Source organism: Thauera mechernichensis (assembly GCF_029588855.1).
Lineage (GTDB): Bacteria > Pseudomonadota > Gammaproteobacteria > Burkholderiales > Rhodocyclaceae > Thauera > Thauera mechernichensis.
Genome location: NZ_JARQZE010000003.1, coordinates 289,045 through 469,831 on the forward strand (window position 1 = coordinate 289,045; position 180,787 = coordinate 469,831).

Here is a 180,787-nt window from a genome sequence, read left to right on the forward strand (position 1 = left end):
CTTCGGCTACGAATACGAGTTCGACCGCCTCGCCATCGACCTCATCAACGGTTCGCCGGTATTGCGCGAGTGGGTGGACGACCCCGCCGCACGCCCACAGGACCTCGACGCCCTTGCCTGCGCCGACGAGGCGGCCTGGCTCGAGACGCGCGCGCCCTTCATGCTCTACCCGGGCTAGGCAGCGGGGGCGACCAGCGCACGTGCCTCGCCTAGCGCCGCGGCAAGGTCGTGACGCAACAGGGCCGCGGGCAGGTTTGGCGCGTGCAGGCGCAACAGCTGGGCATGAATCGCCGGCGGCACGACGACGAGCACGGCGATCGACTGCGCCTTCAGGCGATCGACCATCTCCTCGAGTGCGAACTGCGCCGACAGGTCCATGAAGGGCACCCGGCTGCAATCGAACACCGCGACCCGGGTGCCGATCACCTGGTCCACACGGTCGAGCAGCTGGCTGGTGGAGCCGAAGAAGAACGGACCGCCGACCTCGATCACGCGCACGCCGCTTTCCATGTCGGCGGCACGATCTCCCTCGCCCTCGCCGGCCTCGCGCGGCACCGGCCAGATGCGCAGGCTCGCCTGTGCGACCAGCTGGTGGATGATGAGCCCCATCGACAGCATGACACCGGCGGCCACGGCGACAATCAGATCCACCAGCACAGTCAGCAGGAATACCGCCGCCATCACCGCGACGTCGGCGCGCGGCGCACTGCGCAGCAGCTTGAGCAAGCGGTAGTCGAGGATGTCCACCCCGACCTTGATCAGGATCCCGGCCAGTACCGCGAGCGGGATCTCGCTCGCGAGCGGACCGGCCCCGAGCAGCAGGGCGAGCAGGAACAGCGCGTGCACGACCCCCGACAGCCGTCCCCGCCCGCCCGACTTGATGTTCACCACGGTACGCATGGTCGCGCCCGCTCCGGGCAGGCCGCCGGCAAACGCGCACAGCATGTTGCCGACGCCCTGGCCGATGAGCTCGCGGTTGGAGTGGTGGCGGGTGCGTGTCACCGAATCGGCGACCAGCGAGGTCAGCAGGCTGTCGATGGAACCGAGCATGCCGAGCGTGATGCCAAGCACCAGGATGGTCGTCCACGTCTCCAGGCTGAAGCTGGGCAGCGCAAGCTCGGGCAGACCGACCGGGATCTCGCCGATCACCGCGACGTCGAAGCCGGCGAGGGCGGACAGCGCGGTCATCGCCAGCAGCGCCACCAGCGGCGCTGGCACGATGCGGCTGATCGACATCGGTGTCCGGAACACGATGACGAGGGTCATGAGGCCGAGCAGCAGCGCCTCCCCGTTGAAAGCGCCGAGCACGCCGGGCAGGCCGAGGATCGCCCCCAGTGGCGAGGACGACGGCAGCGCGCCGAGCAAGGGCGCCAGCTGGAGCGCGATGATGATGACGCCGATGCCGCTCATGAAACCGGACACCACCGGGTAGGGAATGAAGCGCACGAGCGCCCCGGCACGCACCAGGCCGAGGCCGATCTGCACGATCCCACCCACCAGCACGGCCGCCATCGCCATGCCGAGATCGCCACCTACAGCGACGAGTGCCGACGCGAACACCACGGTCATCGGCCCCGTCGGCCCGGAGATCTGCATCCGCGTGCCACCGAGCAGGGCCGCGACGAGACCGAGCACGATCGCGCCGTAAAGGCCGGCCGCGGCACCCGCGCCGGAGGCGACACCGAACGCCAGCGCGAGCGGCAGCGCGACCACGCCAGCCGTCAGCCCCCCGAAGAAATCCCCCCTCAGCCGCGCCAACGCGGAAGCCCCCTGCTCCATCGATTCACCCATGCCCGATCGACAGCCTGGCGGGTGCGGCCGATTGCTCGGTTGCTGTCTCCCCCCGCCTCGTTCTTTTCGCCACGATGTGGCAAAAGAAGCGCCGATGCAAGCCTGCAGGGGCGTCTTGTCGTAGCATTGCGGAGGACACCGCCCCAACGCGAACGCCACCCCGCCCACTACACCAAGACGCGCGGCCACGCCCGGACCGACGCGACCGGAGAATCGCCACGATGATCAAGCACGGACTCCAGATTTTTGCCTGCAGCGCCAGCCGCGACCTCGCCTGCGACATCAGCCAGCGCCTGGGCATGCGGCTCGGGCAACTGGACATCTCGCGCTTCTCCAACGACAACCTGCGGGTGCAGATCCAGGACAACGTGCGCGAGCGCGACGTGTTCGTGTTCCAGTCCTTCACCGAACCGGTGAGCGAACACATCATGGAGTTGCTGATCACACTCGACGCGCTGCGCAGCGCCTCGGCCCAGCGCATCACCGCCGTGATCCCCTACTACTCGTACGCACGCTCGGACAAGAAGGACGCGCCACGCATCTCGATCACCGGCCGTCTCATTGCCGACCTGCTGCACACTGCCGGCGCCGATCGCGTGCTCACCATGGACCTGCATGCCGACCAGGTGCACGGCTTTTTCAGCGTGCCGGTTGACCACCTGACCGCGGTGACGCTCATCGTCGAGCACTTCCGCAACCGCTATGACCTGTCCAACATGGTCGCGGTCGCCACCGACGCGGGCGGCGCCAAGCGGGCCGGGCGTTTTTCGGAGAAGCTGGGCATCCCGATGGCGATCATCGACAAGCGTCGGGTATCGGACACCACGGTCAAGCAGGGCTATGTGGTGGGCGAGGTCGCCGGCCGCGACGTGGTGATCTTCGAGGACGAGATCGCCACCGGCGGCACACTGGTGTCCTCGGTCGACACGCTCAAGGCGGCAGGCGCGAAGAGCGTGCATGCGGCAGCCACCCACGGCGTGCTGTGTGGCCCAGCCATCGAACGCTTGCGCAACGCCGCGCTCGACAGCATCGTCGTCACCAACACCGTCAACCTGCCGGCGGAAAAACGCCTCGACAAGCTCACCGTGCTCAATGTTGCACCGCTCTTTGCTGCCGCCATCGAGCGCATCCACAGCGGCCAGAGCGTAGGGGCCCTGTTCGAGTGAGCGTACGCGCCCGACCGCTTACTTGTCGGGCCGCAGCGACACCATCCAGTAGGTCACGCCCAGCGCCAGCACGATGACGCCGATGGCGAACAGGTACATCGGCTCGAGCGTACTGAGGTCGAGCACGATAACCTTGCGCGCGATCGCCATCAGCGCGGTCGCGATCACCAGCTTGACGTGGATGACATCGTCGCGCAGGTAGAGCGTGATGTTGACGAAGATCTCGATCGCGATCAGGACGGCGAGAAAGGCCGCAAAGACGACGAAGATGTCGTTTAGATCGAGCAGCAGGAATGGCGGCGAGGACAGCTTCTCGTAGAGCACGAGCACGACGTCGGCTACCGTCCACAGGATCACTGCGACCATCAGCACCGCGAGCACGCGGATCGCCTGGCGGATGACCCAATGCAGGCGGTCGATCAGGGGGTCGTCGACGCGCTCGCCGAGGTGGTTGTCGTGCTCGGAGGCGCGCATGTTCCTGTTGTCCGACATGATGATCTCTCCATGCCTGCCGCCCGCGCCCGGCCTGCCCCCTGTTGGACCTGCAGGCCGGACGTGCGGTGCTCAGTTGAGTTTTCCAGGGGATGCCTTCATTCCCCACTTCTCCAGTGCGCGCCCGAGAACCTCGACCTCGGCGAGCGTCTCGACGCCATCGGCGCTGACGATGTCCTGCATCGCGCGCAGCAAGGCTTGCTGCAGGGCCGGTTCGGAGATGTCTTCCAGAACCAGATCGAGAACCTCGTCGGCCAGCCTGAGCCGCATGCCATCCATGTAGTGCGCACCCAGCATGAGGTCGTCGCAATACTCGCGCAGGATGCGTTCGAATTCGAGCTGACCGATCCCCAGGCGGCGGGCGAGGTCCGTCCGCATTGCGGCATCAATCTCATCACGATCCAGGCCGCCGTCGGCCAGTACGGTCAGGGCGAGGATGCGGGCGGCGGCGGGCGTGCTGTCGGCTTCGTAGTGGCGCATGGCGATGTCTCCTGTGGTGTCGGAAGCACTGCAACCGCCTGACATTCCCGGTCGGAATGCACTGCGTGCTGCAGGTGAGCCAGACCTTAACGGAGAACAGTTCTCATAAAAAGTCGATTATCATTAGGCCAGAAATCGATTTTTTAGATGGAACCTCATGGCGAACGCAAATATCGATCTCAACTTCAAGCACCTGCGCTACTTCTGGATGGTGGCCCGTGTGGGCTCGATCGCAGGTGCGGCGCGGATGCTGAACCTGGCACCGCATTCAATCAGCGCCCAACTCGCGACCTTCGAGGCTACGCTCGGCGTGACCCTGTTCCGGCGTGCCGGTCGCCGGCTCGAACTCACCGAAGCGGGCGAGCGCATCCTCGGCCACGCCGAGGAAATCTTCGCGCTGGGCGAGCAGGTGGTGGAGATCGTGCGCGACGACGGGCTGCGCCGCGACTTGCCGTTCCGGATCGGCATCCCGGACAGCATGCCCAAGTCGGTGGCCCACCGCCTGATCGAGCCGGCGCTGCGCGTCGACCGGCCGGGGCGGCTGGTGTGCCGCGAGGCGCCACTGACCGAGCTGCTGGGCGAGCTCGCGCTGCGCCGGCTCGACCTGATCATCGCCGACCGCGCCATGCCCGCCGAGGTCGGCGTGCGCGGCCACAGCACCCTGCTCGCCGAAAGCGGGCTCACGGTATTCGCGGCGCCAGAGTTGGTGCCCACCCTGCAGGGGACCTTCCCCGCGATGCTGGACGGCGCCCCCTTCCTGCTACCGGGTCAGGACGTCGCCCACCGCGCGGCCATGCTGCGCTGGTTCGAGGAGCGCCAGTTGCAGCCCGACGTGATCGCCGAGTTCGACGACAGCGCGCTGCTGAAAGCCTTCGGCCAGGGTGGTGCCGGGCTGTTCGCAGCACCAACCATGATCGAACCCTACGTGCGCGCACAGTATGGTGTGATGCGCCTCGGTGAGATGGCGGAGGTACGCACGCGGGTGTACGCGATCACCACCGAACGCAGGCTGTCGCACCGGGCCATGAAAGCCATTCTCGACAACGCATCGCCCAACGACGATGCGGCAGGCTGCGCAGGTCAGCCCTGAGCCTGGCCTGCCTGCTGGGCTGCAATCTCCGCGCGCACTTGCTCCATATCGAGGCCGCGCACGCCCTGAATGACCTGTTCGAGCGCGCTCGCCGGCAAGGCACCGGACTCGCGGAACACCATGACACCCTCGCGGATCACGGCGATGGTGGGGATGGAGCGGATCTGGAATGCGGCGGCAAGATCCTGCTGCGCCTCGGTGTCGATCTTGCCAAAGACGATATCCTGATTGGCCTCAGCCGCAGCCTCATATACGGGTGCAAAGTTGCGGCAGGGGCCGCACCAAGCTGCCCAGAAGTCGAGGAACACGATTGCGTTCTGTTCGACCGTATCGTTGAAGTTGTCGGCGGTGATCTCGAGCGTGGGCATGACAGCCATTCCAGGAAAGTCAAACCCGCATGATACACGCGAGCCCGTCCGCTCCCTCGCTCACCCACCGCGACGGATCTTCGCAGGAGCGGCGCCAGCCACGCGCCACGGGTCGATCGGTTCGTTTGCCCCGGATGCACTGCCGGGCACGCAAGCAGCATGACGTTCCGCGCGACAGCGCCCATAATGGGGACAAGAAACACTGAATCCGCATATTCATCCGGCAATCCGCATGTCCCGCCCCGCCACGCTCCGCGACGTCATCTTCAAACGCCTGCTGCTGCTCGTCACGGGCGGCCTGCTGGCGGTCATGGCTGCCGTGGTCGGGTTCATCGTGCTGCCACTGCACGAGCGCCTGACTGCCAGCGAGTTCACCCGCGTCGCCGACCTGGTCGAAAACACGCTGCGCGAGACGGTCGAATTGCCCAGCCAGATCCTGCCCTCGGCAGCCGAGTGGCTTGCAGGACAGAAAGCACCCTTCGATGACACGCAGGCCGCCGAGCGCTACTTCAAGCCTCTGCTGAGCCATGTCCGCAACATCAGCTCGATCGTGATCGGCAACGAGGAGGGCCGCGGCTGGATGCTGCTGCGCCTGCCTGACGGTCGGTGGCGCAGTCGCAGCACCGACCTTCCAGGCACGGGCAGCGAACACCTCATCGTCGAGGAGGACGTTGCCGGCAATCGTAGCGAGCACTGGCAGACGCTCGACTACGACGCCCGCTCGCGGCCTTGGTACGAGGGCGCCGTCCGCCCAGGCACCGTGCGCTACTGGACGCCCCCATACACCTTCTACACCACCGGCCAGCCGGGTATCACGGTTTCCCAGGCCGTCAGCTTGAGCGATGGCAGCCAGGGGGCGATCGGTCTCGACATCCTGCTCGCCGAGCTGTCGACACGCACGCGAGAGGCACGCATCGGTGCAAGCGGCAGCACGCTCGTGCTCACCGAGGGAGAACTGGTGCTGGCGCTGCCACGCCGCCCCGACCATATCGCCGAGAGCGACTGGCTGGGCACACTGATGCTCCCCGCCAGTGCGCTAGGCCAACCCAGCATCAACGACGCGCTGTCGCTGTGGCGCCAGGCTGGCCGTACACGCTTCTCGGCGAGCCGCTTCAACTCGGAAGGGGAGGACTGGATCGCGGCAATGACGCCGTACGAGGTGGGCGAGCAGCGCCTGTGGGTACTCACTCTCGCCCCCGCCCGCGAGTTCGAGCCGGCATGGTCGCTCATCGGGCTCACCATCGCCGCGACACTCGGCATTCTGATCGGCGTCGCCGCCGTCATCGCGCAGCGGCAGGCACGCACTATCGCTGCACCGCTCGAGATGCTCGCAGTGCAGGGCAAGCGCATCGGAGCGCTCGATTTTTCCCGGCCGCCTCCACTGCGTACGCGCATCGCCGAGCTCGCCCAACTGAGCACCACGCTCGACGAGATGCGAACCCTGCTCGGCCGCAACCAGACGGCGCTGGCCACCCAGGCCGGTCAGCTGCAACTGCAGGTGGAGGAGTTGCAGACGGCCGAGCATCGCATCCACGCCCTCGCCTACTTCGACCCCCTCACCCAGCTACCCAACCGGCGACTGCTGATGGACCGTCTCGCCCATGTCCTCGAGGCCGGCAGGCGCCGCACCAGCCACTGCGCGCTACTGCTGCTCGATCTCGACAACTTCAAGGTGCTCAACGACACCCTCGGCCACGACCATGGCGACGAACTGTTGCGCGAGGTCGCCCGGCGGCTCTCGCAGGCGGTTCGCAGCGGCGACACCGTCGCCCGCCTGGGCGGCGATGAGTTCGTCGTGATCCTCGAGGACTTGAGCGAAGACCACGACGAAGCCCGGCAGCAGGTGGGCGAGATCGGGCGCAAGATCCTGCAGGTGATCGAGCACTCGTACCAGGTACACAAGTTCAACGCCGATATCTCCGCCAGCATCGGCGCCGTGCTGTTCGGCCAGGAAGCAGGGACTGCCGAAACCGCGCTCAAGCATGCGGACATGGCGATGTACCAGAGCAAGGCGCTGGGCCGCAACTGCCTGAGCTTCTTCGGCCCCGAGCTTGCGGTGAAGCTGAGCGCGCGCGCCGGCCTCGAAGCCGATCTGCGCCACGCCCTGGAAGCGGGCCAGATCCATCTCCACTACCAGGCCGTGGTCGATGTCGGCGGCAGGCTGGTCGGCGCAGAGGCGCTGATGCGCTGGAGTCACCCCGAGCGTGGGCAGGTACCACCGGCAGAGTTCATCCCCGTGGCCGAGGAAAGCGGATTGATCATTGCACTCGGAACATGGGCGATCGAGTCCGCCTGCGATCAACTGCTGGCGTGGTCGGCGACCTATCCGCAGCACGCGCTCCAGATCGCCATCAACGTCAGCGCGCGCCAGTTTCACCATGCCGATTTCGTCGCGACGGTGACGGACATACTCGGCGCCCGCAACATTCCAGGCGCCTGGATCAAGTTCGAGCTCACCGAGAGCATGCTGCTCGAGGACACCGAAACGGTGGTCGAGCGCATGCAGCAGTTGCGGGCGCTCGGCATCGGCTTTGCCCTCGACGACTTCGGCACCGGCTACTCGTCGCTGAGCTACCTGAAACGGCTGCCACTGACCGCACTCAAGATCGACCGCTCCTTCGTCCGCGATGTGTTGACGGACCCCAACGACGCGGCGATCGCGCGCACCATCATCGCCCTCGCCCATACCATGGAGTTGCGCGTGATCGCCGAGGGGGTCGAACTGCAGGCGCAGTTCGACATGCTGGCGGCCGCAGGCTGCGATCGCTTCCAGGGCTACCTGATCGGCCGCCCCGAACCCAGCACAGTCTTCGGCACCCGCCTGGAGCCCCACCCGCCTGCCGCCTGACACGGCGTCGGGCCTCTCCATCAGCGCATCAAAGCAAGGGCGCCAGCCAGCGCGCCGCCTCCTCCACATCCATGCCGGTGCGGCGCGCCCAGTCTTCGAGCTGGTCGCGGCCGATCTTCGGGATGGCGAAGTAGTGGCTCTCGGGGTGGGCGAAGTAGAAGCCGCTCACCGCCGCTGCCGGCGTCATCGCATAGCTTTCGGTGAGATCCATGCCGATACGCGCGCGCGCGCCGAGCAGTTCGAACAGCGGGCCCTTCACGGTATGGTCGGGGCAGGCCGGATAGCCGGGCGCCGGGCGGATGCCGCGGTACTGTTCGGCGATCAGCGCCTCGTTGTCGAGCGTCTCATCGGCCGCGTAGCCCCAGCATTCCCGGCGCACGCGCTCATGCAGCCATTCGGCGCAAGCCTCGGCCAGGCGGTCGGCCAGGCTCTTGAGCATGATGGCGTGGTAGTCGTCGTGCGCCGCCTCGAACTCGGCGAGCTTGGCCTCGATGCCCAGGCCAGCAGTCACCGCGAAGGCGCCGATCCAGTCCGGCACGCCCGACTCCTTGGGTGCGACGAAGTCCGTCAGGCACCAGTGCGGTTTGCCCGCCGGGCGCTCGTGCTGCTGACGCAGGCCGTGCCACACCATGGCAAGGTGCTTGCGGTCCTCGCCGGTGTAGATCTCAATGTCGTCACCGACCGCGTTGGCCGGGAACAGGCCGAACACCGCCTTGGCCTGCAGCCAGTTCTCGGCGACGATCTTGTCCAGCATGGCCTTGCCATCCGCGAACACGTTGCGCGCGGTCTCGCCCACCACCTCGTCATCGAGAATGGCGGGGAAGCGGCCGGCGAGGTCCCAGGTCTGGAAGAAAGGGCCCCAGTCGATATAGCTCGCCAGCTCGCCGAGTTCGACGTCGATCGCCTGCACGCCGAGCATGTTGGGACGCGGCGGCTGGTAGGGCGTGAATCCGGCCTGGTGGGCAGTGCTGCACGCGGCCACGCGCTCGGCCGTCCAATCGGTACGGAAAGCGTTGGCACGCGCTGCCTCGAGGCCGACCAGCTGCATGCCCTTCTTGCCGGCGTGCAGGACGCGGATCTTCTCGTAGTCGGCAGCGACCTCGGCCTTGAAGGCCTCGCTCTGGCCCTCGGACAGCAGTGCGGTGACCACGCCCACTGCGCGCGAGGCGTCGGGCACGTACACCACCGGCTGGTCGTAGTGCGGCGCGATCTTGATCGCGGTGTGGTTGCGGCTGGTGGTGGCACCGCCGATCAGCAGCGGCACCTCGAAACCCTGGCGCTTCATCTCGGCGGCAACGTGGGCCATCTCCTCCAGCGAGGGGGTGATGAGGCCTGACAGGCCGATGGCCTGCGCGCCGTGTTCCTTGGCCGCCTCGAGGATCTTCGCTGCCGGCACCATCACGCCGAGGTCGATCACCTCGTAGCCGTTGCAGCCGAGCACCACGCCGACGATGTTCTTGCCGATGTCGTGCACGTCGCCCTTCACCGTGGCCATGATGATGCGGCCCTTGCTGCTGGCGCCGGTGCGCAGCTTCTCGGCCTCGATGTAGGGAATGAGGTGGGCGACGGCCTGCTTCATCACCCGCGCCGACTTCACCACCTGGGGCAGGAACATCTTGCCTGCGCCGAAGAGGTCGCCGACCACGCTCATGCCCGCCATCAGCGGGCCTTCGATGACCGCCAGCGGCGGCTTGCCTTCGGCCTCGAGCTTGGCGCGCACCTCTTCGGTGTCGGCGACGACGAACTCGGTGATACCCTTGACCAGTGCGTGGCTCAAGCGCTCTTCCACCGACCACGCGCGCCAGGCGAGGTCCTGGGTGGACTCCTTGGCCTGGCCCTTCACCGTCTGCGCCAGCTCGACCAGGGCCTCGCCCGCCCCCGCACGGCGGTTCATCACCACGTCCTCGACCTTGTCGCGCAGCACCGGGTCGAGCTCGTCATACACGCCGAGCTGGCCGGCGTTGACGATACCCATCGACAGCCCGGCCTTGATCGCGTGGTAGAGGAACACGGTGTGGATCGCCTCGCGCACCGGGTCGTTGCCGCGGAAGCTGAAGGACACGTTCGACACCCCGCCCGAGGTCTTGGCGTAAGGCAGGTTGTCCTTGATCCACGCCACGGCGTTGATGAAGTCGACCGCGTAGTTGTCGTGCTCCTCGATGCCGGTGGCGATGGCGAATATGTTGGGATCGAAGATGATGTCTTCGGCCGGGAAGCCGGCGCCGCCTTCGGCAACGGGCTTGACCAGCAGCTTGTAGGCACGCTCGCAGATCTCCGTCTTGCGGCGGAAGGTGTCGGCCTGGCCCTGCTCGTCGAAGGCCATCACGATCACCGCGGCGCCATAGCGGCGCGCGAGCCGCGCCTGGCGCAGGAACTCGGCCTCGCCCTCCTTCATCGAGATCGAGTTGACCACGCCCTTGCCCTGTATGCACTTGAGGCCGGTCTCGATGACCGACCACTTCGACGAATCGAGCATGATCGGCACGCGCGAGATGTCGGGCTCGGTAGCGATGAGCTTGCAGAAGCGCTCCATGGCGGCGACCGAATCGAGCATCGCCTCGTCCATGTTGATGTCGATGACCTGGGCGCCGTTCTCGACCTGCTGGCGCGCCACCGCGAGCGCGTCGTCGAAGCGGCCTTCGAGGATCATGCGCGCGAAGGCCTTGGAGCCGGTAACGTTGGTGCGCTCGCCGACGTTGACGAACAGGGCGTCGCCGCCGACGTTGAAGGGCTCGAGGCCCGACAGGCGCAGCTTCTTCTCGATGGTGGGCACGACGCGCGGCGCGAGGCCTGAAACGGTTTCGGCAATCGCCGCGATGTGCGCCGGCGTGGTGCCGCAGCAGCCGCCGACGATGTTCACCAGGCCACTCTGCGCCCACTCGCGAATCTGGCTGGCGAGGTGCTCGGGCGTCTCGTCGTAGCCGGTGGGCGACAGCGGGTTGGGCAGGCCGGCGTTGGGGTGGGCGGACACGTGGGTGTCGCAGGCGTTGGACAGTTCCTCGACGTACTGGCGCAGCTGGTCGGCGCCGAGCGCGCAGTTGAGGCCGAAGCTGATCGGCTGCGCGTGGCTGAGCGAATTCCAGAACGCCTCCGCGGTCTGGCCCGACAGCGTGCGGCCGGAGGCATCGGTGATGGTCCCGGAGATCATCACCGGCCAGCGCTTGCCGAGATCGTCGAAGAGCTTCTCGATCGCGAACACCGCGGCCTTGGCGTTGAGCGTGTCGAACACCGTCTCGATCAGCAGGATGTCGGCGCCGCCTTCGAGCAGGGCCTTGGCCGAGTCGTAGTAGTCGTCGACAAGCGCATCGAAGCTGATGTTGCGGAAGCCGGGATCGTTCACGTCCGGCGAGATCGACAGCGTGCGCGAGGTCGGCCCGAGCACGCCGGCACAGTAGCGCGGCTTGGCGGGGTTGTTCGCGGTGTATTCGTCGCACAGCTCGCGCACCAGGCGCGCACCCTCGACGTTGAGTTCGTAGGCCAGCGCCTCCAGCCCGTATTCGGCCTGCGACACGCGGGTGGCGTTGAAGGTGTTGGTCTCGATGATGTCCGCGCCGGCCTCGAGATAGGCGCGGTGGATGCCTGCGATCACGTCCGGGCGCGTGAGCACCAGCAGGTCGTTGTTGCCCTTGAGGTCCTTCGGGTGGTCGAGGAAGCGATCGCCGCGGTAGTCCGCCTCGCCCAGCTTTTCCTGCTGGATCATGGTGCCCATCGCGCCATCCAGGATCAGGATGCGGTCGGCGAGAAGCTGGCGGAGTTCGGTACTGCGATCGGCTTGCATGGGTCGGTCCTCGGTCGTTCGACGGTCGCCGGGCAACGCCACGCACAAAAGCGAACGGCGCCACAAACCGGCTGAAGGTTTGTGAGCGCCGTTGATCGGTTGCCGAGCCTGGCCCGCACAGGTTCGGTGGGTCGCAGCGCTCCTCGGCAAGGCTGCGATTCTAGCCGCAGTGCCGCGGCACTGCCAAGGAGGCAAGCGCGACCGGGTGGTCGCCGCTGCCGACATGCTGGCGCGAAAGCGGTGGGGTGCTCACCGTGGGAGCGGCACCCGCCGCGAGCTCTTCGGAGAATTCCCGGGACCCTGTCGCGCGGGAATCGGCAGGAACCAGCACGCTCACACGCCGCCGCCCCTACCAGTACCAGGGATGCGCAAATGGATGGCGGTAGAACGGGCGCGGATACCCCCAGCCCATGCCCCACCCCCAGGGGTGGCCGTAGTAGCCTGCCCAGCCACCGAAGAGCACACCGTCGCGCGGGTACACATAGGTCTGGCTGGTGCGCACGACCTTGTCGTCGATGAAGTGCACGTTGAACAGGGTCGCGATGCCCGGACCGTCATTGCGGACGTTCCAGTCCCACACCTCTTCACCGGAGTTGCGGAAACGCTGCTCGGAGCGATGCGTGCCGAGCAGGCGCGAGACCTGCTCCTTGTCCATGCCGCGCTCGACGCGTGCCAGGTTCTCGGGCGCGAGCGCATCCCACTGGCGCAGCACGACACCGCCCGCGTCCACCTCGACCATCAGGCAGGACCAGCCATTGGGCTGAGTCGCATACTCCAGTGTGGTTGTGCCGTCCTCGTTGGACCAGCGCCGCGTCGGCTCCCCGCGCTCGGCCAGCGCTTCGGCCTCGGTCGTGTATGGGCGCGGTGGTGCGAATGCGGCGCAACCGGCCAGCTGCATCACAAGCACGGCCAGTATCGTCCAGGCCAGGGCGCGCGCCACCGGCCAGGGCCACGCCGAGATGGGGCTGCCACCGATGCCGGTTGCCCCGCCATTGCTGTTTGCCATCCTTGCCTCCCTGCTTCGTCAGCGGCCGCGGTAGCGCGTGTATCGCCCCGTGCCCGTCACCCGTCCGTCGGTGTTGAAGGAGACGGTGAAGAAGACCGCATCGCCACCGCTGGCCTCGCCATGGTCAATCTTCCATTCCCACACCGTCTCCTGCTTGAGCGCGAAGAACTGACTGGAGGCCGCCTTGCCGAGCAGGCGGCGAACCTGATCCGCGTTCATGCCGCGTTCGACCCTGGCAAAGGTGCCTTCGTTCAGCACCTGATCGATGCTGCGCAGGATCTGGTCCGGGCCGATGGTGATCATGAAACACTCGATTCCCTCGGGCTGACGGCTGTATTCCCAGGTCAGCGAGCCGTCCTCGTTGCGCCACTCCATGTGCGGTGGACCGAAGCGCTCGCGCACCTCCACCGCGGTCGACACGCCGGGCTTGAGCTCCTTGACGTTGATGTAGTCGCAGGCGGTGATGCCGATGGCGGACAACAGGCCGCAGATCCAGGCGAGCAGGCGTTTCATGGTGGCTCCGGTTGGCAAGGCAGCGGAACCGCCATGTTACCGCGCACTCGCCCCCCAGATCCGCCCCCTCGGACGATGCATGCAGGCGGGAAGCGCACTTGCCTGCGGATCTTCACAACGCACTCTCGATCGGCATTTTGCACCGCACTGCGTGCACGTGCGACCCGAAGCGTAGCGCTGACCTGCGGGCCGCCGTGAGACGTGCCCAGCAATGGTGCGGCGAACCCTGTCCATGCGCCACGAAGGGGCTCAAGAGCTCCAGGCACGACATTCCCAATCGTAATATCAACGCCATATCAAAGACTTATTGCATTGCACAAGATTCGGCACAATTCCTGCAAAGGACGTCACGCGGCCCAGTCCTGGCCTGTATCCGTAGTTTCCCTAGCCATCTTGCGGAAGCCCGACTGCACGCGAAATACTTTGAAACACCCCCCGGAATCAACACGCCCAAGGCGGCCGGGAGTGTCCTTGCTCAGTCGGTACCCCATCCCTTCAGGAGGTGTTTGATGAAGCCTGTAAGAACTGCAGCTCTTTCCATCCTCGCCGCAACGACGCTCGGCCTGTCCTCTCATGCCAGCGCCGGCACCACGCTCGACGCAGTCATGAAGAAAGGCTACGTCCAGTGCGGTGTCAGCGACGGTCTTCCCGGTTTTTCCTTCACCGACGCGCAGGGCAACTACAAGGGCATCGACGTGGACGTCTGCCGTGCCGTCGCCGCAGCCGTGTTCGGCGATGCCAGCAAGGTGCGCTTCACCCCGCTGACTGCCAAGGAACGCTTCACGGCCCTGCAGTCCGGCGAGGTCGACGTACTGTCGCGCAACACCACCTGGACCAGCTCGCGGGATTCCGGGATGGGCCTGCATTTCGCCGGTGTCACCTACTACGACGGCCAGGGTTTTCTGGTGAACAAGAAACTCGGCGTCAAGAGTGCCAAGGAACTCGACGGCGCTGCGGTGTGCATCCAGGCCGGCACCACGACCGAGCTCAACCTCGCCGACTACTTCCGCAGCAGCGGCATGAAATACACCCCGATCACCTACGACAAGTCCGACGAGACCATCGTCGCGCTCGAGGCCGGCCGCTGCGACGTGCTGACCTCCGACCAGTCCCAGCTCTACGCCCAGCGCATCAAGCTCGCCAACCCGGAAGACTACGTGGTGCTGCCCGAGGTGATCTCCAAGGAGCCGCTCGGGCCGCTGGTCCGCCAGGGTGACGACGAGTGGTTCAACATCGTGCGCTGGACGCTGTTCGCCCTGCTCAACGCCGAAGAGGCAGGCATCTCCTCTGCCAACGTCGAAAAGGAAGCCGCCAGCTCGACCAACCCCGACGTCCGTCGCCTGCTCGGCGCCGACGGTGACTACGGCAAGGACCTGAAGGTCTCGAAGGACTGGGTGGTCAACATGGTCAAGCAGGTCGGCAACTACGGCGAGATGTTCGAGCGCAACGTCGGCATGGGCAGCGAGCTCAAGATCGCACGCGGCCAGAACGCGCTGTGGAACGCCGGCGGCCTCCAGTACGCACCGCCGGTACGCTGAACGCCTCAGCTGATGCCTCATGACCCGGACGCCGCGGCAGCGGCGCCCGGGCCTCGACTGCAGCCCAACCTTCACCAACCGAGCGTCGCATGCATACTCCGGCAAGCAGCCCGCCGCCGCGGGCCTCCATGCTCAACGACCCCAAGGTCCGGGGCCTGGTGTTCCAGGTCCTCGCGATTGCAACGGTGATCGCGATCGGCTGGTACCTGTTCGACAATACCCAGACCAACCTGGCCCAGCGCGGCATCACCTCGGGCTTCGACTTCCTCGATCGCTCGGCCGGCTTCGGCATCCTGCAGGCCCTCATCCCCTACACCGAGAGCGACACCTACGGCCGCGTCTTCCTCGTCGGCCTGCTCAACACCCTGCTCGTCGCCGTGCTCGGCATCGTACTGGCCACGATGATCGGTTTCATCGTCGGCATCGCGCGTCTGTCACCCAACTGGCTGATCAGCCGGCTGGCTGCCATCTACATCGAGATCTTCCGCAACATCCCGCCATTGCTGCAGATCTTCTTCTGGTATTTCGCGGTGTTGCGAGCCATGCCACCGCCACGCGACAGCCATGCGGTCGGCGACGCGATCTTCCTCAACATCCGTGGGCTCTATCTGCCTTCGCCGAGCGCAGCCGATGGGTTCTGGGCCTTCGTCACCGCGCTGGCGCTTGCCATCCTCGCCTGCGTCGTGCTGGCACGCTGGGCCAAGGCCAGGCGGGAAGCAACGGGCCAGGCCTTCCCGCTGCCCGCGGCCTGCATCGCGCTGCTGGTCGTCGTGCCCGCGGCCGCCATCGGCCTTGCCGGAACACCGCTGCATTGGAGCGTGCCAGCGCTGACCGGCTTCAACTTCCGTGGCGGCTGGGTGGTGATCCCCGAGCTCGTGGCGCTCAGTGTGGCACTTTCGATCTACACCGCCGCCTTCATCGCCGAAATCGTGCGCTCCGGCATCCAGGCCGTCAGTCACGGCCAGACCGAGGCCGCGCGCTCGCTGGGACTGCGTCCGGGGCCGACGCTGCGCCTCGTCATCCTGCCGCAGGCGATGCGGGTGATCATCCCGCCGCTCACCAGCCAGTACCTCAACCTGGTCAAGAACTCGTCTCTGGCCGCTGCGATCGGCTACCCCGACCTCGTCTCGGTGTTCGCCGGCACCGCGCTCAACCAGACCGGACAGGCAATCGAGACCATCGCCATCACGATGTCCGTCTATCTCGCAATCAGCCTTGCGATCTCGATCCTGATGAACATCTACAACAAGCGCATCGCGCTGGTCGAACGCTGAGGGAGCGACACGCCGATGAGCACCACACACCACTTCAAGCCCAGCCTGCCACCGCCAGCGATGTCGGTCGGCGCCATCGGCTGGTTGCGTGCCAACCTGTTCTCCAGCCCCTTCAACACCCTGCTCACGCTCGTGTCGGCCTGGCTGCTGTGGCTGATGGTGCCGCCAGTGCTGAACTGGGCCTTGTTCGACGCGACCTGGAGCGGTTCCAGCCGCAGCGACTGCAGCGCCGGCGGCGCGTGCTGGGTGTTCATCCAGAGTCGCTTCAGCCAGTTCATGTATGGCTTCTACCCGGCGGAGCTGCGCTGGCGGGTCGACCTCACGGTGATCCTCGCCATCGTCGGTGCCGCCCCACTGTTCTTCCGCGCGATGCCGAAGAAGTGGGTGTACGGAGTGGGCTACCTGCTCGTCTACCCCTGGCTGGCGTTCTGGCTGCTCTACGGCGGGCCCGGGCTCGACGTCGTCGAGACCAGCCAGTGGGGCGGGCTGATGCTGACCCTGGTGATCGCGGTGGTCGGCATCGCCGGGGCAATGCCGATCGGAATCCTGCTCGCGCTCGGCCGGCGCTCGGAGATGCCGGCAATCCGGGTGATCTGTGTCACCTTCATCGAGTTCTGGCGCGGCGTGCCGCTCATCACCGTGCTGTTCATGTCCTCGGTGATGCTGCCCTTGTTCCTGCCCGAGCAGGTCAGCATCGACAAGCTGCTGCGCGCACTCATCGCGGTAACGCTGTTCGAGGCCGCCTACATCGCCGAAGTGGTGCGCGGCGGCCTGCAGGCCATCCCGAAGGGCCAGTACGAGGCCGGCCGGGCGCTCGGCCTCGGCTACTGGCGGCTGATGGGGCTGGTGATCCTGCCGCAGGCGCTGAAGCTGGTGATTCCGGGCATCGTCAACACCTTCATCGCGCTCTTCAAGGACACCAGCCTGGTCATCATCATCGGCCTGTTCGACCTCTTCAACAGCATCCATCAGGCCACGGTCGACCCCGCCTGGCTGGGCTTCTCCACCGAGGGCTACGTCTTCGCCGCTGCGGTGTACTGGATCTTCTGCTTCGGCATGTCGCGCTATTCGATGCATCTTGAACGACGCCTGCATACCGGACACAAACGATAGGACCGCCCCGTCATGACCGAAAAGACGAACACGCGCACCCCCGGCGAGGACATCATGATCCGCATGGAGGGCGTGAACAAGTGGTACGGCGAATTCCACGTCCTCAAGGACATCGACCTCGCCGTCAGGCAGGGCGAGCGCATCGTGCTGTGCGGGCCGTCCGGCTCGGGCAAGTCGACCACCATCCGCTGCATCAACCGCCTGGAGGAACATCAGAAGGGCCGCATCGTCGTCGACGGCGTCGAGCTGACCTCGGACCTCAAGCACATCGAGGCCATCCGCCGTGAGGTGGGCATGGTGTTCCAGCACTTCAACCTGTTCCCGCACCTCACCGTGCTGCAGAACTGCACACTGGCGCCGATGTGGGTGCGCAACATGCCCAAGCGCGAAGCCGAAGAGGTGGCGATGCACTACCTCGAGCGCGTTCGCATCCCCGAGCAGGCCGGCAAGTACCCCGGCCAGCTCTCCGGCGGCCAGCAGCAGCGGGTCGCGATCGCGCGCGCGCTGTGCATGAAGCCCAAGATCATGCTGTTCGACGAACCCACCTCCGCGCTCGACCCGGAGATGGTGAAGGAGGTGCTCGACACCATGATCCAGCTCGCCGACAGCGGCATGACCATGCTGTGCGTGACGCATGAGATGGGCTTCGCGCGCACCGTGGCCGACCGCGTCATCTTCATGGACCGCGGCGAGATCATCGAACAGGCGCCGCCCGAGACTTTCTTCTCCAACCCGCAGAACGAGCGCACCAAAACCTTCCTCGGCCAGATCCTCAATCACTGAGCCGGACCAGCGATCGATCGACACCGACAGCCCAACAAGAAGGCCGGCCCGGGTTACCCCGGCCGGCCTTCGCACATCCTTCGACGGATGCTGGCTTACTTCATGTCGGCGATCGCCTCGTAGGTGCTGCCGCTGACCTTGAAGAAGGCGTAGTTGCCCGGCACGTCGCCGGCGGCATCGAATTCGTGGTCGCCGGCGGCGCCCTTGTAGTCGATGTCCTTGCCTTCGGCGATCAGCTGCTTGGCCTTGGCCCACTCGCCGGCCATGATCGGCTCGCCCGGCGCCGACGCCACGGCGCGCAGCGACTCGGCGAGCTTGGCCTTGTCGCCACCGGCCTTCTCGATCGCGAGCGCAACCAGGAAGGCGGCGTCGTACGAGGTGGTGGTGAAGATCGCGTCGGGGTTGCCACCGGCGGCCGAGAACGCGGCGCGGAAGGCATCGAGCGAGGCCGAGGCCTCGCCCACCGGCGCCGAGGCGAAGAAGCCGCCCAGGTTCTGCTCGCCGAGCGAACGGATGACGGCCTCGGACTTCATGCCGTCGGCACCGATGAAGGTCTTGAAGAAGTTGTTCTCCAGGGCCTGGCGCAGGATGGTGAGGCCGGTGCCATCGCCGTAGTCGAAGATGACCAGGGTGTCGGCACCGCCGCGGGCGAGCTGGGCGAGGTCGGAGCGGTAGGAAGCCTTGCCGTCCTCATGCCCGGAGTAGCCGGCGATGGTGCCGCCATTGGCTTCGTACTCGGCCTTGAAGGACTCGGCCAGGCCCTTGCCGTAGTCGTTGTTGAGGTAGGCCACCGCCACCTTGTCGATGCCGCGCGCCTTGAGGGTGCGCGCGAGTGCGCGGCCCTGGTAGTCGTCGGACGGCACGGTGCGATAGACGAGGTCCTTGTCGTTGATCTTGGTGATCTCGGGCGAGGTCCCCGAAGGCGTCACCATCAGCACGCCTGCCGGCACCGTGACCGAGTTGGCCGCGGCCAGCACCGCGCCCGAGCAGTGCGGACCGACGGTGGCGATGACGCGGTCGATGTTGACCGCCTTGGTGGCGGCGTCGGTGGCGTTCTGCGGGTTGCAGGCGCTGTCGCCGACCACGACATCGAGCTTGCCGCCGTTGAGGATGCCGCCCTGTTCGTTGACCTGGGCGATGGCCAGGCGCGAGGCGTCGAGCATGGACGGCGCCATTGCCGCGATCGGGCCCGAGATGCCGCCGAGCAGGCCGATCTTGACGTTCTGCGCGTGCGCGGGGCTTGCCAGCACGGCCGCACCGAGCAGCGAGCCGACGAGGGTTGCGAGCGTCTTCTTGTTCACTAGGGTCACCTCCAGAATGTGCCGGGGGCACGGGTTGTCTGAATGGGGCGCAGCGCGGCCCCGGTCAGGGAAGGGGTCACAGCAAAGCGGTCAGGCACCAGGGCCGGGCGGGCTTCATCGTCGGGACGATGCAGCGCCAGCCTGGCGCTCGGGCAGGATGCCCTCCGGCCGGAAACGCAGCACCAGCTGCAGCGTCAGGCCGATGATGAACACGCGTGCGTACTTGGCCTGGATCGCTACCTCGGTGGGCAGACGGTCGGTGAGCAGTTCGGACACCGACCAGATGATCCAGATCGCCGCCGCGCCAAGGATGGCGCCGCGGTTGTTCCCGGAGCCGCCGAGGATGAGCATGATCCAGATCAGGAAGGTGGCAATCATCGGGTCGATCGCCTCGGGCGTGATCGAGCGATTGAAATGCACGAACAACGCGCCCGCCAGGCCCATCAGCGCCGAACCGAAGACGAAGGCCTGCAGGCGGCGGTCCGCCACCCGCTTGCCCATGGCAGCGGCGGCGTTCTCGTTGTCGCGGATGGCCCGCATCATGCGGCCCCAGGGCGCATTAACCTGGCGCTCGACGAGCATGTAGGCAAGCAGCACCAGCACCACAACGATCGCCAGGAAGGCCAGCTGCGACTGCATGTAGGGCAGCTCGCCGAAGGGCCGCGGGATTCCGGTGATGCCGCGCACGCCGCCGGTGAGCCAACCTTCGGTACGGATCACCAGGCGGATGATCTCGGCGATGCCGATGGTGGCAATCGCCAGATAGTCGGAGCGGAAGCGCAGGCAGATCTTGCCGATCGGCCAGGCGATGGCGGCGGCGACAAGCATCGCTGCCACCCAGCCCAGCACCATCGGCAGCTCGAAGCCGCCCAGGCGGTGCGCTGCCGGCAGGCTGGTGAGGATGGCCGAAGTGTAGGCACCGATGGCGAAGAAACCGGCGATGCCGGCATTGAACAGACCGGTGAAGCCCCACTGGATGTTGAGCCCGAGCGCGAGCAGGGCGTAGATGCCGATGAGGATGGCCATGAAGACCGCGTAGTTGGCGAGACCGAGCAGATCCATCAGAGCACCTTGCCGTTGAGCAGGCCGCGCGGGCGGACGAGCAGGATGAGCAACAGCAGCGCAAAGGCGGTTGCCGCCTTGTACTGCGCCGGCAGGATGAAGATCGACAGCTCCTCGGCGATGCCCACCACCAGGCCTCCGAGCACCGCGCCCTCGACCCGCCCCACCCCGCCGACGATGGCGGCGGCGAACATCGGCAGCAGCAGCTGCCAGCCCATCATCGAGTGCAGTTCGGTGTTGATGCCGAGCATGAAGCCCGAGGCCGCGCACAGCGCGCCAACGATGGCCCAGGTCAGCATCGTCACCTTGCGGTTGTCCACCCCGGACAGACGGGCCAGATCGGGGTTGTCGGACATCGCTCGCATCGCCTTGCCCCACTTGGAGTGACGCAGGAAGAGCGCGAGGCCGACCACGATCAGCACCACCGAGGCCAGGGTGTAGAGCTCACGCGGACGCAGCAGGATGCCGAAGTAGGAATCCGGTCGTACGATGCCGGTGGCGTAGGTCTTGGGATCCACGCCCCACACCACCTGCACCACCGAGCGCAGCATCAGCGCCACGCCCAGCGAGGCCATCACGGTAACGATCTTGGGCCGCGCCTTGAGGTAGTCGTAGAAGGCCTTGTCCACGCCGATGGCCACGACCGCGGTCGCCGCCATCGCCACCGGCAGCGCCGTCCATGGGTCCATGCCACCGGCGACGAGGGCGAGCGCGATGAAGGCGCCCAGCGTGGCCATGTCGCCATGGGCGAAGTGGGCGAAGCGCAGGATGCCGAACACCAGCGTGATGCCGATGGCGCCGACCGCGTAGATGGAGCCGAGGACGATGCCCGGCACCAGGTAGAAGTTGAGGAAATCGAGCAGGGGCATGATTCGTCCTGTCAGCCGCCGAGGAACATCTCGGCCACTTCACGATCGGCGAGCAGGGCCTGGCCCGTGCCCTCGTGGCGGTTGGCGCCGGTTGCCAGCACGTAGCCGCGGTCGCAGAAGGCCAGCGCCTGCTTGGCGTGCTGCTCGACCAGCAGGATGGACACGCCGGCGTCGCGTACGTCGCGGGTGATCTGGAAGATCTGCTCCATGTATTTGGGCGAAAGGCCGGCAGTGGGCTCGTCGAGCAGCAGCAGCTTGGGGTCGAGCATCAGCGCGCGGCCCATCGCCACCATCTGGCGCTGGCCGCCGGAGAGATCCCCCGCCAGGTTCCTGCGTTTGGCCTTGAGGTCGGGGAAGAGGCCATAGACGCGGTCGTAGGCGGCCGAGAGGTCGCCGCCGCGCAGGAAGGCACCCATTTCGAAGTTCTCGTGCACCGTCATCTCGCGGAACACGTTGTCCACCTGCGGCACGTAGCACACCCCGCGCTGCACGATGCGGTTGGGCGCCCAGCCGGTGATGTCCTCGCCGTCGAACACGATCGCCCCGCCACGCACGTTGAGCAGCCCGAAGACGGCCTTCATGGCGGTAGATTTACCGGCCCCGTTGGGGCCGACGATGACGACGATCTCGCGCTCGGCCACCGTGATCGACACGCCCTGCAGGATGTCGGCGTCGCCATAGCCGCCACGCACGTCCTTCATGTCGAGCAAGGGCATCACAGGTCCTCCTTGTGGAGTTCCTGCTCGCGCAGCTGCTCGACCTTGGGGTCGTGCTCGAACTCATTGCGCTCGATGGCCGAGGGCGTCTCGCCGAGATAGGCCTCGAGCACGCGGGCGTCCGAGCGCACGGTATGGAAGTCGCCCTGGATCAGCACCTTGCCTTCGGCCATGCACACCACCGGCTGGCACAGCTTCTCGATCATCTCCATGTCGTGCTCGATGAGGATGAAGGTGTAACCCCAGTCGCGGTTGAGGATGAGGATCTTCTCCTCGAGCTTGCGCAGCAGGGTGCGATTGACGCCCGCAGCAGGCTCGTCGAGCAGCACCAATTTGGCGTCGGTCATCATCGTGCGCCCCAGCTCGAGCAGCTTCTTCTGGCCGCCGGACAGGTTGCCCGCACGCTCGTCGGCGACGTGGCTGAGTTCGAGGAAGGCGAGCGTCTCGTCTGCCTTGCGGCGCACGGCCTCCTCGACGCGCTGCACCTTGCCCCAGGACAGCCAGTTGGCGAACAGATCCTCCCCCGGTTGCGCGGGCGGCACCATCATCAGGTTCTCGCGCGCAGTGAGACGGCCGAACTCGTGCGGGATCTGGAAGGTGCGCACCAGGCCCTTGTGGAAGAGCGCGTCGGTCGACAGCGGAGTGACATCCTCGCCCAGGAAGCGGATCGTGCCGGCCGTGGGCTGCAAGGCGCCGGCGATGAGGTTGAACAGGGTCGTCTTGCCAGCGCCGTTGGGGCCGATGAGCCCAAGGATCTCGCCCTCGTTCACCCTCATCGTACAGCCGTCGACGGCACGAAAGCCGCCGAAGGCTTTGACCAACCCATCCACTTCAAGCATAAGCATTCCTTGCTTGCGCGTAGCTCGCCCCGATGGGGCGGCGAAGGGCCGCTGCGACTGCTCACGCTGGTCACGACGGCAAAGTCTTTTTACCATCCGGTTACGATTCACGACTCTACAACAAGCCCCAGGGGGCGAGAAGTCAGGGCCAACCGCAAGAGAATGCCGCTGCCAGACCCGTGCATCCGCACGCCCCACGCCCCTGAACGCTGGCCACCTCGATGCCGCTTCCATTCTTGCCGACCGCCATGCGTACCACCACCACGGGCAAGCCCGGCGCATGCCGCCCCCTTGCGACCTGCCCGCGCCCGCCGCGGAGTCGCGGCGCATGAGCCTGCTGCACGCGTGCAAGGTCAGCAAGCGCTACGGCGGCCTGCAAGCGCTGGACGACATCTCGTTCGAAGTCGAACAGGGTGAGATCTTCGGGCTGATCGGCCCCAACGGCGCCGGCAAGACCACCCTGTTCAACCTGCTCACCGGCAGTGAACGTGCCGACAATGGCCACTTCACGCTTGGCGGCGAGCGCCTGCCTGCAGGCCCGCCGCATGCCGTTGCACGCTGCGGCATCGCCCGCAGCTTCCAGAACACCCGCCTGTTCCGCGAGCTGAGCGTGCTCGAGAACGCCATGGTCGCCGCCGACGCCCGAGCGCGGACCGGGTTATGGGCCACCCTGGCGGGGACGCGCGCGGCGCGTGCCGAGGAGGCGGCCTGCCGCGCCAGCGCCCTGCGCTGGCTCGACTATGTGGGCATCGCGCACCTTGCCGACGCCGCTGCCGGCACGCTGTCCTATGGCGACCAACGCCGGCTGGAGATCGCCCGTGCGCTCGCCGGCCAGCCACGCCTGCTCGCGCTCGATGAACCCGCGGCGGGCATGAACGCCACCGAGACGGGCGTACTGAAACGCCTGCTCGAGCGCATCAGGGCCGACGGCGTCACCATCGTCCTGATCGAGCATGACATGAGCCTGGTCATGGCAGCGTGCGACCGCATTGCCGTACTCGACTTCGGTCGGCTGATCGCGCAAGGCACACCCGCAGCGGTGCGGCACGACCCCGTCGTGATTGCCGCCTACCTGGGAGGCAGTCATGCAAGGTGACCGCACGCTGCTGCAGGTCGACGCGCTGACCGTCGCCTACGGCGGCATCGAGGCGGTGAAAGGGGTCTCATTCACCATCTGCGAAGGCGATCGCCACTGCCTGATCGGCGCCAATGGCGCGGGCAAGAGTTCCACCCTGGCCGCCATTGCCGGGGCCACGCCGCTGGCTGCAGGGAGGCTGCGCTTTGCGGGCGAAGACATAGACAAGCTGGAAGCCCACGCGCGCGTGCGCCGCGGCATCGCCCTGGTGCCCGAGGGGAGAGGGCTGTTCGCGCGCCTGACGGTGGCCGAGAACCTGCGCCTGGGCGCCTATGCGCGTAACGATCGCCACGGCATCGAGGCCGACCTCGACAAGGTCTTCACCATGCTGCCGCGGATTCACGAGCGCCTGCACCAGACCGCCGGCACACTCTCCGGCGGCGAGCAGCAGATGCTCGCCATCGCCCGTGCACTCATGTCGCGCCCGCGCCTGCTGCTGCTCGACGAGCCTTCAATGGGGCTGGCGCCACGCATCGTCGACACCGTGTTCGAGGCGCTGGACTCGGTGTCGACAGCCGGACTGGGGATCCTGCTCGTCGAGCAGAATGCCCGCCTCGCGCTCGAATTCGCCGCGCAGGGGCACGTGATGGAGAACGGCCGCATCGTCCTCAGCGGGCGCAGCCCGTCCCTGCTCGAGGACACGCGCGTACGTCGCGCCTATCTCGGCGGCGACTAGTGCAGGACGTGGATGCGCCGCGACCCGTATCCGTTGTTCAGAATATAATCCTTCACCCACGGAGCCGGAGCCCTGCACATGCAACACATCACGCCGAAGGAAGCCCATGCGCTGCTGCAGTCCAGGCCGGACGCACTGCTCATCGACGTCCGCAGCGAGATCGAATACCTCTTCGTCGGCCATCCGGTGGGCGCCATCCATGTGTCGTGGAACGACGGCCCAGACTGGGAGGTGAATCCGAACTTCGTGGGCGAGGTCAAGAAACTCGCCGGCAACGGCGGCCACCGCCCGATCCTGCTCATCTGCCGCTCCGGCAATCGCTCAGAAGTCGCGGGCGAGGCGCTCGAACAGGCGGGCTTCACCACCGTCTACAACGTCAGCCATGGCTTCGAAGGCGAACTCGACGCCAACCACCACCGCAACTCGGTCAATGGCTGGCGCTTCGACGGCCTGCCCTGGGCGCAGTGCTGAGCGCACGGCCCGCACTCACAGCGTCGCCTGGCGCCTCCGCCACATCCACAGCAGCCAGCACGACACACCGAGCCCCACGAACAGCGCCATGCCTGTGGCAAGACTGAGCGTACTCGTCCACAGCAATGGCGCCACCACGCCCGCCAGCAGCGCATTGATGCCGATCTGCATGAAGCTCTGGCAGCTCGACGCCATGCCGCGACGCGCCGGAAACAGATCCAGGGCGAGGATGTTCAGTGTCGGCGTGGCAATCGACATGCCGCAGCAATAGAGGCCGACCGCAAGCACGATCCAACGCTCCGCCCCAGGCAAGCCCGCGGACACGAGCAGGTTTGCCAGCACGGCCACGAACATGAGGGCAAACCCCGCCCCAACGGTGCGCCCCGGCCGCCAGACCCCGGCCATGCGCTCCGAGAGCAGCGAGCCGAGCATCATCCCGCCCACTGCGGGGCCGAACAGCCAGATGAACCCCGTCGTACCCAGGCCAAGGTGCTCGAGGATGAACACGGGCGCGGACATGACGTAGAGGAAAAAGCCGCAGAAATTGAGTGCGGCAGTCAAGCCGAGCAGCACGAAGGCCGGGCTGCCGAAGACCGCCCGGTAGCCGCGCAACAGTTGCGCCGGGTGCAGCGACTGGCGCTCCGCCACCGGCAAGGTCTCGGGCAGCAGGCGCCAGGTCGCCAGCGTGAGCGCGATACCGAACACGGCCAGGAAGATGAAGATCGAGCGCCAGCCGGCGAGCGCAAGGAGGGCAGCGCCCACCAAAGGCGCGATCGCCGGCGCAAGGGCGAAGATGAGCATCACCCTCGCCATCAGACGTTGCGCCTGTGCCCCCTCATGAACATCGCGCACCACGGCACGGCCCACGACAACGCCAGCGCCGCCGCATACGCCCTGCAGGACGCGCCCCAGCCACAGCCACTCGATGCTGGGCGCGACGGCACACAGTATCGAGGCCAGGGCGAACACCGCGGTCAGCACGAGCAGCACATGCCGGCGCCCATAGCGGTCGGCCAGCGCACCGTGCCACAGCACCATGCCCGCCAGCCCCAGCATGTAGGCGCTCAGGGTCTGCTGAACCTGGATCGCTGTCGCCTCGAGATCGGCGCCGATCCGCGGAAAGGCAGGCAGGTAGGTGTCGATCGAAAATGGGCCGATCGCGGACAATGCCGCGAGCAGCCAGGGCAACCAGAGTGCGTTGGCAGGCATGGAAGGAGTCAGCCGGATGCGGGAAGGAGGCACACAGCCCGTGTGAGGCGGTGCGCGTACGGCATCCAGGTCGGTTCGGGAACAAGGACACCAGCTTAACCCAGTGCGGGGGCGGGCGCCCGCAATCAGCGCCCATCGACGCTGCGCCGGTACTGGATGGCCTCGGCCACCTGCGCGGATCCGGGCTGAGCCAGGCCAGCCAGGTCGGCGAGCGTGCGCGCGACGCGCAGGATGCGGTGATAGGCACGTGCGGACAGGTTGAGGCGGCTCATTGCCTGCTTGAGCAGGCCCGCCCCGGCGGCGTCCGGTGTGCACCAGCGCTCCACCTGCCCCGGCTCGAGGCGGGCATTGACCGTGCCCTGGCGTTCGAACTGACGCGAGCGCGCCGTCGCCACGCGTGCGCGCACCGCGGCCGAATCCTCCCCCGGGCTGGCGCTGGCAAGCTCATCGTGCGCGATCGCCGGCACTTCAACGCTGAGGTCGATGCGGTCGAGCAGCGGGCCGGAGATGCGCGCGCGATAGCGCGCCACCTGCTCAGGCGTACACACGCAGGCGCGATGCGGATGGCCGGCATAGCCGCAGGGGCACGGATTCATCGCGGCCACCAGCTGAAAGCGGGCCGGAAACTCAGCGCGCTTGCGCGCACGCGACACCGTCACCGTGCCGCTCTCGAGCGGCTCGCGCAAAGCCTCGAGCACACGGCGATCGAACTCCGGCAGCTCGTCGAGGAAGAGCACGCCGTTGTTTGCCAGCGAGATCTCGCCTGGCCGCGGCATCGCCCCGCCGCCAACGAGCGCGGCAGCCGATGCGGTGTGGTGGGGCGCCCTGAAGGGCCGCTGGCGCCAGCGCGCGGGATCGAAGCTCCCTTCGAGCGAGAACAGCGCGGCGCTCTCGACCGCCTCCGCCTCGGTCATCACCGGCAACAGCCCCGGCAGACGCTGAGCGAGCATCGACTTGCCCGTGCCGGGCGGGCCGAAAAGCAGGATCGAGTGCGCACCTGCTGCTGCCACCTCAAGCGCGCGACGCGCCTGCAACTGACCACGCACGTCGGCGAGGTCGGGCATGCCGTCGCGTAACGCTGTCTCGGGAGGCCGTGATGCCGCACGCTGCAGCACGGTATGGCCATTGAGGTGAGCGCACACCTCAAGCAGGCTGGCGGCCCCCAGCACGAAGGCATCCTGGGCAAGCACGGCCTCGGCAGCATTGTCGGCCGGCAGCACCAGCTTACGGCGCGCACGTGCTGCGGCCAGCGCCACCGCCAGCACGCCACGCACGCCGCGCAGGCCGCCGGTCAGCGACAGCTCGCCACAGAACTCGATGCCGTCAAGGCTCCCATCAGCCACCTGACCGGACGCGGCCAGGATGCCAACGGCAATGGCGAGATCGAAGCGCCCGCCCTCCTTTGGCAGGTCGGCAGGCGCGAGATTGACGGTGATCCGGCGTTGTGGGAACTCGAACTGCGAGGTCTGGATCGCGGCGCGCACACGATCACGCGCCTCGCGCACCTCGGTATCGGGCAGACCGACGAGGTTGAATGCCGGCAGGCCGTTGGCCAGGTGCACCTCGACCATGACCTCGTGGGCTTCGAGGCCGTCGAGCGCTCGACTACGCACCAGCGCAAGGGACATGCGGTTCTCCGGACTGGACGGAGCGCCAGTCTAGCGGAGAAGCAAAAAATGACAAAAAACTATTCCGGACAGATCGATCCGGAGTGTGGTCAAACGCTGCGGTCAGCCTCTGCGGCAAGCAGACGCTCGAGCTCTGCCACCCGCTGTTCAAGTTCGGCGAGCTTCTGGCGGCTGTGGGCGAGCATCTCGCGCTGCACCTCGAACTCCTCCCGCGTCACCAGTTCCAGCTTGCCGAACGCGCTGCCGATGAGCGCCTTGGCGTTCTTCTCGATGTCGCGAACCGGGCTGTTGGCGGCGAGCTCGGAGAGCTTGGCGCCGATTTCGTCAAGGATGCGGGGAGTGCTCATGGTGGCCTGCCTGAAACGTGAGGAATGGCGCGAAGTCTAGCACGCCGCCCGCGATGCACCAGAAGCTGGCAGTCACGACCCGGCTCGACGCACCAAGTCGGTGCATGCCGAGCCATTCTCGTGCATGAATCCGTGCGGCAGCGCAGCAAAACAACGGCTGCGCCCCCCCAATCATCCTGATAACTTCATATTTAACAATCACTTCAGTTTGCTGGCACACGCCGTGCTTTGGGATCAGCGTCAAAACCCGAAACCCGCTCAGGAGTTCATCATGCGCAAGTCCCTTCTCACCACCGCCCTTCTTGCCGCACTGCCCTTCGCAGGCGTCGCCCATGCCGGCGACGGCCCCATCAGCGCCAACCTGACCATCACCACGGACTACGTCTTCCGCGGCATCACCCAGTCGCAGGGCAAGCCTGCACTGCAGGGCGGCTTCGACTACGCGCACGAGAGCGGGCTCTACATCGGCACCTGGGGCTCGAACGTCGGTTGGGTCGACGACATCGCCAAGACCAACAACAGCCTCGAGCTCGACCTCTACGTCGGCTATGCGGGCGAAGCAGGCCCCTTGTCTTACGACGTCGGCGTGATCCAGTACTACTACCCGGGCGACAAGATCGCCGGCACGCCGTCGCCGGACTCGACCGAGGTCTACCTGTCGCTGGGCTGGCAGTTCCTCGAGCTGAAGTACTCGCACGCCGTCTCCAAGCACCTGTTCGGGTGGACGGGCACGAATGGCGAGAAGACCCGCAACAGCAACTATCTGGAGCTCAACGCCGAGTACGAGGTCGCCCCGACCTGGACCTTGTCGGCGCACGTCGGCCACCAGCGCATCCGCAAGAACAGCGATGCGACCTATACCGACTGGGGCCTGGGCATCAGCAAGGACGTCGGCTTCGGCACCGTTGCATTCAGCTATTCGGACTCCGACGCCAATGGCAGCTGCGCACTTGGTCAGCCCTACTGCTTCGGCAGCAATGGCAAGAACGCGGCCGGCGACCGCTACGTGCTGTCCTTCACGAAGGAATTCTGATCCCTCGCGGCCCGGACACCCGCTTCCGGGCCGTTTGCGAGAACCATGACAGAGGCAAGCCCCATGAAACTCATCGCTGCCATCATCAAGCCGTTCAAGCTCGACGAAGTGCGCGAAGCACTCTCGGCCATCGGCGTGCAAGGCATCACGGTCACCGAGGTCAAGGGCTTCGGCCGCCAGAAGGGCCACACCGAGCTCTACCGTGGCGCCGAGTACGTCGTCGACTTCCTGCCCAAGGTCAAGGTCGAGGTCGCGGTTACCGACGACATCCTCGACCAGGTGCTGGAAGCCATCGAGAAGTCCGCCGCCACCGGCAAGATCGGCGACGGCAAGATCTTCGTCTTCGATCTCGAACAGGCCATTCGCATCCGCACCGGCGAGTCCGGCACAGATGCGCTCTAAGGGAGAACATGCAATGAAGCGAATCCTGACCCCCCTGCTGGTGGCCACGACCGCCAGCCTTGCCGGCCCCGCGGTGGCCAGCGAATCAGAGGTACTCAAGCACGTCTTCGAGCTGCAGTACGCCATGGACACCTTCTACTTCCTGGTGTGCGGCGCCCTCGTGATGTGGATGGCAGCGGGTTTTTCGATGCTCGAGGCCGGCCTGGTGCGCTCGAAGAACACCGTCGAGATCCTCACCAAGAACGTCGCCCTGTTCGCCATCTCCTGCATCATGTACCTGATCTGCGGCTACGCGATCATGTATGGCGGCGGCATCTTCCTGTCAGGTATCGACGGTGGCGACAAGCTCGTCGATGAAGCCTTCCAGGCCTTCGCAGAACGCGAGGACGGCTTCGGCGGCGACTCGATCTACTCCGGCGCTTCCGACTTCTTCTTCCAGGTCGTGTTCGTCGCCACCGCGATGTCGATCGTCTCCGGCGCCGTTGCCGAACGCATGAAGCTGTGGGCCTTCCTGGCCTTCGCGATCGTCATGACCGGCTTCATCTACCCGATGGAAGGCTCCTGGACCTGGGGCGAGAATGACGTCCTCGGCCTGTACAACCTGGGCGACCTCGGCTTCTCGGACTTCGCCGGCTCGGGCATCGTGCATATGGCCGGTGCGGCTGCCGCGCTCGCCGGTGTGATGCTGCTCGGCGCCCGCAAGGGCAAGTACGGCCCCAACGGCGAGGTACGCGCCATCCCCGGCGCCAACCTGCCGCTGGCCACGCTCGGCACCTTCATCCTGTGGATGGGCTGGTTCGGCTTCAACGGCGGTTCGGTGCTGAAGCTGGGCGACATCGCCAACGCCAACTCGGTGGCCATGGTGTTCCTCAACACCAACACTGCCGCAGCCGGTGGTGCGGTAGCCGCACTGATCGTCTCCAAGCTGATGTTCGGCAAGGGTGACTTGACCATGCTGCTCAACGGCGCGCTCGCCGGCCTGGTGGTGATCACCGCCGAGCCTTCGACCCCGACCCCGCTGGTGGCAACCCTGTTCGGCGCCGCAGGCGGCGTGCTGGTGGTGCTGTCGATCACCTTCCTCGACAAGCTCAAGATCGACGACCCCGTCGGTGCCATCTCGGTGCACGGCAGCTGCGGCCTGCTCGGTCTGCTGCTGGTGCCGGTCACCAACGGCGATGTCAGCTTCATCGGCCAGATCGTCGGTGCCCTGACCATCTTCGTGTGGGTCTTCGTGTGCAGCCTGATCGTGTGGAGCGTGCTCAAGGCGGTGATGGGTATTCGCGTCACGGCCGAGGAAGAGTACGAAGGCACCGACCTCACCGAGTGCGGTCAGGAAGCCTACCCCGAGTTCGTGACGAAGTAAGCATCAGCCAGCAAGCCTCACCCGGCAGGCGTCGCCTGCCGGCTCGCAAACCGCAGGGCGGGGCGCTACGGCGCCCCGCCCGCGCACCGGAGAAGACCATGAAGTTCATCACCGCGATCATCAAGCCCTTCAAGCTCGACGAAGTCCGCGAAGCACTGTCGGCCATCGGCGTGCAGGGCATCACCGTCACCGAGGTCAAGGGTTTCGGCCGCCAGAAGGGCCATACCGAGCTCTACCGTGGCGCCGAGTACGTCGTCGACTTCCTGCCCAAGGTGAAGGTCGAGGCAGCAGTCGACGACAACGTGCTCGACCAGGCTCTGGAAGCCATCGAGAAGTCCGCTGCCACCGGCAAGATCGGCGACGGCAAGATCTTTGTCTTCGATCTCGAGCAGGTCATCCGCATCCGCACCGGCGAGACCGGTACCGATGCCCTGTAAGCGAGCACACCCAAAATGAAAACAATCCATACGCTGCTGTCTGCAAGCCTTCTTGTCGGCCTGCCCGCCGTCTCCGGCGGCGCCCTCGCCCAGGAGGCGGCCGAAGCCGCCGTCGAGGTGCACAAGGGCGATGTCGCCTGGATCATGACCGCGACGCTTCTCGTGCTGATGATGGCCCTGCCCGGCCTGGCGCTGTTCTATGGCGGCCTGGTGCGCGCAAAGAACATGCTGTCGGTGCTGATGCAGGTGATGACCGTGTTCTCGCTCAACGCACTGCTGTTCGCCGTCTATGGCTACAGCCTGGCCTTCACCGAGGGCACCCCCTTCATCGGCTCGCTCGACAAGGCCTTCCTGTCCGGCGTCACCATCGACTCGCTCGCCGACACCTTCACCGACAACGTGAAGCTGCCCGAATTCGCTTTCATCGCCTTCCAGGCCACCTTTGCCGGCATCACCGGCGCACTCGTCGTCGGCGCCTTCGCCGAGCGCATGAAGTTCTCGGCGGTGCTGATCTTCTCGGTGATCTGGTTCACCTTCTGCTACCTGCCGATCTGCCACATGGTGTGGGGTCCGGGCGGCTACCTCCTGGAGGACGGTGCGCTCGACTTTGCCGGCGGCACGGTGGTGCACATCAACGCCGGTATCGCTGGCCTGGTGGGCGCCTACATGGTCGGCAAGCGCATCGGCTTCGGTCGCGAATCGATGGCACCGCACAGCCTGACGCTGACGATGGTCGGCGCTTCGCTGCTGTGGGTGGGCTGGTTCGGCTTCAATGCCGGCTCCAACCTCGAGGCCACCTCGGGCGCGGCGCTCGCCTTCATCAACACCTTGTTCGCCACCGCCGCCGCGGTGCTGGCCTGGTCGCTGGCCGAGGCCCTGCTCAAGGGCAAGCCCTCGATGCTGGGCGCGGCCTCGGGCGCGGTCGCCGGCCTGGTCGCCATCACCCCGGCCTGCGGCTCGGTGGGTCCGATGGGCGCGATCGTGATCGGCACGCTGTCCGGCTTCATCTGCCTGTGGGGCGTCAATGGCCTCAAGCACATGCTGGGTGCCGATGACGCCCTCGACGTGTTTGGCGTGCATGGCGTGGGCGGCATCGTCGGCGCGATTCTCACCGGCGTGTTCGCTGCGCCCGCCCTGGGCGGCACCGGCGGCGAGGACTTCGCCATGGGCGCCCAGGTGTGGATCCAGACCTGGAGCGTGATCGTCACCATCGTGTGGTCGGCAGTGGTCGCCTTCATCGCCTACAAGATCGCGGACATCCTGGTCGGCCTGCGCGTGCCCGAAGAAGAGGAGCGCGAGGGCCTGGACATCACGGCGCACGGGGAGTCCGCTTATCGCAGTTGAGCCGCAAGGCCAAGCACTTCACCTGCGGGACCGCTCTCCTCCGGTCCTGTTTCGAGCGGCGCCCTGCGGGGCGCCGCTTTTTTCCTCCCCCTGCACTCGCCGAGTTGCCGGCTGCGACACCCGGCATGCGCAAGGTACACCTTGATGCGGGCAGATCCCGGCGTGGTGCAGACGCCAGCCGGCACCATGCTCGAGCACGATGCACCAAATCAGTGCAGCCAGTATTGATCTTGACCGATGTTAGCCACGAAACGCCCCGCAAACACAGGTCATTGGGAGCTGGCACGATCCTCGCTTTATGTTGACCATGCAGGAGCGGCGCCTAAGCACGGACGTCGCACAGCACAATCTGGAATGGATGACTAGGGTTCCGGCCCGCGCGAGCGGGTGGCTGGTCCGAGAGTCATCGACCTCTGGCGAGGTTACACGGCGGGATAAAAGCCCGGGAGAACGCACCGTCACCGGTGATGTGCCGCTCCCGCCCGACCCGATAACCGCACGGAGGTTCTCATGACCCAGTTCCGCACCCTTGCAGCAGCCGCAGCGGCTGCGCTTACGCTGTCCCTCGCCGTGGCCACGCCCGCCCAGGCCGCGCCCAAATCCAGCTTCAAGGTGTGCTGGACGATCTACGCTGGCTGGATGCCCTGGGAATACGCGGCCTCGAGCGGCATCATGGCCAAGTGGGCGGACAAGTACGGCATCAAGATCGACGTCGTGCAGGTCAACGACTACATCGAGTCGATCAACCAGTACACCGCGGGCGGCTTCGACGCTTGCGCCATGACCAACATGGATGCGCTGACGATCCCGGCCGCAGGCGGCGTCGACTCCACCGCGCTGATCGTCGGCGACTTCTCCAACGGCAACGATGGCATCGTGCTCAAGGGCGAGGGCAAGACACTGGCCGATCTGAAGGGCCTGCCGGTCAACCTGGTCGAGCTCTCGGTCTCTCACTACCTGCTCGCCCGCGGGCTCGAGTCCGTCGGGCTGAGCGAGCGCGACATCAAGGTGGTCAACACCTCCGATGCCGACCTGGTAGCCGCCTTCGCCACCTCGGGGGTACAGGCGGTGGCGACCTGGAACCCGTTGCTCGCCGAGGTCACCGCCATGCCCAAGGTCAGCAAGGTGTTCGACTCCAGCCAGATCCCCGGCGAGATCATCGATCTGATGGTGGTCAATACCCGCACCCTGGGCGACAACCCGGCTCTTGGCAAGGCATTGGCCGGCGCCTGGTACGAGGTCATGTCGGTCATGAGTGCCGACACCCCCGCCGGGGAGGCGGCGCGCACCCATATGGCCGCAGCGGCGGGCACCGACCTCGCCGGCTATGAAGCCCAACTCGCCGCCACACGCATGTTCTACTCCGCCGCCGAGGCGCTGGCCTTCACCGAAAGCGCGGCGCTGCCGGCAACCATGACCAAGGTCGCCGAGTTCAGCTTCAAGCACGGCCTGCTCGGCGAGGGCGCACGCAGCGCCGACGCAGTGGGCATGAGCTTCCCCGGCGGCACCACCGGCAACGCCGCCAACGTGAAGCTGCGCTTCGACCCGACCTACATGCGGATGGCCGCCGACGGCAAGCTCGACTAACGCTTCCGCCCCGGCACGCTTGCCCCGCGCGCCTGCAGCCCCGGCTGCATGGCGCAGGCGGCGGCCGCCCCCTAGCCTTGGAGCCACGGAGCCCCCGATGCGCCTGATCAACCGAAAACCCGGCCCCAGCTGGCGGATCAGCCTGGCGATGCTGCCCTTCGCCCTGCTGCTGGTCGCCTACCTCGCCGGCTCGGCCGCACGCCTGGCCGAGAACCCGCAGGACAAGCTGCTGCCCAGCGTGGTGCAGATGGCCGACGCCGTCGAGCGCATGGCCTTCAAGGAGGATCCGCGCAGCGGCCGCTACCTGCTGTGGGACGACACGGCCGCGAGCCTGAAGCGGCTCGCCATGGGGCTGGCCATTGCTGCGGCACTCGGCCTCAGCCTGGGCATCCTCGCCGGCAGCCTGCCGCTGTTCGGCGCCGCGCTGTCGCCGCTGCTCACCGTGGTGTCTATGATTCCACCGCTGGCCATCCTGCCGGTGCTGTTCATCGTGTTCGGCCTGGATGAGCTATCCAAGGTAATGCTGATCGTGCTCGGCATCACCCCGGTGATCGCCCGCGACCTCGAACAGCGTGCGCGAGAGATCCCCGCCGAACTGCTGATCAAGGCCCAGACCCTGGGCGCCAACACCTGGACGCTGATCCTGCGCGTGGTGCTACCGCAGTTGCTGCCGCGCCTGCTGATCGCGCTGCAGCTGGCGCTCGGTTCTGCCTGGCTGTTCCTGATCGCCGCCGAGGCGATCGCCTCCACCGACGGCCTCGGCTACCGCATCTTCCTCGTCCGCCGCTACCTGGCCATGGACGTGATCCTGCCCTACGTGGCATGGATCACGCTGCTCGCCTGGCTGATGGATCTCGGCCTCAAGCGTCTGACCCGTGTCGCCTTCCCCTGGTACGAAGGAGGTCGAGCATGAGCTTCATCCAGGTGCGCAATGTCTGGCAGCAGTATGGCGACCAGACGGTGCTCGAAAATCTGCGCCTGGACATCGGCCAGGGCGAGTTCTGCGCCCTGGTCGGTGCCTCCGGCTGCGGCAAGTCCACCTTCCTGCGCATGCTGCTCGGCCAGGAGCGCCCGCACAGGGGCCAGATCCTGCTCGACGGCAAGCCCCTGGTGGCCGAACCCGACCCCAGCCGCGGCATCGTCTTCCAGCGCTACTCGGTCCTGCCGCACCTGAGCGTGCTCGACAACGTCGCCCTCGGGCTGGAGTTGCCGCGCGCCCCCTTGCTTGGTCGCCTGTTCGGCCGCGCCAAGGCCGAGGCGCGCACGCAGGCCGCGCAGCTGCTGCGCCGCGTCGGCCTCGACCACGCGCTCGACAAGTACCCCAGCCAGCTGTCCGGCGGCATGCAGCAGCGCCTGGCCATTGCCCAGGCGCTGATCATGAAGCCGCGCATGCTGCTGCTGGACGAGCCCTTCGGGGCGCTCGACCCCGGCATCCGCAAGGACATGCACGCGCTGCTGCTAGAGCTCTGGCAGGAGACGGGGCTCACCGTGCTGATGGTCACCCATGACCTGTCCGAGGGCTTCACCCTCGGCACCCGCCTGCTGGTGTTCGACAAGGTGCGCAACGACCCGCAGGCACCCGGCGCCTACGGCGCCCGCATCACCTACGACCTCCCCCTCAACCTCGACCGCCGCGCCACCCGCGAGGCCGTCGCCGCGCTGCCCGCCCATGTGACTGGCGCGCTCAAGACCGCATGACGAGTTCCCCATGACCAACACGCTCACGCCCCACGCCACCCCGCTGCCCTACCCTGCGCTGCACGAGGAAGTGCTGCCCGGTGGCGGCCACCGCTCCTTCATCCTGCGCCGCGGCCGGCTGCTGCGCCTCACCGATATCGAGGGCGGCGCCAACGTCAGCATGCTGCTGTTCAACGCTTTCGAGAAAACCGAACGCCTGAACCTGCCCGACTCGCTCAAGTGCCAGCACACCGCCAGGCTCACCCGTGGCCATTGCCTGTATTCGGACATGGGCCGCGTGCTGGCGGCCATCACTGCCGACACCACGGGCTGGAGCGACAGCCTGGGCGGCGTGTTGAATGCCGACGAAGTGCGCGCGAAGTACGGCGACGGCCCCTACCAGAGGCTGCGCAACGCCTGCCACCGCAACGGCACCGACAACCTGCTGGTGGAGCTGGGCAAGTGGGGCATGGGGCTGGAGGACCTGCTGATGGTGCTCAACCTGTTCTCCCGCGTCAGCGTGGATGCGGCGGGCGGCATGCACTTCGTGCCCGGCAACAGCAAGCCCGGCGACCATATCGAGCTGTATGCCCCGATGGACACGCTGGTGGTGATGACCGCCCTGCAGCATCCGATGGATCCGTCGCCAGACTACGCGCCCAAGCCGGTGCGCCTGAGCTGGATGCAGGCCGACCCATCCATCGCCGAACACTGCCGGACCTCGCGCCCGGAGAACGTGCGCGGCTTCATCAACACCGAAAACCTCTACCTGTGAGGGCCGCCACCATGAGCACACTCACCGCCAGCGCACTCGCGCCCGAAACCGCCGTCGCCCGTCACGTGATCCCTGCCGGCGAGCCCTGGGTGGGCGAAGTCAAGGCCGGCCAGATCGTCCGTCTGCTCGATCTGGAGGGCAACCAGGCCGTCGACACCTTGTTCTACAGCGCAGCCAACCCGCGCGAGCGCTACGACCCCCAGCGCACCCTGCGCCGCCAGGCCAGCATCTACCTGAGTACCGGCACAGTGCTGTACTCCAACCTGGGCAACCCGCTGCTGACCATCGTCGCCGACACCTGCGGTCGCCACGACACCCTGGGTGGCGCCTGCGCGCAGGAGAGCAACACCGTGCGCTACGCGCTCGACAAGCTGCACATGCACGCCTGCCGCGACAACTTCCTGTGCGGTTGCCTGCATGACGGTCGTCTGGACAAGGGCGACATCGGTGCCAACATCAACTTCTTCATGAACGTGCCGGTCACGCCGGAAGGCGGGCTGAGCTTCGAAGACGGCATCTCCGCCGCGGGCAAGTATGTGGAACTGCGCGCCGAAATGGACGTGATCGTGCTGATTTCCAACTGCCCGCAGTTGAACAACCCGTGCAACGGCTACAACCCTACCCCGGCCGAAGTCCTGATCTGGGACGCCGCCGCGCGCTGACACCCCTGGCTGCCTGCAGCCCCACGGGGGACGACCCCCGCGGCACCGATCCGGGCGGGACGACCCGCCGCAGCTCGACTCCATCGGGTGAATCCATGTTCGACAAAGTCCTGATCGCCAACCGCGGCGCGATTGCCTGCCGCATCCTGCGCACCCTCAAGGCCCTGGGCACGACCGGGGTGGCGGTGTATTCCGAAGCCGACGCCGCCAGCCGCCATCTGATCGAAGCCGACGAGGCCCACAGCCTGGGTGAAGGCGCGGCGGCGCAGACCTATCTTGCGGTGGACAAGCTCCTCGCCATCGCCCTTGAGCGCGGCGTCGGCGCCATCCACCCCGGCTACGGCTTTCTGTCAGAGAACGCCGCCTTCGCCGAACGCTGCGAGGCCGCCGGCATCGCCTTCATCGGCCCCACCCCCGAACAACTGCGGGTGTTCGGCCTCAAGCACACCGCACGCGCGCTGGCCAAGACCCATGGCGTGCCCATGCTCGAAGGCACCGGGCTGCTCGCCTCGGTGGACGAGGCCCTCGCCGCCGCCACCACCGTCGGCTACCCGGTCATGCTCAAGAGCACCGCGGGCGGCGGTGGCATCGGCATGCGCGTGTGCTGGGACGCCGCTGAACTCGCGCAGCAGTTCGACGCGGTGCGCCGCCTGGGCGAGAACAACTTCTCCGACGCCGGAGTTTTCATCGAGAAATACATCGAACGCGCCCGCCACCTGGAGGTGCAGGTGTTCGGCGACGGCGCGGGCGAAGTGATCGCGCTCGGCGTTCGCGACTGCTCGGTGCAACGCCGCAACCAGAAGGTGCTGGAAGAAACACCGGCGCCGAACCTGCCTGCAGGCACGGCCGAGGCGCTGTGCGAAGCCGCGGTGCGACTGGCACGCGCGGTGAACTATCGCTCAGCCGGCACGGTGGAATTCGTGTACGACAGCGCGGCCGGCGCCTTCTACTTCCTCGAGGTGAACACCCGCCTGCAGGTGGAACATGGCGTCACCGAGCAAGTCTGGGGTGTGGACCTGGTGGCGTGGATGGTGCAACTCGCCGCCGGCGAACTGCCGCCGCTGGCCGAGCTTGCGGCCGGCCTGCGGCCGCGCGGCCACGCCATCCAGGCGCGACTGTACGCCGAAGACCCGGGTCGCGACTTTCAGCCCTGCCCCGGCCTGCTGACGGCGGTGGACTTTCCGCCCGCCGACGGCCAGGCGCTGCGCATCGACACCTGGGTGGAGGCCGGCTGCGAGATCCCGCCGTACTTCGATCCCATGATCGCCAAGCTGATCACCCACGCCGACGACCGCAAGGCGGCCATCGCTGGCCTGGATGAGGCACTCGCCTCCAGCCGCCTGTATGGTGTCGAGACAAACCGCGACTACCTGCGCCAGATCCTCGCCGATGCGCCTTTCGCCAGCGGCCAGCCGTGGACGCGCTGCCTGGAGGGCCTGCGCTACCGCAGCCACAGCATCGAGTTCATCACTGCCGGCACCCAGACCACCGTGCAGGACTGGCCGGGGCGGCTGGGCTACTGGGCCGTGGGTGTGCCTCCCTCCGGTCCGATGGACGACCGCGCCCTGCGCCTGGGTAACCGCCTGCTTGGCAATCCGGAAGGCGCCGCGGCGCTCGAAATCACCATGAGTGGGCCGGTGCTGCGCTTCAACTGCGATGCCGTGGTGGCAGTCACCGGCGCAGACATTCCGCTCGCCCTCGATGACCAGCCGCAACCGATGAACACGGCCATCTTCATTCCGGCCGGCAGCCGCCTGGTCTTCGGCACCATCGCCGGCAGCGGCACCCGCAGCTACCTGTGCGTGCGCGGTGGCCTCGACGTGCCGGCTTATCTGGGTAGCCAAAGCACCTTCACCCTCGGCCAGTTCGGCGGCCATGGCGGCCGCGCGCTGCGCGGCGGTGACGTACTGCACCTGTTCCCGCTGAGCGAGTCCGCCGCCGGCAGCAGCCTGCCCGCCACGCTGACCCCGGCCCTGCCGGCCGTACGCGAGCTACGCGTGATCTACGGTCCGCACGGCGCGCCCGAGTACTTCAGCCCGGCCTACATCGAGCGCTTCTTCGCCACCGACTGGGAGGTGCATTTCAACTCCAGCCGCACCGGCGTGCGCCTGATCGGCCCCAAGCCGGAATGGGCACGCGACAGCGGCGGCGAGGCCGGGCTGCACCCGTCCAACATCCACGACAACCCCTACGCGGTCGGCGCGGTGGACTTCACCGGCGACATGCCGGTCATCCTCGGCCCCGACGGCCCCAGCCTGGGCGGCTTCGTCTGCCCGGTGACGGTGATCGAGGCCGACCTGTGGCAGCTCGGCCAGCTGAAGGCCGGCGACAAGCTGCGCTTCGTGCCGGTGGCACTCGCTACTGCTCGTGAGCTCGCGGGTGCCCGGCAGGCCGAGGCGCACACCCTCGCCCAGCCCTACCCGGCATATAGCGCGCCCATCACGCCCGCTTCGCCCATCGTGCTCGAACTCGGCGAAGCCGACACCCGGCTGGTGGCGCGCCTTTCCGGCGACACCCACCTGCTGCTGGAGATCGGCCCGGCCGAACTCGACCTCGTGCTGCGCTTCCGCGCCCACGCGCTGATGCAGGCGATCGAGGCCCTTGGCCTGGACGGCCTGGTCGATCTCACCCCCGGCATCCGCTCACTGCAACTGCACTACCGGCCGGAGACCCTGCCGCTGGCCGAACTGCTCGAGCGCATCGCAGCGCTATGGGCGGGCGTTTGCGCCCAGGACGACCTGGAAGTGCCCTCGCGCATCGTGCATCTGCCGCTGTCCTGGGATGACCCCGCCTGCCGCCTGGCGATCGAGAAATACATGACCACGGTGCGCAAGGACGCCCCCTGGTGCCCGAGCAATCTGGAGTTCATCCGCCGCATCAACGACCTGCCCGATCTCGACGCGGTGCAGCGCACGGTGTTCGAGGCGAGCTACCTGGTGATGGGCCTGGGCGACGTCTACCTGGGTGCGCCGGTGGCCACGCCGCTCGACCCGCGTCACCGCCTGGTCACCACCAAGTACAACCCGGCGCGCACCTGGACCGCCGAGAACTCGGTCGGCATCGGTGGCGCCTATCTATGCATCTACGGCATGGAAGGGCCGGGCGGCTATCAGTTCGTCGGCCGCACGCTGCAGATGTGGAACCGCTACCGCGCCGTGGCCGCCTTCGACGGCAAGCCCTGGCTGTTGCGCTTCTTCGACCAGATCCGCTTCCACCCGGTGTCGGCCGAGGCGCTGCTGCGCATCCGCCACGACTTCCCGCTCGGCCGCCACGCGATCGAGATCGAGCCGAGCACGCTGCGCCTTTCAGACTACCAGGCCTTCCTCGCCCGCGAAGCCGACGGCATCGCCGCCTTCCGCGCCCAGCAGCGCGCCGCCTTCGACGCCGAGCGCGAACGCTGGATCGCCAGCGGCCAGGCCCATTTCGAGGCTGAGGACGTCGCCCCCGACCTGGGCGAGGATGCGGCACTCGGCCACGGCGAGCACGGCATCGAGAGCCACATCGCCGGCAACCTGTGGCAGGTCCGGGTAGAGGCCGGCCAGCGCGTCAGCGCAGGCGACACGCTGGTCGTGCTCGAGTCGATGAAGATGGAGATCCCCCTCACCGCGCCACGCGACGGCATCGTCAAAGAGGTCCGTGTGCAGCCCGGCTCGCCGGTACGCGCCGGCCAACGCGTCCTGATCCTGGAGGAAGCATGAACACCCCGCAGCTCGACCAAGCCCTCGGCGATCCCTTCGGCCATTCCCTCAGCCACCCCTTCGACCTGCGTCTCGACGCCCTGCTTGCCGCCTATCGCGACGGCCGCATAGAGCCGCGCGGCCTGATCGGCGCGCTGCGCACCCGCGCGCTCGCGCTCAACGCGGAGTACCGGCTGTTCATCCACGTGCTCGACGAAGCCGAACTCGAGCCCTATCTCGCCGCGCTCGAGCATCAGTCGCCAGCCGACTTGCCCCTGTTCGGCATCCCCTTCGCCATCAAGGACAACATCGACCTTGCCGGCATCCCGACCACCGCCGCCTGCCCGGCGTTCGCCTACACGCCGGCACGCTCGGCGACCGTGATCGAGCGCCTCGTCACGCTCGGCGCCATCCCCATCGGCAAGGCCAACCTCGACCAGTTCGCCACCGGGCTCAACGGCACCCGCTCACCCTATGGTGCCTGCCGCAATGCGCTGCTGCCCGACTACCCCGCGGGTGGCTCGAGTGCCGGTTCGGCGCTGGCCGTTGCCCTTGGCGTCGCGAGTTTTGCGCTCGGCACCGACACCGCGGGCTCCGGCCGGGTGCCGGCCGCCTTCAACAACCTGGTCGGCACCAAGCCCTCGCGCGGCCTGCTGTCGACCGCCGGCGTCGTGCCGGCCTGCCGCACACTGGACTGCGTCACCTTCTTCACCGCCACCGCCAGCGAGGCGTCCCGCCTGCTGGGTCTGTGCGCTGGCCTTGATGCGCTCGACCCCTACAGCCGCCACAACCCGTCCTGGAACCACGTCACCGCCTTCGGCACGCCGCTGCCCTTCCGCTTCGGCGTGCCGCGCCCCGCGGACCTCGAGTTCTTCGGCTGCACGGAGGGGCCGGCGCTGTTCGCCAGCGCCATCGAGCGGCTGCGCGCAATCGGCGGCGAGGCCGTGGAGATCGACTTCACGCCCTTCCTCGAGGCTGCCCGCCTGCTCTACGAGGGCCCCTGGGTGGCCGAGCGCTACAGTGTGGTCGGCCCTCTCATGGAGCGCACGCCGGACGCGGTGCTACCGGTGATCCGGGCTGTGCTCGCCAAGGCACCAGGCGCGACCGCAGTCCAGACCTTCGAGGCCCAGTACCGCCTGCAGGCCTACAAGGCACGCTGTGACGCACTGCTCGCCGAGCTCGACTGCGTGCTCACACCCACCATCGGTCGCCCGGTGACACTGGCCGAACTCGCAGCCGAACCGGTGCTGCGCAACAGCGACCTCGGCCATTACACGAACTTCATGAACCTGCTCGACTACGCGGCCGTGGCCGTGCCCAGCGCAGTGATGAAGAGCGCGCTGCCCTGGGGCGTTACCCTGTTCGGCCGCGCCTTCACCGACCAATACCTGCTCTCGCTCGCCGACGCTTTCCAGCGCATCCAGGCCGAGCTGCCGCTCACCGGGGGGCACGCGTTCGACACCCCCCGCCCCGTCGGCCGCGCCCAGCACGACCGGCTCGCCATCGTCGTGTGCGGCGCCCACCTGCAAGGCCTGGCGCTGAACCACCAGCTCACCACACGCGGGGCACGGCTGCTCGAACGCACTGTCAGCAGTCCGCACTACCGGCTCTACGCGCTGGCCGGCGGCCCACCGCTGCGCCCCGGGATGGTCAGGGTGGCCGAAGACGGGTGCGCCATCGAGGTGGAGGTGTGGGAACTGCCCGCTGCCGAGTTCGGCAGCTTCCTGGCCGGCATCCCGAGCCCGCTCGGGCTCGGGAAGGTCGAACTGGCGGACGGCCGCTGGGAGATCGGCTTCATCTGCGAGCCCTCAGGCATCGCCGGTGCGACCGAGATCAGCCACTTCGGTGGCTGGCGGGGTTACCTGGCAAGCCGGTAAGGAGAGATGCAGCGAGCCGTCTCGGCCTCGGAGACGGCCGGCGTCGCTCCGCCCCCCAACGGGCTGCGCAACTCAGCCCGATGCTGTGCAATGCACCGCCAGCCATAGCGCATCCGCACTGGTTGACGCCACCCTGTGCCGGCAGTGCGCAGGCAAGGCAAGCCAGTCGCCTGCGGTGAGTGCGATCGTGTCGCCGCCGTCGAACTCGAGCACAGCCTCGCCAGCGAGCAGCGCTACCCACTCGTCCCAGGCCTGGTCGTACCACTCGCCGGAGGCGCTTGCATGGCCGTGGGAGACAATGCGCTCGATCCGGCAGGCCGGGTTGGCGAACAGGGTCTGGAAGATCTCGCCGCCGGCGGGCGGCGGCAGCGCGGCAGCGAGCTTGCCGCGCTGGATGGTGGCAACAGGCGCACTCATCGCACCGCTCACGACACGATGTAGGCCGCCGAGCCGGTGGCGAGCAGCTTGCCATCGGCGGCGAGAAAGCCCATCCGCGTCGAGGCGACGCGCGACCCCAGGCGCAGCACCTCGGCCTCCATGCGGAAGGACTCACCGATACCGGGGCGCAGGTAATCGACCCGCAGGTCGATGGTTCCAAGACGGGAGAAACGGTGCAGGCGCTGCAGAACCGGCTCGTCCAGATGACGGGCGCCGATCGCCCCCATCACCGCCAGGCCGCCCATGGCGTCGAGGCAGGCCGATATGACCCCGCCGTGGATGCGGTTGTGCAGATAGTGTCCCACCAGTTCCGGGCGCATCTCGATGCGCCCGGTGGCACGTACGCCATCGATGTCCTCGATGCGCAGGCCCATCAGCGCATTGAATGCGATATTGCGCTCGAAAATCTCGCGCACACCGGCGATGAACCCGGGCTCGAACTGAACCGGGCTTTCGTTTGTACTCGTGCTCTTCGACATCTGTAAGCCATCTCTCCTCGAGTGCTGCGGGCCGGAGGGCGGATGCCCCCCGGTTACCCGGCATCAGGCCAGTGCGGCATCCGTATCCATCAGCGCCGCGCTGCCCGCACGCGCAGCACGCATCAGCATCGCCGTCTCCGGGAACAGGCGGGCGAAGTAGAAGCGTGCGGTCTGCAGCTTGGCAGTGTAGAACGGGTCGGTGCTGCCGGCGGCGAGCTTCTTGAGCGCGACCGCGGCCATCAGCGCGAAGAAGTAGCCGAACACCAGGTGCCCAGCCACGCGCAGGTAAGGCACCGCGGCGGCTCCCGCCTCATCCGGGTCCTGCAAGGCCTTGGCGCCGATCTCGGTGGTGAACTTGATCATCTGCTCGGCAAGTTGCGCGAGCGGGCTGATGAACTCCGACATCTTTTCATTGCCCCCCTCTTCGCGCAGCAGCGCGCCCACCATGCGGCCGAACTTCTGCAGTGTGGCGCCGTTGTTGCCAAGCACCTTGCGTCCGAGCAGGTCCAGGCTCTGCACGGTGTTGGTACCCTCGTAGATCATGTTGATGCGGGCATCGCGCACGAACTGCTCCATGCCCCACTCCTTGATGTAGCCGTGGCCACCGAAGACCTGCATGCACTCGTTGGTGGCGGCAAAGCCGTTGTCGGTGACGAAGGCCTTGGCGATAGGGGTCAGCAGCGCAAGCAGCTCGGCGCTGTCCTGGCGCACTTGTTCGTCAGGGTGGTGCAGTTCCTTGTCCGACAGCACCGCGCAGAAGCACAGCAGCGCGCGCGCACCTTCGGCATAGGCCTTGGCGGTAAGCAGCATGCGGCGTACATCGGGATGCACGATGATCGGGTCTGCCGGCTTGTCGGTGGCCTTGGGGCCGGTGAGGCTGCGCATCTGGATGCGCTCCCTGGCGTAGGCAAGCGCGTTCTGGAAGGCAACCTCGGTCAGCCCCAGGCTCTGGTTGCCTACGCCCAGGCGGGCGGCGTTCATCATCACGAACATGGCCTGCAAGCCCTTGTTGGGCTCGCCCACCAGCGTTCCGATCGCGTTCTCGAGCACCATCTGGCAGGTGGCATTGCCGTGGATGCCCATCTTGTGCTCGAGGCCGCCGCAGAAGATGCCGTTGCGCGCGCCGAGGGAGCTGTCGCCGTTGATCAGGTACTTGGGCACGATGAAGAGCGAGATGCCCTTGCTGCCTACCGGCGCGTCGGGCAGGCGGGCCAGCACCAGATGGACGATGTTGGCGGCGAGATCGTGCTCGCCCGCGCTGATGAAGATCTTCTCGCCGCTGATGCGGTAGGTGCCGTCACCCTGCGGCTCCGCCTTGGTGCGCAACAGCCCGAGATCGGTACCGCAATGTGGCTCGGTCAGGCACATGGTGCCGGTCCATTCGCCGCTGGTCAGCTTCGGCAGGTACAGCGCCTTCTGGGCGGGCGAGCCATGCGCGTGCAAGGCCTCGTAGGCGCCGTGCGACAGGCCGGGATACATCGTCCAGGCCTGGTTGGCGCTATTGAGCATCTCGTACAGGCACTGGTTGAGGACCAGGGGCAGGCCCTGGCCGCCGTGCTCGGGATCGCAGGCCAGCGAAGGCCAGCCGCCGGCGACGTACTGCGCGTAGGCCTCCTTGAAACCGGCGGGTGCGCGCACCTCGTGCGTGGCACGATCGAGCTTGCAACCTTCGCTGTCGCCTCCGACGTTGAGCGGAAAGGTCACCTCGGCGGCGAACTTCCCCGCCTCCTCGAGCACGGCGTTGAAGGTGTCGACATCGAGCTCGGCGTGCGGCGGGCAGGCCTGGAGCTGGCCGACGGCGTCGATGACCTCGTGCAGCACGAACTGCATGTCGCGCAAGGGCGGGGCGTACTGGGGCATTGCGTATCTCCTCCGGGTGGTGTCGGGCGACCGGCCTGCACGAGGGCAGACTCAATCAAACGTTCGTTTTATTTTATACGGACATAAGCCCGAGTCAAACGATCGTTTGAACTCTGCCGCCTCTGCGGCCTGCCTCTGCACTCTCCGCCCCCGGAAACGATCGAGGCGACCCGCAGGTCGCCTCGATCATGCCGCTTTGCCACTGCAGTCCAGGCTGCAGTGCGGGGTTCAAGCACGCGGGACCGGCACTCCGGGGCTGACACACAGCGTGTGGTTGAGGGCGATGATCGCGTTCTTGTAGTCACTGCGCTCGATGATGAACTGCATGTTCACCTGGCGCAGCGTCTGCGACACGCAGTTCACGTTCACCTGTGCATCGGCCAGGGCCTGGGCGGCGCGCGCGAGCACGCCCGGAATGCTGATGTTCGAACCGATCGCGCACACGATCGCGCTCGGCTTGACGGTGACCACCTCGTAGCGCGCCTCGAGTTCGGCGACCAGCGCCGGCGTCACCGAGCTTTCCCACAGCACATGGGCAATGGAGTTGGCATTGGTGGCCTTGAGGATGTAGGAGATGCCGTGCCGGCAGAAGATCTCCATGATGCCCAGGTCAAAGCCGACCGTGCCCACCATGCTCGGATCGTGAATCTCGACCAGGGTGACCTTGTCGCTGCCGGTCACCATCTCGACGCGGGCGCGCTCGCCGACGTAGTCCTTGGTGATCAGCGTACCGGGATGCTCGGGCTCGAAGGTGTTCTTGAGGCGGATGGGAATACCGGCAAGTTCCATCGGCTTGGCCGCCTTGGGGTGGATCGCCTCCATGCCGACATCGGCGAGCTGATCGGCGACGTCGTAGTTGGTGGCGCCCACGACCACCGCGTTCTCCAGGCCGACAATGTTGGGGTCGGCAGAGGACAGGTGGAACTCCTTGTGGATGACGGCTTCTGCCGGGCGCACCTCGACCGCGATCTTGCTGAAGGTGACCTCGGAGTAGCCGCGGTCGAACTCGCGCATGATGCCTTCCGTGCCCTTGGTGTAGCCAGTGGCGACAATCACGTTGCCGGCGATGTCCAGGCCCTTGAAGCTGTTGTGGATGCGCTCGTCGATGGTCCACGCCTCGTCGTCATGGAAGCCGGCGAGGTCGAGCAGGATGGCCTTGATCCCCTTGGCCTTGAGCATCTCGACGCTGTTGAAGGCGCTGTGCGACTCGCCGATGGAGGCCAGCACCTCGCGCGCAGCCAGCAGGACGTCCTCGCGACGGATGTAGCCGCTGGCGAGCACATGGTGCATCGCGTCGAGGTACTTCTTGACCTCGCCGATGCGCTCATCGACGAAGGCATCGGCCACGTCGAGCGGCAGGCCCAGCTCGGCAAAGCCGGCGTTGAGCTGCTTGAGGCTGACGGCCAGGCCGTCGAGCGCGGCATGGTAGTCAGCGCCGTCGGCAAAGAGGGCGTAGATGCCGGGCTGGCCGGTCTTCTTGTGCTCCAGAAGCTGGTTGGTCACACCCGAGTAAGCCGACACCACGAAGATGCGGCCATAGATCCGGGCGCTGTCGTAGAGCATGATGTGGCGCAGCACGTCGCCGAATGCGGACATCGAGGTGCCGCCGATCTTCTCCACCGAGATCATCTGATTGCCAGGGCTTTGCATGAGGTGAGTTCCAGTTCTGGTTGCGGGCCGATCCAAACCCGTTATCGTATTGTTTCAGCGCAATAAAGGACAGGCCCCGCGCGGGGCTCGGTGCGAACAGCGCGCAGGTTTCAACGGAACACGATGGTCTTGTTGCCGTGCACCAGCACCCGGTCCTCGAGGTGGTAGCGCAGGCCGCGGGCGAGCACGGTCTTCTCGATGTCCTTGCCGTAGCGCACCATGTCCTCGACCGCATCGGAGTGGTCGATGCGGATCACGTCCTGTTCGATGATCGGCCCCTGGTCGAGGTCGGCAGTGACGTAGTGGCAGGTGGCACCGATCAGCTTGACGCCCTTGGCGTAAGCCTGGTGATAGGGCTTGGCACCGACGAAGCTGGGCAGGAAACTGTGGTGGATGTTGATGATGCGTCCCGGATAGGCTGCACACAGCTCAGGCGACAGGATCTGCATGTAGCGCGCCAGCACCATGGTGTCGCCACGCACCTCTTCGAAGATGCGCCGCACCTCGGCGTAGGCGTTCGACTTGTTGTCGGCCGTCACCGGCACATGATGGAAGGGAATGCCGTGCCACTCGACGAAGCCGCGGAAGGTGTCGTGATTGGAGACCACGCACGCAATCTCGATGTCGAGCTCCTTCGATTGCCAGCGCGCGAGCAGGTCGTACAGGCAGTGCTCCTGCTTGCTCACCAGCACCACGACCCGCTTCTTGACCGCCGAATCGGAGATCTTCCATTCCATCTCGAGTTCTTCGGCAAGCGGGCGGAAGCGCTCTCGGAATTCGGCAAGATGGAAGGGCAGGGAGTCGGCCTTGATCTCGATGCGCATGAAGTAGCGCCCAACCTCACCCGCCTCCAGCGGCGGCTCCGCATGCAGCGAGGTCTCGAGGATCCAGCCCTGGTGCTCGGCAATGAAGCCGGAAACCCGGGCGACGATACCGACACGGTCGGGGCAGGAGGCGGAGAGGGTGTAGAAGCGTTCGCGGTGCATATCGGGCAACACGCTCAGCCAGCGCGGGCAAATGCGCGGTCGATCTCGGTGCGCAGTGCAGCGTAATCGCGCACCACCGGGTACTGCGGGAACTCGCGCACCACGTTCTCGGGCGGATGGAACAGGATGCCGCCATGGGCTTCGCCAAGCATCGCGGTATCGTTGTACGAGTCGCCTGCAGCGACGACCTTGAAGTTGAGCTCCTTGAAGCGCTTGACCGCCTCGCGCTTCTGGTCCGGCATGCGCAGGTGGTAGTTCACCAGGATGCCCTCGGCGTTGGCCTCCAGGCTGTGGCAGAACAGCGTGGGCAGGCCGAGCTGCTTCATCAGCGGCTTGGCAAACTCGTAGAAGGTGTCGGACAGGATCACCACCTGATAGGCGTCACGCAGGTCGTCGAGAAAGGCACGCGCCCCCTCCATCGGCCCCATGCTGGCGATGACCTCCTGGATATCGGGCAGGCCGAGCTTCTTCTGCGCCAGGATGTCCAGGCGATACTTCATCAAGGTGTCGTAGTTGGGCTCATCGCGAGTCGTACGGCGCAACTCGGGGATGCCGGTACGTTCGGCGAATTCGATCCAGATTTCGGGGACGAGCACACCTTCGAGGTCGAGACAGACGATACGCACCACGCACTCCAGCTAACAGGTTCGGGAAATCCGGGATTCTAGCAGTGTGTGGCCACGGGGACGTCGGCCGGTCACGAATCGCAAGCCGACCGCAAGGTATCCGTGCAATACTCCTCGACAGGGGCCCTGCGGACCAGTGCCATAACGCATGCCCGTATTGGATAATCTGGGGCACAAGAACTCGCGCGGACGCGATGACGTGATCAAGCCTATCCCCATCTCCAGCCTGAAGCCGGGCGTGTACATCCACGACCTCAAGTGCAGCTGGCTGGAGCACAATTTCCTGCGCAACAGTTTTCTCGTCGGCGACGAGGAGACGGTACGCCGCGTGCGCGAGACCGGCGTCCAGGAAATCCTCATCGACATCAAGCGCGGCATTGACCCCGAAGCGGTCGTCGCGGTCGAACCACCGGCTGTCGAAGCGGCCCCTGCAAGGCCTGAAGCACCGCAACCAGAGGCCGCCCCTGCCGTCGTCGTCGCCGCACGCAAGTCCGGCAGCGAGTTCGAACGCGCACGCGCGCTCAAGGGCGAAGCCAACCTCATCGTGCGCGACATGATGACCGACATCCGCCTCGGCAAGCAGATCGAGCTCGAGAAGATCGAGCCGCTGGTCGAGCGCATCGTCGACTCCATCTTCTGCGAGCCCGACGCCCTCGCGCCTCTGGCCCGCCTCAAGGAACACGACGCCTACACCTTCCAGCACTCGGTTTCGGTGTGTGCGCTGATGGTCGCATTCGCCCGCACCCTCGGACTCGATCGCCCGACGATCCGGGAGATCGCGATCGGCGCCCTGCTGCACGACGTGGGCAAGGCCAAGGTGCCCGACGAGATCCTCAACAAACCGGCAAAGCTCACCGACGCCGAATTCGACAAGATGAAGAGCCACGTCGTGCAGAGCAAGATCATCCTGCAGGCCTCGCCCGGCATCAGCCAGATCGCCCTCGACGTCGCTGCCCAGCACCACGAGCGCTTCGACGGCAGCGGCTACCCGAACAAGCTGCGCGGCGACGAGATCAGCCTCTACGGCCAGATGGGTTCGATCGTGGATGTGTACGACGCCATCACCTCGAACCGCGTCTATCACAAGGGCATGGCGCCCACCGAGGCGCTGCGCAAGCTGCTGAGCTGGACCGACGGCCACTTCAAGCCCGACATGGTCAAGGCCTTCATCCGCTCGGTCGGCATCTATCCCACCGGCGCCCTGGTGCGGCTGGAGAGCCGCCGCCTGGCGGTGGTTCAGTCGCAGAACGACGACAAGCCGATGCAGCCTGTGGTCAAGGTGATCTTTCACACCGCCGGACACTACCTCAAGCCGCAGAACATCGACCTGCGCCGTTCGCAGGACCGCATTGTCAGCCACGAGGACTTCGAAAGCTGGCAGATCGACCCGGTACGCTGGTTGCCGCAATGATCGGCGCCGCGCCTCAATCGGCCGGGATCGCCTCCAGGGCCTCGTTGAGCTCCAGCCAGCGCAGCTCGGCCTCCTCGATGCGCTCGGCAAGCTCCGCCTGACGCTTGTTGAGGGCCGGCACCTCGCCTGCCTGCGGGCCGGTGTAGAGCGCCGGATCGGCAAGCTTCGCATCGATCTCCGCCTTTTCCTTGTTCCAGGCGGTCAGGCGCTTGTCGATCTGCTCCACTTCCTTTACCAGCGGGCGGCGCGCCGCCAGCCGCGCCTGGCGGTCGGCCGCAGCCTGCGCGCGGTCGGCCTTGCGCGCCGCTTTGTCGGCGGCCTGGTCGGGACAAGCCGCTGCGGCGGCAACCTCGGCGCGACGGCTTGCGAGCCAGTCGCGGTAGTCGTCGAGGTCGCCGTCGAAGGGCTGGATGCATCCGCCATCGACCAGCAGGAAGCGGTCGCAGGTGGCGCGCAGCAGCGCACGGTCGTGCGAGACCAGCACCATCGCCCCCTCATAATCCTGCAGCGCCATGGTCAGCGCGTGGCGCATCTCGAGGTCGAGATGGTTGGTGGGCTCGTCGAGCAGCAGCAGGTTGGGGCGCTGCCAGATCAGCAGCGCGAGCGCGAGTCTTGATTTCTCGCCGCCCGAAAACGGGCCGCAAGGCGTGGTCGCCGGGGTGGAGGTCCCGCCCACACCATCGCCGCGGAAGTCGAAACCGCCGAGGTAGTCGCGCAACTCCTGCTCGCGCGTCTGCGGATCGAGGCGGACCATGTGCTGCAGCGCCGACTCGTCCGGGCGCAGCGTTTCCAGTTGATGCTGGGCGAAGTAGCCGGTAGCGAGGCCTTTGCCCTCCAGGCGGCGGCCACCGGCCAGTTGCAGTTCATGCGCCAGCAGCTTGATCAGGGTCGACTTGCCCGCACCGTTGCGCCCCAGCAGACCGACGCGCTCGCCCGGGCGCAGGGTCAGCGTGATGCGCTCAAGCACGGTCTTGTCGCCGTAGCCCACCGCACCGTCCTCGATCTGCAGCAGCGGATCGGGCGCCGGCGGCGCGTCACGGAAGGCAAAGCTGAAGGGCGTGTCCACATGCGCCGCGGCGATGCGCTCCATGCGCTCCAGCGCCTTGATCCGGCTCTGCGCCTGGCGCGCCTTGGTGGCCTTGGCGCGGAAACGGCGGATGTAGTCCTCCATATGCGCGATGTCGCGCTGCTGCTTCTCGAACATCGCCTGCTGCTGGATCAGGCGCTCGCCGCGCTGGCGCTCGAAGTCGGAGTAGCCGCCGGTGTAGAGCGCGAGCTTCTGCTGTTCGATGTGGGCGATATGGGTGACGCAGGCGTCGAGGAACTCGCGATCGTGAGAAATGAGCAGCAAGGTACCGCGGTAATCGCGCAACCACGCCTCCAGCCAGATCACGGCATCGAGGTCGAGGTGGTTGGTGGGCTCGTCGAGCAGCAGCAGGTCGGAGCGGCACATCAGCGCCTGCGCCAGGTTAAGACGCATGCGCCAGCCGCCGGAGAAGTCCGCGACCGGACGCTCGATATCGGACTGCAGGAAACCCAGGCCATCGAGCAGCGCCGCCGCGCGCGCGCGCGCCGAATAGCCCCCGATCTCGTGCAAGCGCGCATGCAGCTCACCGATATGCGACCCGTCGTGGGCCGCCTCGGCCGCGGCCAACTCGGCCTCGATCCGCCGCAATTCGGCGTCGCCATCGAGCACGTAGTCGATTGCCGGCTGTGCAAGACCGGGCGTTTCCTGCGCGACGTGGGCGATCACCCAGCCCGGCGGCATGTCGAGGTCGCCCTGGTCGGGGTGGAGCTGGTCGCGCAGCATGGCGAACAGGCTGGATTTACCGCTGCCATTGGCGCCGGTGAGGCCGACCTTCCAGCCGGGGTGGATCTGCAGCGTAGCGGCCTCGATGAGGACCTTGGCGCCGCGAGCGAGGCGCAGATTGCGAAGACTGATCACGAACGGATACACGGCTTCGGGGCCGCGGGCAGTTGCAAAGGCGCTATTCTACGCGCCAGCCGAATCCTCTCAGGAACACCGTGCGCATGACTCACCTCACCCTGCCCGCTCGCTGCACGCTCAAGCCCGAGCTCCGCTCCACCCTCCGCCGAGCCCTGTTCGCCGCTCTGCTCGGCACCACCACCCTGTCCGCCCTCGCCCAGACGCCGGCCGACGATGCCCGGCGCACCGCCGACCGCGCCCGCATCGGCGCCCTGGAGGCAGAAGGCAAGGCCCTGCGCGCAGAGGCCGAAGCCCGCTTCGCCACCGCCGAGGCGGCCTGCTACGAGCGTTTTCTGGTCAATCGCTGCATCGACCAGGCGCGCAAGGAGCGCATCGAGACCATCCAGCGCGCCCGCGCCGTAGAAGCCGAGGCACGCCGCCTGACCCTGGCCGAACGCCAGCGCACGGCAGAAGCGCTGCTTACCGAAGGCGCGCGGCCGACTGCCGTCGGCAGCATGCAATCGCCCGAAGCGCCGACAGCGCTGCCGCAACTGCCGGCGCTCCAGCCCACCCCACCCAGCCCGGATGCCCGCATCGCCCCGTCGCCGGAGAGCGAACGCATTCGCGCCGAGCGCGAGACGCGCAGCGAGGAGGCTGCGGCCGACGCGGTCCGCCGACGCGCTGCCGCCGATGCCGAACGCGATGCAGCGCGCCAGCGCGCTACCGAGGAGGCCTCCCGCCGCGCGCAGCAAGCCGAACGCGACCGCGACCGCTACGAGGAACGCCAGCGGCGTTACGAGGAAGAACAGGCGCAGAAGAAGTAGCAAGTACCTCAGGCCGCTCCGGCGCACGCCCATGCCAGCGCGTCCTCGAGGCGGTCGTTGCCCCAGAACAGCTCCTCGCCGACGCGAAAGCTCGGCGCACCAAACAAGCCCAGTTCGGCCGCGCGCTCGGTCTGGCAACGCAGCGCCAGCTTGTTGGCATCGGCCTGGGCTCGCGCCATGACTTCATCGGCTGGCAGGCCGAGCGCGCGCAGGATGTCCTCGATCACGGCCGCTTCGCCGATCTCGCGGTCCTCGGCGAAATTGGCCGTCATCACTGCGCGTGCGAAAGGCGCGACCCAGCCGGCCTCGACCCCGACCAGCGCGACCCGCGCCGCCAGCAGGCCATTGCGCGGGAAACGGCTGGGGCGATGGAAGGGCAAGCCCTCCTTCATCGCCAGCCGTTCGAGGTCGCGCCACATGTAGCGCCCCTTGGGGGGGTAGATATTGAAGGGCGAGTCGTTCCAGCCCAGGGCGAGAAACACCGGCCCGAGCAGGAAGGGCTTCCATGCCACCTCCACGCCAGCGGCCTCGGCCACACGCTCGATGCGCATCACAGACAAGTAGGAATAGGTGCTGGCGAACTCGAACCAGAACTCGACGGCGGGGCGGGGCATGGCGCTGACTCCGTTGATTGGCTCCGCCACTATAGAACATCAACGTGGCCGGTTCGCCACCCAGATGCCCGCCCCCACGAGGAAAAGCGCACCGAACACGGCAGGTGTCATCGCCTCGCCCAGCAGCAGCCCGCCCGCGAGCACGCCCATCACCGGCGTCAGGAAGGAAAAGGACGACAGCCGCGTTGCCGGATACTGGCGCACCAGCCAGAACCAGCCCAGGTAGGACATCCCGGCAACGATGAAGGTCTGGAAGAACAGGCTCGCCCACACCAGCGGCGTCGGCGCGAATACGCCGGGCTCGCCGAGCGCGACCGAAAGCAGCGGCAGCACCAGCGCCGACACCGCAAGCTGGTACAGCAGGGTCTTTTCAGCCGACACCCGCGCCAATGCGCTGGCCTTGACGGTCAACGTGGTCGCGGCCCAGAACACCGCCGCCAGCATGATCATCAGGTCACCGATCCAGGCGCGGTCGGTGGGCATGAACAGATGTTCGCCGAACAGCACCAGGATACCGCCGAACGCCAGCGCCATGCCCACCCACTGCGCCCGGCGCATGTGTTCCTGCGGCAGCAGCCAGACCGCGCCGAGGGCGACGAAGAAGGGTGCTGTGTAGAGGAAGATGACCCCGCGCGAGGCCGTTGTGTACTCCAGCCCGAGGAAAATCAACGCAAACTCGGCGGCGAACAGCAGTCCGGCGAGCACACCCGGCACCAGCGTGCCGTCCCGCTCCCCCAGTCGCACCCCGCGCAGGTGGGCCCACAACAGCACGACCACCGTCGCCCCGATCGAGCGCAGTCCGGCCTGCCATACCGGTGAGATGCCCGTGCTGGCGAGCTTGATCGCCACCTGCTGCACACCCCAGATGGTGCAGAACAGCACCATCATGCCAATGGCGAGACGGTCGAGTTCGGTCTTTTGCATGCGTAGTCGCCAGGATGAGAACCCGCGATTATCGACCGGGCGATCTCGAAAGGCGAGCGCGGCGCCAGCCGCGAGCTTTTCGAGGGCGCGCGCCGCGCTCGGCTCAACCCGCGGCGGCCTGCGGCGCTGCGCATGCCAGGCGCTCGAACTGCGCCGCAAGCCCTTCGAGCTCACGCTGCAGCCGCTGGCGCTGAGCCGGCGTGGCCGTATTGAACACCTCGGCAAGCAAGACGAGGCTGCGATCCCGGTTGTGCGCCTGTCGCGCGCGATAACCTGGCGTGGGCTCGTCCTGCACGGGCGCCATGAAGGCGGCGACCCGTGGAGCGAACGCTGCCCCATCTGCCCGTACGCGGAGCGCGTCGAGCACGTCCGCCTGCCAGCGCGCACGCTCGTCCAGCCAGGCCTCGGTCGTCGGCTCGAGGGCATCGCTCCAGACGCCGATCAGCACGCGCTGCTCGGTGGTCAGGCGCCCGAACCAGCGCTGCAAGCGCTTCTCCATGCGTGCGATGCGAGCCTCGCGCTGGGCGGAGTCGTCACCGCCGAGGAACGCCTTGCGCGCCTCGCGCTGACGACGCTCGAAGGCCTGCTGCAACTCATCGACCTGCTCGTCGGACAGCGCCGGCAGCAGCACGCGGGCATCGTCCTCGAGCGCGGCAAGGATCTCCCGCCACCACCCCTCGCCACGCTCGAGATAGGGCAACAGGTCGCTGCTGCCAATACGGTCTGCAGCCAGCGTGGTTTGCGCCTCGCGCAGCGTGGCGGCGTACTCAGCGAGATGGGTGCGGCAATGCCAGTCGAGACGCGCCGACAGTTGGCGGTCGAGCAGGTTGCGCTGGCCGGCATCAAGCATCACATAGTCGCGCAGGTACCAGGGCACCAGCCAGTCGAGCTGGGAATACGCCATGCGAACGCTGCAGCCGCCCAGCACGAAGGCGGCGAACAGTCCGGCAAGCAGGATGCGCGCAAGTGACAGCATGTGCGCTCAGACGCAAGGGCGCCGTCAAAGTTCACGGCCGGCAACTCGCGCTGGATGCCACGCGCCCACTCAGGGGCAGGGACAGGGCCAGCCCGCGCCCTTGCCCCTGCGTGGGCGTACTCGATCCTCGGCTACTTCACGTCCTCGCGCCGCAGCTCGGCATGATGACCGACGACCTCCTCGGCGAGCGGATCGTCGGCGAGTGCAGGCGCTTCGGCCTGCGCGTCCGGCTTTGCTTCCGCCGTCGTGTCCGTCTCCGCCGACTCGGCAGGTACATCGACCGCCACCATCGGGACGCCGTCGTCAGCGCGCTCGCCCGCGGGCGACGCCGCCGCAGCGGGCTGCACGCTCGGGTCCGGAGTTACAAGCTCGTCAGCACCGTCGGTGACCGGCACCGGCTCGGCAGCGGCATCTTCGGCAACGGCTGCACCCGGGGCGGAGCCCTCGTCAGGCGCTGCGGATGCCGCCTCGCCTGTCTGCACACTGGCCGCTGCCACACCTGCAGCACCGGCCGCCGCGGCCAGGCCGGTAGCAGCCAGCAGCTTGTCGCTGCCACCGTCACGGTCATTGCCCACCAGCAATGCGTCCACGCGCTGCTGGAACAGCTCGCGCGCCGAACCCGAGGACAGCTTCTCGTAGCCCGAGGACAGGTGCTCGAACAATTCCTTGTAGGAGCCCGCCATCGACACGAACAGGGTCGCCGTCTTGTCGAAATGGGTGGCGACCTCCTGGCGGTAGGCCTCGATCTCGCCCTTCTGACGCGCGACCTCGGACTCGAGCTCCTCGATACGCGCCTTGCCGGCGCCGAACTGGCGGCCGACGAAGAAGCCGACGACGCCCGTGATCACCACGGCAAAGATGGCGACCAGCCATGCGGTTTGTGCAGTCATTTTTCTTCCCTCCCCTCTTCTTGGTTCAATCGATGAGCTTTGGCGCCACCGAACCGACGAACTGCAAGCGGGCGCGCAATGCCCGCGTTACCTCGACGCTGCCGTCCTCGGTGATGCGCAGCACGTGTTCGATACCAAAACGGCGCGTATGTTCTCGCCATTGGTCGCCAGCGAGATAGGCAGGCTTGCTCGGCCCGTCGGAGAGCGTGCCGGCATTGGGCTGCGCCGTGATCAGGATGGTGAGCGACTGCGTGCCACGCGCAGGCTGGCCAGTGCGCGGGTCGAGCAGATGAGCATAACGCTCGCCGTCGAGTTCGAAGAAGCGCTGGTAGTCGCCCGAGGTGCCCACCGCCTCGCCGTCGTAGAGCGGCAAGGTCGCGATCGGCGCCGGTTCGCGCGGATGCTGGATGCCGACGCGCCACGGCTGGTCACCCTTGCGCCCGAGTGCCATCACGTTGCCGCCGATGTTGATGAGCGCATTGGCCACGCCCTTTTCGCGCAGGATGGCCGCCGCGCGGTCGAGCGCATAGCCCTTGGCATAGCCGCCGAGGTCGATCTGCACCGCCGGATTGCGGCTCTCGACGCGATTGCCTTCGATCACCAGGTCGGCCATGCGCGGCCGCGCCGCAAGCAGGGCCTGCAGCTTGTCCGGATCGGGACGCGTAGGCACGAAGGTGTCGGTATGGAAGCCCCACAGCGCGACCAGCGCGCCAAGCGCGGGATCGAACAACTCGTCACCCACGGCAGCGATGTGCTGCGCGTCCTTGAGCAGCGCGGCCAGTTCGTCCGACACCTCCGCCGCCTCGCCGCGCGCAATGGCTGCGTTGAGCGCCGTGAGCTCCGACGGCTCCCAGGCGTGGTAGGCACGATGCAGGCGGTCGAACTCGCGCAGCACCGCCGCCGCCGCCGCGTCGGCCTCGGCCTGGTCCTTGCCATACACCGCGACATCGACCCGCGTGCCGAACACGAAAGCCTCGTGGCGGAACACCTCCGATCGCGAACAAGCGGCCAGCGACAGCAGCACCAGCAGCGCGCATGCAAGAGGGAAATAGGGGACAGACCCCAATTTCCTCAAAATTGGGGTCTGTCCCCTATTTCCCGAGATCAGGAAGCGCACGCCTGCTCCAGCTTGTCGATGACCAGTCCGGCAACGTCGAAGCCCTGCTGGGCGGCAATCTCGACCATGCAGGTCGGGCTGGTGACGTTGATCTCGGTGAGGTGGCCGCCGATGACATCCAGGCCGACGATGAGCAGGCCGCGCTGCCACAGGATCGGTGCCAGGTACTCGGCAATCTCACGCTCGCGCGCGGTGAGCGCCATCGCCACTCCGCGTCCGCCCGCGGCAAGATTGCCGCGCGTCTCCCCTGCCTGCGGGATGCGCGCCAGCGCAAAGGGCACAACCTCGCCGCCGATGATCAGCACGCGCTTGTCACCATCGGCGATCTGCGCCAGGTAGCGCTGCGCCATGATGGTGCGCGCACCGTTCCCGGTCAGCGTCTCGATGATGACGTTGCGGTTGGGGTCGTCCTTGCGCACGCGGAAGATCTGGCTTCCCCCCATGCCATCGAGCGGTTTCAGGATGACATCGCCGAGCTCGTCGATGAAGGCGTTGATGTCCGCTGCATCGCGCGCGACCAGCGAAGTCGCCATGAACTGGGTGAACTCGGTGATCGCCAGCTTCTCGGAATGGTCACGGATCGCGCGCGGGTTGTTGAAGACGCGCACACCAGCCTGCATCGCATCCTCCAGCAACCAGGTGGCGGTGACGTACTCGAAGTCGAAGGGCGGGTCCTGACGCATCATCACCGCATCGAAGGCGGCCAGCGGCAGTGCCCTGGCCGGCCCGGCGCGGTACCAGGCGGCATCGTCCTCGAAGACTTCGAGCGGCACGCAGCCGGTGCCGAGCACCACGCCGTCGCGCCAGGCCAGTCCGGCGCGCTGCACGGACCACACCTCGTGCCCACGGCTGGCCGCTGCGCGCATCATCGCAACGCTGGAATCCTTGTAGGCCTTGAGACCCTCGAGCGGGTCGAGGATGAAGAGGAGCTTGAGCTTGCGGGTCATGACTTGATCACAGGTTCCATTCACTGCCCATCGACGGGCTGCAGATGCGGCAAGCGCCGCGATCGATTGCGCGACAGTCGGTTCGCCCCCTGTAGGAGCGGCACAAGCCGCGAGGTTCTGAAGGCGACGCGGCCAGCCAGAGCCAGGCCAAAAAGCTCGCGGCTGGCGCCGCTCCTACAGGGCCAGCGAGCATCACACGGCCAGCACTTCCTCCTCCACCGGCGCGGTCTCCTCGATCTCCACCGAGGCAGCCAGCAGCGCCAGGCGGGCGACCACGCCGTAGGCATAAAAACGATTCGGCGGAGCGTCAGGTCCCTGGGCAGCGTCGGGCAGGGTGCAGCAGGTCTCGAACGCCAACGGCTTGAAGTGCATCCCAGGGGCGTTGAGGTTCTCGTCGCGGCCGCGCTCCGTATGCACCCTGTAGAAGCCGCCCACCACGTAGTGGTCCATCATGTAGACCACCGGCTCGGCGACCCCGTCCTCCACCGTCTCGAAGGTGTGCACGCCCTCCTGGATGATCACCTCGTGCACCTGCAGCCCCTCCTTGACCACCGCCATCTTGTTGCGCTGGCGGCGGTTGAGGCCAACGACTTCGGACGCATCCTTCACCGTCATCACGCCCATGCCGTAGGTGCCGGCATCGGCCTTGACGACCACGAAGGGCTGGTCGGTCACGCCATATTCCTTGTACTTGGCGCGGATGCGGGTGAGCAGCGAATCGACCTGGGCCGCCAGGCACTCCTCGCCGGTACGCTCCTGGAAGTTGATCTGCCCGCACACGCCGAACTCGGGGTTGATGCGCCAGGGGTCGATGCCGATCTCTTCCGCGAAGGCGCGCGCTACACGGTCATAGGCGGCTGCATGCCTGGACTTGCGGCGCGAGTGCCAGCCTGCGTGCAGCGGCGGGATCAGCCACTGCTCGTCGAGCCCCTTGAGCACGTCGGGGACACCGGCCGACAGGTCATTGTTGAGCAGCACCGCGCACGGTTCGAAGTTATCCAGGCCAACGCGGCCGCCACGGCGACGCAGCGGCTCCAGCGTCAGGGTGGCGCCATTGGTCAGCTCGAGCACGGTCGGCTCTGCGATCTCGGGCAGCAGACTGCCAATGCGCACATCGAGCCCTGTCAGGCGCAGGATGGACACCAGCTTGGCGACATTCTGCAGGTAGAACTGGTTGCGGGTGTGGTTCTCGGGGATCAGCAGCAGCTTGCCTGCATCCGGGCAGATACGCTCGATCGCGGCCTGCGCCGCCTGCACGCACAAGGGCATGAAGGCATCGTTGAGGTTGTTGAAGCCACCCGGAAACAGGTTGAGGTCGACCGGCGCGAGCTTGAAGCCGGAGTTGCGCAGGTCGGTGGAGCCGTAGAACGGGGGCATGTGATCCTGCCACTGGGTACGGAACCACTTCTCGATGTCGCAGGCATTGTCGAGGAACTGGCGCTCGAGCTCGAGCAGAGGGCCGGTGAGTGCGGTGGTGAGGTGCGGGACCATGGTGTCTCTCGGGAGGGCCGGCTGCCGGGTGGCAGGGGCGAAAGCTTTGGCCGGAATGTTACACCAAGCCCCCCGCACACCGCCTGCGCGCAGCCCAGCCCGGCGCGCGAAAATCCCGCCGCATCGGCCTCGCTCAGGACGAAGGGCGTACCGGCAGGTTGCGCTCGTCCTTCACCACCTCCATCACCACGTAGGTATGCGTCTGCTTGACGCACGGCAGCCCCGAGATCTGGTCGCCCATCACCCGGCGGTATTCGTTGATGTCGCGGGTGCGCACCTTGAGCAGGTAGTCGAAATCGCCCGCGATCATGTGGCAGGACTCGATCTCCGGAATGCGCCGGACCGCGTCGTTGAAGCGGCGCAGATCCAGCTCGGCGGTGCTGGTCAACAGGACCTGGACAACGACTATATGGCCAGCACCCACCGCATCGGGGTCGAGGTCGGCGTGGTAGCCGCGGATCACCCCCGCCTTCTCCAGCCTGCGCACGCGCTCGGCACAAGGCGTCTTCGTCAGCCCCACGCGGCGTGACAGCTCGACGATCGACAGGCGCGCATCGGCCTGCAGTTCGACGAGGATCTTCTGATCGATACGATCCATTGCAGTGCAGCAGACTATTCGCCTGCATCGGCTGGTTGAAACGGGAATTATGACTTTATAAACGCAAATTTTGGAGCCATTAACTTTTGTTTTTGGCAAAAAATTCGCTCCAGCTCAACGGGCTCCCGAACGCCCCTCCCCACCCCATACGGACGCCTTCCCAGGAGTATCCGGCCGTGACCTCGCTGCCCTCGTCGCCCCCCCAGCTGGCTCCCGAATCGTGCGCTGCCGCGGCCCTGCCCGCGACCCGGCGCAGTGCGCTGCGCGAACGGATCGATGCCGCCTGGCGCCAGCCGGAACCGATCTGCGTGCCTGCCCTGATCGCCGCCGCACGTCTCCCCGACGCGCTGCGCGAGCCGGTGCATACGCTCGCCCACGACCTCGTCACCGGCCTGCGCGCCACGCGTACGCGCTCGTCCGGCGTCGACGCCCTGATGAAGGAGTTCTCGCTCTCCAGCCAGGAAGGCGTGGCACTGATGTGCCTGGCCGAAGCCCTGCTGCGCGTGCCCGACAAGGCCACCGCCGACCGCCTGATCCGCGACAAGCTCGCCGACGGCGACTGGCGCGCGCACATTGGCAACAGCCCCTCGCTGTTCGTCAATGCCGCGACCTGGGGCCTGCTGATCACAGGCCGGCTGGTATCGACCAGCAGCGAGCAAGGTCTGTCCGCAGCGCTCACCCGCCTGGTGGCGCGCGGCGGCGAGCCACTGATCCGCAAGGGCATGGACCTGGCGATGCGCATGCTGGGCGAACAGTTCGTCACCGGCCGCGACATCGACGAGGCCTTGAAGCGCGGCCGCGAACACGAGAAACAGGGCTACCGCTACTCCTTCGACATGCTGGGCGAGGCCGCCATGACGGCCGCCGACGCCGAGCGCTACTTCAAGGACTACGAGCGCGCCATCCATGCCATCGGCCGGGCCTCCAAGGGCCGAGGCGTGGTCGACGGCAACGGCATCTCGGTCAAGCTCTCCGCCCTGCATCCGCGCTACACCTGGTCGCAACGCGAACGCGTGCTGGGCGAACTGCTGCCCCGGCTGAAGGCGCTGTGCCTGCTCGCCAAAGGCTACGACATCGGCCTCAACATCGACGCCGAGGAGGCCGACCGCCTGGACATCTCGCTCGACCTGCTCGAAGCGCTTGCTACCGACGACGCACTCGCCGGCTGGAGCGGGCTGGGCTTCGTCGTGCAGGCCTACCAGAAGCGCGCGCCCTTCGTGCTCGACTTCGTGATCGACCTCGCACGGCGCAGCGGCCAGCGCATGATGGTGCGCCTGGTCAAGGGCGCTTACTGGGACGCCGAGATCAAGCGCGCGCAGATCGACGGCCTGGCCGGCTACCCGGTCTATACGCGCAAGGTCTACACCGACGTCGCCTACCTCGCCTGCGCGCAGAAGCTGCTCGCCGCGCGCGACGCGATCTACCCTCAGTTCGCCACCCACAATGCCCACTCGCTGGCGGCCATCTTCCACCTCGCCGCCGCCGACGGCCGTGCCTGGCAACCCGGCGACTACGAGTTCCAGTGCCTGCACGGCATGGGCGAACCGCTCTACGACCAGCTCGTCGGCCAGCCCGGCCGTCACCGCATGGTGCGCATCTACGCCCCGGTGGGCAGCCACGAGACCCTGCTCGCCTACCTCGTGCGTCGCCTGCTCGAGAACGGTGCCAACACCAGCTTCGTCAATCGCATCGTCGATGAGCGCGTGGCAGTCGAGGAGCTGATCGCCGACCCGGTCGAGCAGGCCGCAGCGCTCGCCGGTGCGCCGCACCCGCGCATCCCGCTGCCTTGTGATCTGTTCGGTGCGCTGCGCACCAACTCCGCGGGCATCGACCTCGCCAGCGAGCCGGTGCGCGCGCGCATCGCCGCTGCAATCGAGGCCTCGCGCAGCATGCCCTTCGCAGCCGGCCCGATCGTTGCCGGCAGCGTTGCCGTGCCTGCCCAGGTGCAGCCGGTCACCAACCCGGCCAATCGCAGCGAAACAGTCGGCGGTGTCGCCGAGGCCACCGCCGCGGACATCGAGCGCGCCCTGGCCGCCGCCAGCGCCGCCGCGCCCGACTGGGCGGCCCAGCCGGCGGCCATGCGCTGCACACGACTTCAGACTGCCGCTGAACTGTTCGAGCGCGATGCCGACACCCTGATCGCACTGGCAGTGCGCGAGGCTGGCAAGTCCTGGGCCAACGCCGTGGCCGAACTGCGCGAGGCGGTCGATTTCCTGCGCTACTACGCCCAGCAGGCCCGCGGCTTCGACGCTGCAAGCCACGTCCCGCTCGGGCCGGTGCTGTGCATCAGCCCGTGGAATTTCCCGCTTGCCATCTTCACCGGCCAGGTGTCGGCCGCGCTCGCCGCCGGCAACCCGGTGCTCGCCAAGCCCGCCGAACAGACACCGCTGATCGCCGCCTACGCGGTGCGCCTGCTGCACGAGGCCGGCGTACCGGCCGCGGCGCTGCAGCTGCTGCCCGGGCGCGGCGAGACCGTCGGCGCCGCGCTGGTGGCGGACGCACGCGTGTGCGGCGTGATGTTCACCGGCTCTACCGAGGTGGCAGCACTCATCAACCGCAAGCTCGCCGAACGCGGCGGCAACGTGCCGCTGATCGCCGAGACCGGCGGCCAGAACGCCCTGATCGTGGACTCCACCGCCCTGCCCGAGCAGGTGGTCGCCGACGTGCTCGCCTCCGCCTTCGACTCCGCCGGCCAGCGCTGCTCGGCACTGCGCGTGCTGTGCCTGCAGGACGACATCGCCGACGGCGTGCTGCACATGCTGCGCGGGGCGCTCGACGAACTGCGCCTGGGCGACCCGGCCGACGTCCGGGTCGACATCGGTCCGGTGATCGATGCCGAGGCGCGCTCAGGGCTGGAAGCCCATGTCGCGACGATGCAGGGCCGCGGCGCACGCGTCACCCGCCTGCCGCTGCCCGCGGACTGCGCACGCGGCAACTTCGTCGCGCCGACGATCATCGAGATCGGCGCGCTGTCCGAACTCGGCCGCGAGCAGTTCGGCCCCATCCTGCACGTACTGCGTTACCGTGCAGCCGGGCTGGATGGGCTGATCGACGCCATCAACGCCAGCGGCTACGGCCTGACCATGGGCGTGCACACCCGCATCGACGAGACCGTCGAGCGCATCGCCTCAAACGCCCACGTCGGCAACCTCTATGTGAACCGCAACATCATCGGCGCCGTCGTGGGCGTACAACCCTTTGGTGGCGAAGGCCTGTCGGGCACCGGACCGAAGGCTGGCGGGCCGCTCTACCTGCACCGCCTGCTGGCGCGCACGCCGGGTCCGGCGCTGCTCGACGGCGCACTCGCGGTCAGCGAAGGCAAGGAGACGCGCGCTGCCGACACCGCGCTCGACGGCTTCCTCGCCTGGCTGGACGGCGCTGGTCGTGGCCTCGTGGAGGGTGACGAATTCACCGTACTGCGCGACCGCGCAGACGCCTGCCGCGCCCGCCGCATCAGCGGCCTGCGTCTGGCGCTGCCCGGCCCCACCGGCGAGGACGACAGCCTGCGCTTTACCGCGCGCGGCCTGATCGCCGGCGTCGCGCACACCGCTGCCGCCGTACTGCACCAGGTCATGGCCGCACTCGCCAGCGGCAACCGGCTGCTGCTCGCTGACACCCCGGCCGCCCGCAGCACCGTGGCTGCGCTGCCGTCGGACCTTGGCCCCGCCGTGGCGGTGAACGCCAACTGGATCGAACAACCGATCGGCGCCCTGCTGTTCGATGGCGACGACCGCGGCGCCAATGAGCTGCAGCAGCGCCTGGCGGCACTTGAGGGCCCGATCCTGCAACTGCTGCGCCCCACGCCCGATTACGACCTCGGCCGCCTGGTGCATGAGCGCACACTGTCGATCAACACCGCCGCAGCAGGCGGCAACGCCAGCCTGATGGCCATGGGTGCCTAGCGCCAGGCTCCAGAACACGGTACGGATGAGCCCCGATCCAGACCGGCATCACGCAGCTAGGGGCATCACGGATGGCAAGACTGAAAAATTCGCTTACCTTTGCCGGGCGCACACGCCACCGTACGGTGGCAACCCGCATCAACGGCCTGCAACGCTGGGCCAAGCAGCAATCGCAAACGACACACAGCCACGAAGGAGACGTTTCATGAAAAAAACCCTGCTCGCCACCGCCGCCCTCGCCCTTGGCGGCTTCTCCAACGCGGCCCTGGCCGACCTGTCGGTCGCCATCGCCGGCCCGATGACCGGCCAGTACGCCTCGGCCGGCGACCAGATCCGCAAGGGTGCGGAGATGGCCATCGCCGACATCAACGCCCGCGGCGGCGTGCTCGGCGAGAAGCTGAAGCTGGAAGTCGGCGACGACGCCTGCGATCCCAAGCAGGCGGTGTCGGTGGCCAACACCATGGTCAACCGCAAGATCGTCTTCATGCACGGCCACTGGTGCTCGAGCTCGACCATCCCGGCCTCCGAGGTCTACAACGAGGCCGACATCCCGATGGCCACGGTGTCGACCAACCCGCAAGTGACCGAGCGCGGCCTGGACAACATCTTCCGCATCATGGGCCGTGACGACCAGCAGGGCATGGTGGCGGGCAGCTACATCGCCGACAAGTTCGCCGGCAAGAAGGTCGCCGTGGTCGACGACAAGAGCGCCTACGGCAAGGGCCTGGCCGACGAGATGGCCAAGGCGATGGAAGGCAAGGGCCTCAAGCCCACGCTGCGCGAGGCGATCACTGCCGGCGAGAAGGACTACTCGGGCCTGGTCACCAAGCTCAAGCAGGCCGGCGTCGAGGTGATGGCCTACGGCGGCTACCACACCGAGGTTGCGCTCATCCTGCGCCAGGCCCAGGCCGCCGGCCTCGACCTGACCGTGATGGGCGGCGACACCATGACCAACTCCGAGCTCGTCACCGCTGCCGGTCCGGCTGCGGACAAGGTGCTGTTCACCTTCTCGCCCGACCCGCGCAAGAACGCCGACGCTGCCCCGGTGGTGGAGAAGTTCCGCGCCGCCAAGGTCGAGCCCGAAGGCTATGTGCTCTACGCCTACGCTGCCTTCCAGCTCTTCGAGCAGGCCGCTACGGCAGCCAAGAGCACCAAGTACGCCGACCTCGAGAAGGCGATGCGTGGCGGCAGCTTCAACACCGTGATCGGCGAGCTGTCCTTCGACGCCAAGGGCGACCAGAAGGCGCCGGGCTTCGTGGTCTATCGCTGGCAGGGCGGCCAGTACGACTACGCGCAGTAATCGCGCCCTGCAGCGCAACACCCGGCCGGCGCGCGCCTGACACTGCGCGCCGGCCGCGCAAACAAGAATCCCCCCGCGCACGGCGACGGTCCACCACCGTCGGCCGTCGTGCGCCGCCACCGCAGGAGACATCGTGGCCTACGCACTCCAGCAACTGATCAACGGGCTCACGCTCGGCGCCATGTACGGCCTGATCGCCATCGGCTACACGATGGTGTACGGCATCATCGGCATGATCAACTTCGCCCATGGCGACATCTTCATGGTGAGCGCGTTCATCGCGGTCACCGCCTTCACCATCCTTGCCGCCGCCGACGTGACCTCGATCCCGCTCGCACTGACCTTCGTGCTGATCGTGTCGATCTTCTTCACCTCGGCCTACGGCTGGGCGGTGGAACGCACCGCCTACCGCCCGCTGCGCGGCTCGACCCGGCTGGCGCCGCTGATCTCGGCGATCGGCATGTCGATCTTCCTGCAGAACAGCGTGCAGCTCACCCAGGGCGCACGCGTCAAACCCATCCCGCCGGTGCTCGAGGGCGGCGTGGTGCTGTGGGACGCCCCTGGCTTCACCGTACAGATCGGCTGGAGCCAGATGCTGATCATCGTCACCACCGTGGTGCTGATGATCGCCTTCACCTGGATGATCACGCAGACCCCCTTCGGCCGCCAGCAACGCGCCTGCGAGCAGGACCGCACCATGGCCTCGCTGCTCGGCGTCAATGTGGACCGCACCATCTCGCTCACCTTCATGCTCGGCGCGGCGCTGGCTGCGGTCGCCGGGGTAATGGTCACGGTGTATTACGGCGTGGTGGATTTCTTCATCGGCTTTCTCGCCGGCATCAAGGCTTTTACCGCTGCGGTGCTGGGCGGCATCGGCTCGCTGCCGGGCGCGATGCTGGGCGGCTTGCTGATCGGTCTCATCGAGTCCTTCTGGGCGGCCTACCTGTGGGCGGAATACAAGGACGTCGCCACCTTCAGCATCCTGTGCCTGGTGCTGATGCTGCGCCCCTCCGGCCTGCTCGGCCGGCCTGAAGTGGAGAAAGTGTGATGAGCGCCATCGTCTTCGCCCGTCACGCGATGACCCCCACCGAGCGTCTGCGCGACGCCGGCTGGGTGGCCTTCGTCGGCCTCATCCTCGGCGTGCCGCTGATCGGCCTCACCACCGTCGACGTGGGCGGCCGGCTGGGGGTCGAGACCCGCTTCGGCCTGCTCGTCGCCGCCGTCGCCGCCGTGTTCGCCGGCCGCCTGCTGCTGCGCTGGTCGATCGACAACATGCGCAACCGCAAGCTCGCCCGCGACCGCGTCAGCACCGCCACCGCTGCCGACCGCGCCCACGGCGCGCAGCGCGTGGTCAACGTGCTGGGCTGGATCGCGCTCGGCGCCTCGATCGCACTGCCGATCGTGTATTCCGACAACCGCTACGTGGTCGACATCGCCACCACGGTGCTGATCTACGTGATGCTGGGCTGGGGGCTGAACGTGGTGGTGGGCCTGGCCGGCCTGCTCGACCTCGGCTATGTCGCCTTCTACGCCGTCGGCGCCTACTCCTACGCGCTGCTGTCCACCCAGTACGGCTGGGGTTTCTGGGAGGCACTGCCGGTGTCGGGTGCGCTGGCAGCGAGCTTCGGCATCCTGCTCGGCTACCCCATCCTGCGCCTGCGCGGCGACTACCTTGCCATCGTCACCCTCGGCTTCGGCGAGATCATCCGCGTCATCCTGGTGAACTGGACCGAGTTCTCCGGCGGCCCCAACGGCATCAGCTCGATCCCGCGGCCGAGCTTCTTCGGCCTCGAGTTCACCCGCAGCGCACCCGAGGGCGGGCACAGCTTCGCCAGCTTCTTCGGGCTGGAGTTCTCGGCCATGCACCGGCTGATCTTCCTCTACTACCTGATCCTGGTGCTCGCCCTGCTCACCCACGCCTTCGTGTCGCGGCTGCGCAAGCTGCCCGTGGGGCGGGCCTGGGAGGCCCTGCGCGAAGACGAGATCGCGTGCAAGGCGATGGGCATGAACACCACCAATATCAAGCTCTCGGCCTTCGCCATCGGCGCCATGCTGGGCGGCTTCGCCGGGGTGTTCTTTGCCGCGCGCCAGGGCTTCATCTCGCCCGAGAGCTTCACCTTCACCGAATCGGCGATCATCCTCGCCATCGTCGTGCTCGGCGGCATGGGCTCGCAGATGGGCGTGGTGCTGGCCGCCACGCTGCTGGTGCTGATCCCCGAGTTCGGGCGCAATTTTGCCGAGTACCGCATGCTGCTGTTCGGCGCCGCAATGGTATTGATCATGGTCTGGAAGCCAGGCGGCCTGCTCTCGCACCGCGAACCGACGGTACGCCTGAAGCCGCTGCAGCGTTCGAAGCCGGCCGCCGCCGGCACGGAGGTGGCGCAATGAACACGCCCGCCACCCTGCTCTCGGTGCGCAACCTGACCATGCGCTTCGGCGGCCTGACCGCGATCGACGACCTTTCGCTGGAGGTGCCGGCCGGCAAGATCACCGGCATCATCGGCCCCAACGGCGCCGGCAAGACCACGCTGTTCAACTGCCTCACCGGCTTCTACAAGCCCACGACCGGCACCCTGCGCCTGGCACATCCAACGCGCGGCGAAATGCTGCTGGAGAAGCTGCCCAGCCACCGCGTCGCGCGCGACGCCCAGGTGGTGCGAACCTTCCAGAACATCCGCCTGTTCCCGAAGATGACGGTGCTGGAGAACCTCATCGTCGCCCAGCACAACGTGCTGCAGCGCGCCTCGATGTTCTCGATCGCCGGCCTGTTCAAGCTGCCGGGCTACCGTGCGGCCGAGCGCAAGGCGGTGGAGCGCGCAGCGATGTGGCTCGAGCGCCTCAAGCTCACCCACCTCGCCGACGACGCCGCGGGCGACCTGCCCTACGGCATCCAGCGCCGCATCGAGATCGCGCGCGCGCTGTGCGTCGACCCGGTGCTGCTGTGCCTGGACGAGCCCGCGGCCGGCCTCAACCCGCGCGAGTCGGCGGAACTGAACGAGCTGCTGCTCTACCTGTGCGGCGAGCTGGGTATCGCCATCCTGCTCATCGAGCACGACATGAGCGTGGTGATGAACGTGTCCGACCACATCGGCGTGATCAGCTACGGGCGCAAGATCGCCGAAGGCACGCCCGAATCGGTGCGCAACGACCCCGAGGTGATCAAGGCCTACCTGGGCGAAGACGAGGAAGAAGAAGCGATGGGAGGGGCCGCAGCATGATGCTCACGATGGAGGGTGTACACGCCCATTACGGCCACATCCACGCACTGCGCGGCATCGACGTCGAGGTGCAGGTCGGCGAGATCGTCACCCTGATCGGCGCCAACGGCGCCGGCAAATCGACGCTGATGATGAGCCTGTTCGGCAACCCCAAGGCCAGCGCCGGGCGCATCGTGTTCGACGGCGAGGACATCACCCGCGTCCATACCCACGAGATCGCCCGCCGCGGCATCGCCCTCGTACCCGAGGGCCGGCGCATCTTCCCGCGCATGACGGTGATCGAGAACCTGCAGATGGGCACGGCCCACGCCGACCCCGCCAACTACGACGCCGACATCGCGCGCGTGTTCGCAATGTTCCCCATCCTCGACGAGCGCAAGTCGCAGCGCGCCGGCACGCTGTCGGGCGGCGAGCAGCAGATGCTCGCCATCGGCCGCGCGCTGATGAGCCGGCCCAAGCTGCTGCTGCTCGACGAGCCCTCGCTCGGGCTGGCGCCGATCTACATCCGCAAGGTGTTCCAGATCATCCGCGAGCTCAACCGCGACCACGGCATGACCATCCTGCTCGTCGAACAGAATGCCAACCAGGCCCTGCGTGTAGCCGATCGCGGCTACGTGCTGCAGCACGGCGAGATCACGCTCGCTGGTACGGGGGCTGAACTGCTGGCGAGTCCGGAGGTGCGCGCGGCGTATCTGGAGGGCGGGCACGCCTGATCGGCGATCATCGATACCGGCCCAGCGCTCGACCAGCGCAAGGCCGGGCACTCCGCCCCTCAGGCGCAACACCCCCAACGACGCCCCAAGCTCGATGTCCCAAACAACCCAACCCGCTCGCTGGCTCCCCTTCGTCGTCCTCGGCATTGGCCTCACCGCGATCTCCTTCGGCGCCATCTTCGCCCGCCTGGCGCAGGCCGAAGGGGTGAGCTCGCTCACCGTGGCGACCTGGCGACTCGGGCTCGCCGCATTGATCATCACGCCGGTCGCGCTCATGCAGTCGCGCCGCGAACTGGCGCGGCTCACCCGCCGGCAGATCGGCATGGCGCTGGCGGCGGGCTTTTTCCTCGCCCTGCATTTCGCCACCTGGATCAGCTCGCTGGAATACACCTCGGTCGCATCCAGCACCGCGCTCGTCACCACCAACCCGCTGTGGATCGGCCTGGCCTCTTTCCTGATCTTCCGCGAGACGCCTACGCGCATGATGATCGGCGGCATCGCGCTGTCCTTTGCCGGCAGCCTGTTCATCTTCTGGAGCGACAGCCAGAACGCGGGGGCCGGCAGCGACCCCATGTTCGGCAACCTGCTGGCGCTGGTCGGCAGCTGGTGCTTCTCCGCCTACCTGCTGATCGGCCGCCGGCTGCGCGCCGGGCTCGGGCTGCCGGCCTACATCTGGCTCGCCTACGGCGCCGCAGCGCTGTTCCTGTTTGCGGCCAGCGGCGCAGGCGGGGTCGAGCTGTTCGCGCTCTCGGGTACCGCCTGGCTGGTGCTGCTGGCGATGGCGCTCGGCCCGCAACTGCTCGGCCACACCGCCTACAACTGGTCGCTGCGCTACGTGTCCGCCACTTTCGTCGCCGTGGTCACGCTCGGCGAACCGGTCGGCAGCGCACTGATGGCCTTCATCATCTTCGGCGAGGGCTTCGCGCCACTGCAATTCGTCGGCTTCAGCCTGCTGCTGGTGGGGATCTATCTGGCGGCCAAGGGCGAAAAGGGCTGAGTCTCGCGCCGCACGGGCGCAGGCAGCGGGGCTAGAGGATCAGGTCCGCTGCCTTGGCCGGGATGCCGAAGTGGTACCCCTGCGCGACCTCCGCCCCGGCAGTGCGCAACCACGCTGCCTGAGCCTCGGTCTCGACGCCCTCGGCAACCAGCTCGAGGCCAAGCTCCTTGGCAAGTGCAATCACCGCCTTGAGAACCGACGCGGCCTTGAGGTTCTCGCCCAACCTGGAGACGAAGGAGCGATCGACCTTGATCGCATCGAAGGGCAGCATCGCGATATAGCTGAAGCTGGAATAGCCGGTGCCGAAATCGTCCAGCGTCAACTTGAACCCTGCAGCCTTGACCTGCTGCAGCAGCCCGCGCGCGGCGTCGATGTCGCCGACGAAAACGCTCTCGGTGATCTCGATCTCGATCAGCCGCCTGTCGACGCCGGCCCGATCACACGCATGGGCCAGGCGCTCCACCAGGCCCGGATACCTGAGCTGAACGGGCGACACGTTGATGGCGACCGGCGGCACCGTGCAGCCCCCACGCTGCCAGTGCGCAACCTGGTCGAGCACCATGTCGATGATCCAATCGCCCAGCGCCACGATCTGGTGCGACTCTTCGGCGATCTCGATGAACAGCGCTGGTGGCACCAACGTCCCCGCCGAGGGCGACCAGCGCACCAGCGCCTCGTAGCCGATCAAGGCGCCCGACTCCAGTGCGATCTTGGGCTGGTAGACCATGAACAGGCCCTGCTTCACTGCCAGCGCGCTGCGCAGGCTGCTCTCGATCTCGGCCTTGCGGCGCGTGATGCGATTGAGTTCGGCGGTGAAGAACTGGTAACGGTTGCGTCCGCTGTCCTTGGCCTGGTACATGGCCATGTCGGCATTCTTGACCAGTTCGGACTCGTCACGGGCATCGTCCGGAAAGATCGAGATCCCCATCGACAGCGTCGGAGAAAAGTCCCGCCCCTCATGCTCGAAGCTCAGGCTCACCGTATCTAGGATGCGGCGTGCAACGCACGACAGGCTGTCGACATCAACCACGTCATCGACGATGACGAGAAACTCATCGCCACCCTGCCGGCACAGCGTGTCGCCATCCCTGATCGACGCGTGGATGCGCTGCGCGACCTCCTTGAGCATGCGGTCGCCCGCTTCATGGCCGAAGGAGTCGTTGATGACCTTGAAGCGATCGACGTCCAGGTAGAGCACTGCCACCCGCGATCCGTTGCGCTCGGCGCGTGCCACCGCCTGGCGCAGGCGGTCGGCAAACAAGCTGCGGTTGGCGAGGCCGGTGAGGCTGTCGTGGTAGGCGAGGAACTCGATCTGGCTCTGCTGGGCACGCTCCACCGAAACGTCCAAGGCAAGGCCTACGTAATGGGAGGTTTCGCCATGGCCATTCGCGAGGCGCTTGATCATCAGGCTCTTCGGGTAGCGCTCCCCGCTCTTGCGCCGGTCCCAGATCTCGCCTTGCCAGAAGCCGGTGCGGTCGATGCTCTGCCACATCGCCTCGTAGAAGTCGGGGCCATGCATCCCCGAAGACAGGATCCGCGGCGACTGCCCCATGACCTCGTGGGCAAGATAGCCGCTCATCTGCTCGAATGCTTCGTTCACGAACACGATCGTTCGCTGTGCGTCGGTGATCATGATCGACACCGGGGCGAGCTGCATCACGCGCTTGGCAAGATGCAACTCCTGGTTCGCGCACCAGTGCTCATGCGCCGCAAGCACACGCGCCACCTGCTCGCCCACACCAGCCGCAAACGCCTCCTCATCAACCGTCCACACCCGCGGCAAGTGAAGTTGCTCATGGCATACCACACCCAGCAGGCGGTCACCCTGGCGGATCGGCGTATCGAGCAGGGATACGATGTCGCGCGCGGCAAGATGCGCCCGCGACAGCTCCCGCGTCGCCGGGTGCACGGCCGCATCGTTCACGCTCAACACGCGACTGCCTCTCAAGGCCGCGAAGTACGCCGGGAAATCGACGTCGGCGAGCACAGGGCAAGCACACTCGCAAGCCTTCTCGCCGTCCGTGCCGCCGTGCGCCACGCAACGCAGCTGGCCCGCCGCATCGAGCAGCCAGATCGAAGCCTTCGCGTCGAGCACCCGCGCCGACTGGCCGGCAATCTCTTCCAGCGCCTGTTGCAGGCGGCCACTGCCCGGGAGGACGCTGCGTGCCAGTTGCAGCAGGACGCGATCGAAATCCTGGCGCCTGGCACGCCGCGCATCGTCGAACGAACGATGCCTGCCGACCAGGTTGAAGATGCGCGCGAGAAGCTCTTCCCGGACCAGCGGCGCGGCAACGTAGTCATCCACCCCGCAGCGGAACAAGGCAGCGCGATCGGCCAGATCCTCCCCGCCGACGACGGCAAGGATGGCTGGTGCATTGCCGCCGCCGGCCGCGTGGAAACCTTCGATCAGCGCGCGTCCGCCCTCGAGTCCTGATCCATCCAGGCACAGCAGCACCAGATCGCAGCGCTCGAGGCTGAATGTGCCGTGGCGCGCGGACACAGCGCCCTGTCTGGCCCGCCCCACCGCCGTCGCCGGCAGCAGGCCAGCCAAGGCTTCATCGTCATGATCAACGACGTACAGCTCACCGCAGAATTCATCCAGCATGTCCACGAGCTGCGCCCGCACGCCCCCCTGCGGCGCCACCAGCAGCAGCTTCATCACCGACCCACCGAGCCCCGGCTGCATGCGCTCGTACTCAAGGCAGGCTGAAACGGCGCACCGACCGCATCAGCTCAACGGCCATGTCCTGCATCTCTCGGGCCGCGTCGGCATTGCCACTCATGGTGAGGCTCACCTCCTCGGCCATGCCCGCGATACGCTCGACATTGGCCGCGATCTCGTTGGCGGCCGTACCCTGCTCCCGCGTCGCAAGCGCCACATCGCGCGCCTTGGCGAGGGAGTCCTCGGCCTGCCCGCGGATGGTCTGCAGGATGCCGGCACCTTCCCGTACCTTGACGAGGCTCGCCTGCACCTGCGGCACCGTCTCGTGCATCGTGACGACCACGGTCTCGGTTTCCTGCTGCACCGCTTCGACCGTCCGGCTGATGCGGGTGGTGGCCTCGGCGGTCCGCTCCGCAAGCTTTCGCACCTCATCGGCCACCACTGCAAAGCCACGCCCCTGCTCGCCTGCGCGGGCGGCCTCGATCGCCGCGTTGAGCGCGAGCAGGTTGGTCTGCTCGGCAATTTCCTTGATCACGACGGCGACACTGCCGATCTCGCCGGAGCGTACCTTGAGGCCCTCGACCTTCTGGGCCGACGAGGCAATCAGGCGCTCGACCTTTTCCACCTCGGCCGACGCATGCATCACCGCCGCAGTCCCTTCACCCGCACGCTCGGCCGTTCCAACCGCGTGCCGCTCGGTGGTCGCCGCAATCCCGGACACGGCGCCAATGCTCGCCGTCACCTGCTGCAGTGCGGCCGCAGTCGTGCTCGTGGCCTGCGCCTGATCCCCGCTCGCCGCTGCGACCTGGCCAGCCGCGCTGGCAATCTGTTGCGCACGGCCATCGAGCGCTTGGGCCATGCGCGTCATGTCCCTGAGCATGCCCACGAGCTTGTCGCGCATCTCATCGACGGCATGCAGCATGCTGCCGGCCCGCATGCCGGGCCGAGCAACCGCCGCGCTCAGGTCGCCACGCGCGATCTGCTGCACGACGGACACCGCCGCCGCGGGCTCACCGCCCAGCTGGCCAAAGATGCTGCGGCTGATGAGGCCAAAAATGGCAACGATGGCAAGCACGATGGGCAATCCAATCAGCCCGATCTTCACCGCCTGGTCCTGGAACGCCTGTGCGACGTCGTCCTGGTACACACCTGCGCCGATGACCCATTGCCACGGCGCAAACAGACGCGCATAGGACACCTTGCCAACCGGGGCGGTAGCGCCCGGCTTGTTCCACACGTAGTCGACGAAGCCGCCTTGCGCACTGCCCGAGGCCACATCCACCATCTCCACCACGAAGGCGCGGCCTCCCGGGTCGCGCAGTTCGCGCCCTGATGTCCCCTCGATGTCGGGCCTGGCCGGGTTGAGCTTGAACTCGTACCGGGTATCGACCACGAAAACGTAGTTGTCGCCGTCGAAACGCAAGGCACGCAGCGAGGCCAGCGCCTGGCGCTTGGCATCGTCCTCGCCGAGGGCGCCTGCCGCCTGGAGCGAGTGAAAATAGCTCAGGGTTGCCATCGCACTGTCCGTCACCGCGCGGACACGTTCGCGGCGGTCTTCTTCCATGCTGGTACGGAGGTCGAAGAGGGCGACCAGGCCGATGGAAACAAAGCCCGCCACCACGGCCAGCAAGGCCAGGACGAGGCGTGTTCTCAGGGTCATCGTGGCAAAGCTCATGGGCTGGGTCCCTTGCGGCGGCTGCGGCGTGCATTCGAAATGGCATGACGCGCGTAGCAACCGATGTTACGGAATTGCGCATTCCGTTCCATTCACAGCAACGATGACCCCGCTACCAAGAAATGCGTACATCGCCCTCAGGGCGCAACCAGGCCCTCACGGATCGCATAGCGCGTGAGGTCGGCCGACGTGCGCAGGCCGAGCTTGTCCTTCAGGTGGCGCCGATGGACCTCCACCGTCGACACGGTGATCCCCATCTCGGCTGCCATCTCCGCCGCACGCTTGCCATTGGCCAGCAGCACCAGCACCTCGCGCTCGCGCTGGCTCAACAGGCTGACCGGCGGGCAGCTGTCCGCACGCGGCAGAAAACGGTTCAGCATGCGCGCGGTTGCCTCCGCGCACAGGAAGTGCTTGCCTTCGGCGACCGCGCGCACGCCGTTGATCAGCTCCTGGGTGCTGGCCGTCTTGACCACATAGCCAGAGGCGCCGGCCTTGAGCATCTCCTCGACGAAGGTTCGATCGGCATAGCCCGAGAGTGCCAGCACGCGCGCGCCTGCATGCTCGCGTCGCAAGCGCTGCATGACCTCGATGCCATTCTCGTCGGGCAGGCCGACATCGAGGATGAGTACATCCGGGCGCACGCGCCCGATCTCGGCGAAGATCTCGGCCGCACTGCCGACGCAGGACACCACCACGATGTCGGGCTCGTCCGACAGGATGCCGGCGAGGGCCTCGATGAAGATCCGATGGTCGTCGCCGAGCATGACCCTGATGCTCATCGTCGCCTCCCCGAGCCACGACTGCTGCCAAGCGGCACCTGCAGCCGCACTGAGGTCCCTCGCCCGGGTGCCGAGTCGATGACGACCGTTCCATGGAGATAACCGATGCGCTCCTGCAGGCTGGCCAGCCCGAAGCGCTCGCGCTGGTCGAGCGCGGCGGCAAGGTCCTCGATCCCCCGCCCTTCGTCACGCACCGTGATGAGCAAGAAATGCGCCGTATGCTCGACCCTGACCTGCGCCCAGAAAGTACCCGCATGCTTGAGCACGTTGAGCAGCAGCTCGCGCACCGCGCGGAACAGGATCAGGCTCTGCGCCTCGCCCAGGGCGATGGCCTCGCCCCCGTCCGTATCCGTGCCCACAGGCTCGACGTCCACCTCGACATCGAGCCCGAACTCGCGCCCCATCTCGTCGGCCAGCCAGTGCAGAGCCGACACCAGGCCCAGCGTACGCAGCACCGGCGGACTGAGCTGTGCCGTCATCGAGCGCACCCGCCGGCTCGCATCACGGATCAGCCCCCCTACCTGCACCAGGGCAGCAACGAGCGCGTCATCGCCGACCGAGCGCTGCACCTGGTCCAGCCGCATCTGGGCGATATGCAGCAACTGGCCGAGATCATCGTGCAGGTCGCGCGCGATCGCCTTGCGCTCGCTCTCCTCGGCCAGGGTGATCTGCACCGCAAGCTCCTGCAACTGCCGGGTACGCTCGGCCACCCTGCGTTCGAGATTGGCATTGGCCTCCTGCAGCGCCAGCTCGGCCACTTTCTGCGCCGTGATGTCGCGGCCGACGCACTGGATCTCGCGCAAGACCCCCAGTTCGTCGAAGAAACCACGGTTTATGAACTGCACCCAGCGCAACTCGCCGTTACCGCAGACGACGCGGTTCTCCTCGATCACCACATCATTGCTCGGCGACAAGGTGCGCAAGGAGGCTTCGACCCGCGCAACGTCGTCGGGATGTGCCACCGGCTGCCAGCGCTGGCCGAGCAGCTCCTCGCGCGCGCGCCCCGACAGCGCGCAGTACGCATCGTTGACGAACAGGAAGCGGCCGTCTGCCCCCAGGCGCGAGATCGCCTCGGTCTGCCCACCCAGGATGCTCCTCAGACGCCGCTCGCTCTCGCGCAGCGCCTGCTCGGTCTCCTTGAGGGCCGAGACCTCGCACAGGATCACGACGATGCCCGCGACGACACCCTTGCGCAGGTCCGGAACATAGTTGACCACCCAGTAGCGCCGACCACCGCCGGGCGACTCGATGACCTGCTCGTCGGACTGCGCCTCACCCCGATAGGCGCGTTCGACCAAGGGCAGGATCCTCGCGTACAGCGCCGCGGGGGCGAGATCCACGATCCGACGGCCGCGCAGGTCGGCCGCTCCGAGCCCAAGCCAGGCCAGGTAGGCGCGGTTCGCATACACATTGCGCTGCTCCGCATCCCAATAGCTGATCATGGCCGGCAGACACTCGAAGAGCGTCGCCAGGCTCACATCGAGGCCAGGGTCGCCGCCCCCACCTTCACGCCCCTCCCGGAGCGCAGGCTTGCGGCCTTCATCCGCATCGACAGCCAGCATCATCATGTATCTTTCATTCTCGGATGTCGGGCAGGCCACCTGCCCACCGCTGCTTAGGCACCAAGGGCAGGCGACAGCCCAGGGAGTATACCCATTTCCATATCAGCACCAGGGTTTCCGGGCGCGGCGCATTCGAACGTCGGCGGAAGACGAGATGACCTGGCACCCCTTGGGCGTCGACACACTTGCGCTCATGGCTGCGTGTTAATCTCATTTGTGCATTGCAACATCCCTTCCGGATGGCGCACCTTGGCGGACTGCACCCATCCCACCAGACGAGGAGGACCCAGCCATGTTCCAGCTGCCGTGGTCAGGAAAGCGCCACGACGCACGTACCCCCGCACGTACCCCAACGCTCAACCTCGCGCTGCAGGGCGGTGGCGCCCATGGCGCCTACACCTGGGGCGTGCTCGACCGCCTGCTCGAGCACGGCATCGGCATCGAGGGCGTGAGTGGTACCAGCGCGGGCGCGATGAATGCGGTCGCCCTCGCCCAGGGCTGGACCGAAGGCGGTGCACAGGGCGCACGCGCCAGCCTGGCGGCTTTCTGGTCAGCGGTCGGCGACAGCGTGCCCTTCCACCTCGAACTGCTGCACAGCCTCAATCCGGCGAGCGACGGCAGCCTGCCCGCGCCGATGAGCCTGATGCTCGGCTTCACGCGCATGTTCTCGCCCTACCAGCTCAACCCCTTCGAGCTCAATCCCCTGCGCGACGTGGTGCGCGCCCAGTTCGACTTCGAACGCCTGCGCCGCGACTGCCCGCTCAAGCTGTTCATCGCTGCCACCGCGGTGCGCACCGGCAAGGTCAGGCTGTTCCACACCGGCGAGCTCAGCGAGGCCGCGCTGCTCGCCTCCGCCTGCCTGCCGACCCTGCACCACGCGGTGGAAATCGACGGCGAGCAATACTGGGACGGCGGCTTCACCGCCAACCCTGCGATCTATCCGCTGCTCTACGAATGCCACTCGTCCGACATCCTGCTCGTGCTGCTCAACCCGCTGCGTCGCGAAGCCGCGCCGCGCAGCGCCGACGACATCGCTGCGCGCAGCATGGAGCTGGGCTTCTCCACCACCTTCCTGCGCGAGATGCGCATGGTCGCCCATGCCCGCCGCTTCATCGCCGACGGCGGGCCCGCGTGGCTGCGCGGCCGCTTCGAGCGCAAGCTCATGGACGAGCGCTTCCACCTCATCGATGCGGTCGAGCTGGGTGACGCCGGCAAGGCCAGCAAGCTCAACGCGGCCAGTGGCTTCCTCATGCAACTGCGCGACCTTGGCCGCGCCCGCGCCGAGGCCTGGCTGCAGGCACACGGCGCGGACATCGGCCGGCGCGAAACCGCTGCAGTCGACGCGCTGTTCCTGTGATGGCGCGCGCACTCAGCCCACTGGCAGAAAGGCCGCAAAGCTGCCCGGCAGCGGCGCGTTCTCCAGGCTGCGCTGGGTGAACAGGAAACGGCCATCGCAGACGAAGCCGAGATCGGCCCAGTCGACCGCATTGAGCGCGTCGCGGAAGGCCTCGATATCCACATCCGGCCGGCGCGGGAAGATCGCCATCACCGCGCCGTCGTAGTCGGTGCAGGGGTGGGTGAAGAAGGGTTTCGCCACCCGCGTCTTGCCATTCACATACACGCGCGGCTGCGCGCTGCGGTGGTGCATGCGTCCCCACATCCACCAGTTCGACTCGTCGAAGCGGGTGACCTTGCGCTGCAGCAGGCGTGCCTTGTGCGGCAGGAGCACGGTCGGCGGCGCTTCGCCCGGCTCACTCCAGATCATGCGCCGGGTGAGGCCCGTGCTCACCGTGGATGAGCACACGAAATCGCGGTTGCCATGCGCCGGGTCGGCATACAGTTCGTCCGCGCCCGATACCGCACCGACCTTGACGAAGGCGATGTCCGCCAGGCGCAGCGGGTAGTCGCCACGCGCGAACATCAGGTGGCCGGCGCATTCGATGAAGTGGCGCGTTTCCCAGGCCGGCGCGGCAAGCGCCGCGTCGACGTCGTCGCCGACGCCGATCTCGCAATAACGCGTTTCCCGGTTGGTGCAGCCCTTCTCGAAACGCCAGATCAGGCAGTTCGGCACCGCATCGGCGAACACGCGCGCATCACCCAGCTCGATCGCGTCGGTGATGCTGCCGGCCTCGAACAGCAGGCGGTTGAGCTTGACCGCCGAAGTCGCCTTGAGGAAATCCCGCGGCGTGATGAAGATCAGCTCGCCGCCCGGCTCGAGGTGGCGCAGACACTTGTCGATGAAGAACAGATAGAGGTTGGCGCGCCGATCCAGGCACTGGCCATGGCGGCCGCGTGCGATCAGCGCCTGGGTGGCGGCCGGAATGTCCTGGCAACGCACGTAAGGCGGGTTGCCGATGATGGCATCGAAGCGCTCGCGCTCGGGATAGGCGAAGAAGTCGATCGCTTGAGCGCCCGGCGGACAGTGGTCGGGGTCGATCTCCAGGCCGACCGCATCCGGCAGATGACGCAGGAAGGCGCCATCGCCGCAGGAGGGCTCCAGCACCCGGCCGCGCCGGCGGCGCAACGCCAGCATGGCGCGCACCACGGCGTTGGGGGTGAACACCTGGCCAAGCGCAGCCACGTCGCGCAGGCCGAGCACAAGCTGGTCATTCATCTCGGGGCGCTCCAGGCTCGGCGGACACAAGGCCCGGCTTGCGTACGGCAAGCAGTATGGTGTCGTAGGTGGCCGGCAGCAGGCCGTCGGCGAGTCGATGACGCTCGTAGCGTGCGCTCACCGCCAACCAGGCCTGGCGCCCCAGCGGCGTGCGGCGGCGGCCGCCGTCGATGGTCGCCGCACCGATGGCCTTGATGTCGCGCAGCAGGCCGCGCAGGTCGGCGGCACGCGCATGCAGGGCGCAACGCTCGCGCCGTTCGACCTCGAGCCCCGCCGCGCGGGCCGCCTCCACCCATTGCGCATCGGTATGGAAATCGATGGTATGGCGCGCATCGTCGACGCTGGCGAAGGCGTCGCGCAACTCCCACAGCGTGTCGGGGCCCAGGGTTGCAACCAGGCCGATACCACCGGGTGCCAGCACCCGGCCCAGTTCCTCGAACACGCGCCCTGGGCGGCACCATTGCACCGCCAGGCTGGACCAAAGGAGGTCGATGCTGGCAGCGGCAAGCGGCAAGTGCTCGAGGTCCGCGCACACCGGCTCGAAGCCGCCATCGCGTCCTGCGCGCATGTGCGCCCGCCCCAGCATGGCCGGGGCCAGGTCGAGCCCGACGATGCGCCCGCCCGGGCGCAGCCGCCGCAGGCTCTCCACGCCGAAGCCGGTACCGCAGCCGGCATCGAGCACCCAGCCGTCCGCGTCGCCCCCGCCCGGCACGAGCCCCTCGCCAAAGGCGGCAAGCCGGGCGCAGATCTCGCGCTGGATCATCGCGGCCTGGTCATAGCTGTGCGCGGCGCGCTCGAAGGCTGCGCGGATGTCGCGCCGTCGATGCGCATGGGCGTGATCGACGCCCTTCATCGTCGCCGTCATGCGTCCCCCCTTGCGCCGACGAAGGCCAGGATGTGGCCTGCGCAGTCCGCCGCACGCGACACCGGCAGCGCATGGCCGCTGCCCTCCAGCACCTGCAGGCGCGCCTGCGGCAGGGCTTGCGCCAGCCTGTAGGCCGCGGCCACGGGCATCAGCGCGTCCTGGTCGCCGTGCAGCAGCAGCACCGGCTGACGGATCCCGCCCAGCAGCGGACGCAGGTCGGCCGCGGCCAGGATCGCCAGGCCGTCTTCGAATGGGCTCGGCGCGGCGGATCTGCCGGCGCCAGGGCGCAGCACGCCGTCGGCCGCCTGGCCAGCGCAGCGGCCCTCCTGCGCGCTCGGACTGAGGCACTGCGCCAGCGCCTGCTGTACCACCCGGCGTCGTGGCTCGCCCATGCATTGCAAGGCCAGGAAGCGCGCCAGTGTTGCCGCAGGGGCCGAGGCGTAGTCGCGCTGAAAGGCGTCGACCACTTCGGCCTGCAGCCCGGGCCAACCCGTGTCGTCTGCCACGAAGCGCGCCGTGCCGGCAAGCAGGACGAGGCGCGACACCTTGTGCGGATGGCGGCAGGCGATGTCGAGCGCGAGCATCGCCCCGAGCGACCAGCCCACCAGCACCGAAGCGTCGGCAAGGCCTGCGGCGAGGGCATCCGCCCAATCCTCCAGCCTGGCGGCTCGGACCGGAGGCGCCCCTTCATGTCCCGGCAGTGCCAGGGTGCGCACCACCTGCCCATGCAGACTGGCTTCGAGCGCAGCGTACACCCGTGGCGACATCGCCCAGCCATGCACCAGGGCGATTTCCGCAGCAACACCCGCGCATGCGGACGCAGCGGCGCGGGCCGGCGCGGACACGACAGGGGTCTCGATGGGGGCTGCAGTCATGGTTTGGGCGCAAACGCTGCGCACGGACGACAAACGAACGGGCGTGCATTGTAAAGGCTCGAGCCGCTACCACGGCGGGAACAAACGCGGCGCGCTCCCCTGTAGGAGGGGCGCCAGCCGCGAGCCTTTTGTCGCCCCCCGCACCACATCGCCCTCAACCCCTCGCGGCTCGCGCCGCTCCCACGGCGGGAGCAAACGCAGCGCGCCCTCCTGTTGGAGCTTCATGGCTTGCCGAGTCGGTGTCCCGGCGTTACCTTGGTCATCTGCCTGGCAAGCACGAGGAGTCCCGCGATGCCCACGCCTCACCTGGCCGACCCGCACGATGCCGCGCAACTGCTGGCCTTGGTCGACGCACTGGTCCGCGAGCTGCATCCCGGCGCAATGCGCAGGGCGACGCTCGACTGCGCGCTCGACCGCGACCTCGGGCTCGACAGTCTCAGCCGGGTCGAGCTGCTGGCCCGCATCGAGCGCCACTACGGCGTACGCCTGCCAACCACGGTGCTCGACAGCGCCGAAACGCCGCGCGACCTGCTTGCCGCCCTCGCCGATGCGCCCGCAGGCTCGCCGCTGTCCCAGGCCACCCGGCGCGCAGCCGGGGACGCGCCAGCCTCCACCTCAACCGTCACGGATCCAGTCAGCGAACCTTCGGCCGGAATGCCCTCAGGCGCGGCCACCCTGCTCGAGGTGCTCGACTGGCATCTCGCCCGCCACCCGGAGCGCTGCCACGTACGCTTCCTGGCCGGCGACGACGAGGTCGAGACCCTGAGCCATGCCGAACTCGCCAACGGCGCGCGCAAGGTCGCCGCCGCGCTGCGCGGCCTGGGCGTGCAACCGGGCGACTGTGTCGCGCTGATGCTGCCGACGGGGCTGGACTTCTTCCGCAGCTTCTTCGGCATCCTGTTCGCCGGCGCGGTGCCGGTGCCGATGTACCCGCCCGCACGACCGGCGCAGATCGAGGAGCACCTGCGCCGCCAGGCCGGCATCCTGCGCAACTGCGCGGCCCCTGTGCTGATCACCTTCGACCGTGTGCGCCCCCTGGCCAGCGCCCTCGCCGGGCTGGCGCCCGAGCTTGTGCATGTCACCACGCCCGCAGCGCTGGCGGCGTCCCCTGCCGCCAGCGCGCCCGCCATGGCCTCGGCGCCGCGCCATCCGGCGCGCGCACGCGAACTCGCGCTCATCCAGTACACCTCGGGTTCCACCGGCGACCCCAAGGGCGTGGCGCTCAGCCACGCCAACCTGCTCGCCAACATCCGCGCCTGGGGGCTGGCCGCCAAGGTCGAGGCGCGCGACGTGTGCGTGAGCTGGCTGCCGCTGTACCACGACATGGGCCTGATCGGCACCTGGCTCGGCAGTCTCTACCATGGCTGCACGCTGGTGCTGATGTCGCCACTCGACTTCCTCGCCCGCCCCGAGCGCTGGCTGTGGGCGATCCACCACTACCGCGGGACGGTCACCGCCGCACCCAACTTCGCCTATGAACTGTGCGTCAAGCGCCTCGCCGGCACCGACCTGGCGGGCCTCGACCTGTCGAGCTGGCGGCTGGCGGCCAACGGCGCCGAGCCGGTCAACCCCGACACGCTCGAACGCTTCGCCCACGCCTTTGCCCCCTATGGTCTGAGCGCCGGCAGCCTGACACCGGTGTATGGCCTGGCCGAGTGCTCGGTCGGCCTGTGCGTACCGCCCCCCGGCCGCGGCGTACGTATCGACCGCGTCGAGCGCACGCTGCTGACCCGCGAGGGGCATGCGCTTGCAGCTGACGGCGCGGCAGGAACGGGTACAAACGATGACGATGGCGAGGTGTTGCGCCTGGTGTCCTGCGGCCCTCCGCTGCCCGGCCACGAACTGCGCATCGTGGACGCAGATGGCCGCCCGCTGCCCGAACGCCATGTCGGCGAACTGGAGTTCCGCGGCCCCTCAGCCACCGCCGGCTATTACCGCAACCCGGCGGCGAGCGCCGCCCTGTTCCACGACGGCTGGCTGGTGACTGGCGACCATGCCTACCTCGCCGACGGCGAGCTCTACATCACTGGCCGGGCGAAGGAGCTCATCATCCGCGCCGGCCGCAACCTCTACCCCTACGACCTCGAGCAGGCAATCGGCGACCTGCCGGGCGTACGCAAGGGCTGCGTGGCCGTGTTCGGCGTATCGGACCCGACCAGCGGCGAAGAGCGCCTGGTGGTGGTAGCCGAAACCCGGCTCGAGGACCAAGCCGAACGCCAGGCGCTCGAGGCCGGCATCGTCGCCGCGGCGATGACCCAACTCGACCTCGCCCCCGACGCCATCGTGCTCGCGCCCCCGCATGCGGTCCTCAAGACCTCCAGTGGCAAGATCCGCCGCGCCGCGGTGCGCGAGGCCTGGCTGGCCGGGCGCCTGGGTGAGCCGGTGCGTGCGGCGTGGCTGCAGGTGCTGCGCCTGCACGCCGCCAGCCTGGCCGGCCGCATCGGCAAGCGGGCACGCGCGCTGCCAGGCGTTCTCTACGCCGTCTGGGCCTGGGCCTGGTTCGCGCCGCTGGCCACCCTCGCAGCCATCGGCATCATCGGCCTGCCCGGGCTCGGTCAGCGCTGGGCGCTCGCCCACCGCCTCGCCCGCCTCTACCGCTGGCTATGCGCCTGCCCGCTGCGGATCGAAGGCCTGGACAAGCTGCCCGCGGGCAACTGCATCCTGGTCGCCAACCACGCCAGCTACATCGACGGCTTCGTACTCGCCGCCACGCTGCCGCATCCGGTGCGCTTCATCGCCAAGACCGAGTTGCGCGCCCAGCCGCTGCTGCGCACCCTGCTCGAGCGCATGGGCACCGTATTCGTCGACCGCTTCGACACCCGGCAGAGCCTGGAAGATGCACGCACGCTCGCCACACATGCCGAAGCCGGCGTGCCGCTGCTGTTCTTTGCCGAAGGCACCTTCGGGCCCGAGGAGGGGTTGCGCGCCTTCCGCCTCGGCGCCTTCCAGGTCGCTGCACGCCAGGGCCTGCCAGTGGTGCCGGTCGCACTCGCGGGCACGCGCGCCGTACTGCGCAGCGGCGGTTGGCAGCCGCAGCGCGGGCGGCTGGGCGTGCGCATCTGCGCGCCACTGCAACCGGCAGGCGAGGACTGGCACGACCTGCTCGCGCTGCGCGATGCGGTGCGCGCGCGCATTCTTGCGCACTGCGGCGAGCACGACGCACTGCAGGACTGAACCGCTACACCCGACCGTCAGGCCAGCGGGCGCACGCGCCCCTGGGCCTCCTCGGCGCTGCCGTATATGTGCGGTACGACCTCGTGCTTCTCCAGTGCCTGGCCAAGCTTCATGCGCATGAAGCTGTTCGCCGTGTAGCGCGTCACCGCGCGGTAGTGGCGCTTGACCAGGCGCTTGACCATCTCGATGTAGTCGTCGACCAGCTCGGGCACGATCGAAAAGCGGTCGTAGTTGACGATCGCATCGACGCGATGGCCCACGCTGGCGAGCGCAGCATCGACCGCCTGCTCGATGCGTGCGATATCGGCCTCCGTGCGCACCGCGAGGCCCTCGAAGTTGACGAAGAACAGCCCCTCCTGGGCATCGTAGGACAGGCGCTGCTCGAGCGGGAGCTCGAGCAGGTCGCGGCGCAGCCCCATCGGCTCGTCACGGAAGATGCGCGCATCCATCAGCCGCGGCGCCTGATGCATCACCGGAACGAAATCCATCTGGGCGAGGATGTCGGTCTCGAGATCGACACCGGGTGCGATCTCGATCAACTCAAGCCCCTCCGCGCACAGGCGGAACACACAGCGCTCGGTGACGTAGAGCACCTCCTGCTGCCAACGCACCGCCTGCACCCCACTGAAGGTGCGATGCTCGACCGCATCGACGAACTTGCGCGCGGCGCCCTCCTGCTGGATGCGCAAGCGCCCCTTGTCGACCACCGCCTTCAACTCGCCGGCGGTGAAGGTACCGACGAAGACCACCTTCTTGGCGTTCTGCGAGATGTTGATGAAGCCGCCCGCCCCAGCCAGGCGCGGCCCGAAGCGCGAAACGTTGAGGTTGCCCTCGCGATCGGCCTGGGCCAGGCCGAGAAAGGCGATGTCCAGGCCGCCACCGTGGTAGAAATCGAACTGGCTGGGCTGGTCGATGATGGCCTGGGTGTTCACGGCAGCGCCGAAGGACAGCCCGCCGGCCGGAATGCCGCCGATCACACCGGGCTCTGCAGTGAGGGTGAGGAGGTCGATGATCTTCTCCTCTGCGGCCACGTTGGCCACCCCCTCGGGCATGCCGATGCCCAGGTTCACCACGGCGTCAGGCCGCATCTCCATCGCCGCGCGACGAGCAATGACCTTGCGCTCGCTCATGCCCATCGCCGCAATCGCCGACATCGGCACACGGATCTCGCCGGAGAAGGCGGGGTTGTACTGCTCGCTGTAGGTCTGCATGTGGTGCTCGGGCCGCTCGGCGAGCACCACGCAGTCCACCAGCACCCCAGGCACCTGCACATGGCGCGGGTTGAGCGACCCGCGCTCGGCGATGCGCTCGACCTGGGCGATGACGATGCCGCCCGAATTGCGCGCCGCCATCGCGATCGCACGCGCTTCCAGGGTCAGCGCCTCCTTCTCCATCGTCAGGTTGCCGTCGGGGTCGGCGGTGGTGCCGCGGATGATGCCGACGTGGATCGGGAAGGCCTTGTAGAACAGGTATTCCTCGCCGTCGATCTCCATCAGCCGCACGAGCTCGGCCGTGGTGCGCGCATTGAGCCTGCCGCCACCGAAGCGCGGATCGACGAAGGTACCCAGGCCGACACGGGTGAGCGTGCCCGGCTTGCCCGCAGCGATGTCCCGGAACAGATGCGAGATCACCCCCTGCGGCAGGTTCCAGGCCTCGATGCGGTTGCCCACTGCAAGCGCCTGCAGCTTGGGCACCAGCCCCCAATGGCCGCCGATCACGCGCGCCACCAGGCCATCATGACCGAGGTGGTTGAGTCCGCGCTCCTTGCCATCGCCCTGGCCGGCAGCGTAGACCAGAGTCAGGTCACGCGGCGCGACAGCGTCCCCCGCAGCGCTGTCGAGGAAGCGGCGCTCGAGCGCAATCGCGATGCTCTCAGGGAAGCCAATGCCGACGAAGCCCCCGGTGGCCACGGTGTCGCCGCTGCGGATCAGGCGTACCGCATCGCGCGCCGACACCACCTTGCCGGTATCGGACGCACGCAAAGAGGCGGCCATGGGGTGGCGGGCGCTGGTCATCTTTCCTTCTCCTCGGCAAGCACGATGGCGTGGGCATGAAACGGACATCGAGCATGCCGTGTCGCGGCCGCAACCGCAACGCGGCGGCGCAGCATCGTCGCCCCAGGCCAGGCCGGGGCCCGCCTCTGCGCGCAGCTCAGCGCCACATGTCGCGCATCTTCGCCGCGAGGTCGACCGCCGCCTGGCGCGAGGCGGGCGAGCCCTGCAACTGCGGCGGAGGGGGCGGCCAGCTCAGCTGCTCGAAGTGCCCGAGCAGGCGGTTGGGAATGAAACGGCTGCGCCCGGCATACACATGGCGATCGCCCATGCCCGCCTGCTGGGTGACGTAGAAACGCTGCGGCACGATCAGGTCCAGGCTGTCCCGGGCACGCGTCATCGCCACGTAGAGCAGGCGGCGCTCCTCCTCGATCTCGGCGCTGTTGCGGGTGGCAACATCGGACGGGATACAGCCGTCGACCACGTTGAGCACGCTCACCGCGTTCCACTCCTGGCCCTTGGCCGAATGCATGGTCGACAGGATCAGGTAGTCCTCGTCGAGCAGCGGCATGCCGGCTTCGCCGCTGGTGGCGCTGGGCGGGTCGAGCGTGAGCTCGGTGAGGAAACGCTGTCGGCTCGGGCTGGTGGCGGCGATGCGGGCGAGCTGCTGGATGTCGAGCACGCGCACCGCGAAGTCGTCGTACAGGCGTGGCATCTGCGCCTCGTACCAGCGGCAGGCGAGCTCGAAATCCACCGGCCACTGCGGACCGGCGGCAAGGCTCGCGGCTTGCGCCGCGCCTACAACACCCCCCTCGGGTCGCCCCCGTAGGAGCGGCGCAAGCCGCGAGGGGTCGAAGGCGGTGTGGTCTGGCGGCGTTGCCGAAAGGCTCGCGGCTCGCGCCGCTCCCACAGCGGCGGCGGCAGATTCGGAGGGCGGCATTCTGCCTGCGAGGCAATCGATCAGCGCGGCAAATTCCAGCCAGCCGGCGCGCGCGGCCTCCGGCACGGGCTGCTCGGCAAGCAGCGCGCAGCCCTCGGGAGCGGCACACACATTGTCGAGCACGCGGCCGGCGGTCTTGGGCCCGACACCGGCAAGCAGCTGGATGGCGCGAAAACCCGAAACGCGGTCGCGCGGATTCTCGGCCCAGCGCAGCACGGCAAGCACGTCCTTGATGTGGGCGGCCTCGAGGAACTTGAGCCCACCGAACTTCACGAAGGGCACGTTGCGCCGGGTGAGCTCCATTTCCAGCCGCGCGCTGTGCGCCGAAGCGCGGAACAGCACCGCCTGCTGCTTGAGCTTGAGCCCCTCCTCGCGCCGCGCCAGCACGCCATCGACGACGAAGGTCGCCTGGTCGGCGTCGTCCTTGACTGCCACGATGCGTGGGCGCTGGGCGGACTCGCGCTCCGACCACAGGTTCTTGGTGAAGCGCTCGGCGGCGAGCGCGATCACCGCGTTGGCCGCCTCCAGGATTGGCCTGGTGGAACGGTAGTTCTGCTCCAGCGTCACCACGTGCGCCGGCGGATCGAAGGCGGCCGGAAAGTCGAGGATGTTGCGCACCGTCGCGCCACGGAAGGCGTAGATGGACTGCGCGTCGTCACCGACCACGGTCAGGCCACGCCCATCGGGCTTCATCGCCATCAGAATCGCCGCCTGCAGGTGGTTGGTGTCCTGGTACTCGTCGACCAGCACATGGTCGAACAGGCCGCCGATCTCGGCCCCGAGCGCCGGCTCGGCCACCATCTGCGCCCAGTACAGCAGCAGATCGTCGTAATCGAGCACCTGTTGCGCCTGCTTGGCCTCGACGTAGGCCCGGAACAGGCGTTTGAGCTCGTCCTCCCACTCCGCACACCATGGGAAGCTCGCCTGCAGCACCTCGGCCAGCGGCGCGCGGGTATTGACCACCGCCGAGTAGATCGCCAGGCAGGTGCCCTTCTGCGGAAAGCGCTGCCGGGTGGTCGACAGCCCCGCCTCGTGGCGCACCAGGTTCATCAGGTCCGCCGAGTCCTCGCGGTCGTGGATGGTGAAGCCGGGGTCGAGCCCGATGCGGCCGGCGTAGTCGCGCAGCAGGCGTGCGCCAATGGCGTGGAAGGTGCCGGACCAGCGCAGCTCGGCCTGTGCCAGGCCGGGCCGGCCGGCACAGGCCTGGGCCAGGATGCGCCGCACCCGCCGCCCCATCTCGTCCGCGGCGCGGCGCGAAAAGGTGAGCAACAGGATGCGTGCGGGATCGGCACCGTTCTCGATCAGGTGCGCCACACGGTGGGCCAGGGTATTGGTCTTGCCCGAACCGGCGCCAGCAATCACCAGCAGCGGAGCGGCCGGCCCGCTGGCACCGGCATGGCAGACCGCCTCGCGCTGCGCCGGGTTGAGCGCGTCCAGCGGCGAAGACGTGGCGGAAACGGGTGATTCGGGAGACGGGGGGGCGTACATGGCTGTAATTGTATTCAGTCCATCCCGCATGCGATAGCCGCTGTGCAGCCTCCCGCTTCAGGCCGGCAGCGCCAGCACCACCCTGTCCCGCCCCCCCTGCTTGGCGGCGTACATGGCCTGATCCGCTTCGCGGACAAGGGCTTCGAGATCGGGCTGAGTCGTGCGCTCGGCCACGCCGATGCTCGCGCTCAAGCTCAGCGCGCCGCCATCGAGCGTCAGATCCAGGCCGCGGATGTCGTGCAGCAGGCGCTCGGCCAGCACCCTCGCCTGGGCCGCCGTGGTCTCGGGCAGAAGCACCACGAACTCCTCCCCGCCCCAACGCGCGGCGACGTCGGCCGCCCGGCAGTTGCGTTCGATCACGCCGGCCACGGCCTTGAGCGCAGCATCACCCGCCGCATGACCGCGCACGTCATTGATCAACTTGAAGTGATCGAGGTCGAGCACCACCGCCGACAGTGGTCGTTGGCGGCGGACTGCCGTACTCCATGCGCTCTCGCCCAGCACTGCGAAGGCGCGGCGGTTGCGCAGTCCGGTGAGCGGATCGAGGCTCGAAAGCTGCTCTGCCTGCAGGCGCTCGCGGCGGATGCGACGCACCCGGTAGGCGAGTGCAAGCGACAGGATCGCACCATCGATGGCGATGCCCACCTCCGCGGCATGAAAGGTCCAGTTCGAGTACGGCAGCCCGTTCCACACCGCAAGCGAGGTGGTCGCCGCCCCTGCCATCGCCGCCAGCGCGCCCGCCAGGAAGTAGCCTGCGGCAATGCGATCGCCATCGAGGCGCGAGAAACCCAGCCACACCATGGCCACCGAGAACAGCAGCACGAAGACGAAGGCAACGATGGCCGCTGCCGCCTGCTGGTCGAGCACCACACAGGTGCCGATCGCCACCATGCCCGCCACGCCGAAGCCATGGGCCAGCCGATGCGCACGGGGCGCGGCCACGGCCAGGCCCAGGGAGCTGGACGCGAAACGCAGTCCGAGATAGCCCAGCACCACCATCAGCACCAGGATGATGTAGCGCTGCACGCCGTACATCCCCGGCCACAGCCAGTTGTAGCCGTGCCCTGCGTAGCCCATGCTCAGTAGCACGAAACAGCCGAGGTAGAGCACGTAGTCACGATGCGCGCGGTCGCGCAGGCCGGCGTACAGCATGGCGTTGTAGGCGATCAGCGCGAGCAGGAAGCCGTACAGCAGCCCATAGGTGAAGTCGTGCACCCGCATCGCGAACTGGTAGCACTCGTCGTCGAACACCCGCAGCGGCAACACGAGCGGGTCGGGCGTCTCGGCACGGACCAGCAATTCGGTGACGCCCGGTTCGAAGACGTGCTCGAAGACAAAACCCAGGTTGCCTTTGGCCGCGCGCAATCCCGGCCCACCGTCGCCTGCCTGCATGCGGCCGACCACCTGGCCGTCGCGAACCACGAACAAGTCGATGCGGTCGATCCACGAAGTACCTACAAGCACGCGGCGCGCTTGCGCCTCGGTATAGCGGCTATCTATCCGCAGGTGCAGCCAGACCGCCGGCGAGCCGATGCCGAACTTGGGCACGTCCTCGCCCACCGGGCTGAAACGCCCGGCGCGCTGGAGGGCGAGCGCGCGCTCGGCTTCCAGCGTGCCACCGAGCTCGATCATCATTGAGCTGGCGCGCCCGAGGTAAGCCGAGCCTGGCTCGTCAAGGACGATGCCAGCCGCCGTAGCCTCCACTTCCGCGCGTACCGGCGCGGCACCGCACAGCAACAACAGCGCCGCCAGCACGATCAGCGCCAGCTCGCGGACACGGAGCGCCATCATGCGCCACGCTCCGACCGCCGGCCGTGTGCGAACACAGCCGGCGCATGGGCGCTGCGCTGCAACAGGATCGACAGACGTCGGCAAGGCATCAGTGTGGGCTCGCATGGCGTATGGGGGCGCCGATACGCTCATTCTAGGACGGGCGCACACGAATCCGCACCTCTGTCGCAGCGCATCACGCCTGTACCCAAAGCAACTGGCACAAGCGGCACCCGCACTCTATGCTGGAACCGGGGAACAAAGCGGCCTGACCGCGCTCCTGCGGCAGCGCGCCCCGCCTTTCCGGAGGATAGGCTCATGGCACGGCGCGCACTCTGCATCGGCATCAACGACTATCCCGGCACCGACAGCGACCTCTCCGGCTGCGTCAACGACGCCCATGACTGGGGTGCCATGCTGCAGGCGCGCGGCTTCACCGTGAGCACCCTGCTCGACGCTCAGGCCACTCGCGCTGCAATGCACGGTGCCATCGAGACCCTCGTCGCCGCGGCCCGCAGTGGAGACACCGTGGTCCTGACCTATTCCGGCCACGGCACCTGGGTGGAGGACGAAGACGGCGACGAACCCGATGGCCGCGATGAAGGCCTCTGCCCCTACGACATCGGCACCGCCGGCCCGCTGCTCGACGACGACCTGCGCGCGCTCTTCGACCGCCGCGCTGCCGGCGTACGCCTCGTCCTGATCGCCGACAGCTGCCATTCTGGCTCGGTGCACCGTGGCGACGACAGCGCGCTCGACGCCGGCGGCCCGCGCCCGCGCTTCATGCCTCCCGAAGTATGGATGAAGGCTGCCGACCTGCCGCAAGCACCACGCGCTTCAGCGCTCACCCTCATCGGCGGCATGCGCCGCGCCGGCGGCGACCTGCTGCTGGCCGGTTGCCGCGACGAAGAGTTCAGTTGGGACACCAGCTTCGGCGGCCGCCCCAACGGCGCCTTCACCTTCTACGCGCTCAAGACCCTGCGCGAACAGAAACCGGGCAACTATGAGCAGTGGCATGCCGCCATCCGCAAGTACCTGCCGTCGACGCGACTGCCGCAGGAACCTCAGATCGCCGGCACGCGCACGGTTCGGAAGATGCCGATCTTCACCTGAACGACGCGCCGCGCTGCCGCTCAGCGGTGCGCGGCACCCGGCGCTCCGGGTGCCGCGGCGGGGCGCTCGAAGAACCCGTGATCGAGAAAGTGGAGCGTCTGGCGCAGGCATGCGGACGACCACAGCATCTGCATGTGGGTGACGGGCAGAACGATGTGATCGCGCGCCCCCGGCCAGCGCGTCTCGGCCACTGTCACCATGCCGTCGTAGGGCTGCGCCATGCCCGGCACCAGGCGACCAAGCCCGATCGGGCGATCGCCGGCGATGACGCCGACCTCGCGATCGGGCTCGATGCAAGGCAGCGACTGCTCCAGCCAGGCAGGCAGTGCTCGCCCGAGCGCGTGACGAAGCAGCGGTACCCGGAGGATCACCCGCGCCGACGCGGAACCGCAGAGCGGCGAGCCCAGCACCACCACCCTCCCAAGTGCAGCGGGACGGTGGCGGGCGAGCATGTGCAGCACGACGCAGCCGCCCAGGCTATGCCCCACCACATGCAGCGGGCGCTCGCCCGCGCTCGCGATCGCAGCCGCGAGGCCGTCGGCGACCTCATCCAGCGCGGCGCGCAGAGAGGGGTAGGAGTAGCTGCGACTCGACCACCCCAGGGATGCCACTCGCCGCCGCTGCAACCCGAACACCCAGCCATGCATCCACAAGCCATGGACGAAGAGGATTCCCGGAAGGCCGGGCCGCACGAGGCTCACCGCGCGCCAGAGTAGCCGAGCAATACCGGCAGGTAGACGACCAGCGCAAACACCACCAGCAGCGCGCCCAGGTAGGGCAGCACCGCGCGGCTGATACGCTCGAGCGGCTGCTCGGTCACCGACGAGGCCACGTACAGGTTGATCGCTACCGGCGGGGTCACCATGCCGATCGCCAGGCCGACGACGATGATCAGGCCGAAATGCACCAGATCGATGCCCAGCAGGGTCACCAGCGGCAGGAACACCGGAGTGAGGATGATCAGCGCCGCGGCGGTCTCGATGAACACCCCGGTAAGCAGGATGAGCAGCATGATCAACAGCAGCACGACATACACGTTGTCGGAGATCGACAGCACCCACTGCGCGATCGTCCCCGGGATCTGCCAGTTGGCCATCGCCCAGCTCAGGATGGCGGAGGTGGAGATCACGAACATGATGACCCCGGTAGTGATCACCGAGCGCAGCATGATGCGATAGACGTCGCGAAAGCCGAGGTCTCGATACACGAACAGTGACACCAGCAGCGCGTAGTTGACCGCCACCACCGCAGCCTCGCTCGGCGTGAATGCCCCCGAGAAGATCCCGCCGAGGATGATCACCGGCGTCAGCAGGCCCCAGATCGCCCCCTTGAAGGTGCGCCAGATGGTCGCCGCCGAGAACGGCGCACCCTTGGGGTAGTTGCGCCGGTAAGCCTGGTGAACCGCAATCGCCATCAGGCCCACGCCCATCGCCACGCCGGGCAGGAAGCCGCTGATGAACAGCGCCGATACCGACTGCGCGGCGATGACCGCGTAGATGATCATCGGCACCGAAGGCGGGATGACCACGCCGATGGTGCCGCTGGCGGCGATCAGGGCCGCCGCGGACGAGGCGTCGTAGCCCTTGCGCCTGAGCTCCGGCACCATGCTCGAGGCCACCGCCGCCGTGGTCGCCGCACCCGAGCCGGAAATGGCGGCGAAGAACATGCCCGCGAGCACCGACACCACCGACAGCCCGCCCTTGAGGAAGCCGAGCACGGCGTCGGCGAGCGCCACCAGCTTCTCGCTCACCTTGCCCTGCGCCATCAGGTCACCGGCCAGGATGAAGAAGGGAACGGCGATCAGCGCGAAGGAATCGATGCCGGCGAACATGCGCTGCGCCGCCAGCATCAGGGGAATATCGTCGACGAACAGCGCCACGGCCGTGCTGGCGCCGATCGTCACCGCCACCGGGACACCTGCGAGCAGGAACAGGAAGAACAGGCCGAACAGCACCAGCGTCATGGCGCCTCACCTGCGCGCGTGCCCGCCTCGATGGCCTCGGCCTCGCGACGGGCCGACGCGGAAAAGAGCTCGGCCAGGTCGAGCAGCGAGTAGTACAGCATCAGCAGCGCGCACACTGGGATGATCGAGAACACATAGCGGATCGGGATGCGCAGCGAGGCCGACACCTGGAAGCTCTGCATCTGCATGAAGCGCAGCCCGTAGAAGATGATCAGCGCGAAGAAGCCGATCGCCACCACGATGGCCAGCGCCTTCACTGCCAGGCGCAGCGGCCCCGGTAGCGCATTGACCACGAAGTCGACGGCGATGTGGCGCCCGCGCTGCCAGGCCATCGCCGCGCCGAGAAAACTGGTCCACACGAGCAGGTAGCGCGCCAACTCCTCGGACCAGCTCACCGCATTGAAGAACACGCGCGAGACGATCTGCAGCGTGATCACCGCGATCATCCCGGCGAGCGCCACGAAGGCGGCTCGCTGGACGATCGCGTCGATCAGCTTTTCGGTGCGTTTGAGATGGCCGAACACGGCTTACTGCAGGGCAGCCCGGATACGCGGCAGGTAGTCGCCGAAGCGTGACTCGTACTTCGCGTACACCGACTCGATCGCTTTCTGGAAGGCACCGACGTCGGGCGACTCATCGATCTGCATGCCCGCGGCGCGCAGCTCGGCCAGTTGCGCAGCCTGCATCTCGGCGTTCATGCGGCGGCCATGCTCGGCCGCTTCCTGGGCGGCACTCTTGACCAGCGCCTGGGCCGGCTCGGGCAGGCGCTTGAAGCGGTCGAGGCCCATCACGAAGATGGCCGGCGCGTAGGTATGGCGCGTCAGCGACATGTGCTTCTGCGTCTCGGAGAGCTTGAACGAGTGGATGACATTGACGGGGTTCTCCTGGCCGTCGATCGTGCCCTGCTGCATCGCCGTCAGCGCCTCGGTCCAAGCCATCGGCACGGCGTTGGCACCCAGCGCACGGAAGGTGTCGATGTACACCGGGTTCTCCATCACGCGGATCTTCATGCCCTGCACGTCGGCCGGGCCATGCACCGCACGGCGGCTGTTGGTGAGATTGCGGAAGCCACGCTCGGCATATGCCAGGCCCTTGAGGTTGACGCGCTCGAGCCGGCCAAGCAGCTCCTGGCCGATCTCGCCATCGAGCACCTTGTAGGCGGCCTCGGGCGTCGGGAACAGGAAGGGCAGTTCGAACACCGCCATCTGTTCGACGAAGTTGGCGACCGGGCCGTTGGTGATCACGCCCATGTCGACCGTGCCCATCTGCATGCCTTCGAGCAGGGTGCGCTCATCGCCCAGCACGGCATTCGGGAACAGCTCGACGCTGAGCTTGCCGCCGCTGCGCTCCTCGACGATTTCCTTGAAGCGCACGGCCGACAGATGGAAGCTGTCACGCTCGTTCACCACGTGCGCGAGCTTGATGGTGGCCGGCTTCATGCCGGCAAAGGCCTCGGGCGATGCCGCGGCCTGGGGGGCGCCGAACAGGACGCCAGCCGACAACCCGAATGCCGCAAGGCTTCCGAAAATCTTGTTCTTCATGCAATTGTTCTCCTTCTAGTGTTTCGGGGTTGCTTCCCGCTCAGCGCGTGGCGGCCGACCAAAATACCACGAAGCCTCCGGAGCGCAGCAGCCGTGCGCCGCGCCAGACGCGCATCAGCCGCCCTTCACCTGGCGCGCCGTCAGCCCGGGATTATCGCCGCTGTAGGCCGCCTTGATCGCATCCCAGGCCTCCTCTGCGGTCTCGGCGTAATGGAACAGGCCGACGTCCTCGGGGCTGATCACACCGTGCTCGATCAGGACGTCGAAATCGAGCAGGCGCTGCCAGAAGTCGCGGCCGATGAGGATGATCGGGCGGCGGCGGATCTTGCGCGTCTGCGTCAGCGTCAGCACCTCGAAGAGCTCGTCCAGCGTGCCGAAACCGCCGGGAAAGCTCACCAGCGCCACCGCGCGCATCAGGAAGTGCATCTTGCGGATGGCGAAGTAGTGGAACTGGAAGCACAGCTCGGGCGAGATGTAGGGGTTGGGCGCCTCCTCGAAGGGCAGGAAGATGCTCATCCCCATGCTGCGCCCGCCGGCCTCGAAGGCGCCACGATTACCCGCCTCCATGATCCCCGGCCCGCCGCCGGTAGCGACGATCACCGGCTCGCCGAGCGCGTCAGGCTCGCGCGTGACCAGCTCCCCGAAACGGCGCGCCTCCTCGTACCAGCGCGCATTCTTCACCATCTGCCGAGCGCGCCCGATCGCGGCCTCGTCGCCGCCCGCCAGTGCTTCCTCCAGCAGCTTCGCCGCCACGTCCGGCGCCTTGAAGCGCGCGCTGCCGAACACCACGACGCTCGATTCCACGCCCTGCTCCTGCTGGATCAGCTCGGCCTTGAGCAGTTCGAGCTGAAGGCGCACCGGGCGCAGCTCGTCGCGCAGCAGGAACTCGGTGTCGGTGAAGGCCATGCGGAAGGCGCTGCCGGGGCCGTCTTAGCGGCCATGCGGCTGGACGGCACGCGCCTCGTCCTCGGCGGACGGAAAGTTGCGGGCACGGATGGGCGACTTGTCGGTCATGTGGCGATCCTGGTGTGGAGGGACCGCCATCTTCGCACCGGGCAAGGGGCGCGCGCCATCGAGCCGGGCAATTCACCCGAGCGCAGCGCCGCAACCCGGGCGGCGGCAGAGCCCATCGAGCAGGCCACCTCGGTCCCGACGCGCTCCCGCAGTCCCTATCCCGGGGAAACCCGCGATAATGACGGCCATTTCGTTTTTGCGCGCCGCTGCAGGGCTCCCCCATGGAAATCAAGGTCAACTTTCTCGACAAGCTCCGCCTGGAGGCCAGGTTCGACGACTTCACGGTCATCGCCGACCAGCCGATCCGCTACAAGGGCGACGGCTCGGCGCCCGGCCCCTTCGACTACTTCCTGGCGTCGTCAGCCTTGTGTGCGGCCTACTTCGTGAAGCTGTACTGCGAGACGCGCAACATCCCCACCGACAACATCCGCCTGTCGCAGAACAACATCGTCGATCCGGAAAACCGCTACAAGCAGATCTTCAAGATCCTCGTCGAACTGCCCGAGGACATCTCCGCCGCCGACCGCCAGGGCATCCTGCGCTCGATCGAGCGCTGCACCGTCAAGCGGGTGGTGCAGACCGGTCCGGAGTTCGTGATCGAGGAGGTGGCGAACCTGGACGCCGATGCCCAGGCCCTGCTGACGCTGAAGCCGGATGCGGACGCCCACACCTACATCCTCGGCAAGGACCTGCCGCTCGAGCAGACCATCGCCAACATGTCGAAGGTGCTGGCGGACCTGGGCATCAGGATCGAGATCGCGTCGTGGCGCAATCTGGTGCCCAACGTGTGGTCGCTGCACATCCGCGATGCGCACTCGCCAATGTGCTTCACCAATGGCAAGGGCGCGACCAAGGAAAGCGCGCTCGCCTCGGCGCTGGGCGAATACATCGAGCGGCTCAATTTCAACCACTTCTACAACGATCAGTTCTGGGGCGAAGACATCGCCAATGCAGCCTTCGTGCATTACCCGAACGAGCGCTGGTTCAAGCCCGGCCGCAGGGACGCGCTGCCGGCCGGCCTGCTCGATGACTATTGCCGGGCGATCTACGACCCCGAAGGCGAACTGCGCGCCTCGCACCTTTACGACACCAACTCGGGCAACATCGAGCGCGGCATCTGCGCCCTGCCCTATGTCCGCCAGTCCGACGGCGAGGTGGTGTATTTCCCCACCAACCTCACCGACAACCTCTTCCTCAGCAATGGCATGAGTGCCGGCAACACGCTCGCCGAGGCGCAGGTGCAGTGCCTGTCGGAGATCTTCGAGCGCGCAGTGAAGCGCGAGATCATCGAGCGCGAGATCGCGCTGCCCGACGTGCCGGCGGAAGTATTGGCCAAGTACCCTGGGATCATGGCCGGCATCGAGGAACTGGAGCGGCAGGGCTTTCCGGTGCTGGTGAAGGATGCGTCGCTGGGCGGGGTCTATCCGGTAATGTGCGTGACCCTGATGAACCCGCGCACGAGTGGCGTGTTCGCCTCGTTCGGCGCCCACCCGAGCCTGGAGGTGGCGCTCGAGCGCTGTCTGACCGAACTGCTGCAGGGGCGCAGCTTCGAAGGCCTCAACGACCTGCCCCCGCCCACCTTCGAAACCGCTGCAGTCACCGAGCCGCACAACTTCGTCGAGCACTTCATCGACTCCAGTGGCGTGGTGTCGTGGCGCTTCTTCAGCGCCAGGGCCGAGCACGACTTCGTGGAGTGGGACTTCTCGGGCCATGGGGAGAATTCCAACGCCGACGAGGCCGCGACCCTGTTCGGTATCCTCGCGGACCTGGGCAAGGAGGCGTACATGGCGGTGCACGACCAGCTCGGCGCCATCGCCTGCCGCATCCTGGTGCCGGGCTATTCCGAGGTCTATCCGGTGGAAGACCTGGTCTGGGACAACACCAACAAGGCCCTGCGCTTCCGCGCCGACATCCTGAACCTGCACCGCCTCGACGACGACGCACTCGAAGCCTTGCTCGAACGCCTGGAAGAGAGCGAACTCGACGACTACACCGACATCATCACGCTGATCGGCATCGAGTTCGACGAGAACACGGTGTGGGGGCAGCTGACGATTGTGGAGCTGAAACTGCTGATCCACCTCGCCCTGCAGCAGTTCGACGAGGCGAAGGAGTGCGTCGAGGCCTTGCTGCAGTACAACGAGAACACGGTCGACCGCGTGCTGTTCTACCGCGCCCTCGACGTGGTGCTGGAGGTGGTGCTGGACGACGAACTGGAACTCGACGACTACGTGGCCAATTTCCGCCGCATGTTCGGCGACGCACGCATGGATGCGGTGCTGGGCTCGGTGGATGGTAGCGTGCGCTTCCACGGCCTGACGCCGACGAGCATGAAGCTCGAAGGGCTCGACCGCCACCAGCGCCTGATCGACAGCTACCGCAAGCTGCACGCGGCGCGCGCCGCGGTGGCGGGCGCGTGAAGCCCCTCCGGCGCCTGCTGATCGCGCTCGTCATGCTGGCGAGCGCGGGCGTGGCACAGGCGGAAAGGTTCACCATTGCCGCGGCATCCGACCTGCGCTTTGCGCTCGACGACATCATCGCACTCTATCGCCAGGCCCATCCTGCGCATCAGGTCGAAGTGATCTACGGCTCGTCGGGCAAGATGAGCACGCAGATCATCAACGGCGCGCCCTTCGACATCTTCTTCTCTGCCGACATCGCCTTCCCCCAGCGCCTGCACGCGCAGGGCTTCACGGCGACCGAACCAGCGGTCTATGCGCTCGGTCGCATCGTGCTGTGGAGCAACACCGTGGACGCCTCGGCGCTGACCCTGGCCGACCTGCCCACCCACCCCCGCATCCGCCGCATCGCCATCGCCCAGCCCGCCCATGCACCCTACGGGCAGCGTGCCCAGGAAGCGCTGCAGGCAGCCGGCGTGTGGGAGGCGGTGCAGGGCAAGCTGGTGTTCGGCGAGAACATCGCGCACACCGCACAGATGGTGGAGTCGGGCGCAGCCGAGGTGGGCATCATCGCCTTATCTTTGGCAAGATTTCCCGCGTTGGCCGAGCACCGCCACCACCTGATCGACGATGCCCTGCATGCACCGCTCACCCAGGGCTATGTGGTGACCACCCGCGGCGCGCCCAAGCCGGCGGTGATGGACTTCGCCGCCTTCATGGAGACCGACGCTGCACACGCCATCATGGAACGCTACGGCTTCGTGATGCCCGGACGCTGAACCTTTTCCTCCCGCCCCATGCTCGGACTCGGCCCCCAGGACTGGCAGGCAATCGAAGTCACCTTCAAGCTCTGCCTGTACACCACCCTCATCCTGCTCGTCATCGCCACGCCGCTCGCCTGGTGGCTGGCGGCCGGGCGCTCCAACCTGCGCACCGCGGTACAGGCGGTGGTTGCGCTGCCGCTGGTGCTGCCGCCGACCGTACTCGGCTTCTACCTGCTGGTCGCGCTCGGCCCGCGCGGTTTCGTGGGCAGCACGCTGGAGGACCTCGGCCTGACGCACCTGGCTTTCTCCTTCGAGGGCATCCTGCTGGCCTCGGTGCTGTACTCGATGCCCTTCGCCGTGCAACCCCTGCACGAGGCCTTCAGCCAGTTGGGCCGCCGACCCGTGGAGGTGGCCAGCGCGCTGGGCGCGAACGCGGTGGATCGCTTCCTGACCGTGGTGTTGCCACTGACCCGCGGCGGTTTCGTGGTCGCCTTCACCCTCACCTTCGCCCACACGCTGGGCGAATTCGGCGTGATCCTGATGCTGGGCGGCAGCATCCCGGGCGAGACCAAGGTGCTGTCGGTGCTGATCTACGACCACGCCGAAGCACTCAACTACGACGCCGCGCACCGCCTGTCGCTCGGCTTGCTGGTGTTCTCCTTCCTGACCCTGTTCGTGGTGTATGCCATCAACCGCAGGTTCCGCGTCGCCAGGGTGGGCTGAGATGAGCACCACCTCACCTACCCCCGCCGCTGCCCCTGCCAACGCCCCTGCCGAAACCCCCTGCACGCAGCCGGCGTCGGCCATGCTGTCCGTGCGCGCGCTGCTGCAGCGCAGCGGATTCACCCTCGATGTCGACGCCGCATTGCCGCTCGCCGGCGTCACCGCACTGTTCGGGCGCTCGGGCTGTGGCAAGACCAGCCTGTTGCGCGTCATCGCCGGCCTCGATCGCGCCGCAGGCGCCGAGGTGCGCTTTGGCGATGCGGTCTGGCAGTACGGGCGCCACTTCGTGCCGCTGCACCGCCGCCGCATCGGGCTGGTGTTCCAGGAGCACAGCCTGCTCCCCCACCTGGGCGTGCGCGACAACCTGCTCTACGGCTATCGGCGCACCCCGCCCGCCGAACGCCGCCTGCACCTGCAGGAGGTGGTGGACATGCTGGGCATCGGCGAACTGCTCGCGCGCAGCATCGACACACTCTCGGGCGGGCAGCGCCAGCGCGTGTCGCTGGGGCGCGCGTTGCTCACCAGCCCGCGCCTGATGCTGCTCGACGAACCGCTGTCGGCGCTGGACACCGCGACCAAGCGCGAGATCATGCCCTTCCTGTCGCGGCTGGCGGCAGAAGCTGGCGTGCCGATCGTGATGGTCAGCCATGCCCCCGACGAGGTCGAGCGCCTCGCCGACCGCGTGGTGTTCATGCACGCCGGCCGCATCGAGCGCATCGAAACCCTGCGCCAGGCCCTCGCACGCGCCGACTCGCCACTGTTCGCCGACGCGGGCGCGGTATCGGTGCTCGAAGGCCTGCCCGGCGCAGCCGGCCCCCACGGCCTGCGCGCCTTCGGCCCCGAGGGCGCGCGCCTGTGGTTGTCGGCGAGCGGCACGCTGGCAGGCGAGGAGCAGGCGGGAGGGCGTTCGACCAGCCAGCCGCCGACGGACGAGACACACGCGCCGCCGCGCAGATTGCAGCGCCTGCGCATCCTGGCGCGCGACGTCAGCCTGGCCCTCGACGACCCCACCCGCATCAGTATCCAGAACCACCTGCGCGTCACCATCGAGCGCATCGACACCCATGCACCGGGTCGGGCACTGGTCTCATGCCGCATGGCCGATGGCCAGCTGCTGCTTGCCGAAGTCACACCGTGGTCGGTCGCGCAGCTCGGCCTCGCGCCGGGGCAGCAGGTCTATGCGCTGATCAAGTCGGTGGCGCTGCTGGGCTGAATCGCCTTCAGCGCCCCTCCAGCCGCGCGCGCAGCCCCGAGCTGCGCTGCGTCGGCCGCGCACAGGCGTCGATGAACACCGCGCCCGGCCCGGCCAGCGTGACCCGGCGCGCGGCGCGGGTGACGCCGGTGTACAGCAGCTCGCGGCTGAGCACGCGGGCCGACTGCGCGGGCAGCACCATCAGCACCTCGTCGAACTCCGAGCCCTGGCTCTTGTGCACCGTAAGCGCGAAGGCGAGCGCGTGCTCGGGCAGGCGCAAGGGCGCGACGCGGCGGTAGCTGCCATCGGCCTGGGGGAAATGCACTGCGAGCTCGCCGCTGTCGTCCGCCAGGCACAGGCCGACATCGCCGTTGTAGAGCCCGAGCAGGTAGTCGTTGCGCAGCACGATCACCGGGCGGCCGGCATACCAGGGCGAGGCGGCACCGGCCTCGGGCGGCAGGCCGAGCGCTGCGCGCAGGCGGCGTTCGAGGTGCGCATTGAGCGCTGTCAGGCCGCGCCCGCCCGCATGCACGGCGACCAGCACGCGGAAGCGGTCGAAGGCGGCAAACACGGCTTCGGGTGCGCCGCCCTTCACGCCCAACGCCCCGACAGCGGCAAAAAAGGCGGCATAGCCGGCCTCGATCGCGGCCACGGTCTGCGCGGCCGGGCGCACCTCTTCATCCTCGATCCAGCGCGCGTCGGCGTCGGCGGCGGCACGCAGCCATTCGAGCGCCCCCTCGCCACGGCCGGCACGGATGTCGGCAGCGAGGCGGCCGATGCCCGAGTCGGCGCGAAAGCGATGGCTCTCGGTGAGCCACACCACACAATCCTGCAGCGGCGCAGCCGGCGCCGGCGCCTCTTCGGCCAGCGTCAAGCCAAGCGCTGCGCAACGCGCGCGCAGGCCGGCCCCGAACACCTGCTGTGCCGACAGGTCGGCAAACACCGCGCCCGCCTCCACCGCGGCGAGCTGGTCCTTGTCGCCGAGCAGCACCAGGCGCGCCCCCACGGGCAGGGCGTCTACCAGGCGGGCGGCTAGGGCGAGGTCGAGCATCGAGGCCTCGTCCACCACCAGCACGTCGAGTGCGAGCGGGTTGCCAGCGTGGTGGCGGAAGCGGCCAGGCTCGGGGGTGACACCGAGCAGGCGGTGAACCGTGTAGGCCTGGCCCGGCAGCAAGGCGCGCAGGTGGGGCGGCAGCGCATCCGCGCGCCGGCGCAAGGCCTCGAGCATGCGCGCCGCGGCCTTGCCGGTGGGCGCAGCAAGCGCGATGCGCAGCGCCGGGTCGGTGTCGAGCAGGCAGGCCAGCAGGGCGGCGACGGTGGTGGTCTTGCCGGTGCCGGGGCCGCCGCTCACGACGGTGAGCCGGCTGCCAAGGGCAAGCGCCACGGCCAGCTTCTGCTGGTCGGGGCGGCCGTCGGCGCGCGGCGGGAAGAGGCTGTCGAGCAGCGTACGGTCCACCACCACCGCCGCCGATGGCGCAGCGGCACGGGCGCGCAGTGCGGCAGCGAGCGCGCGCTCCTGGTCGAAGTGGCGGCGCAGGTAGAGGCGGCCATCGGCGTCGAGCACCAGCGGGTGCGCCGACGCCCCCGTGCGCGCTGCCTGCGCCTCGGCCACCACACCGCTGTCGAGCAGTGCCGCACGCAGGCCGGGCAGGTCGTCCGCTGCGGCCGGCGGGGCCGGTGAGGCGCCAAGCGCCGCCAGCGGCACGCAGACGTGGCCGGCGGCCGTGGCGCGCGCCCACGCCAGCGCGGCGCGCTGCAGCGGCGCCCGGCTCGCCGCTGGCGCGCCGAGGCTGGCGGCCCAGTCGAGCAGGTGGCGGGCGAAGCCGTCGGCGAGGTCGAGCTCGGCCGGCGGCAGGCTGTCGAAGCGGAGCGCAGTGGATGCCGTCGTTGTCATGCCTCGATAACCTCGGATGGGGTGGGCGCCGCGGCGACGAGGCGGTCGAGGGCGAGGATGTCGGCCTCGACCGCACGGTGGTGGAATACGCCGCAGGGCTGGCCGTCGAGCTGCCAGTGCGGACGCACGCCGCGTACGAACAGATAGAGCACGCCGCCGAAATGGCGCGCATAGTCGTAGCCAGGCAGGCTGCGCTGCAGGTGGCGGTGCAACGCCAGGGTGTAGAGCAGGTGCTGCAGGTGGTAGCCATGGGCCTGCATCGCGGCCTCCAGGCGTGCGGGCGCGTAGTCCTGCGGCGTGTCGCCGAGATGGTTGGACTTCCAGTCGAGCACCCAGTAGCGGCCGTCGTGTTCGAACACGAGGTCGATGTAGCCCTTGAGGTAGCCGGCGAGGTCCTTGAAGTCCAGCCGTGGCACACGGTAGCCGCGCGCGGCCAGCCAGGCGTTCAGCTGTGCCGCGCCGAGCACAGGCGCAGGCAGGTGGAAGCCGAGCTCGACGCGGCGGCGGGCGGCAGTGACCCCATCCAGGCGCAGCGCAGCGCCGGCGCCCGCCGTCGCCCCCAGCAGCGGCGTGGCAAGCACGTCGTCGAGCATGCGCCGCAGGCGCTGCGGCTGGCGCACGGCCTCGAGCGCACGCTCGCGCTCGCCCAGGGTGGCGGGCGGGCGCTGCGGGTGCGCCTGCAGCGCGGCGGCGATGGCCGCCTCCCAGCCGCTCGGGTCGCAGAAATCGATGGCCTCGAACACCGCGTGCAGGCAGTCGCCTGCCACCGGGCCACGCGGGAAGCGCAGGATGTCGTCGGCGGGGATGGGCTGGCCGGGCGCCACCTCGCTCCCCGCCGCCACCTCCGGTGCGGACGCAGGCAGCGCGCGGGCATCGTGGTCGCGCGCCGCCTGCTCATGTACCGCACCCGAGATCAGCGCGCTGAAGCTGCCGATGCGCCAGCCCGCGCCCACCTGCGGCGGACGCTGGGCGCGCGGACGCTGGGTGGCGCCGGACTGCATGGCGAGCGCCCCGGCCTCGCCGCTGGGCAGATCGTCCAGGCGCATCACCGCCCTGCCTTCGTGTTTCGCCGCGGCCACCAGCGCGCGCCACTGCGCGTCGATGTCGGCCGGGCTCCGCTTGTGGGCGTCCCACTGCGCCGGGCTCATGCCGACGCCAGCCACCATCCAGTTGAGCAGACTGCGCCCGCCCTCGCCGTGACTGATGCGGCCAAAACTCGAGGTCGCATAGCTGCCCACCACCAGGTAGCAGCGCTGCACGGCACGGGTGAGCGCGACGTAGATCAGGCGCAGGTCCTCGGCCTGGCGCTCGCGGCGCAGGCGGGTGGCGATCTCCTTGGCATCGGCGGGGTCGGCGCGGTAGTCGAGCACCAGTTCGCCGTCGTCGTCATGCCAGGCGCGCATCGGCCCTTCGCTGCCGTTGCGGCTGTAGCCGTCGAACAGGAAGGGACAGAACACGATGCCGTACTCCAGGCCCTTGGCGCGATGCACGGTGACGATCTGTACCAGGTTGCGGTCCGACTCCAGGCGCAGCTGGGCGGCCTCGCCGCCGCGCGCATCGGCACGGCGGCTGGCGAGACTGCGCAGCAGCACCTCCGGCGAGGCCTGGCCCGCGGATTGCTGCAGCAGCTCGGCCAGGTGCATCAGGTTGGTGAGGCGGCGCTCGCCGTCGGCGCGCGCGAGCAGGCGGGCGGCGACACCGGCATCGCTCATCCACTGCCGCAGCATGACGCCGAAGCCACGCGCCAGCCACAGTTCGCGCCAGCGCGCAAACGCCTCCAGGCGAGCGAGCAGCGCCGCCTCGTCGGCCGCCAGGCGGGCGAGCGCGGCCGCGTCATGCCCCATCGCCGAGGTGGCGAGCGCGGCGAGCACGCGGCGTTCGCGCCCGGGCTCGGCGATCGCCAGCAGCACGCGCTCGAGTTCCTCCGCGTCCTCGGTGTGGAACACGCTGGCCTGCGACAGCTCGACGCTGCCCACGCCCGCCGCCGCCAGCGCCTGGCGCATGCGCGCGCCCTGGCTGTGGCTGCGCACCAGCACGGCGATGTCGGCTGGCGCGAGCGGGCGCTCGCCGATACGGATGCGCCCGGCCGCGCCAGCCGCGATCAGGCGTGCGATCTCGGCCGCGCTCGCACGTGCAGCACGGCGCAAGGCCTCGGCTCGCGCCAGGCGCACGCCGCCGCTCGCATCCAGAGCGCCGTCCCCGCCGGCCTGCCCATCGCCCCGATCGCCCCCATCGCTCTGTTCGCCCCCATCGCTCTGTTCACCCTCTTCACCCCCGGCCGTCGCCAGCGTCTCGTCGCGCGGGATCCGCCACAGCCGCAGCGGTGGTCCGGGGTCGCCCGGCGCTGCGCCGCCCTCCCCGGCCTCGGTGTCGTCGACCAGCGGCGTGCGCGGCCGGCTGCCGGCGCCGACCTGCACGTAATCCAGCCCGGTCATCATGAACACTGCCGGGTTGGCGCCGAACAGGTGGTTGCAGGCCTCGATCAGTGCGGGCGCCGAGCGCTGGTTGTGGGCCAGGGTGTAGCGCGCATCGGCACGCTCGCGCGCCATCAGGTAGGTAAACAGGTCGGCGCTGCGGAAGCTGTAGATCGCCTGCTTGGGGTCGCCGACCAGGAACAGCGTGCCGTGACGACCCTCGGCGCGGTAGATGCGGTCGAAGATACCGAACTGCAGCGGGTCGGTGTCCTGGAATTCGTCGATCAGCGCCACCGGATAACGCGCATGCAGCGCCGCCGCAAGCCAGGGCTGGGCGCCACCGTGCAAGGCCTGGTGGGCATTCCACAGGATGTCGTCGAAGGCAATCTGGCGCTCGTCGCGCTTGCGCCGGCGCAGCGCTTCCGCCCCCGACTCGATGCAGCGCCGCAGCAGGCCCGCGCGCAAGCCGTCGAGCAGGGCTTCGGCCTCTGCACGGGCGGCGAGCAGCTCGGCGGCGGCATCGAAGAAGGGGTGGGCAGGCGGCGCCAGGCCACGCTTGAGGGCATCCTTCTTGCTTCGCGCGAGCAATGTGTCGGCGGCAAGCAGGGCGAGCTTGTGGTCCTTGGGCAGCGGCGCGGAGACGTCGTGCGCGCCCAGCCAGTGCGCCCACTCGGCGCCCGCGCGCGCCACCGCATCGGCCTTGTAGCTGGTGGCGTTGAGGTGCTCGAGGCTGGCCAGCACGTGCTCGACCGCGGCCTCGCGCTCGCCGGCAAGCGCACGCGCCGCGGCCCAGGCCGCGTCCAGGCGCGCCTGCGCGGCATCGACGGCAGCGGCACAACGGGCATCCTCAGCCGCGTGCGCGGCCTCGTCCCACAGCACGCGCGCGAGCGGGCGCGCCATGTGGCGGCCGAGGACGTCCGCCCACGCCTCGGGGCTGTCCCGGCGCGCCAGCAGGTGGGCGGCGAGCGCCGCGGGCAGCGCACCGCCGGCGAACTCGCGCCGCCAGAAGTCGCGCACCACCTCCAGGCGCAGCGCGTCGTCGTCCTCGACCAGCTCCAGCGCGTAGGGCGTATCGGCGAGCGCACGCTGGCAGAAGCCGTGGATGGTGAAGATCGACGCCTCGTCGAAGACCTGCAGCGCATGGCGCAGGCGCAGGCGCATCAGTGCGGTGTCGACGCCGCGCGCCTGCACCGTCTCGATCAGGCGCGGCACGAAGGGGTCGCCGCCTGGGGCGGCGCCGTCGAGCACGCGCAGGGTCTCGGCGAGGCGGTCGCGGATGCGCCCCGACAACTCGGCAGTGGCGGCCTTGGTGAAGGTGACCACCAGCAGCGACTCCACCCCCAGCCCGCGTTCGAGCAGCAGGCGCAGGTAGAGACCGCAGATGTTCCAGGTCTTGCCTGTACCAGCCGAGGCCTCGACCAGGCGGACACCGTCGAGCGGGCAATGGAAGACGTCGAGTTCGGGAGCGGCGGACATGGCGGCGATGGTAACGGAGGGCGGCACGGCGGGGTACCGTAGGAGCGACGCAAGTCGCGAGTTTCTCGGGCAGTACCCCATCGCCACCGCCTTCAACCCCTCGCGGCTCGCGCCGCTCCCACGCGGGTGATCAACCGCGGCGGCGCACTGTAGGAGCGACGCAAGTCGCGAGTTTCTCGGGCAGTACCCCATCGCCATCGCCTTCAACCCCTCGCGGCTCGCGCCGCTCCCACGCAGGTGATCAACCGCGACGGGGTGCTGTAGGAGCGACGCAAGTCGCGAGCTTCTCGGGCAGTACCCCATCGCCACCGCCTTCAACCCCTCGCGGCTCGCGCCGCTCCCACGCGGGTGATCAACCACGGCGGCGCACCGTAGGAGCGACGCAAGTCGCGAGCCTCTCAGGCAATACCCCATCGCCATCGCCTTCAACCCCTCGCGGCTCGCGCCGCTCCCACGCAGGTGATCAACCGCAGCGGGGTGCTGTAGGAGCGACGCAAGTCGCGAGCTTCTCGGGCGATACCCCATCGCCATCGCCTTCAACCCCTCGCGGCTCGCGCCGCTCCCACGCAGGTGATCAACCGCGGCGGGGTACTGTAGGAGCGACGCAAGTCGCGAGCTTCTCGGGCAGTACCCCATCGCCATCGCCTTCAACCCCTCGCGGCTCGCGCCGCTCCCACGCAGGTGATCAACCGCGGCGGGGGGCTGTAGGAGCGACGCAAGTCGCGAGCCTCTCGGGCAGTACCCCATCGCCACCGCCTTCAACCCCTCGCGGCTCGCGCCGCTCCCACGCGGGTGATCAACCGCGGCGGCGCACTGTAGGAGCGACGCAAGTCGCGAGCCTCTCGGGCAATACCCCATCGCCATCGCCTTCAACCCCTCGCGGCTCGCGCCGCTCCCACGCGGGTGATCAACCGCGGCGGCGGGCTGTAGGCAAGCGTGCTCGGACTTGAATAAGCAATGCGTTTTTTCTTGGTTCAGCTCGCCAGGGCGGACAGATAGATTTCGTCCATCACCGACACCCGAACAAGGAGCCAGACCATGAAGTTCAGCCCGATCCGACGCAGCCTGCTCGCCCTCGCACTTGCCACCGGCCTTTCCAGTGGCCTCGTTGGCGGCGCCCAGGCGCAGACCACCTTGCTCAACGTGTCCTACGATCCGACACGCGAGCTCTACCAGGAATTCAACCCCGAGTTCGCCAGGCACTGGCAGGCCCAGACCGGCGAGACGGTGACGGTGCGCCAGTCGCACGGCGGCTCGGGCAAGCAGGCGCGCTCGGTGATCGACGGCCTCGACGCCGACGTGGTCACGCTGGCGCTGGCCTACGACATCGACGCCATCGTCGAACATGCGGGCAAGCTCGCGCCCGACTGGCAGAAGCGCCTGCCGCACAATGCCTCGCCCTACACCTCGACCATCGTCTTCCTGGTGCGCAAGGGCAACCCGAAAGGCATCCAGGACTGGGACGACCTGATCAAGCCGGGCGTCGAGGTCATCACCCCGAACCCGAAGACCTCGGGCGGCGCGCGCTGGAACTACCTGGCGGCCTGGGGCTATGCACTGCAGAAATACGGCAGCGAGGACAAGGCGCGCGAGTACGTGACCGAGCTGCTCAAGCACGTGCCGGTGCTCGACCCCGCGGCGCGCGGCGCCACCAACAGCTTCGTCCAGCGCGGCCTGGGCGACGTGCTGCTGGCCTGGGAGAACGAGGCCTTCCTGTCGATCAACGAGCTGGGGCCGGACAAGTTCGAGATCGTCGTGCCCTCGGTGTCGATCCTGGCCGAGCCGCCGGTCGCCGTGGTCGACGCCATCGTCGACAAACGCGGCACGCGCAAGGTCGCCGAGGCCTACCTCGAATACCTGTACTCGCCGGTGGGCCAGAAGCTCGCCGCCAAGCACTACTACCGTCCGGTCAAGCCCGAGCTCGCCGACCCCGAGCACGTCGCCCGCTTCCCCAAGGTGAACTTCATCACCATCGAGGACCTGGGCGGCTGGCAGGCGGCGCAGAAGAAACACTTCTCGGACGGCGGCACCTTCGACCAGATCTACGCCAGGTAAGGCGGGACGGCCCGGACAAGCGCCCGGCGCGCAACATCGGCAATCGTCGCCACACTGGGTATCATGCGTTCGGCTTCGATCACAATGGTACGAACATGAGTGACATCCAGACCCTGCGCCGGGTACTCCGGGAATCCAGGACCATCGCCGTGGTGGGACTGTCGGCCGACTGGTTCCGGCCGTCCTACTTCGCCGCCAAGTACATGCAGGAACGCGGCTACCGGATCATCCCGGTCAACCCGAAGTACGCCGAGATCCTCGGCGAGAAGTGCTATCCCGACCTGGCCTCGATCCCCGAGCCGGTAGACATGGTGGATGTGTTCCGCAAGTCCGCCGACGCGCTGCCGATTGCCGAGCAGGCGATCGCCATCGGCGCGAAGTCGCTGTGGCTGCAGATCGGCGTCATCAACGAGGAAGCGAAGCAGAAGGCCGAGGCCGCAGGCCTCACCGTGGTGATGGACCGCTGCGTGAAGATCGAATACGCCCGCCTGTTCGGCGGTCTGGGCTGGTTCGGCGTCAACACCAAGGTCATCTCCTCGCGCCGCCCGCACTGAATTCACCCTCCAGGACCCCGACCATGGCAGACCGCAACTTCGGCTTCGATACCCTGTGCCTGCACGCCGGCCAGATCCCCGACGCGGCCACGGGTAGCCGCGCCGTGCCCATCTACCAGACCACCTCCTACGTCTTCGACAGCCCCGAAGAGGCGGCCAGCCTGTTCAACCTGCAGACCTTTGGCAACGTGTACTCGCGCATCTCCAACCCCACGGTGGCGGTGTTCGAAGAGCGCATGGCCGCGCTCGAAGGCGGCCGCGCTGCGGTAGCCACCGGCAGCGGCATGGCGGCGCAGATGATCGCGCTGCTCAACATCTGCGAGGCCGGCGACGAGATCGTCGCTGCGCGCACGCTGTACGGCGGCACCCACACCCAGCTCGACGTCAATTTCCGCAAGCTGGGCATCGACACGGTGTTCGTCGACCCCGACACGCCGGAGAACTTCGCCCGCGCCATCACGCCGAAGACCAAGGCGATCTATGCCGAGACCCTGGGCAACCCCTCGCTCAACGTGCTCGACCTGGAGGCCGTGGCGCAGATCGCCAACGCCGCCGGTCTGCCGCTGTTCATCGACAACACCTTCGCCAGCCCCTACCTGTGCCGCCCCTTCGAGTGGGGTGCGGCCATCAGCGTGCATTCGGCGACCAAGTTCATCGGTGGCCACGGCACGACGATGGGCGGGGTGATCGTCGAGTCGGGCAGGTTCCCCTGGGACAACGGCCGCTTCCCGAGCATGACCGAGCCCTCGCCGGGCTACCACGGCGTGCGCTTCTTCGAGACCTTCGGCGATTTCGGCTTCACCATGAAATGCCGCATGGAGGGCATGCGCACCTTCGGCCCGGTGCTGTCGCCGTTCAACGCCTTCCAGCTCCTGCAAGGCCTGGAGACCCTGCCCCTGCGCATGGACCGCCACTGCAGCAACGCGCTCGCCGTGACCCGCCACCTTGAGTCGCACCCCAAGGTGGCCTGGGTCAATTACCCCGGGCTGGAGAGCAGCCGCTACCACGCCCTGGCACAGAAGTACCTGCCCCGCGGTGCCGGTGCGGTGCTCAGCTTCGGCATCAAGGGGGGTGCGGCCGCCGGGCAGAAGTTCATCGACTCGGTGGAGTTCCTGTCCCATCTGGCCAACATCGGCGACGCCAAGACCCTGGTCATCCACCCCGCCTCCACCACGCACCGCCAGCTCTCCGAAGAGCAGCAGGTGGCCGCCGGCGTGCCACCCGACCTGATCCGCCTGTCGGTCGGCCTGGAGACGCTGGACGACATCCTGTGGGACATCGACCAGGCACTGTCCAAGACCTGAGGAAGCCTGCGCCCCCGGGCCTCTTCAGCTCCGACGCCGCCTCCGGAACACATCGGCCAGCAGCAAGCCCACGCCCAGGATCACGCCCGCCGTCAGCCCCGCCCAACTGCTCACCGGTACCGGATTGCGCACCACGATGTAGAGCAGCGCCGCGGGCAGGGCGATGGCGAAGGCGATGTTGCCGCCGTCGCGGGTGCGCACCAGCATCGCGCACACGGCATAGAGAAAGCGCACCAGCACGACCAGCAGCAGCGCCAGCAGGAAATTTCCGGTGAAGTCCGACATGCGATCCTCGTCTTGATTGCGCCGCCATTGTAGGGATCCGTTAGCAGGAAATCGCATAAGCAACGCTGTTTTTATTGTTTTTCGGCAATACCCCGGACGCCTAAACTCGATCGCATCCCCGAGTACAGGCTTCCATCATGAGCACCGCTGCCCCCTCCCTGCCTTTCCAGCCCGCAAGATCTGCCGCCCCGCCCTTCCGCGTGCTGCCGGGCTTCAAGCTGACGCTGGGCTACACGCTCGGCTACCTGTCTCTGCTCGTGCTGATCCCGCTCGCCGCGGTGTTCCTGAAGACAGCCGAGCTGACGTTCGCCGAATTCTGGGAGGTCGTCACCTCGCCGCGGGTGGTGGCGTCCTACAAGCTGTCCTTCGGCATGTCGCTCGCGGCCGCGGCGATCAATGCGGTGTTCGGCCTGTTGCTGGCATGGGCGCTGGTGCGCTACTCCTTCCCCGGCAAGAAGCTGATCGACGCTCTGGTTGACCTGCCCTTCGCGCTGCCCACCGCGGTGGCCGGCATCTCGCTGACCGCGCTGTACGCCAAGAACGGCTGGTTCGGCCAGTTCCTCGAGCCGCTCGGCATCCAGGTCGCCTTCAAGCCGCTGGGTGTGCTGGTGGCGCTGGTCTTCATCGGCCTGCCCTTCGTGGTGCGCACGGTGCAGCCGATCCTCGAAGACCTGGACACCGAACTGGAGGAGGCCGCGGCCAGCCTGGGCGCGCAACGCTGGCAGACTTTCCGCCACGTGATCATGCCGATCCTGTTCCCGGCGCTGCTGACCGGCTTCGCGCTCGCCTTCGCGCGTGCCGTCGGCGAGTACGGCTCGGTGATCTTCATCGCCGGCAACATCCCGATGGTGTCCGAGATCACGCCGCTGATGATCATCACCAAGCTCGAGCAGTACGACTACACCGGCGCCACGGCGATCGCCACCGTGATGCTGATCCTGTCCTTCATCCTGCTGCTCGCCATCAACGGCCTGCAGGCATGGACCGCCAAACGCACCGGGAGGGACCGCTGAAATGGCTGGCGCAAGCACACTTCGCATCGGCGCGGACGTCCACGCCGGCCAGACCCGCTTCGAGGCGCGCGCGGCAACGCGCGAAACCCCGCTGGTGAAATGGCTCGTCCTGGGCACGGCGCTGAGCTTTTTCGCGATCTTCCTGCTGATGCCGCTGATCGCGGTCTTCGTCGAGGCCTTGCGCAAGGGCTGGGAGACCTATGTCAGCGCGCTGGTCGACCCCGACGCGCTGTCGGCCCTGCGCCTGACGCTGCTGGCCGCCGCGATCGCCGTGCCGCTGAACCTGGTGTTCGGCGTGTGTGCGGCGTGGGCGATCGCCAAGTTCGAGTTCCGCGGCAAGCACTTCCTGATCACCCTGATCGATCTGCCGTTCTCGGTGTCGCCGGTGATCGCCGGCCTGATCTACGTGCTGGTGTTCGGCGCTCAGGGCTGGTTCGGCCCATGGCTGTCCGACCATGACATCAAGATCATCTTCGCCGTGCCGGGGATCGTGCTCGCCACCGTGTTCGTGACCTTCCCCTTCATCGCCCGCGAGCTCATCCCGCTGATGCAGGCGCAGGGCAAGGAGGAAGAGGAGGCGGCGATCGTGCTCGGCGCAAGCGGCCTGCAAGCCTTCTGGCATGTGACCCTGCCCAACATCAAGTGGGGACTGCTGTACGGCGTGATCCTGACCAACGCCCGCGCGATGGGCGAGTTCGGCGCGGTGTCGGTGGTGTCAGGCCACATTCGCGGCCTCACCAACACGCTGCCGCTGCATGTCGAGATCCTCTACAACGAATACCAGTTCGCGGCCGCCTTCGCGGTGGCCTCGCTGCTGGCCCTGCTGGCCCTGGTGACCCTCGCCCTCAAGACCTGGGTCGAGCACCGCGCCGCCGCAGCCCACCGCCTTTCACAGGACGACGCATCATGAGCATCCAGGTACACAACATCGACAAGCGCTTCGGCAGCTTCGTCGCCCTCGACGACATCTCGCTCGACTTCCCCACCGGCCAGCTCGTCGCCCTGCTCGGTCCCTCGGGCTGCGGCAAGACCACGCTGCTGCGCATCATCGCCGGACTCGAATCGGCCGACGCCGGCCAGGTGCTGCTCGACGGCGACGACGCCTCCGGCACCCACGTGCGTGACCGCCAGGTCGGCTTCGTGTTCCAGCATTACGCGCTGTTCCGTCACATGACGGTGTTCGACAACGTTGCCTTCGGCATGCGCATGAAGCCGCGCGGCCAGCGCCCGTCCGAAAAGCAGATCCGGGCTAAGGTGCACGATCTGCTCAACCTGGTGCAGCTCGACTGGCTGGCCGACCGCTTCCCGTCGCAGCTCTCCGGTGGCCAGCGCCAGCGCATCGCGCTCGCCCGTGCGCTGGCGGTCGAGCCGCGCGTGCTGCTGCTCGACGAGCCCTTCGGCGCGCTCGACGCCAAGGTGCGCAAGGAGCTGCGGCGCTGGCTGCGCAAGCTGCACGACGAGCTGCACATCACCTCGGTCTTCGTCACCCACGACCAGGAAGAAGCGCTGGAGGTGGCCGACCGCGTGGTGCTGATGAACCAGGGCCGGGTCGAGCAGGTCGGCACACCGGAGGAGGTCTACCGCCACCCGGCGACGCCCTTCGTGTATGGCTTCCTCGGGTCGGTGAACTTCTTCCACGGCCGGGTCGAAGGCGAGGGCCTGCGCGTGGGCGACGAGCATCTGCAGCACGGCGTCGGCACGCTCGACCAGGGCGCCGAGGTGGTGGCCTTTGCCCGCCCGCACGAACTCGAGATCGTCGTTGACGGCGGCGCAGGCCAGGGTATCGCCGCCCGCATCAGCCGCGTGCTCGCCTTCGGCGTGACCGCCCGCATCGAGCTCGACGGCATCAACGGCGCCACCGGGCAACACTTCGAGGTCGAGCTCACGCGCGAGCGGGTTGCCGCGCTCGGCCTGCAGGAAGGCCAGCACGTGCGCCTGCTACCATCGCGCCTCAGCGTCTTCGAACAACAGCACACCGCCGCCGCGGGAGCCGCACGATGAACTTCCAGCAGTTGCGCATCATCCGCGAGACGGTGAGGCGCGGGTTCAACCTGACCGAGGTGGCAAACGCCCTGTTCACCTCGCAGTCGGGCGTCTCCAAGCACATCAAGGACCTCGAGGACGAGCTCGGCGTCGAGCTGTTCACGCGCAAGGGCAAGCGCCTGCTCGGCCTCACTGCGCCGGGCAAGGAGCTGGTGGTGATGGTCGAGCGCATGCTGCTCGATGCCGCCAACATCAAGCGCCTGGCCGAGCAGTACAGCAACGCCGACCAGGGCCAGCTCACCGTCGCCACCACCCACACCCAGGCGCGCTACGCGCTGCCCACGGTCGTGGCGGCCTTCACGCGAGCCTTCCCCAAGGTGCACCTGAAGCTGCACCAGGGCAGCCCGGGCGAGATCGTGCAGATGCTGCTCGACGGCGAGGCCGACATCGGTGTCGCCACCGAGGCGCTGGCCGACGTGCCCGAACTGGCCTCATTCCCCTATTACAGCTGGCAGCACGCCGTGGTGGTGCCCGCCGGCCACCCACTCGAGGCAGTCCAGCCGCTGACGCTCGAAGCCATCGCCGAGCATCCGGTCATCACCTACCACGAAGGCTTCACCGGGCGCACCCGCATCGACAAGACCTTCGCCGCCGCGGGCCTGAAGCCGGCGGTGGTGATGTCCGCGCTCGACGCCGACGTCATCAAGACCTACGTCGAGCTCGGCCTCGGCGTCGGCATCCTGGCCTCGATGGCCTTCAGCCCCGAGCGCGACCCGGGGCTGCGCATGCTCGACAGCGACGCCCTGTTCGCCGGCAACGTCACCCGCATTGCGGTACGGCGCGGTCACTACCTGCGCGGCTTCGCCTACCGCTTCATCGAGCTGTGTGCGCCGGAACTGAGCGAGGCGGTGGTGTCGCATGCGGTCGGGGAGGTGAGCAAGTAGCACTGGCGTCCATCCCGGCCGTCATCAAGCGGTAACACGACCGGCGCACACTCCACGGGTCGAGGACCGACCTCGACGGCATCAGGCGTCCGGGTGGCCGGCAACCGCCGTACCCGCCTCCCTGCCCGGCCTCCTGCGCCCATAGCCAAGCCTCGAGGAAGCGCCATGCAGGTACTCTTTGTGGGCAAGGGCAAGGACTGTCGCGCCTTGCTCGCCGAAGCCATCTTCAACCACGTGTCCCGCGCCGGCTGCACGGCAGGCCGCGCAAGCTGCGACGCCCCCGGGCCGCCGGCACGCGAGGCGCTCGAACTCCTGCGCGGCCAGGGCATCGCTGCCGGCGACTCGCCTCCCGACGCTCTTCCGCTGTCGTCCCTCCCGCACGCCGCGACCGGTGACGCCCCGATGCTGGTGGTCAGCGTCTGCGAGTCGCGCTGCGAGGGGCCATGCCCCTACTGCGACTCGAGCGCGCTACGCGCCCACTGGCCGGTGCACGACCCGCTGCAGCGTCATTTGCTGCCACATGACCCGACGTCGGAACTGCTCGACGTCTATCACATCCTGCGTGCCCGCATCGAACGCTCCATGCCGCTGCTCGAAGGCAGCCGCGCCGGCGACCCCGAACGGCTTCAGCGCGAACTCGACCGCATCGGGCACTTCCTGCCCTGAAGCCCGCCGCCCACTGACGGGCCGATGCCGCGGCCACTCAGCGCGCGAGGCTGGCATCCGGCTGCTCTTGAGCACTGCGGTGGAGCACTTCCAGGCGCGCAATCAGCGCCTCCGGCACGCTCTCGACGACCGCCACCTCCCCGGCATGGACGACACCCTGATTGCCATCGAGGGTGAGCAGTTCGCCTTCCGCAAGAGCCCGCCCACCGATGCGCACGACCCGCTCCGCTGCGTCGATCTGCAGCGCCTCGCAGCCGACCAGGCAAACCTTGCCGAGCTGGCGCGCGACCACCGCAGCGTGCGAAGTGCGCGCACCACGGTGGGTCAGCAGCCCCTCGGCGAGGTCCAGCGCCGCGATGTCGCGCGTCTCGGCATCTTGCCGTACCAGGATCACGCGCGCACCTGCGGCACAGCGGGCGCGGGCACGCCTTTCGTCGAGGACGATCTCGCCGCTGGCGATCCCGCTCGACGCGCTTGAGGCTTGTGCGAGCGGCTCGGGCCCGCCGCCATCGATCGCTGCCAGCCGCCGCTGCACGAGCGCCCGGGCATCCAGCCCATAGGTGCGCTCGCGCGCGGTTGCGGCGTCGATCACCCCCTCGTCGAGGAGGTCGAGCGCGATGCGCGCGGCAGCCAGCGCAGTGCGCTTGCCGGCACGCGCCTGGAGCAGGAAGAGTCGCCCGTCCTGCACCGTGAATTCGAAGTCCTGCATGTCGCCGAAGGCCTGCTCGAGCCGACCGCAGATGCCCACCAGATCCTCCCAGATCGAGGGCGCGACGCTCGCAAGCTCGCCGTGACCGAGCGCACTGCGGCGGCCGCTGACGACGTCCTCACCCTGCGCGTTGAAGAGGAAGTCGACCCAGGGCTGCGGCTCACCGCTGCTCGGGTCGCGCGTGAAGCCGACGCCTGCCCCGGACAGGCCGCCGGCATTGCCGAACACCATGCGCTGCACCGTCACTGCGGTGCCCATGCCATGGTCCAGACCGTGCAGGTCACGGTAGGTGCGCGCCTTGTCGCTGCGCCAGGAGGCGAACACGGCTGCAATCGCCTGCCTGAGCTGTGCGTGCGCATCCTGCGGAAAGGCCTCGCCCGCCTCTCTGCGATAGGTTTCGAGATGGCGGCCGGCAAGCGCGCGCAGCGCGGCGAAATCGAGCAGGCGCTCGTCAAGGTCGCCGCGCACAGCGTCAAGGTCGGCCTCGAAGTGCGCGGAATCGATGCCGGCAACGACCTCGCCATAGCCTGCGATAAGGCGCCGGTAGGCATCCCAGGCCAGGCGCGGATGACCCGTCACACGCACGAAGCCGGACAGGGTCGACTCGGTCAGACCGATGTTGAGCAGGGTTTCCATCATGCCAGGCATCGATGCCGGCGCCCCCGAGCGCACCGACAACAGCAACGGATGGCGAGCATCGCCCAGGCGTAGCCCACAGTGCTTTTCCAGCGTCTCCAGGGCAGGGCGCCAATGCCATTCACCGAGCGCAGCCGGGTCGGCGCACCAGCCGGTGCCGATCACGAAGGCCGGCGGCACCGGCATGCCGAGCGCCGCCATGCGCGCCAGGTTCCAGGCCTTGGCACCGAGGACCTCGGGCCCGCTGTGCTTCGGAAGGGGCTCATCGTCCTGGATGAGCAGCACGACACGGGCGTGCAGGTGCTCGGTCCCAGCGCTCATTCGCCCACCCGCACGCGGCTGAAGGCAAGCCGGCGCACGCCGTAGCCGGTGGCGAGCAGCCAGTCCGTCGCGGCCTCGAGCGCCTGCGCAAAATCGGTACTCAGGTTGAGGGTGGCGGCATCGCTCACGTGCTCGGCGAGGGCACGCCGCACGTCCCTGAGCAGCACGTCGCACTGACGCTCGGCATTGAGCACGCGCCAGAGCGCGGCGACGAACTCTTCATGGTCCTCGGCGCTGCTGCGCTCGCCCAGGGTGCGGGCAATCTCGAGCGCCCGCACATGGTCCTGTGCAGCGGTGAGTACCGCATCGGCAAGCAGTTGCATGGACTGGTGCACTTCGCCACGCCAGCCGCGGTGGTGATCGGAGGCGATCAGGGACAGCAGGAAGGCGGCCTCCTCAAGGGCATCGGCGACGTCGTCAGCCGTCTCCACCACCTCGGCGAAGGCCTGCCAGCGCGGCCGCGCCTCGGCACGCGCACGTGCATCCATGACGAGCTGGTCCGCAGCGCGCTCCCAGTCCTTGGCGCGTTCGGCAAACACGCGTGCAGCGTTACGGTCGCGCTCGTAGCCGTGGGCGAGGCCGTCGCGCAGGCCTTCGGCCATCGCATGGCAGTAGGCCGCATGCTCGGCGAGCAGGTCGAATTCGTCATGGCGGTGCAGGTAGCGCGCGAGCAGCAAGCGGGCATCGTCGGCCACGAGGGCGAGCGGCTGGTGCTGTTGCGCGGCCGCCGACGCCAACGCCATCACGTCGAGCACGAAGCCGCGCGCACGCTCGGTGCCCATGACCACATCGAGACGGTCGCCGATGCGGAAGTAGTCGGGACCGAGGGCCTGCATCGCCCCGAAGATGAGCCGCTCGCCGCCGGCCTCGAGCCAGGCCATGTGGCCGACCCGGCGGCGCGCCGACTCGGCCAGGATGGCTACCGCATCGCCCTTGCCAACGAACTGCTCGAGGCGCTTGCGCGCACGGTTCCAGTCGATCAGGAAGACGATGCGTGCGCCGATGCCTTCCAGCGTCGTCCACAGGCTCATCTCGTCGCTGCAGCTGAAGCGTGCGGTGCCGACATAGTAGGCAGCGCCGGCGTTCAACCCCGCGCGAGTGCGCGCCTGGGCCTCGCCCCAGCTCGCGCCCACCTCGCACAGCAGCGACTGGAAGAACGCGAAACGGCGGCTATGGAGGTCGGAATAGGTCAGGCTGACCTCCAGCCCCTCGACCTGTATCACCAGCACATGTGCATCGTTGGTACCGATGTCGTTCTGCAGCAGCAGGCGGTCGTCATCGCGCGTGGCGGCGGTGTCGAGACCGGGATGCTGCAGCTTGAGCGCGCGCGTCTGGTTGAGACCGCGCATGAACGCGGCGATCCGCGGCCGATCTTCGGCCTCGATCTGCCAGACGTGGGCGCCATCGATGTTCTCGCTCGACAGTTCGGCCGCCAGGCGGTTGATCGCCTTGTGCAGATCCATCACCAGAAGGTGCAGGCTGTCGTCCTTGCCACGCTTGCCGCTGGTCAGCGCCTGCAGGTCCGCCGCCGACAAGGTGTCGGGCGCAAGCTGCGCCAGCCATCCGCACCAGTGCTCGACCCGCTGCACGAGCGCCTCGTCCGCATCGACCGGGCGCGCCATGACTTGCAGATCCTCGACGAGGCAATCGCGCAGCCTGGACAGTTCGGGCAGATGCAGCAGCTTGCCTTCGCGAAACGCGTTCGCGGGCAACTCGGCAAGCCAGCCCGCCTTGAGCCCGGCAGCGGCGAACTCCCGCGACAGATCGAGCGCCGGAACACCCTCGCCGGACGCGCGCTGCTGGGCCGCCTGCAGCAGGCTCAGGTAGAGCTTGAGCCGGTCGTTCGCCGCCAGCGCAGCCCGCACCCGAGCCGGCCTGAGCAGCTCCGTCTGCCCAAGACTGGCGACTGCTTCGAGTTTCTCCATGGCACACCCCCGATATCTACCGGAATTCTCGGCGGTGAATGTGACAGGCAGGTAACAGGCAACCGACTGCGCGCAGTGAAGTACGCGATCGCGCCGGCCAACGAAAATTCACGAAACTGAAATAACCATGTCAAGGTCGTGGCGCACACTTGCAGCCAAACTTCGCAGGAAGCGATTGACATGGCGACGCCGAGGCCCGTTACCCGCGCGACTCCCCCTGGGAGGCGTCGCAGCGATCGTCCACCGGCGGCGCACAGGACCGTCCCGGACGGCAAGGCCCTGTACCGCCGCTTGCTTGTGTTCAACGACGGCATCGTCGCCCAGGCCGACCCCTTTGGCCTCAGCGCACCTATCCTGCACGCCCAGCTCGCTTGGCTGATGCACCCGCAGGAACTGGCAGAACACCTGAGCGCACTCACGACCGACCTCTGGCACCTGCAACTGCACAGCTTCCGGCGCGCCTGCGGGCTGCCGAGCCCGGACCCCATCAGGCCGCATGCCGACGACCCCCGCTTTACCGATCCGGTGTGGACCGAAGCGCCGACCTGGGACCTGGTCAAGGAGTGGTACCTCGCCCTCACCCACCACATGCAGGACATGCTGTACGTAACACCGGGCTTGTCGGGCAAGGAGCGGCGACGCGCAGCGTTCTGGTGGCGCAAGTGGCTCAACGCCGTCGCGCCCACGAACTACCCGTTGACCAACCCGATCGCCCTGCGCCGCTTGGCCGAGACGCGCGGCGAAAGTCTGTGGCAAGGCCTCCAGAACATGCTGGAGGACCTCGGTGCCGGCACTGTGCGCATGACCGACCCCGACCACTTCAAGGTCGGCGGAAACCTTGCAACCACGCCCGGCGCAGTGGTTTTCCGCAACCACCTGCTCGAGGTCATCCACTACGCGCCCACCCGGCCCCAGGTCCATGCCGAGCCGGTAGTGATCGTCACACCCTGGATCAACAAGTTCTACGTGCTCGACCTCACTCCGAAGAAGAGCATGGTGCGCTTCCTGCTGGACCAAGGCCTGGACGTCTTCATCACGAGCTGGAAGAACCCCGACGAGTCGATGCGCGGCACCCGCTTCGACGACTACATCTGCGACGGCGTGGACGCGATCGTGCGCGTTGCACGCGACTTCACCGCCGCCGAGCGGGTGCATGCCGCAGGCTACTGCATCGGCGGCACCGCGCTGGCGATCTACATGGCGTGGGCGGCGAGGCACTACGCCGAGGACGCCATACCGGTGCGCGACTGGACGCTGTTCACCACCCTGGTCGACTTCCACAAGCCGGGCGACATCGAGGTCTTCATCGATGAAGGCAGCATCGCCCACCTGTCGGCGCAGATGGCGCGCAAGGGCTACCTCGACGGCCGCGACATGGCCGCCTCATTCCGCCTGCTGCGTTCGAACAGCCTCGTGTGGCACTACGTGGTGCATGGCTGGCTCTACGGCGAATCGCCCGCCCCCTTCGACGTCCTGTTCTGGAACATGGACACCACGCGCATGCCTCAGGCCATGCACAGCTGGTATCTGCGCGAGCTCTACCTGCACAACCGCCTGATCGAGCCCGGCGCCCTCAACGTGGCCGGCGAAACGATCGACCTGCACGCGATCCGCCAGCCACTCTACGCAGTCGCCGCCGAGGACGACCACATCGCCCCCTGGCAGCAGACCTTCCGCACCGTCCACCACATTGCGGCGGAGAAGCGCTTCGTACTGTCGAGCTCGGGCCACATCCTGGGAATCGTCAACCCTCCCGCACGCCCTCCCAAGCGCCGCTACTGGGCCGACACGGCGCACCGCGCCGACAAGCCGCTGCAGTGGCGCGACCGCACCGAGGCGCAGGCCGGAAGCTGGTGGGAGGACTGGATGCAGTGGCTCAAGCCGCGCGCCGGCGAGCTCGTAGACGCACGGCCCGCCAGCGACGAGCGCTACCCCAGCCTTGGCGACGCCCCAGGTTCCTACGTATTGGAGGCATGAGGACGCACCGTCTCAGCGCATGCAGGGCATGCGTCCCGCCACCGCACTATTTTTTGATGTCACCAGGAGAAGCCATCATGAACGTCCCTACCATGCCTTGCCCGCAAGACACCGGCAACGCGCTGCTTGCCGCTCACAGCCCCGCCGGGAGCACCCCTGCCAACTTCTCCGAATCCCGCGCTGGCGCATCGGCACAGCACAGGAACGGCGTTGCCGCCCTGGTTGACGACCAGGATGCGCTGGCCGCCTGGCAAAGAAACCTCGCCGTGCTGCGTTCGAAAGCCGGCAACTGATCTGTAACCCGGCCCTGACGCGAGGAAGGGCCGCACCAAGCGCTTCCGCGGGCAGCACGTCTCTGCTTCTTGGCTGCGGAATCACCATTACGCGCCACCCACAGCGAACTCATCACGCGCGTATGCGTCTCTGTCTGCGCCCCCACCCACCAAGCGCACGCAGACATGACCACCCTCCGCCTCATCCTCGGCGACCAGCTCAACGCCGCCCACTCCTGGTTCCGCAGCCCGCGTCCAGACGTGCTGTACGTGATGATGGAGGTGCGCAGCGAGACCGACTACGTGCGCCACCACGCGCAGAAGGTGCTGGCGATCTTCGCCGCGATGCGCGCCTTCGCGGCCGCACTGCAGGCCGCCGGGCACCGCGTGCGCTACCTGAAGATCGGCGACACCGACAACCGCCAGTCCTTCGCTGCCAACCTCGCCTTGGTAGCAGGCGAATGCGGAGCAACCCGCTTCGAGCGCATGGAGGCCGACGAATGGCGAGTGGAAAGGCTGCTGGACGAGTCCGCACAGGCGCTTGCCCTGCCGCATGAGGTGTTCAGCAGCGAGCACTTCCTCGCCGAGCGCGCCGAACTCGCCCGGCGCTTCGCCGTCAAGGTGCCGCGCATGGAGTTCTTCTACCGCGACATGCGTCGCCGCCACCGCACCCTGCTCGACGCCGAGGACGGCCCTGTGGGCGGAGTATGGAACTTCGACGCGCAGAACCGCGAGAAATGGCCCGGCGATCCGCCCGCGCCCGAATGGCCCTGGGCCGGTCATGACCTGACGGCGCTGTGGGGCGAGATCACCGCCGCCGGCGTGGAGACCATCGGCGCGCCGCACGCCGGGCGGGTACGCTGGCCGCTGACCCGGCGCGAGGCGCGCGCCGGCCTGGCGCACTTCATCGAACACGCTCTGCCCCACTTTGGCCCCTATCAGGACGCGATGAGCACGCGCTCGACCACGCTGTTCCACTCTGGCTTGTCGTTCGCACTCAACGTGAAACTGCTGCACCCGCGCGAAGTCATCGATGCGGCGGTCGCTGCCTGGCAGCTTGGCAAGGTCGAACTCGCGAGTTGCGAAGGCTTCGTGCGCCAGATCCTGGGCTGGCGCGAATTCGTCCGTGGGGTGTATTGGGCGCGCATGCCGAGCTACGCGCAGGGCAACGCGCTCGACGCGCATCGGCCGCTGCCAGCCTGGTACTGGAGCGGCGAGACGAAGATGAACTGCCTGCACCATGCGGTTTCGCAATCACTCGATAGCGCCTACGCCCACCACATCCAGCGCCTGATGATCACCGGCAACTTCGCCCTGCTCGCCGGCTGCGATCCCGACGAGGTCGACGCCTGGTACCTCGGCATCTACACCGACGCCTTCGAATGGGTGGAGATGCCCAACACCCGCGGCATGAGCCAGTTCGCCGACGGCGGCGTGATCGCCAGCAAGCCCTACGCTGGCGCGGCGAGCTACATCGGCAAGCAGTCCGACTACTGCAAGACCTGCACCTACGACCCCAAGCGCCGCCACGGCGCCAGCGGCCGACCCGCCTGCCCCTTCAACAGCCTGTACTGGGATTTCCTGCTGCGCCACGAGGCCCGCTTCGCACGCAACCCGCGCATGGCGATGCCTTACAAGGCGTGGGCGAAGATGGACGAAGGCGAGCGCGCCGCAACGCTGGCGCAGGCGGCGGACTATCTGGGCAAGCTGGATGCGCTCTGACGCCCGTGATCGCCTTCAACCCCTCGCGGCTGGCGCCGCTCCTACGGCGGGAACAGACACCGCGGCGCGCCCCCCCGGTAGGCGCGGCGCGAGCCGCGAGCTTTTCATAGCACCCACCCGACGCCGGTCGCCTTCAACCCCTCGCGGCTGGCGCCGCTCCTACGGCGGGAACGGACGCCGCGGCGCCCTCCTGTAGGAGCGGCGCGAGCCGCGAGCCTTTCATCGCACCCACCCGGCGCCCGTCGCCTTCAACCCCTCGCGGCTGGCGCCGCTCCTACGGCGGGAACGGACGCCGCGGCGCCAGCCGCGAGCTTTCATTGGCAGATCTGTCCAGCACCCCGTCGTGGAGTCTCATCCACCGGCCTCATCCAGCCAGGCCAGACGCCCCTGACCCGCCTCGGCCAGGCGCGCCTGCAGCGCGGCGGCGGCCTCTTCGGGCAGGCTGAAGTGCAGCTCCACGGCCTGCCCATGCGCCACCCTCAGCAGATTCGCGCCAGCGGCATCGAGTTCGCGCCGCAGCAGGCCTTCGAGCGCATAGGGTACGACGCAGGCCAGGGTCTGCAAGCGCACGATCGGCACCTTCTCGGCCTGCAGCAGGGCCTGGGCCACGGCGTCGGTGTAGGCGCGCACCAGGCCGCCGGCGCCGAGCTTGACACCGCCGAAGTAGCGCACCACGGTGGCGAGCACACCTTCCAGGTCCTGGTGGCGCAACACGTCGAGCATCGGACGGCCGGCGGTGCCGCTGGGCTCGCCGTCATCGACCGCCGCCGACTGGCCGCCGGCGAGCAAGGCCCAGCACACGTGGCGCGCACCCGGATGCCGGGCCCACAGCTCGGCCACCACCTTCTGCGCGCCGGCGCGGTCGGCCATCGGCTGCACGCAGCCGATGAAGCGACTCTTCTTGATGATCAGCTCGCTATGGACGGGGGCGGCGAGGGTGAGCGGCATCGGGTAGCGATCCTGGTCGTTCAGGCGGGCGGCGCCGCGCCCTCGGTGCCGGCCTCCTGCAGGTGCTCAAGCACAGGGCCGAACACCCGTTGCGCGAGCGTGAAGAAGCGCGCGTCCAGCGGCTGCTCGACGCCGCGCAGCGCGAGGCGGTAGGCTGGGTCGCGGCCTTCGCCGAACTGCGGGCGCTGGCCGCCCGTCCATTTGTCGTGCGCTTTGCGCGGATTGCCGTCGTTGGAAACACAGGCCCAGGCCGACTTGGGGAAGAAGTGGAGCGGCTGCGTAAGGCCCTCGCGGTAGAGCGCCAGCAGCTCGGCAAGCAGGTCATGCGCCTGGGCGCGCGACAGCGCTGCGAAAGTGAAGTCGGCGTCGCGCAGCATCACCCGGGTACGGCGCTCGACGCCGGCCGGGCTGGCGGCGCACAGCATCAGGTGGGCGATCCAGGCCTCGAGGTAGTGGCTGGCGCCGGCGTCGGCATAGCGCCAGCGCAGCATGCCCTCGGGACGCAGTTCGCCGAGCACGGCACCCAGCGTCCACGCCTCGCCGTCGAGCTCGAACGCGCTCTGGCAGCTTGCGGCCTCAAGCGCCGGGACGTGCCGGGCCGCGGCCAGGCGGGCTGCAAATTCGCGCATCGCGGCCAGCTCGGCGGCCAGTGCCGCCTCGCCCATGGCACCGCGCGGGAACTCGCCACCGGCGCGCGCCAGCTGCGCAAGCACCGCGTCATCGCGCCCAGCGCCCTCGCCGGCGCCCCTCAGTGCCGAGTCGCACTCATCAGCCTGAGCGTTGAGCAGCACCGGCATCAGACGCTCGGCCAACGCCCAGCGCGCAGGCAGGTCGGGCACGAAGCGCTCGGTGTCCTCCAGCTCGGCATCGGCTTCGGGCAGGTCGAGTCCGAGGCGCTCGCGCAGCAGGGCGCGGCAGGGGTTGCGGAAGAAGCGCACGAGGCGCTCGAGCGTGGGCGTGCGCCACTCCGGCCCGGGCGGTGGCAGCGGGTGGTCGAAGAAGGGCGCGGCGTCTACGGCAAGCGGACCGTCATCCGCACCCTCCACCGCCGCCTCCATCGCATCTTCCGCCGCCTCGACGGCCGCTCCGCTTGCGCCCACGTACCCGGTTCGCTCATCGGCAGCAGCCCCGAGGCGGGCGGCGAGGGCCTCGGCGTAGTCTTCGTTGAAGCTCGTCAGGCGCGCATCGCCGCGCTCGGCGGCCAGAAAGTACTCGGGGGCGAAGGCCTGCAACGGATGCGCCACGCACAGGCGCTGACGTGCCGCGGCGAGCGCGTCGGGGTCGGTGGCGCTGCTCGCGGTGGCCTCTGCGAGCACGTCGAGCAACTCATCGACCAGCACCGAGGGGCGCAATTCGCTGCCGTCGCGCACGCTGCGCCCGACGTAGGACAGGTGCAGCGCCTCGCGCGCGGACAGCAGCACATCGAGGAAGAGGTTGCGCTCGTCCAGCCTGCGCTGGCGGTCGCCGGCCTGGGGGCGGGCCGCCATGAGGTCGAACTCGGCGGCACGATCGCTGCCGGGGAAGAGGCCGTGGTCGAGCCCGATCACGCACACCACGCGGTAGGGCAGCCCGCGCAGCGAGGACAGCGCGGAGAAGGTGAGCGTGCCGCCGGGCACGCCACCGCGCGCCGGATCATCGAGCAGGGCCGCGAGCGCGGGGCGGATCACCGCCAGCCCCTGCGCGTCCGTGCAACCGCCCGCCGCCATGTTGTCGGCGAGCTGGGCGATGGCGGCGCGCAACTCGCGCAGTTCGTCCGCCCACGCGGCGGCGTCGCCAACCAGGCGGTCGAGCACCTCGTTGAGCAGCGCGCGCCAGCCCTCGGCGTCATGCGCCTGCAGCAGGCGCGCGCGCAGGCTGCGCAGGCTCTCGGCGTAACGCCAGAAGCGTCCAAGCGCGAGCGCCGCCTGGCCCTCGGGCGCGGCGGCGCCGATGCGCCCGGCAAAGGACGCGTGCTGCGCGGCCTCGCCCGCAGCCCAGGCGAGGAACAGGCGGTGCAGGCCCTCCTCCAGCGTATGTGGCAGGCCGGCCGGCTCGCCCTCCGCCTGCCCCAGCGCCGCGTGCACCGCGCCCGCATCCAGGCCCCAGCGCACGCCGGCGGCACGCAGCCAGTCGTGAAGGGTCTCGAGCGCCGTGTCGTCCAGGCCATGGAGGGCGGCGACCGGGGCCTGCTGCAACAGGTCGAAGACCTGGGTGGCGGGAAAACGGCTGGCGGCCAGGCCAAGCATGCGGTCGAGCACCCGGGCCACCGGGTTGTCGCGAGTGCCGCCCAGGCCGGTGATGCGCCAGGGGATGCGACGCGCTGGCGGGGCGGTGCCGAACACCGCCTCGATGATCGGTGCGCTCGCCTCCAGGTCGGGAGTGAGCACCACCACATCGGCCGGGGTGAGCGCGTCCGGCGTGCCCTCGTGCGCCTTGAACAGACCGAGCAGGCGGTCTTGCAGCACCTCGAGCTCGCGTGCACGCGAGTGGCAGACATGCACCTCGATGCTGCGGTCGGCGGCGGCCAGCCTGACCCCGGCGGGCGGCAGCTCCTGCAGGTCGAGGATGGCGTTATGCACGCGGGCGAGCAGGTGGCGGCCGGGGTGCGGCGCGAACAAGGCCTCGTCCTCGAGCACATGCTCGCCCTCGAACAGCAGGCCGATGTGGGCGCGGGTCTGCTTGCCCCAGGCGGCGAGCAGGCGGTTGCCGGTCTCGAAGAACAGGTCCTGCTGGCGGGTGGCGAGCCAGGACAGGCGGCGTGCATCGACGATGTCGAACCAGAACTCGCGGCAGGGGTTGAGCACGTACAGACGCACATCGACCACCCGCGCCAGCTCGCGCAGCATGTCGAGGTAGAGCGGTGGCAGCGCCGGCAGGCCGAACACATGCACGCTGCGCGGCAGGCCGGTGGCGGTGAGCGCATCGTGATCCATCGCCGTCACCGCGCGCAGGAAGGCGGTCGCCGGGTGCTCGCTGCGCAGGCCCATGGCCTCGCGAATGCGGCGCCACAGCGCGGCCTGCCAGGCTTCGTCGGCACGCGCGGCAGCGCTCGCGTCCGCCTCCAGCACGCTGCCCCGGCCCTCGCTCCAGCGCGCCAGCCACTGCGGCCGATAGGTAAGGTAGTGGTCGAACACGCGCGCGATGCGCTCGGCGAGCTCGAAGCGCATGCGCGCGTCAGCCCCGGCGAGGTAGTGCGCCAGGCGCGGATGCTCGCCCAGCCAGGCGCCTTCGGCCGCGCCTGCATCGAGCAGGCCGTGGATGCGCCAGGCCAGTAGCGCGGGCGAGAAGGGCGAGCGCGCCGGCACTTCGGGCACGACGCGGCCGATCTGCTGCCACAGCCACTGGGCGAGAAAGTCGCAGCGCAGGTTGGCGCACACGCCCTCGCGATCGGCCACCGCCAGCTCGAGCCGACGGCGCAGCGCGGCGCTCGGCACGACCACCTCGCGCTCGCCGAAGGGGCCGGGCTGCTCGTCGGCGAGACGTTCGAGGAGATCGTCGAGGAGGATCTCGAAGCGGTTGGAAAAGCTCAGGGACAGCATGCAGGAGTTCCGCAGGGGCGCCGGCAGGGCGACACGACAAGCACAGCAGGATAACGCATCAAGCCGCAGCCAGCCGCGGCGCATGGGATTGCCGTGGGAGCGGCGGCGCAGGGGATTGCCGTGGGAGCGGCACCAGCCGCGAGGGGTCGAAGGCGACATGCCCCGAGGGCTGGACCCAAAAGCTCGCGGCTCGCGCCGCTCCCACTGCAAACGGCGGCGCATGGGATTGCCGTAGGAGCGGCACCAGCCGCGAGGGGTCGAAGGCGACATGCCCCCGGGCCGGACCCAAAAAGCTCGCGCACAGGCACTCGCCTGCGAATGTGTAAACTGGCCGCTGTTCATCTTCCACCTGCCCACCGTCATGGCCAAGACCCACCCCGAAGGCTGGCGCCTGCTGCCCGCCAGCGGCGCCCGCGCCCGCGAGCTGCAGACGCTCGCGCTGCTGGCGGGCGCGCTGCCGGCCGACACTACGATCTACCACGGCCTGCACTGGACGCGGGCCGAGGGCAGCGCGGCGGTGTTCGGCGACATCGGCTTCGTCGTCCTCGGCCCGGGCGGGCGCATCCTGCTCATCGAACAGCAGGCCGGCTTCCTCGACGAGGCCGAGCACGGCCTGCTGCGCCCGGGGCGGCGACGCGAACGCAACATCAGCGTGGATCTCGCACGCCAGGCCGATGCCCTGCGCGCGCGCTTGCGCCCGGCGCTGGGGGGCGCCGAGCCTATGCTCGACGTGCTGCTCTACTGCCCCGACTACACCGTGCGCCAGCCCGGCACCGCCGGCCTGGACCCGGCGCGCATCGTAGACGCGCCGCGGCGCGAGCAGCTGGTGGCCACCGTCCGCGCACTCACCGGCGACACCGAGGGCGCAGCGCCCGCCGACCCTGCCCGCCGCCAGGCCCTGCACCGCTTCTTCGCCGACCTGCTCGAACTGGTGCCCGACGTGCAGTCGCACATCGGCCAGGTGGATGAGCTGAGCACGCGGCTGTCGGGCGGGCTCACCGAATGGGCGCGCCGCATCGACATGAGCCCGCACCGCCTGCGCGTGACCGCCACCGCCGGCAGCGGCAAGACCCAGCTTGCGCTCGCCGCCTACACCGATGCGCTCGCCGCCGGCCGGCGCCCGCTCTACGTCTGCTACAACCGCCCGCTGGCCGACCACTTCGCCCGCATCGCCCCCGCCGGCGGCGAGATTGCCACCTACCACCAACTCTGCGACCGCCGCCTGCGCGACGCCGGCCGCCCGCCGCGCTTCGGCGCTCCCGGCGCCTTCCGCCGCATGGAGGCGGACTTCGCCGCCCTGGTGGCCGCCCCGGCCAGCGGACAGCCCGACCCCCGGTGGCAGTTCGACGAACTGATCATCGACGAGGGCCAGGACTTCATGGAGGCCTGGCGCGACACCCTGCTCGCGCTGCTCAAGCCGGGCGGGCGGGCGTGGTGGCTGGAAGACCCGCTGCAGAACCTGTACGACCGCCCGGCCGTGACCCTGCCGGGCTGGGTCGGGCTGAGCGCCGACACCAACTACCGCACCCCGGCCGACGTGCTCGCCTTGCTCAACGCCCGCCTGCCCCTGCCCGCCCCCATCCGCGCCGGCAGCCCGGTGGCCGACAGCGAACCCGAACTGCTCGCCTGGCACGACGAGGCCAGCATGCTGGAGGCCACCAAGCGCGCAATCACGCGCGCGCTCGGACTCGGCTTCCGACGCGACATGATCGTGCTGCTCACCTTCCGCGGCCGCGAGCATTCGCGCTTCACCCCGCTGGAACACCTCGGCCCGCACCGCCTGCGCGCCTTCACCGGCCGCTACGACCTGCTCGGCGAGCCGGAGCACTCGCAGGGCGAGCTGCTGATCGACTCCGTGTACCGCTTCAAGGGCCAGTCCGCGCCCTGCATCATCTTCACCGAGATCGACTTCGAGCCGCGCGCGGACGGGATGGACGAGCTCACCATGCGCAAGCTCTTCGTGGGTGCGACGCGAGCGACGATGAAGCTGATCCTGGTGGCATCGGAGCGCGCCGCTGGGCTGCTGGCGGACCCCGAGCACAAGCACTGACGAGGCGCACACGCGCCGCCTCCACGCACGGCCCGCCAAGACCCGGGCGCTGAGACGCCTGTCGCAGCTGTCGCAGGCGCCACGCGACAGCTGTCTCGGCCGCCACCTCCACTCGGGCTGCGCACGGCCAATTTTTTCATACAAAACAATCACTTCAATTAGTGGCACCGTCCTTGCTGTCCTTTCTGCGGCAGGCCAGCCTCCGGCTGCTGCACGTCCACTACGCAACGCGCGCTCAGTCCATGCGCGCCATACGAACCAGAAAGGAGACAAGGACATGAAACCGTCGACAACCAAGCGCGGCAGGCCGCAGGCCACCCGCAGCGCACTGTGCGTCACCGTATTGCTCGCGGCGATGAGCACGGCGTTTGCAGCCGACGATGGCAACTGGACCGAGTACACCGGCGACAAGGCCGGCTCGCGCTATCTGCCCAGCAAGAGCGTCACCACCGAGAGCGTGAAGTCGATGAAGGTCGCGTGGCGCTGGGCCATGCCCGACAACGCGATCGCCGCCGACAACGCCGAGCTGCGCACCTGGGTCAACGAGTCCACGCCGCTGGCGATCGACGGCATCCTGTATTCCACCTCGCCGATGAGCACGGTGTCGGCAATCGACGGCGAAACCGGCAAGACGCTGTGGACCTACGACCCCGAGGCCTACAAGGATGGCACCCCGCCCAACCTCGGTTTCATCAACCGTGGTCTGACCTACTGGGCCGACGGCGACGACAAGCGCATCATCGTCGGCACCGGCGACGGCTACCTGATCGCCCTCAACGCAACGACCGGCAAGCCGATCGAGTCCTGGGGCGAACAAGGGCGTGTCGACCTGACCAAAGGCATGCGCCGCCGGGTCGACCGTTCCCTCATCGCGGTCACCTCGCCCCCCATCGTGTGCGGCGACACCGTGGTGCCCAGCATCGCGGTGCTCGACTCCTTCGCCATCGGCCGCCAGCCGATGAAGTACCACCCGCCCGGCGACGTGCAGGCCTTCGACGTACGCACCGGAAAGCGCGTGTGGATCTTCGAGCAGCCGCCGCAGAAGGGGCAGCCAGGCAACGAGACCTGGGAAGACGAGTCGTGGAAGACCACGGGCTCGGGCAACATGTGGGCACGCCCCGGCTGCGACGAAGAGCTCGGCCTGGTCTACCTGCCGTTCTCGACCCCGACCAACGACTTCTACGGCGGCCACCGCAAGGGCGACGGCCTGTTCGGGGAGTCGCTGGTGGCGGTCGACGCCAAGTCGGGCAAGCTCGCCTGGTACTACCAGATGGTGCGCCACGGGCTGTGGGACTACGACCTGCCGACCGCCCCCAACCTGATGGATCTCACCGTCAACGGCAAGAAGATCAAGGCCGTGGCCCAGGTCACCAAGCAGGGCTTCGTGTTCACCTTCGACCGCGCCACCGGCAAGCCCGTGTGGCCGATCGAGGACCGCGCAGTACCGCAGTCCACCGTACCCGGGGAACGCTCGGCCGCGACCCAACCGCACCCGACCGTGCCGGCGCCCTTCGTCCAGCAGGGGGTGACCGAGGACGACCTGATCGACCTCACGCCCCAGCTCAAGGAAGAGGCCAGGAAGATCCTGGCGCGCTACAACTACGGGCCCTTGTACACCCCGCCCACGCTCGACAAGGCCGGCACCCTGCAGGTACCGGGCGTACTCGGCGGCGCAAGCTGGGCGGGCGCTGCGCACAACCCGAACACCAACGTGCTGTACGTGCCCTCGTTCACGATCCCGTTCGGCATCAAGATCAAGAAGGAGAACGCCAGCGTCTACGACTACACCGGCACCTGGGCCGGGGTCGGCGGCCCGCAGGGCCTGCCGCTGTTCAAGCCGCCGTTCTCGACCGTGACCGCGATCGACATGAACACCGGCAAGCACTTGTGGCGCATTCCCGCAGGCAAGGGCCCGGTCGACCACCCGGCGATCAAGGACCTCAACCTCGGCCGTGTCGGCGTCCCGCGCGAGAGCTTCATCGCGCTCACCGACGAGGTGCTGTTCCTCGCCCCGGAAGGGACTCATGGCGTGATCGGCCTGTCCTCGCGCGGCAACGCCCTGATCACCCAGGCCAATGCCGACGAGAAGGAGCCCTACCTGTATGCGCACGACGCGCGCTCGGGTGAGCTGATCTCGGAGCTGCGCCTGCCGGGCGCAGCGTTCGGTGCGCTGATGACCTATCGCGCCGGCGACAAGCAGTACGTCGTCGTGCCGATCGGCGGGGCCGGGCTGCCCGCCGAGCTGGTCGCAGTCCAGGTCAACTGACCGTACGCCTCCGGGGCCGCGGCATTGCCGCGCCGCCCCGGAGGCGGTCCTGTCAAGCGGACGCTGCCGTTCGCATACCGCAACGAGACTCCAAGATCATGAAGACATACCACCTGACCCCCATTGCCATGGCGCTGATCACCACGTCGGTGCTCGCCTTCAATGCCGTATTGCCGGAAGCGCCTGCCGCCGAGGAAGTCGTCGTCGAGGCCGCGGGCGGCCCGCCCTTCAAGCTCGATGACAGCGCACGGATCGCCGCCGGCAAGGCCCGCTACCAGTCCGGCTGCGCCGATTTCTGTCATGGCCACGAGCCCGCCCTGTTCATCGACCGCCAGGGCCTGGACCCCGAGTACGTCTACAACACGATCAGGGACGGCGGTCGTGGCGCCACCCCGATGCCGCCCTGGGGCGATGTGTTCTCGCCCGAGGAAATCTGGGAACTGGTGGCCTACCTCAAGTCGCTCGGCAAGTGGTGAGCCCTTGCGCACACCGCCCGCCCTGCGTGTAGGGCACAAGAAGAACGCCGCCGGTCGCAGGGCCCGGCGGCGTTCTTCATTGCAGCGGGTCACCGCAGCTGCGGTGACCGCCCGACTCACCAGGCGTAGGCGTACTTGAGGTTGAAGCTGTCGGTCAGGCCGTGCGATTCACCGCTGACACCGCGCGAGTAGCGCACGGTGATCGACTGGTTGCCGTAGTAGCTGAACATCACGCCGATACCGGCGGTCGTCTCGTGGCTGGCGGCCACCTCCGCCCCGGTGGCGCGGTTGGTCCAGCGCCCCTGGCGCTCGTAGTCGAGCGCGATGAAAGGCTGGACCGCGTCGCTGAGCTTGTATCCCAGCCGGTGGTTGGTATGGAACAGGGTGGCCGGACGAGCATCTGCAGCCGTCGACTTGCCGAAGAACACGAAACCGGCATCGGCGGTGTAACTGACGCGCTCGAACTGCACGTCCCAGAACAGGCTCGACAGGTTCTTCCATCCGTCACCGCCGCCAACATCCTGGTTGCCCACCGGCACCTGGAAGAAGGTCTGGAACCCGAGCGTCGAATTCGGCGTCGGCTTGTACCAGATCGCCGGACCGGTCAGCGGATCGCCGATGCCGCTGGCGGAGCTGTTGGTCGCGTCATTGCGTACACCGACCTCGGGCAGGATCACCTCGTAGGCCAGGCCGATGTTCGGGTTCGACTCGGGCGACCAGAAGCGCACGTACTTGGACAGGCCGACGATGGTCCTCGTCTTCGCTGCCGCGCGGCGGTCGTCGCCGCTGCCATCCCACACCCGCGCACCGTTCTGGAAGGTGGCGTACTGCACGAACACGTTGAACGGCTCGAAGCCGACCGGCAGGTCGTACTCGTGCGGCCCGATCACGTCCAGCGTGACCTGGGCCTGCGCCGTCACGGGTGCAGCAAGCGCTGCACAGACGGTGAGCAACGGTAGCGCGCACTTGGATGCGCCTTGTCGCGAGCGATGGTTCCTGAGCATGGGTGTCTCCTTTTCTTCTCGTTCAAATGGATGAAATCGGGGTCGCAGGGCCTGCCCAGGACACCGCCTGGACGCCCCGCCCCGAGCCCATGCCATTGCACGTTCGGTGCCATGCCAGCCACCCCATATTAATCAACACCTTAGCCATCTCGAGCAGTCGCAGCGCAGTCGCATCTGTTGCATCCGGCGTGCGACATGTGTCGCCTCCGCTGCGACAGCCAGCCCCTTGTCGCAGCCCCTCCGGCGCCCCTGAAAGTCGCTTCGAAAAGCAACCAAGCCTCTGTTTCAAATACGTTTTCATACCTTTCGATACAACTCGGCACGGTGGTGGCACCGAAGTTGCAAAGCAAGCCCCAGACGCGATGGCAATGCGAAGCGAGCACGGACAGCACGACCGCAACCGCTTCCCGACCAGCGCGCGACCAGACGACCCAATCGACGAGGAGGCTTTGCAGCGATGGATGCGACAAGCGAACAACTGCTGTGGATGTACGAAAAAATGATCGAGATCCGGGAGTACGAGGAGACCATGGTCAAGGTCTATCTCGAAGGCAAGCTCCCGCCCAAGATCCAGAAGGGCCTGGCCTTCGACATCGGCGCCGGCCCTGTGCCGGGCGAGATGCACCTTGCCGCCGGCCAGGAACCCGTGGCCGTAGGCGTGTGCGCCCACCTGCGCCGCGACGACACCGTGGTCGGGGCACACCGCCCGCACCACTTTGCGATCGCCAAGGACGTCGATCTGAACGCGATGACCGCCGAGATGTTCGGCAAGGTCACCGGCCTGGGTCGCGGCAAGGGCGGCCACATGCACCTGTTCGACCCCGCGGTGAAGTTCTCCTGCAGCGGCATCGTCGGTGCCGGCGCCCCGCAGGCCTGCGGCGCCGCACTGGCGGCGAAGAAGCTCGGCACCGACGCGGTGGCAATCGCCTTCTTCGGCGAGGGCGCAGCCAACCAGGGCGCCTTCCACGAGGCGCTGAACCTGGCCGCACTGTGGAAGCTGCCGGTGGTGTTCGTGGTCGAGGACAACAAGTACGGCATCTCGGTGGAGAAGTCCGCCTCCACCGCCATCGCCTCCAATGCCGATCGCGCCGCTGCCTACGGCATGCCGGGCGTGCTGGTGGAAAGAAACGACGCACTGGCGGTGTTCGAAGCCGCCGGCGCAGCGGTGGCGCGTGCCCGGCGCGGCGAGGGCCCCACCCTGATCGAGGTCAACACCGACCGCTACTTCGGCCACTTCCAGGGCGACCCGGAGACCTACCGCCCCAAGGACGAAGCGAAGACCCTGCGCCAGCACGACCCCATCCCCGCGCTCGCCACCCTGCTGCGCCAGCGCGACCTGCTCGACGACGAGGCCGATGCCGCACTGCGCACGCGCATCTCGGCGCGCGTCCAGGCGGCCTACGACTTCGGCCGCAACAGCCCCTACCCCGCGCCCGAAGACGCGCTGCTGCACGTGTTCGCCGACTGAGAACGAGGAGACCAAGATGAGCACGACCACCACCACCCGCCGCCTGACCATGGCGCAGGCGATCGCCGAGGCCACTGCGCAGGAGATGGCGCGCGACGACCGCGTCTTCGTCATGGGCGAGGACGTCGGCAAGTACGGCGGCATCTTCAGCGCCACCACCGGGTTGCTCGACCAGTTCGGCCCCGAGCGCGTGATGGACACGCCGATCTCGGAGACCGGCTTCATGGGCGCCGCCCTGGGTGCCGCGGCCGAAGGCCTGCGCCCGATCTCGGAGCTGATGTTCGTCGATTTCTTCGGCGTCTGCTTCGATCAGATCTACAACCACATCGCCAAGAACCACTACATGTCGGGCGGCGCCTGCAAGTACCCGCTGGTGATCACCACCGGCATCGGCGGCGGCTACAACGACGCCGCCCAGCACTCGCAGTGCCTGTACTCGATCTTCGCCCACGTACCCGGCCTGAAGGTCGTCGTGCCGTCAAACGCCTATGACGCCAAGGGCCTGATGACGACCGCGATCCGCGACGACAACCCGGTGGTCTTCCTCTATCACAAGGGCATCATGGGCTTGAGCTGGATGTCCTATTTCGAGGGCAGCACCAACGAAGTCCCCGAAGCGCAATACACCATCCCCTTCGGCCAGGCACGCATCGTCCGCGAGGGCAGCGACGTCACCATCGTGACGCTGTCGCAGATGGTGCAGAAATCGGTGCTGGCTGCCGACCAGCTCGCCGCCGAAGGCATCTCCGCCGAAGTGCTGGACCTGCGCACCCTGGTGCCGCTGGACCGCGCCGCCGTACTCGCCTCGGTGGCGAAAACGGGCCGCCTGCTGGTCGCCGACGAGGACTACCTCAGCTACGGGCTGTCGGGCGAAATCGCCGCGCTGGTGGCGGAGAACCTGGACACCCTGCGCCTCAAGGCGCCGGTACGCCGCCTGGCCGTACCCGACGTACCCATCCCCTTCAGCCGTCCGCTCGAGCAGTTCGCCATTCCGCAAGTGGACAACATCGTCGCCAGCGTGCGCGGCCTGATGCGCTTCACGCTCGCTTGATCATTCAGGAGACAAGACATGACCGACATCATCCTCGACGACGCGGTATGGGCCGACGTCGATGAAGGCACCGAAGCCCTGCTGCAGGAATGGCAGGTTAAGGAAGGCGACAGCGTGGAAGCCGGCCAGGTGCTTGGCGTGGCCGAGCTGGTCAAGACCAGCCACGAGATCTTCGCACCGTCAGCGGGCCGCATCGTCAGGCTCAACGTCGCCGAGCAGGACACCTTCGCCCGCGGCACGGTGCTCGCGCAACTGGAGGCCTGAGCCATGAGCACGAGCGTGGCGGCGAGCGCCGCCCCCTCAAGCAGCGCGGTCGCCGAGCGCCGTACGGTCGCGCTCAGCGGCCTGCGCGGCGCGATCGCACGCAACATGGCGCAGGGCTGGCAGGCACCACGGGTAGCGCACTCGGTGGACGTCGACCTGAGCCGCGTCGAAACCCTGCGCGCCGAGCGCGCGGCGGCCGGCGAGAAGCTCAGCCTCAACACCCTGGTGATCCACGCGGTGTCGCGAGCGCTGCGCAGCCATCCGCGGCTGAACGCGCTCATGCGCGAAAAGGAAATCGAGCTCGTCGACGACATCAACATCGGCATCGCCGTCGCCCTCGACGATGGCCTGATGGTGCCGGTCGTGCGTCAGGCCGACACCAAGCCGCTGGCCGCACTGGCGGCAGAGGCCCGCCAGCTCGCCGAGGGCGCGCGCACCGGCGCGCTCACGGGCGGGGCCTACCAGCGCGGCACCTTCACCGTGACCAACCTTGGCGGCACCCGCGTCGACCGCTTCAGCCCGGTCATCAATCCGCCCCAGGTCGCCATCCTCGGCGTCGGCCGCACGCGCCAGCAAGCGGTAGTGAAGGACGGCAGCGTGGTCGCCGCGGCGGTCGCCAACCTGACCCTGGTGTTCGACCACCGCGCGGTCGATGGCTACCCGGCCGCGCTCTTCCTCGGCGAGGTCGCGCGCCGGCTGGAACAGGCGGAGTTCGACTGATGCCCGTCGCCGCCCTCGCCTCCTCCAGCACCCGCCGCCGGCCGGGCGCGGCCGGCACGGCCCTGACCCTGGTACGCGCCACGGCCGAGCAGGACTGGAACACCCGCCAGCTCGCCACGCCGGTGACGGCGCCACGGGTGCGCGTGTGGGCCTACCCGGCACCCGGCGTGGTGTTCGGCTGCGCTCAGGCGGCGCTGCATGGCGAAGCGCTGCGGGCGGCGCGTACCCAGTGTGAGCTGGTGCAGCGCCGTGCCGGCGGCGGCGCCGTACTCACCGGTCCGTGGATGCTGTCGTCGTCGATCGTGCTGCCACCTCAGCACCGCCTGCTGGCCGGCGGCACCGTCACCAGCTATCGCTGGCTCGGCATCCTCCACGCCGGCCTGCTGCGCGACTTCGGCATCGCGGCGCATGCGCTGGCGCCGGACGAGCTCGCCCGTCGTCCGTCCGACCCCGCCCTGGCCTGGGCCTGCTTCGGCGGGCTGTCGCCCTGGGAGGTGATCGCCGGCGGCCGCAAGCTTGTCGGCCTGGCCCAGCTGCGCCGCCAGCAGGGCGTGCTGCTCACCACGGGCACGCTGCTGCAGCGTCCGGACTGGTCGCTGCTGTGTCGTGCGCTCGGGCGCCCCGACGACGATGTCGCCCGCCTCGATGCCGCCACCACCTCGTGCGCAGACCAGCTCGGCACCTCGATCCACATCGAAACCCTGGCCGACAGCCTGCAGCAGATGCTGACCGACGTGCTCGGCGATTGCGAGCCGGAGAACGGCAGCTGACACACCCGCAGCCCCCGATTCCGCAGAGAACCGGCCGCAAGGCCTCGATAACAGCAAGGAGACAACCATGAGCAACACAACATCACGCCCACCGATGCGCGTCGTCGAAAAGCGCATCACCTTCTCCCGTCGCGGCTTTCTCAAGGGTGGCGGCATGGCCGCCCTCGGCGTCGGGGCGCTGAGCACCGCCACGCTGATGCTGCCGGCCAGCGAGGCGCTGGCCGCCAACTTCAAGGTCCTCGGCGCCAGCACCGGCAAGACCCTGCTGCAGCTGGCGCGCGACATCTTCCCCCACGACCGCATCTCGGACCGCTACTACCTGCAGGCGCTCGAGCCCCTGGAGGCGCAGGCCGGGCAGGACGAAAAGCTCAAGACCCTGCTGACCGAGGGCGTGGCCGCACTCGACCGGCTGGCGAAGCTGCGCTTCAAGAAGGCCTACACCGACCTGCCCAAGGAAAGCGACCGCCTGACGCTGCTCTACGTCATCGAGCACGGCGCCTTCTTCCAGAAGGTGAAGGGCCACCTGGTCACCGGCTTCTACGACAACAAGGCGGTGTGGCAGCTATTCGGCTACGAAGGCTCGTCCTGGGAAAAGGGCGGCTACATCAACCGTGGCTTCGACGACATCGACTGGCTGGACGAAGCCTGACCCGCCGACCCTGACACACAACAACACCAAGGAGACACATCATGAGCGCGAAATTCTCGCTGGACGACGACAGCGTGGTGGTCATCGTCGGCTCGGGCGCCGGCGGCGGCACACTGGCCGACGAACTGACCAAACGCGGGGTGAATGTCGTCATCCTCGAAGCGGGCAAGCACTACACCCAGAATGACTTCGAGAACGACGAGTGGGCGATGTTCCACAAGATCTCGTGGCTGGACAAGCGCATTTCGGCCGGCGGCTGGCATCACACCGACACCTATCCCAACCTGCCGGCCTGGATCGTCAAGGGCGTGGGCGGCTCGACCATGCACTTCTCGGGGCTGGCGCTGCGCTTCCTGCCGCACGATTTCCGCATCAAGAGCACCTATGGCACGGTCGATGGCGCCAACGTGCTCGACTGGCCGATCAGCTACGAGGAGCTCGCGCCCTACTACGACATCGCCGAACGCAAGATGGGCGTGGCCGGCACCAAGGCCAGCGGTCTGCCCGAGATGCCGCCGAACAACCACTACAAGGTGATCGCGGCTGGCGCGAAGAAGGTCGGCTACAAGGACATCAGCCGGCCGGTCGCCTCCAACACCCGACCCAACGACGGCCGCCCGGCTTGTCAGCAGATCGGCTTCTGCATGCAGGGCTGCAAGATCGGCGCCAAGTGGTCGACGCTGTACTCGGAAATCCCGCGCGCCATCGAAACCGGCCATGCCGAGCTGCGCCCGCAGAGCATGGTGCTCAGGATCGAGCACGACAAGAGCGGCAAGGCCAGCGGCGTGCTCTACGCCGACAAGGACGGTCGCCAGCACCTGCAGAAGGCGCGCGTAGTGTGTGTGGCCGGCAACTCGATCGAATCGCCGCGGCTGCTGCTGAACTCCGCCTCCAGCCTGTTCCCGAACGGGCTGGCGAACTCCTCGGGCCAGGTCGGCAAGAACTACATGAACCACACCACGGCGGCCGCGATCGCGATCCACAAGGGGCCGGTGTACATGTACCGCGGCTTCGACATCGCCGCGGTGATCTCCGACGAGGCCCAGCTCAACCCCGACCGCGGCTTCCTCGGCGGCTACCACCTCGAGGGCCTGGCGCTGCACCTGCCCTTCACCGCCGCGTTCATGAAGCCGGGCGGCTGGGGACGCGAGGTCACCTCGGCGCTGGAGCAGTACGACCACATGAGCTGCGTGTGGGTGTGCGGCGAGGACATGCCGCAGGAAGAGAACAGCATCACCCTGCACCCGACCGAGAAGGACCAGTACGGCCTGCCCATCCCGATCGTGACCAAGACCGACCACACCAACGACGCGGCCATGCGCCGCCATGGCCTCGCCCAATGGCGCAAGGTATCCGAGGCGGTCGGTGCGACGCGGGTGATCGACATGCCGCCCTACCCGGCAAGCCACAACATGGGCACCAACCGCATGAGCGCCAACGCCCGCGACGGCGTGGTGAACAAGTGGGGCCAGACCCACGACATCAAGAACCTGTTCATCTCCGACGGCAGCCAGTTCACCTCCAGTTCGGCGGCCAACCCGACCCTGACCATCGTCGCGCTGGCGGTGCGCCAGGCCGAACACATCGCCAACGCCATGCAGCGCCGCGAACTCTGAGCCTCAGCGTGCAGCCTCGGGCACACCGCCGGGGCCACATCCTCAACCACAAGAAACGGAGACATCCATGAGCCAGACAAACAGCTTCCGCCGCATCCTGTCGGCGGCCATGATCAGCGCCGGCCTGGCCGCCGCCAGCCTGCCCGCGCAGGCCGAACCGATCCCGGGCATGCGCGGCATGCAGCACATCGGCATCACGGTGCCGAACATGAACGAGGCCGTCGCCTTCTTCCGCGACATCCTCGGCTGCGAACCGTCATTCACCTTCGGCACCTTCAAGTTCGACGACGACTGGATGGCGCGCCATCTCGACGTGCATCCGCGCGCCACGATCAGCGACTTCCAGATGGTCCGCTGCGGCAACGGCACCAACCTCGAGGTCTTCGAGTACACCGCCCCCGACCAGAACCGTCGCGGCCCCCGCAACAGCGACATCGGCGGCCACCACCTCGCCTTCTACGTCGATGACATGGATGCCGCCGTCAGCTACCTCAAGGCCAAGGGCGTGCGCGTGCTCGACTCGCCGAGCACCTTCACCGAAGGCCCTGCGGCCGGGCTGACCTGGGTCTATTTCCTCGCGCCCTGGGGGCTGCAGCTCGAACTCGTGAGCGCCCCGAACGGCATGGCCCACGAGAAGACACTGCAGCGCAAGCTCTGGGACCCGCGCTTCCCCGCCAGCTGAGTCCCGCTCCAGCCCGCATGCTCCCGGGGCGCCCATGCGCCACGGGCTCGGCGGTTTCCCATGCCTGACTCCCTCCTCCAGGCGTTTTGCGGGGCGTGCCGTCAAGGCCGCCCCGCCCTTTTCTGTTGAGCCGCAGGGAAGGGAGGAGTAACTTGTACCGTCACACACAGAGACCGAACCATGGTCCGCACCGGGCACCCGCATGACACTGCCCGGAAGAGGAGACGAGATGCTGGCCCAATCACAACGGGAGCACATTGATCACGTGCTCGCCGTATCACAGACCGGAGCGCCCCCGTCCGACCGCATCGGGAGTTCGTGGGTACGCTGCATCCGCGACTACGGACTCGACCCCTGTCGCCCGACGCGCGCCCATATCATCGAGCATGCGCGCCTGCGCGAACACCAGGACCATATCGAAGAGTTCCTCGGTGTCGCCCGCACCGGCATGGAGCAGCTCTACAAGCGCATGGCCGGCATCGGCTACGTGCTGCTGCTGACCGACGCCCACGGCATCGCGGTGGACTTCATCGGCAACGACGCCTGGGCGCGCGAACTCAAGCAGTCCGGCCTCTACCTTGGCGCCGACTGGAGCGAGGCGCGCGCCGGCACCTGTGCGGTGGGAACCTGCATCGTCGAGAAAACGCCGATCACGGTCCATCACGCCGACCACTTCGACGCCACCCACATCTCGCTGACCTGCAACGCCGCCCCCTTGTTCGACCCCACCGGGGATTTCCTCGGCGTGCTCGACGTCTCCGCACTGACCTCGCCTTCGCCCCGCGACAGCCAGCACCTGGCGCTGCAGATGACCACCATGTTCGCGCAGATGGTCGAGGACGCCAACTTCCTGCGCTACTTCCGCGACCGCTGGGTGCTGCGCCTGGGCTCGGCATGGTCGATGGTGGATGTATCGGGCGAGATCATGCTCGCCTTCGATGCCGACGGCGTCATCGTCGGCACCAACAGCGGCGCCCGCAAGTCGCTGCGCCCCTTGCGCGGCGGCAATGACGGCGCGCTGGTCGGCCGCACGCTCGGCGAGATCTTCCGCGAGGGCATGGACTCGATCTGGCGCATTGCCCGGGCCGGCTTCACCGCGGACCGCACCGCGCTGTCGACGGGCAGCGGCGAGGTCTACTACGGCACCGTCGTACAGCCCCGCATCGCCCCGCGTGCGGCACGGTCGACCGAAACCGAAGCGGCTGCGCGCGCGCCGGCGCTCGAACGCCTGGCGGGCGACGATCCGCAGATGCAGCGCCTGATCGCGCAAGCCTCCAGGCTGGTCAACCGCCCGGTCAACATCCTGGTCCACGGCGAAACCGGCACGGGGAAGGAGGTCCTCGCCAAGGCCCTGCACGAGTCCAGCGAACGCGCTGCAAAGCCCTTCGTGGCGGTCAATTGCGCGGCCATTCCCGAGTCGCTGATCGAGAGCGAATTGTTCGGCTATACCGCCGGCACCTTCACCGGTGGGCGCAGCAAGGGCATGCGCGGCCTCATCCAGCAGGCCGACGGCGGCACCCTCCTGCTCGACGAGATCGGCGACATGCCGCTGCACTTGCAGACCCGGCTGCTGCGGGTCCTGGCCGAGCGCGAGATACTGCCGCTCGGCGCCGAAAAGCCGATACCCGTCAACCTGACCGTGGTCGCCGCCTCGCACCGCGACCTGCGCAAACTGATCGCCGAGGGCAGCTTCCGCGAAGATCTCTACTACCGCCTGTGCGGGGCCATCCTGTACCTCCCGCCGCTGCGCGAACGCCGCGACCTCGACTACCTGATCGAGCGCCTGCTGGCGGCCGAGGGCAGCGAACTCGGCACCAACGCCACCCTCGACTTACGCGCTCGCCATGCCCTGCTCGACTACAGCTGGCCCGGCAACGTGCGCCAGTTGCGCAACGTGCTGCGCTTCGCGCTGGCGGTCTGCGATGGCGGAACGATCACCACCGATGACCTGCCCGCAGAGCTCATGTCCGCCGACCACCGCGCCCCCGCAGCAACCGAGGGCTCGGAGGCAACACGCGGCGAGGCGGCCGAACTCGAGGCCGCGCTGCGCCGCCAGCGCTGGAACGTCACTGCCGCCGCAGTAGAGCTCGGCATTGCGCGCGCCACCGTGTATCGGCAGATGAAGCGCTTCGGCATCGTGCCGCCGAACCAGCTGTGAACGCGCGCCTGGCACGGGCACACGCATGCGGCGTGCCCACGCGGGCTCAGGACATCACGCAGCCTGCACCCGGAATACCGCCTGGTCGCCCCAGTGCTCGATCAGGATGCGCGCCACGCGTTGCTGCCAGAGCTCACCGAAGCGCCGGCGCGCATCCGCATCGGCCTCGCCACGCAGGCAGGCGCCGAGCAGCACCGATGTATCGGGGTGGGCCGGCACGCGTGAAAGGTCCGCGGCGGCATCCACCGCCGCACCGCTGTCGATGCGTGTGAAGCGCAGCGACAATGGCAGCGCCACCTCGAACTGCTGCAGCTCGCGGCGCACGAAAGCGCCGCCGATGCCCTTGAAGCCGCCCTGCTGGGCCGCGCCCGTGAGCAGCGTGAGCACGCTGGCGATGACGCCGGTGACGCCGGCATCCAGCCGCTCCGCGAAGTCAATACGCACACCGCCACGTTCCGGCAGCTCGCCGGGGTAGAGCGCGGCCAGCGCCTGACAACCGAGCACATAGGCCGAGGCCACGGTCGGACACGAGTGACCGGCGAGCCTGACCGCATCCTCGTAGCCATACTCGAGCACCCCTGCGTCGGCGGCGCCGAGGAAGTCGGCAAGTGGATCGCGCACACGCAGGCGCGGCACATGGCGGTAGAAATCGGGCAGGCTCATGAGGGCTCCTCGCGACCGGGACTGGACGCAACGCAACAGTGCAAGTCGCGGATTGTCCTCGGCGCCGCATGGCAGGGCCTTGATCCACCTCAGGGCCCCAGGGCAATCGCACCAACCGCATCGGCCCCGGAAAGCGCGGCGCGCATCGCCCGCCGTGGGAGCGACGCCAGTCGCGGGGGGTTGAAGGCGATGACGACGGGGGCTGCCCGAAGAGCTCGCGGCTTGCGCCGCGCCTACCGGAAAGCGCGGCACGCATCGCCCGCCGTGGGAGCGACGCCAGTCGCGAGGGGTTGAAGGCGATGACGACGGGGGCTGCCCGAAGAGCTCGCGGCTTGCGCCGCGCCTACCGGAAGGCGCGGCGCGCATCGCCCGCCGTGGGAGCGACGCCAGTCGCGAGGGGTTGAAGGCGATGACGATGGGGGTCGCGCGAAAGACTCGCGGCTCGTCCTGCTCAGACGCGCAGGTCGACCTGGCTCACGGTGCCGACACGGCCGTCCTCGCGCAGATAGATGCTGCTCGCACGCATCAGGCCCTGGGTGTCGTTGGCAGCGTCCTTGAGACTGAACGGCGTATCGACCCTACCGAGATAGAAAGCGCCGACGCCGGCTTCGTTCAAGGTCTGCAGCCTGCCCTTGCCCTCGGCATCGGGCGACCACAGCCGCAGTTGCGACCATGCCGCATCGGCCTCGTCGATCCAGCCGTTGCCGTCGTCGTCGAGGCGGGCAAGCTCTGCGAAGCCGTCGCCGCTGGCCGGACCGAAGAGCTCGCGGCCGTCATCGATACGCCCGTTTCCATTGCGGTCGAAGGCCAGGAAGCCACTGCCATTGAGCTGCGGCAACTGCTCCTTGCGGCCGTCGCCATCAAGATCGAAGTCGAAGCGCACATCCGACAGGGCTGCCGCCGGACCGCCGAAGTCGAGCACCAGCGGGTCCTTCAGGCGCTGGTCGCCAGCACGCAGGCTGAACGACACCGACTCGGTGTAGCTGCGCGACATCGCGAAGCCGAGCTCGAAGCGGATTTCGGCGCCATCGGCGGTGCGCACCACGCCGGCAGCACTGAAGGCCAACTGCTCGGACTCGGCGTAGGTCGCACTGAAGTCGTACTCCACGCCGAAGCCGGCGCGGACCGCAGCGACCTGCCCCGTGCCGATGCCAGTCGCCATGTCAGGGCTCGACGCCCCCCCTGATGCGCCTGCCCCCAGGTCGCGCAAGTCGAGGCGGCGCACCGGCTCGCCGGTGAGGAACTCGATCATGCGCACGAGCACGGCCAGACGGGGGTCGCGGTCGATCACGTCCTCCATCGCCTGCTCCACCGTTGCAGCGTCCGCAGTCAGCGCAGCCTGGCCTGCGGCGGAGATCTGCACCGCGCCACGCCCGGACTGAGCACCCGTCGCTTCCGGCGCGTCGCGCCACACCGCCAGGCGCTCGCGCACCTCGGTCGACTGGGAGAAGCGGTGCGCAGACTGGAGTTCGATGTCAAAAGCGGCGATCTTCATGGGCGGACTCCCGGCTTGCGTGGCGATGGATGATTAACGGCATCCGGATCAAGGACTTGAGCCCACCTTGATGCCCTGGCGACAGCGCTCGGCATGGCCACCGCCGCCGTGCCTCGCTTCACGCACGACGCAATTGATTCCGCTCATGGAGTCATTCCATGACAAATGTCAAATGTTGCACCGCAATGTCTTCGTATCGTGGTTCATCGTCGGCATCGAGGAGTGTTCCATGAGCACCAAGATCACCATCGACGGCAACGAGGCCGCCGCCTCCGTCGCCTTCCGCGCATCCGAAGTGATCGCGATCTACCCCATCACGCCCTCCTCCAACATGGGCGAGCTGGCCGACGAATGGGCTGCCGCGGGCAAACCCAACCTGTGGGGCAGCGTGCCACGGGTGGTCGAGATGCAGTCCGAGGGCGGCGCCGCCGGCGCAGTCCACGGTGCCCTGCAGGCCGGTGCGCTGGCGACCACCTTCACCGCCTCGCAAGGCCTGCTGCTGATGATCCCCAACATGTACAAGATCGCCGGCGAACTGACGCCCACGGTCTTCCATGTCGCGGCACGCGCGCTCGCCACTCATGCGCTGTCGATCTTCGGCGAGCACTCCGACGTGATGTCCACCCGCGCCACCGGCTTCGCCCTGCTGGCCTCGAACTCGGTGCAGGAGGCGCACGACTTCGCCGCCATCGCCAGCGCGGCAACACTGGCCGGCCGGGTGCCCGTGCTGCATTTCTTCGATGGCTTTCGTACCTCGCACGAGGTCGCCAAGATCGATTTCGTCACCGACGATGTGCTGCACGCGCTGCTGCCGGCCGAGCGCATCGCGGCGCAGCGCGCACGCGCGCTGTCGCCCGAGCGCCCGGTGATCCGCGGCACCTCGCAGAACCCGGACGTGTTCTTCCAGGCCCGCGAGGCGCAGAACCCCTGGTTCGACGCCTTCCCCACCGTCGTGCAGCAGGCGATGGACGACTTCGCCGCGCTCACCGGCCGCCGCTACAAGCTGTTCGACTACGTCGGCGCGCCCGATGCCGAGCGCGTGATCGTGATCATGGGTTCGGGTGCGGACACGGTGGAAGAGACGGTGGCCCACCTCGCCGCCCGCGGCGACAAGGTGGGCCTGCTGAAGGTGCGCCTGTTCCGCCCCTTTGCCCCCGCCGCCCTGCTCGCGGCGCTGCCGCACAGCGTGCGCAGCCTGGCGGTGCTCGACCGCTGCAAGGAACCCGGCGCCGACGGCGAGCCACTGTTCAAGGACGTGATGGTGGCGCTGGCCGAGGACCAGGCCGGCACCGCACCCCACTTCGCCGCCATGCCGAGGGTGATCGGCGGCCGCTACGGCCTGGGCTCCAAGGAGTTCAACCCCGCCATGGTGTGCGCCGTGTTCGCAGAGTTGCAGCAGGCCGCGCCGCGCCGCCGCTTCACCATCGGCATCGAGGACGACGTCACCGGCCTGTCGCTGCCCTGGGACGCCGGCTTCCGCACCGACGCCGCCGCCAGCGCCTTCGCCGCGGTGTTCTACGGCCTGGGCTCGGACGGCACGGTGTCGGCCAACAAGAACTCGATCAAGATCATCGGCGACGAGACCGCGCTCTTCGCCCAGGGCTATTTCGTCTACGACTCCAAGAAGTCGGGTGCAATGACGGTGTCGCATCTGCGCTTCGGCCCGCAGCCGATCCGCTCGGCCTACCTCACCGGCGAGGGCGACGCCAGGTTTGTCGCCTGTCACCAGCCGCTCTTCATCGAGCAGCACGACGTGCTCGCCCACGCCGCACCGGGCGCGGTGTTCCTGCTCAACGCCAGCCTGCCCGCCGACAAGGTGTGGGCGACGCTGCCGGCGGCGATGCAGCGCCGCATGGTGGAGAAGAAGATCAGCTTCTGGGTCATCGACGCCTACCAGGTCGCGCTCGACGCCGGCATGGGGCGGCGCATCAACACCGTGATGCAGACCTGCTTCTTCGCCATCTCCGGCATCCTGCCGCAGGACCAGGCGATCGCCGCGATCAAGCGCGCGGTGGAGAAGACCTACGGCCGCAAGGGCCGGCGCATCGCCGAGCAGAACTACCGCGCCATCGACGCCACCGTGGCCGCGCTGCAGCGCGTCGACGTGCCCGAGACGCCGGCCGCGCCAGACGCCGCGGCCGGCGCGGTTGCGATCGCCGCCGGCCTCGACGCCTTCACCCGCCGCGTCACCCTTCCCCTCATCCAGGGCAAGGGCGACGCCCTGCCGGTGTCGCTGCTGCCGGTCGACGGGACCTGGCCCACCGGCACCGCGCGCCACGAAAAGCGCAACCTCGCGCTCGAAATCCCGGTGTGGGACGAGAAGCTATGCACCCAGTGCGGCAAATGCGTCTTCGTGTGCCCGCACTCGGCGATCCGCGCCAAGATCTTCCCTTCTGATCTCGTCGCCGACGCCCCTGTTGCTTTCAAACACACTCCCGCGCGGAGCAAGGACTACGCCCCCGGCACCCACATGAGCTACCAGGTGGCGCCCGAGGACTGCACCGGCTGTACGCTGTGCGTGGACGTATGCCCGATCCGCGACAAGTCCAACGTCTCGCACAAGGCGCTCAACATGGCGCAGCAGCCCCCGCTGCGCGCGCAGGAGGTGGAGAACTGGGACTACTTCCTCAAGCTGCCCGACCTCGCCCGCCGCGACGCCAAGCGCAGCACCATCCCCGGCTCGATGCTGCTGCAGCCGCTGTTCGAGTTCTCCGGCGCCTGCGTCGGCTGCGGCGAGACACCCTACATCCGCCTGGCCACACAGCTCTTCGGCGACCGCATGCTGGTGGCCAACGCCACCGGCTGTTCGTCGATCTATGGCGGCAACCTGCCGACCACGCCCTACTGCACCGACGCCGACGGCCGCGGCCCGGCCTGGAACAACTCGCTGTTCGAGGACAACGCCGAGTTCGGCCTCGGCATGCGCCTGGCCACCGACCAGCTCGCCGCCGCCGCGCGTACCCAGTTGCAAGCGCTGGCGGCGACCCATGGCGAGGCGCTCGGTGCTGAGCTCGTCGCCGCGCTGCTCGATGCCGACCAGCACACCGAGGCCGGCATCCACGAACAGCGCGAACGCGTCGCACTGCTGAAACAGAGTCTCGCGACCATCGACACCCCGGCCGCGCACCAGCTCGCGGCGCTCGCCGAGTACCTGATCCGGCGCAGCGTGTGGATCATCGGCGGCGACGGCTGGGCCTACGACATCGGCTTCGGCGGCCTCGACCACGTGATGGCCTCGGGCGAGGACGTGAACATCCTCGTGCTCGACACCGAGGTGTATTCCAATACCGGCGGACAGAACTCCAAGGCCACACCGCTGGGCGCGGTGGCCAAGTTCGCCGCCGGCGGCAAGCCCGCGCACAAGAAGGACCTGGCCAAGATCGCGATGGACTACGAGAACGTGTTCGTCGCCAAGGTGGCCTACGGCGCCAAGGACGTGCATACGCTCAAGGCCTTCCTCGACGCCGAGAGCTACCCGGGGGTGTCGATCATCATCGCCTACAGCCCCTGCATCGCCCACGGCGTGGACATGTCCTTCAACCTGCACCAGCAGGACCTGGCGGTGAAGTCCGGCCACTGGCCGCTGCTGCGCTACGACCCACGGCTGCGCGCACAGGGCCGCAACCCGCTGTCGGTGGATAGCGCTGCGCCGAGCGTGCCCTACCGCGACTTCGCCCGCAACGAGGCCCGCTTCACCGTGCTCGAGCGCCAGAACCCCGGTGCGTCCGAGCGCTTCCTGAATGAGGCCGAACGCCACGCCCGCCACCGCCACCACGACTACATGGAGCTGGCCGCCCTGCCCGCCATGGACGAAACTGGCAGCGGGGATGCCGCCGCCCGCACCGGAGACACGCAAAATGGCTGAGCTCGACACCCCCGACCTGCGCACCACCTACCTCGGCCTGGCGCTGAAGAACCCGCTCGTGCCGTCCTCCACGCCGCTCAGCCGCAGCCTCGACCCGGTGCTCCATCTGGAGGACGCTGGAGCGGCGGCAATCGTCATGCACTCGCTGTTCGAGGAGGATGTGATCAACGACGAGCGCATGCTGGACCGCTTCCTGATCCATCCCGACACCTTCGGCGAAGCTGCCGGCCACCTGCCTGCCGACGCCGGCTACCAAAGCAAGCTCGACACCTACCTCGAGCAGATCGAGTGCCTGAAGGCGCGCTTGTCCATCCCGGTCATCGCCAGCCTCAACGGCAGTTCGCTGTCGGGCTGGGTCGAGCTCGGCCGCGAGATGGAAGCAGCCGGCGCCGACGCGCTCGAACTCAACGCCTGGTACATGGCGAGCGACCCGGCGCTCACCGGCACCGCGCTGGAGGAGCGCTACCTCGCCCTGCTGCGCGAGCTGACTGCGGTGGTCAAGATCCCGGTGACGATGAAGCTGTCGCCCTTCTTCTCCGCGCTGCCCAACTTCGTTGCCCGCATCGAAGCGGCCGGCGGCGCCGGCGTGTCCCTCTTCAACCGCTTCTTCCAGCCCGACATCGACCTCGACACCTTGTCCGTGGTCGACCGCGTGCAGCTGTCCTCGCCGGCCGACGGCCTGCTCACGATGCGCTGGATCGCGCTGCTGCACGGCCACACCAGCCTGAGCCTGGCCGCGACCGGCGGCGTGCATGGGGCAGAGGGCGCGCTCAAGATGCTGCTCGCCGGCGCCGACGTGGTGCACATGGCGAGCGCATTGCTGAAGAACGGCCCGCAAGCCCTCACCGAAACGCTGGCGGGCATGACGCGCTGGATGCACGAGCGCGAATACGAATCGGTGGCGCAGCTAAAGGGCTCGATGAGCCAGCGCAGGCTGGCCGACCCGAGTGCCTTCGCGCGTGCGGCCTATCTCAACGCGATCGACTCGTTCAGCCCGCCGCCCGGGGTGCGTTACTGAGGACGGCAGGCTCAGGCGAGGACAGCCAGCAGTTCGGCGATCGCCTCGTCCTTGTCCGCATCGGCCGCCTCGCCTGCCCACTCGGGGTGGGCACGGGCACGGCCGAGCGCCGCTGGCAGCGCCCCGCTGCGCCACTGGCGGACGACCGGGTCGACCGCTGACTCGACTGCCGGCGCGACCGCCGCCGTTGCGGCTGCGCGACCGAGCTCGATCGGCTGCATCGCAGCGTGACCGCGACCTTCCAGCGCTGCAAGCAGTTCGCGCTGGCGCAGTGCGACGATACGCAGGATGGCATCGTCGACCGTCAGTTCGCGGTGGCCGCGCAACCTGGCGGCGATGCGCTCGCCATAGTGCCCGAAGGTCTGCCACAGGCCACCGGCGAGGGCACCGAGCGCCGCCGCGGCACCCAGCGTGATGCCGCCCACCATCAGGTCCACACCGACGCCGGCGGCCGCCCCCGCCGCGGCGCCGGTGCCCAGGCGAACGCCCATCTGGCGCAAGGTCTCGGGGTTGAAGAGGTCATCCTCCCAGCGTCCGTCGGCGAGCGGCAGTTCGTCGAGCCGGGCATCATCGGGGCGGAAGCGGTACAGGCGCAGCAAGGCATCGACACAGGCCTGTTCGCGCGCGCGCACCACGGCGTGCAGGCGCTCGACCGCGGCCTTCAGCGCAGCCTCGCTGGCCTCGCCGGCGGGCTCGTCGATACGGTCGCGACGGGCGGCGAGTTCCACCAGCAGTTCGGCAACGAGGCGTTGCGCGGCCTCGCGGCGAGCATCGGCTTCGCGCGCACGCGCATCGATGAGCGCCTGCAGCCGAGGGCGATGGGCGTGGATCAGGGTAGCGAGTGTGTCGAACAGCTCGCGCTCGCCGTCGAGCGGCGGCGCCACGGTGTCGAAGCTCACCACCGCATGCAGGCCGAGGCGCGCGAGCGCGGCGCGCCAGTCGGCCACCCGCGCATTCGGCGCGGCGACAAAGTTGAGCACCGGTAGCACGGGACGGGCGCAGGCGGCGAGCAGTTCGAGTTCGTCGCGGTGCTTGGGCAGTACGGGGTCGCGCGCATCGATCACGTACAGCGCGGCATCGCTCGCCAGCATCTGCCGCAACACCTTGGCCTCCTGCTCGAAGCGGCCACGCGCCGCCTCGCTGGCGAGAAAGCGTGCGACACGCTCCGGCCCGTCCACACGCTCGCCTGCTGCGACCAGGCCATCGCTGAACTCCAGCAACGCGATCGCATCCTCCATGCCGGGCGTATCGAAGAGCTCGGCCGCTGGCAAGCCGTCGGCCATCAGGCGCAGGCCCTCGACATGGCGCGTGGTGCCAGCGCAGTCCGATACCTCGCCAAAACCCACGTCCCGCGCCAGGGTGCGCAGCAGCGAGGTCTTGCCGGTGTTGGTGTGGCCGACCACGGCCAGGCGCAAGGTGTCATTCATCGCGTGCATGCATTCATCCTTCGCCGCCCGCCTGTTCCAGCCAGGCGAGCGCTGCGGCCTCATCCTCGACCAGGGCGCCATCGAGCCCAAGGCGGGCAAGACCATCGCGCCACTGCGGCAGGCGCGCGGCAGGCCGGCCGGCAGTGCGCGCCCAGACCTTGATTGCGGCACTGCGGTCAGCCAGGTCGGCGACGAGCCCGAGACTGCCGCGATCCGGTGTCTGGCGCGCATCCACCGCGACCAGCAGGCGCGCGGGCGGGCGAGCCGCAAGCCGCTCCAGAAGGGTACGGCGCTGCTCACGCGAGTCGATGCGTCCGCCGTCCTGCCAGGGCATCCCAGACCGCTGCGGTGGCCAATCGAGGTCTTCTCCAAGTTCGAGCGCCACGGCGATCACGTCGTCCGCAGCAGACGCCGCTGCCGCGTGGCGTTGCGGTCGCGGCATGCGGGCGGGCTCGGGATCGCTGACGCCGATGCGCAGGCTATCGGGCATCAACAGCGGGCGCAGGCGGGCATACCCCGGCAGCGACACGTCCAGGCCGATGCGGCCGAGGCCACGCTGCCACAAGCCCGCACACAGCAGTGCCAGCGCCAGGCGCGGCAGCACGCCATAGACCACGACCGCACCGAGCAACCAGCCCGCCCATGCGCGTCGACCAGCCTCCTCCAGCATCGGCGCGTCGCCGCTGGCCGCGACCAGCGCAGCGTCGGGCACCGGGAAGCCGATTGCCGCCGGCAGCGCGCCAAGCGCCGCGCTGAGACTGATGAAGGTGTGCGCGGGCAAAATGGTGGTCTCCCACACGAAGCCGTAGCGCCGGGTCGCCAGCAGCACCAGCACACCCAGCGCCGCGCCCAGCAGTGCCGCCAGCCACAGCGCGTGGCTCACCGCGCCGATGCCCCACGCGGCCAGGCGTCCGCGCGCCAGCAGACTGCCGAGCGCGGCGGGCAGATCGGCAGCCGCCTGGCTGCGGTCGAGGACGCCCACCAGCCTGAGCCACGCGCGCCCAAGCAGGCCACCGCGGCCAGGGCCGCCCCCCATGCGCCCCTGCAGCCCAAGGCCGAACAGCCACAGCAGCAGACTCAGCACATGCACGCCGAGCAGACCACCGACGGCCCTCACCACGTTGATCGGTCGCCCGCCATCGCCGAGCACACCCGCAGCGGCCGCAAAGCCGGCGAGCAGCGCGAGCAGGAGCGCAAGCGCGAGCAGCATGCGCGCACGCCCATGCCAGCGTACGACCGCATCGCACCAGCCCATGCGCGCACCAAGCAGCGCGGCACGCTGCAGCACGCGCGCGCCGAAGTCAGGGCCGGCCTTGCGCGCCTGGGCATTGGCTTCGTCGTCGTCGAGAGGCCCGTGCCGCGTCTCATGGCGGCGCACCAGCTCGGCCAGCCAGTGCACTTCGAGCCGGCCCAAGCGGTGGCTGCTTGCCTCAGAGGCGCTCAAGGGTGTTTGTCCGCGATCCATGGCCTGCAAGGATAGCAATAGCGGCCGCCACAAAGCAGCGCACTTGCATTGCAAAGAAGATGCCCATCGTTGACCACAGTCAATCACCTTGCCAGGAAAAGGGTTAGCCTTCGGGTTTCGACCTCAGCCATGTAAAACCATGACGACCGACCTCTTCCACTGGTCCGATGAGTTCAGCGTCGGGCTGCAGGAGATCGACGAACAGCACAAGGAACTCGTCGACCTGCTCAACCAACTGCATGAGGCAATCCGGGAGCATCACGGCTCCGCGACCTCGCGCCAGATACTGGACAAGCTCGCCGACTACACACGCACGCACTTCGCCGTAGAGGAAAGCCTGATGCGGGTGTCGAACTACCCCGAGTTCGCTGCGCACAAGCAGAACCACGAAGATCTGATCGGCCAGGTGCGCGCACTGCAGGAAAAGCTCGATACCGGGCAGGCCACCATCACCTTCGAACTGCTGCACTTCCTCAAGGTGTGGCTGACTCGCCATATCAACGAGGCCGACAAGCGCTTCGGAGCCTACTTCATCGAATCCGGCGGCGAGACCAAGTGGTCCGATCACGTCGAGCAGGCGATGAAGAAGCGCAAATGGTGGTGGAAGTTCTGGTAAGCCGCCGCCAACAATCGCCAATCGATCAACCGCAAACTCGACCCCACGAGGACACGATGCACAGACGCACCCCGCCGTTCAAGGCCTTGATTGGACTCTGCCTGGCCGCCGGCCTGCTCTCCGGCCCGGCACAGGCCGACAACCACGCCTGCCCCGACCTCAAGACCGCCGTACAGGTCGCCGCCTGCCCGACCGAGGCCGAGCTCAAGTACACCTACATGGGCTTCTGTGGCGACAACGCGCGCCTGTACGGCCGTGACGTGCTGACCTGCTCGACCTTCGAGAACTACAAGGAAGCGAAGAACATCGCCATGTGGGAGTCTGCCGACGGCAAGTTCAGCGGCTACCTGTCGTGCAATGTGCCGGCCGAACAGATCCACGCCTCGAAGCCGCTGCGCATGAGCAGCGACAGCAAGAACGGCCTCACCCGACTGGTGTGCGACTACGAGAACGACCACCGCATGGTCTATCGCAGCAAGCAGGCCTGCAAGGTCGCCGTGGCCGATTGCAGCACCGGCGACTGCACTGCCGAATGTGAGTAAGGCTGCAGGTGGGCGCCCCGGCTGACGGGGCCCCACCACCTCACCGCCAGCCGCCGCCCAGGGCCTTGTACAAGGCGACGCGGTTCACCGCATCGCTCAGGCGCGTGCCGATCAGCTCGAGCTGCGCCCCGTACAGGCTGCGTTGCGCATCGAGCAGGTTGAGATAGCTGTCCACCCCACCCTTGTAGCGCGCCTCGGACAGCTCGAAGCTGCGCTGCGTCGCCTGCACCAGTGCCTGGCGCGCCGCGAGCTGCTCGGCAAGCGTGGCACGCTCGGCGAGCGCGTCGGCCACCTCGCGGAAGGCCGATTGAATCGCCTTCTCGTACTGCGCGACATTGATGTCACGCTGGATCTCGGCCACGTCCAGGCTCGCCTGCAGACGGCCGGCCTCGAAGATCGGGATGCGGATCTGCGGCACGAAGCTCCACGCCCCCGAACCCGCGTCGAACAAGCCATCGAGCGTGCTGCTCGCGGTCCCCGCGCTGGCGGTGAGCGTGATGCGCGGGAAGAAGGCTGCGCGCGCCGCGCCGATGCTCGCATTGGCCGCCATCAACGCGCGCTCGGCCTGCGCCACATCGGGCCGGCGCACCAGCACCTCCGAGGACAGATCTGCCGGCAGCACCGGCACGGCGGCCACGCTGTCGTCCAGCGCCGGGGGCTGCAAGCCGGCCGGGACAGCGGCACCGACGAGCAGCGCGAGCGCATTCTCATCCTGCGCCACCAGCGCGGCATAACGTGCGGCGTCGGCACGTGCCGTCTGCAGCAGGGTCTCGGCCTGGTTGAGGTCGAGCGCCGACACCGCGCCCAGTTCCAGGCTGCGGCGCACCAGCGTCACCGACTGCTGGCGCGTCTCCAGCGTGCTGCGCGCCAGCGCCAGGCGCTCGCGGTCGGCAGCCAGGCGCAACCAGGCGTTGGCGACCTCGGCCACCAGGCTGACCTGCGCGCTGCGGCGCGCCTCTTCGGTGCCGAGATAGACCTGCAGGGCCTGCTCCTCGAGACTGCGCACGCGGCCGAAAAAGTCCAGTTCGTAGGATGCGAAACCGAGGTTGGCCGAATACTGGCGGCTGATGGCGGACTCGCCGCTCATGTTGAGGTCGCCCGGCACGCGCTGCGCGCTCTGCCCGCCGCTGACCGCGATCGACGGCAACAGATCTGCACGCTGGATGCCGTACTGCGCCCGCGCACGCTCGATGTTGAGCGCTGCGATGCGCAGGTCACGGTTGTTGTCGAGGGCGAGCGCGATCACCCCGCGCAGGCGCTCGTCGGCAAAGTAGTCGGCCCAGGCAGCGCTGTCGCCCGCCTGCGCGCTGACCGGCCCGGCGCTCTGCTGGGTCTGCGGCAAGCTCGCCGGCACCGGCGCCACCGGACGCTCGTAGGCCGGCATCATCGAGCACGCACCCAGGGCGCTGGCCGCCAGCGCCACCATCAAGGCGCGCAGCGGCGGGCGGCGGCGGCTCGCCCGCGCCGGCTGCGACGCAGCACCTGCGGCCGCAATGTTGGAAACATGGTCAATCATTTCAACGTCCCTCCTGGGCAGCGGGCGCAGTCGCCGCAGCGCCGGACTTGTCCGGGAAAATGCGCTTGATCACGACATAGAACAGCGGCACGAAGAAGATGCCGAGCAGGGTCGCGGAGATCGTGCCGCCGAGCACGCCGGTACCGATCGCGTTCTGGCTGCCGGCACCGGCGCCGGTGGCGATCGCCAGCGGCAGCACGCCAAACCCGAAGGCCAGCGAGGTCATCAGGATCGGCCGCAAGCGCATGCGCACCGCGGCGAGCGTGGCCGACACCAGGTCCTTGCCCTGTTCCTCCATCTGCGCCTTGGCGAACTCCACGATCAGGATCGCGTTCTTGGACGACAGGCCGATGGTGGCGAGCAGGCCGACCTGGAAATACACGTCGTTGGACAGCCCGCGTCCGGTCGCCGCCATCAGCGCGCCGAGCACGCCGAGCGGGACCACCAGCATCACCGCAAAAGGCACCGACCAGCTCTCGTACAGCGCCGCCAGGCACAGGAACACCACCAGCAGCGACAAGGCATACAGTGCCGGTGCCTGCGACCCGCTGCGACGTTCCTCGTAAGACGTGCCCGACCAGTCGTAGCCGATGCCCGGCGGCAGCTTGGCCATGATCTCCTCGACCGCCTGCATCGCCTCGCCGGACGAAAGCCCGGGGGCAGCCTGGCCGAGGAGCTCCATCGACGGCTGGCCGTTGAAGCGCTCGAGACGCGGCGAACCATAGGTCCAGTGCGAGCTGGCAAAGGCCGAGAACGGCACCATGTCGCCCGCCTTGTTGCGCACGAACCACTGGTCGAGGTCTTCCGGCGTCATGCGCGCGGCGGCATCGCCCTGCAGATACACTTTCTTGATGCGGCCGCGATCGAGGAAGTCGTTCACGTAGCTACCGCCCCAGGCGGTGGCGAGCGTGTCGTTGATGTCGGCGATGGACAGGCCGAGTGCGCCCGCCCTGGCATGATCGACGTCGAGCTTGAGCTCGGGCATGTCTTCCTGGCCGTTCGGGCGCACGCCCACCAGACGCGGATCCTGCGCCGCCATGCCGAGGAACTGGTTGCGTGCGGCGAGCAGGGCGTCATGGCCGAGACCCGAGCGGTCCTGCATCTGCACCGTGAAGCCACCCGAGGTGCCGAGCTCGATCACCGCCGGCGGCACGAAGGCGAACACCATGGCCTCGCGGATCTGCGAGAAAGCGCCCATCGCTCGGCCGGCGACCGATTTCACATCCATGCCCGGTGCCTTGCGTTCGTCCCAGTGCTTGAGATTGACGAAGCCGATGCCCATGTGCTGGCCGCTGCCACCGAAGGAGAAGCCGGCGACGGTGAAGATCGCACGCACGGTGTCCTTCTCGTTCTCGAGGAAATGGTCCTCGACCTTCTTCAGCACCTCCAGCGTGCGCTCCTGGGTCGCCCCGGCGGGGAGCACGACCTGATTGAACATCACGCCCTGGTCTTCCTCCGGCAGAAAGGAGGTCGGCATGCGCATGAACAACAGGCCGAGCACCGCAACGATGGCAAGGTAGATTGCCAGGAAGCGCACGCTGCGCTTGAGGATGCCGCCAACGGCGGACTCGTAGCGCCGCGTGCTGCGGTCGAAGCTGCGGTTGAACCAGGTGAAGAAGCCGCCCAGCAGGCCACCTTCGCCATGACCATGACCTTGCTGCACCGGTTTGAGCATGGTTGCGCACAACGCCGGGGTGAACACGATCGCCACCAGCACTGACAGCGCCATCGCGGACACGATGGTGATCGAGAACTGGCGGTAGATCACGCCGGTCGAGCCGCCGAAGAAGGCCATCGGCACGAACACGGCCGACAGCACCAGGCCGATGCCGATCAGTGCGCTGGTGATCTGGTCCATCGAGCGCTTGGTGGCCTCCTTGGGCGGCAGGCCCTCCTCGGTCATGACGCGCTCGACGTTCTCCACCACGACGATGGCGTCATCGACCAGCAGGCCGATCGCCAGCACCATGCCGAACATGGTCAGCGTATTGATCGAGAAGCCAAACGCCGCCATCAGGCCGAAGGTGCCGAGGAGCACCACCGGAATTGCCATGGTCGGGATCAGGGTCGCGCGCAGGTTCTGCAGGAACAGGTACATGACCAGGAAGACCAGCACCACCGCCTCGATCAGGGTCATCACCACCGACTGGATGGAGATCTTGACGAAGGGCGTAGTGTCGTAGGGCACGACGTACTGCACCCCGGCAGGGAAGTAGCGCTGCATGTCATCGAGTCGGGCGCGCACCGCGGTCGCGGTGTCGAGCGCGTTGGCCCCCGAAGCCAGGCGGATGCCGACGCCCGCGGCGGGCTGGCCGTTGAAGCGGGCGACGGTGCCGTAGTTCTCGGCACCGATCTCGACGCGCGCCACGTCGCGCAGCCGCACCTCGCCGCCCTGCGCGCTGCTGCGCAGCAGGATGTCCTCGAACTGTTCCGCAGTCTGCAGCCGGCTCTGCGCCGTGATGGTGGCGGTGAAGCCCTGACCGGGCACGGCGGGCGTACCGCCGAGCTGGCCGGCGGACACCTCGGCGTTCTGCGCCTGCAAGGCCTGGCGCACGTCGCCCGGCGTGAGGCGGAAATTGGTCAGCTTCGCGGGGTCGAGCCAGACCCGCATCGCGTACTGGGAGCCGAACACCTGAACCTCGCCGACCCCCTCGACCCGCGACAGCGGATCCTGCACCGAGGACACGAGGAAATCCGACAGGTCGGTGCCCGACTGCGTGCCATCTTCCGACACGAAGCCGACCACCATCAGGAAGTTGGCCGCCGACTTGGCGACGGTCACCCCCTGCTGCTGCACCGGCTGCGGCAGCAGCGGCAGCGCCGTCTGCATCTTGTTCTGCACCTGCACCTGGGCAATATCGGGGTCGGTGTCGGCCGAAAAGGTCAGCGTCACCGCGGCATTGCCGTAGGAGTCACTGGTGGACTTCATGTACAGCAGGCCATCGAGCCCGGTCATCTTCTGCTCGATGATCTGCGTCACCGAGTCCTCGACCGCCTTGGCCGAAGCGCCGGGATAGCGCGCGTTGATGACGATGGCCGGCGGTGCGATGGAGGGATACTGCGATACCGGCAGCTGCTGGATGGACAGCGCGCCGGCAAGCATGATGACGATGGCGATGACCCACGCGAAGATGGGTCGGTCGATGAAAAAGCGGGCCATGGTGGCTACCTCACTGCTGGGCCGCGGCGGCCGGCGCCACGCCGGCCTGGTCGGGCTGCACGGTCACGCCGGGGCGAACGCGCTGCAGGCCCTCGGTGATGACGCGCTCGCCCTCCTGCAGGCCACCGCCCAGCACCCACTTGTCGCCGAACGCCTGCACGACCTCTACCGGACGCGCCTGAACCACGTTCTGCTCATCGACCACCATCACCAGCGCACTGCCGCGCGCGTCGCGCACCACAGCCGCATGCGGCACCAGCACCGCCTCGGCGCGCACGCCTTGCGGCAGGCGCGCACGGACGTACATGCCCGGCAGCAGGTCACCCGTGGGGTTGGGGAACTCGGCGCGCAGCGTCACGCTGCCCGTGCCTTCGTCCACCGTCACCTCGGACAGGGCCAGGCGGCCCGCCGCTGCGTACTCGCTGCCGTCTTCGAGCAGCAGCCGGACTTCCACAGCGCCGCCGGCACCACGCTGCACGCGGCCCGATTCGACCTCGCGACGCAGGCGCAGCATGTCGGCGCTGGACTGCGTGAGGTCGACATAGATGGGGTCGAGGCGCTGCACGGTGGCGAGCGCCTGTGCCTGGTTGGCGGTGACCAAGGCCCCCGGCGTCACCGCCGAGCGGCCGATCCGGCCCGCGATCGGCGCCTTGAGCTGGGTGTAGTCGAGGTCGATCTTCGCCTTGTCGACTGCGGCCTTCGCGGCGGCAACCTCGGCACGCGCCTGCTTGAGCGCGGCCTGCGCATCGTCGTTGGCCTGCTTGCTGACCGCCTCGATCGCCACCAGCCCGGCATGGCGTTCCGCACGCAGCCGCGCCGCATCGGCATTGGCCTCGGCGCGCGCCAGGCTGGCACGGGCACTGTCGTAGGCGGCCTGATAGGGTGCCGCATCGATGCGGTACAGGACCTGGCCTGCCTTGACCTCGCTGCCCTCATTGAAGGCGCGCTGGGTCAGGATGCCGGTGACCTGCGGGCGCAGTTCGGCAATCAATGACGGCGTGGTGCGCCCGGGCAACTCCACCACCATGGGCACGGATTCGGTCTGGACAGTGATGACGGTGACGGCCGGCGCCGGCGGCGCGCCCGCCGCGGCCGCGGCACCGCCATTGCCCTGGCCGCAGCCGGCGAGGAAGACAGCGCCCAGGACCAGCGACAGCGCCGCGGCTGCGCGTGACAGGGGAATGCGGGAGAAGTGCATGGGTCAGGCCTCTCTTGAGCAAGCAAGCCCTTGCTCCACCCCAGCTCCTGGCCAGCGCGAACAAGACCTGCTCTTTAGAATGGTTATTCTAGATTGAACGCTCATTCTATGTTAGTCTCTGCTGCAGTGCAAGATCGAAAAGACGATCCACGGCCAGGATCGCAGGAGACCATTACATGCCCACATCATCCAGCACGACCGACCACACCCGCGCCGAGGCGCGCCGCCAGCAGATTCTGTGCGCCGCCGCGCAGTGCTTTCGCGAGCACGGCTTCCATGGCGCCAGCATAGCGCAGATCTCGAAGAGCGCCGGCATGAGTGCCGGCCACATCTATCACTACTTCGACAACAAGGAGGCGATCATCGCCGCCATCGTGGCGCAGGATCTTGAGGGTCTGTTGAAGCTGAGTGCCGAACTGAGGGCAGCGGGCGATATCGGACAGGCCCTTATCGAGCGCGCGGCCGAAGGCGTCGCAGACCAACTGGACCCCGCCACCGCCGGGCTCAAGCTCGAGATCGTCGCTGAGGCCGCGCGCAACCCCCGCGTCTGCGAGATCGTCCGCGAAGCAGACACGATCTGCCGGCAAAGCCTCGCCGAGACCCTGAGCGCCGTGCGGCGCGCGAACGGCCACAGGGACGGTGCGGAGCGCATCGACAGCATGGTCGAGGCCCTGGCGACCCTCTTCGAGGGCCTGCTGCTACGCAGCATCCGCAACCCGGACCTTGATCGCGCACGCCTGACGCGCGAAGTTCAGGACATGATCGCAGCCCTGATCCAGCGCCCCTGAGACTCCGCAAGCGCAGTCTCAGAGGTAGCCGAGCCTACCCGGTAGCCAGAGCGCGATCTGCGGGAAGGCGATCACCAGCGCCAACCCGGCCCCCATCGCCAGCACCAGCCAGATCACCCAGCGGAAGGTCTCCTCCATGCCGATGCCGGCGATGCGAGAGGTGATCATCAGCGAGATCGCCATCGGCGGGGTGAACTGGCCGATGGCCAGGTTGATCGTCATCATCACGCCGAACCACACCAGGTCCCAGCCCATCGCCACTGCAATCGGCACCAGCAGCGGCAGCAGGATCAGGAAGATCGAGATGGCATCGAGGAACATCCCCGCCGCCAGCAGCAGAAGGTTGATCGAAAGCAGCATCAGCCACTCGCTCGAGTGCAGGCCCACCAGCGCCTTGGCCGCAGCGTCGAAGATGCCCAGGGTGTTGCCCGCCCAGGCGAACACCGAGGCGATGCCGATGATCATCAGCACCACGGCAGAAAGCTCGGCCGCGTCCACCAGGATGCGGAACAGACCCCGGAAGCTGATGCTGCGATACACCACCATACCGACGAAGATGCCGTAGGCCACCGCCACGACGGCGGCCTCGGTCGGGGTGAACAGGCCGGTGCGCAGACCACCTAGGATGATCACCGGCGCCAGCAGACCCCAGATCGCATCGATGAAGCTCTTGCCCAGCGGCGGGCGCTCGGCCTTGTAGTCGCGGCCGAAGCCATGGCGGCGGCTGATGATGATCGCCGGCACGAGCAGACACAGCGCGGCAATCATGCCCGGGAACAGCCCGGCAGCGAACAGCGCCGGCACGGTGGCGGCCGGCACCATCACGCTGTAGACGATGAAGGCCACCGAGGGCGGGATGACGATCGCGGTCGAGCCAGCGGCCGCGATCAGTCCAGAGGAAAAGCCTTTGGGATAACCGCGCGCCACCATCGACGGCAGCATCACCGCCGCCACCGCCGCTGCGTCGGCCGGGCCCGAGCCCGAGATCCCGCCCAGCAGCATGGATACCAGCACCGCCACCACTGCGAGCGAGCCGGTCCATTCGCCCACCATGGCGGTGACGAAGCGCACCAGACGCACCGCCACGCCCGAGCGCTCGAAGATCATGCCTGCCAGGATGAACATCGGGATCGCCAGCAGCGGATACTTTGCAATACCGGCATAGATGTTGGTCGGCACCGCGAGCTGGTCAAAGCCGGCCATCGCCAGCACCGCAACGCTGGCCACGCCGAGCGCCACGGCCAGCGGCATGCCCGCCACGAGCGCCAGCAGGAACAGGCCGATAAGAACGCTGCCGGTCATGACGGCCTCCGCAGCCGGGTGACCACCAGGCGCAGCACCAGCGCGAGCGCCAGCACCGGCATCCACACCGTGTACCACCACTGCGGCACGCCCAGCGCAGGCGAGGTCTCTTCGAAGCGGTACTGGTCCCAGGTGAGCTTTCCGGCGTAGAAGGCGATGAAGGCGAACAGGCTGGCGGTGACCGCGAAGGACAGCCAGTCGAGCACAGCGCGCGCGCGCCGTGGCAGCTTGTCGGCGAAGAAGCTGACGCGGATGTGGCGATCGAAGGCGAATGCCGCCGACGAGCCGAGGAAGGACAACACGATGAGGAGCGCGATCGAGAACTCCTCCGTGGCGGCGAAGGACTTCGAGGTGAAGTAGCGCGCCAGCACGTTACCGAAGGTGATCAGCACGATCATGCCCATGACGACCCCCGACAGAACCTGTTCGATGGTGTAGGGGACAGACGGTGAGTCTTCGCTCGGCGGCAGTTCGGTATTCATCGGCGATAGCGGGCTGGAGGCAGAAAAAGCAAGGCCGGGCAGGCCATGTGCGGCACTGCCCGGCTGGATGATGGCGCAGAAGGCGGTCAGCGCTTGGCGATGTCTTCCTCGGCCTGTTTGACGAGGTCGGCGCCGATGCGCTCGGCCCACTCCTTATAGACGCCGGCAGTGGCAGCCCGGAACGCTTCGCGCTCGGCATCGGACAGACGCACAACCTCGACGCCGTTGGCCTCGATCTCCTTCAGCAGGGAGTCGTCCTCGGCCGAAATGCCGGCGCGCGCACGGGCGAGTTCCTCGGCCGCAGCCTGCACGGCGGCTTCCTGCACCGCCTTGCGATCAGCCTCGGACCAGGAATTCCACACGTTCTTGTTGACCACGAAGATCAGCGGGTCGGCAACGTAGCCCCACAGGGTCAAGTTCTTCTGGCCAACGGTGTGCAGCTTGGCGGCGTTGAACACGGCGAGCGGGTTCTCCTGGCCGTCGACCGCGCCTGTGGCCATCGCCGGCTGGGCGTCAGCCCAGCTCATCTGCGTCGGGTTGGCACCGAGCGCGTTAAAGGTGGCGAGGAAGAGCGGCGACCCCACCACGCGCATCTTCATGCCCTTGACATCGTCCGGGGTGCGGATCGGCTTCTTCGAGTTCGATACCTCGCGGAAGCCGTTCTCGCCCCACGCCAGCGGCACCACGTCGCGCTCGGCGAGGATCTCGAACATCTTCTGGCCAACGCGGCCCTGGGTCAGGGCGTCGATCGCCTTGTGGTCGGGCATCAGGAAGGGCAGCGCAAACAGGTTGAGCTCGCGCACCTGCGGCGACCAGTTGATCGTCGAGCCTACCGCCATGTCGATGATGCCCTGGCGCAGCGCAGTGAATTCCTTTGTTTGGTCGCCCGACACCAGGGCGGCGCCCGGGTACACCTTGACGTTGATGCGGCCTTCGGTCTTCTCGGCGACGAGGTCTGCCCAGCGCTTGGCACCCCACCCCCACGGGAAAGCCTCGCCGAGCACGGTCGAGAGCTTGTACTCATCCTTGTACTGCTGGGCCGTGGCCGGCATCGAGAAACCGAGCGCAGCCGAGGCAAAGAGGCTGGCAATGAGGGCGTTGAAGCGGCGTTTGTGCATGAGTCGTCTCCGTGTCGGACTTGTTTTACTCGGCCCTGCCGCACTGCTACGGCGGCCGAAGGCAAGGGGAGGCCCGATTCTACAAACCAGGGCCGCTCCCGGCCAGCACGACTGCCGCCGCGCAGGCGGCACACTCAGCCCGGCACCGCCCGCAGGAAGGCCACCAGCCGCCCCATGTTGTGCTCCAGGTCGGCAAAGGACTCGTGATCGCCGGCCAGCGTCAGCAGTTCGACCGGGGTATCGCCGCGCGCCGCGAAGATCTGCCGCGCCTCGGCAATCGGCACCACCTCGTCATCCTCGCCATGGATCAGCAGCACCGGGCGGCGGATGCGACCGATGGTCGCGACCGGCGCGATGTCGTCGAAGCGGTGGCCGATGGTCTTCTGTACGTAATCGAGGATGTAGCGCCCCACTGGCTTTTCCGGAATACGCTTGACGGCGAGCCAGCGCCGCATCATCGCCGCCGGATGCGAGAACGCGGCGACGCTGACCACGGCGGCCACCTGTGGCGTGCGCGCGGCCGCCAGCAACACTGCGCCCGCCCCCACCGAATGCCCGAACAGCGCGATACGGCGCGGATCGACCCCGGCCCGTGTGGCCAGCCAGGCGAAGGCATGCTCGGCGTCCTCGGCGAAGCGCGGCAGTGAGGCGAAGCTGTCGTCGTCGCTCGCGCCATGGCAGCGCGCATCGACGAACAGCGTGGCGAAGCCGGCCTCGTGCAGCGGGCGCGCCAGCGGCAGCATCAGCGCGGCGTTGCCGCCCCAGCCGTGCATCACCACCAGTGCCGGCGCGGCAGCGGACGCCCCCGGCGCGGGGATGAACCAGGCGTGCAGCGTACGGCCGTTGGCGGTGGCGATGCGTGGCGCGTCGAAGTCGAGCCCGAGCGCCGCCGGGTCGGTGTGGTGCGCCACCCGCGGCGCCGCCAGCCCCTTGCGGATACCCCAATGCACCAGCGCACGGCCGCCGGCCAGCGCCGCCGCACCTGCGGTGAAAGCCGTGAGCAGCCCCGGCGCGCCCATCACGTCGCCCTCACGAACTCAGCCCCGCCCACCACAGGCGGGCGCGCAGCCCCCAGCCCGTGCTGTAGCCGAGCGATACGGAGCGGATCGCCCCCGCCGCATCCACCACGACGAAGGCCGGCACGCCACGCAGGCCATAGGCCTGGGCGATGCGGCCATCGGCGTCGATCGCGGTCGGCCAGTCGAGCCCGCGCCCGGCCAGCACCGCGGCCACGGCCGCCGCGTCGCCCGACTGCATCGCCACCGACAGCACCGGATGGTCAGCCTGAACGGCATCGATCGTGCCCTCCTGCGCGGTGCAGATCGGACACCAGTCGGCCCAGAAGTAGACCCCGACCGCCCTGCCCGGATGCGCGGCGCGCCACTCGGCCAGGCTCAGCGGCTGGCCATCGGCGGCCAAGGCGGCAAAGTCGGGCGCCGGGCCGGCAGGCACGTCGCGTGCCATCCAGGCCTGGATGGCCAGGAAGAGGCCGATGAAGATCGCGATCTCGAGCGCCCAGCGCCGCCAGCGCGGCCGCTTGCGGACCGGCACGGCACCTGCCTCGTCGCGTGAAGGGTCTGGATTCATGCCCGTCATCGTACGTCGATCCAGCGCCGCACGTCGCCCTCACGCTCGAACAGGCGCCAGTCGCCGCCACGGCCGCACAGGCCAAACACGAAAGGTTCGCGGCCGCGCCCCGGGGTCACGAAGCGCAGGTCGCGGAAGGCGGCGCACACCTGCCCGTCGGCATCGCGCTCGGCATGGTCGAGCACCGGGAACATCGCGAACCAGCGATAGAAGGCGAAATCCTCGGCCTGCCACACCTTCTCGGCCAGCTCGCGGCCGTCACCGTTGCCGAAGCGCTCGGCCACCTGCCACTGCGCCATCGCCACCGGCATGTAGGGTGCGGAGAAGCGGCGGATGAAGTTGTCGGCTTCCGTCACCACCAACGGCGTGCTGCGCCGCGTGTTGATGTGGGCGTAGTGATAGCGCTCGCCGTCGAACACGATCGCCGTCCAGTTGAACGGCGACGCCGGGCGCGGCGCTGCATCCACCTCGACCACGGCAATGCCCTTGGCCGAAGCGTAGGCGCGCGCGGCGTCGATCGCCTCGGCGCGCCCCGTCGCCTGCACGCCCACCCAGGCGGCGAGCAGGACCAGCGCCGCCGTCGCCGGCACCCGGCTGCTGCGCCACAGCGCACTGGCGAGCAGGCCGGCCACGATGATGCCGGTGAAGGGCAGGTCGATGATGAAGGTGGTGCCCCAGCCGAAGCGATGGTCGGAGAACGGCGCCAGGATCATGGTGCCGAACTGGGTGATGAGATCGCCCAGGATGTGTACGAAGATCGCCGCGCACACCACCGGGTAGAAGCCCTGCCAGCCCGCCCCCGGGCGGCCGCCGCGCGACCAGATGCGTGCCAGCAACCACGCGATCAGCAGCCCCCACAAGGGCAGCAGGATGAGCGAGTGGGTGACGCCGCGGTGCCCGCGCAGGTAGGTGAGCTCGGAGATCCAGCCGAGCACGAAGTCGAGATCGGGGAAGGTCGCCGCGATCGTGCCGGCGACCACCATCTGCCACACCGGCGGCTGCGCAGCGCGGGAAGCGCCCGAATGGGTGCCGGCAGGTATGCGCCGACCCGCGAGCACACGGCCGATGAGGGCCCCCGAAAGGGCGTGGGTCAAGGTATCCATCGAATCCTGAGATCTTCCGTCAAATCGCTCCGCGACGCGCAGCGACACGCACGCTGACGCCGTGCCAGGGTCCGCGTCATTGTGGCTTGAAGCGTCTGTCGATCGGCACGACATCAGCAAGTTCCCTGGTTTCGAACCGTTCACCGACGCGAAGTTGCGTCTCCGGCAAAGCATGGCCGGCCACAGCCGAGGCCCTGGCGGCGTCGACGGCGCGCCCCCCAAGGTCGAGCGTGCTCGACATTAACGGAAGGTGAACACCCCCTTCAGCATCGATTCAGCCCATGGCGCGCAGCATGGCATCACGGTCGAAACGAGACCGCCAACCCAAGCAAGGAGATGCAATCATGCGTGCCACCACCCTCATCGCCACCCTCGCCCTCAGCGGCGGACTCATCGGCGCGGGCGCCGCCATCGCCCCGGCGTTCGCCCAGAGCTCGGCCCCAGCCGCTGCCACGGCCCAGCCCAACTGGCTCAGCGTGCAGGATGTACTGAGCAAGCTCGAAGCCGCCGGCTACAGCGACTTCCGCGAGGTCGAGCGCGAGAAGAACAAGTACGAGGTCAAGGCCACCGACCCCCAGGGCCAGCGCGTCGAACTGGATGTCGACCCGGTCACCGGTGAGATCCTCAAGACCGAGGTCAAGCGCAACAAGTAAGCGCTTACGCGAGGGGGTGACGGCACGGCCAACGCCCCTTTCCCGGTTCCTGCCACCTGGAAGGCCCCGCCATGATCCCCGTCCTATCCGCCTTCATTGGCATCCTCGCCCTCGCATGGGGCCTCAACGTCGCCGCCCTCGACGGCGGCACCGCCTCCCTGCCCTGGCTCGTCCGCGAACAAGGCCTCTACCTCAGCGGCCTGCTCGCCATCGGCCTGATGTCGCTGGCGATGGTGCTCGCCACCCGCCCGACCATGCTCGAACGCCCGCTCGGCGGCATGGACCGCATCTTCCGCCTGCACAAATGGGCCGGCATCCTCGCCGCGGTATTCGCCGCGCTGCACTGGTTGGTCGAAATGTCGGACGACGTCATCAAGTCGATCTACGGCCGCACCGGGCGGCCGGCGCACGACGAGTTCGGCGGCCTCTACGAGCTGCTTCGTGACGCCGGCGAGGAAGTCGGCGAATTCGCCATCTACCTGGTACTGGCGATGGTCGTGCTCAGCCTGTGGAAGCGCTTCCCCTACAAGTTCTGGCGCCACCTGCACCGTGCGATGCCGGTGTTCTACCTGCTGCTCGCCTTCCATGCCACAGTGCTGGCCCCACCCTCCTACTGGACGCAGCCGGTTGGCGTACTGCTCGCGCTCTTGCTGGCCGGCGGAACGGTGGCCTCGCTGATCGCGCTGACGGGTCGGATCGGCCGCCATCGCAAGGTGCAGGGCGTGGTCACTGCGGTGTCCTCGCCCGCCCCCGACGTCACCGAGATCGTCTGTCGGCTGGACGATGCCTGGCCAGGACACCAGGCCGGGCAGTTCGCCTTCATCGGCTTCGAACGCTTCGAAGGGGCACATCCTTTCACCATCGCCAGCGCCGACCACGGCAACCGCAGCCTCACTTTCCAGATCAAGGCCCTGGGCGACTACACCCGCCAGCTCGCCAGCCGCGTAGCTGTCGGCCAGGCAGTCACGGTGGAAGGCCCCTATGGCCGCTTCGTGCTCGGCCGCCAGGACCACACTACGCGCCAGATCTGGATCGCGGGCGGCATCGGCGTCACCCCCTTCCTGGCCTGGCTCGATGCGTTGCGCGCCGCCCCCGCCGCTGCCCCGCCGGTGGAGCTGCACTACAGCACCCGCAGAGCCGCGCAAGACCCCTTCGTGGAACGCCTGCGCAGCCTGTGCGCCGAGTTGCCGAGCGTGCGCCTGCACATCCACGACCGCGCCGCCGGCGACGACCTGACGCCCGAACGCCTCGCCGCTACGGCCACCACCGGCCAGCGCGCGGAAGTCTGGTTCTGCGGTCCGCGCGGCTTCGGCGACCAGCTCAAGGCCGGGCTCGCACGGCTGTGGGGACGACGGCTGCGCTTCCGCCGCGAGGCGTTCGAGATGCGGTAAAGGCAGCCAGGCGCGGCAAAGTGCACGTCTTCATCTCCTGACCTGATATCCGGGTTTACACATCGGGTAAGCTTGCGCCACACCTCCCCGGACCACGGACAATATGGCGTGCTTCATGTCAGGACTGATCCCATGCCGCTCGGCAAGCTTTTTCAGCTCTCGCTGAAAAGCCGCATTTCGTTGCTGACGCTGGCGGTCTTCCTGGTCGGCGTGTGGTCGATCGCCTTTTACGCCACGCAACGCCTGCAGCGCGACATGCTCGCGCTGCTCGGCACGCAGCAGTTCTCGGCCGTCTCCACGGTCGCCGGGCAGCTCGACAATGAGCTCAGGACACGCCTGCAGGCGCTGGACCGCTTCGCGGGCGAAGTCCCGGTGGCGCTCATGAGCGATGCGGCCGGGCTGCAGAAATACATCGCCACGCGCACCGACCTGCTCGCCCTGTTCAACGGCGGGATACGCGTCAACGATGCGGCGGCCAACACGGCCGCCAGCATGCCTTACTCACCCGAGCGCATCGGCGCCAATTACGCCGACCGCGACTACATGGTCACCGCCTTGCGCGACGGCAGGACCAGCATCGGGCGCCCCATCCTCGGCAGGGTATTGAACGCGCCGGTCCTGGGGCTGGCAGCCCCGATTCGAGACGGTACGGGCGCAATCGTCGGCGCCGTGGTCGGCGCCATCAACCTCGGCGAACCGAGCTTCTTCGACAGCATGACCAACAGCCGCCTCGGCCAGAGCGGCGGCTACCTGCTCATCGCGCCCCAGCACGGCCTGATCGTCACCGGCACCGACAAGTCGCGGATCATGGCGCCGATGCCGCCACTTGGTGTCAATCGGAACCACGACCGCTTCGTTGCCGGCTACGAGGGCTATGGCGTTGCGGTCAGCTCGCGTGGCGTGGAGGAGATCGCGGCCGCCAAGCGGATCCCTGCTGCCGACTGGTTCCTCGTCGGCACCCTGCCCACTGCCGAAGCCCTCGCGCCCATCCACGCCACGCAGCGGCGCGTGATGGGCGTTGCCGCGCTGTTCAGCGTGCTCGCCGGCCTCGTGGCGTGGCTGCTCGTGCGCCACATGTTGCGGCGCCAGTTCGCACCCATGGTGTCGGCAACGCAGGCCTTGTCCGGCATGGCACAGCCCCAGGGCGCAGCGCTGCAGCCCTTGGCCGTGCTCCACGACGACGAGGTCGGCCAGCTCATCGTCAGCTTCAACCGCCTGATCGAGTCGGTCAGGCGCAATGAAGAGGCGCTCAAGCAGGACATCGTCGAACGCATGCGGGTGGAGGCTGCGCTGCGGGCAAGCGAAGAGAAGCACCGCGTGCTGTTCGAGACCTCGCGCGACGCCATCATGACGCTGGCGCCCCCTTCATGGCGGTTCGCCACCTGCAATCGCGCGGCGATCGCGCTGTTCGGCGCCGACGACGAAGCCGACTTCATCTCGCGGACACCCTGGGATTACTCGCCCGCACTGCAGCCGGACGGCAGCCCGTCGGCCGCCAAGGCGAGGGAGATGATGGAGACCGCCCTGGCCGAGGGCTCGCTCCTGTTCGAGTGGGAGCACCGGCGCCTGAACGGAGTGACCTTCCTCACCTCGGTGCTGCTGTCGCGCTTCGAGCTGGGTGGCCATACGATGCTGCAAGCCCATGTGCGCGACATCACCGAACGCCGCAAGGCCGAGGAATCGATGCGCCTCGCGGCCAACGTCTTCACGCACGCCCGCGAAGGCATCGTGATCACCGACCGCGATGCCAACATCCTCGAGGTCAACCCCGCCTTCACCGACATCACCGGCTACCAGCGCGAGGACGTGCTCGGCCAGAACCCGCGCATCCTCAGCTCGGGCAAGCAGGACCAGGCCTTCTACGCCGCCATGTGGCAGGAGCTGAACACCAAGGGCAGCTGGTCGGGCGAGGTCTGGAACCGGCGCAAGGATGGCCGGGTGTATGCCGAGATGCTGACCATCAGTGCCGTGCGCGACGAGCGTGGCGAGATCAAGCACTTCATCTCGCTGCTGTCCGACATCACCGCACTCAAGGAATACCAGAACGAGCTCGAGCACATCGCCCACTACGACGGGCTCACCGGCCTGCCCAACCGGCTGTTGCTGGCCGACCGCCTGAGGCAGGCCATGAACCAGGCCCCGCGGCGCAATAAGCGCGTGGCCGTCGCCTATCTGGACCTGGACGGGTTCAAGTCGATCAACGACAACCATGGCCATGAAGTCGGCGACCACCTGCTCGCAACCCTGGCAAAGCGCCTGGCACAGGTGCTGCGCAACGGCGACACGCTGTCGCGCATCGGCGGCGACGAGTTCGTCGCCGTCTTCGTCGACCTGCCCGACCACGAGGCCAGCGTGCCGATGCTCACCCGGCTGCTCGACGCCGCCGCGCAGCCGGTGGCCCACGGCGACACCATGCTGCACGTCTCCGCCAGCCTGGGCGTGACCTTCTTCCCGCAAAGCGAGGAGATCGACGCCGACCAGCTGCTGCGCCAGGCCGACCAGGCGATGTACCAGGCCAAGCAGGCGGGCAAGAACCGCTACCACATCTTCGACGCCGAACAGGACCGCAACGTACGGGGCCTGCACGAGAGCCTGGAGCACATCCGCCAAGCGCTGGCGCAGCGGCAGTTCGTCCTCCACTACCAGCCCAAGGTCAACATGCGCACGGGCGCGCTGGTCGGGGCCGAAGCCCTGATCCGCTGGCAGCACCCGCAGCGCGGCCTGCTGCCACCGGCCGCGTTCCTGCCCGTCATCGAGGGCCATCCGCTTGCCATCGACGTGGGCGAATGGGTGATCGACACCGCATTGCAGCAGATCGAAGCCTGGCGCACGGACGGGCTGTCCGTCCCGGTCAGCGTCAATGTCGGCGCCCTGCAGCTGCAGCAAGCCGACTTCGTCTCTCGCCTGCGCGCGCTGATGGCCCGCCACCCCGGCGTGCAGCCCGGCGAGCTGGAACTGGAGATCCTGGAAACCAGCGCGCTGGAAGACATCGCCGTGGTATCGCAGGTGATGGAGGCCTGCCACGACATGGGCGTCGGCTTCGCCCTAGACGACTTCGGCACCGGCTATTCGTCGCTGAGCTACCTGAAGCAACTGCCCGCCGGCCTGCTCAAGATCGACCGGAGCTTCGTGCGCGACATGCTCAACGACCCGGAAGACCTGGCCATTCTCGAAGGCGTGCTCGGCCTGGCCAGGGCGTTCCGCCGCCAGACCATCGCCGAAGGGGTGGAGACGCTGCCACACGGCGAAATGCTGCTGCGCATGGGCTGCGAATGGGGCCAGGGCTACGCGATCGCCCGTCCGATGCCCGCGCAGGAGCTCAAGCGCTGGATGGGCTCCTGGAAAACCCCGCCCAGCTGGCAAGCCGCCGCCCCCATCAGCCAGGATCGCCTGCCGGTACTCTTCGCCGCCGTGGAACAGCGCGCATGGATGGCCGCGCTCGTCGATTACCTGTCGGGCGACGGCGACCGCCCCGCACCGCCAGACACCCAGCAGTACCGCTTCGGCCACCTGCCCGACAAGGCCACCGCGGCCACGCCGGGTACGAAAGATGCCGGCCAGGCGGTGGATGCCCTGCAACGCGACATCCACCGCCTGGCTGAAGCACTGGTCGCCTTGAAGCGCGAGGGCCGCACCGACGAGGTGCGCGCACGCATCGGCGAGTTGAACGCCCTGCACGACCGTCTGGTTGAGCAACTGAACCTGTTGGGCTGAGCTGCGAGCGCGACATAGTTCTCGGACGTCATCGCATCGGCCATGCCGCATGGGTTCGGTGGACGCATAATCGGCCCATGTCCCGCCGTTACCGCAGATCCCGCCGCGATCCGGGCCTGTTCGAGATCGCTACCACGTCCGACTTTTCGCGCGAACTCGTCGACCTCATCGAATGGAAGCGCTTCGAGGATCTGTGCCGCACGTTCTATCGCGTCAAAGGCATCCGGGCCGAAACCAGCCCGCTGATTGCGGACGGCAGCGTAAAGATGGCGGCACGCGACAGCAAGCGCGGGCGCTTCCGGGGCTGCACCCCCTTCCCACGCTGCCGAGCAACACTGCAGATGCGCAGCGCCACACCCTGACCGCCACTCGGGCACACCACCTTGCGCACCAACCACGTCCTGATCGATTTCGAGAACGTTCACGTCAAGTCACTCGACCTACTCGATGGCGAACACTATCGCGTCATCGTCTTCCTGGGCCCCAAGAACACGAAGCTACCCGTCGAACTCGTCATCGCCATGCAAAAATTCGGCGCGCGCGGCGAGTACGTGATGCTGGAATAACCGGGTGCGAACGCACTGGACTTCCATATCGCATTCCACCTCGGACGGCTCGCCACCGAAGACCCGAGCGGCTTCTTCCACATCATCTCGAAAGACACAGGCTTCGACCCGCTCATCCAGCACCTGAAGGCCCGCAAGGTATTCTCCGCACGCTCGACATCGATCGAGCAAATGCCATGCTTTCGCGCCGGCTCCACCCCTGCACCTGCACCTGCACCCAAGAGCTTGCCGGCCAGCCAACCCGAGGTGACCGCCCCCAGCACGGTCGACGCACTCTGCACCGTGGCAATCGCGCAGCTGGTCGCCATGAAGCGAGCACGGCCGGCCAAGCTCAGCACACTGCACAGCACGATCCAGGCCAAGCTCGGGAAAGATCTACCACGCTCGACCGTGGAGAAGGTGTGCTCGGAACTGATGCGGCGGGGTATGGTAAAGGCCTCCGGGCAGCGCCTGGCCTATGCGATTCCGACGCAGGAGTGAAGAGGCCCGGCCGTGGTAATGCACGCGGAAGAGCCCTGCCGGGTAAGGCTGGATCGGGTACGGCGGGATATCGGCCGGACCTGACGATCAGGTGGCGGAAGCGCTCCGACAGCTACCGACGCAAAGCCGCAGTTGCCTGCTCTCCAGAAGTCAATTGACTCTGCCGTCTTTGATCCACATCGGTCGGGACCACACCTGTTATGAGGAGAGCCTAGCTTGCAAGAATCGCTCGCAAACGCCCAGTGATCCAAAGATAATGATGGCAATGCATAAGACGGTAATGTCACTTAGGCGCCACCTATGACTACATTGGAGGTTTCTCGATCACCCCTGCGTTGGGCAGGGAGCAAGCGCAAGCTCCTGCTAACGCTGAAGCGACTAGCGCCTCAAGAGTTCACGCGATATGTCGAGCCGTTCTGCGGCTCACTGTCTTTGTATGTTGCGCTCAAGCCCAACTCGGCACTGGTCGGTGACATCAATGAAGAACTGGTGAATTTCTATCGCATGATCGCGTGGCGTCCTAAGGCGATCGCCACCGCAGCTCATGAGCTTAACAACGACGAGGCGACCTACTACGAACTTCGGAGCTACGATCCACGCACCTTAGGGGCGCAGGATAGAGCAGTCCGTTTCTTGTATCTGAATCGGTTTTGCTTCAATGGAGTCTATCGAACCAACCGCCAAGGTCAGTTCAACGTTGCTCGTGGAAAACATATGGGCAGCATCCCTCCTGTTCAAGAACTGATCGAGTTTGGGCGGCTGATGCGTCGTGCAACCGTACGTCAATGTGATTTCCAAGAGTTGGTTGCAGCCGCGGAGCGAGACGATTTCATCTACCTTGATCCGCCGTATGCAGGTAGAGGAGTGCGTGACCGTGGAGAGTATGGCGTCGGAGCTTTCAAGGAAAAGGATCTTGACCGCCTCGCCGAGGCCTTGCACGGCGCAAGTGCACGTGGCGTAAAAATCCTTTTGTCATATGCTGACCTGCCCGATATCCGAAGCCGCTTTCCAGACTGGAACGCCAGCACCTTGGAAGTCGCACGCAACGTAGCCGGCTTCGCCAGTGCACGTGGCTCGGTGTCCGAGCTCATTTTGAGAAACTACGGTACCTGACCCACGAGGACGTAAACGCTCGATGACTTCGATTCGGCTTGCAATCGCATCAGACCTTCACTATATCGAGCCGTCCAATGGCGGCGTCTCTCTTCCCGCAGTAGCCAATTCAAATCCTGCCAACGACCCTATGCAGGGACTTCTGACACGGATCACGAAGGATAAGTCCAGCGGTGCGCACGAATTTGCCGCTGACTACCTTATATGCCCAGGCGATGTGACCAATCAGGCATCTGCCGCAGGCTTCGAGGCGGGCTGGACACAGCTGAAGACACTTCAGGCGGCACTAGGCGCGCGGCATCTGCTCGCCACAACGGGAAACCACGAAGTCCACTCGCGTGCAGATAAGAAGGACGATGTTGTCGGCCTTAGCATTCAAGCGCTCGACCCACTTGCCGCAATTCATAGGCACGCAGACTATCCTTGCACTTGTCTTGACGACAACGGTCGATGGGTGTACTGGGGTCGCGGCTACCAGATTGTGGAAGAGCAACATATCCTATTTCTCATCATCAACTCCAGCCATTTTCACCCGACCACTCGCCCGAATGAGTTTGAACGGGGGCGGATCAGCGACATCGCGCTTGAACTATTGAGGGCCGAGCTCAATCAATACATTGCTTCAGACAAGAATCGTATTTTCGTCGCCATGTTGCATCATCACCCGATCCCTCACGAGGCCGGAGACGCCCCAGAGGAAAGCATACAGATGCAGAACGGCTCGCAGCTGATCCGACTCTTGGATGATACAAATGTCGCGTGGCTTATCATCCATGGTCACAAGCATGAGGGACGACTCATGCAAGCGCATGGTTCCAATAATCCACCGACTGTCTTCGCCGCAGCAAGCTTTGGTGCCAACCTCGATGGCGTATTGGCAACGAGAACGCGACAACAGTTTTACATTCTTCACCTTGAGGTCTGTGATCACTCAATTGAACCAACCGCTAAATGTCACATCCGTGCTTGGCACTGGACCGGAACAAGCTGGGAGCCTGCGCGTAAGCTCTCTGATGGCTTTCCCGATCGCTGTGGGTATCAAGTTCCAACCATTCAGCGTAAGCAGGTGCTTAATGCACTCTCACAAACGCTGAGGGATCACGGACCTTTTTTGAATTGGGATGAGGCTGTCGCGAAACACCCGGAGCTGAAGTACCTGCCGCCAGATCAAGTCAAATTTATGAGGTCGATGATGTCGCAAATGGGCATAAAGACCACATGGGACGATGAAGACTGGTTCCCGCAGGAGGTTGGGGTATGACCATCGCCACAGAGACATCCAGTGGAGATGTCTTTAACGCCCGCGACTTGGCTCCTGATCAAGTCGCGTCGAGCTTCCTTGCTCCGCCGATCTTTGAAGGGCTGCTGAGCAAGGTGAACAATATCCTCGAAGGTCCGCGTGGAAGCGGAAAGACCACGCTGCTGCGCATGCTGACGCCAGAAGCATTTTCTCTATTTCGAGAGTCGACGCCTGGTAAGGATATCGCCTTCATTGGCGTGTTCGTCCCTGCCGACGTGCGCTGGGCTAAGCAGCTAACCGTTCGAACAGATCGGCTGTCGGATCCCGTCGCGAAGGACGCACTGCTGCATGCTGTCTTTTCTGTGGCGCTCAATCTCGCGCTGGTGGAAACCATCCAGTCGTGTGCGGTTTTGCATGCCCGGTTTGGTGATGCCCATCCCGCTCTTTTCTTTCCGCTAGATAGAAAGGCCGAGGCTCAAATCGTCGAAGCGCTTTCATATGTTTGGTCGCTGGATGTCCCCCTCAAATCCTTCAACGGCATCCGATTAGCGTTGCGCAAGCGTCAGCACGAGCTAAGTGCAGCGGCGGTCCAGCTTGCCCAAGGGCGGCCTTTGCTTGAGGTCCAGGCTGAACGGGAGTACATCAGCAGCACGTGGCTCGACAACCTAGTTACCGCTGTCGAAAGCGTCAACGATGTGCTGAGCCGCCCAGATCAAATCTGGGCGATCCTGCTGGACGAGTTGGAGATCGTGCCGCCTGCGTTGCTTCAGACCATAGTCAATGCGCTCCGTTCGACCTCCAATAAACTTCGGTTCAAGCTCGCGTTGAGCCCCACAGGGTCAGATCTAATCCCACACGACCAGCCCGGCTCCTCCAGCCACTTTGAGGACTATCGGCCAATCAGGCTCTGGTACGAGCGTAAGAACGATGCCCGCGATTTCGCTAGCCGCCTGTTCGCTTCGAGCCTGTCCAAGATGCTAGGAGAGCTCATCACAGACGCCGATTTGACGCAGACGCTTGGCTCGAGTTGGGCACGGTCGAGCGACGAAGACGAGCAAGATGATGTGGAGGCTAGCGCACCGGATACCGCTCAATTCCAGCGTTTGCGGGCTGGTGCGTTCCAAAGCCTTTACGAAAATGACGAGTCATTTAAACAACTGCTTGACGAGAAGAGAATTGATCCAATTAATCCAGCTGATCGAGATGGCAGCCCCGAAGGGACGTTGGTGCGCAAGATTACCCAACTGGCCCTGCACAGAGCTCAAGAACTGAAAAGCTATACTTTCGCTGCTGGCGCTCGCAAACGAGGTGGCGCACGCAACCTACATGCTTACACTGGGTTTCCCAATCTAATCGATCTAACTGAAGGCAACCCTCGTTGGGTGATCACTCTCGCAGAGCTGCTCGTCGCCGAACATCGGTCGACGGGTTTGGAGTTTGCGGCGCAGTCTGTGCAGTCAAATGCGGTTCGGGACTTCGTTCAGCAGATGGTCGCGAAGCTCACTGTTTACCCCACAAAGTTCAGTTTTCCTGGTCGACGCTGGACGCCTTATGATTTCGTCAAAGCACTTGGTACGTCGATCTCCTCGCAGCTGTTCGATGGCCCGTTCAAGACAGATCCCCGCATGTCGTTTGTCATTGATCAGGCGGCAATCGACCAATTCGGGGATTACATCCGAATCGCCATCGATCTGGGCGCTCTAGTCATTATGCGACGTGGCGGCGTAGCGCCCCTTGCAAGCCCCGAAAGCGCGCAAACGCTCGTGGGCTCGCGCGTCAGGCTGACCTACCGGCTGGCACCGGAGTTCAGGCTGCCTCTCTTGTACCTCAAAGAGCGTAGCCTCAGTTCCGCCTTGAGGGCAGGTGAATTGCTACCGGAGTCGGATATTCGGGGCGATAGTTCCCAGCACGTGCTAAAGGAGTCGGCTGAGAACAAGAACCTTCCTATACAGGGACGCTTGCTATGACCGTCCTGCAGATGCTCGATATCGCGTCTGACGACGCCCGTAGTGCTGATCTATTTATCTATGGTCACACACTCGACCCCCGCGGCCTGTACATGCTCTCTACGGTGGGGACAAGCGCTGCGCAGCGGTGGGAAATCGGACAGGTGGAGAACAATGTCAAAGACCTCAGGAAGCCCGACTCCTGCACCGCGATCGAAGTTGGTATTGAGTTCCTGCCATCGGCCTTGGGCACGTGGATTGCGAATTTTGAAGGCAAACCGCGAATCGCAATAGACATTTCGTGCATGCCACGACCGACAATGGCCGCAGTCTTCCAAGCGATCTTGGAAGCCGGCGATCGAAAGATGGTGCGATTGGACGTTCTCTATGTTCTCGCAGAGTACACGCCCCCGCCAGGACAGCTGCCGCCGAACGAAGATATTTGCCCTATCAACGATTGGTTTGCCGGGTGGCCTACGAATGCCACAGCGAGCACGTCGTTAGTCGTAGGTCTCGGTTATGAGCGCGACAAGGCCAGCGGTGCATGCGAGTACTTCGACGCTAGTGAGACTTGGGTGTTTGTCCCGCAATCATCAATCTTGGATTACCAATCAACAGTCGAAGCTAATAACGACGTATTGCTCGCACGTGCGCTTCGACGTGACCTCGCTGCAACGTATCACGTAGAACGGCCTACCGAAACCTTTGGGCTCTTGGCAAGCAAGGTTTCCCAGATCGCATCAAAGATGAATCCCGTGTTACTTCCCTTCGGGCCGAAGATCTTCTTTGCTCTTTGCTTACTCGTGGCGTCCGTATATCGCGAGGCAGGAGTGTGGCATGTCACTGGTGATAGCGACTTACCAGATGTGCCACATGTAGCGTCTGCTCACACTCCAGCGTTTCGCGTTGAACTTGGGCCGATTGAAAGGGAGTGAAAATACGTTTGGAACGTCGTTACGAGATTATAGGAATCACCGAGATCCACAACGGAACCGTCAAGCCGATTCCTGGCAGGATTATTCGCCTCGACTTTCGTAGTTATGTTTTTCGACTGCTATACATGCTAAAGCAGCCGGCAGTTTGAACGTCGGCAATGGCCGATGACCGGCCTTCGGCCTGAGCTGATGTTCAATTTCTGATTAATTCATAGTACAACGGGGAAATAATGAGCATTGACGGTAGCCACGAGGATGCCCAAGCCTTCCTGAATTTCATTTCCAGCTACGAATTCATCAATGATCACGGACGACTTGACCTAGAGGCCTTCTGCTTCTACCTGTGGGGCTGCTTTGAATACGATGGCATACCTTCTAAGTCTCCACAACCGCGTGACGTCTATGATTTGCTCTTGGTTCACATCGAATCGGCCTTCGACGAGAAAGACTTCGATCGCTACGTTCAGCGGCAGCGTCTAGTCGACTGGACGCCAGAGGCGGCTGGAATTTATCCAGATAAAGTAAGAACTTACATCCACTGTAGCGCGCTACTCGAAGTCGGTCACGATTGGATTTACGACATCGGCTATCGCCTTATGGGGGTTGCAGAATCCGCTGAGCCGGCCAAGTACTTTGCTTGGGTCGATGACGAATGGACCTATGTATTCACCTACATCAACCGTTACCATAACCAGTTCTTTGATTTCTTGAAAAGAATGGATTTGCGGATCGCTGAGGGTTCAGGCTGTCCATCGATGTTCGAAGCCTTGCATCATTCGCTGACGAGTAAAACGAGTTTCGATGATGCTCACGAATCCATCCAGCGCCGCCGCGAGGCAGAGGCGAACGCTCAGGAAAGAGTTCGCCAAGCGATGGCATCTGGTTTTTTCCTCGAGGCCATAACCCTTCAAGAGTGCTTGATTAGCAATTGCTTGACGAACTATCTGCGCGCAAAGCAGCGTCTCCCGAAAGAGGTGTCGCTTCACTCTCTAGTCCAGGCCGTGCTTCGGCGCGGTGAACAACTCTCGCCTGCAACTAAGAGGTTGTTCAAAGACGTTGATGTTTGGCGGCAAGCACGAAATACTGCAATCCACGGCTTTGTGACCTGTCAGGCAAACGAACTCGCCAATTCGCAAGATCAGTTTTTAGCGGCGTCTGAGGAGACCGCTAGCAGCGTGATGCAAAAGGCTGTGAACGATCCGAAAAGCTTCCTGTCATAGCCGTATCTCCAGACTCCTTGTCCTGCAACGATGCGCGGCCAACTCGACCCCCAGTCCTCGATGTTCCACTACTTC

143 protein-coding genes, 2 pseudogenes and 2 riboswitches (1 of these 147 cut by a window edge) are annotated in these 180,787 nt (G+C 67.6%); of the genes and pseudogenes, 79 read left to right on the forward strand and 66 right to left on the reverse strand.

Going from position 1 to position 180,787, the window contains the following annotated elements; all coding sequences use genetic code 11:
• Positions 1 to 178, forward strand: the 3' portion of a protein-coding gene (locus P7F68_RS06320; protein WP_277831626.1) for an exo-beta-N-acetylmuramidase NamZ family protein. The gene continues 1,046 nt to the left of window position 1, outside the view; 178 of the gene's 1,224 nt are visible here — the last part of the coding sequence; its start codon lies off the left edge, out of view; the stop codon is at positions 176 to 178.
• Here P7F68_RS06320 and P7F68_RS06325 read toward each other — a convergent pair.
• Positions 175 to 1,791: a SulP family inorganic anion transporter gene (locus tag P7F68_RS06325; protein ID WP_277831628.1), complete on the reverse strand. Its 1,617-nt coding sequence runs from the start codon at positions 1,789 to 1,791 to the stop codon at positions 175 to 177. The two genes, P7F68_RS06320 and P7F68_RS06325, sit on opposite strands and share 4 nt — an antisense overlap.
• A 221-nt stretch (positions 1,792 to 2,012) precedes the next feature.
• Here P7F68_RS06325 and P7F68_RS06330 point away from each other — a divergent pair, with 221 nt between their 5' ends.
• The gene (locus P7F68_RS06330) at positions 2,013 to 2,957 is read left to right on the forward strand and encodes a ribose-phosphate diphosphokinase (RefSeq protein WP_002928812.1); all 945 of its coding nucleotides are present in this window, start codon (positions 2,013 to 2,015) and stop codon (positions 2,955 to 2,957) included.
• A gap of 18 nt (positions 2,958 to 2,975) precedes the next feature.
• On the opposite strand, the gene P7F68_RS06335 is transcribed toward P7F68_RS06330, so the two are convergent.
• Entirely contained in the window at positions 2,976 to 3,449 is a 474-nt protein-coding gene (locus P7F68_RS06335) for a phosphate-starvation-inducible PsiE family protein (protein WP_002928808.1), read from the reverse strand.
• Positions 3,450 to 3,521: 72 nt separating this feature from the next.
• A complete protein-coding gene (locus P7F68_RS06340; protein WP_002937905.1) occupies positions 3,522 to 3,929 on the reverse strand; it encodes a hypothetical protein in 408 nt (135 codons plus the stop codon).
• Positions 3,930 to 4,086: 157 nt separating this feature from the next.
• On the opposite strand from P7F68_RS06340, the gene P7F68_RS06345 reads away from it, so the two are divergent.
• Complete coding sequence (locus P7F68_RS06345; protein ID WP_277831634.1) at positions 4,087 to 5,019, forward strand: LysR family transcriptional regulator; 933 nt, start codon at positions 4,087 to 4,089, stop codon at positions 5,017 to 5,019.
• Here the strand turns inward: P7F68_RS06345 and trxA are convergent.
• A complete protein-coding gene (gene trxA / locus P7F68_RS06350) occupies positions 5,010 to 5,387 on the reverse strand; it encodes a thioredoxin (RefSeq protein ID WP_002937918.1) in 378 nt (125 codons plus the stop codon). The genes P7F68_RS06345 and trxA overlap by 10 nt on opposite strands.
• A 232-nt stretch (positions 5,388 to 5,619) precedes the next feature.
• Between trxA and P7F68_RS06355 the strand changes: the two genes are divergently transcribed.
• Positions 5,620 to 8,235: a bifunctional diguanylate cyclase/phosphodiesterase gene (locus P7F68_RS06355; RefSeq protein ID WP_002937921.1), complete on the forward strand. Its 2,616-nt coding sequence runs from the start codon at positions 5,620 to 5,622 to the stop codon at positions 8,233 to 8,235.
• 28 nt (positions 8,236 to 8,263) lie between these two features.
• Here P7F68_RS06355 and metH read toward each other — a convergent pair whose 3' ends face one another.
• The 3 genes from metH to P7F68_RS06370 all read right to left on the reverse strand — a co-directional run bounded on the left by metH (position 8,264) and on the right by P7F68_RS06370 (position 13,532).
• Positions 8,264 to 12,013, reverse strand: a complete 3,750-nt coding sequence (gene metH / locus P7F68_RS06360) for a methionine synthase (protein ID WP_277831639.1) — start codon at positions 12,011 to 12,013, stop codon at positions 8,264 to 8,266.
• A 76-nt stretch (positions 12,014 to 12,089) separates the two neighbouring features.
• A riboswitch (S-adenosyl-L-homocysteine riboswitch) is annotated at positions 12,090 to 12,164 on the reverse strand.
• A gap of 198 nt (positions 12,165 to 12,362) precedes the next feature.
• Positions 12,363 to 13,019 carry a hypothetical protein gene (locus tag P7F68_RS06365; protein WP_277831641.1) on the reverse strand — a complete coding sequence of 219 codons (657 nt, stop codon included), beginning with the start codon at positions 13,017 to 13,019 and terminating at the stop codon, positions 12,363 to 12,365.
• An 18-nt stretch (positions 13,020 to 13,037) separates the two neighbouring features.
• Positions 13,038 to 13,532, reverse strand: a complete 495-nt coding sequence (locus P7F68_RS06370) for a hypothetical protein (RefSeq protein WP_002928792.1) — start codon at positions 13,530 to 13,532, stop codon at positions 13,038 to 13,040.
• 509 nt (positions 13,533 to 14,041) lie between these two features.
• Between P7F68_RS06370 and P7F68_RS06375 the strand changes: the two genes are divergently transcribed.
• The 4 genes from P7F68_RS06375 to P7F68_RS06390 all read left to right on the forward strand — a co-directional run bounded on the left by P7F68_RS06375 (position 14,042) and on the right by P7F68_RS06390 (position 18,240).
• Positions 14,042 to 15,070: an amino acid ABC transporter substrate-binding protein gene (locus P7F68_RS06375; RefSeq protein WP_002928790.1), complete on the forward strand. Its 1,029-nt coding sequence runs from the start codon at positions 14,042 to 14,044 to the stop codon at positions 15,068 to 15,070.
• A gap of 89 nt (positions 15,071 to 15,159) precedes the next feature.
• The gene (locus P7F68_RS06380; RefSeq protein WP_270068615.1) at positions 15,160 to 16,344 is read left to right on the forward strand and encodes an amino acid ABC transporter permease; all 1,185 of its coding nucleotides are present in this window, start codon (positions 15,160 to 15,162) and stop codon (positions 16,342 to 16,344) included.
• A gap of 15 nt (positions 16,345 to 16,359) precedes the next feature.
• Complete coding sequence (locus tag P7F68_RS06385; RefSeq protein WP_270068616.1) at positions 16,360 to 17,457, forward strand: amino acid ABC transporter permease; 1,098 nt, start codon at positions 16,360 to 16,362, stop codon at positions 17,455 to 17,457.
• Positions 17,458 to 17,511: 54 nt separating this feature from the next.
• Positions 17,512 to 18,240: an amino acid ABC transporter ATP-binding protein gene (locus P7F68_RS06390; protein WP_002928783.1), complete on the forward strand. Its 729-nt coding sequence runs from the start codon at positions 17,512 to 17,514 to the stop codon at positions 18,238 to 18,240.
• A gap of 95 nt (positions 18,241 to 18,335) precedes the next feature.
• Here P7F68_RS06390 and P7F68_RS06395 read toward each other — a convergent pair whose 3' ends face one another.
• The 5 genes from P7F68_RS06395 to P7F68_RS06415 form a co-directional block, all read right to left on the reverse strand.
• Positions 18,336 to 19,541: an ABC transporter substrate-binding protein gene (locus P7F68_RS06395; RefSeq protein ID WP_002928780.1), complete on the reverse strand. Its 1,206-nt coding sequence runs from the start codon at positions 19,539 to 19,541 to the stop codon at positions 18,336 to 18,338.
• Between the two features lie 114 nt (positions 19,542 to 19,655).
• Positions 19,656 to 20,603, reverse strand: a complete 948-nt coding sequence (locus P7F68_RS06400; protein ID WP_002937937.1) for a branched-chain amino acid ABC transporter permease — start codon at positions 20,601 to 20,603, stop codon at positions 19,656 to 19,658.
• Positions 20,603 to 21,472, reverse strand: coding sequence for a branched-chain amino acid ABC transporter permease (locus P7F68_RS06405; protein WP_002937940.1), 870 nt, complete (start codon positions 21,470 to 21,472; stop codon positions 20,603 to 20,605). The genes P7F68_RS06400 and P7F68_RS06405 overlap by 1 nt, the downstream gene beginning before the upstream one ends.
• 11 nt (positions 21,473 to 21,483) lie before the next feature.
• Positions 21,484 to 22,188: an ABC transporter ATP-binding protein gene (locus tag P7F68_RS06410; protein ID WP_002928777.1), complete on the reverse strand. Its 705-nt coding sequence runs from the start codon at positions 22,186 to 22,188 to the stop codon at positions 21,484 to 21,486.
• A complete protein-coding gene (locus P7F68_RS06415; RefSeq protein WP_232431560.1) occupies positions 22,188 to 23,033 on the reverse strand; it encodes an ABC transporter ATP-binding protein in 846 nt (281 codons plus the stop codon). Before P7F68_RS06415 ends, P7F68_RS06410 begins: the two co-directional genes overlap by 1 nt.
• A 322-nt stretch (positions 23,034 to 23,355) precedes the next feature.
• Between P7F68_RS06415 and P7F68_RS06420 the strand changes: the two genes are divergently transcribed.
• From P7F68_RS06420 to P7F68_RS06430, 3 genes are all read left to right on the forward strand, one after another.
• Complete coding sequence (locus tag P7F68_RS06420) at positions 23,356 to 24,123, forward strand: ABC transporter ATP-binding protein (RefSeq protein WP_002928775.1); 768 nt, start codon at positions 23,356 to 23,358, stop codon at positions 24,121 to 24,123.
• On the forward strand, positions 24,113 to 24,838 hold the full coding sequence (locus P7F68_RS06425) for an ABC transporter ATP-binding protein (protein ID WP_277831652.1): 726 nt from the start codon (positions 24,113 to 24,115) through the stop codon (positions 24,836 to 24,838). Before P7F68_RS06420 ends, P7F68_RS06425 begins: the two co-directional genes overlap by 11 nt.
• Before the next feature lie 78 nt (positions 24,839 to 24,916).
• Complete coding sequence (locus P7F68_RS06430) at positions 24,917 to 25,309, forward strand: rhodanese-like domain-containing protein (RefSeq protein ID WP_002928773.1); 393 nt, start codon at positions 24,917 to 24,919, stop codon at positions 25,307 to 25,309.
• Positions 25,310 to 25,324: 15 nt separating this feature from the next.
• Here P7F68_RS06430 and P7F68_RS06435 read toward each other — a convergent pair whose 3' ends face one another.
• The 3 genes from P7F68_RS06435 to P7F68_RS06445 all read right to left on the reverse strand — a co-directional run bounded on the left by P7F68_RS06435 (position 25,325) and on the right by P7F68_RS06445 (position 28,493).
• Positions 25,325 to 26,518 (reverse strand): multidrug effflux MFS transporter, encoded by a 1,194-nt coding sequence (locus P7F68_RS06435; protein WP_277831654.1) that lies wholly within the window; start codon positions 26,516 to 26,518, stop codon positions 25,325 to 25,327.
• A 125-nt stretch (positions 26,519 to 26,643) separates the two neighbouring features.
• Positions 26,644 to 28,146, reverse strand: coding sequence for a YifB family Mg chelatase-like AAA ATPase (locus P7F68_RS06440; protein WP_277831656.1), 1,503 nt, complete (start codon positions 28,144 to 28,146; stop codon positions 26,644 to 26,646).
• Positions 28,147 to 28,235: 89 nt separating this feature from the next.
• Positions 28,236 to 28,493 carry an accessory factor UbiK family protein gene (locus tag P7F68_RS06445; protein WP_002928770.1) on the reverse strand — a complete coding sequence of 86 codons (258 nt, stop codon included), beginning with the start codon at positions 28,491 to 28,493 and terminating at the stop codon, positions 28,236 to 28,238.
• A gap of 271 nt (positions 28,494 to 28,764) precedes the next feature.
• Between P7F68_RS06445 and P7F68_RS06450 the strand changes: the two genes are divergently transcribed.
• The 12 genes from P7F68_RS06450 (at position 28,765) to atzF (ending at position 43,327) form a co-directional block, all read left to right on the forward strand.
• Positions 28,765 to 29,526 (forward strand): TorF family putative porin, encoded by a 762-nt coding sequence (locus P7F68_RS06450; RefSeq protein ID WP_002928768.1) that lies wholly within the window; start codon positions 28,765 to 28,767, stop codon positions 29,524 to 29,526.
• Between the two features lie 63 nt (positions 29,527 to 29,589).
• Positions 29,590 to 29,928 (forward strand): P-II family nitrogen regulator, encoded by a 339-nt coding sequence (gene glnK / locus P7F68_RS06455; RefSeq protein WP_002928762.1) that lies wholly within the window; start codon positions 29,590 to 29,592, stop codon positions 29,926 to 29,928.
• A gap of 13 nt (positions 29,929 to 29,941) precedes the next feature.
• Entirely contained in the window at positions 29,942 to 31,291 is a 1,350-nt protein-coding gene (locus P7F68_RS06460) for an ammonium transporter (RefSeq protein WP_002928761.1), read from the forward strand.
• A 98-nt stretch (positions 31,292 to 31,389) separates the two neighbouring features.
• Entirely contained in the window at positions 31,390 to 31,728 is a 339-nt protein-coding gene (glnK, locus tag P7F68_RS06465) for a P-II family nitrogen regulator (RefSeq protein WP_002928757.1), read from the forward strand.
• 117 nt (positions 31,729 to 31,845) lie between these two features.
• Positions 31,846 to 33,072, forward strand: a complete 1,227-nt coding sequence (locus P7F68_RS06470) for an ammonium transporter (RefSeq protein ID WP_277831834.1) — start codon at positions 31,846 to 31,848, stop codon at positions 33,070 to 33,072.
• Positions 33,073 to 33,423: 351 nt separating this feature from the next.
• A riboswitch (guanidine-I (ykkC/yxkD leader) is annotated at positions 33,424 to 33,523 on the forward strand.
• Positions 33,524 to 33,582: 59 nt separating this feature from the next.
• Positions 33,583 to 34,659, forward strand: a complete 1,077-nt coding sequence (locus P7F68_RS06475) for a putative urea ABC transporter substrate-binding protein (RefSeq protein ID WP_277831662.1) — start codon at positions 33,583 to 33,585, stop codon at positions 34,657 to 34,659.
• Positions 34,660 to 34,756: 97 nt separating this feature from the next.
• Positions 34,757 to 35,572, forward strand: coding sequence for an ABC transporter permease (locus P7F68_RS06480; protein ID WP_277831664.1), 816 nt, complete (start codon positions 34,757 to 34,759; stop codon positions 35,570 to 35,572).
• On the forward strand, positions 35,569 to 36,357 hold the full coding sequence (locus P7F68_RS06485) for an ABC transporter ATP-binding protein (protein WP_277831666.1): 789 nt from the start codon (positions 35,569 to 35,571) through the stop codon (positions 36,355 to 36,357). Before P7F68_RS06480 ends, P7F68_RS06485 begins: the two co-directional genes overlap by 4 nt.
• Positions 36,358 to 36,367: 10 nt before the next feature.
• Positions 36,368 to 37,111, forward strand: coding sequence for an urea amidolyase associated protein UAAP1 (locus P7F68_RS06490; protein ID WP_002937961.1), 744 nt, complete (start codon positions 36,368 to 36,370; stop codon positions 37,109 to 37,111).
• A gap of 11 nt (positions 37,112 to 37,122) precedes the next feature.
• Complete coding sequence (locus tag P7F68_RS06495; RefSeq protein WP_277831670.1) at positions 37,123 to 37,773, forward strand: urea amidolyase associated protein UAAP2; 651 nt, start codon at positions 37,123 to 37,125, stop codon at positions 37,771 to 37,773.
• Positions 37,774 to 37,868: 95 nt separating this feature from the next.
• A complete protein-coding gene (gene uca / locus P7F68_RS06500; RefSeq protein ID WP_277831672.1) occupies positions 37,869 to 41,471 on the forward strand; it encodes an urea carboxylase in 3,603 nt (1,200 codons plus the stop codon).
• Positions 41,468 to 43,327 carry an allophanate hydrolase gene (gene atzF / locus P7F68_RS06505; RefSeq protein WP_277831675.1) on the forward strand — a complete coding sequence of 620 codons (1,860 nt, stop codon included), beginning with the start codon at positions 41,468 to 41,470 and terminating at the stop codon, positions 43,325 to 43,327. The genes uca and atzF overlap by 4 nt, the downstream gene beginning before the upstream one ends.
• 72 nt (positions 43,328 to 43,399) lie before the next feature.
• On the opposite strand, the gene P7F68_RS06510 is transcribed toward atzF, so the two are convergent.
• The 6 genes from P7F68_RS06510 to thrH form a co-directional block, all read right to left on the reverse strand.
• On the reverse strand, positions 43,400 to 43,744 hold the full coding sequence (locus P7F68_RS06510; protein ID WP_002937971.1) for a cupin domain-containing protein: 345 nt from the start codon (positions 43,742 to 43,744) through the stop codon (positions 43,400 to 43,402).
• Positions 43,745 to 43,752: 8 nt separating this feature from the next.
• Complete coding sequence (locus P7F68_RS06515; protein WP_002937980.1) at positions 43,753 to 44,244, reverse strand: thioesterase family protein; 492 nt, start codon at positions 44,242 to 44,244, stop codon at positions 43,753 to 43,755.
• Between the two features lie 63 nt (positions 44,245 to 44,307).
• Positions 44,308 to 46,104 (reverse strand): acyl-CoA dehydrogenase C-terminal domain-containing protein, encoded by a 1,797-nt coding sequence (locus P7F68_RS06520; protein WP_002937983.1) that lies wholly within the window; start codon positions 46,102 to 46,104, stop codon positions 44,308 to 44,310.
• A gap of 228 nt (positions 46,105 to 46,332) precedes the next feature.
• On the reverse strand, positions 46,333 to 47,754 hold the full coding sequence (locus tag P7F68_RS06525; RefSeq protein WP_002928724.1) for an aspartate kinase: 1,422 nt from the start codon (positions 47,752 to 47,754) through the stop codon (positions 46,333 to 46,335).
• Positions 47,755 to 47,864: 110 nt separating this feature from the next.
• On the reverse strand, positions 47,865 to 48,740 hold the full coding sequence (gene purU, locus P7F68_RS06530; protein ID WP_002928722.1) for a formyltetrahydrofolate deformylase: 876 nt from the start codon (positions 48,738 to 48,740) through the stop codon (positions 47,865 to 47,867).
• A gap of 14 nt (positions 48,741 to 48,754) precedes the next feature.
• A complete protein-coding gene (thrH, locus tag P7F68_RS06535) occupies positions 48,755 to 49,366 on the reverse strand; it encodes a bifunctional phosphoserine phosphatase/homoserine phosphotransferase ThrH (protein ID WP_002928719.1) in 612 nt (203 codons plus the stop codon).
• A 199-nt stretch (positions 49,367 to 49,565) separates the two neighbouring features.
• Between thrH and P7F68_RS06540 the strand changes: the two genes are divergently transcribed.
• On the forward strand, positions 49,566 to 50,777 hold the full coding sequence (locus P7F68_RS06540) for an HD-GYP domain-containing protein (protein WP_277831684.1): 1,212 nt from the start codon (positions 49,566 to 49,568) through the stop codon (positions 50,775 to 50,777).
• Between the two features lie 13 nt (positions 50,778 to 50,790).
• Here the strand turns inward: P7F68_RS06540 and P7F68_RS06545 are convergent, their stop codons facing one another.
• Entirely contained in the window at positions 50,791 to 52,722 is a 1,932-nt protein-coding gene (locus P7F68_RS06545) for an ATP-binding cassette domain-containing protein (protein ID WP_270068623.1), read from the reverse strand.
• Positions 52,723 to 52,808: 86 nt separating this feature from the next.
• Here P7F68_RS06545 and P7F68_RS06550 point away from each other — a divergent pair, with 86 nt between their 5' ends.
• On the forward strand, positions 52,809 to 53,528 hold the full coding sequence (locus tag P7F68_RS06550; protein WP_277831688.1) for a hypothetical protein: 720 nt from the start codon (positions 52,809 to 52,811) through the stop codon (positions 53,526 to 53,528).
• 8 nt (positions 53,529 to 53,536) lie between these two features.
• Here the strand turns inward: P7F68_RS06550 and P7F68_RS06555 are convergent, their stop codons facing one another.
• From P7F68_RS06555 to P7F68_RS06590, 8 genes are all read right to left on the reverse strand, one after another.
• Positions 53,537 to 54,142 carry a 2-hydroxychromene-2-carboxylate isomerase gene (locus P7F68_RS06555; RefSeq protein WP_002931175.1) on the reverse strand — a complete coding sequence of 202 codons (606 nt, stop codon included), beginning with the start codon at positions 54,140 to 54,142 and terminating at the stop codon, positions 53,537 to 53,539.
• A gap of 39 nt (positions 54,143 to 54,181) precedes the next feature.
• On the reverse strand, positions 54,182 to 55,066 hold the full coding sequence (locus P7F68_RS06560; protein WP_002937994.1) for a DMT family transporter: 885 nt from the start codon (positions 55,064 to 55,066) through the stop codon (positions 54,182 to 54,184).
• A 103-nt stretch (positions 55,067 to 55,169) separates the two neighbouring features.
• Positions 55,170 to 56,042 carry a DUF6279 family lipoprotein gene (locus P7F68_RS06565; RefSeq protein WP_002937999.1) on the reverse strand — a complete coding sequence of 291 codons (873 nt, stop codon included), beginning with the start codon at positions 56,040 to 56,042 and terminating at the stop codon, positions 55,170 to 55,172.
• A gap of 131 nt (positions 56,043 to 56,173) precedes the next feature.
• Entirely contained in the window at positions 56,174 to 56,932 is a 759-nt protein-coding gene (locus tag P7F68_RS06570) for a Z-ring associated ZapG family protein (RefSeq protein ID WP_002938005.1), read from the reverse strand.
• A gap of 25 nt (positions 56,933 to 56,957) precedes the next feature.
• Positions 56,958 to 57,956 carry an FAD:protein FMN transferase gene (locus P7F68_RS06575; protein ID WP_002938012.1) on the reverse strand — a complete coding sequence of 333 codons (999 nt, stop codon included), beginning with the start codon at positions 57,954 to 57,956 and terminating at the stop codon, positions 56,958 to 56,960.
• A gap of 80 nt (positions 57,957 to 58,036) precedes the next feature.
• Complete coding sequence (gene gshB, locus P7F68_RS06580; protein ID WP_002931186.1) at positions 58,037 to 58,996, reverse strand: glutathione synthase; 960 nt, start codon at positions 58,994 to 58,996, stop codon at positions 58,037 to 58,039.
• A gap of 192 nt (positions 58,997 to 59,188) precedes the next feature.
• On the reverse strand, positions 59,189 to 60,487 hold the full coding sequence (gshA, locus tag P7F68_RS06585) for a glutamate--cysteine ligase (protein WP_002931187.1): 1,299 nt from the start codon (positions 60,485 to 60,487) through the stop codon (positions 59,189 to 59,191).
• Positions 60,488 to 60,620: 133 nt separating this feature from the next.
• Entirely contained in the window at positions 60,621 to 61,085 is a 465-nt protein-coding gene (locus tag P7F68_RS06590; protein WP_002931188.1) for an Lrp/AsnC ligand binding domain-containing protein, read from the reverse strand.
• Positions 61,086 to 61,261: 176 nt separating this feature from the next.
• On the opposite strand from P7F68_RS06590, the gene putA reads away from it, so the two are divergent.
• The 7 genes from putA to P7F68_RS06625 all read left to right on the forward strand — a co-directional run bounded on the left by putA (position 61,262) and on the right by P7F68_RS06625 (position 71,215).
• Positions 61,262 to 64,987 carry a trifunctional transcriptional regulator/proline dehydrogenase/L-glutamate gamma-semialdehyde dehydrogenase gene (gene putA, locus P7F68_RS06595; protein WP_277831696.1) on the forward strand — a complete coding sequence of 1,242 codons (3,726 nt, stop codon included), beginning with the start codon at positions 61,262 to 61,264 and terminating at the stop codon, positions 64,985 to 64,987.
• A gap of 205 nt (positions 64,988 to 65,192) precedes the next feature.
• Positions 65,193 to 66,287 carry a branched-chain amino acid ABC transporter substrate-binding protein gene (locus tag P7F68_RS06600; RefSeq protein WP_277831698.1) on the forward strand — a complete coding sequence of 365 codons (1,095 nt, stop codon included), beginning with the start codon at positions 65,193 to 65,195 and terminating at the stop codon, positions 66,285 to 66,287.
• A gap of 133 nt (positions 66,288 to 66,420) precedes the next feature.
• Entirely contained in the window at positions 66,421 to 67,335 is a 915-nt protein-coding gene (locus tag P7F68_RS06605) for an ABC transporter permease subunit (RefSeq protein ID WP_002938034.1), read from the forward strand.
• Entirely contained in the window at positions 67,335 to 68,675 is a 1,341-nt protein-coding gene (livM, locus tag P7F68_RS06610) for a high-affinity branched-chain amino acid ABC transporter permease LivM (RefSeq protein ID WP_002938036.1), read from the forward strand. Before P7F68_RS06605 ends, livM begins: the two co-directional genes overlap by 1 nt.
• Entirely contained in the window at positions 68,672 to 69,505 is an 834-nt protein-coding gene (locus P7F68_RS06615; RefSeq protein ID WP_277831701.1) for an ABC transporter ATP-binding protein, read from the forward strand. Before livM ends, P7F68_RS06615 begins: the two co-directional genes overlap by 4 nt.
• Positions 69,505 to 70,218, forward strand: a complete 714-nt coding sequence (locus tag P7F68_RS06620; RefSeq protein WP_002931198.1) for an ABC transporter ATP-binding protein — start codon at positions 69,505 to 69,507, stop codon at positions 70,216 to 70,218. The genes P7F68_RS06615 and P7F68_RS06620 overlap by 1 nt, the downstream gene beginning before the upstream one ends.
• A 94-nt stretch (positions 70,219 to 70,312) precedes the next feature.
• Positions 70,313 to 71,215 carry a DMT family transporter gene (locus tag P7F68_RS06625; protein WP_002931199.1) on the forward strand — a complete coding sequence of 301 codons (903 nt, stop codon included), beginning with the start codon at positions 70,313 to 70,315 and terminating at the stop codon, positions 71,213 to 71,215.
• Between the two features lie 31 nt (positions 71,216 to 71,246).
• On the opposite strand, the gene P7F68_RS06630 is transcribed toward P7F68_RS06625, so the two are convergent.
• The 4 genes from P7F68_RS06630 to P7F68_RS06645 all read right to left on the reverse strand — a co-directional run bounded on the left by P7F68_RS06630 (position 71,247) and on the right by P7F68_RS06645 (position 77,899).
• A complete protein-coding gene (locus P7F68_RS06630; protein WP_277831704.1) occupies positions 71,247 to 73,901 on the reverse strand; it encodes an EAL domain-containing protein in 2,655 nt (884 codons plus the stop codon).
• A gap of 10 nt (positions 73,902 to 73,911) precedes the next feature.
• Positions 73,912 to 75,552 (reverse strand): methyl-accepting chemotaxis protein, encoded by a 1,641-nt coding sequence (locus tag P7F68_RS06635; protein WP_277831706.1) that lies wholly within the window; start codon positions 75,550 to 75,552, stop codon positions 73,912 to 73,914.
• Between the two features lie 137 nt (positions 75,553 to 75,689).
• Entirely contained in the window at positions 75,690 to 76,331 is a 642-nt protein-coding gene (locus P7F68_RS06640) for a response regulator (RefSeq protein WP_002938049.1), read from the reverse strand.
• Positions 76,328 to 77,899: a PAS domain-containing sensor histidine kinase gene (locus P7F68_RS06645; protein WP_277831709.1), complete on the reverse strand. Its 1,572-nt coding sequence runs from the start codon at positions 77,897 to 77,899 to the stop codon at positions 76,328 to 76,330. The genes P7F68_RS06640 and P7F68_RS06645 overlap by 4 nt, the downstream gene beginning before the upstream one ends.
• 286 nt (positions 77,900 to 78,185) lie before the next feature.
• On the opposite strand from P7F68_RS06645, the gene P7F68_RS06650 reads away from it, so the two are divergent.
• Positions 78,186 to 79,250 carry a patatin-like phospholipase family protein gene (locus P7F68_RS06650; protein WP_277831711.1) on the forward strand — a complete coding sequence of 355 codons (1,065 nt, stop codon included), beginning with the start codon at positions 78,186 to 78,188 and terminating at the stop codon, positions 79,248 to 79,250.
• A gap of 12 nt (positions 79,251 to 79,262) precedes the next feature.
• On the opposite strand, the gene P7F68_RS06655 is transcribed toward P7F68_RS06650, so the two are convergent.
• The 3 genes from P7F68_RS06655 to P7F68_RS06665 are packed head-to-tail and all read right to left on the reverse strand — an operon-like array spanning position 79,263 to position 82,247.
• Positions 79,263 to 80,507 (reverse strand): class I SAM-dependent methyltransferase, encoded by a 1,245-nt coding sequence (locus tag P7F68_RS06655; protein WP_277831713.1) that lies wholly within the window; start codon positions 80,505 to 80,507, stop codon positions 79,263 to 79,265.
• Positions 80,500 to 81,372 carry a methyltransferase domain-containing protein gene (locus P7F68_RS06660; protein WP_277831715.1) on the reverse strand — a complete coding sequence of 291 codons (873 nt, stop codon included), beginning with the start codon at positions 81,370 to 81,372 and terminating at the stop codon, positions 80,500 to 80,502. The genes P7F68_RS06655 and P7F68_RS06660 overlap by 8 nt, the downstream gene beginning before the upstream one ends.
• Positions 81,369 to 82,247, reverse strand: coding sequence for an alpha/beta fold hydrolase (locus tag P7F68_RS06665; RefSeq protein ID WP_277831717.1), 879 nt, complete (start codon positions 82,245 to 82,247; stop codon positions 81,369 to 81,371). Before P7F68_RS06665 ends, P7F68_RS06660 begins: the two co-directional genes overlap by 4 nt.
• A 291-nt stretch (positions 82,248 to 82,538) precedes the next feature.
• On the opposite strand from P7F68_RS06665, the gene P7F68_RS06670 reads away from it, so the two are divergent.
• Complete coding sequence (locus P7F68_RS06670) at positions 82,539 to 85,421, forward strand: AMP-binding protein (RefSeq protein WP_277831719.1); 2,883 nt, start codon at positions 82,539 to 82,541, stop codon at positions 85,419 to 85,421.
• Between the two features lie 17 nt (positions 85,422 to 85,438).
• On the opposite strand, the gene P7F68_RS06675 is transcribed toward P7F68_RS06670, so the two are convergent.
• The 3 genes from P7F68_RS06675 to P7F68_RS06685 all read right to left on the reverse strand — a co-directional run bounded on the left by P7F68_RS06675 (position 85,439) and on the right by P7F68_RS06685 (position 91,631).
• Complete coding sequence (locus tag P7F68_RS06675; RefSeq protein WP_277831721.1) at positions 85,439 to 87,436, reverse strand: acyl CoA:acetate/3-ketoacid CoA transferase; 1,998 nt, start codon at positions 87,434 to 87,436, stop codon at positions 85,439 to 85,441.
• Between the two features lie 136 nt (positions 87,437 to 87,572).
• Positions 87,573 to 89,840 carry an ATP-dependent helicase gene (locus P7F68_RS06680; protein WP_277831723.1) on the reverse strand — a complete coding sequence of 756 codons (2,268 nt, stop codon included), beginning with the start codon at positions 89,838 to 89,840 and terminating at the stop codon, positions 87,573 to 87,575.
• 57 nt (positions 89,841 to 89,897) lie between these two features.
• A complete protein-coding gene (locus tag P7F68_RS06685) occupies positions 89,898 to 91,631 on the reverse strand; it encodes a diguanylate cyclase (RefSeq protein WP_277831725.1) in 1,734 nt (577 codons plus the stop codon).
• A gap of 297 nt (positions 91,632 to 91,928) precedes the next feature.
• On the opposite strand from P7F68_RS06685, the gene P7F68_RS06690 reads away from it, so the two are divergent.
• Positions 91,929 to 92,723, forward strand: a complete 795-nt coding sequence (locus P7F68_RS06690; RefSeq protein ID WP_277831726.1) for a caspase family protein — start codon at positions 91,929 to 91,931, stop codon at positions 92,721 to 92,723.
• 20 nt (positions 92,724 to 92,743) lie between these two features.
• On the opposite strand, the gene P7F68_RS06695 is transcribed toward P7F68_RS06690, so the two are convergent.
• The 5 genes and pseudogenes from P7F68_RS06695 to P7F68_RS06715 all read right to left on the reverse strand — a co-directional run bounded on the left by P7F68_RS06695 (position 92,744) and on the right by P7F68_RS06715 (position 97,241).
• Complete coding sequence (locus P7F68_RS06695) at positions 92,744 to 93,334, reverse strand: alpha/beta fold hydrolase (protein WP_338405586.1); 591 nt, start codon at positions 93,332 to 93,334, stop codon at positions 92,744 to 92,746.
• 86 nt (positions 93,335 to 93,420) lie between these two features.
• Positions 93,421 to 94,686, reverse strand: a complete 1,266-nt coding sequence (locus tag P7F68_RS06700) for a TRAP transporter large permease (protein ID WP_277831730.1) — start codon at positions 94,684 to 94,686, stop codon at positions 93,421 to 93,423.
• Positions 94,683 to 95,210, reverse strand: a complete 528-nt coding sequence (locus P7F68_RS06705; RefSeq protein ID WP_002931222.1) for a TRAP transporter small permease — start codon at positions 95,208 to 95,210, stop codon at positions 94,683 to 94,685. The genes P7F68_RS06700 and P7F68_RS06705 overlap by 4 nt, the downstream gene beginning before the upstream one ends.
• Before the next feature lie 3 nt (positions 95,211 to 95,213).
• Entirely contained in the window at positions 95,214 to 96,227 is a 1,014-nt protein-coding gene (locus P7F68_RS06710; protein WP_277831733.1) for a TRAP transporter substrate-binding protein, read from the reverse strand.
• Positions 96,228 to 96,341: 114 nt separating this feature from the next.
• Positions 96,342 to 97,241: pseudogene (locus P7F68_RS06715) on the reverse strand (LOG family protein).
• 221 nt (positions 97,242 to 97,462) lie between these two features.
• Between P7F68_RS06715 and P7F68_RS06720 the strand changes: the two are divergent.
• The 4 genes from P7F68_RS06720 to modC are packed head-to-tail and all read left to right on the forward strand — an operon-like array spanning position 97,463 to position 102,340.
• Positions 97,463 to 99,661, forward strand: a complete 2,199-nt coding sequence (locus tag P7F68_RS06720) for an OsmC domain/YcaO domain-containing protein (RefSeq protein ID WP_277831735.1) — start codon at positions 97,463 to 97,465, stop codon at positions 99,659 to 99,661.
• Positions 99,658 to 100,419: a molybdate ABC transporter substrate-binding protein gene (gene modA, locus P7F68_RS06725; protein WP_277831737.1), complete on the forward strand. Its 762-nt coding sequence runs from the start codon at positions 99,658 to 99,660 to the stop codon at positions 100,417 to 100,419. Before P7F68_RS06720 ends, modA begins: the two co-directional genes overlap by 4 nt.
• An 18-nt stretch (positions 100,420 to 100,437) precedes the next feature.
• A complete protein-coding gene (gene modB, locus P7F68_RS06730; RefSeq protein WP_002931227.1) occupies positions 100,438 to 101,127 on the forward strand; it encodes a molybdate ABC transporter permease subunit in 690 nt (229 codons plus the stop codon).
• 1 nt (position 101,128) lies between these two features.
• The gene (modC, locus tag P7F68_RS06735; protein WP_277831739.1) at positions 101,129 to 102,340 is read left to right on the forward strand and encodes a molybdenum ABC transporter ATP-binding protein; all 1,212 of its coding nucleotides are present in this window, start codon (positions 101,129 to 101,131) and stop codon (positions 102,338 to 102,340) included.
• A 7-nt stretch (positions 102,341 to 102,347) separates the two neighbouring features.
• Here the strand turns inward: modC and recD are convergent, their stop codons facing one another.
• Positions 102,348 to 104,213 carry an exodeoxyribonuclease V subunit alpha gene (recD, locus tag P7F68_RS06740; protein ID WP_277831741.1) on the reverse strand — a complete coding sequence of 622 codons (1,866 nt, stop codon included), beginning with the start codon at positions 104,211 to 104,213 and terminating at the stop codon, positions 102,348 to 102,350.
• The gene (locus P7F68_RS06745) at positions 104,210 to 108,103 is read right to left on the reverse strand and encodes a UvrD-helicase domain-containing protein (protein WP_277831743.1); all 3,894 of its coding nucleotides are present in this window, start codon (positions 108,101 to 108,103) and stop codon (positions 104,210 to 104,212) included. The genes recD and P7F68_RS06745 overlap by 4 nt, the downstream gene beginning before the upstream one ends.
• A gap of 1,038 nt (positions 108,104 to 109,141) precedes the next feature.
• Between P7F68_RS06745 and P7F68_RS06750 the strand changes: the two genes are divergently transcribed.
• The 3 genes from P7F68_RS06750 to P7F68_RS06760 all read left to right on the forward strand — a co-directional run bounded on the left by P7F68_RS06750 (position 109,142) and on the right by P7F68_RS06760 (position 112,016).
• A complete protein-coding gene (locus P7F68_RS06750; protein WP_277831744.1) occupies positions 109,142 to 110,158 on the forward strand; it encodes a sulfate ABC transporter substrate-binding protein in 1,017 nt (338 codons plus the stop codon).
• Positions 110,159 to 110,253: 95 nt separating this feature from the next.
• Positions 110,254 to 110,712 carry a CoA-binding protein gene (locus tag P7F68_RS06755; RefSeq protein ID WP_277831746.1) on the forward strand — a complete coding sequence of 153 codons (459 nt, stop codon included), beginning with the start codon at positions 110,254 to 110,256 and terminating at the stop codon, positions 110,710 to 110,712.
• A gap of 23 nt (positions 110,713 to 110,735) precedes the next feature.
• Entirely contained in the window at positions 110,736 to 112,016 is a 1,281-nt protein-coding gene (locus P7F68_RS06760) for an O-acetylhomoserine aminocarboxypropyltransferase/cysteine synthase family protein (protein WP_277831748.1), read from the forward strand.
• Positions 112,017 to 112,040: 24 nt separating this feature from the next.
• On the opposite strand, the gene P7F68_RS06765 is transcribed toward P7F68_RS06760, so the two are convergent.
• Complete coding sequence (locus tag P7F68_RS06765) at positions 112,041 to 112,301, reverse strand: hypothetical protein (RefSeq protein WP_277831750.1); 261 nt, start codon at positions 112,299 to 112,301, stop codon at positions 112,041 to 112,043.
• A 137-nt stretch (positions 112,302 to 112,438) separates the two neighbouring features.
• Between P7F68_RS06765 and cysT the strand changes: the two genes are divergently transcribed.
• The 5 genes from cysT to P7F68_RS06790 all read left to right on the forward strand — a co-directional run bounded on the left by cysT (position 112,439) and on the right by P7F68_RS06790 (position 116,907).
• A complete protein-coding gene (gene cysT, locus P7F68_RS06770) occupies positions 112,439 to 113,314 on the forward strand; it encodes a sulfate ABC transporter permease subunit CysT (RefSeq protein WP_270068645.1) in 876 nt (291 codons plus the stop codon).
• 1 nt (position 113,315) lies between these two features.
• Positions 113,316 to 114,224 carry a sulfate ABC transporter permease subunit CysW gene (gene cysW, locus P7F68_RS06775; protein WP_277831754.1) on the forward strand — a complete coding sequence of 303 codons (909 nt, stop codon included), beginning with the start codon at positions 113,316 to 113,318 and terminating at the stop codon, positions 114,222 to 114,224.
• Positions 114,221 to 115,315 carry a sulfate/molybdate ABC transporter ATP-binding protein gene (locus P7F68_RS06780; protein WP_277831756.1) on the forward strand — a complete coding sequence of 365 codons (1,095 nt, stop codon included), beginning with the start codon at positions 114,221 to 114,223 and terminating at the stop codon, positions 115,313 to 115,315. The genes cysW and P7F68_RS06780 overlap by 4 nt, the downstream gene beginning before the upstream one ends.
• Positions 115,312 to 116,241 carry a CysB family HTH-type transcriptional regulator gene (locus P7F68_RS06785; protein WP_002941438.1) on the forward strand — a complete coding sequence of 310 codons (930 nt, stop codon included), beginning with the start codon at positions 115,312 to 115,314 and terminating at the stop codon, positions 116,239 to 116,241. Before P7F68_RS06780 ends, P7F68_RS06785 begins: the two co-directional genes overlap by 4 nt.
• Positions 116,242 to 116,406: 165 nt before the next feature.
• Positions 116,407 to 116,907: a protein tyrosine phosphatase gene (locus P7F68_RS06790; RefSeq protein WP_277831759.1), complete on the forward strand. Its 501-nt coding sequence runs from the start codon at positions 116,407 to 116,409 to the stop codon at positions 116,905 to 116,907.
• 37 nt (positions 116,908 to 116,944) lie between these two features.
• On the opposite strand, the gene P7F68_RS06795 is transcribed toward P7F68_RS06790, so the two are convergent.
• Together P7F68_RS06795 and P7F68_RS06800 are read right to left on the reverse strand one after the other, a co-directional pair.
• Positions 116,945 to 118,573 carry a PEP/pyruvate-binding domain-containing protein gene (locus P7F68_RS06795; RefSeq protein ID WP_277831761.1) on the reverse strand — a complete coding sequence of 543 codons (1,629 nt, stop codon included), beginning with the start codon at positions 118,571 to 118,573 and terminating at the stop codon, positions 116,945 to 116,947.
• Positions 118,570 to 120,498: a DUF47 family protein gene (locus tag P7F68_RS06800; protein WP_277831762.1), complete on the reverse strand. Its 1,929-nt coding sequence runs from the start codon at positions 120,496 to 120,498 to the stop codon at positions 118,570 to 118,572. The genes P7F68_RS06795 and P7F68_RS06800 overlap by 4 nt, the downstream gene beginning before the upstream one ends.
• Before the next feature lie 291 nt (positions 120,499 to 120,789).
• On the opposite strand from P7F68_RS06800, the gene P7F68_RS06805 reads away from it, so the two are divergent.
• The 3 genes from P7F68_RS06805 to P7F68_RS06815 all read left to right on the forward strand — a co-directional run bounded on the left by P7F68_RS06805 (position 120,790) and on the right by P7F68_RS06815 (position 124,469).
• Positions 120,790 to 122,475, forward strand: a complete 1,686-nt coding sequence (locus P7F68_RS06805) for a PHA/PHB synthase family protein (RefSeq protein WP_277831838.1) — start codon at positions 120,790 to 120,792, stop codon at positions 122,473 to 122,475.
• Between the two features lie 77 nt (positions 122,476 to 122,552).
• Positions 122,553 to 122,768 carry a hypothetical protein gene (locus P7F68_RS06810; RefSeq protein WP_002941450.1) on the forward strand — a complete coding sequence of 72 codons (216 nt, stop codon included), beginning with the start codon at positions 122,553 to 122,555 and terminating at the stop codon, positions 122,766 to 122,768.
• 165 nt (positions 122,769 to 122,933) lie between these two features.
• Entirely contained in the window at positions 122,934 to 124,469 is a 1,536-nt protein-coding gene (locus tag P7F68_RS06815; RefSeq protein ID WP_277831764.1) for a cryptochrome/photolyase family protein, read from the forward strand.
• Positions 124,470 to 124,820: 351 nt separating this feature from the next.
• Here the strand turns inward: P7F68_RS06815 and P7F68_RS06820 are convergent, their stop codons facing one another.
• Together P7F68_RS06820 and recC are read right to left on the reverse strand one after the other, a co-directional pair.
• Positions 124,821 to 125,417, reverse strand: coding sequence for an IMPACT family protein (locus P7F68_RS06820; RefSeq protein WP_277831766.1), 597 nt, complete (start codon positions 125,415 to 125,417; stop codon positions 124,821 to 124,823).
• A gap of 20 nt (positions 125,418 to 125,437) precedes the next feature.
• Positions 125,438 to 128,935 (reverse strand): exodeoxyribonuclease V subunit gamma, encoded by a 3,498-nt coding sequence (gene recC / locus P7F68_RS06825; protein ID WP_277831768.1) that lies wholly within the window; start codon positions 128,933 to 128,935, stop codon positions 125,438 to 125,440.
• 361 nt (positions 128,936 to 129,296) lie between these two features.
• Between recC and P7F68_RS06830 the strand changes: the two genes are divergently transcribed.
• The 3 genes from P7F68_RS06830 (at position 129,297) to P7F68_RS06840 (ending at position 133,727) form a co-directional block, all read left to right on the forward strand.
• On the forward strand, positions 129,297 to 130,985 hold the full coding sequence (locus tag P7F68_RS06830) for an ATP-binding domain-containing protein (protein ID WP_277831770.1): 1,689 nt from the start codon (positions 129,297 to 129,299) through the stop codon (positions 130,983 to 130,985).
• A 277-nt stretch (positions 130,986 to 131,262) separates the two neighbouring features.
• Positions 131,263 to 133,251: a pyrroloquinoline quinone-dependent dehydrogenase gene (locus P7F68_RS06835; protein ID WP_277831772.1), complete on the forward strand. Its 1,989-nt coding sequence runs from the start codon at positions 131,263 to 131,265 to the stop codon at positions 133,249 to 133,251.
• A gap of 98 nt (positions 133,252 to 133,349) precedes the next feature.
• Positions 133,350 to 133,727, forward strand: coding sequence for a c-type cytochrome (locus tag P7F68_RS06840; protein ID WP_277831774.1), 378 nt, complete (start codon positions 133,350 to 133,352; stop codon positions 133,725 to 133,727).
• 116 nt (positions 133,728 to 133,843) lie between these two features.
• Here P7F68_RS06840 and P7F68_RS06845 read toward each other — a convergent pair whose 3' ends face one another.
• Positions 133,844 to 134,731, reverse strand: coding sequence for a transporter (locus tag P7F68_RS06845; RefSeq protein ID WP_002930602.1), 888 nt, complete (start codon positions 134,729 to 134,731; stop codon positions 133,844 to 133,846).
• Between the two features lie 457 nt (positions 134,732 to 135,188).
• Here P7F68_RS06845 and P7F68_RS06850 point away from each other — a divergent pair, with 457 nt between their 5' ends.
• From P7F68_RS06850 to P7F68_RS06890, 9 genes are all read left to right on the forward strand, one after another.
• Positions 135,189 to 136,199, forward strand: coding sequence for a thiamine pyrophosphate-dependent dehydrogenase E1 component subunit alpha (locus P7F68_RS06850; RefSeq protein WP_002930603.1), 1,011 nt, complete (start codon positions 135,189 to 135,191; stop codon positions 136,197 to 136,199).
• 16 nt (positions 136,200 to 136,215) lie between these two features.
• Positions 136,216 to 137,250, forward strand: coding sequence for an alpha-ketoacid dehydrogenase subunit beta (locus P7F68_RS06855; RefSeq protein ID WP_002930605.1), 1,035 nt, complete (start codon positions 136,216 to 136,218; stop codon positions 137,248 to 137,250).
• An 18-nt stretch (positions 137,251 to 137,268) separates the two neighbouring features.
• Positions 137,269 to 137,514: a lipoyl domain-containing protein gene (locus P7F68_RS06860; protein ID WP_002930606.1), complete on the forward strand. Its 246-nt coding sequence runs from the start codon at positions 137,269 to 137,271 to the stop codon at positions 137,512 to 137,514.
• A gap of 3 nt (positions 137,515 to 137,517) precedes the next feature.
• Complete coding sequence (locus tag P7F68_RS06865) at positions 137,518 to 138,234, forward strand: dihydrolipoamide acetyltransferase family protein (protein ID WP_277831778.1); 717 nt, start codon at positions 137,518 to 137,520, stop codon at positions 138,232 to 138,234.
• Positions 138,234 to 139,004 carry a lipoate--protein ligase family protein gene (locus P7F68_RS06870; protein WP_002930609.1) on the forward strand — a complete coding sequence of 257 codons (771 nt, stop codon included), beginning with the start codon at positions 138,234 to 138,236 and terminating at the stop codon, positions 139,002 to 139,004. Before P7F68_RS06865 ends, P7F68_RS06870 begins: the two co-directional genes overlap by 1 nt.
• Before the next feature lie 67 nt (positions 139,005 to 139,071).
• Entirely contained in the window at positions 139,072 to 139,653 is a 582-nt protein-coding gene (locus P7F68_RS06875; RefSeq protein ID WP_232431674.1) for a twin-arginine translocation signal domain-containing protein, read from the forward strand.
• A gap of 41 nt (positions 139,654 to 139,694) precedes the next feature.
• Positions 139,695 to 141,269: a GMC family oxidoreductase gene (locus P7F68_RS06880; protein ID WP_277831779.1), complete on the forward strand. Its 1,575-nt coding sequence runs from the start codon at positions 139,695 to 139,697 to the stop codon at positions 141,267 to 141,269.
• A gap of 67 nt (positions 141,270 to 141,336) precedes the next feature.
• Entirely contained in the window at positions 141,337 to 141,951 is a 615-nt protein-coding gene (locus tag P7F68_RS06885) for a VOC family protein (RefSeq protein WP_002930615.1), read from the forward strand.
• Between the two features lie 229 nt (positions 141,952 to 142,180).
• On the forward strand, positions 142,181 to 144,109 hold the full coding sequence (locus P7F68_RS06890; RefSeq protein ID WP_277831781.1) for a sigma-54-dependent Fis family transcriptional regulator: 1,929 nt from the start codon (positions 142,181 to 142,183) through the stop codon (positions 144,107 to 144,109).
• 54 nt (positions 144,110 to 144,163) lie between these two features.
• Here P7F68_RS06890 and P7F68_RS06895 read toward each other — a convergent pair whose 3' ends face one another.
• Both P7F68_RS06895 and P7F68_RS06900 read right to left on the reverse strand, forming a co-directional pair.
• Positions 144,164 to 144,772 carry a hypothetical protein gene (locus P7F68_RS06895; protein ID WP_277831783.1) on the reverse strand — a complete coding sequence of 203 codons (609 nt, stop codon included), beginning with the start codon at positions 144,770 to 144,772 and terminating at the stop codon, positions 144,164 to 144,166.
• A gap of 451 nt (positions 144,773 to 145,223) precedes the next feature.
• Entirely contained in the window at positions 145,224 to 146,267 is a 1,044-nt protein-coding gene (locus P7F68_RS06900; RefSeq protein WP_277831785.1) for a hypothetical protein, read from the reverse strand.
• Positions 146,268 to 146,496: 229 nt separating this feature from the next.
• On the opposite strand from P7F68_RS06900, the gene nifJ reads away from it, so the two are divergent.
• Complete coding sequence (gene nifJ / locus P7F68_RS06905; protein WP_277831786.1) at positions 146,497 to 150,132, forward strand: pyruvate:ferredoxin (flavodoxin) oxidoreductase; 3,636 nt, start codon at positions 146,497 to 146,499, stop codon at positions 150,130 to 150,132.
• The gene (locus tag P7F68_RS06910) at positions 150,125 to 151,150 is read left to right on the forward strand and encodes a dihydroorotate dehydrogenase-like protein (RefSeq protein ID WP_002944085.1); all 1,026 of its coding nucleotides are present in this window, start codon (positions 150,125 to 150,127) and stop codon (positions 151,148 to 151,150) included. Before nifJ ends, P7F68_RS06910 begins: the two co-directional genes overlap by 8 nt.
• An 11-nt stretch (positions 151,151 to 151,161) precedes the next feature.
• On the opposite strand, the gene P7F68_RS06915 is transcribed toward P7F68_RS06910, so the two are convergent.
• Positions 151,162 to 152,586, reverse strand: coding sequence for a DUF3482 domain-containing protein (locus P7F68_RS06915; protein WP_277831787.1), 1,425 nt, complete (start codon positions 152,584 to 152,586; stop codon positions 151,162 to 151,164).
• A 4-nt stretch (positions 152,587 to 152,590) separates the two neighbouring features.
• Positions 152,591 to 154,021 (reverse strand): DUF2868 domain-containing protein, encoded by a 1,431-nt coding sequence (locus tag P7F68_RS06920; protein WP_277831788.1) that lies wholly within the window; start codon positions 154,019 to 154,021, stop codon positions 152,591 to 152,593.
• A gap of 160 nt (positions 154,022 to 154,181) precedes the next feature.
• On the opposite strand from P7F68_RS06920, the gene P7F68_RS06925 reads away from it, so the two are divergent.
• Together P7F68_RS06925 and P7F68_RS06930 are read left to right on the forward strand one after the other, a co-directional pair.
• Positions 154,182 to 154,658: a bacteriohemerythrin gene (locus tag P7F68_RS06925; RefSeq protein ID WP_002930632.1), complete on the forward strand. Its 477-nt coding sequence runs from the start codon at positions 154,182 to 154,184 to the stop codon at positions 154,656 to 154,658.
• A 56-nt stretch (positions 154,659 to 154,714) separates the two neighbouring features.
• On the forward strand, positions 154,715 to 155,200 hold the full coding sequence (locus tag P7F68_RS06930) for a hypothetical protein (RefSeq protein WP_002930634.1): 486 nt from the start codon (positions 154,715 to 154,717) through the stop codon (positions 155,198 to 155,200).
• A 40-nt stretch (positions 155,201 to 155,240) separates the two neighbouring features.
• On the opposite strand, the gene adeC is transcribed toward P7F68_RS06930, so the two are convergent.
• The 3 genes from adeC to P7F68_RS06945 all read right to left on the reverse strand — a co-directional run bounded on the left by adeC (position 155,241) and on the right by P7F68_RS06945 (position 161,074).
• Positions 155,241 to 156,626: an AdeC/AdeK/OprM family multidrug efflux complex outer membrane factor gene (gene adeC, locus P7F68_RS06935; protein WP_277831840.1), complete on the reverse strand. Its 1,386-nt coding sequence runs from the start codon at positions 156,624 to 156,626 to the stop codon at positions 155,241 to 155,243.
• Positions 156,627 to 156,717: 91 nt separating this feature from the next.
• Positions 156,718 to 159,876 (reverse strand): efflux RND transporter permease subunit, encoded by a 3,159-nt coding sequence (locus P7F68_RS06940; protein ID WP_002930645.1) that lies wholly within the window; start codon positions 159,874 to 159,876, stop codon positions 156,718 to 156,720.
• 10 nt (positions 159,877 to 159,886) lie between these two features.
• Positions 159,887 to 161,074: an efflux RND transporter periplasmic adaptor subunit gene (locus tag P7F68_RS06945; protein ID WP_277831791.1), complete on the reverse strand. Its 1,188-nt coding sequence runs from the start codon at positions 161,072 to 161,074 to the stop codon at positions 159,887 to 159,889.
• 176 nt (positions 161,075 to 161,250) lie between these two features.
• Between P7F68_RS06945 and P7F68_RS06950 the strand changes: the two genes are divergently transcribed.
• Positions 161,251 to 161,862, forward strand: coding sequence for a TetR/AcrR family transcriptional regulator (locus P7F68_RS06950; RefSeq protein ID WP_277831793.1), 612 nt, complete (start codon positions 161,251 to 161,253; stop codon positions 161,860 to 161,862).
• An 18-nt stretch (positions 161,863 to 161,880) separates the two neighbouring features.
• Here P7F68_RS06950 and P7F68_RS06955 read toward each other — a convergent pair whose 3' ends face one another.
• The 6 genes from P7F68_RS06955 to P7F68_RS06980 all read right to left on the reverse strand — a co-directional run bounded on the left by P7F68_RS06955 (position 161,881) and on the right by P7F68_RS06980 (position 167,454).
• Positions 161,881 to 163,164: a TRAP transporter large permease gene (locus tag P7F68_RS06955; RefSeq protein WP_270068672.1), complete on the reverse strand. Its 1,284-nt coding sequence runs from the start codon at positions 163,162 to 163,164 to the stop codon at positions 161,881 to 161,883.
• Complete coding sequence (locus P7F68_RS06960) at positions 163,161 to 163,646, reverse strand: TRAP transporter small permease (RefSeq protein WP_270068673.1); 486 nt, start codon at positions 163,644 to 163,646, stop codon at positions 163,161 to 163,163. Before P7F68_RS06960 ends, P7F68_RS06955 begins: the two co-directional genes overlap by 4 nt.
• An 86-nt stretch (positions 163,647 to 163,732) precedes the next feature.
• Entirely contained in the window at positions 163,733 to 164,764 is a 1,032-nt protein-coding gene (locus P7F68_RS06965; protein ID WP_270068674.1) for a DctP family TRAP transporter solute-binding subunit, read from the reverse strand.
• 134 nt (positions 164,765 to 164,898) lie between these two features.
• Positions 164,899 to 165,783, reverse strand: a complete 885-nt coding sequence (locus P7F68_RS06970; protein WP_277831800.1) for an alpha/beta hydrolase — start codon at positions 165,781 to 165,783, stop codon at positions 164,899 to 164,901.
• A gap of 10 nt (positions 165,784 to 165,793) precedes the next feature.
• Complete coding sequence (locus P7F68_RS06975; RefSeq protein ID WP_277831802.1) at positions 165,794 to 166,360, reverse strand: redoxin family protein; 567 nt, start codon at positions 166,358 to 166,360, stop codon at positions 165,794 to 165,796.
• A complete protein-coding gene (locus P7F68_RS06980) occupies positions 166,357 to 167,454 on the reverse strand; it encodes a metal-dependent hydrolase (protein ID WP_277831804.1) in 1,098 nt (365 codons plus the stop codon). The genes P7F68_RS06975 and P7F68_RS06980 overlap by 4 nt, the downstream gene beginning before the upstream one ends.
• 344 nt (positions 167,455 to 167,798) lie before the next feature.
• Between P7F68_RS06980 and P7F68_RS06985 the strand changes: the two genes are divergently transcribed.
• The 12 genes and pseudogenes from P7F68_RS06985 to P7F68_RS07035 all read left to right on the forward strand — a co-directional run bounded on the left by P7F68_RS06985 (position 167,799) and on the right by P7F68_RS07035 (position 180,712).
• A complete protein-coding gene (locus tag P7F68_RS06985) occupies positions 167,799 to 168,107 on the forward strand; it encodes a PepSY domain-containing protein (protein WP_002944126.1) in 309 nt (102 codons plus the stop codon).
• A gap of 71 nt (positions 168,108 to 168,178) precedes the next feature.
• Complete coding sequence (locus P7F68_RS06990; RefSeq protein WP_277831808.1) at positions 168,179 to 169,498, forward strand: ferredoxin reductase family protein; 1,320 nt, start codon at positions 168,179 to 168,181, stop codon at positions 169,496 to 169,498.
• Positions 169,499 to 169,630: 132 nt separating this feature from the next.
• Positions 169,631 to 173,212, forward strand: coding sequence for a bifunctional diguanylate cyclase/phosphodiesterase (locus tag P7F68_RS06995; protein WP_277831810.1), 3,582 nt, complete (start codon positions 169,631 to 169,633; stop codon positions 173,210 to 173,212).
• 77 nt (positions 173,213 to 173,289) lie between these two features.
• Positions 173,290 to 173,574, forward strand: coding sequence for a hypothetical protein (locus P7F68_RS07000; RefSeq protein WP_002944134.1), 285 nt, complete (start codon positions 173,290 to 173,292; stop codon positions 173,572 to 173,574).
• Positions 173,575 to 173,595: 21 nt separating this feature from the next.
• On the forward strand, positions 173,596 to 173,778 hold the full coding sequence (locus tag P7F68_RS07005; protein WP_277831813.1) for a hypothetical protein: 183 nt from the start codon (positions 173,596 to 173,598) through the stop codon (positions 173,776 to 173,778).
• A 15-nt stretch (positions 173,779 to 173,793) separates the two neighbouring features.
• Positions 173,794 to 173,898 (forward strand): annotated as a pseudogene (locus P7F68_RS19960) (PIN domain-containing protein); the annotation flags it as partial.
• Between the two features lie 51 nt (positions 173,899 to 173,949).
• A complete protein-coding gene (locus tag P7F68_RS07010; RefSeq protein ID WP_277831815.1) occupies positions 173,950 to 174,258 on the forward strand; it encodes a hypothetical protein in 309 nt (102 codons plus the stop codon).
• Positions 174,259 to 174,558: 300 nt separating this feature from the next.
• A complete protein-coding gene (locus P7F68_RS07015; RefSeq protein ID WP_277831817.1) occupies positions 174,559 to 175,371 on the forward strand; it encodes a DNA adenine methylase in 813 nt (270 codons plus the stop codon).
• Between the two features lie 22 nt (positions 175,372 to 175,393).
• Entirely contained in the window at positions 175,394 to 176,632 is a 1,239-nt protein-coding gene (locus P7F68_RS07020; RefSeq protein WP_277831819.1) for a metallophosphoesterase family protein, read from the forward strand.
• On the forward strand, positions 176,629 to 178,578 hold the full coding sequence (locus P7F68_RS07025; protein ID WP_277831821.1) for an ORC-CDC6 family AAA ATPase: 1,950 nt from the start codon (positions 176,629 to 176,631) through the stop codon (positions 178,576 to 178,578). Before P7F68_RS07020 ends, P7F68_RS07025 begins: the two co-directional genes overlap by 4 nt.
• On the forward strand, positions 178,575 to 179,492 hold the full coding sequence (locus tag P7F68_RS07030; protein WP_277831823.1) for a hypothetical protein: 918 nt from the start codon (positions 178,575 to 178,577) through the stop codon (positions 179,490 to 179,492). Before P7F68_RS07025 ends, P7F68_RS07030 begins: the two co-directional genes overlap by 4 nt.
• Before the next feature lie 230 nt (positions 179,493 to 179,722).
• A complete protein-coding gene (locus tag P7F68_RS07035) occupies positions 179,723 to 180,712 on the forward strand; it encodes a hypothetical protein (RefSeq protein ID WP_277831825.1) in 990 nt (329 codons plus the stop codon).
• Positions 180,713 to 180,787 lie beyond the last annotated feature (75 nt).

Bases quoted from the DNA above. Each gene is read 5' to 3' on its own strand.
- P7F68_RS06325 (WP_277831628.1), bottom strand. From the start codon at position 1,791: ATGGGTGAATCGATGGAGCAGGGGGCTTCCGCGTTGGCGCGGCTGAGG.
- P7F68_RS06330 (WP_002928812.1), top strand. From the start codon at position 2,013: ATGATCAAGCACGGACTCCAGATTTTTGCCTGCAGCGCCAGCCGCGAC.
- P7F68_RS06335 (WP_002928808.1), bottom strand. From the start codon at position 3,449: ATGTCGGACAACAGGAACATGCGCGCCTCCGAGCACGACAACCACCTC.
- P7F68_RS06340 (WP_002937905.1), bottom strand. From the start codon at position 3,929: ATGCGCCACTACGAAGCCGACAGCACGCCCGCCGCCGCCCGCATCCTC.
- P7F68_RS06345 (WP_277831634.1), top strand. From the start codon at position 4,087: ATGGCGAACGCAAATATCGATCTCAACTTCAAGCACCTGCGCTACTTC.
- trxA (WP_002937918.1), bottom strand. From the start codon at position 5,387: ATGCCCACGCTCGAGATCACCGCCGACAACTTCAACGATACGGTCGAA.
- P7F68_RS06355 (WP_002937921.1), top strand. From the start codon at position 5,620: ATGTCCCGCCCCGCCACGCTCCGCGACGTCATCTTCAAACGCCTGCTG.
- metH (WP_277831639.1), bottom strand. From the start codon at position 12,013: ATGCAAGCCGATCGCAGTACCGAACTCCGCCAGCTTCTCGCCGACCGC.
- P7F68_RS06365 (WP_277831641.1), bottom strand. From the start codon at position 13,019: ATGGCAAACAGCAATGGCGGGGCAACCGGCATCGGTGGCAGCCCCATC.
- P7F68_RS06370 (WP_002928792.1), bottom strand. From the start codon at position 13,532: ATGAAACGCCTGCTCGCCTGGATCTGCGGCCTGTTGTCCGCCATCGGC.
- P7F68_RS06375 (WP_002928790.1), top strand. From the start codon at position 14,042: ATGAAGCCTGTAAGAACTGCAGCTCTTTCCATCCTCGCCGCAACGACG.
- P7F68_RS06380 (WP_270068615.1), top strand. From the start codon at position 15,160: ATGCATACTCCGGCAAGCAGCCCGCCGCCGCGGGCCTCCATGCTCAAC.
- P7F68_RS06385 (WP_270068616.1), top strand. From the start codon at position 16,360: ATGAGCACCACACACCACTTCAAGCCCAGCCTGCCACCGCCAGCGATG.
- P7F68_RS06390 (WP_002928783.1), top strand. From the start codon at position 17,512: ATGATCCGCATGGAGGGCGTGAACAAGTGGTACGGCGAATTCCACGTC.
- P7F68_RS06400 (WP_002937937.1), bottom strand. From the start codon at position 20,603: ATGGATCTGCTCGGTCTCGCCAACTACGCGGTCTTCATGGCCATCCTC.
- P7F68_RS06405 (WP_002937940.1), bottom strand. From the start codon at position 21,472: ATGCCCCTGCTCGATTTCCTCAACTTCTACCTGGTGCCGGGCATCGTC.
- P7F68_RS06410 (WP_002928777.1), bottom strand. From the start codon at position 22,188: ATGCCCTTGCTCGACATGAAGGACGTGCGTGGCGGCTATGGCGACGCC.
- P7F68_RS06415 (WP_232431560.1), bottom strand. From the start codon at position 23,033: ATGCTTATGCTTGAAGTGGATGGGTTGGTCAAAGCCTTCGGCGGCTTT.
- P7F68_RS06420 (WP_002928775.1), top strand. From the start codon at position 23,356: ATGAGCCTGCTGCACGCGTGCAAGGTCAGCAAGCGCTACGGCGGCCTG.
- P7F68_RS06425 (WP_277831652.1), top strand. From the start codon at position 24,113: ATGCAAGGTGACCGCACGCTGCTGCAGGTCGACGCGCTGACCGTCGCC.
- P7F68_RS06430 (WP_002928773.1), top strand. From the start codon at position 24,917: ATGCAACACATCACGCCGAAGGAAGCCCATGCGCTGCTGCAGTCCAGG.
- P7F68_RS06435 (WP_277831654.1), bottom strand. From the start codon at position 26,518: ATGCCTGCCAACGCACTCTGGTTGCCCTGGCTGCTCGCGGCATTGTCC.
- P7F68_RS06440 (WP_277831656.1), bottom strand. From the start codon at position 28,146: ATGTCCCTTGCGCTGGTGCGTAGTCGAGCGCTCGACGGCCTCGAAGCC.
- P7F68_RS06445 (WP_002928770.1), bottom strand. From the start codon at position 28,493: ATGAGCACTCCCCGCATCCTTGACGAAATCGGCGCCAAGCTCTCCGAG.
- P7F68_RS06450 (WP_002928768.1), top strand. From the start codon at position 28,765: ATGCGCAAGTCCCTTCTCACCACCGCCCTTCTTGCCGCACTGCCCTTC.
- glnK (WP_002928762.1), top strand. From the start codon at position 29,590: ATGAAACTCATCGCTGCCATCATCAAGCCGTTCAAGCTCGACGAAGTG.
- P7F68_RS06460 (WP_002928761.1), top strand. From the start codon at position 29,942: ATGAAGCGAATCCTGACCCCCCTGCTGGTGGCCACGACCGCCAGCCTT.
- glnK (WP_002928757.1), top strand. From the start codon at position 31,390: ATGAAGTTCATCACCGCGATCATCAAGCCCTTCAAGCTCGACGAAGTC.
- P7F68_RS06475 (WP_277831662.1), top strand. From the start codon at position 33,583: ATGACCCAGTTCCGCACCCTTGCAGCAGCCGCAGCGGCTGCGCTTACG.
- P7F68_RS06480 (WP_277831664.1), top strand. From the start codon at position 34,757: ATGCGCCTGATCAACCGAAAACCCGGCCCCAGCTGGCGGATCAGCCTG.
- P7F68_RS06485 (WP_277831666.1), top strand. From the start codon at position 35,569: ATGAGCTTCATCCAGGTGCGCAATGTCTGGCAGCAGTATGGCGACCAG.
- P7F68_RS06490 (WP_002937961.1), top strand. From the start codon at position 36,368: ATGACCAACACGCTCACGCCCCACGCCACCCCGCTGCCCTACCCTGCG.
- P7F68_RS06495 (WP_277831670.1), top strand. From the start codon at position 37,123: ATGAGCACACTCACCGCCAGCGCACTCGCGCCCGAAACCGCCGTCGCC.
- uca (WP_277831672.1), top strand. From the start codon at position 37,869: ATGTTCGACAAAGTCCTGATCGCCAACCGCGGCGCGATTGCCTGCCGC.
- atzF (WP_277831675.1), top strand. From the start codon at position 41,468: ATGAACACCCCGCAGCTCGACCAAGCCCTCGGCGATCCCTTCGGCCAT.
- P7F68_RS06510 (WP_002937971.1), bottom strand. From the start codon at position 43,744: ATGAGTGCGCCTGTTGCCACCATCCAGCGCGGCAAGCTCGCTGCCGCG.
- P7F68_RS06515 (WP_002937980.1), bottom strand. From the start codon at position 44,244: ATGTCGAAGAGCACGAGTACAAACGAAAGCCCGGTTCAGTTCGAGCCC.
- P7F68_RS06520 (WP_002937983.1), bottom strand. From the start codon at position 46,104: ATGCCCCAGTACGCCCCGCCCTTGCGCGACATGCAGTTCGTGCTGCAC.
- P7F68_RS06525 (WP_002928724.1), bottom strand. From the start codon at position 47,754: ATGCAAAGCCCTGGCAATCAGATGATCTCGGTGGAGAAGATCGGCGGC.
- purU (WP_002928722.1), bottom strand. From the start codon at position 48,740: ATGCACCGCGAACGCTTCTACACCCTCTCCGCCTCCTGCCCCGACCGT.
- P7F68_RS06550 (WP_277831688.1), top strand. From the start codon at position 52,809: ATGACTCACCTCACCCTGCCCGCTCGCTGCACGCTCAAGCCCGAGCTC.
- P7F68_RS06555 (WP_002931175.1), bottom strand. From the start codon at position 54,142: ATGCCCCGCCCCGCCGTCGAGTTCTGGTTCGAGTTCGCCAGCACCTAT.
- P7F68_RS06560 (WP_002937994.1), bottom strand. From the start codon at position 55,066: ATGCAAAAGACCGAACTCGACCGTCTCGCCATTGGCATGATGGTGCTG.
- P7F68_RS06565 (WP_002937999.1), bottom strand. From the start codon at position 56,042: ATGCTGTCACTTGCGCGCATCCTGCTTGCCGGACTGTTCGCCGCCTTC.
- P7F68_RS06570 (WP_002938005.1), bottom strand. From the start codon at position 56,932: ATGACTGCACAAACCGCATGGCTGGTCGCCATCTTTGCCGTGGTGATC.
- gshB (WP_002931186.1), bottom strand. From the start codon at position 58,996: ATGACCCGCAAGCTCAAGCTCCTCTTCATCCTCGACCCGCTCGAGGGT.
- gshA (WP_002931187.1), bottom strand. From the start codon at position 60,487: ATGGTCCCGCACCTCACCACCGCACTCACCGGCCCTCTGCTCGAGCTC.
- P7F68_RS06590 (WP_002931188.1), bottom strand. From the start codon at position 61,085: ATGGATCGTATCGATCAGAAGATCCTCGTCGAACTGCAGGCCGATGCG.
- P7F68_RS06600 (WP_277831698.1), top strand. From the start codon at position 65,193: ATGAAAAAAACCCTGCTCGCCACCGCCGCCCTCGCCCTTGGCGGCTTC.
- livM (WP_002938036.1), top strand. From the start codon at position 67,335: ATGAGCGCCATCGTCTTCGCCCGTCACGCGATGACCCCCACCGAGCGT.
- P7F68_RS06615 (WP_277831701.1), top strand. From the start codon at position 68,672: ATGAACACGCCCGCCACCCTGCTCTCGGTGCGCAACCTGACCATGCGC.
- P7F68_RS06620 (WP_002931198.1), top strand. From the start codon at position 69,505: ATGCTCACGATGGAGGGTGTACACGCCCATTACGGCCACATCCACGCA.
- P7F68_RS06625 (WP_002931199.1), top strand. From the start codon at position 70,313: ATGTCCCAAACAACCCAACCCGCTCGCTGGCTCCCCTTCGTCGTCCTC.
- P7F68_RS06630 (WP_277831704.1), bottom strand. From the start codon at position 73,901: ATGCAGCCGGGGCTCGGTGGGTCGGTGATGAAGCTGCTGCTGGTGGCG.
- P7F68_RS06635 (WP_277831706.1), bottom strand. From the start codon at position 75,552: ATGAGCTTTGCCACGATGACCCTGAGAACACGCCTCGTCCTGGCCTTG.
- P7F68_RS06640 (WP_002938049.1), bottom strand. From the start codon at position 76,331: ATGAGCATCAGGGTCATGCTCGGCGACGACCATCGGATCTTCATCGAG.
- P7F68_RS06645 (WP_277831709.1), bottom strand. From the start codon at position 77,899: ATGATGATGCTGGCTGTCGATGCGGATGAAGGCCGCAAGCCTGCGCTC.
- P7F68_RS06650 (WP_277831711.1), top strand. From the start codon at position 78,186: ATGTTCCAGCTGCCGTGGTCAGGAAAGCGCCACGACGCACGTACCCCC.
- P7F68_RS06655 (WP_277831713.1), bottom strand. From the start codon at position 80,507: ATGAATGACCAGCTTGTGCTCGGCCTGCGCGACGTGGCTGCGCTTGGC.
- P7F68_RS06660 (WP_277831715.1), bottom strand. From the start codon at position 81,372: ATGACGGCGACGATGAAGGGCGTCGATCACGCCCATGCGCATCGACGG.
- P7F68_RS06665 (WP_277831717.1), bottom strand. From the start codon at position 82,247: ATGACTGCAGCCCCCATCGAGACCCCTGTCGTGTCCGCGCCGGCCCGC.
- P7F68_RS06670 (WP_277831719.1), top strand. From the start codon at position 82,539: ATGCCCACGCCTCACCTGGCCGACCCGCACGATGCCGCGCAACTGCTG.
- P7F68_RS06675 (WP_277831721.1), bottom strand. From the start codon at position 87,436: ATGACCAGCGCCCGCCACCCCATGGCCGCCTCTTTGCGTGCGTCCGAT.
- P7F68_RS06680 (WP_277831723.1), bottom strand. From the start codon at position 89,840: ATGTACGCCCCCCCGTCTCCCGAATCACCCGTTTCCGCCACGTCTTCG.
- P7F68_RS06685 (WP_277831725.1), bottom strand. From the start codon at position 91,631: ATGATGGCGCTCCGTGTCCGCGAGCTGGCGCTGATCGTGCTGGCGGCG.
- P7F68_RS06690 (WP_277831726.1), top strand. From the start codon at position 91,929: ATGGCACGGCGCGCACTCTGCATCGGCATCAACGACTATCCCGGCACC.
- P7F68_RS06700 (WP_277831730.1), bottom strand. From the start codon at position 94,686: ATGACGCTGGTGCTGTTCGGCCTGTTCTTCCTGTTCCTGCTCGCAGGT.
- P7F68_RS06710 (WP_277831733.1), bottom strand. From the start codon at position 96,227: ATGAAGAACAAGATTTTCGGAAGCCTTGCGGCATTCGGGTTGTCGGCT.
- P7F68_RS06720 (WP_277831735.1), top strand. From the start codon at position 97,463: ATGGAAATCAAGGTCAACTTTCTCGACAAGCTCCGCCTGGAGGCCAGG.
- modB (WP_002931227.1), top strand. From the start codon at position 100,438: ATGCTCGGACTCGGCCCCCAGGACTGGCAGGCAATCGAAGTCACCTTC.
- modC (WP_277831739.1), top strand. From the start codon at position 101,129: ATGAGCACCACCTCACCTACCCCCGCCGCTGCCCCTGCCAACGCCCCT.
- recD (WP_277831741.1), bottom strand. From the start codon at position 104,213: ATGACAACGACGGCATCCACTGCGCTCCGCTTCGACAGCCTGCCGCCG.
- P7F68_RS06745 (WP_277831743.1), bottom strand. From the start codon at position 108,103: ATGTCCGCCGCTCCCGAACTCGACGTCTTCCATTGCCCGCTCGACGGT.
- P7F68_RS06750 (WP_277831744.1), top strand. From the start codon at position 109,142: ATGAAGTTCAGCCCGATCCGACGCAGCCTGCTCGCCCTCGCACTTGCC.
- P7F68_RS06755 (WP_277831746.1), top strand. From the start codon at position 110,254: ATGAGTGACATCCAGACCCTGCGCCGGGTACTCCGGGAATCCAGGACC.
- P7F68_RS06760 (WP_277831748.1), top strand. From the start codon at position 110,736: ATGGCAGACCGCAACTTCGGCTTCGATACCCTGTGCCTGCACGCCGGC.
- P7F68_RS06765 (WP_277831750.1), bottom strand. From the start codon at position 112,301: ATGTCGGACTTCACCGGAAATTTCCTGCTGGCGCTGCTGCTGGTCGTG.
- cysT (WP_270068645.1), top strand. From the start codon at position 112,439: ATGAGCACCGCTGCCCCCTCCCTGCCTTTCCAGCCCGCAAGATCTGCC.
- cysW (WP_277831754.1), top strand. From the start codon at position 113,316: ATGGCTGGCGCAAGCACACTTCGCATCGGCGCGGACGTCCACGCCGGC.
- P7F68_RS06780 (WP_277831756.1), top strand. From the start codon at position 114,221: ATGAGCATCCAGGTACACAACATCGACAAGCGCTTCGGCAGCTTCGTC.
- P7F68_RS06785 (WP_002941438.1), top strand. From the start codon at position 115,312: ATGAACTTCCAGCAGTTGCGCATCATCCGCGAGACGGTGAGGCGCGGG.
- P7F68_RS06790 (WP_277831759.1), top strand. From the start codon at position 116,407: ATGCAGGTACTCTTTGTGGGCAAGGGCAAGGACTGTCGCGCCTTGCTC.
- P7F68_RS06795 (WP_277831761.1), bottom strand. From the start codon at position 118,573: ATGAGCGCTGGGACCGAGCACCTGCACGCCCGTGTCGTGCTGCTCATC.
- P7F68_RS06800 (WP_277831762.1), bottom strand. From the start codon at position 120,498: ATGGAGAAACTCGAAGCAGTCGCCAGTCTTGGGCAGACGGAGCTGCTC.
- P7F68_RS06810 (WP_002941450.1), top strand. From the start codon at position 122,553: ATGAACGTCCCTACCATGCCTTGCCCGCAAGACACCGGCAACGCGCTG.
- P7F68_RS06815 (WP_277831764.1), top strand. From the start codon at position 122,934: ATGACCACCCTCCGCCTCATCCTCGGCGACCAGCTCAACGCCGCCCAC.
- P7F68_RS06820 (WP_277831766.1), bottom strand. From the start codon at position 125,417: ATGCCGCTCACCCTCGCCGCCCCCGTCCATAGCGAGCTGATCATCAAG.
- recC (WP_277831768.1), bottom strand. From the start codon at position 128,935: ATGCTGTCCCTGAGCTTTTCCAACCGCTTCGAGATCCTCCTCGACGAT.
- P7F68_RS06830 (WP_277831770.1), top strand. From the start codon at position 129,297: ATGGCCAAGACCCACCCCGAAGGCTGGCGCCTGCTGCCCGCCAGCGGC.
- P7F68_RS06835 (WP_277831772.1), top strand. From the start codon at position 131,263: ATGAAACCGTCGACAACCAAGCGCGGCAGGCCGCAGGCCACCCGCAGC.
- P7F68_RS06840 (WP_277831774.1), top strand. From the start codon at position 133,350: ATGAAGACATACCACCTGACCCCCATTGCCATGGCGCTGATCACCACG.
- P7F68_RS06845 (WP_002930602.1), bottom strand. From the start codon at position 134,731: ATGCTCAGGAACCATCGCTCGCGACAAGGCGCATCCAAGTGCGCGCTA.
- P7F68_RS06850 (WP_002930603.1), top strand. From the start codon at position 135,189: ATGGATGCGACAAGCGAACAACTGCTGTGGATGTACGAAAAAATGATC.
- P7F68_RS06855 (WP_002930605.1), top strand. From the start codon at position 136,216: ATGAGCACGACCACCACCACCCGCCGCCTGACCATGGCGCAGGCGATC.
- P7F68_RS06860 (WP_002930606.1), top strand. From the start codon at position 137,269: ATGACCGACATCATCCTCGACGACGCGGTATGGGCCGACGTCGATGAA.
- P7F68_RS06865 (WP_277831778.1), top strand. From the start codon at position 137,518: ATGAGCACGAGCGTGGCGGCGAGCGCCGCCCCCTCAAGCAGCGCGGTC.
- P7F68_RS06870 (WP_002930609.1), top strand. From the start codon at position 138,234: ATGCCCGTCGCCGCCCTCGCCTCCTCCAGCACCCGCCGCCGGCCGGGC.
- P7F68_RS06875 (WP_232431674.1), top strand. From the start codon at position 139,072: ATGAGCAACACAACATCACGCCCACCGATGCGCGTCGTCGAAAAGCGC.
- P7F68_RS06880 (WP_277831779.1), top strand. From the start codon at position 139,695: ATGAGCGCGAAATTCTCGCTGGACGACGACAGCGTGGTGGTCATCGTC.
- P7F68_RS06885 (WP_002930615.1), top strand. From the start codon at position 141,337: ATGAGCCAGACAAACAGCTTCCGCCGCATCCTGTCGGCGGCCATGATC.
- P7F68_RS06890 (WP_277831781.1), top strand. From the start codon at position 142,181: ATGCTGGCCCAATCACAACGGGAGCACATTGATCACGTGCTCGCCGTA.
- P7F68_RS06895 (WP_277831783.1), bottom strand. From the start codon at position 144,772: ATGAGCCTGCCCGATTTCTACCGCCATGTGCCGCGCCTGCGTGTGCGC.
- P7F68_RS06900 (WP_277831785.1), bottom strand. From the start codon at position 146,267: ATGAAGATCGCCGCTTTTGACATCGAACTCCAGTCTGCGCACCGCTTC.
- nifJ (WP_277831786.1), top strand. From the start codon at position 146,497: ATGAGCACCAAGATCACCATCGACGGCAACGAGGCCGCCGCCTCCGTC.
- P7F68_RS06910 (WP_002944085.1), top strand. From the start codon at position 150,125: ATGGCTGAGCTCGACACCCCCGACCTGCGCACCACCTACCTCGGCCTG.
- P7F68_RS06915 (WP_277831787.1), bottom strand. From the start codon at position 152,586: ATGCACGCGATGAATGACACCTTGCGCCTGGCCGTGGTCGGCCACACC.
- P7F68_RS06925 (WP_002930632.1), top strand. From the start codon at position 154,182: ATGACGACCGACCTCTTCCACTGGTCCGATGAGTTCAGCGTCGGGCTG.
- P7F68_RS06930 (WP_002930634.1), top strand. From the start codon at position 154,715: ATGCACAGACGCACCCCGCCGTTCAAGGCCTTGATTGGACTCTGCCTG.
- adeC (WP_277831840.1), bottom strand. From the start codon at position 156,626: ATGGTGGCGCTGGCGGCCAGCGCCCTGGGTGCGTGCTCGATGATGCCG.
- P7F68_RS06940 (WP_002930645.1), bottom strand. From the start codon at position 159,876: ATGGCCCGCTTTTTCATCGACCGACCCATCTTCGCGTGGGTCATCGCC.
- P7F68_RS06945 (WP_277831791.1), bottom strand. From the start codon at position 161,074: ATGCACTTCTCCCGCATTCCCCTGTCACGCGCAGCCGCGGCGCTGTCG.
- P7F68_RS06950 (WP_277831793.1), top strand. From the start codon at position 161,251: ATGCCCACATCATCCAGCACGACCGACCACACCCGCGCCGAGGCGCGC.
- P7F68_RS06955 (WP_270068672.1), bottom strand. From the start codon at position 163,164: ATGACCGGCAGCGTTCTTATCGGCCTGTTCCTGCTGGCGCTCGTGGCG.
- P7F68_RS06960 (WP_270068673.1), bottom strand. From the start codon at position 163,646: ATGAATACCGAACTGCCGCCGAGCGAAGACTCACCGTCTGTCCCCTAC.
- P7F68_RS06965 (WP_270068674.1), bottom strand. From the start codon at position 164,764: ATGCACAAACGCCGCTTCAACGCCCTCATTGCCAGCCTCTTTGCCTCG.
- P7F68_RS06970 (WP_277831800.1), bottom strand. From the start codon at position 165,783: ATGGGCGCGCCGGGGCTGCTCACGGCTTTCACCGCAGGTGCGGCGGCG.
- P7F68_RS06975 (WP_277831802.1), bottom strand. From the start codon at position 166,360: ATGACGGGCATGAATCCAGACCCTTCACGCGACGAGGCAGGTGCCGTG.
- P7F68_RS06980 (WP_277831804.1), bottom strand. From the start codon at position 167,454: ATGGATACCTTGACCCACGCCCTTTCGGGGGCCCTCATCGGCCGTGTG.
- P7F68_RS06985 (WP_002944126.1), top strand. From the start codon at position 167,799: ATGCGTGCCACCACCCTCATCGCCACCCTCGCCCTCAGCGGCGGACTC.
- P7F68_RS06990 (WP_277831808.1), top strand. From the start codon at position 168,179: ATGATCCCCGTCCTATCCGCCTTCATTGGCATCCTCGCCCTCGCATGG.
- P7F68_RS06995 (WP_277831810.1), top strand. From the start codon at position 169,631: ATGCCGCTCGGCAAGCTTTTTCAGCTCTCGCTGAAAAGCCGCATTTCG.
- P7F68_RS07000 (WP_002944134.1), top strand. From the start codon at position 173,290: ATGTCCCGCCGTTACCGCAGATCCCGCCGCGATCCGGGCCTGTTCGAG.
- P7F68_RS07010 (WP_277831815.1), top strand. From the start codon at position 173,950: ATGCCATGCTTTCGCGCCGGCTCCACCCCTGCACCTGCACCTGCACCC.
- P7F68_RS07015 (WP_277831817.1), top strand. From the start codon at position 174,559: ATGACTACATTGGAGGTTTCTCGATCACCCCTGCGTTGGGCAGGGAGC.
- P7F68_RS07020 (WP_277831819.1), top strand. From the start codon at position 175,394: ATGACTTCGATTCGGCTTGCAATCGCATCAGACCTTCACTATATCGAG.
- P7F68_RS07025 (WP_277831821.1), top strand. From the start codon at position 176,629: ATGACCATCGCCACAGAGACATCCAGTGGAGATGTCTTTAACGCCCGC.
- P7F68_RS07030 (WP_277831823.1), top strand. From the start codon at position 178,575: ATGACCGTCCTGCAGATGCTCGATATCGCGTCTGACGACGCCCGTAGT.
- P7F68_RS07035 (WP_277831825.1), top strand. From the start codon at position 179,723: ATGAGCATTGACGGTAGCCACGAGGATGCCCAAGCCTTCCTGAATTTC.